At 55.8% G+C, this 230,686-nt stretch carries 173 protein-coding genes and 3 tRNA genes (1 of these 176 only partly in view); 122 read left to right on the top strand and 54 right to left on the bottom strand.

Going from position 1 to position 230,686, the window contains the following annotated elements; translation table 11 throughout:
- Window positions 1-201: 201 nt before the first annotated feature.
- Window positions 202-2,889 (bottom strand): pyruvate, phosphate dikinase, encoded by a 2,688-nt coding sequence (gene ppdK / locus HG15A2_RS05215; RefSeq protein ID WP_145058512.1) that lies wholly within the window; start codon window positions 2,887-2,889, stop codon window positions 202-204.
- Window positions 2,890-3,412: 523 nt separating this feature from the next.
- Between ppdK and HG15A2_RS05220 the strand changes: the two genes are divergently transcribed.
- The 3 genes from HG15A2_RS05220 to HG15A2_RS05230 all read left to right on the top strand — a co-directional run bounded on the left by HG15A2_RS05220 (window position 3,413) and on the right by HG15A2_RS05230 (window position 6,262).
- The gene (locus tag HG15A2_RS05220; protein ID WP_145058514.1) at window positions 3,413-3,985 is read left to right on the top strand and encodes a CPBP family intramembrane glutamic endopeptidase; all 573 of its coding nucleotides are present in this window, start codon (window positions 3,413-3,415) and stop codon (window positions 3,983-3,985) included.
- Between the two features lie 64 nt (window positions 3,986-4,049).
- Window positions 4,050-4,436, top strand: coding sequence for a VOC family protein (locus HG15A2_RS05225; protein ID WP_145058516.1), 387 nt, complete (start codon window positions 4,050-4,052; stop codon window positions 4,434-4,436).
- Window positions 4,437-5,185: 749 nt separating this feature from the next.
- A complete protein-coding gene (locus tag HG15A2_RS05230; RefSeq protein ID WP_145058517.1) occupies window positions 5,186-6,262 on the top strand; it encodes an inositol monophosphatase family protein in 1,077 nt (358 codons plus the stop codon).
- Window positions 6,263-6,514: 252 nt separating this feature from the next.
- Here HG15A2_RS05230 and HG15A2_RS05235 read toward each other — a convergent pair whose 3' ends face one another.
- Entirely contained in the window at window positions 6,515-8,041 is a 1,527-nt protein-coding gene (locus HG15A2_RS05235; protein WP_145058519.1) for a hypothetical protein, read from the bottom strand.
- 454 nt (window positions 8,042-8,495) lie between these two features.
- Here HG15A2_RS05235 and HG15A2_RS05240 point away from each other — a divergent pair, with 454 nt between their 5' ends.
- From HG15A2_RS05240 to carA, 15 genes are all read left to right on the top strand, one after another.
- Window positions 8,496-9,203 carry a redox-sensing transcriptional repressor Rex gene (locus HG15A2_RS05240; protein WP_145058521.1) on the top strand — a complete coding sequence of 236 codons (708 nt, stop codon included), beginning with the start codon at window positions 8,496-8,498 and terminating at the stop codon, window positions 9,201-9,203.
- A gap of 68 nt (window positions 9,204-9,271) precedes the next feature.
- Window positions 9,272-9,343, top strand: a tRNA-Gln gene (locus HG15A2_RS05245).
- A 98-nt stretch (window positions 9,344-9,441) separates the two neighbouring features.
- On the top strand, window positions 9,442-10,437 hold the full coding sequence (locus tag HG15A2_RS05250) for a 3'(2'),5'-bisphosphate nucleotidase (RefSeq protein ID WP_145058523.1): 996 nt from the start codon (window positions 9,442-9,444) through the stop codon (window positions 10,435-10,437).
- A 220-nt stretch (window positions 10,438-10,657) separates the two neighbouring features.
- Complete coding sequence (rpsB, locus tag HG15A2_RS05255) at window positions 10,658-11,473, top strand: 30S ribosomal protein S2 (RefSeq protein WP_145058525.1); 816 nt, start codon at window positions 10,658-10,660, stop codon at window positions 11,471-11,473.
- A gap of 121 nt (window positions 11,474-11,594) precedes the next feature.
- Window positions 11,595-12,461, top strand: coding sequence for a translation elongation factor Ts (gene tsf, locus HG15A2_RS05260; RefSeq protein WP_145058527.1), 867 nt, complete (start codon window positions 11,595-11,597; stop codon window positions 12,459-12,461).
- A 165-nt stretch (window positions 12,462-12,626) separates the two neighbouring features.
- Entirely contained in the window at window positions 12,627-13,364 is a 738-nt protein-coding gene (gene pyrH, locus HG15A2_RS05265) for a UMP kinase (protein WP_145058529.1), read from the top strand.
- 281 nt (window positions 13,365-13,645) lie between these two features.
- Window positions 13,646-14,206: a ribosome recycling factor gene (gene frr / locus HG15A2_RS05270; RefSeq protein WP_145058531.1), complete on the top strand. Its 561-nt coding sequence runs from the start codon at window positions 13,646-13,648 to the stop codon at window positions 14,204-14,206.
- Window positions 14,207-14,304: 98 nt separating this feature from the next.
- A complete protein-coding gene (locus HG15A2_RS05275) occupies window positions 14,305-14,520 on the top strand; it encodes a type II toxin-antitoxin system HicB family antitoxin (protein WP_145058533.1) in 216 nt (71 codons plus the stop codon).
- Window positions 14,517-14,681: a type II toxin-antitoxin system HicA family toxin gene (locus tag HG15A2_RS05280; RefSeq protein ID WP_218932336.1), complete on the top strand. Its 165-nt coding sequence runs from the start codon at window positions 14,517-14,519 to the stop codon at window positions 14,679-14,681. The genes HG15A2_RS05275 and HG15A2_RS05280 overlap by 4 nt, the downstream gene beginning before the upstream one ends.
- 214 nt (window positions 14,682-14,895) lie before the next feature.
- Window positions 14,896-16,821, top strand: a complete 1,926-nt coding sequence (locus tag HG15A2_RS05285; RefSeq protein ID WP_218932337.1) for a peptidylprolyl isomerase — start codon at window positions 14,896-14,898, stop codon at window positions 16,819-16,821.
- A gap of 295 nt (window positions 16,822-17,116) precedes the next feature.
- Window positions 17,117-18,346 (top strand): aminotransferase class I/II-fold pyridoxal phosphate-dependent enzyme, encoded by a 1,230-nt coding sequence (locus tag HG15A2_RS05290; RefSeq protein WP_246117888.1) that lies wholly within the window; start codon window positions 17,117-17,119, stop codon window positions 18,344-18,346.
- 246 nt (window positions 18,347-18,592) lie between these two features.
- Window positions 18,593-19,027, top strand: a complete 435-nt coding sequence (locus tag HG15A2_RS05295; RefSeq protein WP_145058539.1) for a GntR family transcriptional regulator — start codon at window positions 18,593-18,595, stop codon at window positions 19,025-19,027.
- A complete protein-coding gene (locus HG15A2_RS05300) occupies window positions 19,024-19,965 on the top strand; it encodes an ABC transporter ATP-binding protein (RefSeq protein ID WP_145058541.1) in 942 nt (313 codons plus the stop codon). The genes HG15A2_RS05295 and HG15A2_RS05300 overlap by 4 nt, the downstream gene beginning before the upstream one ends.
- Window positions 19,966-20,067: 102 nt before the next feature.
- Window positions 20,068-21,669 (top strand): ABC transporter permease, encoded by a 1,602-nt coding sequence (locus HG15A2_RS05305; protein WP_145058543.1) that lies wholly within the window; start codon window positions 20,068-20,070, stop codon window positions 21,667-21,669.
- A 597-nt stretch (window positions 21,670-22,266) separates the two neighbouring features.
- Window positions 22,267-23,391 carry a glutamine-hydrolyzing carbamoyl-phosphate synthase small subunit gene (gene carA / locus HG15A2_RS05310; protein ID WP_145058545.1) on the top strand — a complete coding sequence of 375 codons (1,125 nt, stop codon included), beginning with the start codon at window positions 22,267-22,269 and terminating at the stop codon, window positions 23,389-23,391.
- A 140-nt stretch (window positions 23,392-23,531) separates the two neighbouring features.
- Here carA and HG15A2_RS05315 read toward each other — a convergent pair whose 3' ends face one another.
- Complete coding sequence (locus HG15A2_RS05315) at window positions 23,532-25,853, bottom strand: VIT domain-containing protein (RefSeq protein WP_145058547.1); 2,322 nt, start codon at window positions 25,851-25,853, stop codon at window positions 23,532-23,534.
- Between the two features lie 281 nt (window positions 25,854-26,134).
- Between HG15A2_RS05315 and HG15A2_RS05320 the strand changes: the two genes are divergently transcribed.
- The 15 genes from HG15A2_RS05320 to HG15A2_RS05390 all read left to right on the top strand — a co-directional run bounded on the left by HG15A2_RS05320 (window position 26,135) and on the right by HG15A2_RS05390 (window position 45,552).
- Window positions 26,135-27,430 (top strand): adenylosuccinate synthase, encoded by a 1,296-nt coding sequence (locus tag HG15A2_RS05320; protein WP_145058549.1) that lies wholly within the window; start codon window positions 26,135-26,137, stop codon window positions 27,428-27,430.
- A 181-nt stretch (window positions 27,431-27,611) separates the two neighbouring features.
- Window positions 27,612-28,283 (top strand): polyprenyl diphosphate synthase, encoded by a 672-nt coding sequence (uppS, locus tag HG15A2_RS05325; protein ID WP_391483918.1) that lies wholly within the window; start codon window positions 27,612-27,614, stop codon window positions 28,281-28,283.
- A 5-nt stretch (window positions 28,284-28,288) separates the two neighbouring features.
- Entirely contained in the window at window positions 28,289-29,212 is a 924-nt protein-coding gene (locus tag HG15A2_RS05330; protein ID WP_145058553.1) for a phosphatidate cytidylyltransferase, read from the top strand.
- Between the two features lie 306 nt (window positions 29,213-29,518).
- Complete coding sequence (locus HG15A2_RS05335) at window positions 29,519-30,454, top strand: PhoH family protein (protein WP_145058555.1); 936 nt, start codon at window positions 29,519-29,521, stop codon at window positions 30,452-30,454.
- Between the two features lie 87 nt (window positions 30,455-30,541).
- Window positions 30,542-32,812: an HD family phosphohydrolase gene (locus tag HG15A2_RS05340; protein ID WP_145058557.1), complete on the top strand. Its 2,271-nt coding sequence runs from the start codon at window positions 30,542-30,544 to the stop codon at window positions 32,810-32,812.
- Between the two features lie 35 nt (window positions 32,813-32,847).
- Entirely contained in the window at window positions 32,848-33,507 is a 660-nt protein-coding gene (gene ybeY, locus HG15A2_RS05345) for an rRNA maturation RNase YbeY (protein WP_145058559.1), read from the top strand.
- Window positions 33,508-33,515: 8 nt separating this feature from the next.
- Window positions 33,516-34,802, top strand: a complete 1,287-nt coding sequence (locus tag HG15A2_RS05350; protein WP_145058561.1) for a hemolysin family protein — start codon at window positions 33,516-33,518, stop codon at window positions 34,800-34,802.
- Between the two features lie 318 nt (window positions 34,803-35,120).
- Window positions 35,121-36,497, top strand: coding sequence for an outer membrane protein assembly factor BamD (gene bamD, locus HG15A2_RS05355; RefSeq protein ID WP_145058563.1), 1,377 nt, complete (start codon window positions 35,121-35,123; stop codon window positions 36,495-36,497).
- Window positions 36,475-37,020, top strand: coding sequence for an LPS assembly lipoprotein LptE (lptE, locus tag HG15A2_RS05360; protein WP_218932338.1), 546 nt, complete (start codon window positions 36,475-36,477; stop codon window positions 37,018-37,020). Before bamD ends, lptE begins: the two co-directional genes overlap by 23 nt.
- 172 nt (window positions 37,021-37,192) lie before the next feature.
- Entirely contained in the window at window positions 37,193-38,086 is an 894-nt protein-coding gene (folP, locus tag HG15A2_RS05365) for a dihydropteroate synthase (RefSeq protein ID WP_246117889.1), read from the top strand.
- Between the two features lie 167 nt (window positions 38,087-38,253).
- On the top strand, window positions 38,254-39,558 hold the full coding sequence (locus HG15A2_RS05370; RefSeq protein WP_145058567.1) for a glutamate-5-semialdehyde dehydrogenase: 1,305 nt from the start codon (window positions 38,254-38,256) through the stop codon (window positions 39,556-39,558).
- 62 nt (window positions 39,559-39,620) lie between these two features.
- Window positions 39,621-40,658, top strand: a complete 1,038-nt coding sequence (fliM, locus tag HG15A2_RS05375; RefSeq protein WP_145058569.1) for a flagellar motor switch protein FliM — start codon at window positions 39,621-39,623, stop codon at window positions 40,656-40,658.
- 393 nt (window positions 40,659-41,051) lie between these two features.
- Entirely contained in the window at window positions 41,052-41,438 is a 387-nt protein-coding gene (locus tag HG15A2_RS05380) for a hypothetical protein (RefSeq protein ID WP_145058571.1), read from the top strand.
- Between the two features lie 405 nt (window positions 41,439-41,843).
- On the top strand, window positions 41,844-44,114 hold the full coding sequence (locus HG15A2_RS05385) for a hypothetical protein (RefSeq protein WP_145058573.1): 2,271 nt from the start codon (window positions 41,844-41,846) through the stop codon (window positions 44,112-44,114).
- 703 nt (window positions 44,115-44,817) lie between these two features.
- Window positions 44,818-45,552, top strand: coding sequence for a PEP-CTERM sorting domain-containing protein (locus HG15A2_RS05390; protein WP_145058575.1), 735 nt, complete (start codon window positions 44,818-44,820; stop codon window positions 45,550-45,552).
- A 105-nt stretch (window positions 45,553-45,657) separates the two neighbouring features.
- Here the strand turns inward: HG15A2_RS05390 and HG15A2_RS05395 are convergent, their stop codons facing one another.
- Window positions 45,658-47,544 (bottom strand): carbon starvation CstA family protein, encoded by a 1,887-nt coding sequence (locus tag HG15A2_RS05395; RefSeq protein ID WP_145058577.1) that lies wholly within the window; start codon window positions 47,542-47,544, stop codon window positions 45,658-45,660.
- Window positions 47,545-47,788: 244 nt separating this feature from the next.
- Here HG15A2_RS05395 and HG15A2_RS05400 point away from each other — a divergent pair, with 244 nt between their 5' ends.
- The 3 genes from HG15A2_RS05400 (at window position 47,789) to asnS (ending at window position 52,105) form a co-directional block, all read left to right on the top strand.
- Window positions 47,789-48,838, top strand: coding sequence for a thioredoxin-disulfide reductase (locus tag HG15A2_RS05400; protein WP_145058579.1), 1,050 nt, complete (start codon window positions 47,789-47,791; stop codon window positions 48,836-48,838).
- A gap of 96 nt (window positions 48,839-48,934) precedes the next feature.
- Window positions 48,935-50,683: a divalent metal cation transporter gene (locus HG15A2_RS05405; RefSeq protein ID WP_145058581.1), complete on the top strand. Its 1,749-nt coding sequence runs from the start codon at window positions 48,935-48,937 to the stop codon at window positions 50,681-50,683.
- Between the two features lie 6 nt (window positions 50,684-50,689).
- Complete coding sequence (gene asnS, locus HG15A2_RS05410; RefSeq protein ID WP_145058583.1) at window positions 50,690-52,105, top strand: asparagine--tRNA ligase; 1,416 nt, start codon at window positions 50,690-50,692, stop codon at window positions 52,103-52,105.
- Between the two features lie 68 nt (window positions 52,106-52,173).
- Here asnS and HG15A2_RS05415 read toward each other — a convergent pair whose 3' ends face one another.
- From HG15A2_RS05415 to HG15A2_RS05425, 3 genes are all read right to left on the bottom strand, one after another.
- Complete coding sequence (locus tag HG15A2_RS05415) at window positions 52,174-53,790, bottom strand: DUF7453 family protein (protein ID WP_218932339.1); 1,617 nt, start codon at window positions 53,788-53,790, stop codon at window positions 52,174-52,176.
- A gap of 687 nt (window positions 53,791-54,477) precedes the next feature.
- Entirely contained in the window at window positions 54,478-55,104 is a 627-nt protein-coding gene (locus HG15A2_RS05420; RefSeq protein ID WP_145058587.1) for a hypothetical protein, read from the bottom strand.
- A 315-nt stretch (window positions 55,105-55,419) separates the two neighbouring features.
- On the bottom strand, window positions 55,420-55,977 hold the full coding sequence (locus HG15A2_RS05425) for an ECF-type sigma factor (protein ID WP_145058589.1): 558 nt from the start codon (window positions 55,975-55,977) through the stop codon (window positions 55,420-55,422).
- 217 nt (window positions 55,978-56,194) lie between these two features.
- On the opposite strand from HG15A2_RS05425, the gene HG15A2_RS05430 reads away from it, so the two are divergent.
- The 8 genes from HG15A2_RS05430 (at window position 56,195) to HG15A2_RS05465 (ending at window position 69,088) form a co-directional block, all read left to right on the top strand.
- Window positions 56,195-57,337 carry a YHYH protein gene (locus HG15A2_RS05430; RefSeq protein ID WP_218932340.1) on the top strand — a complete coding sequence of 381 codons (1,143 nt, stop codon included), beginning with the start codon at window positions 56,195-56,197 and terminating at the stop codon, window positions 57,335-57,337.
- 151 nt (window positions 57,338-57,488) lie between these two features.
- Window positions 57,489-59,489, top strand: a complete 2,001-nt coding sequence (locus tag HG15A2_RS05435; RefSeq protein WP_145058591.1) for a peroxidase family protein — start codon at window positions 57,489-57,491, stop codon at window positions 59,487-59,489.
- Window positions 59,490-59,578: 89 nt separating this feature from the next.
- Window positions 59,579-60,196, top strand: a complete 618-nt coding sequence (locus HG15A2_RS05440) for an EF-hand domain-containing protein (RefSeq protein ID WP_145058593.1) — start codon at window positions 59,579-59,581, stop codon at window positions 60,194-60,196.
- A gap of 148 nt (window positions 60,197-60,344) precedes the next feature.
- Window positions 60,345-63,356: a CotH kinase family protein gene (locus tag HG15A2_RS05445; protein WP_145058595.1), complete on the top strand. Its 3,012-nt coding sequence runs from the start codon at window positions 60,345-60,347 to the stop codon at window positions 63,354-63,356.
- Between the two features lie 83 nt (window positions 63,357-63,439).
- Entirely contained in the window at window positions 63,440-64,156 is a 717-nt protein-coding gene (locus tag HG15A2_RS05450) for a hypothetical protein (protein ID WP_218932341.1), read from the top strand.
- Between the two features lie 20 nt (window positions 64,157-64,176).
- Window positions 64,177-65,271, top strand: a complete 1,095-nt coding sequence (locus HG15A2_RS05455; protein WP_145058597.1) for a YHYH protein — start codon at window positions 64,177-64,179, stop codon at window positions 65,269-65,271.
- Window positions 65,272-65,384: 113 nt separating this feature from the next.
- Window positions 65,385-67,769, top strand: coding sequence for a serine/threonine protein kinase (locus HG15A2_RS05460; protein WP_246117890.1), 2,385 nt, complete (start codon window positions 65,385-65,387; stop codon window positions 67,767-67,769).
- A 59-nt stretch (window positions 67,770-67,828) separates the two neighbouring features.
- The gene (locus tag HG15A2_RS05465) at window positions 67,829-69,088 is read left to right on the top strand and encodes an outer membrane protein assembly factor BamB family protein (RefSeq protein WP_145058599.1); all 1,260 of its coding nucleotides are present in this window, start codon (window positions 67,829-67,831) and stop codon (window positions 69,086-69,088) included.
- Between the two features lie 300 nt (window positions 69,089-69,388).
- On the opposite strand, the gene HG15A2_RS05470 is transcribed toward HG15A2_RS05465, so the two are convergent.
- Together HG15A2_RS05470 and HG15A2_RS05475 are read right to left on the bottom strand one after the other, a co-directional pair.
- Complete coding sequence (locus tag HG15A2_RS05470; protein ID WP_145058600.1) at window positions 69,389-70,300, bottom strand: rhomboid family intramembrane serine protease; 912 nt, start codon at window positions 70,298-70,300, stop codon at window positions 69,389-69,391.
- Between the two features lie 124 nt (window positions 70,301-70,424).
- Window positions 70,425-70,880, bottom strand: coding sequence for a hypothetical protein (locus HG15A2_RS05475; protein WP_145058602.1), 456 nt, complete (start codon window positions 70,878-70,880; stop codon window positions 70,425-70,427).
- 167 nt (window positions 70,881-71,047) lie between these two features.
- Between HG15A2_RS05475 and HG15A2_RS05480 the strand changes: the two genes are divergently transcribed.
- Window positions 71,048-71,641, top strand: coding sequence for a hypothetical protein (locus tag HG15A2_RS05480; protein ID WP_145058604.1), 594 nt, complete (start codon window positions 71,048-71,050; stop codon window positions 71,639-71,641).
- Between the two features lie 38 nt (window positions 71,642-71,679).
- On the top strand, window positions 71,680-72,045 hold the full coding sequence (locus HG15A2_RS05485) for a hypothetical protein (protein WP_145058606.1): 366 nt from the start codon (window positions 71,680-71,682) through the stop codon (window positions 72,043-72,045).
- 72 nt (window positions 72,046-72,117) lie between these two features.
- On the opposite strand, the gene HG15A2_RS05490 is transcribed toward HG15A2_RS05485, so the two are convergent.
- Both HG15A2_RS05490 and HG15A2_RS05495 read right to left on the bottom strand, forming a co-directional pair.
- Window positions 72,118-73,470 carry a DUF3466 family protein gene (locus tag HG15A2_RS05490; protein ID WP_145058608.1) on the bottom strand — a complete coding sequence of 451 codons (1,353 nt, stop codon included), beginning with the start codon at window positions 73,468-73,470 and terminating at the stop codon, window positions 72,118-72,120.
- 218 nt (window positions 73,471-73,688) lie between these two features.
- Window positions 73,689-74,183: a TrmH family RNA methyltransferase gene (locus tag HG15A2_RS05495; protein ID WP_145058610.1), complete on the bottom strand. Its 495-nt coding sequence runs from the start codon at window positions 74,181-74,183 to the stop codon at window positions 73,689-73,691.
- 108 nt (window positions 74,184-74,291) lie between these two features.
- Here HG15A2_RS05495 and HG15A2_RS05500 point away from each other — a divergent pair, with 108 nt between their 5' ends.
- The 3 genes from HG15A2_RS05500 to HG15A2_RS05510 are packed head-to-tail and all read left to right on the top strand — an operon-like array spanning window position 74,292 to window position 78,447.
- Complete coding sequence (locus HG15A2_RS05500) at window positions 74,292-76,220, top strand: peptide ABC transporter substrate-binding protein (protein ID WP_145058612.1); 1,929 nt, start codon at window positions 74,292-74,294, stop codon at window positions 76,218-76,220.
- Window positions 76,217-77,137: an ABC transporter permease gene (locus tag HG15A2_RS05505; protein WP_145058614.1), complete on the top strand. Its 921-nt coding sequence runs from the start codon at window positions 76,217-76,219 to the stop codon at window positions 77,135-77,137. Before HG15A2_RS05500 ends, HG15A2_RS05505 begins: the two co-directional genes overlap by 4 nt.
- Before the next feature lie 38 nt (window positions 77,138-77,175).
- Window positions 77,176-78,447, top strand: coding sequence for an ABC transporter permease (locus tag HG15A2_RS05510; protein ID WP_145058616.1), 1,272 nt, complete (start codon window positions 77,176-77,178; stop codon window positions 78,445-78,447).
- A 289-nt stretch (window positions 78,448-78,736) separates the two neighbouring features.
- On the opposite strand, the gene HG15A2_RS05515 is transcribed toward HG15A2_RS05510, so the two are convergent.
- From HG15A2_RS05515 to HG15A2_RS05530, 4 genes are all read right to left on the bottom strand, one after another.
- Window positions 78,737-80,056: an amidohydrolase gene (locus HG15A2_RS05515; RefSeq protein WP_145058618.1), complete on the bottom strand. Its 1,320-nt coding sequence runs from the start codon at window positions 80,054-80,056 to the stop codon at window positions 78,737-78,739.
- Between the two features lie 141 nt (window positions 80,057-80,197).
- A complete protein-coding gene (locus HG15A2_RS05520) occupies window positions 80,198-80,815 on the bottom strand; it encodes a non-canonical purine NTP pyrophosphatase (RefSeq protein ID WP_145058620.1) in 618 nt (205 codons plus the stop codon).
- 341 nt (window positions 80,816-81,156) lie between these two features.
- Window positions 81,157-82,446: an IS1182 family transposase gene (locus tag HG15A2_RS05525; protein ID WP_145056780.1), complete on the bottom strand. Its 1,290-nt coding sequence runs from the start codon at window positions 82,444-82,446 to the stop codon at window positions 81,157-81,159.
- 110 nt (window positions 82,447-82,556) lie between these two features.
- Window positions 82,557-83,762 carry a hypothetical protein gene (locus HG15A2_RS05530; protein WP_145058622.1) on the bottom strand — a complete coding sequence of 402 codons (1,206 nt, stop codon included), beginning with the start codon at window positions 83,760-83,762 and terminating at the stop codon, window positions 82,557-82,559.
- A 295-nt stretch (window positions 83,763-84,057) separates the two neighbouring features.
- On the opposite strand from HG15A2_RS05530, the gene sppA reads away from it, so the two are divergent.
- Entirely contained in the window at window positions 84,058-85,905 is a 1,848-nt protein-coding gene (gene sppA, locus HG15A2_RS05535; protein WP_145058624.1) for a signal peptide peptidase SppA, read from the top strand.
- Window positions 85,906-85,964: 59 nt separating this feature from the next.
- On the opposite strand, the gene serS is transcribed toward sppA, so the two are convergent.
- Together serS and HG15A2_RS05545 are read right to left on the bottom strand one after the other, a co-directional pair.
- On the bottom strand, window positions 85,965-87,248 hold the full coding sequence (serS, locus tag HG15A2_RS05540; RefSeq protein WP_145058626.1) for a serine--tRNA ligase: 1,284 nt from the start codon (window positions 87,246-87,248) through the stop codon (window positions 85,965-85,967).
- Between the two features lie 73 nt (window positions 87,249-87,321).
- Window positions 87,322-88,725 carry a dipeptidase gene (locus HG15A2_RS05545; RefSeq protein ID WP_145058628.1) on the bottom strand — a complete coding sequence of 468 codons (1,404 nt, stop codon included), beginning with the start codon at window positions 88,723-88,725 and terminating at the stop codon, window positions 87,322-87,324.
- Window positions 88,726-89,027: 302 nt separating this feature from the next.
- On the opposite strand from HG15A2_RS05545, the gene HG15A2_RS05550 reads away from it, so the two are divergent.
- Together HG15A2_RS05550 and mtaB are read left to right on the top strand one after the other, a co-directional pair.
- Window positions 89,028-89,396 carry an ATP-dependent Clp protease adaptor ClpS gene (locus HG15A2_RS05550; RefSeq protein ID WP_246117891.1) on the top strand — a complete coding sequence of 123 codons (369 nt, stop codon included), beginning with the start codon at window positions 89,028-89,030 and terminating at the stop codon, window positions 89,394-89,396.
- Window positions 89,393-90,667: a tRNA (N(6)-L-threonylcarbamoyladenosine(37)-C(2))-methylthiotransferase MtaB gene (gene mtaB, locus HG15A2_RS05555; RefSeq protein WP_145058630.1), complete on the top strand. Its 1,275-nt coding sequence runs from the start codon at window positions 89,393-89,395 to the stop codon at window positions 90,665-90,667. The genes HG15A2_RS05550 and mtaB overlap by 4 nt, the downstream gene beginning before the upstream one ends.
- A 47-nt stretch (window positions 90,668-90,714) precedes the next feature.
- On the opposite strand, the gene HG15A2_RS05560 is transcribed toward mtaB, so the two are convergent.
- Window positions 90,715-91,305 (bottom strand): transposase, encoded by a 591-nt coding sequence (locus HG15A2_RS05560; RefSeq protein ID WP_218932342.1) that lies wholly within the window; start codon window positions 91,303-91,305, stop codon window positions 90,715-90,717.
- Between the two features lie 97 nt (window positions 91,306-91,402).
- Window positions 91,403-92,752, bottom strand: coding sequence for a phosphoglucosamine mutase (gene glmM / locus HG15A2_RS05565; RefSeq protein WP_145058634.1), 1,350 nt, complete (start codon window positions 92,750-92,752; stop codon window positions 91,403-91,405).
- Between the two features lie 84 nt (window positions 92,753-92,836).
- On the opposite strand from glmM, the gene HG15A2_RS05570 reads away from it, so the two are divergent.
- Window positions 92,837-94,003 carry an FAD:protein FMN transferase gene (locus tag HG15A2_RS05570; protein ID WP_145058636.1) on the top strand — a complete coding sequence of 389 codons (1,167 nt, stop codon included), beginning with the start codon at window positions 92,837-92,839 and terminating at the stop codon, window positions 94,001-94,003.
- A 111-nt stretch (window positions 94,004-94,114) separates the two neighbouring features.
- Complete coding sequence (locus tag HG15A2_RS05575; protein ID WP_145058638.1) at window positions 94,115-94,810, top strand: DedA family protein; 696 nt, start codon at window positions 94,115-94,117, stop codon at window positions 94,808-94,810.
- Between the two features lie 320 nt (window positions 94,811-95,130).
- On the opposite strand, the gene HG15A2_RS05580 is transcribed toward HG15A2_RS05575, so the two are convergent.
- The 3 genes from HG15A2_RS05580 to HG15A2_RS05590 all read right to left on the bottom strand — a co-directional run bounded on the left by HG15A2_RS05580 (window position 95,131) and on the right by HG15A2_RS05590 (window position 99,185).
- The gene (locus HG15A2_RS05580) at window positions 95,131-96,738 is read right to left on the bottom strand and encodes a DUF1598 domain-containing protein (RefSeq protein ID WP_145058640.1); all 1,608 of its coding nucleotides are present in this window, start codon (window positions 96,736-96,738) and stop codon (window positions 95,131-95,133) included.
- 643 nt (window positions 96,739-97,381) lie between these two features.
- Window positions 97,382-97,732, bottom strand: coding sequence for a hypothetical protein (locus HG15A2_RS05585; RefSeq protein ID WP_145058642.1), 351 nt, complete (start codon window positions 97,730-97,732; stop codon window positions 97,382-97,384).
- A gap of 685 nt (window positions 97,733-98,417) precedes the next feature.
- A complete protein-coding gene (locus HG15A2_RS05590; RefSeq protein WP_145058644.1) occupies window positions 98,418-99,185 on the bottom strand; it encodes a DUF998 domain-containing protein in 768 nt (255 codons plus the stop codon).
- An 84-nt stretch (window positions 99,186-99,269) separates the two neighbouring features.
- Here HG15A2_RS05590 and HG15A2_RS05595 point away from each other — a divergent pair, with 84 nt between their 5' ends.
- Window positions 99,270-99,752: a type II toxin-antitoxin system VapC family toxin gene (locus HG15A2_RS05595; RefSeq protein ID WP_145058646.1), complete on the top strand. Its 483-nt coding sequence runs from the start codon at window positions 99,270-99,272 to the stop codon at window positions 99,750-99,752.
- Complete coding sequence (locus HG15A2_RS05600; protein ID WP_145058648.1) at window positions 99,742-99,930, top strand: hypothetical protein; 189 nt, start codon at window positions 99,742-99,744, stop codon at window positions 99,928-99,930. Before HG15A2_RS05595 ends, HG15A2_RS05600 begins: the two co-directional genes overlap by 11 nt.
- Here the strand turns inward: HG15A2_RS05600 and pgk are convergent.
- On the bottom strand, window positions 99,908-101,308 hold the full coding sequence (gene pgk / locus HG15A2_RS05605; RefSeq protein ID WP_145058650.1) for a phosphoglycerate kinase: 1,401 nt from the start codon (window positions 101,306-101,308) through the stop codon (window positions 99,908-99,910). The genes HG15A2_RS05600 and pgk overlap by 23 nt on opposite strands.
- 143 nt (window positions 101,309-101,451) lie before the next feature.
- Window positions 101,452-104,013, bottom strand: a complete 2,562-nt coding sequence (locus tag HG15A2_RS05610) for a redoxin domain-containing protein (protein ID WP_145058652.1) — start codon at window positions 104,011-104,013, stop codon at window positions 101,452-101,454.
- A gap of 325 nt (window positions 104,014-104,338) precedes the next feature.
- Between HG15A2_RS05610 and HG15A2_RS05615 the strand changes: the two genes are divergently transcribed.
- Together HG15A2_RS05615 and ygfZ are read left to right on the top strand one after the other, a co-directional pair.
- Window positions 104,339-105,655 (top strand): nickel-dependent lactate racemase family protein, encoded by a 1,317-nt coding sequence (locus HG15A2_RS05615; protein WP_145058654.1) that lies wholly within the window; start codon window positions 104,339-104,341, stop codon window positions 105,653-105,655.
- A gap of 46 nt (window positions 105,656-105,701) precedes the next feature.
- Window positions 105,702-106,607, top strand: a complete 906-nt coding sequence (ygfZ, locus tag HG15A2_RS05620) for a CAF17-like 4Fe-4S cluster assembly/insertion protein YgfZ (protein ID WP_145058656.1) — start codon at window positions 105,702-105,704, stop codon at window positions 106,605-106,607.
- On the opposite strand, the gene HG15A2_RS05625 is transcribed toward ygfZ, so the two are convergent.
- The 3 genes from HG15A2_RS05625 to HG15A2_RS05635 form a co-directional block, all read right to left on the bottom strand.
- On the bottom strand, window positions 106,604-107,086 hold the full coding sequence (locus tag HG15A2_RS05625; RefSeq protein WP_145058658.1) for a hypothetical protein: 483 nt from the start codon (window positions 107,084-107,086) through the stop codon (window positions 106,604-106,606). The two genes, ygfZ and HG15A2_RS05625, sit on opposite strands and share 4 nt — an antisense overlap.
- Window positions 107,087-107,177: 91 nt before the next feature.
- On the bottom strand, window positions 107,178-108,923 hold the full coding sequence (locus HG15A2_RS05630) for an HD-GYP domain-containing protein (protein WP_145058660.1): 1,746 nt from the start codon (window positions 108,921-108,923) through the stop codon (window positions 107,178-107,180).
- A 184-nt stretch (window positions 108,924-109,107) separates the two neighbouring features.
- Complete coding sequence (locus HG15A2_RS05635; protein ID WP_145058662.1) at window positions 109,108-110,163, bottom strand: metalloprotease; 1,056 nt, start codon at window positions 110,161-110,163, stop codon at window positions 109,108-109,110.
- A gap of 174 nt (window positions 110,164-110,337) precedes the next feature.
- Between HG15A2_RS05635 and HG15A2_RS05640 the strand changes: the two genes are divergently transcribed.
- Window positions 110,338-110,868, top strand: coding sequence for an NUDIX hydrolase (locus HG15A2_RS05640; RefSeq protein WP_145058664.1), 531 nt, complete (start codon window positions 110,338-110,340; stop codon window positions 110,866-110,868).
- A gap of 74 nt (window positions 110,869-110,942) precedes the next feature.
- On the opposite strand, the gene HG15A2_RS05645 is transcribed toward HG15A2_RS05640, so the two are convergent.
- Window positions 110,943-111,977: an SDR family oxidoreductase gene (locus HG15A2_RS05645; RefSeq protein ID WP_246117892.1), complete on the bottom strand. Its 1,035-nt coding sequence runs from the start codon at window positions 111,975-111,977 to the stop codon at window positions 110,943-110,945.
- A gap of 210 nt (window positions 111,978-112,187) precedes the next feature.
- On the opposite strand from HG15A2_RS05645, the gene HG15A2_RS05650 reads away from it, so the two are divergent.
- From HG15A2_RS05650 to HG15A2_RS05660, 3 genes are read left to right on the top strand one after another with little or no spacing between them, the layout of a single operon-like run.
- Complete coding sequence (locus tag HG15A2_RS05650; RefSeq protein ID WP_218932343.1) at window positions 112,188-113,513, top strand: glycosyltransferase family 2 protein; 1,326 nt, start codon at window positions 112,188-112,190, stop codon at window positions 113,511-113,513.
- A gap of 12 nt (window positions 113,514-113,525) precedes the next feature.
- Window positions 113,526-114,383: a class I SAM-dependent methyltransferase gene (locus HG15A2_RS05655; RefSeq protein WP_145058668.1), complete on the top strand. Its 858-nt coding sequence runs from the start codon at window positions 113,526-113,528 to the stop codon at window positions 114,381-114,383.
- Window positions 114,380-116,080: a hypothetical protein gene (locus tag HG15A2_RS05660; RefSeq protein WP_145058670.1), complete on the top strand. Its 1,701-nt coding sequence runs from the start codon at window positions 114,380-114,382 to the stop codon at window positions 116,078-116,080. Before HG15A2_RS05655 ends, HG15A2_RS05660 begins: the two co-directional genes overlap by 4 nt.
- On the opposite strand, the gene kdsB is transcribed toward HG15A2_RS05660, so the two are convergent.
- Entirely contained in the window at window positions 116,044-116,802 is a 759-nt protein-coding gene (gene kdsB, locus HG15A2_RS05665; RefSeq protein ID WP_145058672.1) for a 3-deoxy-manno-octulosonate cytidylyltransferase, read from the bottom strand. The two genes, HG15A2_RS05660 and kdsB, sit on opposite strands and share 37 nt — an antisense overlap.
- A 347-nt stretch (window positions 116,803-117,149) precedes the next feature.
- Between kdsB and glmS the strand changes: the two genes are divergently transcribed.
- From glmS to HG15A2_RS05700, 7 genes are all read left to right on the top strand, one after another.
- The gene (gene glmS, locus HG15A2_RS05670; protein WP_145058675.1) at window positions 117,150-119,015 is read left to right on the top strand and encodes a glutamine--fructose-6-phosphate transaminase (isomerizing); all 1,866 of its coding nucleotides are present in this window, start codon (window positions 117,150-117,152) and stop codon (window positions 119,013-119,015) included.
- 158 nt (window positions 119,016-119,173) lie between these two features.
- Complete coding sequence (locus tag HG15A2_RS05675; protein ID WP_145058677.1) at window positions 119,174-119,878, top strand: polyprenol monophosphomannose synthase; 705 nt, start codon at window positions 119,174-119,176, stop codon at window positions 119,876-119,878.
- 856 nt (window positions 119,879-120,734) lie between these two features.
- Entirely contained in the window at window positions 120,735-121,580 is an 846-nt protein-coding gene (locus HG15A2_RS05680) for a hypothetical protein (protein ID WP_145058679.1), read from the top strand.
- A gap of 975 nt (window positions 121,581-122,555) precedes the next feature.
- Window positions 122,556-123,530 carry an FtsH protease activity modulator HflK gene (hflK, locus tag HG15A2_RS05685; protein WP_145058681.1) on the top strand — a complete coding sequence of 325 codons (975 nt, stop codon included), beginning with the start codon at window positions 122,556-122,558 and terminating at the stop codon, window positions 123,528-123,530.
- Window positions 123,527-124,492: a protease modulator HflC gene (hflC, locus tag HG15A2_RS05690; protein WP_145058683.1), complete on the top strand. Its 966-nt coding sequence runs from the start codon at window positions 123,527-123,529 to the stop codon at window positions 124,490-124,492. The genes hflK and hflC overlap by 4 nt, the downstream gene beginning before the upstream one ends.
- A gap of 258 nt (window positions 124,493-124,750) precedes the next feature.
- A complete protein-coding gene (locus HG15A2_RS05695) occupies window positions 124,751-125,983 on the top strand; it encodes a 6-phosphofructokinase (RefSeq protein WP_145058685.1) in 1,233 nt (410 codons plus the stop codon).
- A 141-nt stretch (window positions 125,984-126,124) separates the two neighbouring features.
- Window positions 126,125-126,985: a hypothetical protein gene (locus tag HG15A2_RS05700; protein ID WP_218932344.1), complete on the top strand. Its 861-nt coding sequence runs from the start codon at window positions 126,125-126,127 to the stop codon at window positions 126,983-126,985.
- 102 nt (window positions 126,986-127,087) lie between these two features.
- On the opposite strand, the gene acs is transcribed toward HG15A2_RS05700, so the two are convergent.
- Together acs and HG15A2_RS05710 are read right to left on the bottom strand one after the other, a co-directional pair.
- Complete coding sequence (gene acs / locus HG15A2_RS05705) at window positions 127,088-129,079, bottom strand: acetate--CoA ligase (protein ID WP_145058689.1); 1,992 nt, start codon at window positions 129,077-129,079, stop codon at window positions 127,088-127,090.
- Between the two features lie 143 nt (window positions 129,080-129,222).
- Window positions 129,223-130,098, bottom strand: a complete 876-nt coding sequence (locus HG15A2_RS05710; RefSeq protein ID WP_145058691.1) for a YihY/virulence factor BrkB family protein — start codon at window positions 130,096-130,098, stop codon at window positions 129,223-129,225.
- 87 nt (window positions 130,099-130,185) lie between these two features.
- Between HG15A2_RS05710 and HG15A2_RS05715 the strand changes: the two genes are divergently transcribed.
- A complete protein-coding gene (locus tag HG15A2_RS05715; protein ID WP_145058693.1) occupies window positions 130,186-130,932 on the top strand; it encodes an SDR family oxidoreductase in 747 nt (248 codons plus the stop codon).
- A gap of 78 nt (window positions 130,933-131,010) precedes the next feature.
- Window positions 131,011-131,229 (top strand): hypervirulence associated TUDOR domain-containing protein, encoded by a 219-nt coding sequence (locus HG15A2_RS05720; RefSeq protein WP_145058695.1) that lies wholly within the window; start codon window positions 131,011-131,013, stop codon window positions 131,227-131,229.
- 12 nt (window positions 131,230-131,241) lie between these two features.
- Here HG15A2_RS05720 and HG15A2_RS05725 read toward each other — a convergent pair whose 3' ends face one another.
- On the bottom strand, window positions 131,242-131,817 hold the full coding sequence (locus HG15A2_RS05725) for an NADPH-dependent FMN reductase (RefSeq protein ID WP_246117893.1): 576 nt from the start codon (window positions 131,815-131,817) through the stop codon (window positions 131,242-131,244).
- 179 nt (window positions 131,818-131,996) lie between these two features.
- Here HG15A2_RS05725 and HG15A2_RS05730 point away from each other — a divergent pair, with 179 nt between their 5' ends.
- From HG15A2_RS05730 to HG15A2_RS05750, 5 genes are all read left to right on the top strand, one after another.
- Window positions 131,997-132,554 (top strand): antibiotic biosynthesis monooxygenase, encoded by a 558-nt coding sequence (locus HG15A2_RS05730; protein WP_145058697.1) that lies wholly within the window; start codon window positions 131,997-131,999, stop codon window positions 132,552-132,554.
- A gap of 40 nt (window positions 132,555-132,594) precedes the next feature.
- Window positions 132,595-133,020, top strand: coding sequence for a DoxX family protein (locus HG15A2_RS05735; RefSeq protein ID WP_145058699.1), 426 nt, complete (start codon window positions 132,595-132,597; stop codon window positions 133,018-133,020).
- 74 nt (window positions 133,021-133,094) lie between these two features.
- Window positions 133,095-133,496 carry a hypothetical protein gene (locus HG15A2_RS05740; RefSeq protein ID WP_145058701.1) on the top strand — a complete coding sequence of 134 codons (402 nt, stop codon included), beginning with the start codon at window positions 133,095-133,097 and terminating at the stop codon, window positions 133,494-133,496.
- Window positions 133,497-133,528: 32 nt separating this feature from the next.
- Complete coding sequence (locus tag HG15A2_RS05745) at window positions 133,529-134,368, top strand: fumarylacetoacetate hydrolase family protein (protein WP_145058703.1); 840 nt, start codon at window positions 133,529-133,531, stop codon at window positions 134,366-134,368.
- Window positions 134,369-134,467: 99 nt separating this feature from the next.
- Entirely contained in the window at window positions 134,468-136,093 is a 1,626-nt protein-coding gene (locus tag HG15A2_RS05750) for an FMN-binding glutamate synthase family protein (protein ID WP_145058705.1), read from the top strand.
- An 8-nt stretch (window positions 136,094-136,101) separates the two neighbouring features.
- Here HG15A2_RS05750 and HG15A2_RS05755 read toward each other — a convergent pair whose 3' ends face one another.
- The gene (locus HG15A2_RS05755; RefSeq protein WP_145058707.1) at window positions 136,102-137,463 is read right to left on the bottom strand and encodes a CehA/McbA family metallohydrolase domain-containing protein; all 1,362 of its coding nucleotides are present in this window, start codon (window positions 137,461-137,463) and stop codon (window positions 136,102-136,104) included.
- Between the two features lie 303 nt (window positions 137,464-137,766).
- Between HG15A2_RS05755 and HG15A2_RS05760 the strand changes: the two genes are divergently transcribed.
- The 5 genes from HG15A2_RS05760 to HG15A2_RS05775 all read left to right on the top strand — a co-directional run bounded on the left by HG15A2_RS05760 (window position 137,767) and on the right by HG15A2_RS05775 (window position 142,789).
- Window positions 137,767-139,596: an HSP90 family protein gene (locus tag HG15A2_RS05760; protein ID WP_218932345.1), complete on the top strand. Its 1,830-nt coding sequence runs from the start codon at window positions 137,767-137,769 to the stop codon at window positions 139,594-139,596.
- Window positions 139,589-140,689 (top strand): hypothetical protein, encoded by a 1,101-nt coding sequence (locus HG15A2_RS05765; protein ID WP_145058711.1) that lies wholly within the window; start codon window positions 139,589-139,591, stop codon window positions 140,687-140,689. The genes HG15A2_RS05760 and HG15A2_RS05765 overlap by 8 nt, the downstream gene beginning before the upstream one ends.
- Window positions 140,690-140,770: 81 nt before the next feature.
- The gene (locus tag HG15A2_RS23805) at window positions 140,771-140,938 is read left to right on the top strand and encodes a hypothetical protein (RefSeq protein ID WP_218932346.1); all 168 of its coding nucleotides are present in this window, start codon (window positions 140,771-140,773) and stop codon (window positions 140,936-140,938) included.
- Window positions 140,939-141,066: 128 nt separating this feature from the next.
- The gene (locus HG15A2_RS05770; protein WP_145058713.1) at window positions 141,067-141,276 is read left to right on the top strand and encodes a hypothetical protein; all 210 of its coding nucleotides are present in this window, start codon (window positions 141,067-141,069) and stop codon (window positions 141,274-141,276) included.
- A gap of 559 nt (window positions 141,277-141,835) precedes the next feature.
- Window positions 141,836-142,789: a hypothetical protein gene (locus HG15A2_RS05775; protein ID WP_145058715.1), complete on the top strand. Its 954-nt coding sequence runs from the start codon at window positions 141,836-141,838 to the stop codon at window positions 142,787-142,789.
- A 375-nt stretch (window positions 142,790-143,164) separates the two neighbouring features.
- Here HG15A2_RS05775 and HG15A2_RS05780 read toward each other — a convergent pair.
- From HG15A2_RS05780 to HG15A2_RS05790, 3 genes are all read right to left on the bottom strand, one after another.
- Window positions 143,165-143,238, bottom strand: a tRNA-Ile gene (locus HG15A2_RS05780).
- 101 nt (window positions 143,239-143,339) lie between these two features.
- Window positions 143,340-144,275, bottom strand: coding sequence for an SDR family oxidoreductase (locus tag HG15A2_RS05785; protein WP_145058717.1), 936 nt, complete (start codon window positions 144,273-144,275; stop codon window positions 143,340-143,342).
- 83 nt (window positions 144,276-144,358) lie between these two features.
- The gene (locus HG15A2_RS05790; RefSeq protein WP_145058719.1) at window positions 144,359-146,179 is read right to left on the bottom strand and encodes an ExeA family protein; all 1,821 of its coding nucleotides are present in this window, start codon (window positions 146,177-146,179) and stop codon (window positions 144,359-144,361) included.
- A 212-nt stretch (window positions 146,180-146,391) separates the two neighbouring features.
- Here HG15A2_RS05790 and HG15A2_RS05795 point away from each other — a divergent pair, with 212 nt between their 5' ends.
- The 4 genes from HG15A2_RS05795 to HG15A2_RS05810 all read left to right on the top strand — a co-directional run bounded on the left by HG15A2_RS05795 (window position 146,392) and on the right by HG15A2_RS05810 (window position 151,728).
- Entirely contained in the window at window positions 146,392-147,072 is a 681-nt protein-coding gene (locus HG15A2_RS05795; protein ID WP_145058721.1) for a phosphoribosylanthranilate isomerase, read from the top strand.
- A gap of 247 nt (window positions 147,073-147,319) precedes the next feature.
- A complete protein-coding gene (ahcY, locus tag HG15A2_RS05800) occupies window positions 147,320-148,696 on the top strand; it encodes an adenosylhomocysteinase (protein ID WP_145058723.1) in 1,377 nt (458 codons plus the stop codon).
- Window positions 148,697-148,851: 155 nt separating this feature from the next.
- A complete protein-coding gene (locus HG15A2_RS05805) occupies window positions 148,852-150,183 on the top strand; it encodes an MBL fold metallo-hydrolase (protein ID WP_218932347.1) in 1,332 nt (443 codons plus the stop codon).
- A gap of 192 nt (window positions 150,184-150,375) precedes the next feature.
- Window positions 150,376-151,728, top strand: a complete 1,353-nt coding sequence (locus HG15A2_RS05810; RefSeq protein ID WP_145058728.1) for a DUF1015 domain-containing protein — start codon at window positions 150,376-150,378, stop codon at window positions 151,726-151,728.
- 241 nt (window positions 151,729-151,969) lie between these two features.
- Here the strand turns inward: HG15A2_RS05810 and HG15A2_RS05815 are convergent, their stop codons facing one another.
- Together HG15A2_RS05815 and HG15A2_RS05820 are read right to left on the bottom strand one after the other, a co-directional pair.
- Window positions 151,970-152,722 carry a hypothetical protein gene (locus HG15A2_RS05815; protein WP_145058730.1) on the bottom strand — a complete coding sequence of 251 codons (753 nt, stop codon included), beginning with the start codon at window positions 152,720-152,722 and terminating at the stop codon, window positions 151,970-151,972.
- 19 nt (window positions 152,723-152,741) lie between these two features.
- A complete protein-coding gene (locus HG15A2_RS05820) occupies window positions 152,742-153,752 on the bottom strand; it encodes a hypothetical protein (RefSeq protein ID WP_145058731.1) in 1,011 nt (336 codons plus the stop codon).
- Window positions 153,753-154,005: 253 nt separating this feature from the next.
- Here HG15A2_RS05820 and HG15A2_RS05825 point away from each other — a divergent pair, with 253 nt between their 5' ends.
- From HG15A2_RS05825 to HG15A2_RS05895, 15 genes are all read left to right on the top strand, one after another.
- Window positions 154,006-154,752 carry a ParA family protein gene (locus HG15A2_RS05825; RefSeq protein WP_145058733.1) on the top strand — a complete coding sequence of 249 codons (747 nt, stop codon included), beginning with the start codon at window positions 154,006-154,008 and terminating at the stop codon, window positions 154,750-154,752.
- Entirely contained in the window at window positions 154,745-155,839 is a 1,095-nt protein-coding gene (locus tag HG15A2_RS05830; RefSeq protein ID WP_218932348.1) for a ParB/RepB/Spo0J family partition protein, read from the top strand. Before HG15A2_RS05825 ends, HG15A2_RS05830 begins: the two co-directional genes overlap by 8 nt.
- A gap of 177 nt (window positions 155,840-156,016) precedes the next feature.
- Window positions 156,017-156,091, top strand: a tRNA-Pro gene (locus HG15A2_RS05835).
- A gap of 486 nt (window positions 156,092-156,577) precedes the next feature.
- Entirely contained in the window at window positions 156,578-157,333 is a 756-nt protein-coding gene (locus tag HG15A2_RS05840; RefSeq protein ID WP_145058736.1) for a 3-keto-disaccharide hydrolase, read from the top strand.
- Between the two features lie 402 nt (window positions 157,334-157,735).
- Window positions 157,736-159,262: an arylsulfatase gene (locus tag HG15A2_RS05845; protein ID WP_145063943.1), complete on the top strand. Its 1,527-nt coding sequence runs from the start codon at window positions 157,736-157,738 to the stop codon at window positions 159,260-159,262.
- A gap of 159 nt (window positions 159,263-159,421) precedes the next feature.
- Window positions 159,422-160,342, top strand: a complete 921-nt coding sequence (locus HG15A2_RS05850) for an AAA family ATPase (RefSeq protein ID WP_145058738.1) — start codon at window positions 159,422-159,424, stop codon at window positions 160,340-160,342.
- A 51-nt stretch (window positions 160,343-160,393) separates the two neighbouring features.
- Complete coding sequence (locus HG15A2_RS05855; protein ID WP_145058740.1) at window positions 160,394-161,350, top strand: DUF58 domain-containing protein; 957 nt, start codon at window positions 160,394-160,396, stop codon at window positions 161,348-161,350.
- Window positions 161,350-161,799, top strand: coding sequence for a DUF4381 domain-containing protein (locus HG15A2_RS05860; RefSeq protein WP_145058742.1), 450 nt, complete (start codon window positions 161,350-161,352; stop codon window positions 161,797-161,799). The genes HG15A2_RS05855 and HG15A2_RS05860 overlap by 1 nt, the downstream gene beginning before the upstream one ends.
- Before the next feature lies 1 nt (window position 161,800).
- Entirely contained in the window at window positions 161,801-162,838 is a 1,038-nt protein-coding gene (locus HG15A2_RS05865; protein ID WP_145058744.1) for a VWA domain-containing protein, read from the top strand.
- Window positions 162,835-163,767, top strand: coding sequence for a vWA domain-containing protein (locus HG15A2_RS05870; RefSeq protein ID WP_145058746.1), 933 nt, complete (start codon window positions 162,835-162,837; stop codon window positions 163,765-163,767). Before HG15A2_RS05865 ends, HG15A2_RS05870 begins: the two co-directional genes overlap by 4 nt.
- On the top strand, window positions 163,764-164,387 hold the full coding sequence (locus HG15A2_RS05875; RefSeq protein ID WP_145058748.1) for a tetratricopeptide repeat protein: 624 nt from the start codon (window positions 163,764-163,766) through the stop codon (window positions 164,385-164,387). The genes HG15A2_RS05870 and HG15A2_RS05875 overlap by 4 nt, the downstream gene beginning before the upstream one ends.
- Before the next feature lie 122 nt (window positions 164,388-164,509).
- Window positions 164,510-165,775, top strand: a complete 1,266-nt coding sequence (locus HG15A2_RS05880; RefSeq protein ID WP_218932349.1) for a BatD family protein — start codon at window positions 164,510-164,512, stop codon at window positions 165,773-165,775.
- 481 nt (window positions 165,776-166,256) lie between these two features.
- Window positions 166,257-168,770 (top strand): arylsulfatase, encoded by a 2,514-nt coding sequence (locus HG15A2_RS05885; protein ID WP_145058752.1) that lies wholly within the window; start codon window positions 166,257-166,259, stop codon window positions 168,768-168,770.
- 402 nt (window positions 168,771-169,172) lie between these two features.
- The gene (locus HG15A2_RS05890; RefSeq protein WP_145058754.1) at window positions 169,173-170,204 is read left to right on the top strand and encodes a PEP-CTERM sorting domain-containing protein; all 1,032 of its coding nucleotides are present in this window, start codon (window positions 169,173-169,175) and stop codon (window positions 170,202-170,204) included.
- 89 nt (window positions 170,205-170,293) lie between these two features.
- A complete protein-coding gene (locus tag HG15A2_RS05895; protein ID WP_218932350.1) occupies window positions 170,294-172,363 on the top strand; it encodes a polysaccharide lyase 6 family protein in 2,070 nt (689 codons plus the stop codon).
- Between the two features lie 233 nt (window positions 172,364-172,596).
- Here HG15A2_RS05895 and HG15A2_RS05900 read toward each other — a convergent pair whose 3' ends face one another.
- Entirely contained in the window at window positions 172,597-175,236 is a 2,640-nt protein-coding gene (locus HG15A2_RS05900; RefSeq protein WP_145058758.1) for a PEP-CTERM sorting domain-containing protein, read from the bottom strand.
- Between the two features lie 579 nt (window positions 175,237-175,815).
- Between HG15A2_RS05900 and HG15A2_RS05905 the strand changes: the two genes are divergently transcribed.
- Window positions 175,816-177,951: a choice-of-anchor Q domain-containing protein gene (locus HG15A2_RS05905; RefSeq protein WP_145058760.1), complete on the top strand. Its 2,136-nt coding sequence runs from the start codon at window positions 175,816-175,818 to the stop codon at window positions 177,949-177,951.
- 89 nt (window positions 177,952-178,040) lie between these two features.
- On the opposite strand, the gene HG15A2_RS05910 is transcribed toward HG15A2_RS05905, so the two are convergent.
- Together HG15A2_RS05910 and HG15A2_RS05915 are read right to left on the bottom strand one after the other, a co-directional pair.
- The gene (locus HG15A2_RS05910) at window positions 178,041-178,514 is read right to left on the bottom strand and encodes a flavin reductase family protein (RefSeq protein WP_145058762.1); all 474 of its coding nucleotides are present in this window, start codon (window positions 178,512-178,514) and stop codon (window positions 178,041-178,043) included.
- A gap of 128 nt (window positions 178,515-178,642) precedes the next feature.
- Window positions 178,643-178,957 (bottom strand): MTH1187 family thiamine-binding protein, encoded by a 315-nt coding sequence (locus HG15A2_RS05915; RefSeq protein ID WP_145058764.1) that lies wholly within the window; start codon window positions 178,955-178,957, stop codon window positions 178,643-178,645.
- Between the two features lie 310 nt (window positions 178,958-179,267).
- Between HG15A2_RS05915 and HG15A2_RS05920 the strand changes: the two genes are divergently transcribed.
- From HG15A2_RS05920 to tsaD, 3 genes are all read left to right on the top strand, one after another.
- A complete protein-coding gene (locus HG15A2_RS05920; protein ID WP_145058766.1) occupies window positions 179,268-180,398 on the top strand; it encodes a DUF1207 domain-containing protein in 1,131 nt (376 codons plus the stop codon).
- Between the two features lie 155 nt (window positions 180,399-180,553).
- On the top strand, window positions 180,554-181,240 hold the full coding sequence (locus HG15A2_RS05925) for a class I SAM-dependent methyltransferase (RefSeq protein ID WP_145058768.1): 687 nt from the start codon (window positions 180,554-180,556) through the stop codon (window positions 181,238-181,240).
- Window positions 181,237-182,265, top strand: coding sequence for a tRNA (adenosine(37)-N6)-threonylcarbamoyltransferase complex transferase subunit TsaD (gene tsaD, locus HG15A2_RS05930; protein WP_145058770.1), 1,029 nt, complete (start codon window positions 181,237-181,239; stop codon window positions 182,263-182,265). The genes HG15A2_RS05925 and tsaD overlap by 4 nt, the downstream gene beginning before the upstream one ends.
- A 171-nt stretch (window positions 182,266-182,436) precedes the next feature.
- Here tsaD and HG15A2_RS05935 read toward each other — a convergent pair whose 3' ends face one another.
- The 3 genes from HG15A2_RS05935 to HG15A2_RS05945 form a co-directional block, all read right to left on the bottom strand.
- Window positions 182,437-183,009 carry a TlpA family protein disulfide reductase gene (locus tag HG15A2_RS05935; RefSeq protein WP_145058772.1) on the bottom strand — a complete coding sequence of 191 codons (573 nt, stop codon included), beginning with the start codon at window positions 183,007-183,009 and terminating at the stop codon, window positions 182,437-182,439.
- A 512-nt stretch (window positions 183,010-183,521) separates the two neighbouring features.
- The gene (locus HG15A2_RS05940) at window positions 183,522-184,706 is read right to left on the bottom strand and encodes a S1C family serine protease (RefSeq protein WP_145058774.1); all 1,185 of its coding nucleotides are present in this window, start codon (window positions 184,704-184,706) and stop codon (window positions 183,522-183,524) included.
- A gap of 134 nt (window positions 184,707-184,840) precedes the next feature.
- A complete protein-coding gene (locus tag HG15A2_RS05945; RefSeq protein ID WP_145058776.1) occupies window positions 184,841-186,814 on the bottom strand; it encodes an SLC13 family permease in 1,974 nt (657 codons plus the stop codon).
- A gap of 592 nt (window positions 186,815-187,406) precedes the next feature.
- Here HG15A2_RS05945 and HG15A2_RS05950 point away from each other — a divergent pair.
- Complete coding sequence (locus tag HG15A2_RS05950) at window positions 187,407-191,561, top strand: VWA domain-containing protein (protein WP_145058779.1); 4,155 nt, start codon at window positions 187,407-187,409, stop codon at window positions 191,559-191,561.
- Between the two features lie 28 nt (window positions 191,562-191,589).
- Here HG15A2_RS05950 and rph read toward each other — a convergent pair whose 3' ends face one another.
- Genes rph through argB form a run of 4 tightly spaced genes read right to left on the bottom strand, consistent with a single transcriptional unit; the run spans window position 191,590 to window position 195,478 of the window.
- Window positions 191,590-192,312, bottom strand: a complete 723-nt coding sequence (gene rph, locus HG15A2_RS05955; protein WP_145058781.1) for a ribonuclease PH — start codon at window positions 192,310-192,312, stop codon at window positions 191,590-191,592.
- Window positions 192,313-192,370: 58 nt separating this feature from the next.
- Window positions 192,371-193,288 (bottom strand): ornithine carbamoyltransferase, encoded by a 918-nt coding sequence (argF, locus tag HG15A2_RS05960; protein ID WP_145058783.1) that lies wholly within the window; start codon window positions 193,286-193,288, stop codon window positions 192,371-192,373.
- A 37-nt stretch (window positions 193,289-193,325) separates the two neighbouring features.
- Complete coding sequence (locus HG15A2_RS05965) at window positions 193,326-194,534, bottom strand: aspartate aminotransferase family protein (protein WP_145058785.1); 1,209 nt, start codon at window positions 194,532-194,534, stop codon at window positions 193,326-193,328.
- Between the two features lie 44 nt (window positions 194,535-194,578).
- The gene (argB, locus tag HG15A2_RS05970; protein ID WP_145058787.1) at window positions 194,579-195,478 is read right to left on the bottom strand and encodes an acetylglutamate kinase; all 900 of its coding nucleotides are present in this window, start codon (window positions 195,476-195,478) and stop codon (window positions 194,579-194,581) included.
- 262 nt (window positions 195,479-195,740) lie between these two features.
- On the opposite strand from argB, the gene HG15A2_RS05975 reads away from it, so the two are divergent.
- The 10 genes from HG15A2_RS05975 to HG15A2_RS06020 all read left to right on the top strand — a co-directional run bounded on the left by HG15A2_RS05975 (window position 195,741) and on the right by HG15A2_RS06020 (window position 210,298).
- On the top strand, window positions 195,741-196,490 hold the full coding sequence (locus HG15A2_RS05975; protein WP_145058789.1) for a sugar phosphate nucleotidyltransferase: 750 nt from the start codon (window positions 195,741-195,743) through the stop codon (window positions 196,488-196,490).
- Window positions 196,491-196,558: 68 nt separating this feature from the next.
- Entirely contained in the window at window positions 196,559-197,503 is a 945-nt protein-coding gene (locus HG15A2_RS05980) for a ribose-phosphate diphosphokinase (RefSeq protein WP_145058791.1), read from the top strand.
- A gap of 319 nt (window positions 197,504-197,822) precedes the next feature.
- A complete protein-coding gene (locus HG15A2_RS05985; RefSeq protein WP_145058793.1) occupies window positions 197,823-198,467 on the top strand; it encodes a 50S ribosomal protein L25 in 645 nt (214 codons plus the stop codon).
- 90 nt (window positions 198,468-198,557) lie between these two features.
- Window positions 198,558-199,124 (top strand): aminoacyl-tRNA hydrolase, encoded by a 567-nt coding sequence (gene pth / locus HG15A2_RS05990; protein ID WP_145058795.1) that lies wholly within the window; start codon window positions 198,558-198,560, stop codon window positions 199,122-199,124.
- Between the two features lie 71 nt (window positions 199,125-199,195).
- Window positions 199,196-199,597, top strand: a complete 402-nt coding sequence (gene rpsF / locus HG15A2_RS05995; RefSeq protein ID WP_218932351.1) for a 30S ribosomal protein S6 — start codon at window positions 199,196-199,198, stop codon at window positions 199,595-199,597.
- 52 nt (window positions 199,598-199,649) lie between these two features.
- A complete protein-coding gene (ssb, locus tag HG15A2_RS06000) occupies window positions 199,650-200,117 on the top strand; it encodes a single-stranded DNA-binding protein (RefSeq protein WP_145058799.1) in 468 nt (155 codons plus the stop codon).
- Window positions 200,118-200,183: 66 nt separating this feature from the next.
- A complete protein-coding gene (rplI, locus tag HG15A2_RS06005; RefSeq protein ID WP_145058801.1) occupies window positions 200,184-200,720 on the top strand; it encodes a 50S ribosomal protein L9 in 537 nt (178 codons plus the stop codon).
- 199 nt (window positions 200,721-200,919) lie between these two features.
- The gene (gene dnaB, locus HG15A2_RS06010; protein ID WP_145058803.1) at window positions 200,920-202,371 is read left to right on the top strand and encodes a replicative DNA helicase; all 1,452 of its coding nucleotides are present in this window, start codon (window positions 200,920-200,922) and stop codon (window positions 202,369-202,371) included.
- A 337-nt stretch (window positions 202,372-202,708) separates the two neighbouring features.
- Window positions 202,709-206,842 carry a beta strand repeat-containing protein gene (locus HG15A2_RS06015; protein ID WP_145058805.1) on the top strand — a complete coding sequence of 1,378 codons (4,134 nt, stop codon included), beginning with the start codon at window positions 202,709-202,711 and terminating at the stop codon, window positions 206,840-206,842.
- A 354-nt stretch (window positions 206,843-207,196) separates the two neighbouring features.
- Window positions 207,197-210,298, top strand: coding sequence for a POTRA domain-containing protein (locus HG15A2_RS06020; RefSeq protein ID WP_218932352.1), 3,102 nt, complete (start codon window positions 207,197-207,199; stop codon window positions 210,296-210,298).
- A 146-nt stretch (window positions 210,299-210,444) separates the two neighbouring features.
- Here HG15A2_RS06020 and HG15A2_RS06025 read toward each other — a convergent pair whose 3' ends face one another.
- The 3 genes from HG15A2_RS06025 to HG15A2_RS06035 all read right to left on the bottom strand — a co-directional run bounded on the left by HG15A2_RS06025 (window position 210,445) and on the right by HG15A2_RS06035 (window position 215,116).
- Complete coding sequence (locus HG15A2_RS06025) at window positions 210,445-211,305, bottom strand: sigma-70 family RNA polymerase sigma factor (protein ID WP_145058809.1); 861 nt, start codon at window positions 211,303-211,305, stop codon at window positions 210,445-210,447.
- Between the two features lie 520 nt (window positions 211,306-211,825).
- On the bottom strand, window positions 211,826-213,766 hold the full coding sequence (locus tag HG15A2_RS06030) for a 30S ribosomal protein S1 (protein WP_145058811.1): 1,941 nt from the start codon (window positions 213,764-213,766) through the stop codon (window positions 211,826-211,828).
- Between the two features lie 387 nt (window positions 213,767-214,153).
- Window positions 214,154-215,116: a hypothetical protein gene (locus tag HG15A2_RS06035; RefSeq protein WP_145058813.1), complete on the bottom strand. Its 963-nt coding sequence runs from the start codon at window positions 215,114-215,116 to the stop codon at window positions 214,154-214,156.
- Between the two features lie 330 nt (window positions 215,117-215,446).
- Here HG15A2_RS06035 and HG15A2_RS06040 point away from each other — a divergent pair, with 330 nt between their 5' ends.
- A complete protein-coding gene (locus tag HG15A2_RS06040; protein WP_145058815.1) occupies window positions 215,447-215,995 on the top strand; it encodes an REP-associated tyrosine transposase in 549 nt (182 codons plus the stop codon).
- Between the two features lie 181 nt (window positions 215,996-216,176).
- Here HG15A2_RS06040 and HG15A2_RS06045 read toward each other — a convergent pair whose 3' ends face one another.
- Complete coding sequence (locus HG15A2_RS06045; RefSeq protein WP_145058817.1) at window positions 216,177-217,490, bottom strand: outer membrane protein assembly factor BamB family protein; 1,314 nt, start codon at window positions 217,488-217,490, stop codon at window positions 216,177-216,179.
- 35 nt (window positions 217,491-217,525) lie between these two features.
- Entirely contained in the window at window positions 217,526-218,194 is a 669-nt protein-coding gene (cmk, locus tag HG15A2_RS06050; RefSeq protein ID WP_145058819.1) for a (d)CMP kinase, read from the bottom strand.
- A gap of 488 nt (window positions 218,195-218,682) precedes the next feature.
- On the opposite strand from cmk, the gene pilM reads away from it, so the two are divergent.
- The 3 genes from pilM (at window position 218,683) to HG15A2_RS23815 (ending at window position 224,672) form a co-directional block, all read left to right on the top strand.
- On the top strand, window positions 218,683-220,851 hold the full coding sequence (gene pilM, locus HG15A2_RS06055; protein ID WP_145058821.1) for a type IV pilus assembly protein PilM: 2,169 nt from the start codon (window positions 218,683-218,685) through the stop codon (window positions 220,849-220,851).
- Between the two features lie 77 nt (window positions 220,852-220,928).
- Complete coding sequence (locus tag HG15A2_RS23810) at window positions 220,929-222,344, top strand: hypothetical protein (RefSeq protein WP_218932353.1); 1,416 nt, start codon at window positions 220,929-220,931, stop codon at window positions 222,342-222,344.
- 228 nt (window positions 222,345-222,572) lie between these two features.
- Window positions 222,573-224,672 (top strand): hypothetical protein, encoded by a 2,100-nt coding sequence (locus HG15A2_RS23815; protein ID WP_218932354.1) that lies wholly within the window; start codon window positions 222,573-222,575, stop codon window positions 224,670-224,672.
- A 45-nt stretch (window positions 224,673-224,717) separates the two neighbouring features.
- Here HG15A2_RS23815 and HG15A2_RS06070 read toward each other — a convergent pair whose 3' ends face one another.
- The gene (locus HG15A2_RS06070; RefSeq protein ID WP_145058825.1) at window positions 224,718-225,251 is read right to left on the bottom strand and encodes a VOC family protein; all 534 of its coding nucleotides are present in this window, start codon (window positions 225,249-225,251) and stop codon (window positions 224,718-224,720) included.
- Window positions 225,252-225,696: 445 nt separating this feature from the next.
- Here HG15A2_RS06070 and HG15A2_RS06075 point away from each other — a divergent pair, with 445 nt between their 5' ends.
- The 3 genes from HG15A2_RS06075 to HG15A2_RS06085 form a co-directional block, all read left to right on the top strand.
- Window positions 225,697-229,506, top strand: a complete 3,810-nt coding sequence (locus HG15A2_RS06075; protein WP_145058827.1) for a general secretion pathway protein GspD — start codon at window positions 225,697-225,699, stop codon at window positions 229,504-229,506.
- 285 nt (window positions 229,507-229,791) lie between these two features.
- Window positions 229,792-230,196, top strand: coding sequence for a DUF423 domain-containing protein (locus tag HG15A2_RS06080; protein WP_218932355.1), 405 nt, complete (start codon window positions 229,792-229,794; stop codon window positions 230,194-230,196).
- Between the two features lie 35 nt (window positions 230,197-230,231).
- Window positions 230,232-230,686, top strand: the 5' end (the start) of a protein-coding gene (locus tag HG15A2_RS06085) for a glycerate kinase type-2 family protein (protein ID WP_145058829.1). Its footprint extends 934 nt past the window's final position; the window shows 455 of its 1,389 coding nt (coding positions 1-455); the start codon lies at window positions 230,232-230,234; the stop codon falls past the right edge of the window.

Genomic DNA, 230,686 nt, shown 5'->3' on the forward strand with positions numbered 1-230,686 from the left:
AGGCATTCTCCGTTTCCTCTGTTCCCTCCTGTAAGAAAGGATTCCACGATTTCCGTACCTCTGCGCGGGGTAATTTTTGATTGTGGCCAGGGGGCGCGCTGTGTAACCCATGGCTAGCAACCACGCGTTGACCCATAGGAAAGAGCCTCGATCTTGCGATCGAGGCCCTTTCGTTTTTCAATCAAGCTGCCCTTAACGCTGCTAGGCGCCCAAGGCTGCTTGGGCAGCTGCGAGGCGTGCGATAGGCACGCGGAATGGGCTGCAACTGACGTAGTTCAAACCAACTTCTTGGCAGAACTGGATGCTCTCTGGGTCGCCACCGTGCTCGCCGCAGATGCCGCATTTCAGATTCTTCTTTGCACTGCGGCCTTTCTCTACGCCCATAGCGACCAACTGGCCTACGCCCGTGGAGTCGAGCGTCTGGAAAGGATCGCGTGGTAGGATTTCCTCGTTCAAGTAATCTGGCAGGAAGGTATTAATGTCGTCGCGAGAATAGCCGAACGTCATTTGCGTCAGGTCGTTCGTGCCGAAGCTGAAGAAGTCTGCATGCTCGCCCACTTGATCGGCGGTGAGAGCGGCACGAGGAATCTCGATCATGGTACCGACCAGAATCTTCAGGTCTCCCTTGCTCTTCTTCGCTTCCTGCGTCTGCTTGATAACCTCTCGCACGCGGTCGGCCAACAGCTTCAATTCAGCCGCTGTACCAACCAGAGGAATCATGATTTCCGCCTGAGCGTCAATGTTCTTCGCCTTGCAGGCAATGACCGCTTCGGTGATCGCCTGAACCTGCATCTCTAGGATTTCAGGGTAGGTTACCGCTAGTCGGCAGCCACGATGGCCAAGCATGGGGTTCGATTCGTGCAGGGCAGAAACGCGGCTGCTGATCTCGCCCGCCTTCACGCCCATACGCTTCGCCAAATCTTGCTGGCTCTTCGCATCGTGAGGCAGGAATTCGTGCAGTGGTGGGTCTAACAGTCGAATCGTAACCGGTAGGCCTTTCATCGCGGTGAAGATGCCGACGAAGTCTTTCCGCTGCACAGGAAGCAGCTTCTTAAGAGCCTTCTTGCGATCACCCTCGTCCTCCGCCAGGATCATTTCCCGCATCGCCATGATGCGATCCCCTTCGAAGAACATATGCTCGGTGCGGCACAGGCCGATGCCTTGAGCACCGAACTCGCGGGCTTTCTTCGCATCGGCGGGCGTATCGGCGTTCGTGCGAACAAGCATCTTGCGATACTTGTCAGCCCAGCCCATGACCGTGGCGAAGTCGCCAGACAGTTTAGGAGTTTGCGTTTCGACTTCACCCGGCATGACCTCGCCGGTCGAGCCATCGATCGAGAGTGTGTCCTTGTGGGTGAACTTCTTGCCAGCCACTTTGATGGTGCGTTTCTTCTCGTCGATCTGAATATCGCCGGCACCTGCTACACAGCAACGACCCCAACCGCGTGCCACAACGGCCGCGTGACTGGTCATGCCGCCGGTACTCGTGAGAATACCTGCCGCTGAGTGCATGCCGTCGATGTCTTCGGGGTTCGTCTCTTTACGAACCAGCAACACCTTCTCGCCATCGTTCGTTCGCTTAACCGCTTCTTCCGCGGTAAACGCCAGTTTGCCAACAGCGGCACCTGGCGACGCTGGCAGTCCAGTCGTCAAGATATTGGCCTTCTTCTTGGCGGCAGGGCTAAAGCTCGGGAGCAACAGCTGCGTAAGGTCGCCCGCAGGGATCCGCATCACGCCCATCTTCTCCGTGATGAGCTTTTCTTTGACCATGTCGCAAGCAATCTTCACCGCGGCAGCACCAGTGCGTTTACCGTTGCGAGTCTGCAGCATGTAGAGCTTGCCCTTCTCGATGGTGAACTCGATGTCTTGCACATCCTTATAGTGCTTTTCGAGCTTGCCCTTGTATTTAATGAGCTGCTCATAGACCTTTTTGTTCCACTTGGTCATCTCTTTCACAGGCTGCGGCGTGCGAATGCCGGCGACCACATCTTCGCCCTGGGCGTTGATAAGGAATTCGCCATAGAATTCGTTCTTGCCGGTCGATGGATCACGCGTGAACGCCACGCCCGTGCCTGAGTCGTCGCCCATGTTGCCGAACACCATCGACTGCACGTTGACAGCGGTACCCAGCAAGCCAGTGATGTTCTCCACTTGGCGGTAACGCACGGCACGCGACTGCATCCAACTCTTGAAGACCGCTTCGATGGCCAGTTCCAACTGATCGACGGGATCTTGTGGAAAAGGCTTGCCGAAGTGCTTCTTGAACACTCGCTTGTATTCGTCGCACAGCTTGACCATGCCTTCGACTGGCACATCCGTATCGAGCTTGGCACCGTACTGTTTCTTGATCTTGTCGAAAGCGACTTCGAAGTGATGGTGATCGACATCACAAACCACATCGCCATACATGTTGATCAAGCGGCGATACGCGTCGTAGGCAAAACGCTGGTTGCCGGTCGCGTTGGCAAGTCCAACTACCGAAACGTCGTTGAGGCCCAAATTGAGAATCGTGTTCATCATACCCGGCATTGAAACGGCAGCACCGGATCGCACCGAAACGAGCAGCGGCTCGCTCTTGTCGCCGAACTTTTTGCCCAGCTCTTTTTCGAGCATCTTGATGTTCTTACGCACCGCATCCATCAAGCCAGCGGGCAGCTTCTTTTTGTTTTTGTAGTAGAGGTCGCAAACTTCGGTGGTGAGCGTGAAGCCGGGAGGCACGGGCAGGCCGATGCTGGTCATTTCTGCAAGGTTCGCACCCTTACCGCCAAGCAACTGCTTCTTCGTGCTATCGCCTTCAGTTTTTGTGGAACCAAAGTAGTATGCCATCTTAGGCGTGCCAGATTTCTTCGGCTTACCAGTCTTTTTCTTGGGGGCAGCTTTCTTAGCCATCGGGAATCAACCTTCCAAATACAATTAGTGACAGTGTACGTTCAATAGACTCGTGAAACGCAGCCCCGAGGGGGCGGTTCTCACGAACAGTGTTTAGGACTCAGGCACGCTGAGTTGTTTGCTGAAGCATCTTCGAGTCGGCTTCAGTAGCAATTGAGCTGACAGTAGCCCACGAGCTACGCCTTGCGCGGTTTCAATACAGTTAGATCGCCCGAGAAAAGGCTTTCCCCAGACGGTCCCACAGACTAAAAACGAATCAGATACCGTATCTGCCCCAGGGGTAATCGTCAACCGGCGCAGGGGTTTGGCAGCCCTTTTGGCAGTACCGATGTAACCACGAATTGCACAAATCTTACGAATGTTGTTGGTAGGTTTTTTGGCACAAGGCAGGTTGCCTTCGGCTTACAGAGGGTCCCAGAAATTCGTGCTATTCGTAAGATTCGTGGTTGGAAGAAGCAGGTGAAGGTTATTGTCAGATACCCGGCGCGAGCCGGTTTAGTAGCAAGAAAACAGCCGTGAATCCATGCACAACGATGCCCCCACCAACCAGAATATTGCCCCCGTGGGGATCGTGTTCGAGCTTTCCCTGGGCCTAGCCGGGGCCCTGTTGGCAAAGTGGTTCGGACTGCCACTCCAGGACTGGCTCACTCCAGCAAGCGACTCCATTCTCCGGGGCGTGCTAGCCACCTTGCCCATGCTTGCCGGGCTGGCCCTGGCCATGCAATCGTCCTGGGCCCCGCTGGCGAACATGCGAGAGCGAGTACGAGCTCTCGTGACAGAGCTCTTTGCTGAGTCAACATGGCCCCAGCTAGCGGGCCTAGCAATCGCTGCCGGCGTGGGCGAGGAAATCCTCTTCCGCGGAGCCCTCCAGCCGATCATCAGCGAGTGGTCGGTGCCGCTTGTCGGCTTAGCCGTTTCCAGCTTTTTTTTCGGAGCCGTCCACGCCGCCACTCCCACGTACTTTGTGGTTGCCACGGTCGTGGGTTTCTACTTCGGTTGGCTTACCCAGCAGTACGACGATCTTGTAGCGCCGATACTGGCTCACTCGCTTTATGACTTCGTTGCGCTGGTGTGGTTGCAGCGGCGGGTTGCTTGACGGCAGCCGATCAGCAAGTATCGCGTTTTCCAGTTGGCGACACCAATGATTCCAAAGGACAATTATGACGCAAATTCAAGCAGTTGCACCTGTGTTGCTTGTACGCGATGTTGTGGCTGCGGCGAACTACTTTCGTGACCAACTCGGTTTTGCGTACGATCGCTTTTGGGGCGAGCCGTTTGATTTTTGTATGGTCCGGCGCGACGGACATACCGTCATGCTTAGCCAAGCACCGGAAGAGGCTGATCTTCAGCCCTATTGGCGTGTAGTTGACAAGATGTGGAATGCCTACTTCTGGGTAACGGATGTCGAGGCGATCTACGCCGAGTATCAACAAAGCGGCGCCAAAATCGACTACCACCTGGGTATCAAACCCTACGGGGTCAAAGAGTTCGGCATCCAAGACCTCGACGGCCACGATATTGCGTTTGGACAAGTGATTGAAGACTAGTCTCTTACCGTTTAACGAAAGCCGGAGGTTCTAAGCGCCAGCAGTGTCACCCTCCGCGCCAGGCATTAAGGAATCTTCTTATTGACGACTCGTCGCAGGTTCAGTTCCAGAGGTACTAGGAAAGAAGCGGAGAAAGCCCAAAGCTTAAATAGGAACCCAGGTAGTTGATCACGTGGCGGACCTCCGAATGTGACCAGTGCGGTTAACCGGAACTTCAATACGATAGCTGACAAGCCGTATAGATAGCAGCATATCAAAAATGATCTACTCGGCACGTTTCCTGAGAAGCAGAACAGCATCACCTCGCCGAACTATTCTCGGGACTTCCGGATCTTTGCAGGCGATTCAAAATCTGAGCAGAAGCGCAGCTGTAGTAGCCAGTCGCCGATTCTGCACGCTTTTGGTCACTCAATCCGCTAAAATGGGTTTGCTCTGTATTGTAGCCCGAACAAGCAATGCGGTGATGCGGCACTGAGAGGTGCAGCAACAATCGCGCGGAGCATCGTAAAGCAAAAGTCGATCCGGTTGTCGAGGGAGTTTTCGGGTAAGTCAATATACCGTAATGCTTTGTAGCGAGTGTGCAGCGCATTTGCCGCGGAGTTTTGCTCATGAAAACACGCCTTACGAGCAAAAGTGCAGAACTCACAAAGACGTGTTAGCTCGCAGCGTCCCGCTGCCGTGAGCGTTGTCCATTGTCATAAGCGGCATCGGGACGATGCGGGCTAACATTCAAAATTGGGTTTACAAAGATGCATGACCCAGAGCAGAAACAATCGGAACAACTTGACTGGCTCCTCGGCAAACTCCGAGTAGTGCACGACGCGATGCGCGATAAGCTGCTCATCGCATTCGAGAACCACGGCGAGGGCGTGCTCGCCACGATGGACGACCAAGCGGCGGCCAGCGAAGCCGGTGCGGGTGACATTGTGTTTCCCATTGATCGGGTCAGTGAAGAAGAGCTGATCGAAATGCTCAGTCGCGAAGTGGCGAGCGAGGTGCCTATCGTCGTGGTGTGCGAAGGGCTGCCAGGCGACGGTGTGATCGCCTTGCCGGCGGGAACTTCTGAGGAGGAAGCCGTTTGGCGGATCATCGTCGACCCGATCGACGGTACGCGGGGGCTGATGTACCAGAAACGCCCCGGTTGGATACTTACGGGCGTGGCTCCGAACCAAGGCGACAAGACTTCGCTGGCCGACATAGAGCTTGCTCTCATGACGGAGATCCCGTTGTTGAAACAGCATCTTGGCGATCAACTTTGGGCGCTGCGAGGGGGAGGGGCGCACGGTGTGCGAGTGGATCGGCTAAGCGGGCAAGCCCGGACGTTGGCGATTCGACCCTCGCAGGCGACGACTATTCGTCAAGGGTTTGCAACCGTGTGTCGGTTCTTCCCCGGCGTGCGTGATGTGCTGGCCGCGATTGACGATGAACTGATCGCTCGCTTGCTAGGTCCGCAGCCCGTTTGTGGAGAAGGTGGCGACGAAGCACGCGCATTTGAGGATCAATACGCTTGTACTGGTGGGCAGATTTACGGACTGGCGACGGGGCAGGATCGCTTTGTGGCTGATTTGCGTCCGCTCATGCAACCCATCGCCGACGAGCGTCAGCAAGGCCTGGGGCACTGTTGTCACCCTTACGACATCTGTACGGCGCTCATCGCTCAAGAGGCCGGGGTAGTGTTAAACGACCCACGCGGAGGCGAGTTGAACGTGCCGCTGGATACCACCACGAAAGTCGCCTGGGTCGGTTACGCAAATAAGAAGTTATACGAAACGATGGAGCCAGAGTTGAAGGCGATCCTGAGAGAGCGAGGGCTAATCAAAGAGTGATCCATCTCGCAAAACACCGTAGCCCCCAGCGCAAGCTGCGGGGTTCGAAGCGGAACCGAACTCGCAATTCAAAAACCCCAGCAGCTTGCGCTGGGGGCTATTAAAAATACAGAATGCTTGGGAACTCACCTACCAAAAAAACAGCGGCTCGATCTGCAATTCGCAAATCGAGCCGCTGAGGACTTTCAACTTTGACCAAGCTCTCTTCCACACAAAGGAAGCGGGCCTAGCTAAACCTTACTGCACTCAATACTAGTTGCAGCAAGGGCAGCAAACCGTGACTGGTACCTGCTTGCACACGATGCGTGGTACGCAACGGGTGACAGTGTAAGGTACTTTGCGGCATACAGTCTTGCAGCACTGAACTGTCTTCTGTTCGCAAACTGGCTTGCAAACGGTGTAGCAGACAGTCTTAGTGCGGCACTCAGGAACCATCTTGCATACCTTGTAGCAGCAAGTCTTGGTCTCAGGGACCATCTTGCATACTTTGTAGCAGCAAGTCTTGGTGCGGCATTCAGGAACCATCTTGCATACCTTGTAGCAGCAAGTCTTGGTCTCAGGGACCATCTTGCAAACTTTGTAGCAGCAAGTCTTGGTGCGGCATTCAGGAACCATGCGGCATACCTTGTAGCAGCAAGTCTTGGTCTCAGGGACCATCTTGCATACCTTGTAGCAGCAAGTCTTAGTCTCAGGGACCATCTTGCAAACTTTGTAGCAGCAAGTCTTGGTACGGCACTCAGGAACCATGCGGCAGACCTTGTAGTTGCAGGTCTTGGTTTCGCAAACGGTGTTGCAAACCTTGTAGCAAACGGTGCGGGTACGAGGCTCGCACACGGTCTTGCAGCATTGGATTTCCTTGGTGATGCACTCAGGCACCCAAACTCGCTTGCAGCAAGTCTTTGGGGGTGACTGGCAGGTTAGCGTCTTGCAAGGACCTGGGCAGTAAACGCAGCGGCATTGTGCTGGGTCGTACTGGAGGGTACCGGCTTCGCGAACCGTCTTAGTGAAGGTCTTGCCAGGAACGGTGTAGGATTGGTTTTCCCAGTGGCCGGATTGAACTTGGATGGTCTTCGTGTAAGGAACCTTCACGCGAACGTGGTAGGTTTCTTGACGCTCGCGGGTTTCCCAGACAGGCTTCTTAACCGTGTAAGTGCGAGTTTTGGTTTCCCAAACAGGCTTCATGACGGTGTAGTTTACCTGACGCTCGCGGGTTTCCCAAACAGGTCGGTTGACCGTGTAGGTGCGAGTCTTGGTTTCCCAAACCGGCTTGCAGACGGTGTAGGTGCGAGTCTTGGTCTCGTAAACAGGCTTGTGAACCGTGTAGTTCACTTGGCGTTGCCGAGTTTCCCAAACGGGCTTGCACACGGTGTAGGTGCGCTGCTTGGTTTCCCAAACGGGCTTGCACACCGTGTAGTTCACTTGGCGTTGCTTAGTTTCCCAGACGGGCTTGCACACGGTGTACGTGCGAGTCTTGGTTTCCCATACTGGGTTGTGGACGGTGTAGTTTACCTGGCGAGTACGTTGCTCAGGAACCATCCGGGTTACATTCACCACTTTGTCTTGCACAACTTGGTCGTAGACCGTCTTGTACTTGGTGATCGTTTTCTGTTCGTACACTTTGGTACGAACCGTTTTCATGACGGTGTGGCTGTGCTGCTGATTGCCGCTCGGCACACATCCGTTGTATCGACACGCTCCACAGTATCCAGCGCTGGCTGCAGCTTGCAGCAGTGCGAGGGTACAGAGGGCGAGAGCCGATACTCCTAGCTTTGCTCTCATTGCTCGTCTCCTTGGTTGAGTCGGAACTCGGTGTGAAAATGAATCGCCTGGTCAAAACGGGTAAGTTGGCCCGTCCTTAATTGATTCGGACCACACAGAGCCCCTGCCTTAGCTAGTTCGCGTGGTTTTCCTGCAACATCTAGAGTCCCTCGATGGCACAACCGCTATCACCCGAACGATGCATGTTGCCCAAACGAAACACCCTAGTCCGGGGGGAGCGAGCGTACCGGAGATGCAAGTCACTACGGAGATTCCAGCACTTGCGAATGCTCTGATTGTGACGAAACTGTCGGCTACTACTGGTTCTCAAGTTTTGGCGTAAATCCTTACCCAGTCAGGGAAACCGGCAAGAGGTACCACTTTGTTTTCGCTTGCTGGCAGCAAAGGAGTTGTCTAGAGTGAAATTAGACCGTCAGCGCGCCTCTTCTCATCAACGCCATCTCGCTATTAATGCATGAGTTCATCCAAACCCACCACTTCCCCTGTGTCTGTGCCTGAGGCGGTTGTCAACCGTCTCAGTATGTACTTGCGCGAGCTGCAGCACGTCGTGGCTGCGGGCAAGCCGACTACTAGTAGCAGCCAGCTAGGGCGTCGTCTCGGATTCACCGACGCCCAAGTCCGCAAAGACTTGGCCCACTTCGGTCATTTCGGGCATCCTGGCATCGGTTACCGCTGCCAGGAGCTCATCGACGCGATCCGCTGCATCCTGGGTACCGACCGCCAGTGGAAAGTAGCCCTAGTGGGCGTGGGTAACCTGGGGCGGGCGTTGCTTGGCTATCGAGGTTTCGATCCACAGGGCTTCGAGATCGTGGCCGCGTTTGACGCGGAACTGAGCAAGGTTGGGAACGAGATCGAGTCCGTGCCGATCTACGACATCGCTCGCCTGAGAGAAGTCGTATCCGCAAAGCAGGTCGAACTAGGAATGGTGGCCGTACCAGCCGAGCATGCCCAAGCAGTGGCTGACCAGTTGGTTGAGGCAGGCGTCACCGGCATTGTCAACTTTGCCCCAGTGACGCTCAAGGTTCCCGAAGGGATAAGCAAGGTGGGCGTGGACCTGGCTCGTGAGTTAGAGCAAGTAACCTTTGCTGTAGCCAACCGGCTCCGATCCGCGGAGCACGGTGCGGAGCTAGACCAGACAGAAGCCACCAAAACTGGCTCGTGAGATAGGCCTATTCCCGGCCAAGGGAAGCACGTACACTGGGACCTCTGGGACAACTGTCCCGAGACCACTACCCCGTGGTGTAATCGGTAACACTGCAGGTTTTGATCCTGCCATTCTAGGTTCAAGTCCTAGCGGGGTAGCTTGCCATCGTCGCGAGCCGGGTCGTCCCGCCCCCCGACCAAGTTCCCTTCTTGAACTGTTCCCTTCTCGAACTCTCGCGAAATCGACTATTTCATTTATGTTTGACACTCCCGAAGCTAAGTTTGCCGTCACTACTGTGCGCGAGGCGGCTCAAATCGCTCGCCGAGTTCAAAAAGAACTAGTCGTTGAGGCAATTGCCAAGGATGACAAGTCTCCGGTAACTGTGGCGGACTTCGCCTCACAAGCAGTCGTTGCGAAAAGGCTCTCCGACGCCTTCCCCGGAGAGGTGCTCGTTGGCGAAGAGTCCGCAGCTTCCTTGCGAACTGAGGAAGGCCGCGCGACGCTGGAGCAAGTCACGCACTTCGTTCGCCACGTTTTTCCCGACGCAACCACTAGAGACGTTTGCGAGTGGATCGATCGTGGCGCTGTCGAAACGCCCCCGCCGCGTTATTGGACGCTCGATCCGGTGGATGGAACGAAAGGCTTCCTGCGTGGCGATCAATACGCGGTAGCCTTTGCTCAAGTATCTAACGGTCAAGTCCAAGTCGGTGCTCTCGGGTGCCCAGAGCTCGAAGAGGGCAACCGTCCCGCCAAGAATGGTGCCGGTTGCGTCCTACTCGCAGTCCGAGGGCAGGGCACTGTCGTGCAAGCGCTCGATGCGGAGGAAGGTGCTGGCTGGACAAAAATTACTGTCAGTGATCACGCTGCGGAGGTAGATGCCCGATTGCTGTGCTCGGTCGAGAAAGCTCATACAGACACCGGCGGGATTGGGCTCTTGGTGAAGACTCTAGCCATCACCGCCGACCCCGTGCCCATGGACAGCCAAGCCAAGTATGCCGTCCTAGCTTCCGGAGCGGGTGATGTAAACTTGCGACTAATCTCCCCCAACATGCCCGACTATCGAGAAAAGGTCTGGGACCAAGCTGCCGGTTCAATCGTTGTGGAAGAGGCCGGTGGCCGCGTGACCGACCTCGATGGTAAACCGCTCGATTTTTCCCAAGGCCGCACACTGGCCGAGAATCGTGGGGTCTTAGCGACCAACGGCAAGCTGCACGACGCGCTGCTCACCGGCTTAAAGCAGATTGGCGCGTAGCCAGCCGGAAGGGGCAACGGTTCCTGCTGGTTGGGTGCTAGCGCCAATTGACGCATTTCGCGTAAACCGCTATTCTGCAGGGCTATCCAATGAGGGATCGGCCCCCTCCTTAGAAAGTTCAATTCACAAACAAGGCCGAAACCACACCAACGTCGGACGCCCAGACTGCCGCTCCCTATGGCAGTAGGGACTTAGCCGATGTGCCTTAAGGAGTTTTTTGATGTCTTCTGAACTAGTCAAGCAGCTGGTCGAGTCCGGCGTACATTTCGGCCACAGGTCGAGTCGCTGGAATCCCAAGATGCGGCCGTATATTTACGCCCGCCGCAATCTCATTCATATCATTGATGTTCGCGAGACAATCCGCGGACTGCTGCGAGCCAAGAAATACTTAGCCGATGTTGCATCTCGCAATAGCCTCATCCTGTTTGTGGGCACCAAGCGTCAGGCTCGTGAGACCATTCAAATTGCCGCCGACCGCTGCGGCATGCCTTTCGTTGCCGATCGCTGGTTGGGTGGAACGCTCACCAACTTCCGCACGATTCGCGATCGCCTCGGCCGCCTGGAAGAACTCGAAGCCATTCTTGAGGGCGAGGAGATCAACTCCTACTCCAAGAAAATGCAGTCCACGCTCAATCGCGAATATCGTAAGATCTATCGCAACCTCAACGGCATGCGCACCATGACGCGCTTGCCTGAGTGCTTGGTCGTGATCGATCCGAAGAAAGAAAAGAATGCTGTCAAAGAAGCTCGCAAGCTGGGCATCGCAACAGTCGCGCTTACCGATACCGATTGCGATCCAGACATGGTCGACCTGCCGATTCCCGGCAACGACGACAGCATGCGGTCGATCGAGCTAGTTCTTAAGATGCTGTCCGACGCAATCGCTGGCGGCAAAGCCGATTCGGCCATCGCAAGCCAGCAGCAATCAGAAGGCGACGACGCCAGTAGTGCTGCTGCCAAGGCAGCCGTCGATGCTCCTAAGGCTGCAGAGCCCCAGGCGGACGCAGCCAAGGAAGAAGCTGCTACTTCGGCTTAGTTTTCTACAATTGTCAGCCGGCATCGACACGATGCCTCTTTGTAGCATGGCATCGGGACGATGCCGTCTAATATTTTGCATAGCATATACAACCCAACACGTATTTGGAGCATTGAGATCGATGGCCGAGATCACCGCGGCAATGGTTAAGAAGTTGCGCGACGAGACGCAACTGCCGATGATGGAATGCAAGAAGGCTCTCAACGAGTCGGGCGGCGACATGGAAGCTGCCAAGCAGACACTCCGTGAAGCCGGCAAAAAGTTCATGGGTAAGCGACAAGATCGCATGACCGAGGAAGGCCGTATTGGCATTTACTCTTCGGTCGATGGCGGCGTCGGTGCCATAGTCGAACTTCAGTGCGAGTCGGCCCCTGTGGCTGGCAACGAGGAGTTTGTGCAACTTGCTAATGACTTAGCTCAACAGCTGGCAACTGGCCCGGGTGCTTCGACTCCCGAGGAACTCTGGAGCCAACCTTCGCCAAGCCAGAGCGGCAAGACACTGGAAGAACATCGCGACGAAATTCAAAACAAGATTCGCGAAGTATTCCGTCTCGCTCGTATGGAACGAGTTGATGCGGCCACTGGCGGTTTCGTCCACATGGCCAAGATTGGCGTGCTTGTGCAAGTCGAGGGTGGCAACGACGAACTGGCCAAGGATGTTGCCCTGCATGTGGCGGCAATGAATCCCAAAGCGGCGACGAAAGAAGAGCTTGATCAGGAAGCCGTCGAAGCGGAGCGCGAAGTCCAGAAAGAGCGTGCTCGTAGCGAAGGTAAGCCGGAGAATATCATCGAAAAGATGATCGAAGGCCGGATGCGGAATTACTACGCGGAGAACGTGCTTGAAGAGCAGGCCTTCGTGAAGGACGAGAGCACCACGGTTGGCAAGCACGCGGCTAGTGGCGGCATGAAAGTCGGCAAGTTCATCCGCTGGGAGCTTGGCGAAACATCCAAGGCTGAGGAGGCTGAGCCCGCAGGTGCGGCCAGCTAGGCAAGTTATCGTACTTTCAATAAGCCCCAAGTCGCGAAACCCGTCGGCTTGGGGCTTTTTTTATGTTCGATCGTCGATCAGAATCGTAGGGTCCGCTGTGCGGGCCATCTTTGTAGTCGACTCATTGGTTCGCACCGCGGACCCTAGATGCAAGAAACGTAATCCATGCCCGACACTCCCACACCTCCTGGTCCCTACAGCCGCGTGATCCTCAAGCTTTCTGGCGAAAGCTTTGCAAAGAAGGGCGAGCGGGGGATCGACATGGAGGAGGTCGTGCACATCGCGACGCAAACGTTCAGGGCTCAACAGTTGGGTGTTGAGATTGCCATCGTCATAGGTGGTGGCAATATCCTCCGTGGGGCGCAGTTTACCGCTGGCAACAGTAGCATTCACGAAGCGACCGCTCACTATATGGGCATGCTCGCAACGGTCATCAACGGCTTAGCACTGCAGGACGCTCTAGAGTCCGTCGGCTGCGAGACGCGACTCATGAGCGCCATTAAGATGGATGGCGTAGCCGAGCCGTTCATCCGGCGCCGCGCGAAGCGGCACTTGGAAAAGGGACGCATCGTTATCCTCGCCGGTGGCACTGGGGCACCGTTTGTGACGACCGACACAGCAGCAGCTCAAAAGGCGTTGGAGCTCGAAGCGGACATTTTGTTGAAAGCCACTCGCGTCGATGGCGTCTATACTGCTGACCCGGAGAAGGACGATTCAGCAACCATGTATAAAGACCTAAAGTATGTAGACGTCCAACAGCAGAACCTACGCGTCATGGATCCCACAGCAATCGCCCATTGTATGGAGCACAACCTGCCAATCATGGTGTTCAACTATCGCGAAGACGGCAACATTGAGAGGGCCGTGCGTGGGGAAACACTTGGCACAAGAGTCACGAGTTAATCGATACTTGCAACCATATTGTTTTGAACCACAGAGGTCACAGAGACCACGGAGGTTCGTTACGGGACCATTTTGGGGGTACTATCATTCTCCGACATTCGAACGATAACCCCTGCTATTGGTTGCAATGAAATCTTTTCTCGCTTGGCAGAGCTATCACAAAACACTATTCGTATGAAGTGAATCTAATAGGCATCAGACTAGGCTAAAACTATCCAACAAACCTCCGTGTTCTCTGTGCCCTCAGTGGTTCAAAAGAGAACTCTATTCAGGTAACCATCATGTCCCCCGACGAAATTCTCTTAGATTCCGAAGATCGCATGGAAAAGGCGATCTCCAAGTTCAAAAACGACCTCACAGGTATTCGCACGGGCCGGGCAAACCCTGGGTTGGTGGATTCGTTGCGAGTAGACGTGTACGGTTCGCCCACGCCGATCAAGCAGATTGCCTCGGTCAGTGCCCCTGAGCCACAGCAACTGGTCATTCGCCCGTTTGATCCCTCCACGATCAAGGACATCGAGAAGGGAATCATTGCTAGCGATTTGGGCCTTGCTCCTAACAACGATGGCAAAGTCATCCGGCTGAACATACCGGCCCTCTCGACCGAAGTTCGCAAGAGTATGGTCAGCCGTACGAAAGAGCTAGCTGAAGAAACACGCATCGCCATTCGTAACATTCGTCGTGACGGTAACAAGCATGCCGACCAAGCGGAGAAGGATAAGGAACTGGCCGAGGACGACTGCAAGAAGCTCAAGGACGAGATTCAAGATTTGACCAAGAAGTACGAGGGGCAGGTGAACACCGCAGCCGAAGCGAAGGAAAAAGAGGTGATGGACGAGTAAATCCACTGAGGGTGCCGAAAGGCGTATTGATTTATCCCCAGAGTTTGAGCCGTGTATAATGAAGTCACTGCCCGCCCCTTATTTAGCTGGCAATCTATATGGTAGCTCCAACTTACAACGCCGCGATTCGTCAAGATGGTCCCTGGTGGATTGGCTGGGTTGAAGAAATTCCTGGGGTCAACTCTCAGGGAGCAACCCGTGACGAACTACTAGAGAATCTGCGCGAAGCGCTATCCGAAGCGCTCGCTATGAATCGCGAGGATGCACGACGGGCTGCCGGTGATCCCTATGAAGAGGTTGCCATTCAACCGTGAAACGTCGTGATCTCATTAGACATTTGATGGATCACGACTGCGAGCTATTGCGTGAGGGCGGCAAGCATTCCTGGTGGGTCAAGCAAGACCAACTCGCGACGTTCCGCCGTGCCAAGGCACAAGGATATCTCCGACTACCTCGCACGGAAGATATGCCGTGACTTAGCCATGCCAGTAGTCTGACACCACGGTGAGCAAGCTCTACGGCTAACGACAGCTTTCCCCCTTTGTTTGAGTGCTAGCACCGTGCAACCCTCTATTGCAGGATTTACAATCACGCGCCTATACTCTTCGCCCTACCCCCGTAGATGACGTTGCTCAAGGAAAGAGCAAACGTAAGATCCAGTTTCATGCGTGTTTATGGAGAAACACCCGATGAGTCGTCTCATTTCCCGTGTCGATGTCACAGCTAGAAAACGCCCGCAGAATTGGAAGCGTCGCCTCGCGATGCTCGCCAGTGTGGGCGGAATTCTAGGAGTCGCCCTCTTGGTGCGAACCGGCGAGGGCGATCGCCCGGCCGAAGCTGCCCCGCGGGTGAGTCCACCCATGCAGGAGGAAGCTCCAGCGAAAGCCGAGCCACCGCAGCACGATGTCATGGCAATCGTCAACGGCCAAGACATCAGCCGTGAGAAGCTTACCGAGGCGTGTGTCACGCGGCACGGCAAGAAAGTTCTTGAGAGCCTTGTGAACAAGCGCCTCATTGAAAATCATTGCAAGAAACGCGGCATCACGGTTACCAGCGAAGAGATCGCCGCAGAAGTCGATCGTATGGCCAGCCGTTTTCAATTGGGCCGCGAGCAGTGGCTTGCCATGCTCGAAAAAGAACGCGGCGTTACTGCTCAGGAATACGCTCGCGACATCGTCTGGCCGACTTTGGCACTACGGAAGTTGGCGGCGGCAGACTTGACCGTCACCAAAGAAGAACAGCAACTGGCTTACGAACGCGAATACGGCGAGAAGATCAACGCCCGGTTGATTGCCGTGCGCGATGCTTCGCTTGCTCGCCAGATTCATAGCCAAGTCACTGCCGATCCCGAGTTATTTGCCCAGTTGGCCATTGAGAAGTCTGTTGATATCAACAGCGCTAGCATCGGCGGGCTCATCCAGCCGATAGCTCGTCACGTTGGCGATAAAGCCATTGAAAAGGAAGCGTTCGCTCTTCGTCCGGGTCAAATATCTTCAATCATTAAGGTGGCTGACCAATTTGTGATACTCAAGTGCGAACGTCGCATCCCTCCGCGTCAGGCGACTCAAGAAGAATTCGAAAAGCGGGTCGTAGAGCGAATCAGGGACGAGAAACTACGCGAAGTGGCCGGCGTACTCTTTAGCCAACTACAACAAGCAGCCACGGTGCAAAATGTTTACAACGATCCGCAACTTCGCGAGAAGATGCCGGGCGTCGTTGCTACCGTGAATGGCGATCGCGTCACGATGAAGCAACTCGGAGCAGAATGCCTCGCCCGCCACGGCGAAGAAGTTCTCAGCGGGGTCATATCACGCACCATGCTCGAACAGCATCTCAATCGCGAGGGCGTGAAAGTCACCGAGGCTGACTTGCGATCCGAAACTCGCCACGCGGCAGAACTTGCCGGAGTAGTGGACGAGGCCGGTGAGGCGGATGTCGCCAAGTGGGTCGAGATGGCCACGGCCCAACAGGGCGTGACTCAAGACCAATACTTCCGCGATAGCGTGTGGCCTTCAGCTGCTTTGAAGAAGCTTAGTGAGAAAGATATCAAAGTTGAGAAGGAAGATATCAGCAAGGGGTACGAGGCTAACTACGGCGAACGTGTGCGTTGTCGCGCCATCGTCATGGGCAACATGCGACGTGCCCAGGAGGTTTGGGACAAAGCACGTCAGAACCAGTCGCTCGACTACTTTGGCGACTTGGCGGCTGAGTACTCGATTGAACCCACCAGCAAAGCGCTCCGCGGCGAAGTTCCACCTATCCAACGCCACGGCGGGCAGCCTCAGATGGAAGAGGTTGCCTTCAAGCTGGCCCCTGGGCAGCTTTCTGGCATCGTTCAACTGGGCGATAAGTTCGTGATCCTCCGCTGCGAAGGCCGTACTGATCGCGTGGAAGTCGATCAAGAGAAGGTGCGTGAAATCCTTTATCGCGACATCTACGAGAAGAAGCTGCGAATTGCCATGAGCGAGAAGTTTGAACAGATTCGCGAAACATCGCGGATCGACAACTACCTAGCCGGCACGAGCGTTGCCCCGGCGGAGAAGGGCCAACAAGCCACTGGTCAAGCAAAACTGCATCGAGACAGTGCCGTTGAGCAAACAAGTACGCGGTTTTAGGAAAACGACTTCTTAGCCAATCAACCCCAGCGGCTTGCGACAGGGGCTATTGGTGGAGAGTAGGTAGACCCTAGCCCCTGGCGCAAGCCGGGGGTTTTTCACGCGCAGGTTCCCTACGCTGGTGAACCTAACTCCGGTATAATCGCTCCTATCGCACAACCCCAATCGCCACTGACCAGCGGGAAGCGTTAGCGCCTTGATTCAGATGTAGGGTCCGTTGTGCGGACCACTCCGAAGAGACCGCGTTCACGTAATCGCTAGCCACAGCATGGTCCGCACAGCGGACCCTACGACCATGTCCCAGCCTGAATCTGATACGCCTTTCAAAATCGAATACGCCCAGCGTGTGAATCGTCTGCCGCCTTATCTGTTTGGGCGCATCAACAAGATGATCTATGACAAACGCGTTTCCGGGGACGATGTCATCGAACTTGGCATGGGCAACCCGAGCGATCCGCCAGAGGACATGGTGATTGAGAAGCTGGTCGAAGCGGCCCGCGATCCAAAGAATCATCGCTACAGCAAGAACAACGGCATCGCCAACCTGCGCCGCGAAGTGGGGGCGAAGTACTTCAAGAAGTACGGGGTGAACGTCGACCCCGATGACGAAGTGATGGTTTGCCTTGGTAGCAAAGAGGGCTTCTCGCACATGTGCCTCGCGCTGATGGGCCCCGGCGATACGGCTATTGTGCCGGCACCGTATTTTCCCGTGCACGTTTACGCTGTCGCACTTGCTTCAGGAAATGTCATTTCGCTGGACGTCACTAACAGCGATAAGTTCCTGTCAGACATTGCTTACACGTGCGAGACGCTTTACCCAAAGCCGAAGTTGTTGATTCTGTGCTATCCGCACAATCCTTCGAGCGTGGTTGTCGAACAAGCGTTTTTCGACGAGGTCGTGAAGCTCGCCAAGAAGTACAACCTGATGGTGATCAGCGACTTTGCTTATGCGGACGTGGCATTTGATGGTTACAAGCCGCCAAGCTTTTTGGCGAGCGAAGGGGCAAAAGAAGTGGGCGTCGAATTCACCACCATGAGCAAGGGCTACAACATGGCTGGCTGGCGCGTTGGTTTTTGCGCCGGCAATCGGCAAATGATTACCGCCTTGGGAACGATCAAAGGGTACTACGATTATGGCATGTTCCAGGCGATCCAAATTGCCGCGATCGTCGCCCTGCGCAATACGGACGCGGCCGTCGAAGAACAATCGCGAATCTACCAAGGCCGACGCGATGCTCTTTGTGATGGCTTGGTGCGACTCGGTTGGGAAGATGCGCGGCCCAAGGCCGGCATGTTCGTCTGGCAGCCCATTCCCGAGCCGTGGCGTTCGAAGATGAGCACGATGGACTTCGCCATGATGCTGCTTGAAAAAGGCAACGTGGCGGTAAGTCCCGGTAGCGGCTTTGGCCCCGCAGGTGAGGGCTTCTTGCGCATGAGCCTCGTTGAAAACGAAGAGCGCCTGCGACAAGCAGTGCGGCACATCAAAACCTGCCTGAAGGACGAGAGCGTTGAGGCAAGTGTCTAGAAATTCAGACATCGCTCCGATTCTGCAGCGAACAAGAGCCGCGGAATAACATCCCGCCGGTGCGTACAGGCACGGATTCTTTCTAAGCATTTCTCCCGCGACATGCTTATGTCGCCGCGACTCTCTTTCTTTGAATTGACCCTAGAGCAGGATTGCCAGGAATTTCCTTGACACTATTTGACTAGTGTTATACAACAGTAGTCACTTGGCTATTCCCTTGTTTTGCTGTCTTTTGGCGTCCTAGGCATGTTTCTTCGCATCGAAAAAGGCTCCGCGGTGCCGATCTCTAAGCAGATCGAACAGCAGATTGCCACGCGTTGCGCGGCAGGCACGTTGAAACCGGGCGAGCGGTTACCGTCTGTGCGGGAGATGGCTCGCCAGCTGAGCGTGAATCAAAACACGGTGCTCCGCGTCTACGAGCGACTGGTCCGTGATCTCATTCTCGAGATGCGGCAAGGGCAGGGCACTTTTGTAGCTGCCGATGCCCAATTTAGGGCCACCTCCGGACATCGTGAGCGACTCATCGAGGAGCTGCGACAACTCTCGCGACAGGCACTCGGATTGGGCCTCACCAACGAAGAAATTCACCAACTGCTTGATGCAGCGCTCGAGCAGTTGCGCTCGCTAAACAACTCTTCAAGTATCTCCACAAGTAAGCAGACCAAAGAGGTCACTTCATGAACGAATCCTATCGGGACAAACCGGCGATTGTGCTGGAGGGTGTCACCAAGGCATTTCGTCGCAACCAAGTGCTTGCGGGCGAAACATTTACCGTGGAACGTGGTAAGACGTTTGCGTTCTTGGGGCGCAACGGCGCGGGCAAGACGACCACGATTCGTATGTTGCTCGGGCTGCTCATGCCGGACAGCGGCAAAATGCGTGTGCTGGATTGCGACCCGGCTACCGACCCCATCGAAGTGCGCCGCCACGTGGGCTATTTGGCGGAAGACCAGCAAATGTACGGCTGGATGACCGTGGATGAGATCTTGCGTTTTGTGGCACCGTTCTATTCGACCTGGGATCACGACCTCGCATTGAAGTACGTGCGCGAATTCGATTTGCCGTTGAACCAGAAAATTAAGACGCTCTCAAAAGGGCAGAACGTGCGGCTGGGCTTGGTGCTGGCACTGGCGCATCGTCCTGAGCTGGTGATTCTCGACGATCCGGCACTCGGGCTCGACCCGGTGATGCGTCGCCAATTCAATCGCGATTTGATTTCGCACCTGCAGGGCGAGGGACGCACGGTTTTCTACAGTTCGCACCTCCTCTACGAAGTCGAACCGGTTGCCGATGAGGTAGCCATCTTGCATGAAGGGCGAATTCTAAGGCAAGCCGACACAGAAACGCTCCGACGCGACGTTAAGCAATTTGTGCTACCAACCGACTTGATTCCGCGAGTGCGGGATGAGTTCGCGCTGCTCGACTCACAAACCCATCGCGAAGAAACGGTCGTCACGGTAGAGAATGCCGCGGCTGTGGCGGCACTATTGCAACGCGAGGGTCTTGAGCATCGCGTCGTGGAACTGAACCTCGATGAGATTTTTGAAGCCTACGTGGCTGGCGATCCGAAGGCCCGGAGGGCAACGACAACCGAAGAACAGGAAGCGGTGGAAAGCTAGCTGATTGTAGTACGACTCTCCGAGTCGTTTTCCGACAACCCACGACACGGAGTGTCGTGCCACACTAAACAAACCCGTTGATAGCCTGTAGCCAATACCACCATGAATACACCCTGGCGAACTCTGTTGTGGAAAGAACTGTGTGAGCAGTGGGCCGTGGCGCTGGTGTTGCTCATCATACTCCTCGCAGTGCCACCGCTCATTTCGCTCACCGATCTCGACAGTATTTACTTTGGTGTCTCGGGAACGGTAATGCTTGCTGTGCCGATGATTGCGGTGTTCATTGGAATGGGAATCGCTTCGGGCGAGCACTCCCGCGGAACGATTGACTTCCTCCAAGCGTTACCGGTTGCCACTTCCAGGCCTGCAGCTGCCAAGCTGATCGTGGGATTGCTGTCTCTGATTGTTCCCGTGGTTCTTGCGGTCGGCGTGTTCACCCTGTGGCACGAAATCGCGCCGCGTGTGATATCCAACCCTTCCAGGCTCACTCAAATGCATGGGCTCGTACCAAGACCGTGGGGCATTCGCCATTTCTTTGTTGGCACTGGAGTTACCGGCATACTTCTCTCGGCAAGCTTACTTATCTGGACGGTTGCGGTAGGCGCGAATCGTAAGGATGAAATTAGCGCGGGAGCATGGGCAATTGGTGTGATTGTAGGCATTTACGCCATAGTCATGATACCACTGGCGCTGCTCCGAGAAAAATTCGGAACTGTGGCGTATCAAACGGTTGATCAGATTTTTGATCTTATATTACCTGCCTTTCCCGGCGGCGTGGCATTCGGTGAAAGCCAGGTATTCTACTTAGGTTCCAGTTGGACTGGTCGCTTCGGCTTGCCACTGGTGGTAGCTATTCTCAGCCACGGGCTACTGATTTGGGCTTTCCTGAAACGCTACGGACGAGTTGCCAGTAGTGATAGTCAGTCGGCAGTTCCTACAACAACGGCTAGCCAGCGCGGTTGGCTCTCCGCCCCGAGGCGTACGCGATTCACAGCAGTCGCCTGGAAAACCTGGAGAGAGCTAGCGCCGCTTCTCATAGTTGGGGTAGCAATCACTGCTGGAATGGTAGTCTTGTACAGTATCACTGGCGTACGCAACATCGCTGGCCCTGGTAGCGATTGGCGAGAGTTAGTGTTTGCGATTTGGGTTATGATCGGAAGCTTTGTTGCGATAGCACTCGGAATCGGAACTATTCGTGAAGACTTGGAGCCTAGTTTGCATACGTTCTGGAGATCTCGACCCACTTCGCCAGACGGATGGTTTTGGACTAAATTCTGCTTTGCGGGAGTCATGCTCCTGCTTGTGGGCTACGTTGCCGCTTGGTTGCATGCACAGCATGGGTACGAAGTTGCGGAAGCAGCGTTCGTAGCGGAAATTGGCCAAGAGATTCCGGAATCAGCGGAAGCAATGTACCGACGATGGGCTCCCGCCATTGGGGTCGTTCTCGTACACCTTGGCCTCTACATCGGTGGCGTCCTGCTGATGATTCTGGTGCGAAGGCCAGTTTTTGCAGCGGTTCTCGACGCTGGGCTTATGATAGGTCTGGGTTTCCTCTCAGAGTACGTCTTTCGTTGGATCGGCCCCACGGATTGGAACGGTCTGGTCATCGGTATCCCACTAGTGATGCTGTGCATGCTCGTAGCGGCGCTTCTTGCGTGGCAAGCTTTCAAGAAAAACTGGAGCTTGGAACGCTGGCTGCGCTAGCCAACTCACAAGAAGGCGAATAGCCGCGACCTAACAGGTCGCCGGGAATTTGCTCGTTAAGACTCTATTCCCTTGCACACCGGCAGCTCGTTGAGCCGCGGCTATTGGGGTGTGAGAAGATGGGAGTTTTGAGCAGGGGCAAATCCCACGGCGTGCAAGCTACGCGGCTAACGGTGCTTAAAGAGTCTCGTCGCCAACCCGATCCCCCCAGCTACCTGATTTCCTAATGCCTATCCCCCTAACCACCTATAAAAAAAGGGCCCTTGCTCGCCAAAGCAAGGACCCTTCAATCTGTATTAGCTGACCCGTCTGGTGGTTGCCTCGGCCAACTTGTGGCCGCAGGGAATCACAGCATGCCGGAGACCCTCAGCTGTAAGGTTAGTCATCGGCTTTCAAGCAGCGGTGCTTTAATGGGTTGTCGCGTGGGCCGCTAGTTGCTGGGCGTTAGGCGCTAGTTCAGGTGTGCGGAATGAATTATGTTTAGGCTATCTGTGCCCCGCTAGATTCGGGGTCTAAAAGGGCGAGACAGTCTCGAGCTTGTACGCCCCAACGCTAAAACCAACTACCAGCGCCTAGCGCCCAACAACTAGCGCCCCAATGACCGCTAAACTTGCTCTTGAAGATGGAACTGTATTCACCGGCACTTCGATTGGTGCTGAGGGAGAAGTCGATGGCGAAGTGTGCTTCAATACTTCGATGACAGGCTATCAGGAAATATTGACCGATCCCAGTTATCGCGGGCAGATCGTCACGATGACGTATCCGCAGATTGGCAACTATGGTGTGAACGAGAGCGATCTGGAGAGCGAGAGGCCGCACCTTGCGGGCTTTATTGTTCGCGAGCATAGCCGCGTAGCGAGCAACTTCCGAAGTGAAGGTTCTTTGGCAGATTATCTCAAGGAGTGGGGCGTCGTAGCGATTGAGTCGATAGACACACGCGCACTTGTTCGCAGGATTCGCTCTACGGGTGCGATGCGCGGCGTGCTTTCAACGACGGACCTCGACGATGAAAGCCTCGTTGCCAAAGCCAAAGCCAGTCCTGGGCTCGTGGGCCGCGATCTCGTGAAAGAAGTCACCCCCGAGATGCCTTGCGAGTGGCAAGAATCGGTGAGCGATTGGACGCACCTTTCGAAGGCGGAAGGCGGAGGGGAGAAGGCGGAGGGTCCTCACGTGGTGGCTCTCGACTTTGGTATGAAGTGGAACATCCCGCGGCACTTGTACGATCAAGGGTGCCAAGTCACCGTGCTACCGGGTACGTCGACCGCTGAGGAAGTGCTTGCCCAAGAGCCCGATGGGATTTTTCTTTCCAATGGGCCGGGCGATCCGGAGCCGCTCACGCAGGCGGTAGAAACCATTCAAGGCGTGCTCGGCAAAGCGCCCGTGTTTGGCATTTGCCTAGGGCACCAGCTGCTATCGCTTGCCTGCGGGGCGAAGACCTTCAAAATGAAATTTGGCCATCGTGGTGGCAACCAGCCGGTGCAGCGTCTGGAAGACGGCACGGTGGAGATCACCTCGCAGAACCACGGCTTTGCCGTGGATGAAGAGTCGCTGCCCGATTGTCTCGAAGTCACGCACCGCAGCCTCAACGATGGAACCATCGAAGGTGTACGGCACCGCGAGCACAATGCGTTTAGCGTGCAGTACCACCCCGAGGCGTCAGCGGGGCCGCATGATAGCCATTACTTGTTTGCGGAGTTTCTGAAGGCGGTTGGGACGATGTAAGATAGCGCATCGTGTCATTCCGACAGGTGTCTCAGCACCGGAGGAACCCAGTTTGGACTCTAGTTCGCGTTGGCAACCGCCAACAACTTGCAACCGGATTCCTCAGTCGCTCGGCTCCTTTCGGAATGACATTTTAGTCTCTACCAGCTGTAGGTCTTCCCATCAAGCTTCACCACGACGGCATCCTCAATCGCCAAGTAGGGTGTCGCTCGCTTGCCGAGTCTTTTGGCCAGGGCGAAGTATTCGGGGCTGAAGCGTTCGATTGCCTCGGCTTTCTTTTCTTCTTCCTCAGTCACGGTCGAATCAACCCAACGATCAGCGCGGCGGAAGAAAGTTTTTCTGCCGAGTGAGAATACATTATTAGCCAACTTCTGGCGGCCTTCCTTAGCGTCGTAGAAGGTGGTTCCGCGTCCGCCGGAGGCTGAAAGTTTTTCAGTCTCGGCTGGAGCCATTTCTCCGCCGTAGCTTCCACCTCCGCCAAATGCTCCACCTCCATAGCCGCCGCCTCCTGACGCCGCCTTGGCGCGCTTGAACGCGTTTTTCGCAGCGCGTTGATTGACGCCATATTCGCCAGCTACTGTGTCTAGCTCTGCGAGTTGCTCATCGGCCTGAGCTTGTAGGCGAGAGAGATCGCGAACGTCACTACTCTCGTCCGCCAAGAACGATGTGTAAGGCGTCAGGATGCCGTACTGTGTGGCGAGGGCGACCAGTTCGTCGATGAGTTCTTGATTCTTTCCATGCAGGTCGATCTGGTCGATGATCTCGCCTACGCGTCGCGTTGCCCACAGCTTCGCGACAAAGTTATTGGAGTCGTCAGGGCTGCTGGCGATTAATTCTGCGGGGAATTCAAACGACTTTGCCTCTCCATTGATTGAGCCGCTTAAAGTCACCTTTGCAGCTCCACCTTTGTGGTAGCGACCCACGATGACGGATTGATCACCAGCGAAGAGGTCAAATCGAATGCCGGGATAGATGCGAGAAATATTGGTGTTCGTTTCGTTGCTAGCACCATCAATTTCGAGCGTGAGTAACACGTCCGTCATCACGGGCGTGCCGATGCGGCGATAGAGCTTGCTGACGGCGGCTTCGATATCTTCGTTGGGTCGCACGTACTCGCTTTGGCCGTGGTTACCCGCAGAGAGCTTATCCAGCAGGCGGCTGTTCACGTCGTAGCCCACGCCAAAGGAAAACAGCCGGGCACGTACTTTGTTGGCGGCTGCTGCGTGCTGGGCGATTTTCGCCTCGTTCTGCTCACCCGCAGTGGGTAGGCCATCGGTCAGGAAGATCACATAGCTTGGGCGATCTCCATCCTTGAGCATTGCCAGTGTTTGCGTGAGAGCTGCATCGATATTCGTGCTGCCGCCGGCGAACAGGCTGTTCACAAAGCCAATTGCCGCATCGCGGGTGTCGGATGTGAATTTCACAAGCTCCGGTTTAAAAGTCGAAACTGCGCTGTCGTACGCCACAATATTGAACAGGTCGCCCTCACGCAGATTATTTAGCACGAACTTGAGCGCTCCGCGCGCCTGCTCGATTTTCTTTCCACTCATGCTGCCGGAGCGATCCACCACGAATACAACGGTCTTTGGGGTAGGTCGAGCCTCTTCAATTTGTAACTTGGGACTAGCAAGCAACAGGAAGTAGCCGGGCTCTCCAGCATCGGGTTTGTAGCTAATGAGGCTTGCGCCAATGTCGTCGCTGGCGGAGTCGAAGAACAGCCGAAAGTCAGCGTCTGGGATGACGTTCTTTTGCTCAACGGTCACGACGGCCTGCTTGTCTGAGGGGCGCTGGACCTTCACCTCGTGCGTACCAGAATAAATGTTCGTGATAGGAGTTTTTCCGTTGATCGCGACTCGCAGCTTCAATTTCTCTAGCGGTTTCGCTGTGTACTTGGCTGTGCTTAACGGGAATAGGAAGTCCGTGAGGCCGTGTGACTTCCGCAAGAGCTGCGTATAACGCAAAGTGACAGTGCGTTTCTCTCCTGCGGGGATTGGGAACACGCTCGTCTGGAAAAGTCCCGTGCCGATCCATTCCAGCAGTGCCGGGTCCTTGTTGCTTTTGACGATCGCTTCGTAACGCTGGCGAGCTTCTTCCTTGGTGAGTAACTCCGCTTGGAATTCTTTGTTGCCCACCATCAAGGTGAGTTGGTCGATCGCGCCATCGTAGGGCAGTGGGAATACGAAGCTCGCCTCAAGCTGTCGCTGGCCCGTGTTCACAAAGGTTTGTGAAACTTGCACTGTGGCGATGGAGCCCTCCAGCGAGGCGTTGACCTCGAGCGACTCGATCTTGTAACTCGTCTGCGTTGCTTCAACGCCCGGGACTGGGCGTGGAAAGGGCCTGGGCAGGCGAAAATTTACTGAAGTGCGGGTGTCAACTAGCACGCCCTGGGCGAAGCCCCACGAGGGGGCCGATAGAACGGCTAGCATGGCGAGCAGTAACGAGCAAGGAGAGAGACGGTACATGAGTAGGCTCCAGAAGCGTCAGGAATTTGGTTCTTAAGACATCAGACGCTCGTGCAGCGGAGGAAGTTCCACAACATTTAGCTCGAATTTTATAGTGACAAACAGCCGCGGGCCAACGTTCTGCTGAAGAATTGCTCGCAGGTGTAGCAAATTCTTGTGTACCGGCAGTCCATTGGCCCGTGGCTATTGTCTCCTCACTCCCCCACTGCCCTCTGCCGACTTCTTCCACTACAATCGCCCGTTTGCCAATCGATCGACGTTTTTAGTGGAGAATGCCGCAGATGGCGGGCACTTGTATAATTGGGTTGCAATGGGGCGATGAAGCCAAGGGCAAGATCGTTGATCTGCTTACCCCTCAGCACGAATGCGTGGTCCGTTACCAGGGCGGGGCCAATGCGGGGCACACGGTTGTCGATGGCGATAACGTGTACAAACTCTCGCTACTGCCTAGCGGCGTGCTCACGCCGGGAGTTACCTGCGTGATTGCTGGCGGAGTGGTCCTCAACCCAGCTAAGGCGATCGAGGAGCTCGACGAGCTTGCTAGTCGCAATGTCGAGGACAGCGACAATCTGAAGATCAGCGATCGCGTGCATGTGATCTTCCCGTGGCACTTCGCCGAAGATGTTGCCATGAACAAGAACACGTCCGATGGTGAAGACATCGGCACCACCGGTCGGGGCATCGGCCCGTGCTATCGCGACAAAGTAGGACGCTCGTATGCTATTCGTCTTGGAGACATGTATCGCGAGACTTTCCCCGATCAGGTTCGTCATAATACCGCTGTGAAGAACAAGATCCTGGCAGCCATGGTCGACGATGCTTCCAAATTCGAACCGCTCGACGCAGAAGCGATTATCAAAGAGTACACCGCCTATGCGGAGCGTTTGCGTCCCTACATGGCAGACACGACGGACTACCTGCTCGATGTGGCGGATTCTGGAAAGAGAATTCTTTTTGAAGGAGCTCAGGGCGCGTTGCTTGATGTCGATCACGGCACTTACCCGTTCGTGACTAGCAGCAACAGTTCGGGCGTGGGCGTGGCCAATGGCTCCGGCGTGCCTAGCAAGCACGTGGATAAGGTCATCGGCATTGTGAAAGCCTACACAACGCGCGTCGGCGGCGGACCGTTCCCTACGGAACTGGACAACGAGATTGGCCAGCGGATTCGCGACCAGGGCAACGAGTACGGCACTGTGACCAAGCGCCCCCGACGCTGTGGTTGGCTAGATGCGGTAGCCGTTCGTTACACCTCGCGGCTGAGTGGCGTGGATACGGTCTGCTTGATGCTGTTGGACGTACTAAGTGGTTTTGAGGAACTCAAGATCTGTACGGCTTACAAGCTCGACGGCCAAGTAACCCAGCGTTTTCCCAGCCATGTGGACGACATACGCCGCGTTGAGCCCGTGTACGAAAGCCTACCCGGCTGGAGCGAAGATGTGACCGGGGCTCGCGCGATGTCCGACCTGCCAAAGAACGCTTTGGCTTATATTGACCGGGTGAGTGAAATCATTGGCCTGCCGATCGAGATGGTTTCGGTAGGACCTGACCGGGCTCAGACGATACCGACAGGAAAGTAGGCAGTGAGCAGTCGGCAGTATGCAGTGGTGACTCAACGAGGGTTGTATGCCTAAAGAACGCAATACTGACGATCTGTTCGGCAAAGTGAGCGATGGGGAACTGCCGCCTGCCGACAGCCCCCTGCCGACTCTCCTTTCCGACATCCCCCGCGAGCGCTTCCCGCGCCACATTGCCGTGATCATGGACGGCAACGGTCGCTGGGCACAGCGGCAAGGGTTACCGCGGATAGACGGCCATCGGCGTGGCGTGGAGAGCGTCCGCCGCACGAGTGAGGAATGCACGCGTCTGGGCATGGAGCAACTCACGCTGTACTGCCTTTCCAGCGAAAACTGGAAGCGACCGCAGCAGGAAATCGACTTTCTGATGCACTTGCTCGAGCAATACATGATCGAAGAACGCACGACGATCATGGAAAACAATCTACGAGTGAGAATGATCGGCCGACGGGAAGACATCCCAGACCAGGTTCTCAAGGAACTCGACAAGACGGTCGAACTGAGTAGTACAAATGACGGCATGTGGTTGAACTTGGCGATCAACTACGGCGGGCGGCGCGAACTGGTTGATGCGATCCAGAAAATCGCCGCTGACGTAGCGTCGGGTCAGCAGAGTGTGGAAGCGATCAGCGAGCAAACCGTCAGCGAGAATCTCTACACGGCAGGGCTAGACGACCCCGATTTACTGGTTCGGACAGCCGGCGAAATGCGCATTAGCAATTTTCTCCTGTGGCAGATCAGCTACGCAGAGATCTGGGTCACCGAAGCCTGTTGGCCCGAGTTCGACGAAGCGGCATTGCACCAAGCGATCGCGAGCTTTGCCGGGCGAAATCGGAAGTTCGGGGGACTAAATTAGCTTCCATGCTTCGCTGGCGAATACCACTGGGCATCCTCTTTGTTGCGATCCTAGCTGCGCTGGGCTACGCAGATGCTCATGCTGGCAGGCCCGGGATCTACCTCGCGCCGCTCGCTGTGCTACTGAGCACGTTGGCAACCGGCGAGATGCGAAGGTTGCATAGGAGTGGACAGTCGGCAGTGGGCAGTGAACAGTCGAGTAGACCCGACTCGACAGGTGGCTCGGTGATTTACTTGGCAACGTTGCTCCCCGTCATCGCCAGTTGTGCTCCGTTAGCCTGGAAGGATTACCCGACAGACTGCCCAGTGGGCCGCCTCGGCTGGTTGGCACTCGGATTGCTTGCCGGTTTGCTTGTGATCTTTGTCGATGAGATGCGACGCTACCCAAGTGAAGAGAAGTCCATCCCCTCGTTAGCCCGCGGTACTTTGTGTGTACTCTATGTCGGCGGATTGTTCGGCATGATTGTGCAATTGCGATTGCTTCCTGGCACTGAAGCACTCCCCGGCGGTAAGCGTGGCCTTGTGGCACTGCTTACGATGATCGCCATCGTCAAGGCTAGCGACATCGGGCAGTACACGTTTGGGAGGCTATTTGGCAAGCACAAGCTGGCTCCAGCACTCAGTCCAGGAAAGACCATCGAAGGAGCCTTAGGTGGCATAGTGACTGGAGTAGTCGTTGCCGCGCTACTGGCGAAGGAATCGCTCTTCGGGAACAACCCCTCGCTTGTCGTCTTGGCCGCCTACGCCGTTCTGGTTGTCGTCGCGGGAATCCTGGGCGACTTGGCCGAGTCGCTCCTCAAACGCGACGCTAGCGTGAAGGACTCCAGCGATTGGCTTCCCGGGTTCGGCGGGGTGCTTGACCTGGTCGACTCATTGCTCTTCGCCGCTCCGGTGGCTTACTTCTTCTGGGTGAGCGGTTGGTTGGCGTAGCCGGTAGTTCCAGAGCAAGTACGCCGGGGGCTAGGATTCTTGCATTGGGATTCTTGCATTGAGATTCCTACACAGGGTTTCTAGTCTGGGGCGACGTTTCCCATCAGGGATTCCTGGTCTAATCTCTGCAATCGCTACAAAGTGAAGCTAGCAAAGCCTTTACGTTGTTGTGTTAATAGCCGGGTGGCCTCACGGTGGGGCAGTCAGGTATATTTGCAGGTAGCTCCCGGCAATGCGACTCGTGCCTTGTGCGGAGCCAACACCTACTTCCCCCCCGGCCAAGGCCAGTGCGCCTTGGCCCACCGCATGATCGAAGCATCAATTCCGGTAGGAAACGCTGAGGACATGGTTCTTCTGCTTGGCATGAAGGACCAGCATCTACGAAAAATCCGTAGCTCTATTCCAGCCAAAATTACCACACGCGATGGCAAGGTGCTCGTTCAGGGCGACGAAGAGGCAGTGATCCTCGCCACGAGCGTGTTTGAAAAGCTCAAAGCCACGGTCGCTAAACATGGAGCACTGAGTACCGATCAGGTGGACGACATCATCGGTCGCCTTTCCGCGGGTGAGGTCGAACCGGCTGCTGAGCCGATCGACATGCGCAATGGCAGAAAAATCCGCCCGCGCACGCCGGGACAAGCTGCTTACCTAAACGCGGTTCGCGAGAACGATCTCGTGTTCTGTACGGGGCCTGCAGGTACTGGGAAAACCTACCTGGCGGTTGCTGCTGCCGTGGAAGGTCTGAAGGCCCAACAAGTTCGCAAGATCGTACTAGTCCGACCTGCCGTCGAAGCGGGCGAAAGCCTCGGCTTCCTGCCGGGCGACATGCAAGCAAAAATCAACCCTTACTTACGACCATTGCTCGATGCACTGCGTGAAATGATGGACCACGAGCAAATGCGCCGTTCTATGGAGGAGGACGTCATTGAGGTGGTGCCACTGGCGTACATGCGCGGTCGCACGCTCAATCGTTCGTTCATTATCATGGACGAAGCGCAAAACACGACCGCCTCGCAAATGAAGATGTTCCTCACACGCATGGGCGAAGGCTCGAAAGTCGTGGTGTCCGGCGACATTTCGCAAATCGACCTGCCGAAGCCTGCCGGCAGCGGGTTGATAGACGCACTGAAAAGACTCAAAGGCATTAAGGGATCGGCGATTGTGCAACTCAGCGGCTCAGACATTGTGCGCCACCGACTCGTCCAAGACATCGTGCGCGCCTACGAAAAAGGGGATCGATAGGGCTAGAATCATTAGGCATCAGGACGCAGCTGGATCCTTCTCTGGTCCTCGTCCTTGCCACCTATTTACCTAGTCCGTACCGCTACCATGAACGCCAACGGAACACAAAAACGAACTCGCCAGCAACGCGTGGCGGCCGTGGAGCTTGCTCCTGGACTGTGGCGCACTCTGTGGGCGAACTTGCAGCGGGGCGGGGTGCTGCTGCGGATGGGCCTTGCGGCAGCAGCCGCGTTGTTCCTGTGGGCTTTTACGCAAAGCTGGGACCCGCCGTTTCAGTATCACGAGAACGAAATCCCGCAACGAGACTTAGTCGCCCGCACCGATTTCGAGCAGCCCGACCCCAAAGCCACAGAGGAAGCGAAAGAAAGAGCCCGCAAGCTGGCAATTGCCGTGTTCCACCAAGACCCCGAGCCGCTAGAGCAACTCCGGGCCCAGCTGATAGGCGAGATAACGAAGCTATTGGCGACAAAAACTTGGGACGAAGTTGATTCAAATCTTTGGGCCCAATTTCAGCCCCAGCAGGCAGCTGGAACTCCCGACCCGACGGACGAAGAGCGGGCCGAACAATTTCAACGTTTTCAGGAAGCGTTTAGTGAAGACGGTGCCATCGACAAATTCTCGGAGCAGTTAGCCGGAGTCATGGCTCCGTTGGAGCAATGGGGCTTACTAGAGCCGTTGCCCTCTGAGTGGGGTGCGAATTTTGAGAAGATCGAAATCCGCAGTAAGACAAGCGAGTCTTTCGGTGCTCAACGAGCTGTGTCCGAAGTTTTAGTTGAAAACGCTGCCGCAAAATTGCAGCTTTCTCTCAAGGAGAAAATAGGTTCGCTTGAGTTGGCCCAGAAGGTATTCGCCTGGCTAAGGCCTCGGCTAGCGCCGACACTGGTGCAAGACCTCGATGCCACGCACGCCGCCCAGGACGCCATGGCCGCGGCTGAGCCTGAGAAGACCAAACCCTTCCGCAGCGGAGTCGATGTGCTCGCCCCAGCCGGCAAACCGCTCACCGACGAGGCGATTGAGTTGTTACGGCTCGAATACGTACAGCAACGCAATGATCGCACATTTCCACAGCGTCTTCGTCGGTCTGTTTCCATCCTCGGAATGTTTGTGGCTTTGTACACACTATGTGGTACGTATATTTACACGAGAGAACCGAAACTCCTTCACGAACTATTGCGGCTAGTGGCCTTGTTGTCGCTAGTGGTATTAGTCGTAGTGTTTGCGCACATTATCAACCAGTACAACCCGGGCGTGGATGTCATCCCATTGCTGCTGTGCGGCATGACTCTCGCGATTGCCTACAACCAGGAACTTTCGCTGCTCATCAGTGCGTGTGTGGCGTTGATTATTGTGCTCACCAACGGGCACGACTTCCCGCAAGCGCTGGTGCTTATGGCCACCACCGCCGGGGCGATACTTGTTCTCAAGCAAGTTCGCACGCGCAGCAAGCTGCTCACGGTTGGTTTCACCGCGGCTGCTGTTGGATTCCTGACTACACTCGGCGTGGGAACACTCTACGGTCGCCCGTGGCCGCTGCTCCTAGAAGAAGGTGGCCTGCTTGCCGTTTGGTCGATCATTGCTGGGGCACTCATGACCGTGCTGCTGCCGACCGTTGAAAAGGTATTCAACGTGCAGACAGATCTCAGTCTGTTCGAATTGGGCGATCCGGCCCATCCATTGTTGCAGGAACTCATTCGTCGCGCGCCAGGCACCTACAATCATTCGATCACAGTTGCCTCGCTTGCTGAGAACGCTGCCGAGGCCATTGGTGCCCGGGGGCTACTGGTGCGTGTGGGGGCCTACTATCACGACATCGGCAAGATGCTCAAGCCGGGCTACTTCATCGAGAATCAAGGGCAAGGCGACAATCGGCACGACGCGCTCATGCCGGCAATGAGTACCTTGGTGATTATCGCCCACGTGAAAGACGGTGCCGACCTGGCGCGCCAAAACAAAATCCCTGAAGCGATCATCGACTTCATTCAGGAACATCACGGCACGACACTCGTTGAGTATTTCTATCGTCAGGCAAGCGAACAGCGAGAAAAGGAAGACCCCGATGGCGGCGAAGTCGATGAAAGCTCGTTCCGCTACCCAGGTCCTCGTCCGCAAACTCGTGAGGCGGGTGTCCTCATGCTCTCCGATGCCGTGGAAAGCGCTAGCCGTGTCCTCAAAGAGCCCACGCCATCGCGAATTGAAAGCCTTGTGGAAGACCTCTCCATGAAGCGTCTGCTGGACGGCCAATTCGACGAATCGGGGCTAACGCTGGAAGAAGTACACAAAATTGGCGAAAGTCTGGTAAAATCACTGACAGCCAAATACCACGGTCGCGTTAAGTATCCCGACCAGGTAATCGCCTAGTAGTATCCCTCAACGGATTGCCTTACTTGAAATCGATGAAACAACACGCAGCCCCATCCACTACGGCAGCCAGTGTGGACACGATAGCGAGTACGGAGCAGGAAAACGCTCCTCTCGACGACTCGGAGCCTCCTGAACCTAGCGCCATACGATCTCAGCAATACTCAATTGCTATTGCTAACGAACAAGCTTCAGCCTGCATTGGCGAGCAAGGCATCAAAGATGCTGTCACTGAAGTACTCGCCGATAGCAATACCGCTTCTGCAGCAATCAGTGTTGCGATTGTCGACGACGCGACAATGCGTCCGCTCAACAAGCAATTCCTTGAACACGACTACACGACTGACGTACTCAGTTTCGCGCTCAACGACCCCAACGAGCCACTCCAGGGCGAGCTTATCGTGAACGCCCAATTCGCCGAGCGCGAAGCGCTCGAAGCGGGCTGGGAGGCAACGAATGAACTGTTGTTGTATGTCGTCCACGGCATGCTGCATTTGGTCGGCCATTGCGACAAGTCCCCTGATGACGCTGCCATCATGAAGCAGGCAGAATGTAGGGTGCTAGATGCTCTAGGAGTACAACGCAGCAAGACTGATGCTCGTTGGTTGGTTGCTAGTGAGTCTAAGAAATCAAAGCGGAACTCAACTGACTCCCTCACAGGAATCTCCATCACGCAGCGAGGTGCACAGAAGTGACCCTGACGGTGTTATTCTGGACAAGTCTCACGGCCTTTCTTGCTGCGTTACTTACGAACTTCGGCTATCGGTCTTTGCGCGAGTTTTCGCGCCACGAGTTGGAAGAAATCTGTCATCGACGCGAGCGAGGCGAGCGGCTCGGTCAGATCCTCCGCCTGCACGAGCAGGTTGCCATCGGCGTAGAAACGCTAGCCGCCTTATTCACTTCACTGGCACTGGTTGCTGGCACCGCCTGGGCGGCCGAACGTTGGCAGATTGCCCCTGGAGAATCGTGGATCCGCTTGTTGTCCGTCGCGGGCGGGCTAGGCTTGCTGCTCGTGCTAGCACGGACCTGGGGCCCATGGCCGTTATCGCGTGTGTTTGCGGAGAAGTTTCTCTTCAACACTTGGCCTCTGTGGCGCGCCCTGGCCGCGCTGGCCAGTCCGCTCACACTTGTCGCCCGTGTTTGCGATACCGTCTTGCATCGTCTTGTCGGGCAGGAGCCGCAGGTGATCGACGAGCAAGCCATCGAAGAAGAAATCCGTACCATTGTCAGCGAAGGCCATCGCGAAGGACTCCTCGAAGATGACGCCCGCGGCATGATCGAGGGCGTGATCGAGCTGGGCGAGGACGACGTTTCGCAAATCATGACCCCTCGGACCGATATGCACATGGTTTCGATCCAGCTGAGTTGGGACGATATCATTGCCGACGTCATTGAAGCGGGGCACACCCGCGTGCCAGTCTACGGCGAGAATCGCGATGACATCGTCGGCATGCTCTACAGCAAAGACCTGATTCCCGAGCTCGCAAAGGGCGACGCCGAAGCACGCCAGCCGCTAGCAGACATTTTGCGCAAGCCTTTGTTCGTACCTGAAACGAAACGAGTCGATGACCTCCTGGAAATGTTCCAGCAGCTGCGTACCCACATCGCCGTCGTGCTCGACGAGTACGGCGGAGTGTCTGGGTTGGTTACGATTGAAGACGTGCTCGAAGAGATCGTGGGCGAAATCGTCGATGAGTACGATCCTGAGCAAATCGAGGAGATATCTCGTATCGATGTCGATGTGTGTGAAGCGTTGGGGCGCGCTCACGTGGACGAGATCAACGTCGTCATGGGCCTCGAATTGCCCGAGGATGGCGATTTCGACACGATTGGCGGCTTTGTATTCACCGAGCTGGGCCGTATTCCCCAGCAAGGCGAAAGCATTGTGTGGCAAGAGCGTGTACGCATCAGCGTGCTGGAAGCGTCCAAGCGTCGCATCGATCGCGTGAAGATCGAACGCTTGACGACGGGCCAGCTTGAGATTGCGTAGCTTGCGCGTAACCACATCGCCAACACTTGCCACCTAGCCCTAGCCGCGGGCCAACGGCCCGCTGGAGAAGTGCTAGCACGGCCCGCGACGAGCGCGGTACTCAACGAGCATTGGGCCCCGTGAGCACGTCACCGGCGGGCCGTTGGCCCGCGGCTATTATCCTCCCCCTCGCAGCACTGCGGATTTCCTATCGCGCATCTGCTGCTCTTGACGCTCCCGCGGGGCACTTCGTACAGTCCCTCGACCTAGATCCGAACTTTGTGCGCAGAGAATCCCCTTTTGGGTTCGCTGCGTCACTCACCCTATGCGTTGTTCCTCATGCCGCGTTTAACATTAGCTTTGGTCGCCGCCGCAACGTTTGCAGGTTGCGCTTCTCTCGGTGTCCCGACTCCCAGTACGCCTAGCTTTGCCGGGGAACCTGCCCAACCTGGCACGTCGTCTTGGTGGAAGAAGCATAAAAAGAAGGCCGAATTCGTTCCTGGCGAAGGTTTTCGTGTTGCTGGCTTCGACGGATATTTCGATCAAGAAGGTCGCCCCATCCATGCAAAAGTTGCGAAAAAAATAAAACCCAAACAGGGTGGTCTGCTGGCTGACGTGAAGTTCTCCAGTGCCGTTCAGGGCATTAAAACTCAGGTTGGCATGGGCCCCGACGAGCAGCTAGCGCGCGCTTCCTACTCAGAAGGGGAGCAGTGCTTCCGCGAAGAGCGCTATAACGATGCGATCAAGAAGTTCAAGCATACCTCTGCGCGATCACCCAGCGTGCAGCTCAAGCAAGATGCGATGTTCCAGCTAGCCGAGAGCTACTTCTTTGCAGAGAATTACCCCAAAGCAAACGATGCCTACGAGGCGATTGTCCAGGAGTACCCCAACTCGCCTCATTTGGATAAGGTAATTCGTCGCCAGTTTGATTTGGCACGTTACTGGGAATCGCACCACAATTACGATCCCCATTGGGCCGTCACGCCGAACTTACTGGATAAGCGTCGCCCGCTGTTCGATACGCTTGGACGAGCGATCAAGAACTATGAAAACATCCGCCTGAACGACCCCACCGGTCCACTGGCGGACGATGCCGTGATGGCCACCGCAAATTCTTACTTCATCCGTGGCCGTTACGTGGACGCGGACTACCACTATGATCTGCTTCGCAAGGAATTTCCCCGCAGCGAGCACCAGTACGAAGCCCATCTGCTGGGTCTCGAATGCAAGCTGCGTCGCTACGAGGGCTCCGACTACGACGGCACATCACTGCAAGAGGGTAAGAAGCTTGCCAAACAACTCAGGCGACAATTCGGTGTCGAACTCGACGCGGAGCAACGCCAGCGTATCCGCGAGCGCGAAGGCCGCTTGGAGCAGTTGCTTGCAACGCGTGACATCGATCAGGCGGTGTACCACGAAGGTAAGAAGGAATATGGCTCAGCCAAGTTCTACTACTCGCTCGTGGCAAAGAACTATCCCCAAACTGAAGCGGGTAAGCATGCCGTGGAGCGTATTGCTGCGCTCGAAGGCAAGCCCGACGTACCGGTCGAGCCGTTGCATGCCATCGTCAAGCTGCTACCTCAGAGCGCCGCCAGAAGTTCGATTGCGCAGATTCCACTCCTCGAAACTGGCCCGAGCCTCGAAGGCAATTCGCGACAACAAATGGCCACCCGAACTGACGAGGGCCAAGGCAATGCTTCGCCAATTCGGCGCTAGTCAAGTCGCGCTGTTCCTCGCTTGTGTCCACGCCGTAACCGTTCTCAGCGGTTGTGCGTCCTATCGCATTGGTAACGAAACGCTCTACGCTCCTGATATTGTCACGGTCTACGTGCCGATGATTCAGTCGGACAGCTTCCGTCGCGACCTAGGCGAGCGACTCACCGAGGCGGTCGTCAAAGAGATCGAGCTGAAGACGCCTTTCAAAGTCGTCGGCACCCCGGATGCAGATAGCGTCCTGTCGATTCACTTAGCTAGAGACACGAATCGCGTGACCATTGAGAATCCGAACGACGATCCACGCTCCATTGAGCTGAACCTAGCTGCACAAGTCACCTGGCTAAATCGTCGCCGCGTGCCGCTGCAGCCGATCTCAGCCGTGCCGTTACCGCCGGAACTTCTGCCCATCTCCCAAACCGGCACGCTCATTACCGCAGTTGGCCAATCGGTAGCCTCCGCGCAACAATTGGCCATCCAACGCTTGGCCGAGCGTATCGTCGCCACGATGGAAGAGTCGTGGTAATCGGTTTCAGATCAACCGACTTGTCGCAGGACCATGCCTAGTAGCAAACTCCCAGTGCTAGCAGTCCTTTCGGCCTTTGGGACTGCCTGATCGTGCAGAAGTGCATGAGTAGAGCTGGTGTCGCATGCGGCGTCAGTTGGCTTCCTCCCGCAGCGCTGTTACGCTCAACTCTATGAGCAACTCCCTGCATCACCCTCTACAGTTTCACCCCGCCCGCGCGACCGCTTGGCAACTGCGTAGCCAGCGGCTTGAATTTGGTAGCGTGCCGCGCCTCATGGGTATCGTGAATACCACACCGGATAGCTTTTCCGATGGTGGTCGCTTCCTCGAAGTCGAAGCCGCGGTCGCTCATGGCCTACAGCTCGCGGCAGACGGGGCAGACATTCTCGATGTTGGTGGAGAAAGTACGCGGCCTTACTCCGAAGCGGTCGATGAGGAAGAGGAACTGCGCCGTGTGATGCCAGTAGTCGAACGACTCGCGGCCCAAACCGACGTGCCGATTTCCATTGATACAAGCAAGGCAGCTGTCGCCCGAGCAGCCATCGCTGCGGGGGCACAGATCATCAACGATGTGACCGGACTCGAAGGAGACGCCGCAATGCTCGCGGTGGCCCACGAAACTGGCGCAGGAGTTTGCGCGATGCACATGGCGGGCACGCCGCAGACCATGCAGGACAATCCGCACTATGAAAAAGTAGTGAGCGAGATCGCCAGCTACCTCACTAAGCGACTCGATGCTCTACTTGCCGCAGGTATCGACCCTACGAAGATCAGCCTCGACCCGGGCATCGGCTTTGGGAAAACTCACGAGCACAACGTCACACTCATGGCCAACTGCTATCAATTCCACGAGATCGGCTGCCCGCTGTTGGTCGGGCACTCCAGGAAAGGCTTCTTGGCGAAGGTGCTCGACAACAAAGAGGCAGACCGCACGGCTGCCACCATGGGCGGTGCTGCGGCACTCGCCGTCCAAGGCGTGCAGGTGATCCGCGTCCATGATGTACGCCCCGTACGCGAAGCACTGCTCGCCTTTGAGGCTTGTTTGGCAGGGGAATTGCCGAGTTGAGGAGTCCCTATGCAGCTGTAAACATTCGCTAGCAGGCAGCTAGGCGACGTTGACGCAAGTCAATATTCTAGCGATACTTAAGTCTGGAAAAGGTGTCGTTTCCCGAGTTTTTTTGCTCACTAGATTAGTCTCACTCCCACTCAGCCTTCCCCCTTACACAACTTCCGATGTCGATTGCTTCCGAGAAAATTTCCGACGCGTCTGCAACTTCGCAAGATGACCTAGCTAGCTACTGCCAAGATGTTGCCCGCCGCGCGAAGGCCGCGTCGCGAGTACTGGCACAAGTGGATGGCGCTGCGAAGAATGCATGGCTGGCTCGCTCCGCCGAGTTGCTACGCAACAATGGCGACGCCATCGCCGCTGCGAACGCACTCGATCTCGAAGCAGCTCCCGACTACGGACTTACAGAAGCACAAGTCGATCGCCTGCGACTTACGCCCGATCGCATCGAATCCATTGCGGTAGGCTTGGAGCAAATTGCCAGCCTGGCTGACCCCATCGGGCAAGTCATCGATTCTACAGTGCGGCCCAACGGTTTGCGCATTCTGAAAACTCGCGTGCCTCTGGGCGTGGTGTTTTTCATTTATGAGTCGCGGCCCAACGTGACCGCCGACGCCGCTGCCATTTGTACTAAGGCCGGCAACGCCGTCATCCTGCGAGGCGGCAAAGAAGCGGCACACTCCAGCCGCGCCATTGTGGAACTACTGCAGAAGGCGGCCCAAGAAACAGGTTTGCCCGAGGATGCGGTACAATTAGTCTCTACGACTGATCGCGATGCCGTGGGGCATTTCCTGCATCTACCGGAACAAATCGACGTAGCGATCCCCCGCGGTGGTGAGGGGCTAATTCGTCGCGTGGCCTCGGAAGCACAGATGCCAGTTATCAAGCACTACGACGGTAACTGTCACGTGTATGTCGATGCAAGTGCCGACTTCGACATGGCATGCGAAATCGTTGTGAACTCAAAGTGCCACCGCATGGGCGTTTGCAATGCGGCCGAATCACTGCTGGTTCACGCCGACGTAGCCAACGAATTCTTGCCAGTCGTTGCCAGTGCACTACTTGCGAATGAAGTCGAGTTGCGAGGGGATCCGCGCACGTGCGAGCTTGTTCCCCAAGCCGTCGCAGCGACTGACGATGATTACGGCGCGGAATTCCTGGGTCCAAAAATTTCCATCAAGACCGTTGCTTCAACGTCGGAAGCGATCGAACACATCAATCAGTATGGCTCGCACCACACCGATGCCATTGTGACAAAGGACCTTGCCACGGCCGAGCAGTTTGCCAATGAAGTCGACAGTGCTGCGGTAGTCGTTAACGCGAGTACGCGATTTAACGACGGGGGAGAGTTTGGCCTCGGTGCAGAAATTGGCATTAGTACCGACAAATTCCACGCTCGCGGCCCCTGCGGTGTCGAAGAATTAACCAGCTACAAGTACGTGGTCCACGGCACGGGCCAAATCCGAGGGTAAAAGTACCAGTGGCTAACAACAACTTCCAATAAAGTTGTCGCAGAACGCAAAGGAGTGCGTTGATGTCCGAAGAGAAACTCAGCCAAGAAGAAATGGACAGCCTGCTCGGCGGCATGGACAAGCAGGCCAACCCTGCCACGCCTGCTGCTCCGCGCCGTCAAAAGGTGGCCATCTACGACTTCAAACGCCCTGAACGTGTCGGCAAAGAGCAAATGCGCGCTTTGCAGACGATGCACGAAGGCTTCGGTCGCAACTTTGGTGCATCACTCTCCGCGCTGTTGCGCACGATTGTGGAAGTCAAGCTGACGAGCGTCGACCAACTCACCTACAGCGAGTTTGTGTTCAGCTTGGAGAATCCTACCTGCTTCAATCTTGTGAATGCGAAACCTTTGGAAGGGCAATTGATACTCGATTTGAACCCTTCGATCTTGTTCCCGATTATCGACCGCATGCTCGGCGGCAACACAAATTCCCCACCCCCAGCCAGGCGACCCCTGACAGAAATTGAACTAAGGCTCGTATCACGCATCACCAGTCTATTCCTGCGAGAAATGCAAAACGCCTGGGAGAATGTGTTGGCCCTGGAGCTGGAAGTCGATCGCGTTGAAAGCAACCCACAGCTCGTTCAGATCATTCCTGCCAATGAAGTTGTTGTGTTGGTGAGCTTTGAAGTCACGGTTGGCAGCACTCGGGGCATGATCAATCTTTGCATACCATTTAACTCGATCGAACGTATCAGCGGCAAGCTTTCCTCGAACAGCTGGGTGAGTTACAGTCGGCGACCACCCACTACCGAGTCGATGCAACAGATTGGCGACCAGCTCGCTAGCGCCCCTATGGAAGTGGTCGTGGAAATGGCAAGAACGAAAATCACTACGGCCGACCTGCTGGGACTACGGGTGGGTGATATCGTGGCAAGCGAAAAGGATGTTCATGAGCCGCTGTTGGTGACGGTCGAAGGTACCCCAAAATTCCAAGCTACCCCCGGCCAATTGAAAGGCCGTAAAGCTGTCCAAGTCGTATCGAATTTCCACGCGGAGCACCTACAAGTCCAAGCACCCGCTGCTGGTCCACCGGACGCCGGCACGGAAGCGGGATAGATCTTTGGGCTATAAGACGAACCATGCAGGCCGGGGGCTGCTGCACGGCTGAATTTGACACGTGGTGGTTTATCCTCAAGAATAGAAGTGGAGGAGCACGTCTCTCTAGAATTCTCGGGAGAGAAGTCGGGCCTTCTCATTGGTGCTCTGTTCGCGAGTAGGCACCAATGTTTTTGGAATCAGAAAGAGCGCACGATAGGCGCGAAACGAGTCCTGTGGCGGAACAGCCATCGGGAAAATCGTTCTTGCCGGGGGAATCAACTAGCAAACGTTGCGGTCGTAGCGGACCGTACTAGCAAGTGTGCGTGTTGCGTGAAGAGCAGGGTTGAAGAAGCGTCGCTCGATTCTTCTTCAAGACAGCGCGCAGACTCCGATCCTTAAGGAGCTGTTTCCATGGGAATCGCAGTGAAGTGTCCCCACGGACATTCTTTCAAAGTGAAGGACAAGTACGCCGGCAAGAAAGGGCTCTGCCCCTACTGCAAAGGGCAAGTCTTTGTCAGGGTGCCGGCAGCCAGGGAAGATCACGGGCTTGAGGACGCGGTCAAGAAAGCAGTCTCATCTTCCGAGAGCGTGCTCGATAGCTCGCCTGCCATGGGAGATTCCTCCATCTTCGACGATGCGCCTAAACTTTCTAGCGGTAGTAGCTCGGGCAGCGGGCTAAGCGGCAGCCTCGTTGGGTCGTCCGCGGTGCGTCACAATATCAAGTGCACTTGCGGCGAATCGGTGCCCATGTGGTTTGCCAAGTGCCCAAAGTGCGGCGTGTTCCTGGAACGCCTGTGACCTCAGCCTAGCTTGTCGCTTCGGGCTCGTAGCACCACTTCCAGGCAACTTACGCCCTAGCACTAACTTGCCAATCTGAACTGCGGCAGGTGAACTTACCGCTGCATTGAAGAGCAGCTCCTTCGAGCTGGCGGGTGGTGCAACCGCTACAAGCTCTCCACTGCTAGAATCCGCATTGCTGTCTGGGACGGACACATTGCTTGTCGAAAGCTACTTCGTCAGTGGGAGAACATCTAAACGATTTTTCTTCGTCGCGCCCGTAACCCAGAATTTGCCTTCATGAGTACTCTCATGCCGCCCGAAGTACCAAATCGCAGATTTCGCGTCAGCCGGCAATTCTTGATATACTAAGCCTCGATAGATTTCACAAACTCCCCCTCTATGTCTACTGTCGGGCAGTTCCTAATGAAAAACATCACTAGCTTAGCCGCACTGCTCGCCGCCACGCTCTCGATTTCGCCGAGCTATGCACAATCCGGCTTCATCCTCGAACCCACCCACACCCTCACCGCCGTGGTGGAGGTCGACACCCAGTTCACGACCGGCGCGTGGATGCCCTCCGCGCCCTCCGCGGGCGGGCCGGGCACGGTCCTCCGCTTAGACATCGACGGCTTCACCACCGGCGGCACCGTGTCTCCTGACATCGAAAACGATTTCACGCCGATGGTCTACGACCTCTCCGGGCTCGTGCTCGATAACAACAATCGCCATTCTAATCGCACATCCCATTTACTACGCCCGGCGGGCGCCTCCTGGCGGTTCGTGTCCAGCGGAGGGCTCGACCCGCGCATCGAGAAGGTTAACTCAGGCGAATGGGAGCTCGAAGCCCCGATGGAGTTTGCCAACGACGTCACCTATTTCTCGTCGCGGCTGTCGGGCGGACTTTCTATAGAAGGCGCGATCACCGGAACCGGCGGCTTCATTGTCGACGGCACCCAACAAGATTACAGGATCAATTTTGTCGGCAGCACGTTGTATCTCAACGCACAAGCTTCCTATACGGGACCGACCATCATTCGGGCCAGAGGGTTGGATATCTTTGACGCAGGCAGCTTGACCGCGACCAGTTCGATCACGGTGGAACCAGCGGGCCGCCTTGTGGTTCGTTTGGGTCAAAATCCTTTGGGTAATCGGATCGGCGATACGATCCCGGTGACGCTTGCCGGCGGTGCCCTTAGCGGCAGTGGCGGTAATACTTCGTACACCGAGACCCTCGGCGACGTCACCCTGGCCCGGGCCACCTCGAGTCAGGTCGCCGTGCGTAGCTATGACGGCGAGTTTGCCCTGAACAGCCTCACCCGGCAGCGGCACGCGACGCTATCGGTGTACGGCGATAGCCCGATCCGCGGCGTCGGCGGCGTGGTCACCGAAGGCGCGATTCATGCCGGCGGTGCCTTGCCGCTCGTTGGCGGAGCGGGCGCCGCGGGCACGACCAGCATCAGTATCGTTCCCTACATGGCGGGGCATTCGAATCAGAACTCCACCGCCATATTTGCGAAACCCAACAGCCTAGTTACGCTCGACCCCAACAACAACTTCCGCGTGCTCGACCGCAGCACCGAGTTACAAGTCGATTTGACGCCCGACACGCTCACCAACGCCAACGTGTGGCAGAGAGGCTCCTTAGAGTTGCTCACCGCCCCCACCTCCGTGAACGCGTTGGTGGTAGATTTTTCTACAATCATCTCGGGGCCAGGTTCCCTCAGCATCACGAGCGGAGTCCTTGTATCATCCGACAGCGATAACTATACCGCTTCGATTGGCGTCAATGACTTACTGTTTCCCAACGACGCGTACGTGTGGGCTTCCGAGCGGATAGAAGTGTTTTCGGATGTCACCGTCACCGGTGACTTCAACAAAAGCGGTCTCGGGCTGCTCGAGCTCATCGGCCCCACGACGGCCAGCGGCGGAGCGGCCTTCACCCAAGGCAAGACCGACCTCTACGGCTCGCTCGACGCGACCGACCACGTGATCGTCAGCGGCGGGGGAGAGCTGGAGATGTTCCCCGGGGCGTCCCTCACCACGCCTTTGCTGGAGATCGTGGGCGACAAGGCCCGCTTCACGATGAGCGGCGGCGACCTCCAGGCCGGCGCCGTGATCGGCAACCTCTTCCTGGAAGGCGGCACGTTCTCCCCCGCGGCCGCGCTCGAAACCAGCATCGACGGCAACCTCACCCTCTTCAGCGGCAGCGAACTGGCTCTCGACATCAGCGGAACCGGCGCCGGCCAGTTCGATCAGCTCGACGTCTCCGGCGACCTGCTGATCACGGGCGACCTCGATCTCGCGATCGGCGCCTACACCCCAGCGCCCGGCGACGAGATCCCCATCGGGCTGGTCGACGGCACGCTGGCGGGTCAGTTTGCGGGGCTGGGGGAAGGAGACGTAGCGGCGACGGCGGGCAACGTGGACCTGCGCATCAGCTACACCGCTGGCGACGGGAACGACATTTCTCTACTTGCCGTGCTGCAAGGTGATTTCGATCGTGACAACGATGTCGACGGGTTCGATTTTCTATTTTGGCAGCGTGACCCAAGCGTCGGACTACTCTCCGATTGGGAATCCAACTACGGAATCACAGCGAGTGTGGCTGTCGCAGCAGTCGTCCCCGAGCCGTCAGTGATACTAATGGCAGCTACTGCCAGCCTGCTTCTCTGTTCCCACAGAAGGCGGGATTAGATGCAGCGTTGTGTACACCCGCCATCAGTTGCGCAAAGAATAAGAACCCGTCGAAGTTGGACAAGTTTCAGCGGATTGTGGATTAGGCCAGCTCGCAGAGGTGACGCTGACCTCGGAGGCTATGCAGTCAATTCAACGATGCAAACCCTTGGTAATTGGGCTCTTTCCCAGACTACGCTCTCGTGACACTGTTGAAGATTTCCTGTTCTACCTAGTCGGAACGACTTCGTGACATATAAGGCATCGAACGTGGATAGTTCGAGTCCCAGAAAAACTGACATGCTGGTAGCTCTTGTGCCATAGGCGGCACAAGAATGGAGTGTGTCGTGAAAGGCATCGATTTCAGTAAGTAGACACCCGCCCCTCAACGGGTCGTTCCAATCGAAAGCAGTCTAGGCGAGAGCGGTGGTAACAAAGTCGTTGTAGAGCCCCGACCTGCGGGGCACTTTCGTTGACCTTGCGAGCATGATGGCCGCCCGGATAGGCAGGTCTACCTGGGGAAAAGATTCAAAAATTGGCCACTCAATAGCCCGTCCAAAGGGCTTCATCTATACGGCAAACGTCGAAATCGTGCAGAAATGGTCCTCAGCTTGACTCGCTAGGGAAGTCTTGGGTTATATTGGCAGGCCAAGCGGGCACCCGCTGGTGGCAGTACAAATCTCATCTGCGACTTGGTTCTTAATCTCCTGGAAGGGAATGGCTAATGATCCGGTATCAACTCTTCTTTGCAGCGGCTTTGGGCTGCTGCAGTGTGGCTTCGGCGTCAATCACGACTTCGGCCGTAGATGATTTCTCGAACACAACTAACACGGCCACTTCGGAGTGGTCGTATCGTTGGTCGCCTGACTCAGTTCGCGATGGCGATTATCCGTTGCTCGCCACCAACAGCGACCCGGCTACGCTCTGGACTCCAACAACTCCCTATTGGAACAACGGTGGTTCACTCCCTGGAGTCGGCGTCAACCAGTCGGGTTCGGCAATCAATATATCGCCGCCTTTCCTTCCCTTCTCGTGGCCTACCGACACCATCTGGATGCATCCTCCAAGCACTGGATTCGCCGTTGTCACGTGGACCAGCCCTGTAACGGGCACCGCCGACATCGAGTTCGAGTTCGACGACATGGACCCCAACGGGGCCTTTGCCAATGGCGTTCGTTGGTATGTCGATGTGGGTGATGTGAGCGGCAGTTTGGCTAACGGCTCGTTTGTCGGTGGTACCGGAATCATGCCGATGACGGTTACAGACGTTGCAGTCAATTCGGGGGAACAGGTTCACTTCATCGTAGATCCCTTTGGTGACTTCAGTTTCGACTCAACCGCATTTCGCGCCACAGTGACCTACGTGCCCGAGCCAGCGTCGATGGCCCTGCTTGGACTGGGTGCTGCGTCCTTGTTTGTTACAAACCGAAAATCGCTCTGCGGGCCACGAGCCGCATGATGGTCGGCGTCGTCGTCGGGTAGCTCGAGTCCCAGAACAACTGATGTACTGGTAGCTCTTGGGAACATCGTTACTGTACAGAATAACTCGAGTGTGGTCGTCGTTCTAGCAACTCCGCCCGCCCGCCAGTTTGTGCTCCGCTTTCGACGGGAGCGGTGGCAGCGCTTCCTCAAGTATATTCTTCGCTCGCGGCCAAGCGGCCCAGGCTTCCGCGATCATCCATGCTTGCAGGGCAAGAATCGCTGCGCCGAAGCCGACCAGCAAGTAGTTGCCATCCTGCCACCAGCCGCTCTCTGCGTTGAACATATTCCAAAGCATGGCCCAGGCGGGCATCACGAACATCAGCGCCATCGGTACGACGATGAAGGCCACCGGCTTGCCGCGTCGCCATAGATAGAACGCGGTCACCAGCATGGCGAGCCCGGCGAGCAACTGGTTGGTCGCGCCGAACAGCGGCCACAAGATCATGCCGCCCGAGCCGGGGCCGATGGGGCCCTTGATCATTGCGACGGCCAAGCCGGCTGCGACGGCGACAAAGGTGGCCGTGTACTTGTTGGTAAGGGGCTGCACGTGCAGCGAAGCGCCAAGTTCCTGAATCACATACCTCTGCAAACGGGTGGCGGTATCGAGCGTGGTCGCAGCGAAGCAGGCAACTAACACGGCTATCACGGCGAGGGAATATTTCAATGGAATCCCTATCGCGCTCAGGAAATTAGCCCCGCCGTCGACGAAGGCGCCTACCTTCTGACCCAGTCGATGATTCGCCCAGCCACCGACCGTGCTGGTGGTGCCATCAGCTGCTGTGACTTCAGTAATCTTCGACTGGTACTTGCTTTCCCAAGCTGCTCGGCCTGTGAGTCGTCCTTCAGCACCTTCGACACCCATGCCCAGACCAGCACAGCAGGCGAGAATCACCAACACGGCCAGCGCCCCTTCGAGCAACATTCCACCAACGGCAACGTACTGAGCGTCGGGCTCCCGCGCGATTTGCTTGCTCGTCGTGCCGGAACTTACGAGGCAATGGAAACCACTGACTGCTCCGCAAGCAATCGTAACGAACAGAAAGGGAAATATCGGCGGAGCGTCTGCGGGAATTTCCTTTGCAATGGCTGGCGTACTGGCTTGCAGGTCGGCTTGCCCCGTCAGGGCGGCAACACCAAGGCCAGCAATCAGTAGCACGAGCGCGACAAACAACTGGTGACTATTGATGTAGTCGCGAGGCTGCAACAGTACCCAGACCGGCAGCACGGAAGCAATGAAGCAGTAGATCATCAACAACGTGGTCCACAGCACCACCGGATTGAACCAGCTGGCGTCTAGCCCGGTTGCGCTGGCGAGTTGTTTGGACCACTCAGCGGGGAGAGTCAGCGGTAAGTGTTCAGCGCCAATGTAGACGGCGGCGTAGAGAACAACTAACGCGATCACCGAAGGCCATAGCAGGCTGCCGCCCCGGCGGTACCAAAACCCAATAGCAACGGCCAAGGGCATGGCAATCCAAACGCTTAGTACCGACTGCGGATAGATCTCGAAGATCTTGGCGATCACCAGGCCGAAGATCGCCAGCACAATGGTCAGCGCCAGAAACAGCACCGTGAGGAACAGCACCTTCGCACGAGGCGAGATGATTCGGCCCGCGATTTCACCCACCGTTTGCCCGCGATTTCTCAAGCTGATTACCAGCGCGCCAAAATCGTGGACGGCACCAATGAAGATCGAACCGATCAGCACCCACAGCAGAGCAGGCAGCCAACCCCAGAAAACGGCGATGGCTGGCCCCACGATAGGCCCTGTGCCGGCAATGCTCGTAAAGTGATGCCCGAAGACCACGTGCTTTGGCGTGGGCACGTAGTCGATATTGTCGCAAAGCTGCACACTCGGGGCCTCAGCATCCTGATCCAACGCAAACAATTTTCGCGCCAGCCATCGTCCGTAAGTATGATACGCCAACAGAAAGCCGGCAAACGAGCCGAAGGCTACGAGGAGTGTGAACATGTATTAGGCCAACGATAGGAAGCTGAGAATTCAGTCGAACTCAATCATAAGCTCGAAAGTAACGCACCGGAAGCATATAGCCGCTGAGCTTGCTCTGCGTTTCGGGCGAGCGCGGAGCCAGCTCAACAGTGAAATGAGTGGTAATCAGTCCGTTTACGATTGACCTTAGTCGCTCTATAATCCCTACTTGCGCTTTTTGCGACTATTCCTACCATTTGACGCCCGATTCATAGGACGAATTTACGTGCCCGAACATGTAGTGATTATTGGTAGCGGCCCTGCTGGTTGGTGTGCCGCCATTTATGCCGCTCGTGCGAACTTAAACCCGCTCGTTTTTGAAGGTGCTGTCACGGAGGAAAACCGCCAAGACGGCACACTCCCCCTCGGGCAGCTTGCTCTTACGACCGAGGTGGAAAACTACCCCGGGTTCCCTGCGGGTGATATGAGCGGGTATTTGAAGAGCTCTCTTGCTGACGAGTATGCGTATCTGGCGGACATGCACCAGAAGGAAGGTGCTAGTGGACCGGAATTGATGCACCTCATGCGTCAACAAGCGGCCAATTTTGGTACGCGAATCGAAACGGACGATATCTCCGAAGTGGATTTCGAGAACCGCCCTTTCAAGTTAAAATCACTTGGCGGCATAGAGGTCGAAGCGCATGCCGTGATCATTGCCACCGGTGCGCGGGCGAACTACTTGGGCCTCCCTTCGGAAGATGCTTACAAGAATCGCGGCATCAGCGCGTGTGCCGTTTGCGACGGTGCTCTGCCCCGTTTTCGTGATAAACCTTTAGTCGTCGTTGGCGGTGGTGATTCTGCTTGTGAGGAGTCGGACTACTTGGCTAAATTCGCCAGCAAGATCTACATGATTCATCGCCGTGACGAACTGCGCGCCTCGAAAGTGATGGCTGATCGCGTGCTAGAGAACGACAAGATCGAAGTCGTTTGGAATAGCGAAGTCGAAGAGGTCCTCGGCACTGATGATGGGGGCGTAAACGGCGTGCGAGTTAAGTCCACCGTGGACGATTCGAAGCGAGATTTGGAAGCAACAGGCATGTTCCTGGCAATCGGTCACACACCCAATACGCGGTTCCTGGAGGGCAAGCTCGAAATGAACGAGAAGCACTACCTCAAGTGGACTGTGCCCTTCCGCACTAATACCAGCGTGGAAGGCGTGTTCGCCGCCGGCGACGTTGCCGACGATTACTATCGCCAAGCCGTCACGGCCGCCGGCACCGGTTGTATGGCGGCTCTGGATGCAGAACGCTGGCTGGGGGCCGAGGGCATTTCGTAGGACTTTTACATCGCGTTTCTAGCGATCATCTTTTCATTTTGCCGCGGTGCTCGCATCGTGTTTGGTACTCATCTCTTTCAGGCGGGCTAGTCTCCTATGTCAAACACTCCAGCACCCGTGGACGAATCGGTCGAACGCGACCGGCAAATGCTGATCGACGCCGAGCAGAAGGGCTTTTTAGGTAAACTCGGAACCTACACGCGTCTTTCAGGGCCCGGCTGGTTACAAAGTGCAATTACCCTTGGTGGTGGGTCGCTCTCAGGAGCTTTGTTCCTCGGCGTACTCGGTGGCACTAGCATGTTGTGGCTGCAACTCGTGGCGATCATCATGGGCGTTGTCATGCTGTCGGCAATTAGCTACGTCACGCTATCGACCGAGCAGCGGCCGTTTCAACTTATCAACCAACATGTCAATCCGGTACTCGGCTGGGGTTGGTTGATCGCGACCTGCCTTGCCAACATCCTTTGGTGCATGCCACAGTTCAGCCTGTGCTACGAAGCGCTGGAGCAAAACTTAGCCTCCGGATTGGTCGGTTCGTCACAAAACGCCAAGCTCGCGGTTTCGGCAATTATTCTGACGATTACTTCAATTGTCTTGAGTTTTAACCTCAAGGGTGGGGCAACTGCTAAAGTCTTTGATCTGTTTCTCAAGGCGCTCATAGGTGCCATTGTACTTTGCTTCTTCGGCGTAGTGATTTACTTGAGCAGGCAAGGTTTGCTGGATTGGTCGGCGATCTTTGCGGGCTTCATACCGGACTTCTCTCAATGGAGGGAAGCTACCGGCGATCTGCGTCCGTTGCTCGCCGACTTGCCAGCGGAAGCTAAAGAGTTCTGGGGCACGCGTTTGGCTCGTGAGCAACGCGCGGTGATGATTGGTGCCGCGGCGACCGCGGTGGGCATCAACATGACCTTCCTCCTGCCGTACTCGATGCTGCAAAGAGGCTGGGGAAAGAGCTTTCGCGGCCTTGCCCGGTTTGATCTCTCTACTGGCATGGCCATCCCTTACGTCTTGGTGACTGCTTGTGTGGTGATCGCATCAGCCCACGCGTTCCACGGACAAGCGGACGAGGAACTATTGTCCTCAGACCCTCAAGTGGTCCAGACCAGCGAATTATTTGCTCAAGCCCAAACCAATCTAATTGCGAGGGTTCGACCGGAGTTGGCGGGTAAGAAGCTAGACGAACTTGATGAACCTGACCAGCAAGAGGTACTGAAAGAAATCGCCACTCTGCCAGAAGCCGAAAAGCGAATTGCGGCATCGTTCGACAAACGTAATGCATTCAAGCTAAGCAAAGCACTGGCGCCCTTGCTGGGGGAAAAGAACGCGAATCTTGTATTTGGTCTCGGCATTTTTGGAATGGGGTTCTCGACAATCATCATTCTCATGATGATCAACGGTTTTGTTTTCTGCGAAGCCTTTAATAAGCCGCGCAACGGCTCGGTAATGGTCATTGGATGCCTGGTGGCTGGCGTTGCTGGGGCTGCTTGGCCGTACGTCTGGGAAGGACCGTCGAAGCTGTGGTTGGCAATTCTTGTCTCAAGCTTTGGCATGATGCTTTTGCCCATCGCTTACGTCACTTTCTTCATGCTGATGAATAGCAAGGACGTTTTGGGCGACGATCGACCACGCGGTTTTTGGCGCTGGGTGTGGAACCTCATGATGGGGGCATCCGTCATAGGCGCACTCGTCGCTGCAGCGACGGCTATCTATGACAAGATCACCGATCATAGTTCTCCCAAAACAGAGCTAGCCGGCAAGCTGGTTCTAGCCTTGTTGATCGGCTACCTAGTGGCAGCGGCAATCGGATTCTGGGCAAAGTCAAAACGAACTGCGGCAGAGCACTAACAATTAATGACATCCTCCGACAAACTCTCCGTCAAACAAGCCCGTCAGGCCGAGGCCATCGGCCAGCAGGCGACACTGCAAGGTTGGGTGCGCACGCGGCGTGATTCCAAGGGCGGCTTTAGCTTCCTAGAGATCAACGACGGCAGTTGCCTCTCGAATATCCAGATCATCGTGGATGCAGACCTGCCGAATTATGAGTCCGACGTGAAGCGGCTTTCGGCGGGTTGCAGCATTAGCGTTCGCGGCGAAGTGAAAGAGTCTGGCGGGCGCGGACAGGCGACCGAGATGCTCGCCAAGGAACTGATCGTACACGGCTGGGCCGATCCAGAGAGTTACCCGCTACAGAAGAAGCGACACTCGATGGAAAAGCTGCGTGAGTGGGCCCACCTGCGGCCCCGCACGAATACCTTTGGCGCCGTCATGCGAGTTCGGAATCGCATCGGTCGTTCGATTCACGACTTCTTCCAAGAACGTGACTTTCTCTACACGCACACGCCCATCATCACGGCCAGCGATTGCGAAGGCGCCGGCGAGATGTTCCGCGTGACCACCATCGATCCAGCCATGCCGCCCAAGGATGATAAGGGCGAGATCGACTACACGCAGGACTTTTTCGATCGGCCCAGCTATCTTACCGTCTCCGGGCAGCTTGAGGGCGAGATCTACGCTACGGCTTTGGGGAAGATTTATACCTTCGGCCCCACCTTCCGAGCGGAGAACTCCAACACGTCGCGTCACTTGGCCGAGTTCTGGATGGTTGAGCCTGAAATGGCTTTCTGCGAGCTGACCGACAATATGGACCTGGCTGAGGCATTCCTTAAGCGAGTCGTGGCAGATGTGCGGCAAGACTGCGAAGAGGATCTCCAGTTCTTCCAGGACCGCATCGACGACACAGTTCACGAGTCCCTAGCCAACGTGGCAGACAAACCTTTCGAGCGCGTGACCTACACCACAGCAATCGAGCTACTGGAAAACGCTGACGCTAAGTTTGAATTCCCGGTGAAGTGGGGCGTCGACCTGCAGGCCGAGCATGAGCGCTATCTAACTGAGCAGCATTTCAAATCGCCGGTAATTCTGTACGACTATCCGGCCACCATCAAACCCTTCTACATGCGCGTCAACGATGAAGACGAGCAGGGGCGTCGCACAGTACGGGCGATGGACGTGCTGGTGCCTCGCGTGGGCGAGATTATCGGCGGTAGCCAGCGTGAAGAACGCCTAGAAGTTCTCGAAGCTCGCATGGCTGAGCAATCGCTCGACCCGGAAGAATACTGGTGGTACATCGACCTGCGACGCTATGGAACGGTGCCGCACTCAGGCTTTGGTTTGGGCCTAGAACGAATGGTGCAGTTCGTGACCGGCATGTCGAACATCCGCGACGTGATCCCGTTCCCCAGGACGCCAGGGAACGCGGATTTCTGACGCCTGAAGAGAGAACAGCCCGCAGCCCAGACGGCGATGCCACCGAAGGTCGCAGTTCCTTCAGCTTCTCAGCGGTACGAAGCTAGATTGCCCCGCCGAAGAAGCGGCGAGCTGACGGCAATTGCGATCAGTAGCAATGTGGCACCTGATGGCTCGGGCACGGCGACGACGCTGCTGATGAATACGCCCTGTCCCGTGCCATCGATGAAAGTGGCTAGAAAGGCTATTTCCCCGCGGTCGTTCAAGCCCGTGCTTGGTTCTGTTTGGATATCTGTTTGTGACGCTAAACTTAGACTGCGGATTGTCCGAAGTTGCTCCGTCGTTGGGTCGTCACTAATGTCGACTTGGTCTCCCTCGCGAGCGATAAGTTTCAATTCGCCGGCGAGATTCTCAGCCCAAATACCCATGTCATTGGTATCGTCAACGCCGGGGCCCGTTAGTTGACTTGTGAATGCTGTTTGACCAAGCGCGTTTAAAGAGATCGCAGTAAAACCGCCCGCAAAAGCTACTCCCAGATCAACGCCAGGAGCTTGACCGCCCTCACGGGCCACCACTACCAAATCGCCGTCTGAACCACTCCACAGAAATTCATCATTCGTCGGGTTAACGCCAGTCCCTTGGGTGACTCCCGCGAATGCAACTTGCCTTGAGTCATTCAGCAATGGGTCGCCCACAGACGAATAGATGAGGCCCGGGTTGGCACCAGCGGCCTGCGATCCTTCGAGTGCAACCAACGATAAGCGTCTACCATCGCTTACCCAAATACCAGTAGCACTACTGTTACCAGGGAACCTTCCCACGAAGCTCTGAAAGGCAACTTCCCCAGCACTGTTAAGAACTGTGGAATCAAAGCCTAGAAAGCTAACGCCGAGTGATGCTCCTGGAGCTTGCTCGCCGCTGCGTGCAACAAGCTCGATACCTTGATTGCCCTCGAGCCACACACCGAAGTGACTCGATGTGTCTACACCAGAACCAGTTAAGAAACCGTGAAAAGCGACGTTTCCAGCCTTATTGATTGATAAATCACGGAAGTCTCCCGGCGTCACTCCGACCGGCGCGCCAGCCAACTGTGCGCCTTCACGTATCACAAGCGATAGCCCTTGCGATTGTTCTCGCCATATCCCCATATCATTTTCGTCGGTTACGTTGGGCCCTTCAGTGGTCCCGATAAAGGCGACCCGACCTCCGGCAACGGGGACCGACGAGTCAAAATAGCGGAAGACCTCGTTGTTGTTGGTTTGCTGGGCTGGAAGTCCAATTCCAGCAACAAGCCTATTGTTCGAGTCGCCGTCTCTCCGCCACAGCCCACGAACACCTGAGAAGCCTTGAACGTTGCTTGTTAAGCTTGCGGAAAAGGCAATTTCTCCATCACCACTTAGAGTAGGCGATCTGATCCCGGGCCCATAGGTTACTCCGTCGGGAACGCCTGAAGCCTGCTCTCCTGCGAGAACTATCAGGTCTGAGTCCTGTGTCGATTGCCCTAGCCAGATTCCTTGGACTGTTGTTCCTACTCCTGGACCACCAACAAAAGCTCGAAACGCTACTCTCCCGTGGTTGTCTATAACCGGAGTATTGAAGGAACTAAAGAACGTACTGCTTGGTGCCCCTGGCGCTTGTTGGCCGATCTGCGCCACACTCCGCAGTTTACCGGCAGTCGTGGCAGTAGTGCAGATTTGGAGTGTCAAGACAATCAGGAAAGAAAGTCGAAAGTATATTGGCATCTGATACCTGCTGGCCCAGGGCTTGAAAACGAAAGTGTAGGAATCTGATTGAGGCATAGAAAAACCCGCACCTCGAACCCACTTGCCAATAATGCTGGAAAGGGGATTCAAGGTGTGGGTTGTTCAGTAGGTCGGTTCTCGAGAACAGTGCAAGAGCGTATGCCCACAAGCATAACCGAATAGCTTGCCGACTACAATCTGTTTGGTACTTAGGACAGTTGCCACGAAGGACATTCCCTACGACACACGCTAAACCAACACCGCACCGGCGTACACAAAGCGCCCGCATTCAGGATTTGAGCAACGAGCCACTCCAGGGGTGATGCGCTCGTGCTTGCCGAGAGTTGTTGTGCGGGGGGCGGTTTGAGCTTGAGGTCATGGGCATGGTGCAGACAGCAGACCGAAATCGGCGCCTAAGCTTAGATTCACGGTTCCGATGGCGGGAATCTGGCCCGCACCCACTTCGCGGAACGCTATCCCTCAGTCGGAGTGTTCAACGTTTGGCCGTGCATGCGGAATACAGGGATTCGACAATCGCAGTCGATTCTCCCTGCGATGCAACCGTTGCTCACTGATACTTCAGCCTTTACCCACTGCAAATACTTCGGCGGAAAACCTTTTGAACACCGCGCCCCGGGGCCACTCGTTGGCTCACGCCAGTCGATCTACAAACAATCCAACAGCATCAAATCTGCTGGCCAGCACTTGCTCAAACGCCTGAGGACTAGCGCCGTTCTCTTCCAGGATGCTACTCAAGAGGGATTGAAAATCGTCAGAGGTAGCATCGCTGCTTTCGTCGGAGTTTAGTTCCTGGAGGCTTTCAAGGATCTGACTGACAAGTTCATCGGTCGAAGACTCATCCACACCAGCTGAGAGTAGTGCTGACTCTAACGTGCTCGATTCTTCTTCCTCTTTCGGAGGTGGAGGCGGCCCGTTGGGGCGTCCTGCACCAGAAGGCCCACCAGAGCGTCCTGTGCCGCTAGCCTGAATGGCCTTACCGACTTCCGCCGTGTCGATGCCATTAGCCTCCAGCACATTATCGATGGCCGACTGGACGGACTCGCGACTGGCACTGCCAGAAGACGACTCGGATTCTAATGCCGAGATCGCCTCATCAATCTGTGACAACACATCGGTAGTTGTCGATTCGTCGACACTGATCGATTGCAAGGCGTTGGAGAGCTGCTGCTTGCCTTGCTGAGGTGGCGGCCCTTGCGGACGCGATTGTGCGGAGGAGGATTGGCTCGTATAGGATGTACTCGAGCTTGTGATAGTCATGGTTCCGTCTCTTGCTTCGTAGTAGGTGTTTCAGTGGCTCGGATCTGTTTCACTAGACCAACTGGGGGAGGGTGACATCCATGTTGTCGATCTAGGCCTGCCCAACTCTTGCCCCTGTTTTGACAAAAGGCCCTGTTTTTCTCGGCATTTTCAGCAATTCCATTCTTTCGCAGAAAATTCTGAGAAAGTGTGTCACCCTTAGTTGGGCAACGGCGCATTGACTATTTCGGGAGCTCTGCTTTGGTGTCTTCACTTGTGAAATCCCCCCACCTTTCGCGGGGTGATCAGCCACGTTGCGAGCAAAGCCCTTTGGAGCTAGCGACTCATCTCCCGCTGAAGCCAAGCACGCGCGTAAGCCCAGTTACGTTTGGTGGTGCGTGGTGAGACTTCGAGTACCTGGGCAGTTTCTTCGATCGTCAGTCCAGTGAAGTAACGCAGTTCGACGAGCTTTGCCAAGTCGGCGTCTTCCTCAGCAAGCTTCGTGAGTGCCTCGTCCAGCGCTAGCAGGTCGTCGACATTTTCAGGACTGACCGCTAGGTCATTGTCGTCGAGGTCCTGGCGATTAAGTTCGCCGCCCCGTTTGATGCGGCCCTTGCGACGTGCGTTCTCGATGAGAATCCGCCGCATCGCTTCAGCAGCAGCCGCGAAAAAGTGCCCGCGTCCGTCCCACTGCTTGGCGTCCTCTCCGACAAGACGGAGGAAAGCCTCGTGCACTAAGGCGGTTGGCTGGAGAGTTTGCCCAGAGCGCTCTTGCTTCATGCGACTTGCTGCCAATCGGCGCAACTCTTCGTACACCAGCGGCAGCAGTTCGCTCGCCGCTGCTTGGTCGCCCTGCTCGATGGCGGAGAGAATTCGGGTGATATCGCGATTCATACCTCACCTGTTTTTGAGTTCCTTCACTTTGGAAGACGTCTCAACCATAAAATACCAAGAAAGTGCGGCCCCCCTCACAAGGCAAAGGCGCATTGTAACGTGTCGGGGGTAGGATCGGTTGAAAAGTGTCCGCTACCGGCGTTTCAATTGTTTAACTACTTGGTTTTTGAAGCACCTCCTTCTCCCCTTTCCTCCACCAAAACTGGACAAATAAAACATGAAACGCTTCTGCGGATTCAGCATTTATCTCGTGGCCGGGTTATCCACTGCTATGGCGGCACTGTCCGCTTGCGGCCAGTCCGGTGGCGGCGGACCCGAGTTGCAGGACCAACGTCGCGGTCCAATGAAAGTCGTCGACCTCCCAGATCCCACTGTCAGTATCACCACCGAGGGGGAGTACCGGGTCATCCGCGCTAACGGCCTGCCCGATCACGAAATCGGCCAGTTTCCTAACAAAGGCAATCCCAACGCACTGCGTGCGCAGAAGCACGAATACCGCGTGCCCTTGCATCCGAAGGTCGCCGACAGGCCAACCATGGCCCGGCCGGAGTTTGGCATCGCGCTCAACGGTGTGATCTTCGACGCCGGCACCGGCGAGTTCTGGTCTGCCGATGGTCGACGGCATGGCCCTCCTGGAGGGCCTGGACAGCGTGGGCCTGGACAAGGCGGACCTGGGCAAGGAAGGCGTGGACCACCTCTCGGCCCGCCAGGTGAACGTGGCGAGCGCCGCGGCCCACCGGGTGGAGGTGGCCCGGGCGGACCCGACGCAGGCTGGAACTACGAAGCACTTGGCGGCGGCGTGCCCTTTGGCATCGATCGTAACCACGCGCATGTCCAACCCACCGGCAAGTACCACTACCACGGCATCCCCACCGGACTGCTCGAAGCACTCGGCCAGCACTCCCATGAAGAAACACCCGATGCGGGCCATTCACACGCTCACAAGATGATCCAGCTCGGTTGGGCGTTGGACGGATTCCCGATCTACGGCCCTCTCGGCTACGCCGATCCCAACGATCTGGGCTCAGAACTGGTCGAAGTCAAACCTAGTTACCGCCTGAAAACCGGCCAGCGTCCCGCTTCCCCAGAAGGACCCGGCGGTAAGTTCGATGGCACCTTCGATCAAGACTGGGAATACGTCGAAGACTCCGGCGACCTTGACGAGTGCAACGGCCGTTTCGGCGCAACCCCCGAGTTTCCCGAAGGCACCTATCACTACTACATCACCAGTTCTCACCCAGCGATCCCGCGGATGTGGCGCGGAACACCCACCCAACGTCGGAGGGGCCCAGGTGGTCCTGGCGGAGGACCCGGCAATCGTCGCGGTGGAAACGGACCGCCTCCACGGCCCGATCACTGACCGGTGCGGTCCCGTCGCGACTTCCCAGACCTTTCGCCGGACCCGGCGCTCATGCGACCTTCTAGTGAACCTCAAATTATTTTGCTCACCCTGTCACAAATCGTACTTGTGATAAGGCAGATCAAGGACAACGGAACAGATAGGCAATAAGATGTATCTCCAACGATTCACCGTAATGGCGATCGCCATTTTTTCTATCCTCAGCGGAGTCGCTGATGCCCAAGTAATGCTAGACACCCGAAGCCTCGATGGCTCGGGTAACAACCTGACAGACTCAACCCAAGGACAGGCCGACACCGACTATCTGCGTCAGGCCAACACTTGGTACGCCGATGGGGTCGGCGCTATGCTCACCGATAGTGACCTGCCGAACGCACGTTACATCAGCAATCGGGTCTTCCAAGATGATTTCGTCAACATTTTTGACGAGCAGGGAGTGACTCAGATGGGATGGGCATGGGGACAGTTTATTGACCACACGATCGGCCTCAAAGGCGGCGTCGATCCATCGCTACCGACATCCGGCCTTGGCAACTCGCCCATCGCGTTTGACAGTACTGATCCGCTCGAAACGTTTAACAATAGTTTCGGGGCCATCCCTTTCTCCCGAGTTGCAGCTTCCACAGGCACAGGGACGGACGTCACCAATCCGCGCGAACAGGTCAACACCGTCAGTTCCTACATCGATGGCTGGGCTGTCTACGGCGGGACCGAGGAGCGTCTCGAATGGCTTCGTGAAGGATCTATCGATGGCGATGTGACAAACAATAGCGCTCGACTACTCACTCGCACAATCGATGGCCAGGAGTACCTACCCACAGCCTCGACACGTGGTGACGCCTCCACAGCTCCTGTTATGGATGTCGAGGGACTCTTAACCAGCGACCCCGACAGTCGTCGAATTGCAGGCGATGTCCGGGCCAACGAAAACATCGCGCTAACTAGTCTTCAAACTCTCTTCGTCCGCGAACACAATCGGATCGTCGATGAGCTTTCTCCCTATGCGCTCACCGAGGAACAGAAGTTCCAAATCGCGCGTAAAGTGGTCGGCGCCAGTCAGCAGGCGATTACCACGGAAGAGTTCTTACCTTCGCTCGGCGTCGAATTGGACGCGTATCAAGGCTACGACCCAACGGTGAATTCGTCGATCTCCAACGAGTTTGCCACCGTTGCTTACCGCGCGCATAGCATGATCCACGGTGAGATCGAGTTTGAAGTGGAGTCCGACCGCTATACTCAGGCACAGCTCGATGAGTTTCAAGCCTACGGTCTCAATGTCGAGGTGAACGGAGACGAGGTCGGGATCGCTGTTCCACTTAATCGGGGATATTTCAATCCTGAATTGGTTGAGACTTTCGGAATTGAATCCACGCTTACGGCCCTTAGCGCTGAAGCACAGTACAATAACGACCACCTCATCGATAATCAACTACGCAGCCTTCTCTTCGGTATTCCCAACCCGGACTACGACCCCACCGCTCTCGATGGCCCGGACTCGGTCGCCTATTTCGATGGCGTCATCGACCTTGGTGCTATCGACATTCAGCGCGGTCGTGACCACGGCGTGGCAAGCTATAACGACATGCGAGAAGCATTCGGCCTGGATCGCGTCACGAGCTTTATGGAGATTACAGGGGAATCCACCGAAAGCCTGACCGTTGATATTGACGACCCCGCGGTCATTGAATTTAGCTTCGATCCAGGTGACGAGGACTTTACCGAGATTCCGCAGGTTCAATCGCTTGCCGGTCGACTCAAAGCGATTTATGGCGATGTCGACAATGTGGATGCCTTCGTAGGAGTCTTCGCCGAGGAGCATCTCGAAGGGGTGAGCATGGGCGAACTCTCCCACGCCATGTGGGTTGATCAATTTAGCCGGCTACGCGACGGCGACCGCTTCTGGTACGAGAACGATGAGGATTTAGCGCTCATTGAGTCTCTTTATGGCATTAGCGTAACCGACAGTCTTCATGACATCATCGTCGCTAACAGCGGCGGCCTCCTGGCAATCGGCGACCTTCAGCAGAATGTTTTCCTGGTAAGTGTCGTTCCCGAACCGAGCAGCGCGGTATTGATGGTCGGCCTCATTGCCCTCGTCGCCACGCACTGTCGCAACAAACCGGGTATTGGCAAAATAAGGTGGAATATTTGAGGCCCGATTCAGTCACCAATGGCGCATTGTACCTTGTCGGGCGAAAACGCTTGCCACTCAACAATGTACCAAATTCGCGGAGAAGCAACATGTTCCGTCGTAGCATCCAATATGTCACCTTTTCAGTAGTGATTGCTGTACCTGGTCTCCTGTTTGCACAGCCTCCCGGTCGCGGTGGCCCTCCCGGTGGGCAACAGGGCGGAATGCGGGGTGGTCCGCCGACGGAGATGATTATGGAGCTCTTCCAGCAGGCAGACGCTGACGGTAATGGGAGCGTGACCAGAGCGGAGTTGACGACCGCGATGCAAAGCGGAGAACGGCGAGGTCGTGGCGGTCCACCGTCTCAACAAGGGGGACAGGCTCGCGGTGAACGGCGTGGTCGTGGAGGCCAACTACCCCGAGGGGAAGACGGCGTAGACCGCCCGCGACCCGAGCATGGCGAAGGCGGCCATCGTGGTCCCCCACCACAGACGGGCCAGGTGCTTCCTGAAATGATTGCCGAAACGCTGAACTTGGACGAGAAACAAACGCGACAGCTCGCGGCTCTGCAGGCCGACGTCGACAAGCGACTCGCTGCGATACTTACCGACGAACAACAAGAGCAACTTCAGAACGCTCGACCACAGCACGGACCGGGTCACGGTGAAGGCCCGCAGGGCGGGCGAGCTGCCGGTGATCGACCACAACGGCCAGAGCGTCCACAATGACCGGAATGACCGGAATGGCCGAGAGTTGCACTAATTAAGTGCGGAATTGCTAGGACGCCGTTCAGGCAATCATAGGCATTAAAAACGAGCCCTGGGTAAGCACCACGAAAGTGCAATCCAGCCCAAAATCTATACCTTCGAGGCGACAGTGACTCAGTATTTCAGCGCCAAGATTAGGCAAATCATTTCGCAAGCATTTGGGAATTCGGGACCAAAACGCGGAAGTAAGTTCGCTGGCCGACAGCTGAGGATCGAGTCGCTCGAAGATCGGCAGATGCTTGATGCGGCATCCTGGACTGCATCAGACGTGGGCGATGAGGCGAGTGCGTTCTTTGACGACAGCTACGTCCACGATCTCTACCTAACGTTCGACAACGAAGATTGGTTTGACGTTCTCGAAGCATCCCATGCCAACGACGCCGACGACCCTTACTTTGCAGCCGACTTTTCGGCTGACGGCGTGGTGATTGAAAACGTCGGCGTTCGCTTCAAAGGCAACTCTTCCTTCGAGGGCTCCGACCTGAAGAAGTCCCTGAAGATTGATTTTGATGAGTTCGACGAAGACAACGACGAGCTGACCTTCTTTGGCCTGAAGAAACTGAACCTCAACAACAACTTCAATGATCCCACGCAACTACGCGAGAAGTTGTTTTATGACTACGCGTCCAATTTTGTCGAAGGCGTCAGCCGTGCCGTGCATACCAACGTGTACATCAACGGCGAACTGTGGGGTTTGTACACGGCAGTCGAACAGATCGACAAAACATTTGTGCAAAGCCGGTTTGGAAGCGACGAAGACGGTAACCTGTATAAGGGAGCGGCGTCCGACGACGCCAATGATCCGCAGGCCGACTTCGGTTCCGATTTGACCTATTTGGGTACCGAGCCCGAGCCCTACTACGACTACTACCAACTGAAAACCAACGAGACGGCCAACGACTATACGGAATTGGTCGAGTTCATTGACGTTCTTAACAACACGCCAGCGGCTGACTTGGAAGGGTTGATCGAACCATTACTAGACGTCGACGACGCACTGGCGGGCATGGCGATCAACAACCTCTTTGCTAACTTGGATTCCTACTTCGGGTCCGCTCACAACTATTACCTTTACGATCGAGACGACACCGGCCAATTCACGCATGTCTTGTGGGACGTGAATGAATCGTTCGGTACATTTGCGCAGTTCACAGACCGCTTCCAAGACATGACCGAGCTCGAGCCCTTCTGGACTCCTGTGGCGATGGGCCCTCCCGGCCAAACCGAACCGAAGGAGCGTCCGCTGATGGAGAACTTGTGGGAGGTCGAGGAGTACAGCGAAGACTACTTGCGCGATCTTGCCGAGATGCTCCGCGAAGGGTTCGACGTGACGAGCGCGTCAACTCGAATCAACGAGCTGGCCAACCTCATTCGGGCCGATGTTTATGCGGATCCGTACAGTCAATACACCTCAACACAGTTCGAGACGAACCTCGACAGTAATATTTCCGATGGCATGCGCACCATCTACGGACTGACGTCTTTCATCGCAGACAGGTCGAACTATCTCAGCGCGGAACTTGATAGCTACGCCTCGACATCCGATCTTGTTCTCAACGAACTGATGTCTGTCAACGTCGCAACAGCGCAGGATGAATCGGGCGACTTCGACCCGTGGGTCGAAATCTACAATTTCGGTCCCGGCCTCCTGGACCTTTCCAATCTGTATGTGACCGACGACGCCGGGGATTTGACGAAGTGGGCTCTCCCGTCGGGCGATCTCGACGACGGCGAGTTCCTGACACTTTGGGTCGACGGAGAGACCGGCGAGGGAAGCAGCCATGCGAGCTTCTCGCTGAGCACTGCTGGCGGAACGCTGCTCTTGACCGATGGCTCGTCCGTGATCGACAGCACGACTTACGACGCGATGGCCGAAGACACCTCCTGGGCCCGAGTGCCGGACGGTGGCGGCGACTTTGAAACGACCGATCAACCAACCTTCGGTTCCGAAAACCTTGCAAGCGTTGTGACCATCGATCCAGTCGTGCTGTATATCAACGAGTTCATGGCCGACAATGAGGCGACGATTGAAGATCCAGACGACGCGGGTTCCTACGACGACTGGCTCGAACTGTACAACCCGGGGACAGAACCGGTCGACCTCGGTGGAATGTACTTGACCGACGACCTAACCGATTCAACTCAGTGGCAGTTCGCCGACGGAACGACAATCGCCGCGGGCGGGTACCTTCTCATCTGGGCCGACGATGACACGAACGAAGGAGAGACACACACTTCGTTCAAGCTCTCCGCCGGTGGCGAAGCAATTGGGTTGTATCACATCGATGGCACGACGTTGATCGATTCGATCGAATTCGGTGCCCAAACGACCGACACTTCGTACGGCCGATCTCCGGATGGGAGCGAGTCTTGGGTTTTCATGTCGATCCCCACCCCCGGCGAGGCCAATACGGCGGCCGGTGACTTCGACTCCGACGGAGACGTGGACGGTGCTGACCGCGTCATTTGGGAAGGTGGTTTTGGCACGTCAGCGGGAGCCCAACTGGATGAAGGTGATTCGGACAGCGATGGTGACGTGGACGGCAACGATTTCCTGAATTGGCAGCGAAACTATTCTGGTGCCGCATCGGCGGGAGCATTAGCAATTGGTACTGTCCAACCGGACGTAACCGAAATCGGCCTCAGTGCAGTCAGCAGCATGTCCGACCCCGCACTCAGCTCGTCAAGCATTGCGGCACCAGCCGCACTCGACTCGATCACCGCAGAGAGTACCGGCCAAGATACGCCTAGCTTGCCATCAAATCGCCACAGCGCGAATTTCAATTCCCTTGCTTTTGCCGGCTCCATGTTGCACCGGCCAGCGCTGGAGGCGAGCGACAACACAACAACTGGTGGTTACCTTGCTCGACAGCAAGAATCCACGTTCCAACATCAACCGGACCAGCGAATTATCAGCGTCGATATCCTCATGTCTCGGCTAGATTTTACGATTCCGCGTGTTGATCGTTCGCGCTGGAGTGACGCCGCAACAGACAACACGGAAGCTACCATATCAGTAGAAGTCAATGATCTTGCACGGTCTGACCGTCGCAGTGTCGGCAAAGGGCAATCAGCCAATCCCCATGACGTTGTGCTCGACGAACTATGGGGCACAGCCTGAGCCTGATAGGAATCGAAAACGGTTTTGACGTTCTGATTGTGTGACGAGGCGACAATCCCACCGCAACCCTTGAGGTGATCAATTTGAACAGAACGAATCGAAAGCTTGCCATCGCGTTTGCACTTTGCGCCACTGCCGCCATCGTTGTCTGCCTAGCCAGTCCAGGTACGGGACAGCAGCGAGATGATCGACGTCCACCCAGTCCGGGTGGAGGCGAGAAACCGGAAATCGAAGACACGAAGCGACTGAACGTTTATGCTGACAACTGGTTCTCGCTGTACATCAACGGCGAACTGATTGCCGTCGACTCGATTGCATTCATGCCGCACAACGTGATTTCGGTAGACGTTTTTCCTGAATACCCCATGACGATCGCCGTGATGGCGAAAGACAATGCGGATTTCAAGACCGGGATGGAATACAACAATACACAGATTGGCGACGGCGGCTTCATCCTGAAGCTAGGCGATGGCACGGTGACCAGCAAGCATTGGAAGGCAAAGTCGGTGTCTCGTGGCCCGATTGACGGAGACACCAGCAACCCTCGTGTCGTTCACGAGGAGGTTCCCAAAAACTGGACGGCCCCCGACTTCGATGATACTTCGTGGCAGGCGGCCAAGGAATTTGACGAGCGGACGGTGCGACCAAAGGGCCCCTTTTATCAACATGATTTTAAAGGAGCGAAGTTCATTTGGGCCGACAATCTCGAACTCGACAATACCGTTCTGTTTCGAGTGCGTGTCGATTCTCCGCCCGACGGGAGTACGCCCAAAACGTTTCCCATCCTCCAGTCAAAATGATCCGCGGCGGGACTACAACTATGAAATTCGCTTCACTGTTGAGAGTATTCACGGTCCTTTTGGTTTTGGTGCCACTTTCCGCGTCAGCACACCAGTGGCACGAGCATCCCGATGGCGATCACCAGCAATCAGAGCCGGTCGAGCGGCCAGACTCCGACAAGACGCGACAGATTTTCGTGCCAATAGGCACCAAGCAAGAGGCAGACATGAAAGACAAGCTCGATATTGCTCGTCATTTTCAGCAGTTTAAGAACGTCAAGGTGCGGTGGGACGCCAACACGCTGTTCGTGGAAACAAGCGGGTTGCCGGACCACAACATGATGGTGGGAATCAAAGCGTGGCAACAACAAGTCCCACTGCCGCAGCCCTATACCGGCGGCAACGCATGGCAGATTCCCCTCGAACCGAAGCTGGCTGACAAGCCAGTATCAGCCAAGAATCGCCTCTACCGAGGGGCGATTGCGCTGGCTGTCAACGGCGTTCCGATCTTTAACCCACTGAACAACCGAGGCGAGGATGCGTACCTTGCTGGCGAGTTGGATGAGTGGGGCGGCCACTGTGGAAGAGGCGACGATTACCACTATCACATCGCTCCACTGCACTTGCAGGAGATCGTCGGCAAAGGAAATCCTATCGCCTTCGCACTGGATGGCTTTCCCATCTATGGCCTCACCGAAGCAGACGGCTCGCCCGTGGGCAAACTGGATGAATTCAACGGACAGTTTGACGAAGAGGATAGGTATCACTATCACGCGACGAAAACGTATCCGTACATCAACGGAGGAATGCGGGGAGTCGTTACGATTCGAGGAGACCAGATTGAGCCGCAGCCGCAAGATGCACCATTGCGTCCGGCCTTGGAACCGTTGCGAGGAGCAACGATCACCGATTTCAAATCAACCGAAGGGCAATCCGCGCTTACCTACCGTCTGCGGGGGCAGGATGGCACGGTGACCTATTCGCAAGTCAAATCTGATACTTGGAAGTTCACTTACAAGGAACCGGGCGGCAAGTTGCGTACTGAAACGTACCAGCGGATGCCACGTCGAGAAGATCGGCGCGGCGGACCCCCACCTCCGCCCCCACCTCGCGGAGAACGTCCTCCGCGAAGGTAACGTCTGACTTGGGTGCGTGCTGGACGAGTGCTCCAACATCACTCTGAGTCACAACTCGACAGAGCCCTCCGTGTTCAAAAATGCTTGCTTAATCCCATATCGAGTAGAATACGATGATGCCCAATCCAACCGAACGTACCATTTTCCTACATGCGATCGAGGAGGAAAACCTCGATGATCGCTTGGCCTATTTGGATTCTGCGTGCGGCGATGACGAAGGTTTGCGTGGCTCGGTAGAAACGCTACTCGCTGCCCACGACGAACCGGCTGCTCTGTTGGATCATCCGATTGGAGCTGACCGCACTCGCTTGTCCTCGCCTTTAGTTGGTCTAGGCGAACCGATTGATCACATTGGCATGCAGGTCGGTCCCTACAGGTTGAGGGAACTGATCGGCGAAGGCGGTTTTGGTCTTGTCTTCGTCGCCGAACAAGGGCACCCTGTGCGACGCCGGGTGGCTTTGAAAATCGTCAAGCCCGGCTTGGGGTCGAAGGAGGTGATCGCACGGTTCGAGGCTGAGCGCCAGGCCGTCGCAATGATGAACCATCCGAACATCGCTCAGGTGTTTGATGCGGGTGTCACTACTGAGGGGGGGCCCTACTTTGCGATGGAATTGGTCCGTGGGCTGCCGATCACCGAGTTTTGTGATCAGCAGCGCCTAAACATCCACGAGCGACTGGAACTGATGATCGATGTCTGCTCGGCGGTTCACCACGCTCATCAAAAAGGAATTATCCATCGCGACTTGAAGCCATCCAACGTGATGGTGACTCTCCACGATGGTAAGCCGCTCGCCAAAGTAATTGACTTCGGCGTCGCCAAGGCGCTCGGCGAAAAGCTGACCGACAAAACGATCTACACTCGCTTTTTCTCGATGATCGGTACGCCCTTGTACATGAGTCCCGAGCAGGCCGAGATGAGCGGCTTGGACGTCGATACGCGTAGCGACATTTTTTCGCTCGGTGTGATCTTGTACGAATTGCTTGTCGGAGAGACACCCTTCGATCGCAAGCGATTGGACTCGGCCGGTTTGGACGAACTACGGAGAATCATTCGGGAAGAGGAACCTCCCCGCCCTAGTACACGGTTATCCCATGCGGCACAGTCCACCCTCGACAACAAACTTTGCACGACTGCGGATCAGCGGCACGTCGCTCCTCGCGAACTTGCCTCCACGTTGCAGGGCGACCTTGACTGGATCGTGATGAAGTCGCTCGATAAGGACCGCTCTCGCCGCTACGACTCTGCGGTCTCACTTGCAGAGGATATTCAGCGCTATCTCGACGGCGAGCCCGTGAAAGCTCGCCCTCCGACCACCTTCTATCGACTCCAGAAATTTGCTCGGCGTCACCGTGTGGCTTTTCTTACCGCCGCACTTGTAGGTGTAACCATGATTGTAGGAACCGCCACCAGTCTTTGGCAGATGACCAATGCAATCGATGAGCGGAACGCTAAGGACCTTGCACTGCAAGAGGCGACTCAAGCGAAAGCCGAGGCCATTGCGGCCAAAGCAAAGGTTGAACAGTTCGCGGAGGACCAAGTCAAAGCCAATGAACTAATCGTTAATGGTCAAGTGCATGCGGATGCCGGACGTTGGGCGGACGCTTCGCGAGACTACGATGCTGCTGTCTCGATCCAGCCAAGTTTCTACTTGCCGCGCGTCCAAAGGGCACAGCTTTTTACACGATTGGGTCTCTGGCCCGAAGCAGCCACAGACTATGCGAAGGCAATCGAAAGCGGTGCCGCGACTTCTCAGCCGCAGTGGTGGGGAGTTCCCGTGTTATTTCTCTACACAGGCCACGACGATGCACTCCATCGGATTTCAGAGCAGCGCCGCGAACAAATTTTACGAGACCCATCGAATCCACAATGGATGCTGTTGCGTGATTTGGCGGTACGCGACGATGCACAGTCGCCCGAGGACTTCAAGCCGTTCATTGCGATTGCTCTGGACTGGCTGGCTGTGCCGAGGTTTACTGGAGGGCCGGAACCGCCCGGCCCACCGCCGAGAAGGCACGATCGCGGTGGAGAACTACATGGAAGGCCTGCTCCACCTCCCATGCATGATCCGTTCGGTCGGTTCATACAGCCCGACACTACTCCGCCTTGTGTTTGCGAATACATTTCAGGGATGGTGCATCTCCGTGCAGGAGAGTCTGATGCCGCGATCGACTTTCTGTTGACCGCTGAACACGATCCTCACTGGCCCGCAAAGTACCTTATTCACGCCCCACTCGCCTTGGCCCACTTTCGCAACGGAGACATCGAGCAAGCCAGTAGCGAGCTTGATCGTTCCGATGCAATGCTCGAGGAACTGCTTTTGTCCACTAGTGAGCGACCTCTGCGAGGCATGGGGTCCCCATGGTTCGACTTAGTCGAAGGATTGCAAGTTAACCGAGAAGCGTCGCAAGTTATTCGCGGTACCCCCTCATCGTTGTCGTCGCAACTTGATCAACATCGCGCGGCAACGTTAAGGATACTTGCAGGGCACCAGCCGTAGGTGTCGCGGAAGTGTCCATGCGATCCTCATTTCTAATCCTTTCACGGAAACAAATCTCAATGCATCGCTACCTCATCGCGTTCGTTTGTCTATTGAGCATGAATGCCCAACTACTCGCCGGAGACTGGCGGGAGTTTCTGGGCCCGGGGGGATCAGCAAAATCAGCGGATGTCGTTCCCACCACTTGGGGCGAGTCGAAGAACCTTAACTGGAAGGTCGAGCTGCCTGGGACCGGTTCGTCGAGCCCAATCATTGTCGGCGACAAGCTGGTTGTGACTTGCTATGTCGCTGGCGAGACGGAAGCCAAACGCCAGGTATTGTGCTTTGATAAGAATTCAGGCGAGCAGCTGTGGTTCGTCGATTTCCCAATCGACTATTCCGAAGACCACTATTCAGGCTATCTCACTGAACATGGGTATGCCAGTAATACGCCCGTGAGCGATGGCGAAAGCGTTTACGTCTTTCTTGGCAAAGGTGGTGTCCACTCGATCACACTCGACGGGAAGAAGAACTGGAGCGTCGACGTCGGCAAGGAATCAAGCAATCGAGAGTGGGGATCGGCCGCAAGCCTGATCCTGTATAAGGATAGCCTGATTGTGAATGCTTCTGAAGAATCGCAATCGATCATCGCTCTGAATAAGGCCACCGGAGAGGACCTTTGGCGACAGGAAGCGGCAATGCTGGAACTCACCTACGGCACTCCCCGCCTTGTGAATCTTGATGAAGGCGAATCAGAACTGGTCATCAGCGTACCTAGTGAAATCTGGTCGCTGTATCCCACGACCGGCAAGCTTAAATGGTATTGCCACTCGCCGATGGCCGGCAATGTTTGCCCGTCAGTCATTGTCGAGGGTGAGACGGTCTACAGCTTTGGCGGTTACCGGGCCTCCGGCAGTATCTCAGTCACAGCGGGCGGGAAGGGCGACGTGGCTGATTCCCATGTCAATTGGACCAACCGCTCAAGTTCCTATGTCGCCACTCCGCTGCTACACAACGATCGCTTCTACTGGATCGATGATCGTGGAATCGCTCACTGTACGTCTGCCACAGATGGTGAAGTCGTCTATCGCAAACGCGTAGGCGATTTAGCAAGTGGTCGTCCCGTCTATGCGTCACCTGTCTTAATCGGCAACCATATTTACGTCGTCACACGTCACAGTGGCACGATCGTGTACACGCCTGGCGACACATTCGAGCCCGTCACGCGTAACGTCATTGCCGACGACGAGACCGACTTTAACGCCTCACCCGCAGTGTCAAATAACAGACTCTACCTTCGCAGCAACCAGTCGCTGTACTGTATTTCGGATTCCAAGTGAGAAGTTAGTTGGAGTCTTTCCCATTCCCAGCCGACTTTGGATGCCCGTTTATAAGAGCTGCTGAGGCCGGGCGAATTCTGCTCCGAGTGTTCTCATGCAATTGCAGGTGGTGAACTAGGACCTCTGGTGATGCACATTAAAGTCGAATGACTTCGCGGCACTTGCACTCGGTGCGACCCTAGGTGAGAACGCCCGACGGCTCGAACAGTCGCTTGGGATCTGGCTATGCGTGTAGCGAGACAACATCCTGCCTAATATCTAAGGCAGTTGCAACAGTAGGTCGTTTCCCTACGGCACACGCTAAACCAACACCGCACCGGCGTACACAAAGCGTCCGCATTCAGGATTTGAGCAACGAGCCACTCCAGGGGTGATGCGCTCGTGCTCGCCGAGGCTTGTCGTACAGTAGGGGCAATCTTCAGGCAGCGTGCTGCCGTCGCCAGCTACGTCGTGCTCGGCGATTTCGTAACGGTCTCCTTGGACGAGAACCCTCGGCTTGTCGTCTTCAGTGGTGTCCTTGAAACAGAGCGTGCCGTCGCGATCTTTCACCAGCTTAATGTCGAGCTGGTTTCGCACGAGGAGCGCCGTAATCGCGCCGGCGGCAAAACCGCCAATGTGAGCGTACCAGGCGATGCCGCCACCATCGTCCTGCAAAGAGTTATACAACTGCAGGTAGAACCAAGCACCGCCGTAAAGGAAGGCGGGCACGGGGACGACCCAAAACTTGAAGAAGAAAAAGAAAACCGTTTTGATTTTCGCGTCTGCGCCATAGAGCACGGTGTACGCGCCCATGAGTCCAGCAATCGCACCACTGGCCCCGATGAGTGGCATGTCGCTGCCCCATTCCATAGCGGCATGCAGTAGCCCCGCGGCGAGTCCCCACATGATGTAAAAAAGTGCGAGTGTGGCTGTGCCTAGGCCGTTTTCAAGCGAGCAGGAAAACGCCCACAGCACGAGCATGTTGCCGATGATGTGAGAGAAGCCGCCATGTAGGAACATGTGCGTGAACAGTCCATTGAAGTGGCCGCCAGCGAGGTCGGTTGGCACGAGCCCCCAAGTTTCCACAAAGTCCATCGTCGGACGCAGGGTCGTAGGATTCTCGAAAAAGATGCGCATCTGATAGATGAACACTGCCAGATTTGCAAACAGCAAAACGCCCGGAAGAATCGGGAACGATTTGCGATCGATATTGTCGCCGATGGGGATCAGCACGGCAGTAGTCCAGCTTGAGTACGAACAGGCCCACCCCGCGGCATTTTGACGCTTGGGCGCGGCTTTCCTCTGTTGATACTTAGCTTACGAATCGTATGCGTGCAGAACTCTCATCGCCCTGAGTTTATCTCCAAAAGCGCGCAACAACCGTCACGACGGGAGCAATCGCTAGGCAGGCGGCAAACACAGTGAGTCCGGTCGGAGGAGGATGCCGTCGCATCCGGTAGGCCGTGACGAGTAGCCCGAGCGAAATCAAGCCGATCAGTGCCCCGCCGGAGAGCATGATGTCTTTAAACAGGGGCATGCGCTTCGAGTCTGGATACGCCGCCATATACCACGACGCTAGCAGGGTGCAAATCACGCTCACGAGTGTCATGGTGAGCGAAACCATCCAAGCCACGGTAACCGCTACGCTAGCGCGCGTTTCGTCAGCGTCGAGTACCGGCTTCGCGGGTTGCTGCTTTTTCGTGCGTTGTTTTTTTGCCACGTCGGCGCCTTTGCGTTCCTGAAAATCGTTGCGAGCGACAATCACTTGGCCAAAGAACCGGCCGAATCGCCCGTAAACGATTCTGCCGATCATGCTCACTTTTCGTGAGCTAGACTTTTAATGCAGCGCCTTCGGTAAGGTTCGGCGCTCGTGCTCTTCCCTATCTTTTCCTCAATTTTAGCAACGCGACCCCACGCCACCACCGGTATTCGATACTCCCACCGGCAGAGCGAAGGCGGAATGACACGGATTTAGACTGCATGGCCACTGCCGAACCAACTGCTGAAGCCTATGTCGATCCCTTGCGTGATTCGTTTGCCGCCCTGGAAACCCTACAAACAGAGCTGTCTGAGTGGCAGGAGGAGTTGGCCCGGCAAGAAACGCAGCTCTCAGATCAGCGACAGCAATTCGAGCAGCAAGACAAGCAAGATAGCGCCGCCTTGGAAGCTGCGCAGAGCAGAACGACAGCCTTGGAGTCCGACCTGGCTGAACTGCGTGAGGAGGTTGTGCAGCTCGAAGAGGAAAACAGCGAGCAACTCCAGACGCTCGTAGAACTAGAGCAAGAGACTGCCGTGGCTAAGGCGGAGCTTGCCGCAGAGCGCGAACATACTGCTCAGCTTGCCTCTCTCATGGAGGAATTACGCAAACAAGCTACTGAGCGTCAAGCTGCCATGAAAGAGGAATTTGCCAGCCTGCGGGAGTTCATCGAAAGCCAAACCAAGGCTCAGGAACCACCAACCAAAGCGGCGACGTCAGAGGCAGTTGCTAAGGAAGGGCCACTCTCACGGGCGAGCGAATTACGGAAGCGCGCCAACTCGCGAAAAGCTTCCCAACGACGCAAGAAAACCGACTAATCGAATTGACCAAAATAACTTACAACGCAGTACTTACTATGCCACCTCGTCGTATTGAACACGCCGGCCATTTTCAGGCAAGCTCTTTACAGGGCAATTTCTCCGGAACTGCTGCGCCTTCCCTGGCAATCCAAGCGGTTGATCCGGTTGTTCAGCAACTACTTTCGCAGCTCGACAGCGCTGTATTCTCCGCAATTCAGGGCGAAGTGCAAGCCAACAACGATGCGCATGACCTGTGGCCGCAGATCGTGACCGCGCTGCCGTGGCAGATTGTCGAATGCTATCGAGAGCATTACTTACTTTATGCCGTGGAGACTTCACGGCAAATTCAAGACACGAAAGGCTCGCGCCCCGAGTCGACGCTGGCTGCGGTGGAGATCATCTCGCTGCTGACACGAGAATAGCTCGTTGGCCGGAGGCGTTGTAGGTAAAAGGCGGCCCACACCAAAATGTCTAGCGAGCTTAGCGTGAATCCACTACTTGCGCCTCACAGGCCAATTTCCAATGACTACTAGGCATAGCAAGCAACTCGTTGGTTCGGGCACGGTAGTTGAAACCGCAGTCGAAACGACTGTAGACGACACACCATAGCCGTAGTTGCTTTGCCAGGTCGCCAATCCTCTAGCCGTGCCATCGTCGCGTTGCCAGGTGAGAAAGTCGTTGGCGTCGATGTCGCCGTCGATGTCGAAATCTCCAGGTGCCGTCGAGGGAATCAGCAAGTAAGCACGATCGGTGGGAAATGAATTGCCCGTAAATTGGCGCCTGCCAAGCCCAACTATCCAGCCGTCGTCGTTGATGCCCCACGCGACGCGGATCTCGCCCCAATCGCCCAAGTCAGCAACTGCCGGGACCGTTTTGTCGAGAATGTGGTCTTCGAGAATATAGCTGGTGGCATCATCAGCCAAATACACGTATCCGCGCGCACTGCCTGTGCGACCCGAATCGCCATCGCCGACGATGTCGCCGTTTTCGTTGATCGCTTTGGCGGACATGCCATTCCCGGTACCCATCTGGGGAAGAATCTTGACGCTGCCGGAGGAGTCGTAAAGAAATGCTTCTTTGGTCGTGTCAGTCCAACCAACGACCTGGCCCGATTCGTTGAGATCAGCCGCGAAGGAGGGCTCACTGGCATATGCCGTGCTTGCGAGCAAAACGGTTTCCGTGGGCCCGCTGAATAGAGTCGCCTTGGTATCTTCGTTCGATCCCACCACGAGCCCTGCGTTGTTAATGGCTCGGCCTCGGTCGTCTCGTGTTGCCACGGTGAGGTCGCCATCGATGTCGACGATCGGGTTGGACGTACTTACAAAAGCATCTCGATTGTCGCCATTGTTTCTTCCGGAAGTCGCATAGCCGGTGGCGATACCACTCGCGTTGAGGTCGATCGCTTCTGACGTTGGGCGGTTCCCGCTAGGCGTGGCGGCGGGAAGGGTACCCAAGTTCGTAAACGCACCGCTGGTCCCGCCACTGTAGACGAAACCCCGACGATCGCTCGAGTCGCTAAATACAGCCGTCCCGGCGATCTGCCCTGAGTCGTTGATCGCAGCTGAGCGAAATCCGGTGACTTCACGCGGACTGACGGTCCCGACGCCAAATGCGGTCGACGTTCCCGCAGAGTGGTCATAGAAAAAATAGGCTTCTTCAAGCGGACCGTTGGCAAAAGTACCCGCGACGCCAACTGCGTCGCCGCTGGAGTTGATGTCGTAGGCTTGCGAAACGGTATACCCGTCGGGAGTGAGATCCCTGATATCGTAATGGGGCACCGCAGCAGCGAATTGAAAAGTGGTCGCACCAATCAAAACGGCGAACAGTGGCGAGACGTTCCGAGACATTCGACTCTCCCTTTTTGTAAGGTTGAAGAAGATGCGATGAGGAGGTGGCGAAGTACGAACGACTTTGCTTCGGACGGCTTCGCGATGCGCCGAGTATAACTGTTTCAAACAGTCGATGGGTGGCAATTCATGGAATCACGTGAAATGCTGCGAAGCAGCAGGATATGCCCTCTTACTAGCGGCTTTTTGGCCCGAGCCCCATTCAGCTCGAACTCACACTACCCCGCCGGCCATTGCCGACAGTACTCATAGAGCGCCATCGCCGTGGCGGTTGCCGCGTTGTAACTGAACGGCAGCCCCCACACGGGGATTTCTACCACGTCGTCCAGCAGTTTCAGCGCGTCCGGCGTCAGACCGGTGCGTTCGTTGCCGATCACGAGCGCCGTCTTGCGGGGGAATCGATACTCGTGCATGTCGTGTGAGTCGGTTGTTTGCTCGAGGCCTACTAGGCGGTAGTCTTCTGCTTTGAGCGAGCGCAGCACAGGTGGTAGGGTGCGGCGGTTTTCGATTTCTATTTCATCTGCCCCATCGCGGGCGATTCGCTTGTCGAGCTTCGTGTTGCCCGTGGTGATGATGCGAGTCAGGCCGCAGCAGCTGGCGGCGCGGACGATTCTCGACAAATTTACGTTGCTGCGTAGCGGTGCACATACCACGAGCAATTCGCGCGGCTGGCTCAGCATACGCGGCGGTTTGTGGCGTTGGTGTTCGAACATTCGTCGTGATAATGTGGCGGTTAGAAAGCAGAAAGACGGTTGGAGATAAGCGGGGGAACAGGGTAAGCTAATCTCTTCGTATTTGAATAGAACTAGGCACGGATTGCTATGTCCCGCTCCCGCTTGTTTTTCGGCCTCCTAGCCCTCGCGCTAATCCTCTCGCTGGGCTGGGCGTTTAGTGGCAATCAGATGCCGCCGGCAGACTTTACGTTTGTCAACAATTCGGAAATCAAGGGCGTCGATCCGGCCAAGGTGAATGGATCTCCTGAGGGTAACATCGTGCGGGCGCTCTTCGAGGGGCTCACCCGCTGGCATCCGGAGACACTCGAGCCGATCCCAGGCATTGCAGAGCGTTGGGAGATTTCCGACGACGGCCTCGTCTACACGTTTCACTTGCGCGAAGATGCCAAGTGGTCTGACGGATCGCTGGTGACGGCAGGCGACATGGTCTATTCGCTGCGCCGGTTCTTGGGGCCCCGCACCATCGCGGAATATGCCTACCTCGGGTGGTGCATCAAGAACGCCCGTCGCTATAGCTTGGCTAGTAGCAGTCTTAAGGTGGGCGACCTTGTTGAAGTTGAAGCGAATCTGCCGGTCGATGCGATCAACACGTTGCGGGGGGAGCTCGTCCACGGGAAACTCGTCGAGATCGAAGAGCTAGGCAATGACGAGAAAGCATTCGTCGTGGAGCACGATGGGAAACAAACTCGCTACTTGGCGGCGGACGATGCTGATGCGATCAAGCAGGAGCCCCCCGCGGACAGCCGATGGTGCCGACAAGTGCTGCTGGACTTTCGCGAAGTCGGCATTGAGGAAATCGATTCCCGTACGTTGCGCATTACCTTGGAATCTCCGACGGCTTATTTCTTGAAGCTCGTTGGCTACTATCCGTTTGCGCCCGTACAGCAGCGATGCGTCGAGAAATATGGTTCGCCCGGTTGGACGAAGCAGGAGAACATTGTCAGCAATGGAGCCTTCACCCTGGGATTCCGACGGATTCGCGATCGTATTCGCCTGATCAAGAGCGACACGTATTGGAATCGCGAGAATGTGCGACTCAACATCGTCGATGCTTTGGCTATCGAAGCTCGCACCACCGCGGTGAATCTCTATATGACGGACGAAGTGGACTGGATCATCTCGGTTCCCACTCCGTCGCTTAAGGTCATGCTGAAGGCGGACCCACCTCGCAATGACTTAAAGCCGGCTCCCTTCTTAGGCGTGTATTACTATATGCTCAACACGACACGCAAACCGTTGGACGACTTGCGGGTCCGCCGTGCGCTATCGCTGGCCTTGGATCGGGAGGAAATTACTTCAATACTGCTAGCAGCCGGAGAAGTGCCCGCGTTGAGCTTGGTTCCACCGGGGATTACGGGCTATCAGGCTCAAGAAACCGAAGTGCACGATACTCAGGCTAAGAATGTTGCTCGTGCGCAAGAGCTACTTGCTGAAGCCGGTTTTCCTAAGGGCCAAGGCTTCCCACGGCTAGACATTCTCTACAACACCGATGAGGCCCACCAGAGTATTGCGGAGCTGATCCGCAAACAATGGCAGCGGGAACTTGGGATAAGCATCAAGACCCGCAGTGAAGAGTGGGCCGCTTGCCAGTCAAGCCAACAGCAAATGCGTTACAACGTTGCACGCCGGGCTTGGATTGGTGACTACACCGACCCCAACACCTTTTTGGATATGTTCGTCACTGGCGGAGATCAGAACAACACCGGCTGGGGAAACCCCGACTACGACCGCCTGATTCGGGAAGCCGCTCTGGAAACAGACCCCCAGAAACGAATGCGTCTTTTTGAGGAAGCTGAAAGACTATTAATGGAGGAGTTGCCCATCGTGCCCATTTACTTCTATGTGTCCAAGAATATGGTCAAGCCGTACGTGCGGGGATTTTACAACAACCTGCAGGACGTTCATCCGTTGTCGAATATCTGGATTGATCGCGAGAGCAAGAGCAACGAGTTCACGAATCCTGGAATTGGGAAGCCAGCAAATAATAAGCTTGAACTAGCTAAGGAGCAGCCATGATTGCCATGTCGCTCCGTCGACTGGGTTGGATGGTACTCACCTTGTGGGTTGTATTCACCATCTCTTTCTTTCTGATGCGTGCCGTGCCCAATGGGCCGTTGAGTAGCGAACGCAATCTCTCGCCGGAGATTGAGAGATTGATGGCCAAGCGGTTTAATTTGGACAAGACACCGTTCGAGCAGTACCGCATGGAGCTGGGGAATATCCTCAGCGGAGACCTCGGGCATAGCTTTCGATTGAATGACTTCACCGTCGCAGAAGTCATCGAGCAAGGATTGCCAATCTCGCTGAGTCTCGGTTCCTTGGCTTTGGCTTTTGCATTGACTTTGGGGCTCATCGCGGGCGTTACCTCGGCGGTCTTTCGAGGGACGCGCTGGGATACCGGCTTCATGCTGTTGGCCACCACGGGAATTGCGCTCCCAAATTTCGTAATCGCGGGAATCTGTATTCTGGTCTTCGTCTTCTTTTTCTCATGGTTTCCGGCAGCCGGTTGGGGAAGCTGGCAACATATGGTTCTGCCTGCTTTTTGCTTGGGGCTCCCCTATGCCGCCTCGATTTCTCGAATCTCTAGAACCAGCATGCTGGACGTGCTTTCGGAAGACTATATACGCACAGCCCGCGCGAAGGGTGTTGGGCCAACGCGTGTTGTCATGGTTCATGCATTGCGAAGTGCGTTGCTTCCAGTCGTATCCTACTTAGGACCAGCCGTCGCGGGGATCCTCACCGGATCGCTAGTGATTGAACGCGTGTTTGCGATACCCGGTCTGGGGACTCACTTTGTCGAAGCAGCCATTCAGGGTGACTACACCTTGGCGATGGGGATGGTGCTACTTTACACAGTACTGCTCTACAGCATGAACTGGCTTGTTGATCTGTCTTACGCCTTTTTAAACCCCCGCATTTCGGCCCACAGCTAGTTTTCCACGGTTAGTTTTCTTTCAGGATCAGTCTTTCAATGGAACCCAATCAGGCCGGTAATTCGCTGGGTAAGGACGCGTGGCGCAAGCTACGTCGCAACCGTGCCGCCATGGGCTCGTTAGTTTGGCTCGTCGTGATCGGCCTGCTGGCTGCTGTTACCCCACTCTTGCCGTTGCAGGCACCCGATACGGTTCAGATGGCGGTTCAATATACCGAGCCAACCCTATCGCCAGTTTGGTTGCATACGTTTAATCTCGACACCAACGCCATCGCTGAAACGCCGGCACTGGTTGAGCAATATCAAGAAGAGCTGGTCACGCTCCAAGGGATCGCTAGGGAAAAGGAACAAGAACTCGACCAGGCGGCCCGTCAGTTGCCAGGTGACACTAGCGTAGAAGAAAGGGCGGAGTCGCTCGCCCCCTACCAAGTCCCTTTCGACGAAGCCTACGAGCTGGCCCGGCGTAAACATGCCCAGATCGAAGACACGATCCAGGCTCCCTACCGCAAGCTGGGCTTCGCACCCTTGAATGGCATTAGTCGGCAGTTCGTGAAGTGGCGATACGCTATCTTCGGCAACCGCAGTTTGAATTCCATTTGCGGACGCGATGTCCTAGGACGCGATCTGCTCTCGCGCGTCTTTTGGGGCGCGAGAGTTTCGCTGGTGGTTGGCCTAGTGGCAACGTTTGTCTCGCTAGTGATCGGCGTGACTTATGGCGCAGTCGCGGGATACTTCGGAGGCTGGATTGACGATGCGATGATGCGATTTGTGGATGTGCTGTACTCCGTCCCGTTTATCTTCGTGGTGATCTTTATCATTACCATTCTCGGCGAAGAGAGCGTCGCTCGGGAGTTGGCCTACTGGGGAATCGGGCGAATCACGATCTTTTTTGTCGTCGTCGGGGCAATTTATTGGCTCACCATGTCGCGCGTGGTGCGTGGCCAGGTCATCAGCCTCAAGAACGAACCCTTCATCGAGGCGGCCCGCTCCTTGGGTGCCGGGCACGCCCGGATTATCTTTCGACATATCTTGCCGAATGTGTTCAGCGTGGTGTTGGTCTACCTCACGCTCACGATCCCCAAAGTGATGCTCTTCGAGGCGTTCCTTTCCTTCCTCGGTCTGGGCGTCGAACCGCCGAACGTCTCCTGGGGCCTCCTGGCCAACGAGGGAATCAAGGTGATGTCGCCCGTGAAGATCTATTGGTGGTTGATCTTGTTTCCGAGTCTGGCACTGGGGAGCACACTCTTGGCGCTGAACCTGCTGGGCGACGGGTTGCGCGATGCGCTCGATCCGAAGCTGCGTAAGGAATAGCGCTACAGAACGAGGACGACTAGTCCCCTGACACAAGCCGTGGGGTTTGCAGTAGGAAGAATGCCCGAGCGGGTAGCACCGACACTTTCTATCTGCCAGCGATGTCACCTTCTCACACGGACTGCTGGGATAAGTGTCGGTGTGCGGAGCACTGGAGGATTGCCGGTTCTGCAAATCGAATGCCTCTTGTCCTCAACACCGACACTCGGCCTATCATGCGAGCAAGCAAAAAATATCTTCTTGAGGCCGGAGTGTCGGTGCTAACCGAGCACTCTACCAAGGTTGGCACCTACGTCCCAGGTTTCTTAAGCAGTTCCAGCGCCGCAGCGGTGAACGCCTTCACCCCTGTTTTAATCGTCAACTCCGGATCGGGATAGAACTTCGACGAGTGCAACGAGGGGGGCGGCGTGCCGGACTCCTTGTATTGGTTGAGACGTTCTTGGCTGACTGCTCCCAGGCTCATCATGAGAATCGGCACGCCCGCTTTACCGTATCGACCGAAGTCTTCGCCGCCCATTGAGGGCTCTGCATCGTGCAAGTTGTCGGCGCCTAGCACGCGAGTGATCGCGGGTAGCACGCGCTCGCCCAAGTCGGGGTCGTTCCACAGAGCCGGAGTGCCTTCGCTCACCTCAATCTCGGGCTCCGGAGCATCTGCGCTGGCGGCGGTCGCGAGGGTTTTTCTCTTGATTGCTTCGATCAACTGCTTGCGTGTCGCTGGGGCGTAGCTGCGAACGGTCAGTTGCAGTTCGCACTTGTCACCGATTACGTTGTGCTTAGTGCCGCCCTTGATCGAGCCGACGGTTATGACTGCCGGTTCGATCGGTTTCACCTCGCGACTTACGATCGTTTGCAAGTCGAGCACCAGTCGAGCGGCCATCACCACGGGATCGATCGTGGCGTGGGGGTACGCGCCGTGCCCGCCGCGACCGCGGAGCGTGATATCAACGCTGTCCACATTCGCCAGCGCGTAGCCAGTGCGGCAAGCGAGCGTACCGGCCGGCCTGTCGGCCGACACGTGTAAGGCGAGGGCAAAGTCGGGACGCGGGAACTTCACCAGTAGGCCGTCAGCGAGCATCGCCTTCGCGCCGGCGCCCAATTCCTCAGCCGGTTGGAAGATCGCCACGAGGGTGCCTTGCCAAGCGTCGCGATGCGCGACTAGGTAACGCAGCGTGCCAATGAGGTTGGTCATGTGCATGTCGTGCCCACACGCGTGCATCACGCCGACCGTAGCGCCGCGTTTGTCCTTGGTGCGGACCTGAGACGCGTAAGGCAACTTGGTCTCTTCGACGACGGGTAGAGCATCCATGTCGGCTCGCAATAGCAACGTCGGGCCTGCGCCGTTCTTCAACACACCGACAACGCCGTGCCCGCCGACTTCCGGAGTCGTCTGGAAACCGAGACGCTTCAGTTCGGCCGCCATTTTCTTTGCGGTCTCAGCTTCCTGCAGCGAGAGTTCAGGCGACTGGTGCAGCTCTTTGTAAAGCTGGGTAAGCTGCGCCGACTCACTTTCCAGCCACGCTGCCGGGGACTCAGCCCTGGAGAGGACGCTCGAAAAACACATAAGTCCCAGCGCAGTAACAACCTGCGAAAAGTGCCGAGCGATTGGCATGAGTTTCTTGGGAAAATTCGCTGCCAAAGACTTTGCAGACCCGAATCGGAAGATTACATTCTTGGCATACATAGAAGCTCGTTCTAGTTCATTTGGTCGCCCGTAAATCTATCGATTGCGAGCGGCCTTTTTTGTGGACGGTCAGTGTTTGTTCTTGAGTGCAACAAGCTGCGGCACGATCGCCCGAATGGCCCGGCCGCGATGGCTTAGCAGGGACTTGAGATGCGGGCCCAGTTGGCCGAAGGTGCGGTGGAACTCTAATACTTCAAAGAGGGGGTCGTAGCCGAAGCCATTCGATCCTGAGGGCTCGGTGCGAATGCGCCCGCAGCAATGGTCGAAGCTCTCTGCACGAACCTCTCCCGAAGGATCCGCAACGGCTACGTGACAGAAGTATCTCGCGGCACGTTTCGCCGCCGAAAGGTCTGCGAGCTCTTTCAAGAGCTGCGCATTGTTTTCTAGATCGGTAGCCTCGGGCCCGGCAAATCGAGCGGAGTAGATTCCCGGTCGCCCATCAAGCGATTTCACTTCCAAACCGCTATCGTCGGCCAGCACCCAACAGCCCAGGTGCTGGGCCTGTTCCGTGGCTTTCTTGCGAGCGTTTTCGGCGAAACTGTCGCCATCTTCGACAACGTCGATGGCGTTGTCATAATCTGCCAGTGTGCGGATCTCAAATCCATAAGGACCTAAGAGCTGGACAAGTTCTTTGCCCTTGGCAATATTCGTCGTGCCTAGGGTCAGCAGAAAAGAAGTCTCGCCCATCGAGGGTATCTCGCTCAAGTGAAGTATCGTGCAAGCAATCAGCTTACCACTTCAATAGGGAGACTGCCCAGTACTCGTAGGGTCCGCTGTGCGTACCAATGTTTGATTTACCAGCTGTGCGATGGGTACTGTCGAGGGGAGCGAGGCGTACCCACCCACGATTTAGGGTTCTGGTGCGCACAGAGGCCGTGAATTTTTCTCAACCGGGCCTGAGGTCCTAGTGCTCGGGGGTTCTTTCTTGAAAGGTTGGTTGTGTCGTTGTTAAACACCCCTGTTTGCTAAAGTTGCTTGGGATGCTGACGACCCGATGGCGTTGGCATCCTTGCCTGATCATCACAAGCTTACCCGGTCGCTTGCCGCCGTAAATCAAGTGTTCTCTGGAAGTTGTGCGCTAGTGCCTGCCATAAACAGATCGCTCTGGCTTTCAGCAACCCTCGAACCGGGAACTGACCCAGCCCCCGATTCCGACAGCCGGCGTTGGGGAACTCAGCAGTCGCACTGCGCTGCTGATAGATCTCTTTCGCTGTGGAAGTGCCCATCCGGGCACGCCACCGCTTGACCTCTTCGCTATCGCCTTTCACCGGAGCAAACGGGTCGATCCCCTTGGACTCCTTACGTGTTTGCTCCATGATCGGCAGGTACGTTGTGATACCCGCCTGCTCAAGGGCAGTAATGTCGTCCAGCTTCACGAAGCCCCCATCGGCCAGGTACTGCTCGGGAGCCTGCTGGTAGCGCCGCTCAAGTTGATCAATCAAGGGCTTCATCTGACCACCGTCAGTCCCCGCATTGACCACATCCACACCAGCAATCACCAGCGTATCGGTCGTCGTCGCAAACTGTACGTTATAGGCCGGACGAAAGCCCCCATCGGCCATCTTCATCTTGCGTGCTTCGGGGTCGGTGGTCGAAGCGCGTGCTTCGCTACCAGAACCCTTCTTACGACGCTCCATTTTCGGAACGAGCGTTTCACGCTCTTCTAAAGCCGCTTCAATACGCTCCTGCCGCTCACGAGCCGCACGCACCCGTGCTGCCTGTTCACGACGGTTCTCAACCCCGACATCTTCTTCGCTCTCCCTCTGAAGTGTTTCCAGATGTTGCTCCGCCTGGGCGAGGCATTCATCGAGGGTGGGCTTCCTGCGGAAGGAACTCGAACTGGCCGATGCGCGAACACGCATCCCGTCTTGGGCCAGGCTGTTGAGTTCAATGAGTCCCTGGTGCAGCAGCGTGGCCACGCTTTGAGTGAGCAGGTCGTCGAGAAACTCATGGTGTTGGGTGCGAAAGTCGCTCAGCGTATGGTAATTCACGCTCACTTCGCCACAGATCCACAGGTAAGCCAAGTGTTCTTGGCAGAGCTTAGCGAGTCGACGAGCGGAGGTGACTCCCTCGACGGTGGCGAAGAGCCACAACGAGAGGAGAATCTTTGGATCGATCGGATTGCGACCAGCATTCCCATCCACCGCCTTAATCTTCTGATACAAGAGCGTCAGGTCGAGTCCTTCCACGTAGGCCCAAATCAGTCGCGCTGCGTGATCTTCAGCAAGCAAGTGATCGAGTGCGAGCGGGCGAAACTCGATCTGTCGTCGCTCAGCACGCTGAAAACGGGCCGTGCCGGTCTGTGTGGTACGTTCCATCAAGAACCTCCATCGCAAAGCATGTTAGAATCAAAGCAGTCACCGATTCTAAATTCTTAGCTGCCGAGTAGGTAGCTGAATAATTCACAAGCTCACAGCGGACCCTACGGCTACCGTCGAGCGTACGCCGAGCTAATCCCTGCCCGCTTGGGCACTTCAACCGGTTGCGGCTGGATGTCGAACGGCAGACCGATGAAACGCTTTGGGTGGAAGCCGTTAGCGACTTGGCCATTGGAAAACTGGCGAGCAAACTGTTGTTTCACACGTTGTTCCTTGACGATGTCTTCGTGGGCTGGCCGATTGAACAGGTTATTCGGCGTGGCAGCTCCAAAGGTATCGACAATGGTTTTCGCATCTGGCGTAGCAGGTGCGAGGCGGCCGTCTGCCGTGCGGTGCATCTTGTCAAAGGAACCGACGGTCACATAACTTTCGTAGCGATCATGAAACTCGTAGGCCTCCCAGCCACGACTCCGCAAGGCGATCGTGAGCTTCTGCGCCTTTTCTGCACCAGTGACGAGTGGATCGTCTTCGGACGCCTTACGGGTTTTCTTGGTATCGACTTTGTCGACGTCTTCCAGCGACGTACGCCCGCGGAACGTCGCGACTTTGATCGAATACTGTCCAGGGCAATCCAGCAACGAGTGCTTCACACCTTCATTCCACCTAGCCACACTTTCATCGACTCCCTTGGGAACGAAGTACTCTTTGGGTAGCAACAAGTTGCGAACCAAGAAGGCATGTCCCATCGGTCCCTTGGTCGTGGGTTTCGCCTGCGTCATATGCAGGTTCTCAGCCAGTTTTTGGCGAAAGTCGCCTAGGCTTTGATGCGATGTGTCGGTGCCGTCGCCGGAGAGTGTCTTGGGCCGGAGTGTTTTTATCCGAGCGAGCAACTCCTGGGCATCTGGATCGTTGATCGATGTGAACTCGCCAACAAGCACTGCGTGCTCAATAACCGCGTCGCCACGATTGTAACGACGGCGGATCGGCGCTCCGTAGTGATCCAATCCTCGACCCGGGTCGTCTTCTTGTTTGAATGTCTTGCCGTAGTAGAAAGCTGGCAGGTTGTAGTTGCTGCGCAGTTCCAACACCAAGTCGTGCGCTTGTTGTTCGCCTTCTGGACCGCTGAAGGAACTTGCCAAGATGAGCCAGGGGCCATTCTGTTGTTTTAGGGCGTAGTCTCCATCTGTCGCTGCTGCGACACGCTTCTGCGGGAGCAACTGCTTCCACAGCGGAGCGGCCTCAGCTTTAGGTGTGCTGAGGCTTAAGCAACAGAAACTGGCCAGCAAGAGAGCAGTGGATAGGGATCGGTTCTGCATAGCGAGGTCCTTGGCGATCTCGTCACAACTTTGGTGAAGAGGAATCATGCGGTGAAGAAATTCAGCTTTTCGGCGGGAAAAATAGCAAAGTGCCCCTGGCTTCACCAGCCCGATCGCTCGCTCCCAGTGCCGCTCGAGGGCTTTTTTCGGAGTCTTTTTCCGCAAGAACGCCCCGAAACAGGCGAACATACTCGCGGACAGGTCAGTATAATTCCCTGAGCAAACCCGCTATAGCTATCGGGGCTCCGCCAGCTTCGGCACGCCACGACGAACTCAAGCTTTACAAGGACAAACCATGCCCAAATCACTGACAGCACTACTAGCATCGCTGACTGTTTCCCTATGTCTCGCTCCCGTCTGCTCGTCGGCTAAGGAGGGGAACTCCGCAGTGGCAGACAAAGCTGATGCCGCCAAATCGGCGGACGAGAAACCTGAGAAGCAGCCCACGAAGATCCGCTTGGCCCACATCGCCATCAAGGGCGAACTGCCCGAGTCACCAGGGCAGATGTCGCTGTTCGGCGATTTGGGCGTCGATCTTCGCAAGACGATCGCCCGCATCGATAAGGCGGCCGAGGATGCGAAGATTGATGGCATCATCCTGGAGATTCACAACGGCGTCGGTCGTGGCAAGCTAAACGAGTTGCGCTCCGCCATCAAACGCGCAAAAGTGAGCGGCAAGAAAGTTTATGCTCATCTCGAAACGGCTATCTCGACACAGTACCAACTGGCAGCCGCCTGCGACGAGATTGTGATGCCCAGTTCGGGGATGGTGTTTGTGCCCGGTGTTCGTGGCGATTTTACTTTCTACAAGGACATGCTTGCGAAGCTAGGCGTCGAGGCAGATATGATTTATGTGGGTGAGTACAAAGGCGCTGCAGAATCGCTGATGCGTGACAGCCTCAGCGAACCGGTTCGTGAGAACTTGAGCGCCATGATTGATGACCTGTTTGACCAACTCGTGGCGGGTATCGCGGCGGATCGTCAAATGACTGTCGAAGCGGCCCGCGAGGCCATCGACCGTGGACTTCTCACGGCCGAGGATGCCAAGGAAGCCGGGCTGGTGGACCGATTGGAATATGCGGACGAGTTCCGCGATCGGCTGAAAGGGCAGTACAAAGCCGACAAGCTTGTCTATGTCATGAACTACGCGAAGAAAAAGGTCGACACCGATTTCTCAGGCCCGATGGGCATGATGAAGCTCTTCCAAGCCATGCTGGGGGGCGATAGCAAGCGTACCGCTTCGGGCCCGAAGATTGCCATCGTCTACGCGGTCGGCCCAATCATGTCCGGCAAGAGTGAGAACAGCCCCTTCGGCGGACAGTCGATGGGCTCGGACACCATCGTCAAGGCGCTCAATGAAGCTGCCGCCGATGAGAACGTCAAAGCGATTGTACTTCGCGTGAATAGCCCCGGCGGATCGGCCCTGGCGAGCGACCTCATGTGGCGAGCGACGCAGGCTACCGATAAGCCGATCATTGCCAGCATGGGCGATGTGGCTGCCAGCGGTGGCTACTACATTTCGATGGGTTGCGATCGCATTTTCGCCGAGCCGGGCACCGTGACTGGTTCCATTGGCGTCGTCGGTGGCAAAATTGCCATGGGCGGGCTGTACGAAAAGATCGGCATGGATACCGAATCAATCAGCCGCGGCAAGAACAGCGGTATCTTCTCAGCTACGGAGAAGTTTACCGAAAGCGAACGCGCGGCTATTGAATCAATGATGCAACGCACCTACGAGCAATTCACCACCAAGGCTGCCGAGGGGCGAGGCATGGAAATCGAAGCACTCGAGGAGCTTGCCAAGGGGCAAGTGTACACCGGCCGCGACGCGAAGCGTATCGGGTTGGTCGATGAACTGGGCACGCTCAAGGATGCTGTGCAGGCGGCACGCACCATGGCTGGCCTAGGTGCCGACGACGATGTGCAAATGAAGATCCTACCCGAACCTGAGAACCCGTTCGACGCGCTTTTCGGCATGGATTCCGATGCTCAGAAAGAGGTGAGCCTCGAAATGCGATTGCTCGCCGAACTCTTCGGCAACACGCGTGGGCTCAAAAGCCACCTTCGACAAGTCCTGCAACTGCAACGCGTTTTCCAAGAACCTGTCGCTACGATGATGCCGTTCACGTTGGAGATTCAATAGTCTTTGGGAATTGAGCAGTGCCGCTTGCGGCTTAGCCGTCCCCCTGTTTCCGACTTGACCTACTCCCCGCCACCAATCCGCTCTTTACCAACCCACTTCTGCAGCACTTCGGGAACGATGATCGAGCCGTCGGCCTGCTGGCAGTTTTCCAGTATTGCGATGATTGCACGACTGATCGCCACCGCGGTGCCGTTGAGCGTGTGGACGAACTTGGTGCCCTTCTCGCCCTTCGTTCTATAGCGAACGTTCAAACGGCGGGCTTGGTAGTCGAGGCAATTGCTGGTGCTGGTGACTTCGCCGTACTCACCGCCATCGCCCCGGCCAGGCATCCAGGCTTCGAGATCGAACTTGCGATACGCGGGACCGCCAAGGTCTTTGCTGGCTATGTCGAGCACTTTGTAGGGAATACCGAGACCGTCGAAGAACTGGCACTCCAGCTCGCATAGATAGTTGTGCATGTCCTCGCTCTGCTCAGGCAGCGTGAACGCGAACATTTCGACCTTGGTGAATTGATGCACGCGATAGAGCCCACGCGAGGCTCTCCCTGCGGCACCGGCTTCTGTACGGAAGCAATGGCTGATACCACACAGTTTGATGGGTAGTTGTTCTTCGTCGATCACCTGGTCCGCATACAGCCCGCCGAGCGTAATCTCCGCAGTTGCCACCAAGTTCAGGTCGTTGTTCTCCACACTGTAGATTTGCGTTTCCGGGCCGCGGGGAATAAAGCCCACGCCAGCTACGATGTCCCCACGCGCGAGGTCGGGCGTGATCGTAGGAATAAACCCTTCGGCGACCAACATCTCGATGGCGTACTGCTGGAGAGCTAATTCCAGCAAGGCACCTTCGTTACGTAGGAAATAGAAGCCATTTCCCGCGACGCGTGCCCCGCCCTCTAAGTCGATCAAGTCGTGCTGTACGCCCAAATCAACATGATCTTGAACGGGGAACCCTAATGGGCGCACCTGAGTCGCACCGTGGCGCAGCTCGCGAGAGGCATCCTCGTCGCCAATGGGCGTTTCCTTATGCGTCATGTTCGGCATGCTGCGATAGATGGCCCCTGCCTCGGCTGAAATGCGATCTAATTCCGCCTGCTTCGCATCCTTCGATTCTCGCAGCTCACGCCCTTCATTTTTGCGTTGCTCGCGCTCGGCATCGTCCTTGGCTTTGCCGATGGATTTGCTCACCACATTCGCTTGCCGGGAAAGTTCTTCAATTTCTTGCTGAAGCTCGCGGCAATTGGTTTCTAGCTCTGCGAAGCGGGCAACGTTTGCCTTCGCGCCACGATTGTCGCAGTTCTTCTGGACGAGCTCGACATTGTCGAGAATGAATTTCTTATCAAGCATGGGTTCGCTATGTCGATTGGGTTAGCTTGTAAAACGAGCCGAGATGCGTAAGCAGTCGGGTAATGAGTTGCGATTAAGCCGTCGTGGGATTTACCTGTGCGAGTCGATCCCACAGAGCCACGCTCGCACGGGTGCCGCGATGGTAGTCTTCTAGCGAGAATTTCTCGTTCGGGCTATGCAGATTGTCGTCGTTTTGGCCCCAGCCCAGTAACAGTACATCTGCTTGGAGTTGCTGGGCGAAAGAATTCACGATGGGAATAGAGCCCCCTTCGCGAATCATTACGGGCCGTGTGCCGAAGCCCAGCTCAATCGCTTCAGCAGCTGCTTGCAAGTAGGGGCTTTCTAGCGGCATGAGCACTCCAGGCGCGTTATGGTAGACGGTAAGGTCCATCGTGATTCCTGCCGGTAGCAGCTCTTCCAGCCGCTGACGCAACCCTTCAGTTATTTTCTTCGGGTCCTGATTCGGAACGAGCCGGAAGCTGATCTTCGCTGACGCCTTGGCCGGCAAGACAGTTTTCTCTCCCTTGCCTTGATAGCCGCTCGTGAGTCCGTGCACGTCGAACGACGGGCGTGCCCAGCGACGTTCGATGGTCGAGTAGCCTTCTTCGCCAGCCAGATCCTTGACATTCAGTTGTGCTTTAAACTTCGCCTCGTCAAACGGCAGGCCGGCGAACTCTTTACGCTCTTCCGCTGAAAGCTCAACCACGTCGTCGTACATGCCGGGCACTTGGATGCGTCCCTTCTCGTCGACTAGCCCGGCGAGCATTTTGGAAAGTTCAATGGCCGGGTTGGCAACTGCTCCGCCGAACACGCCTGAGTGCAAGTCCTGGCTGGGACCGGTCAGGTGAATTTCGTAGTACGCGATGCCCCGCAGGCCGTAGGTGATTGCCGGTACGCCGGGGGCGAACTGGCTGGTGTCACTGATCACGACACAATCGCAGGCCAACTTTTCGCGGTTCTCTGTTAGGAATGTTTCCAGGTGCTCGCTACCAACCTCCTCTTCCCCTTCGATGAGCAACTTCACTTGCAGCGGTAGCTCTTTGCAAGCTGTCAGCCATGCGGCCACGCTATTCACATGAGTGAGCATTTGCCCTTTGTCGTCGGTCGCACCGCGGGCGAATACTTTGCCGTCTCGGATGTTCGGCTCAAAGGGGGGCGTGGTCCACTCGTCCAACGGATCGGGTGGTTGGACGTCGTAATGCCCATACACGAGCGCGACCGGCTTGCCCGGCACTGGGGGCGACTCGGCGTAAACGATCGGGTGGCCAGCGGTTTCGATGATTTTGACCGCTAAGCCGAGTTTTTCGAATCTGTCCGTAATCCACTGCGATGCCTGCTTGATGTCGCCCTTATGGGCGGGATCGGCACTGACGCTCGGAATGCGCAGCAGCTCGCATAAGTCGTCAACAGACTGCTCACGCTGTTGGTCAGCACATTCGAGTGCTTGTTTCAAAGTATCGGTTACGGTGTTGGGCATGGGCAGGGGAGTCGCTCGCGGCTAAGCATCTGGCTGTTGTGATGTATAGGCCCGGGGTGGGGATTTTCTAGTAAGGTTTCCCCAATCCGGGACGTGCCAATATAATGCCGGGCAGCAGTTCACACTACGGGTGGCTCGTGTCGTGATTCGCTCCGCCGAATCATGCCCGTTGTGTGCCAACGCCTAGAGTTGCGGTTTTCAAGCTTCAATAACCCAAGAAACACGATTTGCGGAGCAAATCACGACTGACCCGACGCGGAGCGATTCGCGACAATCCTCTTCACCCCAGGAATGCAAGCATTGTGGCTTATTTTAACCCCATAGATCCGGACAACGAGTCAACCGACGAGGGCGTAGCTGTGGTCGTTCCGCAAAAAGAGCGGGCCAAGGAGAAGCAGCGCCGCCGTCAGCCCAAGTACAACGTCTTGCTGTGGGACAGCGACGATCACACATTCACCTACGTGGAAGCTCTGCTGCGCGAGCTCTTTGGCCACCAGAGGGAGCAATGTGTCGAAATCGCCAAGCTGGTCGACAAAGATGGCAAAGCCGTGGTTCTCACGACCACTCTGGAACACGCGGAGCTGAAACGCGACCAGATTCACGCCTATGGAAAGGACGAGGAGCGGGGTACAGTAGGGTCGATGTGGAGCACTATCGAGGCTGTCGAATGAAATTACGTACGCACACGCTCGGTTGCAAAGTCAACCAGTACGAGACCGAATACATCCGCGAAGGCCTGCATTCGATTGGCTACGGGGATGCTGCTGGCGAGGAGCCCGCTGACCTTTGCATCGTCAATACCTGCACAGTCACCAGCGAGGGGGACTCCAAGAGCCGGCAGATCATTCGGCGCATGGCGCGGGACAATCCGGCATCAAAGATTGTCGTCATGGGTTGCTATGCCACGCGAGCACCTGAAGAAGTGGCCGCGCTGCCCAACGTGACTGAAGTGCTTACCGACAAACGCGAACTTCCCGACTTGCTGGGACGCTTTGGCGTGACCGACGTGCCGACCGGTATCTCCGGCTTTGGTCGCCGCCAACGTGCGTATGTGAAAGTACAGGATGGGTGCATGTTACGCTGCAGCTTTTGCATCATCCCTCACGTGCGGCCTGAGCTCACCAGTCGACCAAAGCAGCACGTTCTGGATGAAGTTCGCCGGCTTGTGGACAGCGGCTATCGCGAAGTCGTACTCACTGGAATCCATCTTGGGCACTACGGCGTGGATTGGAATCGTAACGTACCCAAAGAACAGTGGACGCGACTCTCAAATCTAGTGCGCGACATCGCCGCGCTGCCGGGCGATTTCCGGATTCGGTTGTCTAGCATCGAGGCCACAGAAGTGACCCGTGAATTGATCACCGTCATGCAGGAACATCCCAAGAAGGTTTGCCCGCACCTACACATTTCCATGCAAAGTGGCAGCGATAGCGTACTGCGCAGGATGCGCCGTCGTTGGGGCAGCCAGCGGTTTATAGATCGTTGCGGTATGCTGCGCGATGCGCTCGATCGACCGGCCATCACGACGGACATCATCGTCGGCTTCCCCGGCGAAACGGATGCGGAATTCGCTGAGACCTGCGAAACGGCCCGCGCAGCCGGGTTCTCCAAGATTCACATCTTCCCCTTCAGCGCGCGTCGCGGTACGCCTGCTGCGGACTTGCCCGATCAGTTGCCCAAAAAACTCAAGCAAGCACGCGGGAGAGAGTTGGTTTCGGTCGAAACCGAGCTTCGAGACGAGTACTATCGCTCGCTTGTCGGCATGCCATTGCGCGTGTTGTTGGAAGCTCAGGACGAAAAGGGTGGGAAGCTCACGGGAACTTCTTGCCGCTATGCGACGATAGAAGTTGAGAGCGAAGGGGCAAACATTGGCGACTTTGTTGAGGTGATTGCAGGCGGCAATGAAAATGGAACGATCACGGCGAGCAAGCTCGTCGGCTAACGAACGTGATAGAGTATCGTTAGCCGACGAGCTTGCTCGCCGCGGAGTTAGAAGTTCTCTGTAACGCACGACCATCTCTGAGGATTGAACCCTGCTTTGATTGGGTTCTCCCGCACGTATTGGATCGCTCGGTGAACGTCTACTTCACGATCAAGAAACACCTGCCAGCTCTGCCGTGCCCAGCAGGATGGCAATGGACCTCCAGGTTTTTGAAATCGCTTGAAGGGATGCGCCCATTCTTCGACCAGTTGAACAGTTGCCTCCCGCTTCAAGTGTCCAAGAATCAGGCTAGGCCGGCGCTCTTGCGCAGCAACAGCTACGTGAACATGATCAGGCATGATCGAGCAGGCAAGAATTTGATAACCCGACTTCTTCACCGCTTCACTGAATCCCCTACCAACGGCTCGAGCTTGACGACCATCAAACTGGACCTGTGGATAACGCAAAACCCGTTTTGCGGCCACTCGTTCACCCCTGCGATGAGGGCGGCTTGCGACTGAGTGCGTTTCTCGAATCTTGGTTCCCGTGCCGGCTCGTTCGTATAGTTCCCATTTGGCGACCCAGCTCGACCAGGAACCGCGTGGGTCGTTGGGTAGCCAGAAGCCGTAGGTCGTGAAGATGCCGTGGAAGGCGAGCATGGTGAGAAAGTTAGGTGCGGGTTTGGCGGGGCGGACCTCACGGCGAGCAAGCTCGTCGGCTAACGAAACCGAGTATAGCTGGGTATGTGTACATACGTCAACCAATTGTCTCTGCCGCCACATCACACAACTCTTGAGCTTCCTCTGCCGTCGGCGCTTCGGCAATGGCTCGCACGATGGGCTCCGTGTTACTCGCCCGCACGAGTAGCCACTTATTCGACCAATCGAGTCGTAGGCCGTCCATGCGATCGGGATTTGCTTCTTTGAAATGTTTCTCCAGATTGTCGAGTGCAGCGGGGACTTGCTCAGCAGGAAGGCTGATCTTCGACTTGTGGATCGCGTATTGCGGTAGTTCATCGGCAAGCGCGCTGATGGGTAAGTCGCGGCCAGCCATGGCGTCTAGCAGTAGGGCCATACCCACGAAGCTATCGCGCACCAGCACAACGCGTGGATCGATCACGCCGCCATTGCCCTCGCCACCCAGGACGGCGTTGTTTTCAAGCATGACATCTACTACGTTTGCTTCACCTACTTTCGAACGGAAGAAAGGCACGCCATATTTTTCCGCTAGGTCCTCGCTCATACGGCTCGAAGAACAATTGGTCACAATTGGTCCCGGATTGCGTTTCAGTTCGTGGTCGACGCACATGGCGAGGGTAAGCTCTTCACCCAAGTAGCGACCCGTCTCGTCGAGCACCGCTAGACGGTCTGCATCTGGGTCTTGGCAAAAACCGATGACCGCACTGTGTTGCATCATCGCTTGTGGCAAGGTGGAAAGATTTTCTGCCGTGGGTTCTGGTGGATGGCTGAAGTGGCCATCAGGTGTACCTCCAAGAACGGCGACCTCGCAGCCGAGATGTTCAAGCAATACTTGGCCCAGCACGCTGCCTGCGCCATGATTCGCATCCAGCAACACGCTAAACTTCCGAGAGCGAATCTTCTGGACATTGCAAATCGCATTGATCAAATCCACGTGCGCGGAAGTCGAATCGCCAATCGAATTAATTTTGCCTAACTTTTCCCAAGCTTGCCACTCGCATGCGGTTTCGTTGTCCCGATATCGATCCAGCACCGCTTGCCCTTCGCTCGCAGGAATAACCCGTCCCGCAGCGTTGAACAGCTTCAATCCGTTATATTCAGACGGATTGTGACTCGCGGAAATCTGCACGCCGCCCACGGCTTTCAACGAGCGAACAAGTACCCCTGTGGTGGGTGTAGCAGCTACGCCGCCGTTTAGCACGTCGCAGCCGGCAGCTGAGAGCGCCCCGCGGACAAGCTCCGCTACCATCGGCCCGGTGGTGCGACCGTCGCGTGTGACGACGACTGGGCCCTTGGGAAGCGATGTTGCAAACGCATTCACATAACGTGTTACGATGCCGGGCGTGAGCGACTCACCCACGATGCCCCGCAGGCCGGAAACGCTGATAATGGGTTCTGATTTGCTCATGCTGAAGTCTCTCGATAGGAAAGTACGCTCAAAAACTGCCGCTTGCGGCTTAGCCATTTAATAGGGCACCGTTATACTTCACGCATGGCCTCTAAGGAACCAACACCCAACGATTCGCATCCCGACGCCCGAGCCGCTTCGCGCCGCGAATTCCTCAAGGGCAGGGCGGCCCTCTCGGCACTGGCAGATAAGGCCAAGCAGATGGCCGATGCAGCCACCGCTTCGTTCGAAGTCGCATCCGGGCAGGAGCCTCAGCGATCTCGACCCCAGGAAGTCACTTTGCTGGAAGTCAGTCGCCGCGCGATGGCTTGCGACTTTCAGGTGCAATATCACGCAGCGGACGGGCAGAGGGCAACGGGACCCATACTGGACTCACTGGACTTACTGGAAGCGATTGAAGCTCGGCTCACCATCTATCGCGATACGAGCGACGTGCTGGAGATGAATGCTTCGGCAGCAACGGCACCCGTGGAAGTCGAGCCGCGACTGTTTCAGTTACTCCAACTATGCGCCTGGTTGCAAGCGGAGACCAGCGGGGCATTCGATATCACGAGCGGGCCGTTATCCAGAGTTTGGGGATTTCTCAAACGCGAAGGCCGCGTGCCGGCAGAACTAGAAATTTCCGAGGCTCTAAAGAGTACAGGTGGCGACGCGATTCGGCTAAACGAGCAGGACAGCACAATTGAATTTTTGAATCCCCGATTGGAAATTAATTTGAATTCCATCGGCAAGGGGTATGCGATTGACCGTTTGGCAGAGCAACTGGCAGGGCAGGGCGTCGATGATTTTCTCTGGCATGGTGGCCGCAGTAGTGTGCTGGCTCGCGGTAAGAATCGCTCCGACAGTCACGAGGCTTGGACCGTGGGAATTCGCGATCCGGTGCATCCTGAGAGGCGCTTGGCGGAGATTCATCTACGCAATCAGGCTCTGGGCACTGCTGGAAGTGGCACCCAGTTCTTCGAGCATCAGGGGCGTCGCTACGGGCACGTCATCGATCCTCGCACCGGCTGGCCGGCTGAAGGCGTCTTCACGGCTACCGCGATTGCTGAGACAGCAGCAGAGGCCGACGCGCTCGCTACTGCGTTCTACGTGCTCGGCCCAGGGGGTACGGCAGAGTACTGTGCAGCCCATCCAGAGGTAGCTGCCTTGTTGGTTTGCCCACCGCTAAGTGAATCGACTGAGGAACTCCCTTTGGAAGTGCATGCTTTCAATTTAGCGGATGATGCCTGGACGCGCTGCCCATTGCCCTGAGGTTAGGTAAAATATAGTTTTTTCCCACAAGATCGCTTGCCGATAGTAGAATAGCGGTCCCACCTCTCGGCCCGCCTCAACCTAGTTCGCTGTCGCAGCACCCTGTTGTGATTGGCCCGTAGTAATTGGCCCTTTGTGATTGCTTCGCTATTTCATCCCGGTAGCTATCTTGGCATCATCCTGTTTCTGGTGCTGACCGGGTGCGGTATGCCGATCCCCGAGGAAGTGGCGATCGTGATCGCCGGCGTACTAAGCTCTCAAGGGAAGTTGGAGCCAGAGCTCGCCTTTGGAGCGTGCCTCCTGGGCGCACTGCTGGGCGATGCGGTCATGTATGCCATCGGCTACCACTTCGGGCATACGCTCATGGCCAAGCACCCGAAACTCTCAAAGCTCATTGGTGCGAGCAAAGAAGAGCAATTCGAAAACGCCGTGACCCAGCACGGTTTCAAAGTGCTGATGCTCTCGCGTTTCATGGTGGGCATTCGTGGGCCCGTTTACCTGGCGGCAGGCACGGTTCGCATGCCGTTCCGGAAGTTTCTCGCCTGGGACCTCATCGCCGCTACCTCCGTGGTTGGCCTGTTCTTCAGTGTCTCCTACGTATGGGGCGAGCCGATTACCGAGTGGATCAAGAGTGCGGAGTGGTATCTCACGCTCGTTGTACTGCTCGTAGTGGGACTGGTTACGCTCTTCTTGTTGCGGCGAAACCGCAAGCGCATGCTGGAAAGAATGTTGGAAGAGGATGAGCAACAAGAATCGCCAGAAGCGATCAGTAATGATGCGGATGAGCAAAAGCGTGAAGCATCGTAAGGCACTCAACCACCCAGTGTAATGGGACCAACTTTCAGCCTTTCAGTCGCACACAGCTCAAGAATTTGGGTGGCAGCGACACTTTCTCCAAGTCTTGTTTATCCACTCGATTGAGCACGCAAGGGAGAAGTGTCGGTGTGCACAGCACAGGAGGCATTTCAATACGGCGTGCGAGAATGCCAAGGCCTCTTGCCGCAAGCGGCCCCGACACGTGTCCGAGCGATCCGCCAGAGAAAGCAATCCTTTAAGCGGACGAAGTGTCGCGGCTACCCGGATCAATGGCATGAAACGCAAACGACAAATATTTAAATTACAGGCTGTTAGTCCCACCACCAAGTACCACCATCGCGCACAGTTTCTCCGATAGTAGATTGAATCTTCGCGAGTGCATCGCTTTCACCGGGACTAACTTCCATCCGCTGGGCGGCATCAACCCACACGCCGCCACTTACTCCGGCAATGATATGTCGCCGGCGAATTACTCGGTGGTTGATGACCGTTTCCACGGTGCTGGGAGTCCTTACCCCTGGCAGTCCCATGCGTGTTGTATCAACCAGCAGGCTGGGCTGCCAGTGGACACGCTCCACAAGGCCTTGAGATCGAATCACTTCAAGAACGAGCGACAATTCAAAGAGCCGTTCCAATTCGCCGTACAGTGGGTACTTCTCCGTTAGTGCCCGATAGTTCTTCGTGAAAGACTGAGCAAAGCGGCGGTTTAACGCATCCGACTGGCCCGTGTGAACGCGCTCGCCGCGGGCAGCAAGCAGTTCGTTCTCACTCAAGACTTGCACGCACGACTCCGGCAAAGCGAATACGCTGCTGTCTTCGTTCGTAAGAACTGTCGATGATTTGAGCGAGAACCACCAGCGCAGAATGCTCATCGGTGGGGCCGTGCCATCGGCCTGCAATTCAACCGTGTCGAGGTAACTCTCCACCCCCGCTGTCCCCTCCGCGAGGCCCATGCCGACGAGTTTCATGTGATAATCGGCCAGCAATAGAAGCCGGGCGACGCGCGTGTTCGGGTCTACGTGATAGAACTCCACATCCTGCGCGCCCAAGTTGTCGCGCAAACCGGCTAGCCAATCTCCACGCCCACCAACCGCTAGCGGTTTAGCCGCACTGGAATTCAAGAACTCCTGTGTGCGTGCGAGTGCTTCCTGTCGAGGAACGATTGAGCAGCCCAGCGGCTTGCCGCGAAACTGCACTTCACGACGCCACAAGGAAAGCAAGTCGTCGAGACGAACCACTGGGCGGCCTGATACCGAGCTCACCAGTCGTCCGCCGTCATCGATTTGCCAATCACCAGCCGGTCCAGCAATAACCAAATCGCCCGTGGCATTCTCGGAAGTGGGCGGATAGGCAATCACATACTCAACTCGCTGCAAGCCTGCGAGCGTGAGCATCGCTTCTTCCAGCGGCAGCTTTTCTTTCTGATGACGCGCGATCTCTGCTTCTAACCGTGGCAGTGAAACATACCGTAGCTTGCTGCTCTGCCGCGCATCGTGCTCGGCACTAATATCTAATTCACTCAGCGGCGGTGCCTTCGCAACGACTCTTGCAAGAAGCATCTTTTTCTTGGTTGCTGAGAATTTCAAGCTCCCACGCGCATCGACCCACACACCGTTAATATTAAAGGGTCGAATTGTCCCCTCGCCTGTGCCATTTTCTTCCCAGGTATCGGGCTCGACGGTTGATTGAATCAAATCGATAAGCGTATCGAAGTCCGCATTGGCTGCGCCGCCTTGGCCGTTCCTGCCTAGGACGTTCGCCGCTCCTCCGCCCTGCCGGTTTTTTCCCAAAGACCCTGCATTTGCCGGCGGACCTTGTTGAAAAGCACCAGGTTGGGCTGAAGCGGGGGGTCCACAGACGGTGACGAGTGCCAGCGCCAGCCAGCAGCGCAGAACTCGACAGATAAGGAGGGAATTCATGGTGTGAGATTCTCCGCTGTTCCAAGGGTGCCTCACCAATTCAGAACGAACGGAGAGACTCAGCCGCAGGGTTCCGGACCTGCTGCCGAGATCTGAGTATCGCGGAGTCGGCCAATCGTGTCCAGCTTTGTGAAAAATTTGCAAGAGAGAGCTTGTAGAACTGTCGTAGGGTGTGTTGAGAGGAGCGAAACGCACCCTGCAACAAAAACATTAACCACAAAGTACACAAAGGACACGAAGTAAGCTGTCTTCGTGTCCTTTGTGTGCTTTGTGGTTATAGGTTTGATCCTTGGCAACCCTGGCGATAAATAGACCAGTTGTCGTTAAACGCAGCGCGCAAAAAAAGACGGCCCCATCGCTTATGGTGCGATGGGGGCCGTCTTGTCGTTTTACATCTTGAGAACTCTGCCCGTTCTCATGGGCGTTTCACTTCTAGCAGAGTCTGATAGAGGGGAAACTCAGTTGCAGCCGCAGCTTGGGGCAGCGACAGCGCAACCGCAGCTTGGCTCACAAGCGGAAGCACAACCGCAGGAGGCTTCGCAGCAGCTAGGAGCACAGCAGCACTTGGCAGCTTTGCGGGCAGCACGACGAGCGCGGATGCGATCGCACAGGCTTGGCTTCTTGCAGCAAGGCTCGCAGCAGCTTACTTCGCAACCGCAGGAAGCTTCGCAGCCACATGCAGGAGCGGCACAACCGCAGCTTGGCTCACAGGCCGAAGCGCAACCGCAGGAAGGCTCACAAGCCGACGCACAACCGCAAGATGCTTCGCAGCAGCTAGGGGCACAGCAGCACTTAGCAGCCTTGCGAGCAGCGCGACGAGCGCGGATGCGATCGCAAAGGCTTGGACGGCAGCAGCTTGAAGCACAGCCACAATCCATTGCACATCCACAGCTTGGCTCACAAGCCGAAGCACAACCACAGCTTGGCTCACAGGCCGAAGCACAACCACAGGAAGGCTCACTGCCGCAACCGCCACCAAACAGGCCAAACGCACTTGCGTTAGTCGCGCTGCTCATCGCGATCACGAGGCCGAGGCCCAGCGTCGTAACAAAATTCTTCATTGGTAAACTCCTTAAGGAAGGGGGGGAAACTGTGTTGCCATCGTTGGCAGTCCTGCGTCTCGCCTGCGCCGCTGTTAGGGGAGTGCGCCAGTGCGATCTTCGCAACGCAAGAGCAGCCAGCCCGAGGGCTAACGCTCCATTGGATACAGATAGGTTTCGTCAACCTAAAGAGAAAACCTTCACCACTTTCGCCCTTTTGCCTGGTCGGCAAGGTCACCCGGGGCGATCTGTAACGATTGTGAAGGTGGCACCGGTTTCTGGTAGCTCGTGCGACCTGTTTCACACGTAGTTAGCCGTCGAGCTGGTCGTCGCGTGCTCGACGGACAGTCCGTACGTCGACCAAGGTCGGCGCCTAACGGTGCGTGGTGAGTACCCGGCGAAACTTCCAGCTACCGGGTGTGCGGAAGTGAGCGACAGCACGGGTGAGTAGTGGGGCGCTACTAATGCCAGCCCGCTAGATATTGCTCGGCGAGGTTGTACCGCCAAAGCGCCCACGGATCAGGCCAGAGGCACCGATCTACTAATTGGTCCGCGCAGCGAACCGTATCTGGCTGCGGCTATATGTGCACGAAGTTTGCGGCGTATGCGGCGAAACACGAGGCATATCGTGAGGCTTATTTACTTGATTCTAAACGAATCAAAAAAACGCTGCAGGTCGGCCTCAATTTCCGATCCCTTAATCGCTGTTGTGGCCAAAGTAAATTCTTTGCCATTAGATTGCAGAGTAATGGTTCGCATCTGAAAAGTTAATTCATCTGCATCGATTTCAAGGACAACTTCGTATGCTTCCTTACCATCGAGACGGAGTTTCCGAGAGGAGACTTTTCGCGATGCTTTCTTCAGTAGTCCCTGTTCCCACTCTGGCAGCCCTTCTGCGAAAGTGCTACCATTCTCCAGCGATGGCATTATCAACACCGTGAATTGGACCGCAAGTTCTTCATTGATGGCTATCAGTTGGTAGGAGTCGGGAACACCTGGAAGTGGCCCATCTTTCTCAATCCTTAGATCTTCTCGATTTGGGATATCAACAAGAAATGAGTTGCGAAGTTGCTCTGGGTGCTTTACGGAGGAACCTGCTGTTGATGATTCGTACGGTATAGTTTTCGAGAATGCCGAAAGATTTACAATCGCGAACAGAAGAGAAACGCCAAAGAAAACTTTGGTGGATGACCTAAGATTCCTCATGCCACGCCAGAGACGCGAAATGGCAACCACAATCGCCGGCATTAGCACCACCTTTGCAGCCACAGAGCCCAAGAGTTCTGATGGGCCAGATGTCTCTCGGATTCCATTTGCATAGCTAAAGACGAGGTTCGCTATCAATGCAATCCCAGTCAGAATTAGAAGTAGAGCACCAGGCTTTGCAGTTTCTCGCTCATCGCTCATTTTGCCGAACTCTTTCGTTCTAAACAGCCGTGCAACCCAAAGGTAATTAACCGGAGATATCAAGTGTTGTGGTAAGCTATTCGCATGGACACAGTTTACCTAGAAACCACCGTCGTTGGTAGCATCGCGGGTCGCATTCATCCGCATCCCGATATGGCAGCGCGTCAACGGAAGACTCGCCTTTGGTGGGCGACTGCTCCAACGCTTCGCCGCGTGGTCATATCGCAACTGGTGCTCGACGAATGCTCCGCCGGCGATCCTTCGGCTGCACAGGAGCGGCTGGACGAAGTGTCCAGCCTATCGAAGCTAGATATTACCGACGACGCTCATGAACTTGCGGATGCATTGATGGCAGCAGGAGCGATTCCTACCAGTGAGCCGCGAGATGCCTTGCATATCGCCATCGCGGCAACCAACGGTGTACAATATCTAGTGACCTGGAACTTCAAGCATATTGCGAATGCGACGTTGCGGGAACGCATTTGTGATGTATGCCGTGAAAATGGTTTTGAACCGCCAGTAATCTGTACTCCCGAAGAACTCGCAGGAATGACCGATGACCCCTAAATCACCAACCGAGGACATCCGAGACGCTCGGCATCGCCTCGCTGCCAAATTCGACAATGATCTCGACCGCATCGTAGCCGATTTGCGTCGCCAACAGCGTGAGTCGGGCCACGAATACATAACGCTACCGGCACGTCGGCCTGAGAAGGCATCAACTACGCCCGAGCAGCAGTCCTAACCGCAGCCGCCCGCAGCGCCGCCAAGTACGGCACCGGCTCGTTGCCGAGTGCATTCAACACCGTACCGCCCGCGGTGAACACGTGCGTGGCCCAGCTCTCTTCACCGTACTTCTCGAGCGCTTTGCCGCCCTCGCCGCCGCCGACGTAGACTTTCACGCCGCCGTCGGTCATCTTTTTGAGTTCGGGGATGAAATTCTTTGTGCCGGCTTCAAAGCGTGGGTCTTCGAACATGCCGAATACGCCGTTGTGGAAAGCGACGGCACCATCGGGGTTGTTGGCGACGAACTCCGCGACTTTTTCAGTGAACAGCGCGCTCGACTTAGGGCCGATGTCGAATTGTTGATCGCTCGGCTGGAGCACATCCTTCACCGAGCCATCTTCGATGACCGAATCGACGGGCACCACAAATACGATGCCTTTCTCGCGGCCTTCGCTAACCATCTTTTTCGCTTGCTCGACACGATCGTCAGGGATGAAGTAGGGCTTGTCACTGTGGGCAGGGTCTTCAGCAGCACCAATGCACACGGGCTTGCCGTCAAGCTGGCCGATCGCTTTTCGTAAGACCATCGCCAGTGAACCAGCAGCGAACACGCGCTCGATCGAGCCGCGGCTGATCATCGCTTCCAGATCGTCCAACTTGTCGATTTTCAAGCCGCTGAACACCACGAGCTGCGTCTTCAGGCACTCGTTCATGGGGCCTTCAAACTCGCTGGCGATATACTTCCCCAGGGCTACGCGATCCATCGCTGCGGGCACCACGGTGCTGGAGGCATCCATCGAACCGGCCGAGAGGGCTTCGTTCACGTAGACTTTGGCAATCTTTTCCGCCATTTCGTTGGCGAACTGCGAAAGTGGTTCGGCCAATTTGGCGGCATCCGCGGGCTCGGCTTTCCAAAGTAGTCGTTCGATATCGTACGCACGTGTATTTTCCAACAGCAGTACGGCACCGTTATCAGCCTCAGCGATTTGTTCTTTGACGGCGGGCGAGACTTCGCGCGACTCGTCGTTCCACCAATCCTTCACGAGCGTTACGTCGGTGTCGAGCAGCTCACTCAATCGCCCGGCAACTTTGTCGAGCGAACCTTCCGGCTTGCGACCGATGTGACCAAACAGTACAAGCTTCCAGCCACGCTCGCGACCGTAGTTGAGCGTATCGACCATCGAACGTAGGCGGATGTCGCCTTCGCCCACTTTGTCACCCGGCTTGGCATCGACATCCGCGCGGATGAGCACTGGCGTGCCGGCGGGGACATCGGCCAGCGAGTCCAGCTTGGGGATTTCAGCAAGGTAATCATTAAGGTCGAGATCAGGGTTCGCCTCGCGACCGGCGAGGAGCATTTCGATCCAGGATTGCATGTCTTTTTGTGTGACTGGCATGGTTGGAAGCCTTGTATTAAGTGAATGCTATTTCGTAGTTGTTTAGCCGCGGAGCTTGCTGCGTGCTCGGCGTTGGAATCGTTCGCAAGTATCAAACCGCGCGGCGACCAAGGTCGACGGCTAACGGGTGCGTGTGATGTTGGTTACTCTTTCTCTGCGCCTTCCTTCTCTTGCTTGGCGTTTATTTGGGCGGCAGATTGTACCTTCCAAGCGGTGAGACTCTTCGAGCAGCTGACCAACAATATGGCAGAGTCACCGTCGTTTGTCACATCACCCTGGGTCCTACCGCCTGCCATGGCCAGTCCGGTGAGCTCTTCGCCGTAGGAGAACGTATCCACAAGTTGTCCCTCAAGCGTTAACCAATGCATCGAGCCATCCGCCGCCGCTGCTAGCCAGCCCGGTTTGCCGCCCGGCAGACTCACTGGTTGAATTCGCGACACTTGCTGTGCGTACTCACCAGGCGGTAAGTCGTAGGTCCATAGCTCCTCGCCCTTGGCCGTGAAGCCGATGACTCGGTACTTGTTCAAGTCATCGACCACCAGCCCGCACATTGGCGGGTCGGCTTCGGCCGCGTGATCGGGATGCAAAGCTACGTACATGAGCGAATGCTCGGCCACTTGCACCGGTTCACCCCGTTTGCCATCGAGATCTAACGGCAAGATGTTGCCGCGATCGCTGGTACACCAGTAATGCGCGTGATTGTGACCGGTCTCGGGGAGCTCTGCGATTTGTACCACTTGCTCTAGCGATCGCTCGGTCCACAAACGTTTCCCACGAATGTCGGCTGCCTGTACTCCCAGTCCGCCCCAGTAACCGACCAACAGCGTTGGCTGGTCGTCTTCTGCTTGGGAAGTGAGAATTGCATCGCCAATGCCTGGGTGCCGTTGCGTGGGGAAGGCGAGCACATGTTCCCACTGGTTGTTGAAGAGATGCGTTTTCTGCCAACCTACTCCGCCGACAAGCGTCCAGCGGCGCTGCTGGGCATCCACGGTAGTTCGCAAGAAGCCGCCCGCTTGCTCCGTGTTATCAGGCAATTCGTGTCGTGCGACCACTTCACCATCCAGGCCGAACTCAACTACCTCTTGCCCACCGTCAAGCACGAGAACATGCCCCTGCTGGTCGCCACCACTATTGGAGAAGTCAACGACCGACAAATTCCCAGGCCGCTCTAAGTCCTCCTTCTTGCTCGACCACAGTTCGGTAAGAACCAGCTCTTCCGGCAGCTTCCGTTTGGCAATTTCTGCTCGCATGACTTCAACGTCAACCAGTTTCTTGTCGATGGTGACTGACTCAAGACGTTTTTGGTAGTCGTTGAGTGTCACCTGATACGCATCGCGTTCCTTTTCAGCGAGGTTGTCTCCATCGAGAGTAGCCTTCACCACGGAGACTAGTTCGTCAGCCGTGCGATGCAAACCAATGCGGATGTATTGCAAGCGTCCCTCCTTGTCCAGGAGCAGCGTGGTAGGAGTCACTCTCACTTTCAGGTTCTTATAGGCACTGTCGGTCGTGTCTCGCAGCACAGGCATCTCGGTACCCCAGTTGCGAAGCGTGCTCTCGACCTTTTCGTTAGAAACTTCCGGCCGATCAGTGCTCACGGCGTACATGGCGACGCCTTCGTCCTTGAGCTGCTGGTAGGCTTTCTCAAGCACGGGCGTTTGTTGTTTACAAGGCGGGCAACTTGTGAACCAAATGTCGAGCAGGGCCGGTTTCCCTTTCAAATCGTCGCGGGTGACTTTTTTGCCGTCGAGCGTGACAAACTCAAAATCGTCGACCTCTTCGCCGAGAAACTCTGGCGGCCCAGGAGGTGGGGGGAGCAGGAACTGCGATACGAGACGCGTTCCTTCGGGCACCTCACGCTCGAAGGCATTACGCTTGATGGGCACGTCCAGCACCTGGTTCAAGTAGTCAATCCAGAAGCTCGACTGCGTCAGGTCGTACCGCGTAGCCAGTGGGTCGTTGATGCTCTCCGAGGGAAGTTCCATACGATGCAAGTAGTAAGTCTCGGTGTCGATCCACAACACACGCTTGCCCGCTGCGGTATCGTAGGCCACGCGATAGCACTCGCGGTCGTTTAGTTCTTCCAAACCGAGTCGATACGGTTTGCTATCTCCCTCGAAGAGTGGCGGTGCGTTTTCTGTTGCAGGTTCGCTGACTTCTCGCTTGGAACTCAGCAGCATTGCCAGTGGCGGATGCATTTCGCCACCGGGAAGGTTGTCTGCTAATGCCTCTCGTAGTTGTGGCTCGGGAGCGAGGTTACCAGCCGTTAGCCGGAGCGGAGCAACGGTCTCATAGATTTGATTCGGGAAGAGGCTGGCCGCTGCGCGGAGCACGGTGCCGTTAGAAACAAGTTCAAACGACATGGGCTCAGGTACTAGAGGAGAGATCGTCTCGTAGGAAAACCGCAAGAGGTTGGGTCGCTTGTAGGCAATCGCAATCGATTCGTGCGGAAGTTCCCGCTCGACGCCTTCCCCACGAACCACATACTCCTGAACGGTTTCGGCGTTGACCGAAAGGGAATCCGCAGCGGCGTAGGTTGCTTGCATCTTCGCCACGATATCCTTCGCGGCAGGCCCTGGTAGCGTCTTCTTACTCGAATTGGACGCCTGTGTTGCGTTTTTGTCGGCGCAACCAGCGGTGGCCACAGTAACAAGTGCCAAGATTGCGCAGTACTTACGGCAAGTCGCCAGTGATGAAAACTGTGTCATGCGGGTTGTCCTTAACCAGGGGCAAGCAATGCGGAAGCCGCTAGTGGTTGAAAATACTGGTCAGAGAATTGTGGGAGCTGGTTCGTTTTCAGTGGTTCCCCGGCACTTGACCAGAGGTGAGTCCTGCGCGTCAAATAAACAAGCTGAGACTAGCAGCAGTAAGTCCCTAAAAATACCAGAAGCGGTAAGCAAGGCAAAGTGGACGACGGCCACGGGCCAAGTCAGACAACTCCCCCTGCCTACCTGTGTTAACGCATTATTTGGATGAGCCTCTGGATACGAGCCATCCTCTAGCTAGACCAATTCCCAGCCGAACGATGAGAGCATGAGCCTGAAGATTCACTATGGTGAGCAGAACTCCTGCCAGTTAAGCAGCGATACGGTTTCGGTTGTCGAACCAAGCGATGCGAAATCGCTTCCCAAGATCGCCGAAGCCGTTCGCGCGGGGCTTGCCAAGCCCATTGGCTTTCCACCACTGGTGGATACGACTGTACCTGGCGATACCGTGGCAGTGGCCGTTTCGCAGCGCATTCCGCAGGCCGAACAAGTCGTACTGGGCGCGATTGCCGCGCTCATGGATGCTGGGGTCGAGCCGCGCGACATTGCCGTAGTCACCACGGTGAAGTTCAGCGACGAGGCGACTCTCACTCAGGGCATCGACGAACTCTCGGCCGGTGGCGTGCAGTTTGTACTGCACGAGCCCCACAAGGTTTCTGAGGAGAGTGTTTCCGAGGGCAGCGTTTCCGAAGACAGTGCTCCTGAGAAGAATGTTACCGGGCAGCAGGAGGAAGCTACCGCCATGGTGGGTATCATGAGCGACGATCAGCCGTTGCGCTTCCATCGTATTATCGCGGAGGCTGACTTCGTGCTGCCGATCGGGTTGAGTGAACCGCAAAGAGCTGTCCACGCTGAGGCAACGATGCAAGCGAGCAAGTTCGCGTCTCTCTATCCTGAATTCTCCGACGCCGCCACAATCGCCCGGTTTAGCAAGAACCAAAACAAACCGGCACCCAAGTCGCGTGAGAAACTCTACAAGCAGCAAGAAGAATCAGGCTGGCTATTGGGCGTGCTGTGCATTGTGCAAGTGGTGGCTAGCAAGGGGAATGACATCGCGGCTGTATTTGCCGGCGATGCTATCGACGTGACCAAGGCAGCCACGCAGCACAGCGAAGCAGCGTGGTGTCCGGTATCAGAGCAGCAAGCGGATCTTGTGATCGCCGCCGTTAGCGGTACTCAACAGCAAACCTGGCAAAATGTCGCCCAAGCCATCCATGCAGCCGAACGGCTCGTTTCGCCCGGCGGGGCGATTGCCATTCTCACCGAGTTGAAAGAAAAACCTCGCGGCGGCTTGCGGCGTTTGCGCAATGCCGATGACCTAGCCGAAGTACAACGGAAGCTCGTGCGCGATGAAGACGAGTACGCGGGTCCCGCCTTGCAGTTGGCTCAAGCTCTCGAAAACGGCCCGGTATTTCTGATGAGCAAACTCCCACTAGCGGAAGTCGAGTCCCTGGGAATCACGCCCATCGCCAACGAAACAGAACTTCAGCGATTGGTGAGCAATCACGATAAAACGATTGTCATCGAAGAGGCCCATCGGCTCGTGCCGCGCTTGGCAGGTGACGCGTCGGCTACTAGCAACTAGCTACCATTCAATCATCAGCGTCCGGTTACTCGGGCTTAATACTTCAATGCTCTCTGAACAAGCCACCAAAGAATACGAATCGCTCACCACAGGTGTCGGGCGTGTGGAACTCACCGACTGGACTACGGTACGGCTCAGTGGCGACGACCGAGCGAGCTTCCTACACAATCTCTGCACGAACGACATCAAGAGCCTGCAACCAGGCGACCAGTGCGAGGCATTTCTCACCGATGTGAAAGGTAAGATCGTCGCGCACGTGTTGGTGTTTTCCGCAGCAGAGCAGTTGATCCTGCTCACAGTCCCCGGTCAGGGCAATGTGATTGTTTCTCACCTCGACAGGTACCTCATTCGAGAAAATGTAGAATTGTCTGACGATAGCAATGATCGGAGTTGGTCAATTATCGCTGGAGAGGGGCTCGCGAAATCCGCTGCGACCATACAAGCACTTCTTTGCCCTCTGGTGCCAGCGCCGGCTTATCTCTTGGCAAGAGCCGCGGAGCATCAGCCGTTGGAAGGGGAGATGCTTGCACGAATGGATGCCAGCGATTGCGGCCCCGATGTCCTTAACGCCCTTCGTATCGAAGCCGGCTGGCCACTGTTCGGTACGGATTTCGATGGCACCAACTTGCCGCAGGAGATCGCCCGCAACGAGTCGGCCATCCACTTCAACAAGGGTTGCTACCTAGGGCAAGAAACCATCGCCCGCATCGATGCCCTTGGCCGCGTCAACCAGGAACTACGTCAAGTGAAGTTAGCCCACGCCGTCCCGGCGGCGCTTCCTATTGATGTGTTTCTCAAGGAGAAGAAGGTCGGTCGACTCACGTCTGCCAGCTACTCGCCTAAGCATGAAGCAGTCGTCGGCATCGCCATGCTGCGCCGCGAAGCGTTGGACGACTCCAGTGCAGTGCTACTTTGCGATGGTGCCCCGCTCTCTATCCTGAATCGCGATTAACTTACCCGAGCGGAATTTGCCAGCGTCGGCTCCTCGAACTCAGCGAACCAGCCAGTGAGCTTCGACAATCCGTCACTACCTTTGGGAACTTCGCCCAGCAACTTGAATTGGTTGGAGGCGATAGCCTCTCGCAACGAGGCCAACCGTTCCGACAGTTCCTCAAGAAATCGCACCTGCTCACCGGCTGATAGCTCAGTACGAGATAATTTCATTGCTCCCGCTACGTTGCGGCGTTCCACCTTGCGCAACTTCCCAGCTGCAACGTCATAGAGTTGCCCCCCGGAGTAAGCCCGCCGTAATTGCTTCTCGCGATTGAAGTGAAAGGCGGGGTCTTCATCGAAGTAGAGGCTCAACGCCTCACCTCGAAACCCGGCAAAGATTGGCACTTCGGGCGAGTTACTCAAGCCTAACTTCACACGCGGTACCAGCGCGACGGCGTCTCGCAGCAAGTCTTCACGTTTGTGTGTCTCGCGAGCCATCAGTAAGAACCAAACAGGCCAGGGGGAGAATTAGACAGGGTAGTCAAGAACAGAAGCAATCTTGTCGATCCTGTAAATTCTGTCAGAAACCCTACGACTTGGAAACTGGAGCCAAACCGCCTGTCAGAACATTATTCGGGTCTGTCGCAGAGATCTCACGAATTTCTTCACGCACGGCAAAGAATGCCTCGACCACGTTCTTGTCCCATTGCTGGCCTGCGCCGTTTCTTAAGATGGCGTCAAGTTTCTCGACTGGCATACCTTTGCGATACGGCCGGTCGCTGCCCATCGCGTCGTAAGCATCGGCTACGGCGACAATTCTAGCCAGCAGTGGTATTTCATTGCCTCGTAGGTGATGTGGATACCCCATGCCGTCCCACGATTCGTGATGATGCAGCACCAGTGGCAAGATATTATCCAATTGGCGGACGCCCTTGAGGATGTCGTAACCAAATTGGGGATGTTGCTTGATGTGCTCAAATTCTTCGGCGGTAAGCTCACCCGGCTTATTGAGAACTTGATCATCGATACCGATTTTTCCGATATCGTGCAGCAACCCGCCCAGATAGATGGTTTCGATTTCTTCCTTGGAAAGCCCTAGGTGTTCTGCCAAGCAAACCGAAACCCTCGCCACTCGATCACTATGACCAGAGGTGTAACGATCTTTCGCATCAATGGCCGAAGTGAGCGCATGCACGGCACTTGAGAACAATTGTTCCTGATCGCTAAAGCGTCGTAAATTGCTGCTGTGTACGCTCAAGATGGTGCCAGCGCTGGCTAGCAGTTGCGACTCGACTGAACCAAACTCTTTCAGTTCTGCCTGCTCCGAGCCGCGATGGTTGAGCGCCAGCAACCACCCTTGTTGCCGGTCCGCTTGGTTGAGCGGCACGCAAATTAATTCCCGCACTGTCGGGTAGTACCAAGTTGGTAGCGACGTCTCAGCCCGACTCAACACCATGGTCCGTTTGGAAATTTTCGGATTGAGACGATGCGTAAATTCAATGAGCGAATTAAGATCGATCGGGCATTCGCCGTAGGTTAGCACATCGACCGAATCCCCCAGTTGCAATTCATACTCGCCTGGGTTTTCCGCTTGCCGTGCCACAACGGCCAAGCATTGTGCAGGAATCGAGTCGCTCAGCCAACGTAGCGCGTCCTGCCAGAGCGTCGCTTCGTTCTGGGCCACATGAAGTTGACCGGTAATCCGATGCAAAAGATCAAGTTCGACATACGTATCGTCTGCATGAGCAATGGCCTCGTCGCGCTGGTTGCGCATTTTACTGACGGCAAGATCTTGCGTGAGGTTCTCAAGCGAGATCTCTGCTACTTGAGTGAGCAGCCTCACCGGCCAGACTTCTATTTGTCGAACAGCGGCCAATGCACGCGAGGCGTCCATGTCAAAGACTTTGGCTGCCTGAGCGATTTCCGTTTCACAAGAGACTAACGCGGTAACAAACAGCGCTACCGCAACATAATCTTGCCCACATTCGAGGCTGTCCAGCGGAATGGCAAGCAGTGCGAGGGGTGATTCCTCCTCGATAATCTCTGGCGTGCCCCGCTGTGCGACTTCTTTGAGCACGGAAAGATGATTGTAGACATCGTAATGCAGTATCGCAGGCGATGTCCGGACCAATTCGCCCGTGTCGGCACAAACAAGCGAAAACGGTCGGTCAAACGTGCGTTCGAGCTTGCGAATCGCCACTTCCAGTCGGGCCGGACAGGCGCGTACACCACCCAATTTCGCCGACACGTCGACGGGGGATTCTTGCGCAAGGATATCCTGGCTGAGTAAAGGCACGAAAGCAGTTGGGGGATACGGCGGGACCAGCGCAGGCATGACAAGGCATGCAGGCTAGTGGTTACTGAGAGATCTTGTGGAGCCGAGACTGTGGTGCAGGGAAAGAATGAGGGCGCAACTGCGCTAAGGTCGGGATTGGTCGAACGATTTACGGGTAGCCGTCCCGCAGCGGCGGAGAATGCAACGGCAGTAACGATTACACAGGCCAGCTGCTCTCGTTGAGCTACACCTTGTCGTCGTGCCGTCGCTCGCGATAACGCCGGCTAGCCCGTTTGAGCACAGCCTGATCTTCTTCAGAAAGCCGGTCGAAGCCGACTTCGTTCATGTGAGCCAAGATATCATCAACCCGTGCATCTTCTTTGGTTTCGCGATCGCGTTTCTTACGGTCGAGCGCTTCTTGCTGTTTTTCCTGCAAGTGTTCAACGAGCACCACGGCGCGATCGTCTTCTAACCAGTCGGCGCTCAGCCATTGTTCGTCGTCGGAATCCAGTTCGTCGATTGCTAGACCCTGGTCGTAACGATGCTGTCGCGACATGCGATTGCCGCCGTATAACAAGACGATACCCAACAGCGACAGAGGGAACCATGCCGGCACCAGTCCAGTCTCCATGCTTCCGCCCACCCACTGATTCTTCAACACAATTGCCAGCACAAAAGACGCGGCTGCCGCACCGAAGGCGATATGCGACATAGCAGCAGTCGCAGAAGAACGCCCGACCAGCGGCCACAATAAGCCGTGCAGCATGTCGGCCCCGTCGCACGGGTGGACAGGCATTAAGTTCAATAGCAGCAACCAGCAGTTCACCCAGACCATCAGTTGAGCTAAGAGATGCAGGTTATTTGTGCTCGGCGTGATTTGGGGATTCAATGGCGAGAGCAAACCAATCACGTCCGGCTGGCCGTGCGCAACTAGTGCACACGCAGATGCAACGATGAGTCCCAGGTAAGTGAGCGGTCCAATGAGCGCCGAAACCAAATAGGCGGGAGGATCCGACGGCAAGTGTGGGCGCGACCAGCCCCCTGTGGGGCCAAGCACCACCAAACTGGTGCGTCCTCCCACGCGATGCACGACGATGAATCGCATAAGTTCGTGCAGGCAAACACTCACCACCAGCGCAGAACTCGCCAAGAAAGCAGCCCGAAACGACACCGCTGATGACATGTCCGCACAGAGCATGGCGCTGAGAATGATCAACGGCAGGTAAAGGTGTAGGCGCAGCTCTACCCCATGCCAGCGGCCGAGGCTAAGACTCCAACTGCCTGCTGCGTTCCCGCTCATATCGATTCCAACAACCTGTTGGCCAACAATTGAAATACCAGCAACCTGGATACCGGTGCCTATCCCCATTCCGCGCAGCGATACCTTTGCGGTAGTTTCTATCCTACCCGTAAGACAGAAAATGGCAAACCGAGTCTGCCAAAATGCCCAATTTTAAAGGAGGAACTCGCCGAAATGCCCGAAAATCTAGAAGATCGATTGTTGCTTGAGACCGCCCGATTTCGCGTGGTGGAGCGCGCCCAACCGACACCACCGGGGCAGCCTCGAGTTGCCCGACAAGTGGTGTTGCACCCGGGAGCAGCAGTCATTCTGCCGATTCTCGACGATGGCCGTATCTGCCTGATCCGCAATCTGCGGGTCGCCGTCGAGAAGACCCTCATCGAGCTGCCCGCTGGCACGCTCGATCCGGGCGAAGCGCCGCTGGTGACCGCCCAACGCGAACTCCAAGAAGAAACCGGCTACACAGCCGCCAAGTGGCAAGAGCTGCCCGGTTTCTTCATGTCCCCCGGGATTCTCAATGAACGCATGCACGTGTTTGTGGCTGAAGGTCTCAGCGCAGGCGATCCAGCGCGCGAAGCCGGTGAGCAGATCGAAAACCTGCTGCTCCCCGCCGAAGAAGCCATCGCTATGGCTCAACGCGGTGAAATCGAAGACGCGAAGACGCTGGCGACACTGCTCATGTGGAATCTCAGTCGTACCCCGTAACAAGCTTAACGCAGTTATGGCATAGCAAGTTTCAGAATGAGCCGTCATCGTCCCAATGCTGCGCGCACAGCCAATCAGCCCGCTGCCTTCGCACCTAAACGCGGATTCTGATAAAGCACCTCCGCCAATAGCTCCGGCGAGCCCGCGAAGCCATCTCGCTCATAGTGCCAACGCCGATCGGTCGGTACGTGCTCAGGCAGGAAAGGCCACGGGTCGAATGCTTCGCGCCCGAGCGCCGCAGCCAGCTTGCAAGAGTCGAGTGTCACGTTGCCAGCCCGTGGTGGCATGGGGCCAGCTTCGATTCTGGGGCAACCCTGTAGCAGTTTGGGATCGTACCCGCCCACGCGATTGATCACTTGGGCAATCTCGTAGAGCGAAAGGTTCCGCGGTCCGCCCGCATGAAAAATGCCGGCTAGGTCAGTGACGAGAACTTGTTCGTAAACGCGATTTAAGCAGTCTGTGTATGTGGGCGTGCGTACCTCATCGTAGTACAGCGTGGCTGGGCGGTTCTTCGCGAAGCGGGATTGAATCCAGTCGATCGCCCCCGCGTGGCCGTTGAAGCTGATACCCATCGGCAGTGAAATTCGCAACGTGCAAGCTGCGGGCAGGTAGTCGGCGATAAGTTGTTCTGCCGCAACCATCGTCTTGCCGTAGACGGTAACCGGATCGGGTCGGTCGGTTTCCTGGTATGCGTGCTGCCGACGGTCGACTTCGCTGTCCACACCAGCAAACACCAAATCGACCGAAGTGTGTACTAGCCGCACGTCACGATCCGCCACGACCGCGGCCAAGTTCGTGAGTCCTTCCACATTGGTACGCCAAGCGAGTCGGGAGTCCAGCTCGCAGGATTTCAAAGCGCAGTTGCCCGCACAATTTAGCACGGTTCCAAACTCGTACTCATCGAACAGTCGCTCCAACACATCGCGATCTTCCGCATCACAGGCGAAGATGTTTGGCCCCGATAGCGGCCAATTGTTCTCTTGCCGAATCCCAACGACTTGCCCCGAATGGCGTTCCGAAAAGTAGGTGAACGCGTTGTAACCCGCTACGCCGGCAACTCCGGTTACGAGCAAGGGTAGGGCAGGGGAGTGGTTTTCTGGTGAGGGCATGGGTGCATTGTAGTGAGAAAGTATCCACCATGTCATTCCTCGGTCGCCAAAGCTCGGAGGAGTTCCAATTCTCACGATCCTCCCACCTGTAACCCCAGTCCGTCACGGACCTGTTTTATGAGGTAGAGTTTAACGCCCCGTTTTGCAGAGAGTCTGCCTTAGTAGTAGAGATCTCCGCCCTCCCGAAAACTCCCCACCCCAAAGTCTCCGATGTCGGAACTCCCCCCCACGGTCGCTACAGCGACCAAGCCTGCGCCTGCAACCACAGATAGCAACGCGGCAATTCTTGCTCGCCTAAATGCAGCAGACCGCGCAATTCGTGAGTGCCTCGATACAATCGAGACCAGCGAGCCCAACTCACCTGCGAAAGCTACCAGTCAGCTGGAGCTTACAGTCGTGATGCCTTGCTTGAACGAGGCAGACACCCTCGCCGTGTGCATCGAGAAAGCCCAGCGGGCGATGCGGGAGCACGATATCGATGGCGAAGTCGTGATCGCGGACAACGGTAGCACCGATGGCTCACTGGAAATTGCTGAGCAGCTTGGTGCCCGCGTCGTCCACATTGCCGAGAAAGGTTACGGCAACGCACTACGTGGTGGCATTAGCTCCGCCCTCGGCAAATACGTGATCATGGGCGATGCGGACGATAGTTATGACTTTCTTGAGATCCCAAAATTCGTCGACAAGCTGCGCGAAGGTCACGATCTCGTACAAGGTTGCCGCCTGCCAACTGGCGGCGGAACGGTGCTGCCTGGGGCCATGCCGGTGACGCATCGCTGGATTGGCAACCCGATGTTCTCCCGTCTCGTGCGGCGGATGTTCAAGGCGCCAATTCACGATGTCTATTGCGGCCTCCGTGGCTTTACTAAGGAGCACTACGACCGGCTCGACCTGCGAGCTAGTGGAATGGAGTTCGCCACCGAGATGATCATCAAGAGCAGCCTTTTTAAGACCGACATTGCCGAGGTGCCTACAACACTGCACCCCGACGGTCGCAAAGCACACGCCCCGCACCTGCGAACCGTACGCGACGGCTGGCGCACGCTGCGATTTTTCCTCATGTACAGTCCCCGCTGGTTATTCCTCACTCCTGGCTTAGGCTTGGTACTGCTTGGCTTCCTCGGTTACTCCCTTGCGATTCCTGGAGTCGAAGTCTTCGGCGCAACTCTCGACGCACACACGCTACTCGTTTCGAGCCTGTTCGTGCTCACCGGTTTTCAATTGGTGCAGTTTGCTGCTTTTGCCAAGACGTTTGCCGTGTCGGAAGGCCTCGTGCCATTCGACAGGCGGCTCGAACGAATCTGCGAAGTGCTCAGTCTCGAACGCTGCCTCGTAGCCGGAAGCATCGCCGCTATAACGGGCATCGGTTTAATAGCTGCTGCGACCAGTAGTTGGCAAGCTGCGGGTTTCGGAGCACTGGATTACGCATCGACAATGCGCTGGGTTATCCCCGGCGTTACGCTAGCCGCTTTGGGCTTTCAGACGATTTTCGCCAGCTTCTTCATCAGCATCCTGAGGATGGCACGCCGGAACTAGCTTTCCATCTAAATGTTAGCCGTCGAACTTGTTCGACGCGTGGTAGGAACACAAGCCACGCGTCGAGCAAGCTCGGCGGCTAACGAACGTGTTGGCATCCTGACATTTCTGGAAACCACTTCAATGTCCACAACTGCGATCACCGAAGCCCAGTTCGACGTCTACTCCACGGAGTACGAAGCTGCGCTCGGTGAGGGGTTGCGCTACTCCGGCGAGGGTCCGGAGTACTTCGCCCAAAAACGCATCGAGTGGACGGCCAAGCTGCTTCAGCAGCTTGGTGACCAGTCAATGAGTGATCCGCAGCGTGGTACTCCTCCTGCAAACCTACTCGACTTCGGTTGCGGCATTGGCATAGCCGCCCCAGAACTTCACCGCGTGTTCCCTGGAACAACCCTGTGGGGCTACGACCCCTCGACGGTCGCCATCAAGCGAGCCGTCCGTGAGTTGGCCGACGAGCAAACCCGCTTCACAGCAGACCCCAGTCAATTACCTAGCGAGAACTTTGATCTCGTTTACACCAACGGCGTGTTCCATCACATTCCGCCGAGCGAGCGACAAGCTGCTTTTCAATTGATCTGGCAATCGCTTAAGCCGGGCGGACGGTTTGCGTTTTGGGAGAACAACCCCTGGAACCCCGGCACACGCTGGGTGATGAGCCGGGTACCGTTCGACCGCGATGCGGTTACCATCAGTCCGCCAGAGTCGCGTAGGTTACTCAGAGGTTCGGGCTTCAAGATCGAGCGTACCGACGCCTGGTTCTTGTTCCCACGCTCGTTAGCTTGGCTGCGCCCGCTGGAACGGCTCGTGCACCGCTTACCGCTGGGCGGGCAGTACTTGGTCATGGCGAGGAAACCCGAGGCATCAGCATGAACGGTGCCTTCGCGAGATCGCGTGCTTTAGGAGGTCACACCGTCTCCCGCCCATCGATTGCGGTTTCGCTGTTAGCCGGTTTGACACTGGTGATTGGCGTCTCGGTATCGCTCGCACGCTGGCCCGAGCCAGTTTTTCACGATGAGTTCGCTTATCTCTTGGCCAGTGATACGTTTGCAGAAGGCAGACTCGCAAACCCGCCGCACCCCATGTGGCGACACTTCGAAACCTTCCACGTCATTCACCAGCCGACATACGCATCGAAGTATCCGCCTGGGCAGGGATTGATGCTCGCGCTCGGACAAATCGCTTTAGGAACTCCACTAGCCGGTGTATGGTTCAGCTCCGTAATTGCCGTGGTGAGTTGCTACTGGATGCTGCTCGGCTGGACATCGCGCAAGTGGTCGTTCGTCGGCGGACTGATTTGTGCGACGCATCCGGGTCTGCAACTCGTGTGGGGGCAATCGTATTGGGGAGGGTGGCTTGCCTTTGCCGGTGGCGCTTTGGTTGTAGGTGCGGCTGTCAGGATGATTCACAGGCATGCCATTCGCGACGCGCTACTCATGGGCACAGGTGCCGTGCTACTAGCGCTGACTCGGTCCTTCGAGGGATTCGTGCTTTGTCTTGCAGTCGGTGCTTGGATTGCCGACCGTTGGCTCCACTCACGGCCGATATTGTGGCGCGAAATCTTGGGCCGATCAGTGGCCCCTCTGGCAGCAGTCCTGGCACTGCTCGTTGTGGGGTTAGGAACGTACAACAAAGCCGTCACTGGCCACGCTACCACGATGCCCTACGCCTCGCACGAGGCCGCCTACGGCCGATGCCCATTGTTCCTTTGGCAAGCACCACAGGAAGCGCGAACGTACCAGCACGAAGAGATCGCCCGTTTCCACAATGAATGGTCGATGAATTGGTACCACGATCAAGAGTCAATTGCTGGGCTCATAAAGACAAAATCGGATATGGGCTGGCACTCCATGAAGCTCTTCTTCCCGACGCTCTTAGCGCTGCCTCTAGTGTTCGTGCGGCCTTGGAAGCTGGGGCGACTGGCGCGTATCGTAGGAGTCTTGTTCATCGTTTGGCTGGCCACGCAATCGACAGTCTGGAATTTCCCCCACTACGTCGCTCCGCTCGCCCCCCTGCTGATCTTACTCATGGTGTGGGGCTTGCGCCATCTGAGCATCCTGGGCCGGCGCAGGTTGGGGGTTCGGCATCTGGTTGCAGGCTTGCTTATGCTTCATCTGCTCTCGTTCGTGAGCATCGCAAACAACTACGTGCACGCCTCCCAGGCCGGGTGGGCGGTCGAGCGGGCTCGAATTGCTGCGAAACTAGCAACTGATGACGACAAGCATCTCATTTTTGTGCGGTACGACGAAGACCACAGCGTCTATCACGAGTGGGTCTACAATCACGCGGACATCGACGGATCGAAGGTCGTGTGGGCCAGAGAAATGGGTCCCGAGCAGAATGCCGAACTAATCGACTACTTCGTCGATCGCAAAGTGTGGCTGCTAGAAGCCGATTGTGAAAATACGCAACTGGTTCCCTATAAGAATCATTCCGCGTTAGCCGGCGAGCTTGCTCGCCGTGAACTACCTGCGCGTTCAGATTCTCCGCGACGAACAAGTTCGTCGGCTAATGAAACCTTGCCAACAATGAATCAAGCAGCTCGACAGCGCTCAACAAACGCCGCGTAATCCGCATGTGTATCAATGCCGCGTGTCGCTTGCTTCACCGTGGCAACGAGAATCGCATCTCCCTGTTGTAGAATGCGTAGTTGCTCAAGCTTCTCGATTTGCTCCGCGGGGCTCGGTGGCAATTGGGCTAATCGCAACAGTGGCCAGCGGCGATAGGCGTAGATGCCAATGTGTTGATGGAATTGTGCTGGCTGGGCAGTAAGCAAGTTCTCGTCCCAATCTCGCGGGTGAGGAATTGCCGAACGGCTGAAATACATTGCCTCGCCCCGATTGTCGAACACCACCTTCACGCAGGCTGGATCTTCAAGCGACTCCCGATCACGAATCGGCGTCGCGAGTGTTGCCACGCCGGCTCGCGGGTTGGCTTCCAAGGTATCAAATAGCTTGTCGATATCCGCCGGATTGATCTCCGGTTCGTCCGCTTGGAGGTTCACAATAATCTCAGCGTTTGGCAAGCTGGTTGCGGCTTCGGCCACGCGATCAGTGCCACTGGTGTGGTCGGGACTGGTCATGACGACACTCGCCCCAAATCGCCGCGCCTCTTCAGCCAGCAACTCATCGTCCACGGCGATGATCACCGCATCGGGCTGCTTCGCCCGACAAGCCGCCTCGTAAGTATATTGCAGCACGGTCTTGCCGGTTTCTCGAAGCAGCAGCTTTTCCGGCAACCGTGTCGATCGTCGGCGGGCGGGGATGATGAGTACCTTGCGGGCATTTTTCATGACGAACGTCCCTAACTTGCAGATTCCATGGCAGAGTGAGAGGAGGGAACCGTCGCGAAGAGTACGAGATTCGTCATTTTAGAGGAACCCCAAGCAGCACCGAAAAAAAGTCTCCACATGATGGGCCCCCAGCGCGAATTGCGGCGGTTCTCGAACTCCACCAACCTCTTGATGGCAACCTTGGTAATTAGGGCAAACCCACGGCTTGCGCCGGAGGACCAATTGCAACGCAGAGTTAAATTTTCCAGCCCTGTGGCTCGATAACGTCGATGGTCCGAAGTCTTGCTAGTTGCTAAACTTGCAGCAGGTAGTTACTGGTTTTTCCTTCTACAATTCGCAAATCGTCTATGTGTGGCATTGTTGGATACATCGGCCCGAAACCGGCCGCCGGATTCTTGCTCTCCGGGCTCCGCCGGCTGGAGTATCGTGGCTACGACAGCTCTGGAATCGTCACGATCGAGGATGGTGAGTTAGTCGTTGAAAAAAGTGCCGGTCGCGTGGAACGACTCGCCAGTTTGCTGAAAGAAAGCAACCCGCAAGGCAGCGTCGGTGTAGGGCACACCCGCTGGGCAACCCACGGCCCGGCGACAGACGAGAATGCGCATCCCCACCTAGGCGGCGGTCAAGTTCTGGCGCTCGTCCACAACGGCGTCATCGAAAACTTCCGCTCACTCAAGCAAAAACTGACTGCGAAGGGCTTCGAATTTCACACCGGTACCGATACTGAGGTCGTCGCCCAACTGGTTGCCTACGAACTCGATCAGCTGGATGCCGACGAAGCCGATGACCTCGACCCGTACGCACCGCTGGTCGCTGCTGTGCAGGCAGCGCTCGTACAGCTCACCGGCACCTATGGCTTGGCGATCGTGTTCCGCGATTGGCCCGACGCCATCATCGTGGCGCGCCTCGGTAGCCCGTTGGTGATCGGGGTAGGCAATGGCGAACACTACATCGCTAGCGATGGCTCGCCGTTGGTCGGTAGAACTGATCGCATTGTCTATCTCGCCGATCACGAACTGGCCGTCGTCACGGCAAATACCATTCGCGTCGTGCATCGCGACCAAGGTGATGTTCGCCACGACGTGAAGCTGCTGGATGTCGAGTCGAACGAAGTCGAACTGGGCGAGTACCCGCACTACATGCTCAAGGAAATTTTTGAGCAGCCTGAAACGGTTCGCAACGCCATGCGAGGGCGTCTCGATCGCGACGAGGCGACGGCTGTGTTCGGCGGTTTGAACCTTACGCCGCAGCAACTGCGCAACATGGACCGTTTCATGCTCACCGCGTGCGGCACGAGCTGGCACTCGTCGCTGGTGGGAGAGTACATGATCGAAGGCTTAGCGCGCATCCCCGTTGAGGTGCAATACGCTAGCGAACTGCGCTACCGCAACCCGCCACTCTCCCCCTCGACCTTGCTGTTCGCAATCACGCAAAGTGGTGAAACGATCGACACGCTGGCTGCCCTACGAGAAATGAAACGCAAGGGACATCCCACCATGAGCATCTGCAACGTCGTGGGTAGTACGATTGCTCGTGAGTCGGATGGCGGTATCTATCTTCACGCGGGGCCAGAAATCGGTGTCGCCTCGACCAAGGCTTATACCTCGCAATGCGTAGTCATGGCACTGCTCGCACTGTATTTCGGCCGGCTACATCACTTGAGTTACGAGGCCGGCTTGCGGATTGTCGAAGACCTGGAAGCACTGCCTGACCAAATTGAAACCGCCCTGACTTCGAATCGTGTGGCAAAAGAAATCGCAGCGAAGTACGTAGACTGCGACAACTTCCTGTACCTGGGCCGTCAGTACAATTTCCCCACCGCGCTTGAAGGTGCGTTGAAGCTCAAGGAAATCAGCTACATCCACGCGGAAGGCTACCCTGCCGCAGAAATGAAACACGGCCCAATCGCGCTGGTCGACGAGAACACGCCCAGCGTGTTCATCGTGCCGCGCGGCGGCGTGTACGACAAAGTACTCGCCAACGTGGAAGAGATCAAAGCGCGCGGCGGACCAGTGATCGCCGTGGTCGACGACGGCGACGATCGCGTTGCCGAACTGGCAGACGATGTGATCGTCATGCCCACAGTCGCCGACTTCCTGCAGCCAATAGTCGCTGCGATTCCGTTGCAATTGCTCGCTTACCATATTGCTGTGCTTAGGGGCTGCGACGTTGATAAACCGCGCAACCTCGCGAAGAGCGTTACGGTGGAATAACGCCCCTAGTGACCGTCATAGCGAAGTAACCCAAGCCCCGGGGCAGCGGCCCGCCGGTGCGCACCAGCAGGCCGTTGGCCCGCGGCTATTCCCCAAATTCCACTAACGCTCAATACCGCGACTTGAACAACGCACCAAAAACGCCCTCTTCGCCCAAAATGCTCGTCGCGATCTGCACCTACAACGAGCGAGAGAATCTCCCGACGCTCGTCGAAGCGATCCGCGAAGAGTTGCCTGCGGCAGACTTGCTGATCGTCGACGACAATTCCCCCGACGGCACCGGCCAGTGGTGCGACGAACTTGCCCAGAGAGAACCCTGGTTCACCTGCCTGCACCGCGCAGGAAAGCTAGGCCTGGGGAGCGCATCGTGGCTCGCTCTGCAATCAGCTGTCGAGCTCAACTACGACACAATTATCACCATGGACGCCGATTGGAGCCACCCACCTGCGGCACTGACGCAAATGCTGGCAGCAGGCAAAGATGCGGACGTCGTGATCGGTTCCCGCTACTGCCCCGGTGGCAAGATCGACGGCTGGCCCATCTCGCGCTACCTTATGAGCCGAACGGTGAACTTCGCCACAAGACTCGCGCTCGGGCTCCCCGCCCGCGATTGCAGCACCGCGTATCGGCTCTATCGAGTGGAAGCTTTGCGGAAGCTCGACTTCACGCAACTCAAAGCCACCGGCTACGCCTACCTGGAAGAAATTCTTTGGCAACTCTCTCGCCAGGGAGCGACGATTGCCGAGGTGCCGATCACGTTCTCCGAACGACGCGCTGGAGCATCGAAGGTGACATTCTCCGAAGCGTTGGGTAAGGCCAAGACACTCGCGTCACTTGCTAGGCGACGCGTTGTGGGTTCGTAGAAAGCTCTTTCAAGTTCCGCTAGCCGACGACCTTGGTCGTCGCGGGGTTTGCGAAACAACCGAGCGTTCGGCAAGCTCGGCGGCCAACAAAACCTAGCAAGCATCGGCAATTTTTGAAATAACCAGCGTCAATTAGCCGCATATCGAGTCACCTACCCCGTCGTTAACCAAAAGCCCTTTGAGCCAGAGGCCATAGACCGCTCAGGCTCAAAAACCACTCGCATAGTGGGTGGATTTGAGAATCGTTCTGCCACATTTAGGGGCTGCCTTCGTGAGGTGTGTGTCACGCCGGAGGCTCGAACCGCATATTGGTAGGAACCTCAGTTGGGTCAGTCATGTGTTAGATAAATTGGTGCCCAAACTGACAGCGGTTTGGACAACCGCTGTCACTTGGCGGGTGATTTCGAATGTCGCCACTCTGCCTCGGCGTTTCTCGCCGAACGCACATAGCTATATATCCCCAAGGTGCTTCGGACATACTCGCCGACGCAGGTTAGCAACTCGCAGTTTCCCCACTCGGTGGTTCACTCCTCGTGTGGAACGCTCGGGCCAAGAATACGGTGAATGGACGTACACATTTGGCCGTTTTCGGGCCGTCCGTAACTTGCGTAGGACGATGAGTCTTGGTGGAGTTAGCAATTTGCTAAATCTGCTACACGCATGTGTTCAAAGCGGCTTGGGTAACCCCGCAACCACCGCGACTCATGGAGTAAAAGGGGATTTTCTAACTTATGTAGTGAAGTAGGATGTCCCCTTTTACCCCTTGAAGCTAGCGTAAGCCGCGTCCGAATGCTCAGCTGTTCGGTTTGTAGAGATTGGACTAGACTAGTTCTCTCCCACCTCATGGAGGAGCCCGATGCTATTCAGCTTACAGCTATGTATTTTACTCTTTAATGTGCTGGACCCCACATCTCTAGCACATGCTACCGATGCTGGGAAAGCTGACGAGCAAGAATGCGGCCCCGTGTTTATGCTCGATTTGACTCAACCAATGCAACATACAATGATGGGTTTTAACCACCAAGGGCCTCCGCCTTGGTTGAATGGCAATATCGCTGCTACGCAACACCAATCTATAGTCAATATTCACTCGGAGAATTTATTGGCTCTAAAAAAGTGTCGGGGGTTTCGCTCACTAGCCGTTCGGTCGATTGGCGAGAGATGGCTTATGGTGGTCGACGAGCGGGTTGGCAATGGGTGGCTTCTTTCTAGGCCGTTCTATAAAGCTCCACCAGAGCAACTCGAACTTCTTGGTCGATATCGCAAACACTTCCGTTTACCCGTCCAAGCGAAGAATTTAATTGGCACGTCTTGGGAACTTGCTGAACGGCAGCAAGAGAATCGAGGGCTTCCGTTCGATGTGCCCCGGGACATACTCACCCGTATGATGCCAGGTAATACATTAGAGTTTCAAAGACTGTCGGTAGCGTGCAAGAATACACCAGTCGGCACAGAAGTTGAAAGAGGCTGGTTTATTATTGAAGGAAAAGATACAGGATGTTTGCTTATTTGTGACAAGGACGATGTGACCGACGACTATGAGGCGATTACTTTCGAAATACTTGAACTAGACGATGCCCTTCACCTTATCCCTTTAGAGTATGGTCAAGGAAGCTATAGTGGAGGCACGGGGAGCACGAACCTACAAGTCAACAACAACACTTCATATGTTCGATATCGTCGAATAATCAACACAAATTAGCTAAGTAGTGTTGGACGATGAATTCGGTGCATCTTAGCAAAATCCTTTTCTAGCACTGGAGTGAAACTCTCGTGCACTTTCGGGCAGTACGGAATTTGCCGCGGTGTCGGACCATTTCCGAGGCTCGGATTCAGGCAGATTCCACCCGAGGTGGGACTCTCCTCGGCTGGAAACTGCTTGATTCCAACTAGCGTCGGCGTGGACGTCCGAGGCGAGTTCGGCAGATCCCAAAATGCCCTCGGCTTCATCGTCCTGTGCGTCGAAACTGGCTGCGATTTGGGCAGATTTACTCCCGGAGGTGTCGATGACCTCAGTCTCGAACGGCAGCCCCAAAATCGGCCAAATTCATCGTTTGAGGAACAAATCTGGCCATTTGCTAACTGACTAAGGAGGCATCGACCTGGGCTAGTTCGGGATAAGTCCTCATTGCCATCGCGCATCAACAAGTGTCGCTTAGATCATGCTAAGTCCTTTGATCATATCGATCTTGGATTGCTCCTTGGAAGCTAATCGTGCGTGGCTGGATGCAACGCTTGTCGGCAGCCGGCGCAATAATCGTTCGAATGAGTGAGATAGTACGCTAAGATGTGCGTCCAGCTTTCTGTGCGAACGACTTCTGTTGCTTTGCACCAAAAGATGCCCGTTTCTAGCCTATCGGGACCATCTTCATGATTTCCAAGGGGAAAATCATGAGTTAGGACCTCCGACGCAAATCACAATTATTGGCAAACTTCTGCGAGTATGCAGTGGCGAGCGAGGTAGACTCAGTCTTCTGGGATGAGCTTTCGCCACTTAACGGCACTCTCGGTCCTTCAAAACAACCTATACTTACGTCGCTTACGCCCTTTTTTGAAGTCTTGGGGCCCGAGGCGAAATTGTTGCCTAGGCAGGCAAGCGGAACTGATTTCTTAGCAAAGCGCATCAGCGGTATATTTTGAGTAGTAATTATCACCCCCTCAACCATTGGTCAGTCGAATGGCTTTTGATACTGAACCGTGGCAAAATTATGAAATACGTCGGTCCCATCTCATGTGGATCGCCTTGGGTATTTTGGTTGTCGCTGTCGTTTCTACTTCTATGTACACGGTGCAAGCCGAATCGCAGGGGATCGTGCTTCGCTTTGGGAAATACGTGAAGACGGTAGATCCCGGTCTACGATTCAAGTTCCCTCTTGGTATTGATCAAGTGTCGATTGTGCAAGTGAAGCGCCAATTGAAACAGGAATTCGGTTTTGGCACCTCGGGCGCTACCAATCCGACGCAGATTTCGACAGAGTCGAAAGAAGAACGCAGTATGGTTACTGGCGATCTCAACGCGGCGACCGTCGAGTGGATTATTCAGTATCGCATTCGTGAACCGCAATTGTTCTTATTCAACGTTCGTGATCCTGGCAATACGCTGCGCGACATTTCTGAATCAGTCATGCGCACGGTTGTTGGTGACCGCACTGTGGATGAAGTGATTACTGTAGGTCGGCAAGAGATCGAATCGGAAGCGCTTATCCAACTGCAAACTTTGGTGAATAAGTACGAACTCGGATTAAGCATCGATCAAGTTCAGTTAAAGAATGTTAATCCGCCGCTGAAGGTCCAACCCTCATTCAACGAGGTCAACCAAGCTCAGCAGGAGCGTGAGAAGCTGATTAACATTGCGAACGGAGAGTACAACAAAGTGATTCCTCGCGCTAGCGGAGAAGCGGAACAGAAAATCCAAGCTGCTGAGGGGTACGCGTTAAAACGTGTTAACGAGGCTCAAGGCGACGTATCGCGCTTCAATGCGGTGTTGGCCGAATATCTCAAAGCGCCTGAAGTGACGAAGCAACGAATCTACGTCGAAACAATGCGAGAAATCATTCCCAAGCTGGGCAAGAAGATCATCATTGATGAGAACGCCAGTCAGGTATTGCCGTTGTTGCAGTTGACACCGGACGTGCAAAGGAACTCCCAATGAAACGCTTGATCCAGTATTCCCTGCTTCCCCTCTTGGCGGTGGTCGCCTTCCTGTTATTCAACGGCGCGTACACCGTGTCGGAAACCGAACAGGTGATCATTACGCAGTTTGGTAAACCTGTTGGCGACCCTGTGACTGCAGCGGGTCTGCACTTCAAAACGCCGTTTGTCCAGGATGTCACGCGTATCGAGAAGCGGATTTTGGAATGGGACGGTCGTCCCAATGAGATGCCGACCAAGGACAAGACCTACATTGTGGTCGATACGTTTGGTCGTTGGCGGATCAAGGACGCCAAGCAATACTTCCTTCGTTTACGGGATGAGCGCAGCGCCCAATCTCGCTTGGACGACATCCTCGGTAGCGAAACTCGCAACGCCATCGCAAAGCACGAACTGATCGAAGTGATTCGAACGACGAAGGACCGCGAACCAGCTCGCGACGCCGCCTTGGTCGACGCACCAGGAGATATTGGAATGCTGTATCCGATTACGATGGGCCGGGCGAAAATTGAACAGGAGATTTTTGAAAAAGCTGCGAGCAAGCTTTCCGACTTTGGCATCGAGTTGCTAGACATTCGCTTCAAACGGATTAACTACAACGAAAGTGTGCGCGAGCAAATCTACGAACGCATGATCAGTGAACGCCAACAGATTGCCGAACGATTTCGTTCTGAGGGTGAAGGCGAAGCGGCAAAGATCGAAGGCAAGCGGGAACGCGAACAACTGAAGATCGAGTCTGAGGCGTACAAACGCGTTCAAGAAATCCAAGGTTCCGCAGACGCAGAGGCAACACAGATTTATGCTGAAGCGTACAATCGAAGCCCCGAATCGGTTGCCTTTTACGAGTTCATGAAGACGATGGAGACGTACCAAGAAATGCTCGATCAGAATACGATGCTTATCCTGACGACTGAGAGTGACATCTTCAAATATCTCAAAAATATTGAGCGACCAAGCCCGTAGCGCAACTCCACGACACCTGCCAAGCAGGTGCCATCATGCGTCCATGACAGTCCTGTGAAAGCTTGTCTGGGAAACTCGCTTCGCGTCCTCGGTGGCAGACATCCAGACAGCCAGACAGCCAAGGAGCGTACCGGTCGCAACAGTCCTGCCGATTGCGCCACCCTCACCAGCCGGCTCTATTCGTGACCTACCCTTTCTAGTTAAGTCGATCTTGTTTTGGTCGACTTTTAGAATCCGCGATCTAGTAAGGGCAAAGCAATGGGCAACGGACGAATTGGTATTCTCACTTCAGGTGGCGACTGCCCCGGGCTGAACGCGGTTATCCGTGGCGTAGTCAAGGCGTCCGAACAGCTCGACTACGAGTGTGTGGGCTTCCTCAAAGGCTACGAAGGTCTGCATGATCCCGTTCGCTACATCAATCTCACTTGCAAGAACACCACGGGCATCCTCAACGAGGGGGGCACGATTCTTGGTTCGACGAACAAAGGACGATTCGCTGCGACCGTGGGCGTGGACGATCGCGTCGAGCTTGATCCCGAACTGCTCGCCGGTGTAAAGACCACCATCGACCAACTCGGCATCCAAGGTTTGGTGTGCGTGGGTGGCGATGGCTCGTTGGCTGTGGCTCAGCAATTTCATGAGTACGGCATTCCTGTGGTGGGCGTACCGAAGACGATCGACAACGATCTTTCGGCGACAGCATTCACCTTCGGCTTCGATAGCGCGATTGCCTGTGCGACCGAGGCACTCGACCGCCTGCACACGACCGCTGCTAGCCACGAACGCATCATGGTCTTGGAAGTCATGGGTCGCCACGCCGGTTGGATTGCCTTGCACGCTGGTATCGCCGGAAGTGCGAATGTGATTCTGATTCCTGAGCTCGATTGGACCTACGAAGATGTCTGCCACAAGATTCTCGATCGCGAAAGTCGCGGCGAACGCTTCTCTCTAGTCGTAGTAGCGGAGGGAGCTGAGCTACCTAGTGGTGGTCACGTCGGCGAAGCACAAGCTGGTGCTCAGGCCCGCTTAGGTGGAATTGGTCAGGTCGTTGCTGCAGAGATTGAGCATCGCCTCCATCGCGAAACCCGAGTCGCTGTGCTTGGCCATCTGCAACGGGGCGGTTCTCCCACGACATTCGATCGCGTGCTCGCCACGCAATACGGGGCTCATGCTGTGAGATTGGTGGTGGAAGAAAAGTTCGGCCACATGGTTTGCTACAACCCGCCAGAAATCGATAGCGTTCCGATTATGGCCGCTGTGAACCGGCTTCGCACGGTCAATCCCGAAGGCTCTGCTGTACAAGCAGCTCGTGCCTTAGGCATCAGCTTTGGAGATCGTCCCGTGAGCCTGAGTCCCTTCACCAGTAATCTTGAGGCGGCAGAGCAGCTTGTTGATGGCTACGACGCAGCCACAGCCGACGATATCGAAATGGACGCCGAGTTCGTCCTCGAAATGGCAGAAGCTGCTGCAGAAGAAGCTCTGGCCGAATAGTGTCCCTAGCACTAGTCCTCCGGGTTCGCTTCTCGCCATAGAGTTTCGATTGGGCAGAATTAGCTCTACCTAGAACGACAAAAAGCTGAAACTGGCCCCTGCCTACTGCCCCTTGCCAACTACCAACGCATATAATCATGCGTGATGGACAGCGAGGAACAAACCCGCCGAGCAGACACGCAAGGCCGCACGGAAGGACTGCAGCCGTGGGGTGCCTGGGAGCCCACAGAGCCAACTTGGCCACAACAGTTAGTGCTGCCGATGTTGCTGGCGCTGGGGTGGTTGCTGTTCGAGCTGACGGCCAATGCCACCCTCGCCCTGTTCATTGCCTGCCTGCGGTTCGGCTGGCAAGATTTCCGCACGGCCATCTGGCTGCGCCGTACGGATCCTCATCCGCGTCGCGCGAAAGCCGGATTTTGGTTCTATCTCAGCTCAGGAATCTGGAAGACGGCAATTGTTCCCGTGCTCGCCGTGTTCGTCATTGGAATTCTTTGGGCCATGTTCGCATCCGCGCATGAGGACCCCAACGAAGTACTGGTGCGCCAGATGGCGTTCGCCCTGGCCGTGGGCATGGGCGCATCAGGCATTCTTGTGATCGTCGTGGGTGTTGCCGTCGCTTTTTCACTTTCGGGGAGCTTGCGCATGTGGATCCATCACGACTTGCATCGCTCTCGCCGCGAAAATCTCTGGCCGCCCGAATGGCCGCACCCACTCTGGAGACACGACAATCGCGGCCGCGCGATTCTGGCGACGGCCCTTATCGTACTCACTGTCACCTTGCCGCTCTTGCTCTTCCCGCTGGCCGTGATGCTTGCACCCGGGGCGGAGATTGCCGTGGTGCTCGGGATCGTATTCGGCGTGCCGATCACTTCGACGTTTCTCTACGCCGCGCTCCGCGACAAAGTGTTTGCCTCATCGCCGGAAGAGTGCTGGCCCGAGTCGGTGGTGCTTTCGCCAGAACTCGCGGCGCAGCGGATATTGTCGGAAGAAATAAGTGGCTAGCAACAAATCCCCACGACGTATTCGGAGGCATTTGGTCAGCAAACCTCTTGCTCCAGTCAAATGGAGTGATTCCTAGGATTCGAGTAGTTTGCTCACCGAGCTTCAATCCTCATCCCGCAATTTCGCCAGCGCCTCATAGTCTTCTAGCGTCGTAGTATCCCCCACGATTTCTTTCCCGGCAGCGATATCTTTGAGCAGCCGGCGCATGATCTTACCACTGCGCGTTTTCGGTAGCGAAGCAGTGAAGCGAATGTCATCCGGCTGAGCGAGCGCACCGATTTCCTTGCGCACATGTTGCTTCAGTTCGTCACGCAGTGCCTCGTTCGGCTCGGCATCGGTCACAGATACGAACACCGCGACCGCTTCGCCCTTGAGGTCATGCGGGCGGCCCACCGCAGCAGCTTCGGCCACTTTGGGGTGGCTTACCAAGGCACTTTCGATCTCGATCGTACTCAAGCGATGCCCCGAGACATTCAGCACATCGTCGATTCGGCCCATGATCCAGTAGTAGCCATCCTCATCGTAACGCGCATTGTCGCCGGCGAGATACTTGCCTGGCACCTTTTCCCAGTAGACTTCCTTGTAACGATCCATGTCGTTCCAAATACCGCGAAGCATGCCCGGCCAAGGCTCGGCAATCGTCAGCCAGCCACCTTGGTTTTCGTCCACTTCGTTGCCGCTTTCATCGACGATTTTCGGAATGATGCCCGGCAATGGTTTCGTGCAACTGCCCGGCTTCGTGGGGATTGCTCCCGGCAGTGGGCTCATCATGATGCCGCCGGTCTCGGTTTGCCACCACGTATCGACGATTGGGCACTGCTGGTTGCCGATTTTTTTGTGGTACCACATCCATGCTTCGGGATTGATCCCCTCGCCAACGGTACCGAGCAAACGCAGACTCGAAAGATCATGCTTCTCGACATGCTCGTCGCCCCACTTGATAAACGCCCTGATAGCGGTTGGAGCGGTGTAGAACGTGGTCACTTGGTACTTCTCAACGATCTCCCAGAAGCGGGCCTCATCGGGAAAGTTCGGTGCGCCTTCGTACATCACACAAGTCGCACCGGCGGCTAAGGGGCCGTAAACCAAGTAACTATGCCCGGTCACCCAACCGCAATCGGCCGTGCACCAAAACACATCCTCGGCCTTGTGATCGAAGACCCACTGGAAGCTTTTCTTGGCGAAGAGATTGTAGCCAGCGGTGGTGTGCAGGATTCCCTTCGGCTTTCCCGTTGAGCCGCTTGTGTAAAGGATGAATAATGGCGTCTCGCTATCCAGTGGTGTCGCTGAGCAATCGTCGGAGGCTTTCTCAACAAGATCGCCCCACCAATGGTCGCGCCCTTCCTGCATTTCGACTTCTTCTCCAACACGATTTAGTACGATGCAAGTTTCGACTGTAGGCGACTTCGCAAGTGCTTCATCGACAGTCTCTTTAAGCTTTAGTACTTTTCCGCGCCGCCACGCGCCGTCGGAGGTCAGTTGCACTTTTGCCTTGGCATCGTTATTGCGATCGGCAATCGCCTCAGCGGAGAAGCCTGCGAATATTACCGAGTGAATCGCCCCAATCCGCGCGCACGCCAGCATCGCGATCGGCAGCTCCGGTGTCATTGGCATGTAGATGGAAACGACATCGCCTTGCTCGACGCCCACGCCTTTGAGCACATTGGCAAATCGACAAACTTCCTTTTGCAGCTGATTGTAAGTAAGCGTGCGCGTGTCGCCTGGTTCGCCTTCCCAGAGGATCGCGGTCCGGTCGCCGTGGCCCTGATCGATATTGCGATCCAGGCAGTTGTACGCAGCGTTAGTCTTACCGCCTGAGAACCACTCTGCTACGCACGACTCTTCATTCCAGGCGAACGTTTCTTTGAAAGGTTCGAACCAGTGCAATTCCTTCTTTGCCAAGTCGGCCCAGAACGCTTGTGGGTCGGCTGCCGCCTCGTCCCACATACTTTGGTAGTCTTCCATCGACTTGAGACAAGCGTTGGCCGCGAAATCAGCCGGTGGCGGAAACAACCGATTTTCATGCATGACACTATCAATATTACCACTGGCAATTTGGCCACTGGCTACGCTAGTTGGGTCGGAAGTCGACATCGACGAAGGTCCTTGAATCGAAAGTAGAAGACAAAGCAAAGATCCATATTGTTACGGACTTCAAATCGCCTTGCAACCAAGCAGTCGTTGAAGTTAGAAGTGCCTGCGAGAGCTAGTGGTGGGCGGCCAAAAAATGAAATTATTTATTGCGATTCCGTCGCACGCACCGGCTCAAGTCGACTTGCTCGAACAGCCTGAACGAACTCCGCTCCAAAGAAAAGCACGCTCACCGCGTAGTAGGCCCACAGCATAACCGCCATAAACGTACCGAGCAGGCCATAGGCACTGGTGTAGTGCCCAGCAATGACAAAGTGCGAAAGAGCCTGCCGCCCCGCCTCCCAGGCAACCGCTGCGAATAGGCCACCCGCTAGAGCATCCGTCCAACGGACAAAAACTTTTGGGATCAGTCGATAAATAAGCGTAAACGCCAAGACATTCAACAGGGCTGTAGAACCCAGTTCAACTAGCCACATTGCCTGCTCACTGTAGGGAATCCAATCGCCAGTAACTCGTTTGACCGTAGATAGCGCTGCACCAGAGAGAAACACGACGATTACGAGTGCCCCTAGGGCTAGTAGCATCAAGAATGCCGCAAGTCGATTCTTCAATGACAGCACCACCGAGTGCCACAGCCCACGATCGCTTTTTGGCTCAATACTCCAGATTCGATCAAACGCATGATCAAACTGCGAGAACATCGCGAGCCCAGCAATAAATAGAGAAACCAACCCAATCGGTCCACTGAGAGGTGCCTTATCGCGAACCTCTGCGAAAACACTTTGAACTTGCCTCGCCAACTGCGGCGAGAGTTGCTCAGAGACCGCCTGCATGACCTTTGCCTCTGCGTCACGTCCAACATCTGTGCCACCGAAGAAAAATCCAAGCCCGGACACCAGTAGTACCATCACTGGTATCAATGAAAGCGCCACCCAATACGCGACGCCTGCGGCCAGCAGCGGGCCGCCATCTTTCGACCAACGCTCGTAAGCCTCTATCAGCAGCGTGATGATTCTCGGCATAGTGTCAAGACCTTGTCTGTCATGCAGAACCTGCAATAGTAATACCGAGCACCGCACCTATTCTAACAGATAAAAGGCTATGAAATTATGGCACAATTCACAAACAAGTGTTTCGTTATTACCGGAGGCTCAGGCGGCATTGGCAAAGCCACCGCTAAACGCATCACCGAAGAAGGGGGACGCGTGCTCGTGACCGGTACAAATCAAGATAAACTCGACACGGCAGTCAAGGAAATCGAAGGCCTAATCGCCTTGAAAAACGATGCGGGCGATCCGGCTGCCGCTGAAGAGCTTGCTGCTGCTGCGAAAGAACACTTTGGCCAACTCGACGGCGTATTTCTGAATGCAGGTTACGGTATGTTCGTACCCCATACCGAGGTCACTGCCGAGCAGTTTGATCAGCAATATGGCGTCAATGTTCGCGGACCCATCTTGCATGCTAAAGTGCTCTCTCCTTTGGTCAAAGAAGGCGGTGCCCTGTTGCTGAATACCTCAGTGGCTCAAGACCTCGGCATGGAAGGGGGCGTGCTATACAACTCCACCAAAGGTGCCATGCGTACTATCACGCGAGTGCTGGCTCGAGAGCTCGCTCCGCGCAAAATCCGTGTCAATGCTGTCAGCCCTGGGCCGATAGGCAGCGACTTCTTTGATCGCACGGGAATGGACGACCAACAGCAGGAACAAATGACAGAGCAAATCAAATCTCAAGTGCCGCTCGGGCGCTTTGGCGAACCTGAAGAAATTGCTTCAGCCGCAGTATTCTTGCTCTCAACAGATGCTTCCTACATTACAGGAGCGGAACTGACTGTCGATGGCGGTATGAACCAGATGTAATTGGCAGCAACGCCTGTCAACTGATTATTAAAGGGGTCCGGTTCAGCCGTACTTGACCAATTCAAAGCGGAGGTCACCATGGCTGAGAGTTTCTCACAAGGCACCAAAGTCAAATGGAAGTGGGGCAATGGCTACGGCCACGCAAGAGTCGAGGAGAAGTTCACTGAGCGGATTACCTGCCAGATCAAAGGAACCAAAGTCACTCGCAACGCCACGCAAGAGAACCCAGCTTACTTGCTAGAGCAAGACGATGGTTCACTCGTGCTGAAATCTCACTCCGAATTGGAAGAAGCCTAAAGGCGTCGCCGTTTAGGACTCCCCAAGTTTCGCCGTCGTTATCACAAGTTGCTTCACGACGCCATCGACTTGCTTCACTGCCTTGTCGTCCTTAAGAGTTCCGCTTTCATCGAAGGCGTCGTTGGCCCCCGAAAGCGCAAACTGCTTGGGTACTACGTGAACTCCGATGTTACCTAAAATCGAACGCACGGTAACCAATCCACGTATTCCACCCAAACCGCCCGGCGATGCGCTTAGCAGGGCTGCCACTTTGCCTGCAAAGGCCGCCATGTGGGGCTCGCCTTCCCTTGGTCGTGAGAGCCAGTCGATGGTGTTCTTCAGCAAAGGTGTGATCGAGCTGTTGTACTCGGGGCAGGCGATCAAATATCCCTTGTGTTGCTTCATCAAGTCGAATAGCCGCGTCGCCGCCTCGGGTTGCCCCTCGCTTTCTTCCAAGTCACCGTGATACAGCGGCATTTCGAAGTCGCGCAAATCGATGAGTGTGACGTCTGCCCCCTGTTGCCGCGCTCGCTCAGCAGCAAACTTCACGAGCTGCTTGTTGCACGATTCGCGCCGCGCGCTACCGGCAAATGCTAGAATTTTAGTCACGATAGTATTCTCTGAAGTGAGGGTGTGATATCTCAAAGACGAATGCGTCGATGATTGCAGTGTGAGGCTGCTCGCGGTATAAGTCAATCCAGCTCAATGGACCATAAGCAGTGATTCAATTACAGCCAGTACCTCAGGGCTACCAGTACCCTGATAGGAAAGCAGAATAAGTAAATAGCATGAGTGCCGCGACCAAAGCGATGGATCAGGGAGGCTATCACTGCGCGATTACCGTCAAGGTAAAAGAGGGCAAGGTGGCTGAACTTGATGAAGCGCTCGTGCAATTCATCCGGCGCTCGCTCAACTTCCCCGGCACCACCGGCGTTCATTTGATTCGTCCTGTTCCCGGTAGTGGCGACCACGAGTATGGCATTCTTCGCTCATTCCAAAGCGAGGAGCATAGTCGTAAATTCTACGCCTCGGAATTATTTCAGCAGTACAAGGCCGAGACGGAACATCTTGTGGAAGGGGAAGCAGTGACGCGTCCCTTGCACGGATTAGAGGCATTTTTCCGAGGCGGCAACAACCCACCGCCACGATGGAAGATGGCGATCGTCACCTGGCTGGCAGTGTTCCCGGTCGTGGTGCTATGGTCCAGGCTAGCCGGGCCGTACTTGACGATGTTGCATCCCCTCGTTGTCACCGGAGTGGTGGTATCGCTGGTGGTGATTACGTTAGCATGGTTGGTAATGCCCTGGCTGACGAACCTCTTGAGTCCCTGGCTAAACAAGAATTAGTTCGCACAGAACCCCAACACCCACTAACTCGGAAATTACCATGCTCAGCAAGCTCCTGCATTCAAGAGAGCCCGCCACGTCCTTCGGGCTCCTTGTCCTTCGCGTCTCCTTTGGTTGCTTCATGCTCGTGCATGGCTGGCCGAAGCTCATGGGGTTTAGCCAGATGGCGGATAAATTCCCCGATCCCTTGGGCATGGGCAGTCAGTTAAGTCTCGTCGCAGCGGTTGGGGCGGAAGTCGGTTGCTCCATCTTGCTCATCCTTGGGCTAGGTACTCGACTCGCGGCGATTCCGCTCGCGTTCACAATGATCGTTGCCCTGTTCATGGTTCACGGCGCCGATCCTTGGCAGGTGAAGGAAAAAGCCGCTCTCTACTTAGCTGTTTACGTGGTGCTTGTGTTTACCGGGTCAGGGCGTTTTTCAGTTGATCATTGCCTGTGGGGCAATCGCGAAGAAGAAATCTCCTGAACCGGTAGGCGTTGACCTGAGCCGAAATGAGTCAGACCTCGGGTAGTTTTGCAGGAGAGTTTAGAGCAATCACCATGCGTTACCTCGTGAAAGCACTTGTGAAACCAGGTAAGGAGCAAGCCTTGCTGAAAGCGATTGATGACGGCAGTTTAGGGGCCGGCTCGGTCGCTGGCGGAGAGTATCTGCGCAACATGCGACAAGCACGCCTTAGCGAGGACTCCGCAGCCCGATGGGTGGAGGTCTGCTATTGCGCGGAGCCTCTCAATGAAGAACTACCTTACTGGGAGAAATTTTTCGATATCGTACAGATCAAGGATGCCCACGCGAGAGGAAACTGTCGCGACGATAACGGCACCGAACCTTGGGCGTGTGGCAATTGCGATTGCACTGAGAAACTCGAAGCGAGACTTGAGCAGCAGGGAGTGTCGTTTATTCAGGCCCTTCAGGAACAAGTAAGCAATAACTCAAATTCGTAGCTGACTCATCAACTACCTGGAGCAAAAGTGACATGAAGCTTCTTCGCTACGGCTCGCCCGGCAACAAAATGCCCGGCCTGCTCGACGACACAGGAACAATTCGCTCTCTCGCAAACGAGATAGAAGATCTAGCCGGCGAGGCATTGCATCCGGATTCGCTTGCTCGCTTAACAAAACTCGACACGAGCAAATTACCGGCAGTCGAAGGTCAACGCCTCGGCCCCTGTATCACCGGCACCGGCAAGATTGTTTGTATCGGTCTGAACTACAAGGACCATGCCGCCGAGAGCGGCTCCGTGGTGCCGCCCGAGCCAACTATTTTCATGAAGGCCACCAGTGCCATCAGCGGACCCAACGACGATGTAGTAATTCCGCGCGGCTCGGAGAAAACCGACTACGAGGTCGAACTAGCCTTCGTCATTGGCCAACACGCGAAGTATGTCACCGAAGCAGACGCTCTCGACTACGTTGCCGGCTATTGCGTGATGAACGACCTCTCCGAACGCGCTTTTCAGAAAGAACACTCGGGCCAATGGGTGAAAGGCAAGAGCTGCGACACGTTTGCACCGCTTGGCCCTTGGTTAGTCACGAAAGACGAAATACCCGATCCGCAAAACTTGAGCCTTTGGCTCGAAGTCGACGGCCAGCGTCGTCAAGACAGTTCCACTAAGCACATGATGTTTCCCGTCGCGTTTATTGTTAGCTATCTTAGCCGCTTCATGTCGCTCCACCCGGGCGACATTATTTCCACGGGTACACCCCCGGGAGTCGGCATGGGGATGGATCCGCCTGGGTATCTCCAGCCAGGGCAAATCGTTCGGCTTGGGGTGGAAGGCTTGGGCGAGCAGGAACATCAGGTCGTTGCGGAATGAAGTCCCTAAGGTGAAGCCAATCACAGTGACCTTGTCCAGCAATCTGTTATTCTGAGGACGACTGCTCCGCTGCGGTGCTACGCCTTAAGGAGGTTCCTCTTGTTACGCCCTTGGTTCTATGGTTTTGTTGCCCTCACCCTTGGGGTGCAAGTCCTCTTCGCGCTCTTCTGGCCGACCGGGCTGTGGTCACTGGTTGTCTTGGTTCCGGTGATCGGAGTTGGAATCTACGATGTGCTACAGCGCGATCATACGATCTTGCGAAATTTCCCGGTGCTCGGCCACGGACGCTATTTGATGGAGAAGATACGTCCGGAGATCCAGCAATACTTCATCGAAACAAACATTGCGCCCCATCCGATTGCTCGGGAACTTCGAGCAGTAGTTTACCAACGTGCCAAAGGCCAACTGGAGACCAAGCCCTTTGGCACGGAACACAATGTCTATAATACTGGCTACGAGTGGGCAGCTCATTCACTCGCCTGTACGGAGTGTCCCGACGATCGCACGCAGGAAGAGAAAGACGATGGTGTCCTCCTCGATGGCGAGCAGCCCCTCATCGCGATTGGTGGGCCAGACTGCAAGCGGCCTTACGAGTCGTCGCTGCTGAATATCTCTGCCATGTCGTTCGGCTCGCTTTCGCCCACGGCAATTCGTGCGCTCAACCGGGGTGCCAGTCTGGGGAAGTTTGCCCACAACACCGGCGAGGGTGGAATCAGCCCGTATCATCTTGAGGCTGGCGGCGATCTTATTTGGCAGATAGGTACCGGTTATTTTGGCTGTCGAGCCGACGATGGCGGTTTCGATAGCGGAAAGTACCGAGAAACCGTCGCGGCTGAAAGCGTAAAGATGGTCGAGCTCAAACTCTCGCAAGGTGCCAAGCCGGGCCATGGCGGTGTCCTGCCGGGTGAAAAAGTCTCGCCAGAGATCGCATCGATCCGCGGCGTACCCGTGGGTAAAACCGTTGTGTCGCCGCCGCGACATAGCGCATTCAAGACCCCGATCGAGATGTTGCACTTTGTGGCGACGCTACGCGAATTGGCCGACGGCCGCCCGGTTGGTTTCAAGCTCTGCATGGGAAAGCGATCTGAGTTCCTAGCCGTGTGCAAAGCCATGCTGGAGACACAGATCATGCCCGACTTCATTACCGTTGATGGGGGCGAAGGAGGCACCGGCGCCGCACCCATCGAATTTTCTAACAGCGTGGGCATGCCCGCTCAAGATGGCTGGCTGTTCGCCCACAATGCGCTCGTCGGCAGCGGCCTACGCGATAAGATCACCCTAATCGGCAGCGGGAAAATTCTCACGGGCTTCGATATGGTCCGCGCCTTTGCGTTAGGCATCGACGCCTGCAACAGCGCCCGAGGAATGATGTTTGCGCTCGGCTGCATTCAAGCGCTGCGCTGCGACAGCGGACATTGTCCGACGGGAATAGCTACCCAGCAGGCGGGGCTCTTCCGCGGCTTAGACCCAACCGACAAGGGAGAACGGGTCCGCCGCTTTCATGCGCGCACCATCGAGAGTTTACGCGAAATGCTTCACGCAATGGGAGCAAGAACTACGCGCGATGTAACTCCAGAGATGCTCTTCCGGCGTATCGACAGGACCAATGTCTGTTCCCTGGCAGACCTCTATGAATTCCTGGAGGAGGGGCAACTCCACGGAAACGAAGTTCCCCAACCCTGGCAGAAAGACTGGGAGCGCGCCTCCGCCCAGACGTTTGCGTAATGCGAGTTTTACTCGTCTACTTTGGCTGCCGCAGGCCCGATCACCGGCTGGCACCAGGCCTGCTCGAAATCGCCAATTTCAGACGGGTTCGAATGAAGCTTGCTGGAAGTCACCCGCGCACGCACGTAGATCTCATCCCCGTGGAATTCGTACTCCGCGCTCGTTCCTTCAATACTGGCTAACGTTTCCCCCACCTCGTCACTGTATTTGTGGGTTGCGTGAATTTCTTTACCTTCCGCATCAACAACCGGTTTGCTCGCCGCATCGTAGCCCATGCGCGTACCGATGAAGTCAATTGTATAGTTCTCGCCCTCAACAGCATCAACTTCGACGGCAAAAGTCTTTTCCGTGGTTTCGACACGTTGAAGAGTCACGCCCGACGACGCATAGAACCTCCCTGCCTCAAGCGATTCAATGAGCGTCTCTGCTGTGAGCTCTTCCGATAGCACCATGACCCAGCCTCGCCCCGGTTCACTCCGACGACTCGGCACGTGGTGATACTCGTGGCCATCGTCGGTCGCCAAGCCGTACATCAGGGGCAGTTTCAACTGATCAAGCCGCAATGTCAGCACGATGTCCCATAGTCGTTCCACATTCGCGTGCTGTTTGTCGCCTGAGTTATTCACTCCCGGGTGGCCGTTATACACTTCAAAAAACTGTTCACCCACAACGCGTGCCAAGTCTTCAGCTGTGACCGCGTAACCATAGTTCGGGTGATTCAGATGAATAATCATCGGCTGCCCGGTGGCCCGTCGTTGCTCGTATGCCGCTCGTACATTCGCCTGCATGGCTTCCAACACGCTACGACCGCCGGCCGGCTCGATCAGCTCGGCAACGTTGCTTACGTTCATATGAATTGGGAGCTTCTCAAAGTGATCGCTAATCTCTTCACCTTGAATCAACAGATACTCGCCCGGTTGGTTCAGACGCTTGCTCACATCAGCGAAGGTACTCAGACGTACTTGAAGCCTTTCAGGAGGCTTCTCGCTCTCGCCGGTTTGCTCTTCGGCTCTTGTCTCATTGGCGATGCGACGAGTCTTCGTTTGCTCCGGAAAGCGTGCCTTCAACTTCTCAAACGCCACCATCCCACCCTTGCTCTTCTCGACATCAATCCAACGCTCACGATTGGCCAGCACGTTATGGTCTGAAAACACAAGAAAGTCGTACCCGCGCTCGCGATACCATAGCCCGATCATCTCCAGGTAGTCGTCCCCGTCGCTCCAATGCGAGTGGGTGTGCATATTGCCACGCCGCCATTGCAGATCGCCACGGGCTTCCAAAGTCTCAGCAACAGTTACCTCGGGGAAATAGCAAAGACCGAGAATCAAAAAGGCAAGTAGTCGTTGGCGATTGGGTGTATGAGCTACCATGTCATTTGGGTTTCCAAGCAAGAGAGAAAGTCGATGCACGAACAATCTCGCAATTGTACCCCAATTGGCGTTTGGAGACGATGAGTCGATTGAGGCAGGAGATTAGCACCTCGGGGTTATTCCTCTGGCCGACTGATTTGTCGCGTAGCTGAAATCTATTCGGCAGCTGGGGATGCTAGTGACCCAAGGACAAATTGTTTCGGCCATGTGCAACTGTGATTGCAATCGCCGATGTGCTCGATAAATTGTAATCAAGGGAATTGTGATTACCCGATTCGTTTTTTTTGTGATCGGAAGATTGAAGTGGCAGAAAACAAGTTTCAAGTCAACTTGCGGGGCATGATCGCCCTCTTGTCGGACCATCTCTACAGTACGCCACAGGTGTTCGTTCGCGAATTGCTTCAGAACGCGCATGATGCGATCACCGCCAGACAGACCCATGAGCGCAACCATCAAGGCGAAGTACGCATCGAAATAGCCTCGGGGCAAAAAGGAGGCCCCGCGACGCTCACAATTCAAGACAATGGCATCGGATTGAGCGAGAGCGAAGTTCGCGAGTTCCTGGCGACCATTGGCAATTCTTCCAAGCAGGGCGTCCTCGAAGCAGAAGACTACCTGGGACAATTTGGCATTGGGCTTCTCTCCGCATTTGTCGTCTCTGACGAAATCGCTGTCGTTACCAAGTCAGTTAACGAAAATGCCCCTGCTGTAGAGTGGCGTGGGCGGGCGGATGGCAGCTATACGCTACGCACTTTGGATATCGAACTTGAGCCGGGGACGCAAGTTTTCCTTCGTTCAAGGGAGGATGCCTCTGAGCTTTTTTCTCCAGAAAACTTTCTCGCAGCAGCTCGGCGTTTTGGAGCCCACTTGCCAACTCCGATTATTGTCACTTCCGGAAGCAGCCAGGAATTGATCAATGAGGAACCCCCTTGGGGCCTGCCATCTTCCCTTAACGCCCAAGAGCAGCGGGAACGGTGGTTGCAGTATGGCCGCGAAACGCTGGGCACGGACTTCCTCGACGTATTTCCCATCAGCAGCGAAGCGGGTGGAGTTGAAGGCGTTGCCTACCTCTCGCCAAGGGCCGCAAGCGCCCCTGCCAAGCAAGCTCATCGCGTCTACCTCAAAGGAATGTTAGTTTCGGAAAGTATCGACGAGTTACTTCCTTCTTGGGCGTTCTTCGTGCGGTGCGTCGTAAACACGACCAGCCTGAAGCCAACCGCTTCACGTGAATCATTCCTGGAGAATCAGCAACTCAGCGAAGCACGGGAAACGCTCGGCGAATGCATCAGAGGCTATCTTCTGCAACTGGCGAAGTACGAACGCGCCAAGCTTGACGCTATTCTTGCCATTCACCACCTGCCCATTAAAGCTCTGGCCGTTGATGACGATGACTTTTATCGAATTGTCATTGGTTGGCTCCCATTCGAGACTTCGCTCGGTCGGATGACACTCAACGAATGCTTGAGAACGGATCCGCTCATTCGATTCTCACCGACTTACGATCAATTCCGACAAATCTCTAGTGTGGCGGCGGCGCAGGGTTTTTGTGTCATCAATGCAGGCTTTACCTACGACTCTGAGCTGTTGGAAAAGCTGCCTGTTGCGTTCCCCGAGCGTCGCTGTGAACAGGTGGACATCGAACAACTCGTGGATGCCTTCGAGCCTCTTTCGCTGGAAGAACGAGATGGAACTCACGACCTTGCGAGATTGGCAGATCTCGTTCTGCAGCCCTACCGCTGCTCCGCTCAGGTTCAAAAGTTCAGTCCTACTGAACTACCCACGCTCTATACTGCCAACGATGCATCAACCTTCCTGCGTTCCATTGAACAAACACAAGAAGAAACCAACCAACTTTGGTCAAGCATCCTCGGCAACGTGGCTGAGAACGCCACTGCCTCAGCCTACGCACAGCTAACGCTCAACTACAACAACCCTCTCATCAAAAGACTTGCAGAAATTTCTGACAAAAATCTCGTCGGACGCGCGGTCGAAATGTTGTACATCCAGTCGCTGCTCCTTGGGCACTTCCCACTGGGCCCCAAGGAGTCGTCCTTATTGGGCCAGGGCGTGTTAGGTCTTATCGAGTATGCGCTGAAGGGCTCTCAGGAAAGTGAAGGTCGTGAGCATGAGTGAATCGGATGTTTACCAACTTCTAGATCATGCTGCTGATCTTCCTTACGGACCCGAGCGGGTAGCTCTCGTTGAGGAGGCTGTCCGACTTGCCGATCTCTCCGGCAGCGAGGATTTGAGCTACCAGGCCCATATTGAATTGGTGGACGCCGCCAATTGGTCTGGCCTTGGCGATCGATCCGTGGTCGCTTTTGCATGGTGCTTAGCCTACTACGACCGTAAAATGGCTAGCTCAGACGCGCACTTCGATTACGATACACTCCTCTGGAGATTCAAATGGGTGCTCCGGGCACTGCCGAATAACCCTGGAATTAGTCGTGCGCAAATAGTGCAGATGGAAGACCAACTAGAATCGAGGTTAATTGATGCAGGCTACAACGCGCACACCATCAATTACCTGCAGTGCCTTAATCGTCTTGATTTCGGAGACCATGAGGAGGCCGCAACCTACTACACCCAATGGCACTTGTTGCCGCGTGACGGACTTGCCGATTGTCACGCTTGCGAGCTCGACAATGAGGTCACTTACCACGCGACTTTGCAAAAAGACGCTGAGGCGGTTCGACTGGCAAAGTTATTGATTTCGGGCGAGCTTTCCGGATGCACGGAAGTGCCCCATCGTACTTATGCCACAATCATTCAGCCATTGATGCGTCTGCGTCGCAGTGATGAGCTCGAGCAAACGCATCGAGAAGGGATTCGCAAGATTTCTGGCCTGCCCGCTTTGGCCAGAGATGTAGCAGAGCATCTAATCTATTTGGTAAGCATCCGGAATCTCCCGCGTGCCATGCAGTTGATTGATCGATTCCTTACAAAACCGGCCATCTTAGCCAACTTCAACAGCCTATTCAAACTCCAGAACTCGGTGGCAATTACCTTGGAGGCCGTGGCCGACAACTCCAAACGCAAGCGAAAACTCAGACTCCCCAGCTTCCTGCCCTGCCACCGAGATGACCACACCTACGACACCACAGAACTTGCTGCGTGGTTCCGATCCAGTGCAAGTGAGCTCGCCAACCAGTTTGACACCCGTAATGGGAACAGCATGCATAAAGCGGCAATGACAGAAACTCGCGAGTTAGCTGGCATTGAGTAACCAAAAAACATAGGGCTGTCTAAGTCAGCCAGCGGCTGCTATCAAAAAGTAGTCTGGGAGGGACTCGAACGCGATACGAACGTGCCGAGCGAAACTGCGATTTCTGAGGAACGCGGCGCAAAATGCGGCGCGCCTGGCGCACAATCGGGTGTGGTGGATGCCGAGCTGGCCGAGCTAATCCAACGCTGGGCAGAGCTCCCTGAAGCCGTGAAGGCGGGTATCCTGGCGATGGTTCGGTCGGGGGAGTAAGGGGGGCGGGGGGATGCTAGGTTCTCCCCAAGGGTACTCCGTGGGGGCTACGCCAGTAGCGATCGAGAAATTTTTCCACGTATGCAATTTTTTAGAGGTCATCAACAAGGCAAGCGATTAGTCGGAACATGGCAGACCCCAAGAAACCGACCCGGCCCGATGCGTGGCTGACAAAGCAAGCGATGGCCGACGTGCTGGACATGACGGTTAACTACTTCGATCGTGAAGCGCGAGGGCACGCCTTAGAGCCGCATGTGAAGCGAGACGGCAAGCGGCTGTTGTTCTATGCTCGTGGCGTGCTGGATGCGTGGTGCGAGGCACGTGGGCGGCCTGAGTAAGTGGACATCGATACCGAGGGAATAGATCCTAGTTTGCTGCGGGGTCTGTAGCGGTGAGCTGTGCCGTTAGTTTGTGACCCAACGCCGGAGGGAATTGCAGCGGCTTGTGAGAAGATTCGAGCTGGCTAGGCGCCGAAAGAAGCTAGGCGACGGTCGGCCTAGGCTGTTGAGGAAGTGCGAGTTGAGATGCCGAGAGATAGGTGGGGTGCCGAATTGGAACGGCAGCGCGACGACTCGGATCGTCGAGTGTAAGAGCAGCAAGGGTGCTCTTTGACAACTTGAAATGGCCCCGGTGGGTAGAGCGACCGCCGGGGCGATTGACGTCGCCACGATGATCAATTCTCGCTGCGGGTTGTCTGGTAACTTTACTGACGCCATAATCCGACACCGTCTAGGGAACCATTGGTCCAATGCCACCGCCGATCGATTAGAGGTGGCCAGGGCAGGTTCCCTAAGAGGCGGCTACAACTTGCGTAACCCGACCGTTCACTTATAATAACGTGGTTTGGGGATGGGGCATGATTAGTCTCGATCCGGGAATCCAACTCCAGGAGATCCAATGCGAGTTTCTGCTTTTTTATTGCTTAGTAGCTTAGTCCTGTGGACTCTCGCGTTCATACCGTCCGCCAAGGCAGACTTGGTCACCGAATCAGTCCACGTTCTGCGGCTTGAATTGCAAGACTTGAGCGCCTCAGCCAATTTTGAACACAATTTCGGTGGCTACTATTCATCCAATGAATACGGCTGGTCCTCGCAGGAGCACGCGGAAGCGCAAGATTTTCATCCTTCGTCCGGAACTGAATACCGTGTTACAGCCGAGGTCGAGGTCGACGCCTCATCGTACGACCCCTCTTTCAATTACTGGGACCCGGCCGTGAGCACGGTCGAAGCATTTTCCTCTTCCCGTCTTACAGCCGAGTCGTCCTACAGCGATACCTTGCCCCCGGGCACATTGCCGCCATACGCCTTTGTGGCAGCATCCGTCTCATCGGTTTTCAGTCTCTCCGCTCAGCGCTACGACGCAGATTTTGATGCTGACGATCCTAATGGCGAGTTTGCCGAATCGTTGACGTTTCCAGGACTCTACAAAAACGAGGTTATCGACTTTCAGAAAGATGTAATTGCCTACTCTTTCGACCTCAGCGGTTTCGACGATCCCTTGGCCGAGTGGATGCTGACCATTTACGACACCGCGGCCGGCACAATTGTCCACGAAGTGACATCGGGTGAGGCGACGCCCACGGGTGACGGTGAGTTACCGGCGTTCGACGCGACGACGGGCCAATCAATTGATTACGAGATTGGCTTTTATCAGACTCTGTATCTAGATATTGGCGACGAGGGCTATCCGGGGCCTATCGACATTAAAAGCCTCGACGGCGCATTTTATGCGGAGATGGTCAGCGTCCCAGAAGCCAGTCAACTGTTGCATGCGGCAGCCTTGCTCGGAATGGCTGGAGTCGTGGTGCTGCGCCGCAATCTGTGTGGTCGTTCAACAGTCGATGCTAGTTAGCTCACCCCTCACACAACCCAACAGCCCGCCCCTCGTCCGGCTCACAGAACCGCCCACGCTTGGTGTTCTCGAAGTTCTTGCAATCCGAATTGTGTCGCGAGCCGGTCGAAGCGTTGAGCCAGTGGGGTAGCCCCTCAGGATTGCTGAACCGCTCCTCAGTGTCTTGTGCAAAGTCGCCATCGGCAGTTATCTCTTCCCGCCATACCTCCGCAAGACGGCAAGGAGCTTCCGAGGATTTTGAGGCGCTGCATAATGCGGTGCAACAACGCCCCATACCAAGTAGAAATAAGCCGCAAAGCAGAATTCACGTACCATGCGACAACACTGCAATTCCAGTGTTTGCAGCTGAGTGCGACTTATTGCAAGACTTCAGAGTAGTCCGGGAGGGACTCGAACCCCCGACCAAGGAATTATGAGTTCCCTGCTCTAACCAACTGAGCTACCGGACCAATGTTAGGCCATAGGAAATTAGGCTGGAGACTAGAGGGCCAGTTTGCTAACCCCATCCTAAAGCCTACAGCCTAAGCACCTAAAGCCTAATCTCCCAAGCCTATCCCACGTTGCGATAGTATTCAATGCTCAGGTCTAACCCTGTTTGGAAATCGATCTGTGGTTCGTAGCCAAGATCGCGCCTTGCGGCACTGATGTCGGCCATGCTTTCCATGACGTCGCCGGTGCGGGCCGGCTCGAAGATGGGTTCCAAACTCGTGCCGAGCGAGTTATTGATTGCCTGGATGAGATCCAGCAAATCCGTCTGGCGGCCGCAACCGACATTGAACACACCACCGGCGACGCCCGTAGCTTCGGCGGCTAGCAAGTTGGCGGCAACCACGTCGCCCACGTAGACAAAGTCGCGCGATTGGCGGCCCGTGCCGAATACGATGGGCTGCTCGCCGGAGATCATGCGAGTGACGAACTTCGGGATCACAGCCGAGTATTCTCCCTCGGGATCTTGGCGCGGGCCGAACACATTGAAGTAGCGCAGCGCGACGGTTTGCATGCCGTAGCTTTCGGCGAACGCTTTGAGAAACATTTCGCTGGCGACTTTGCCGGCGGCGTACGGAGAGAGCGGCGTCGCCGGGTCGCTTTCTCGCTTGGCAGCGGTCGATTGGTTACCGTAGCAAGCACTACTGGCGGCAAACACCACACGCTCGACACCCGCGCGACGTGCGGCGTCTAATACCATCACGGTGCCCGTCGCACACTGCTGAAAGGATCGCATCGGCTCGGCTACGCTCCGCGGTACCGAAGCGAGCGCTGCCTCATGGAACACGACATCCACACCACGCACCGCGCGATCGAGATCGTCTTCAGAGAGAATGTCCGCGTCGAACACTTCTACGGAATCAGCAATGTGGGCGAGGTTCGACTGCTGGCCCGTCGAGAAGTTGTCGAGCACGCGGACCCGATCACCGCGCTCCACCAGAGCGCTCGCAATGTGCGACCCAATGAAACCCGCGCCGCCGGTGACCAAGCTAGTTGACATGAGTAGTAGGAAGAGGGCAGGGTAGTATAGTAAATCAATCCGCTTGCGGCTTAGCCGCGCAAAGAGAACCTGGGTAGCTTCTATTAGCTACCAGCTTCAAGCGTACTAAACAGTCGCCGGAACTGACGGCCAGGCACAACTTCCGCACTACCGCGTCCGTCGTCCTCGAGAATCAACAGCTTATTCTTGTCCGTTGGCACTGTTTCGGTGGCCATCGCAGGTGCAACCTGAGTGCTCAATGCAGCTTCGACGAAACAGTATTCGTCCTCCTCGTCTGAGCTGGCAGTCAAAGTAGTGAATTCATCCTCAACTTCATCGAGTTCAGTAGGCTCGATGACTTCCAAAGTTTCGTCTTCGATCACCAACTCCGCGGCAGGTTCCTCTTGGATCTCCGGATCGATCTCCGCGTCTAATTCGTCGTCCGTTTCATTGAAGGTAAGCGTCGAGAGTACGGGCTTCGTCTCGATAGGCGCGTCGGTAGTCGTGGAATAGAAGTCGAGCTCTTGCGCGAAACCGAGATCCATAAAGTTCATGACGTCTGGCGCGAAAGCCAGCATGCCGGACTCGAAATTGGCGTACTGGTCGATTACGATTTCTTCTTCGTGGAAACCATCGCCGAAGACATCGCCAATCACATCGTCGCTTTCCTCCACCCCGTCTAAGTTGCGAATCACCGCCGGCTGTGGAGATGGAGTTAAGGCGGCTGGCATGTCGCTACTACCGAGCTCGCCGAGTTCTGCGAGCAGGCGCTCCGTCGCATCGATCGTAGCGTCGGTGGATATCTCCAACGACGGTTTGGTCGAAGTGAACGGAATCGAAGCAGGCAACGCTTCGTCCGTCGCCTCGGGGTGGTCCTCAATAGGCAGTTCACCACCAAACTCAAACACGTTTGAATCCGCCGAATCGCATTGATGGTCGTCGGAGCCGTCCAAGTCAGAACCGAGCGAGATCGTTTGATTAACTGGGCTAATGTCCTCGCTCAGTTCACCAACTTCAATCGAGGAAGCGTTCATTGAGGTAGTAGCGAGGGGAGCGTCCTGCACGTTCCAAGGCGCGGGCAGCTGTTGTATTTCCGCCCAGGCAGCTTGCACCATTTGGCCAGTAATAGGCAGTGTGCCCGTTTGCTCGGCCGAGAAGGCAAGCTGATCGCCCAGTTGATTGATCAAACGCGGAATACCATCGGTTGCGGCAAACAAGGCTTCGAGCGCATCTTGCGTAAAGAACTTGGCCGGATCGCCGTCCACAGCAGCAACCTGCGAGCGTACGTACTGAAAAGTTTCCTCGCGCCCGAATGGCGACAAGTAGCAACGCACCGAAAGTCGTTGGCTGAGCGCTTCCATTGCGCGCTCGGCGAGTTGCTCTTCCAGCGCCGGCCCACCGGCGAGTACCAAGTCAACCAGCGACACGCCGCCTTGCGCCACGTTGGTGAGGACACGCAGTTCTTCCAATAGACGCACTGGCAACGATTCCGCTTCGTCAACCAGTAACAAGAGACCAGCTCTTGAGTCCTGCGAGTCGGAGCCGACAGCTTGCGATTGCAAGTGCGATAGAATCGACAGTCTCAGTTCACCCTCAGTCAAATCTTTGAACGGCAATCCCAGTTGAAAGAGAATCATTTGCAACAACGCTCGTCGCGTGCAAAGCTGCGCACCTGCCAAGGTGATGACCGGTCGCTCCGTAGAGAACTGAGTGGCTAGTACTTCCAGGAGCATCGACTTGCCCAGGCCGGCTCCAGAAATGACTAGTGCTACACCTGAGCCTCGCTGCACGTTCTGCGTGATCCGCTGGCGAGATTCTTCGATGGTGCTAGCCGGAAAATAGCGGCGGGCGGAAGGAGCAGAGAGAAAGGGCCGAGCGCCTGCGGGGGCAGCAGCAACCATGTCATCAGTAGGGGGAGTCGTCATCGGGTCCTATTCCTGGGTAATCTTTCTTTACGCGGGCGGCCGGTTGTAGGCGGGTACCAAACACACACGCCTACGTGGTGTAGAATCGGCAAGACGGGTAAGCTGTCTTCATACCGATGCCTGAGTTTCGTGTGATGCCGAATGTGTGCGCATGTATACCATGCGGCAAGCCATCCTGGATTGGAAAAGAAATCAGTGGAGAAATCGCAGCCGTGTTTAAGATAAAAATCTGTGGAATCACCAATCCCGAAGATGCCGAGTCAGCCGTAAACGCAGGAGCTGACGCCATCGGGCTGAACTTTTACCATCGCAGTCCACGGGTAGTAAGTGTGGACCGGGCTATCGAGATCGTGCACGAAGGAAATCTCATTGCCCAGCGCGTCGGCGTGTTTGTGAATACTCCCGTGGATGAGATTCATCGAATTGCCAAAGCGGTCGGTCTCGCCTGGGTGCAACTCCACGGAGACGAACCGCCGGGATTTCTCAGCAAGATTGATCCCCAGTTCGACATCATCCGAGTGCGACGGCTCGACGCAGGCGACGACCCTACCAAAATTGGCGAGGACATCGCAGCTTGCCGCGCTGCTGGACGTGCGCCCGATGCGGTGCTCGTGGATGCCCGCTCGACCGACGAGTACGGCGGCACAGGTGATACGGTCGATTGGGCCGGACTGGGCGACCACAAGATTTGGCTGGGCGATATCCCACTCATCCTGGCCGGTGGCCTACGTCCCGACAATGTAGACGAGGCAATCCTCACGGTGCGCCCGGCAGCAGTGGATACCGCTAGCGGCGTAGAGAAAGCCCCTGGTCGGAAAGACAAACAGAAAATGCAGACATTTGTGGACACCGCCAAGGAAGCGTTTCGAGATGCAGCTCGCAGCGGGAGTTAGTCTGCCAGCTTTGGATCGGGGAACGTCACCGAGGGTATTCACGACAGATTTCGTGCGTATATAAGTAGTCTCGGAGGTTGATTTTCGGGCCGGTGTCGTAGTAGAATGCCCCGAATCGGCAGTGCAACGCTGCTTGAAGTATGCGAGGTCATCTGACCTCTAGGTCATACGACGTATGAGGTCATGAGGGCGAGCCCGCCTATCGAGCCTTCCCCCCTTGCCTTCCCTTATTGAATGGAGTGCCATCGTGGCCCAAGCAGAAACCGCCCGCCTTACTTACAAAGTCGTCGACGTTAGCGATCAAGAATTCGAGCAGCTCGCCGCATTCGGTCGCAAAGAGATCGACATCGCCGAAAACGAAATGCCAGGCCTGATGGCTTTGCGTGAGAAGTATGGCAAAGACAAACCGCTCAAGGGTGCCCGCGTCGCCGGTTGCCTGCACATGACGATCCAGACGGCTGTGCTGATCGAGACGCTCATCGAGCTGGGCGCCGAAGTCACCTGGAGCAGCTGCAACATTTTCAGCACCCAAGATCACGCCGCCTGCGCGATCGCCAAAGCGGGCATTCCCGTGTTCGCTTGGAAGGGTATGAGCGATGAAGAGTTCGATTGGTGTATCGAGCAAACGCTCACCGCGTTCCCCTCGGGCGAACCGCTGAACATGATTCTCGACGATGGCGGCGACCTGACTGCCATGGTGCACGACAAGTTCCCTGAACTGCTCGGCAACATCAAAGGTCTCAGCGAAGAGACCACTGCCGGCATCCATCGTCTGGATGTGCTTGCTAAAGAGGGTCGCTTAGCTGTGCCCGCGATCAACGTGAACGATAGTGCCACCAAGAGCAAGTTCGACAATCTCTATGGCTGTCGCGAATCACTGGCCGATGGCGTCAAGCGTGCGACTGACGTCATGCTCGCCGGTAAAGTGGCCGTTGTGTGTGGCTATGGCGATGTCGGTAAAGGTTGCGCCCACAGCTTGCAGCGTTACGGCTGCCGCGTGCTGGTCACAGAGATCGATCCGATCAACGCGCTGCAAGCCGCGATGGAAGGTTTCGAAGTGGTCACCATGGAAGACGCCTGCCAAGAAGGTCGCCTGTTTGTCACTACCACCGGCAATAAGGACATCATCCTCGGCGAGCACATGAAGCAGATGGCCAACGACGCCATCCTGTGCAACATCGGTCACTTCGATACGGAGATCGACATTGCTTGGCTTGAAAAGGAAGTCGCCGCCGGCCGTGCCGAACGCACCGAGATCAAGCCTTCCAACGTCGGTGCGGTTGATCGTTACAAGTTCAAGGAGTCTGGCAACAGCATCCTGATTCTCGCCAAGGGCCGCCTGGTGAATCTCGGCTGTGCCACAGGCCACCCGAGCTTCGTCATGAGTACATCGTTCACCAACCAAGTACTCGCCCAACTCGAGTTGTGGCGAGATTCTCAGGAAGATGGCACGGGTGACTACGAGAACCAAGTCTATTTGATGCCCAAGCGTCTCGACGAAGAGGTCGCCCGCCTGCATCTCGACAAGCTCGGTGTGAAGCTCACCAAGCTCACCCAAGAACAAGCCGACTACATTGGCGTGCCAGTCGAGGGTCCTTACAAGAGCGCACATTATCGCTATTGAGTTGGGTCCGCTCTGCGAACCAAGTTGTGCTGACTAAGCACTCGAACCAACGACCAACCCTCGGCGCAAGCCGAGGGTTGTTTCTTGCGCGATAATATAATTGGATGTGTTATGATGGTGGGCCCGCCCAAGTACTACCCAAGGAGATCGTCGCGATGAGACGCATTCTGCTCGCTATCACTTTCTTGCTGCTCGTCGCCCCGTTTTGCTCTGCAAGAGAAAAGAACTATGTCGAGAACCCGCCCGTCGCAGTACGTTGGTGGGGACAAGGTATGGTCTCCGTTGAGACTTGGCAGAACCTTTCGGTGGTCATCGATCCGTACAACGACAAGATCGGCTACGAGGTACCCGACCTCACCGCGGACTTGGTACTAGTGACCCATGAGCATTCCGACCACAACAACGTGGATGCTGTGAAGGGGGGGCCAAAGGTTGTTCACGGGTTAGACGAGCAGGGTGCGGCTGAGGAAAGCACAGGCATTCTTTCTCGCCAAATGAATGTGGAAGCCGCTGAGTGGCGACAATTTGAGACGGAAATCGTGAAGACGCTTCCTATCGCATCGACTGCCATCGTGTCGGTTCCGATCCCCGCCTGGCACGACGCCTCCCAAGGGACGGAGCGTGGCGCGGTAGCAATGTTCGTCATCAAGATTGATGGTGTCCGGATCGCTCACTTGAGCGACCTGGGCCAAACGCAATTGACTGACGCTCAACTAGAGTCGCTCGTCAATGTCGACGTGCTTATCATTCCGGTTGGTGGCGTCTACACGATCGATGGCAAGCAAGCCGCTGCGATCATCGAACAGGTCAAGCCGCGCTACGTGATTCCTGTCCACTACAAAACCGACGTACTGAAGATCCCTTTGGAGCCGATCGAGCCATTCCTCGAAGCGGTCGAGAAGAAGTACGAGATCCTTCGTCCCGTCGGAAACACCTTGGCTGTCACTGCCGCTGAACCCGATGCAGAGCTAGCCACCAAGATCGTCCTGCTCAACTATCTGCCCTGGCAGCCCAACGAAGAACTGGCCGGCTTGCTGAAGAAGATGGACGAGTCCTGCCAAGCTTCGCAGGATGTCTTCGCGAAACTTTCAATCGAGCAGATGAACTGGCGACCCCCCAACGGCACGCACACGCCACGCTGGAACCCCGAGCACATGATGGGGCGACAGCTGGGGTTCTTCTCTCAGATCTACGCGACGGTCAATCCTCGCCTCTCACACATCGATCTTAATCCTAAGCAAATGCCGAAGGACTACTTACCAGCTCATCCCGACTGGGACGGCGCGGAACAGGCCCGTCAGATGCAACGAGCCAATGCGTACGTACAGCGTTTCGTGTACCTGCTCGACGGGATCGACCTCGACGAAAAAGCACCCGGCAGCCGTTGGACGCTTCGCAAATTGCTGGAGCAAATGGACCGCCACTTCACCGAGCACACGACTAACGTGCAGAAGAAGTTCGAACTCGAAGGCTGGCCGGCGGAGTAGTGCCGACAGCTAGAGTCTGCCCAAAGCATTCTCCAAAACCCCTAGCCTCCGGCGCATGCTGGGGGTTCTTTTCTTGCGCAGTCTTCCCTTATGATGGCGTTGATAACGGCTCCTAGCCCCACGGCTCGCGCCGGGGGGCTAAGTGACATCGATTGCATTCCCCCTTCCTCCCTCGCCTTCCCCCTTTGAAATATGCCAAATATCTCAGCCTTCCGCGGTATCCGTTACGATCTTGGTCACGTCGGTTCCCTCTCTGATGTAATCGCCCCGCCCTACGATGTGATCGATCCTGAGCTCCAAGAGGAATTGTACAACAAGCACCCAAACAACTCCGTACGATTGATTCTCAATCGCGATGAGCCGGGCGACGACGACACGTCGAATCGCTACACGCGGGCCGCCAAGTTCCTCAAGAACTGGCTGAGCGAGAAGGTGCTGTTCACCGAAGCAGACCCGGCGATCTACGTCTATCACCAAGAGTTCGAAGAAGGCGGACAAACATTTACCCGTCGTGGCTTTATGTGTCGTACTCGATTAGAGCGTTTCGGCGAGGGCGATATTCATCCCCATGAAGAGACTCACGGCGGTGCGAAGGCCGACCGGTTGAAGCTGTGGAAGCATTGCAAGGCAAACCTCAGCCAGATTTTTGGACTCTACCCAGATCCTGAGAACGTCGCCCAGAACTTGCTCGAAGCGGCTATCGTGGGCGTGACTCCGTTGCAGGCGACCGACCACCTCGGCGTGAAGCACAGCTTGTGGCCCGTGACCGATGTTAGCGTCATTCAGGAAGTCACCGCCGCCATGGGGGGCCGACCAGTCTACATTGCCGACGGTCATCACCGCTACGAAACCGCCTGCAACTATCGCGATGAACTGGCGGCAGAAATGGGGGATAGTTTTGATAGTGAGCACCCCGCTAATTTCGTGTTGATGATGTGCGTCTCGATGAACGACCCTGGAATGCTGGTGCTTCCCACTCATCGTCTGTTCCGCGGTATCGGTGCCATGACGGCCAAGCAGCTGATCGAAAAGCTGGGCGACTCGTTCACCTGTTCACCCGCCGGCGAAGGCCCTGACGAGGCGATCGAGCTGTGGGACGAAATCGAAATCGAGGACGACCAGGCCACGCTTGCGCTCTACACCGCTGAAGATGAACGCTGGACGATTGTGCGGCTCACCAAGGCAGGTCGTGCGAAAATGGCTGAAGTGGCCGGCGACCAGTGCGAAGCTTGGCAGGGCTTGGGCGTAAGCATCCTGCACAAGCTAATCGTGGAAACGCTCCTCGGCGCCACCGACATCCCCGCTCCGAAGTACGTGCGAACTCTCGACGAGGTTCCCGTGGGCCTCAAAGAGGGCGACACCGCCGGGCGGGATCTCACCGGCCAAGAGGGCAGCGGCGCTCGCTTCGAGCTGGGTGCTCTCGTGATGCCCGCTACCTTGGAGCACATCCGCGCGATCAGCAACGCCGGTGAAAGGATGCCTGCCAAGAGTACGTTCTTCTATCCGAAGCTGCTCAGCGGTCTAGTCTTGAATCCGCTGGAGTAGCTCCAAGGGGGGAGGGCGGAAGGAGGAAGGCGGACCTCTCGGAAAGAATGTCCAATCTGGCAAGTCCCCTTTCCGCTCTCTTCCTTTCCCCTTGGCACGTTTCACGTGAAACGACCAAGCGAATTGCACCACCTGCGTGTTTCACGTGAAACACGTAAAATGAGTTGACTTGGTAAGATGTTTCACGTGGAACAAGTGGCTCCGACATACCCAACACATCCCCAAGCTGCACTCGCTCACGTTAGCCGTCGGCCTTGGCCGCCGTGAGGTTTCTATCTCTATAAGTTCTCCATAACTTCCAAGCTCCTGTGCTCGCTGCCAACCACACCCCACAAGTCAAAATCGCCCAGTAGGTTGGATTCGAGAATTGGAGAGCCGACAGGAACGCGAATAGCACGCTCAACTCCGCAGTGAGTATGAGCATCTGTTTCAGGCTGAAATGGGCCAAGCCCCCACTTGTAGGTAGCTGAATCGACAGTTTCCTTCTACGCAATTCCGCGCCCCAGGCTCCGCCGATCTGTCCCATAACAACGGCAATGCTCATTGCGACAAACGCTATCGGCTCTGGTCTTGCGTCGTAACTGATAGGCGGCATTGTGCAGATCAGCCCCGCGCAACCGCCTAGGACCGACGCCAACCACGGCTTCTCGTATTGGGCGGAAAGCAACTTGGCGGCTACGACCGCCACCATCATCAGGAGTCCTCCTACGACAAAAGCGTAAAGGCATCCAATGAAGAACCCGAAAAGGCAGCCGAGCAATATCGACCCAAACACGTTCACACCCTGGTTCATCTTGGGAGGACCATCGTGAATAAACACCAATGTCACGAAAGCGAGCGGATAAAGCCCGCCTGCCAATGCAATTCCCACGACGCCGGCCGGGAGCAGCCGATCTCTATCAGGCTTGCTAAAGAGTTCGCGTGCCTCTTGAGTGGGGCTGTGAGAGGACGCGCCGGCACTGATCGAAGGCTGTTCTATTTTTGGCAATTCCATAGGCGATACTTCCGTAACCCTATGATACCGCCTTCGTCCTCAGGGATTTCACATTTTCACGCTCGCCCCGAACTACCGACCACCGAGCCTCAATGAAAATAGTGCCCATCAGCCAGGCCCCGCTCACACATCCCACCAGTAGCTGTTCTTCGTTGAGCTCCAAGCGAGAAAGCCCCGCACAGCCAACGGCCGCCAGCGTCGTGAGCATGAGCATCTGACGCAGACGAAAGTGGTGCTTCCGGGGCTGGCAATTCGGATTGAGAATGCGTTGCGTTTTCTGGCTACTCGCCCGGCGCACTGCCCACACTCCGCCCAGTTGGCCCAGCAAAACGGCTACGCCGCAGGCGGCGTAGAACTCGCTTGGATGGCGTGACATCTCCTTGGTCATGATGCTAATTGCCAGCAGACCAGTCCCCCCGCCAACGAGCGAGCCAATCGCAAACCGCGTTCCCTGCAAGCCGGTGAAGTAAAGCAATGCTCCTACGCCAGCCATAGCCGGGAGCGCCAAGAATGAGGTGATCAGGAATCCGCCAATAGCCGCGCAAAATGCAGCACCCAGAATTCCGTAGTCCTGTCCCTGTAGGACAGCCAGCCCAGCCATGAAGATCGGATACGCGGTCCCCGCGAGCACCGTACCGAACCATGCTGCCAGCAAGTTCTCCCCGCGGTGATCTTCCTTAAAACTCGCCAACAGGCTACGCACAAGCGGATCATCGGAATTCTCAACCGTTGCTTCAACCGCTAGCATCTTCGCCGCCATTCTTCCGGCTTGATCGAGAACTTCCAGTTCCACGGTTTTGCGCTCGCGATTCTTCCGACGGCACCAGGAGAACATCGCCAGGCTGATCACCAAAACCACAACCAGCGACACATGCGTCCTCGCCGCCAACGCCGCGGCTAGAGCAACGCATGTCGTGAGCATGAACATCCAGCGCAGCGAATACTGCGGAGGCATCTTCCGCGGGTGCGCACGGCGATACTCTGCTAGCACTTCGCGCTCAGAATCAGTAAGTGGATGGGAAATACTCATATGGCTCTAACGGATAGAATCAAAGATGCGAATCGCTACCTAAAGATAGCTCGCTAGCACCAGAATCACGGTCAGAATGGCGTTCCGGGTATTCGTCGCGACTCGTACAATCCGAGCCCAGAGTTGCAGGCCTGCTAGCAACTGCGTACCGCGCGGCGAGCAAGCTCGTCGGCTAACGATACCGCTTTCCATTGGTTACTTGGCTCTAGTTTCATCCCCCTAGTCTCTCGACCCTAGACTCTCGGCTCTCAAAATGTCCCGCGTCATCTGCATTGCGAATCAAAAAGGGGGCGTCGGCAAGACGACCACTGCGCTGAACATCGCTTGCGGCTTAGCTGTCGCTGGACAAAAAACACTGCTGGCGGATCTCGACCCCCAGTGCAACGCCACTACAGGACTCGGGCACGAGCCAGACGAACGCCACGCCCTGATCGACACGAAACCTCTTCGAGAATCGTTTCGCGACACCTACTTAGAGAATCTCTCGCTACTGCCCGGCGCGCGAAGTTTCGAGGATGTCGATGCACTAGCGAATTCGTCGGACACCCGCTCACGCATGCTAGCAGCCCATCTGGCGGGCAGCTTGGGCTCTTTCGACACGGTGCTCATTGATTGCCCACCTTCGCTAGGTCCGCTCACCCGCACCGCGCTTTCGAGTGCTAGCGAAGTGTTGATGCCGATTCAGTGCGAGTATTTCGCCATGGAGGGATTAACCCAGATGATCGGCATAATCAGACAAACGATGGACAGGCCTGAAAGCCGATTAGAGTTTGGAGGGATCTTGCTCACTATGTACGACACGGCATTGGAATTGACCGCCGAGGTCGATCGTGAAGTGCGAGAGTTCTTCGGCGAAATCGTTTTTCATACCGTGATACCACGAGACGTCGCCGTCAGCGAAGCGCCCAGTCACGGGCGCAGCGTGATGGATTATGCACCCCGTTCACGAGGTGCTCGAGCGTACGTCGAACTTTGCCAGGAGGTGCTGGAACGTGTCTAACCAACGACGACTAGGACGAGGATTGGAAGCCCTGTTGGGACGCACTTTTGATGCGCCAGAAACGCCTAGTGACGGCGGCAAAGAAATCGATACTGGGCAAGCTACCAGCGAGCCAAGAACTGCTGCTGATTCGAGCGAACAGTATAGTAGTATCGAATCACAAGCGGATCAGCCACCAGAGACCCGTTCAGCAGAAATTCAAACTTCTGCACCGGAAGGTGCAGGTCCCGATCTCACGCGCAGCGACGATGGCCAACAATGGCTGGAAGTCGGCTCGGTGAATCGCAACCCGTATCAGCCGCGTACGACTTTTGACGAAGCGGAAATCGCCGACTTGTGCGACAGCATTCGCACGCACGGATTCCTAGCACCGGTAGTCGTCCGACCCGCCGAGGGCGGTTATCAGCTCATCGCCGGCGAGCGCCGATTGCGTGCTGCCCAAATGGCCGGTTGGGAACGCGTCCCCGTGCAAGTTCGCCATGTGGACGATCGCCAGATGGCCGAGCTGGCCATCGTGGAAAATATCCAACGGAAGGATCTTAACGCGATCGAAAAAGGCGCGTCCTTCCAGCAGTACCTCAGCAAGTACCACTGCACCCAAGATGAACTGGCCGCCCGAGTGAACGTCGATCGCTCCACGGTCGCCAACTTGATTCGCCTCTTGGAGTTGCCCCAGAAGGTGAAGAGCCTCATTGAGAAAGGCGACATCTCCGCTGGCCACGGTCGTGCTTTATTACCACTGGGAGATGAAGCGGAGCAAACCAAGTTTGCCCGCCGGATCGCCAGCGAGTCGCTCTCTGTGAGAGCCACCGAGCAAGCGGTCAGCGAATTCGTCCGCGGTTCCGATGGCGATTTGCTCTCGGTCGTTGGTGCCGATGGAAAAACAAAGACCACCAAGCTCCAGCCGGGTGCCCAGCAAAAGGCCCTGGAAGAAGAGTTCAAGCTGGCGCTCGGCACCAAGGTGGATATCAAGCAGAACGCCAAGGGCAAAGGGAAGATCACGATCAACTTTGCCAGTGCGGAGGAATTCGATCGCCTGCGAACCTTGCTGACAGGTGCAGAGTCGTTTCAGGGTGAAGTGGCATAGTTCTGGCAGCAGTCGGCTATAAGCCGCAAGCGGCACAGTGTATTTTGTACATGCGTATACTGACTACTTGTTCCCAGCCAGGCATGCGACTATTATCTTGTATTCAGAGTAGGGTCCGCTGTGCGGGCCAAATCTTTGTTGATCGTAAAAGGTCCGTCCAGCGGACCCTACTATGATCGGGGCGTAGCTCAGCTTGGCTAGAGCGCCGCGTTTGGGACGCGGAGGTCGCACGTTCGAATCGTGTCGCCCCGACTGATGTAACTGCCACGTCTGTATGGACTTACGTCAAGTCGTTGCAATTCTGTCGACTCGCTTGTGGGTCTGGGATGCACGCTATGTGCTCGCTTAGTTTCTAGTTAACTCCAACTGGAAGCTGATTCTATGCAGTATCCGAAATCTTGGTTTTGCAAGCAGACCCCAATCTTGATACGTCCAGATTGACGGTATAAAGGTCTCTCTTGGAAGCAATAAGAAAGCTGCTTTCGAGAAGTTTCATCGCCTCATCGCCGGAATCGACGAAGTGTCCAGGTCACTGCCGGCTCGTGAGCTGATAGATTGCTGTTTTGAATGGATGATAGTCAACCAAGCTGCATCCACTATTGAGCGTCGGAACCAGATTCTTTAGAGCTTCCGAACTCGTCTCGTCGGGTGCCACCCGGCCTGGGCACGAATGTTCTGCGTCGAAACTGAAATCATGACTCGATAAATTACACCGACAATCTCGAAGGAGCATCCAAAGTGACTCGATTCAATCTCTTGTTTGTCCTCTTCTGTTGCATAAGTCAACTTTCTCCAGCAGGAGAGCTCGACCCCCAGCAACACCAATGGCATGCGCGTTACATCAAGCAGCCGAATGCTCCACAACCGGAAAAAATGTTACTCAACACGGATGCCGAGCCAGATTTGACGAAAGGTTTTACCTCACTGTTCAATGGTAAAGATTTGCAGGGCTGGACACCAAAAGGAGGAACGTGCACGTTTGAAGTGCAGGATGGTCTGCTCGTCGGCAAGTGTGTACCCGGTTCCAACAGTACTTATCTATGCACAGACCAAGCGGACTTCTCGGATTTCGTGTTCACTTGCGACATGAAGTGGAGAGTCGATGGCAACAGCGGAGTGATGTTTCGCTCGCGGGCGAAGCCAGGTAAGAACGATACCGTCACAGTTTTTGGCCCGCAGTTTGAAATGGAGGGTTTTTCTCAAGACAGACACTGGTCGGGCGGGATCTATGGCCAGAGTTGTGGTGGTTATTTCTATCCTCTCTGGTTGAAGGAGCACAAAGCAGCTCGTGCAGCGACCAAAGAGGGCAAGTGGAACCGCGTAACTATTTCAGCTCAAGGAAATGTCGTCAAGACTTGGATCAATGGTGTGCCGGCCTCGCATTGGATCGATGATGGATCGTACCCGAGAGGTTTCTTTGGTCTACAGATCCATAAGGGCGACAAGGGCACGGTGCTGTGGAAGAATGTCCGAGTAAGGCGTCTTGAGCCATAGTCAACCAACCCTGTACGCACATCGACAATCTGGATACCTCATTCTGGAACCCGGACCCTGCCGTAGACCATCGGGCGTGTACGAGCTGGCGACGAAGATTGCGTTGTGATCTCGTCGATCTCGTTGACACTATCCGTCTGCACCTGCAGATCCATATAGGAAGGGCTACGTTGGTATGAAACGACATCCTGACTGTGCGAAAATGCCACGCCTTGGTGCATCGTCGTTTGCCTACCCTTGCAGCCGGCACCACATGAAGTGGCACAGTTCCCAGTCCGGATTAAATGACGCATGACCAACAATATGCTAATCTATCCAATAGACAGCCGTACTCATCTTGTCATAAAACCCTCAGGGAAACAGACCATGAGATTAACTAGAGCGTATCAGTTTTCCGGGGCGATGGCAGCAGTGCTCTCGCTGTGCTTTTTGGCAGGAACATCAGGCACGCTATTTGCTCAAGATAAAAAGCCCAATATCCTCGTCATCTGGGGAGACGACATCGGGCAGTTTAACGTGAGCGCATACAACCACGGAATGATGGGGTACAAGACGCCCAATATCGACCGCATCGCCAGTGAAGGCGCCATGTTTACCGACTGGTACGGTCAGCAGAGCTGTACTGCCGGCCGCGCCGCTTTCATTACAGGCCAGTCGCCCGTGCGCACCGGCCTGACCAAGGTTGGTCTGCCGGGTGCTCCTGAGGGCATGCAGAAGGAAGACCCGACGATTGCCGGATTACTCAAAGCACAAGGCTACATGACGGGCCAGTTTGGCAAGAACCACCTCGGCGATCGCGACGAGATGCTGCCGACCAACCACGGGTTCGACGAGTTCTACGGCAACCTCTACCACTTGAATGCCGAGCAAGAGCCGGAGCATCCTGACTACCCCAAGGATCCCGAGTTTAAAAAGAAGTTTGGTCCGCGCGGCGTGATCAGCAGTTCGGCCGACGGCAAGATCGAGGACACCGGGCCACTGACTATCAAACGCATGGAAACGGTGGACGTGGAAGTTACCGCCAAGGCGTTGGACTTCATGGAACGAGCGGATAAGGCCGAGAAGCCGTTCTTCCTCTGGTGGAACAGCACACGCATGCACATCTGGACGCACCTCAAGCCCGAGTCCAAAGGTAAAACGGGTCTTGGCATTTATGCCGATGGCATGGTGGAACACGATGCCATGGTTGGCCAGTTGCTCGACAAGCTCAAGGAGTTGGGCATCGAGGACAACACCATCGTCATGTATTCCAGTGACAACGGCGCGGAGTTCTTCTCCTGGCCGGACGGTGGCACCACGATGTTCCGCAACGAAAAGGCGACGCAGTGGGAAGGCGGTTTTCGCGTACCATGCGTGATCCGCTGGCCTGGCGTCATCAAACCTGGCACCGTTATCAACGACATCTGCGCCCACGAGGACATGCTCCCGACCCTGCTCGCCGCGGCCGGTGACACAACGGTCAAAGAGGATCTACTCAAAGGACGGCAGGCCATTGGCCGGAACTACAAGGTCCACCTCGACGGCGAAAACCTGATGCCCTTCCTTAAGGGCGAAGAAGAGGTGAGCCCACGAGAGAGTTTCCTCTACTGGACCGACGATGGCGACGTCGCGGCGCTTCGCTATAAAAACTGGAAAATCACCTTCTTGAAGCAAAACGCCGAGGGGATCGATGTTTGGCGAGAGCCATTCGAGGTTCTCCGTGCTCCTATGTTGTGCAATTTGCGCATGGATCCATTCGAGCGCGCTGAGCATGAAAGCATTGGCTACAACAGATGGTGGGTAGATCACATGTTTGTTTTTGCGCCTGCCGGAGCCTATGTTGGCGAATGGATTCAGAGCTTCAGGGAATTCCCGCCGCGACAAGAGCCTGGCAGCTTCAACCTCAGCAAGGTGATGGAATCCATCACGAAAGCCGCTGGCGACAAGTAGCCCGCTCACGGTGAATTGCTGTATCAGCAGCCCAATAGGGCCGCACCTGACTAACTCGGGTGCGGCCTACAGCGAGAAGTAGGACAAGGAGGCCGCTCGATTCGGCGGCAAAAGCATTTGACAAACCCGCGTGATCAGATCATTGAAGTGCAAAGACGTATGGCCGACGCGGTCATCGGCCAAGAGATTGTGATCGAGCGACTGATGATCGCGTTGCTGGCAAATGGTAACGTCTTGATGGAGGGCCTGCCCGGCACGGCCAAAACTCGTTCGATCAAGACGCTTTCCAACCTAATCGAGAGCCAGTTCAGCCGTGTGCAGTTCACGCCGGACTTACTCCCCTCTGATGTGACCGGGTCAGAGATCTATCGAGAACATGACGGTACCTTCGAGTTCCAACCAGGGCCGTTGTTTGGAAACCTCGTCTTGGCCGACGAGATCAATCGAGCACCGGCCAAGGTGCAAGCAGCCTTGCTCGAAGCTATGGAAGAACGTCAAGTCACGGTCGCTGGGAAAACACACAAGCTCCCCAAACTTTTTCTAGTCCTCGCGACGCAGAACCCAATCGAGCAAGAAGGTACTTATCCGTTGCCGGAAGCGCAAATGGACCGTTTCCTGATTTATGTGAAAGTGCCCTATCCACCGTCCGAAAACGAGTTGGCGATCTTGCGACTGGTTCGCAGTGAAACGGTGAATGGAGCCGACGAGACGCCCACGCGAATGCCGCAGGAGGCAATCTTTACCGCCCGAAAGGAAGTGGGCAAAATACACGTCGCCGAGAGCGTTGAGCAATACATCGTCGACCTGGTGATCGCAACGCGCGAGCCGCATCGCTACGGTGATGAACTCGCCAGGTGGATTAACGTCGGCGCAAGTCCACGTGCGACGATCGCGCTCGACGCCGCTTCGCGCGCCCGAGCTTGGTTGCATGGCAAGGACTTCGTCTCGCCGGAAGACGTTCAAGTCGTCGCCCCGGCCTGCCTTGCGCACCGCGTACATCTCTCCTACGAGGCAGAGGCCGCCGGGAAAACTCGCGAGGACGTGGTAGGTGCGGTCCTCGAACGAGTTGCGGTTGCTTAAGGAGTGGAAACAGTATTTTTGATCAGAAGATTGTAATGGAAGCAAAGGACTATGAGTAATTCTTCTTCGCTCCCTTTGAAATCCAATGTTTATAACTCTTCGGTGCGAGTTCATCCAACACTGGAGGAGCTGGTGCGGCTTCAGTTCGAGGCACGCGACTTCACATTTTTGCCCCGGCAGCCCGTTCATAGCCTGCTTAGTGGGCGGCATGCCTCGCGGTTGCGTGGTCGCGGGTTGACGTTTGAAGAACTGCGCCAATACCGGCCGGGAGATGACATTCGGTCAATCGATTGGAGAGCGACAGCGCGACTTCGATCTGCGCACGTTCGTGTTTACTCAGAAGAACGCGACCGTCCAGTCCTGTTGGTCGTTGATCAACGAACGACAATGTTCTTTGGCAGTGCCCAGACAACCAAGGCAACTGTTGCGGCCGAGGTAGCTGCCTTGGCAGCTTGGCGGACTGTCGATCGTGGCGATCGTGTCGGAGCCATCGTATTTGACGACGAGAAGTCCATCCAAATCAAGCCCCAACGCAGCCGGTCCGCGGTGCTGCAAATCTGTCACGAAATGGTGCGGATGAACGAGCGGTTGACGGCTGAACGCCGATCCGATAGGCCCGACGGTCAACTTAACAACGCGCTGCAACGCGCGGTAAGTGTCGCAAAGCACGATCACTTGGTTATTCTAATTACGGACTACAATGGCGACGACGAAAGAACGCGTGAACTAACAACGCGTCTGGCAGCACATAACGACGTGTTGGCTGTGTTGGTCTATGATCCACTCGGCGCGCAGTTGCCCGCGTCTGGCAAGATGGAGGCGACTGATGGCCGTCGACAAGTCTCCATTCCAGAGACTGCTCGATTTCAGGAGCAGTTTGCAGAGGAGTTCCGCGGTCGTATCGCACTGCTTCGTGACCGACTGCGTGCTATTCGCATTCCGGTGCTACCGCTTTGCACGCACGAACCTGTTCCCGAGCAGGTGATGGCTGCCTTGGGAAGACGGTGATGGACAAACCTACGAGCCTCCAAAATCTTCGTGACATTGCCGAACCAGCGCCGGTGCCGTGGTGGCCGCCGGCCGTGGGGTGGTGGATTTTGGCCGTTGCCATGGCCGCGTTTGCAGTCTGGATCGCCTCTCGAGCGTGGCGACGTTGGCGATCCGATGCGTATCGACGCGCAGCGTTGAAAGAACTCAGTTCGGCGACCCAATTAACTGAAATCGCCGAAATATTGAAGCGAACTGCACTCTGCGCGTTCCCGAGAACAGACGTTGCTTCGCTCTCCGGCGACGCTTGGTCCAGCTGGCTCCGCCAGACGGTTGACCAGGAGCTACCAGTTGCGGTCGCCGAGACGTTAGAGCATGGGATATTCGATGGGATCCAATGCAAGAACAACGCAGACGTAGCATCTTTTGTGGCAACTTGGATTCGCCACCACCGTTCAGGAGACTGTTAGCATGCTAACATTCGCCTACGCCTGGGTCTTTTTCCTCGCTCCACTGCCGCTGATCATCTGGTGGCTTGTGCCGGCCGCGAGCGAGACGCGGCCATCAGTTCGAGTTCCTTTTCTGCCCAGGCTGATGGCTGCTGCGGAAGGCGCGAGTATCGCGAGTACCCGCGGAAGCGGCCTTCGTTTCTTGTCGAGTTGCCTCGTATGGCTTCTGATTCTTGGCGCGCTAGCGCGACCGCAAAGGCTCGAACCGCCAATCGAGCGAACGATTCCCACTCGCGATCTCTTGCTGCTAGTCGATCTATCTGCGTCCATGGGGCAGGCGGACTTTACCAATAAAGAAGGTCAATCCGTTGATCGACTGACCGCTGTCAAAGGAGTGCTCGACGATTTTCTAGCTCGCCGTGAAGGAGACCGAGTCGGCTTGGTCGTATTTGGTAACGCACCGTTCTTGCAGGCGCCGTTCACAACCGATCTCGAGCTTTGTCGCCAGTTGCTCAACGAGACGGCTGTTGGCATGGCTGGACCGCGAACTGCGTTGGGAGATGCCATCGGCCTGGGAATCAGCTTGTTTGACGAAAGCGACGCGCCGACGAAGACGATTATCGCACTGACTGATGGCAACGACACGGGTAGCGGAGTCCCGCCTGCCGAGGCCGCTCGTATTGCCAAAGATCGCGAGATTACGATTCACACGGTTGCGGTTGGTGATCCAACAACGATTGGCGAGGAGAAGCTTGATCAAGAGTCACTTCAAGACGTGTCGAAAGCGACAGGTGGCGACTATTTCTTGGCGCTTAATCGCGATGAACTGGCAGGAATCTACGAACGGCTTGACGAAATTGAAACCCGCGAAACGAAGACTGTGAGCCATCGTCCGCGCAGCGACTTGTATTTCTGGCCGCTTGCGACGGCATTGCTGCTCTCGCTGGTCACGCACCTAATCCGATTGATCGCTGCTCGCGCGATAGTGTCGCGTTCGACTATTCCGGTGCGATTGCGCGTGAACGCGAGGACGTTTGAATTGGAGGCCGTCGAGCAATGAGTATCCTGGGCGACTTTCATTTCATTCGACCTGCGTGGTTCCTGTTGGTTCCGCTGGTCGTTCTGATTTGGTGGCTAGAACGTCGATCGCAAGATCCAATGCGCGGCTGGCGCGCGCTAATGGACCACGATCTGCTCGCGGCAACGACGGTTGGCGAGAATACACGAAATCGCTGGCGCGGGATCGGTATTCTCGCAGCGTGGATGATCGCCGTTATTGCGGTTGCCGGGCCGACATGGTTTCCCGAACCGTCTCCTTTCGCTGATGACCCTGTTCCCGTGATGCTTGTCCTGCGAGCTGGCGAGACGATGGATCAGTCCGATCTGATACCGACACGAATGGAACGAGCGCGGCTAAAAGTCGTTGATTTCGCTGACGCACGAAAAGGGCAACCGCTTGGCCTGGTGACTTACGCTGGATCAGCGCACCTCGTTCTGCCGCCAACGCGTGATACGGACGTCGTCGCTACGATGGCGGCTGAGATCAGTCCGAAGATCATGCCCAAACCGGGTGACGATCTGGCCAGCGCGTTGCGACTCGCCGAACGGACGCTTGGCGATGCCGGTGGCTCGATTGTCGTTGTCGGCGATACAGTTGCGGAGAGTAAGGATACCGCGCTTGCCGACTTTCGTGAGAAGAGCAACGTGCAGGTCTACTTTCTTGCTGTAGCACGCCCTGATACACCCGAGATCGATTCGATTCGTCGTGCCGCTGAGGCCACCAATGCCCAAGTGACGCTCATGACGGCCGACTCTGCGGACATTGACTCACTAGTACGGCAAACGTCACGAGCTAGCGTCACGAGCAGTGCGGGGGAGGGAACACGCTGGGCTGAAACGGGTTGGCTGTTGGTGCCGCTGCTGGCGTTATTCTCACTGTCCACATTTCGCCGCGTGTGCGTTGACAGTTCCGGGGAGGGTGAGGAATGAAAACGTTAGCCGTATTCTTGGCACTCGTTTCGGTTGGTGGCTTTTCCTTCTCCGATTTGTGGCTAACGCAGGAGCAGAAGGCCCAGCGTTTGATGGACAACGGCGACTATGCCGCGTCGGCCGATATGTTTCGCGATCCGATGCGACAAGGCGCGGCGTGGTTTCGCGCCGCGGAGTTTGAGAAGGCGGAACAAGCATTCGCGCGAGTCGCAACAGCTGAAGCAGAATTCAATCGCGGCAATTGCCTGGTCATGCAAGGCAAGTACGAACCCGCCGTTGAGCGATTCGATCGGGCGCTCGAACTTCGGCCTGACTGGGAAGACGCTCAAGTGAACCGCAGGATCGCCGCAGAACGCGCTGAGTTGCTTGCGCAGACTGGTGGAGATATGGGAGATCAGAAGATCGGCGCGGACGATGTGGTATTCGACAAGAACAAAAAACCTGGCGGGCAGGAGACGCAGACCGACGGTGATAAGCCACTTTCCGACTCGGCCATGCAGTCACTTTGGTTGCGAAGGGTGCAAACGAAGCCGGCTGACTTTCTAAAAACCAAGTTCGCGTATCAGTTATCTGCTAGTCAGCAGCTATCCGCTGGTCAGCAAGCAGGCGTGAATCAATGAACACTGGTTTGAACATGAGCTCGCAAAGGCAGCGAAGGAAGATGCGGTGGACCCATCCGGTGAGTAGTTCACCAAGATCCACTTTCTCTTTTCGCGTACTCTGCGCCCTCCTGTCCCTCCTTTTGTCCTCTCCTTCAGCCTTTGCAGTCGAAGTTGTCAGCGCAACGCTCGAAACGAACCAAGCGTGGACGGGCCAAGGCGTGCCTTTGATCATCAAGCTCTATTCGCCGGGGCCGTTCAGTGGTACTGCCTCGTTCGATTTACCCGCGCTTCCCAAAACGGCATTCGTGAAAGTGGGCAACTCGCTGGTGGGCAGCGAAGAAGTGGCCGGCGAGTCGTATATCACTCAGCGTCACGAGTTCATGATCTACACGCAAAAAACTGGCGAGGTCGTGATCCCCGCGTTTTCCATTCGGTTTTCTGGCAAGAAGACGTTCACATCGGAACCTGAACCTATGGAGGGCGCGACGCAAGAGTTGCGGTTTCAATCAAAGCGTCCGCCAGGGACTGAATCGATGGGAGTGGTCATCAGCGTGAGTGAAATGAAAGTCGAGCAGGTCTGGCAGCCGAATATGACGACTGAAGTCGACGCTGGAGATGTCATCCAACGCACGATCACTCGAACGGCCGAGGAGACCACGGCCATGATGTTCCCTGCTATCGCCCCGTCGGCTCCCAAAGGCGTCCGTATCTACGACCAGCAGCCCACCGTCGATGACAAGACGGAACGAGGCGAGGCGACTGCCTACCGATCGGATACTATCAAGTACCAGTTTCAGCAAGCGGGCACTTTCACTCTGCCTGACATGACTTTTGTTTGGTGGGATCCCAAGCAGGAAGAGTTGAAACGCGAGACGCTGCGTGGATCGACCGTCAATGTCATTGCGCCCGAGTCCGCCGCCGAATCGACACACGACATGTTGGAGGACGCGCCCACCGCTTGGGGGACGGTTCTCTCTGTTGTCGCTGCCCTCGGTGTGGTCGGTCTGCTGCTCCGCGCACCAACGGCAAGGCTGATCTCACACTGGCGAACAGTGCGAAATCGACCGGACTCACGCGCAACAAGAGAACTGCACGCGGCGTGTATGTCGAATGATGCTGCAGCCGCGTACGCGGCTTTCTTGACGTGGCTGAACGCAATGCGGCGGACGTTCGGTGCGGACGCAGTTGACTTGGTCTTGCACGACGTCGATCACAGCGTATTTCGGGAGCAGTTGGACATTATGTCGCAGCACTTGTTCGCTTCAGATGTTGATCTGACGAGCTGGGATGGCAGCGATCTGTGGGCAGCGTTCCGAAGTTTCTCTCACGGGCTGACGCGTCGCTCGACGCGGATACAGAGTACGAATCTACCCCCACTCAATCCGCCAGATCCCCCTTTTCATTGAATGGAGCAGTCAATGACTGGGTTGGCGGTGAGCACAGTTTTCGTGCGCTATCTGGAGATGAGCCCGTAGCTCTCCCCTCGATTAAGTTAGTCGTCGATCAGAAACCGACGACATCGCAATCCCAGTTACGGCACGCAAGAACTGGTTTCGCAGTTGCGACAAGGTTAGCTTGACTTGTTCATTTTGAACCGTTCGCAAAGCCGCTTCGTCTTGCCGGGCGACCTCTCAACGGCACTTCCAAATAGTCCGTTTTTGCCGCGGGACATTGCCTCCAGTCGCAAAAAACCTACCCAAGAGCTTTGCAACAGTGCTCATTGGTAATCTGTCGTAGGTGAAGGAGGCAGTGTGCCGAATGACACAAATCCAGTGCCTCGATAGCTCTACGGATTGCTCCTTCATCGGGATTGCCGCCCAAGCTATATTGGACTGGTTTGGGGAAGTATTGATGGCATAACTAACTTGGTACTAAAGGAAAGTCGTCATGAAACTAAAAAAGATGCTTCAGCTCAGTAGCTTGATTGTACTCCCCTTCCTCTTGCTTGCCTTGCCTGCTGCAGCGCAGGAAACCACTGGCACGCTCGGATCACCGAGCGCTACAACGACCCTTGATGGCAAGCAACTCCCGGCACCGGATCCAAAGTTCGGGGGTGTGATCAAGAATGGTGCCCTGCAGTCAAAGTCGTGGTGGGCACCGCGCGTTGTGCCTCCGAAACAAGCGCCCAATATTCTACTGATCATGACGGACGACTCGGGATTTGGAGTGCCAAGCACCTTTGGTGGAGTCATTCCCACGCCGGCAATGGATCGCGTCGCGAAGAACGGCCTGCGCTACAATAACATTCACTCTACCGCGCTATGTTCACCGACTCGTGCTGCGATTATTACTGGGCGCAATCATCATTCAGCAGGATTCGGCGTGATCTCGGAGCAGTCCACCGGCTTCCCAGGCTACAACAGTATTATCCCTAAGGATAAGGCAACCATCGGACGCATCCTCAAGGACAATGGCTTCGCGACCTCGTGGTTTGGAAAAGACCACAACACTCCAGCCTTCGCCGCCAGCCAAGTCGGCCCATTCGACCATTGGCCTACAGGTCTGGGCTTCGAGTATTTTTATGGGTTCGTTGGCGGTGATGCAAATCAGTGGCAGCCCAACCTGTTTCGCAATACGACCCAGATCTATCCCTTCCAAGGCAAGCCGGATTGGAATCTAGTCACCGCAATGGCCGACGACGCGATCGACTATTTACACCGCATTGACCAGATCGACCCGAGCAAACCATTTTTCCTCCATTACGTACCCGGGGCCACACATGCACCGCACCATCCGACCAAGGAATGGGTCGACAAGATCCACGACATGCACCTGTTTGATGATGGCTGGAACAAGCTGAGGGAAAGAATTTTCGAGAACCAAAAACGTCTCGGGGTGATCCCGGCGGACACCCAGTTGGAGCCCTGGCCGACGGATGTCATCAAGAATTGGGAGGATTGTACGGAGGAGGAGAAGAAGCTCTTTATCCGACAGGTAGAAATTTTCGCTGCTTTTGCAGCCTACAACGACCACGAAATTGGTCGAGTGATTCAGGCCGTCGAGGATCTGGGCAAGTTAGACAACACTCTTGTCATCTACATTAACGGCGATAATGGCACTAGCGCCGAGGGTGGCCCGCTAGGCACACCTAATGAAGTCGCGTTTTTCAACGGCGTCAATATGATGCCCGTGGAACAGCAGATGAAATGGTATGACGCCTGGGGTACAGAGGAGACTTATAACCACATGTCGGCAGGTTGGTCTTGGGCATTTGATACGCCTTTTACCTGGTTCAAACAAAACGCCTCAAAGCTTGGTGGTGTCCGTCAGTGTATGGCAGTCTCCTGGCCGGGCCATATTAAGGACCAAGGTGGGCTGCGCGAACAGTTTATGCACGTTATCGATGTGGTGCCAACGCTGCTAGAAGTTTGCGCCATCCCTGCACCAGAAGAAGTGGACGGCATCAAGCAAGCTCCGATCGAAGGAACCAGCTTCGCCTATACTTTCGATGAGAAAAACACCAAAGAACCTTCGCGGCACAAGACCCAGTATTTCGAGATGATGGGTCAATGGGCCCTGTATCACGAAGGCTGGCTGCTAAGTACCAAAGTAAACCGTGCACCATGGGAAGCCTACGGTGCCGCGAATCCCGACCCGCTGAATAATCAGATCCTCGAACTCTACGACCTGAACACAGACTTTAGCCAATCGCAGAACATAGCCGACAAGCATCCCGACAAAGTAAAGGAGCTCAAAGAAGTATTCATCCAGGAAGCGAAGAAATATCAGGTCTTTCCAATGGACGCTTCGGTTGCGGCCCGCATAGTCGCCCCACGCCCAAACATCTCCGCGGGTCGCACCGAGTTTGTTTACACTCGGCTAATGACTGGACTGCCGCAGGGGGATTCACCTTCTCTGCTGAACAGTTCGTATACCATCACGGCAGACATCACCGTTCCCGAGGGCGGTGCGGAAGGTATGATCCTGACCTCCGGCGGACGGTTCACTGGGTACGGCTTCTATCTGTTGAAGGGAAAGCCGGTATTCCTCTGGAACTTGCTCGACTTGGATCGTATCAAGTGGGAGAGCCCCAACGTACTCACACCTGGCAAGCATACCATCGAGTTTGACTTCCAGTACGACGGACTTGGCGTTGGCACGTTGGCATTTAACAACATGAGCGGTCTTGGCCGATCGGGCACCGGCACGCTGAGTGTTGATGGCAAGGCAGTTGACACCAAGAAAATGCCTAAAACGATTCCAATGATTTTGCAGTGGGACGAAGCATTTGACATTGGCTCCGACACACTGACGGGTGTAAACGACGCCGACTACCAGCCACCGTTCCCGCTGACCGCAACGCTGAACAAGTTGACTGTAAAAGTCGATCATCCGCAATTGACGCCTCAGGACATCACAAAACTTGAGGCTGCCCAGCGGAACAATAAGTCAAGCGAATAGTGTTTCTGACCAGGATCGGATCCTCAGTCCACACCGGAACTCATTCAGGAACCTTCCGCCGTGCCTACTGCCGACCGAATCGTCTTGCCGGCCCAACTCTCAACGGTTCTTTCAGATTTTCCGTTTCCGCTTGCAGGCTAAGCCCCATGTGTTGCGAAGGCGTTTTGTCACGTGACAAACGACGAGGCCACATGAGCTGGTTGGGGCAAAATTACTGTAGCGACTTTGGGGCATAAGTCTTGGCGAGCTAATCGGTTAGGAAAAGAAGTCGGCTTCGCGAAGTTCGCGGTTCTTGCAAAAACCGGAGGTGGATGCCGTAAAATCGGATTGCTGAATGGGTATGCCCTAGCTACCAAGATAGAGAAGCTTGTCTTTTTCTTTTCTTTTTCGGAGGGCCGCCTAATGAATGCCACGTACAAGAATTCTCTTTTGGCAGTAACTATCGTTACGCAAATAAGGACTTGGACCGGAAGGTCTATCGCGACGATGGCACTGGCATTATTAACGTGCCTAGGGAGCTTGGCTGGGATCAGTCAAGGAGCCATCATCGGGCAGGATAGTTTCAGCGATGGTGACAGATCCGTTGCCGACAGCAGCGGCGCCAACGGCGGCGGACCCGGGTTGGTGTGGTACACAACAACCAATGAAGATGCCTCTACCACTGCCCTAACTGTTGTCACCGATGACGACACTCCTGGTATCGGTGGCGGCAACAGCCTCAACATGCGTCCCAACTCAAGCAGCGGAAACAGGCCGGTAGTTGCCACTTTCGCTCCTACAACGCTCGGAGGTGCTGTCGGCGATAAAATCACCGCGAGCATGGATATCCGATTCATCAGTGGTGTCAGTGTCGACGACTCAGAAGGTAGCAGCAATCTGTCGTTCCGTCTTGGTCTCTATAACTCCAACGGCACGCCGATAACTGCTGACGGACAGCGATTCGACCTTGAGAGTGGAACCGGCAACGATTTCGGATACTTTGCACGCATTCCTGTTGGCGATCCGGCCAACACCGGTGGTACCGCGGCGCGGCTGAGCAAGGAAACCGGCGTTGCCTCTGGAACCTCCGAAGATCCGCTCTTTGGCCAAGACAACTCGTCAGGTACAGGCGACGACGTGAGCGAGCTGGGGATGACATCCTCCTTCGTTGGTATCGCCGACTTTGAGCCACACTCCATTCTCATGAGTCTCGAGCGTACGGCAGGCGGCGTGTTGACCTCGATCCAAGTCGATGGGGGAACCCCGTTCACGGCTGAGGACACAAGCTCTCCGTTTGAAACGTTCGATGAGTTGGCGATGACCAACTTGCGAATCACTACAGAGTGGCGCGTCGACAATGTCGTGATCGAGAGCGTTAGTATTCCAGAGCCCGCGTCCGTTGCTGTCTTGAGCATCGGACTGTTGCTCTTGTCTGTTCGACGAGTTCAGGCTTAGTCGGAGCGGGATTCCCGCTAGGCAGCTCAGATCCCCCCCCACCCCACATGCTACGGGTCCACCTGAAGCATCTTCGAGGAGACATCAAAATGAAAATGAGACAACCCATTCTATGTGCAGAGATTGCCGCATTGGTGGTACTTCTGGCATTCGCAAGCCCTTCCTCCGCTGCTGATTTTATCGTTTCGAACGCTGACGATATCGAAACCGCGATGGAGACAGCCGTGGCAGGTGACACGTTGATCATGACTAACGGCAATTGGACCAATCAGAATATCGCTTTCGCCGGCAATGGTATTTCTGGGATGCCGATCACACTTCGTGCCGATACTCCCGGTGGAGTCATTCTCAACGGATCGTCCCAACTTCAGATATCGGGGTCGCACCTTGTCGTCGATGGCTTGCACTTTAAAGGGGGAACACTTGAAAACTCTGACCACGTGGTACAGTTTCGCGGACCGCTTGGCGAAGCGACCAACTCTCGTTTCACCAATTCGGTGATCGAGTCTTACTACAATCCGAACGACCTCACTGATAAATGGCACTACATCTCTCTCTATGGCGAACAAAATCGGGTTGACCATAACCGGTTTCTCGACCAGCGAAATAGCGGACCTCAGATCGTCGCTTGGCTGGATGAGTCGAATCCACTTTCCGAAGCGCGTCACACAATCGACGCCAACCATTTCGCTGATCGCCCCCAAGGTTGGGAAAATGGATTTGAAGCCATCCGCTTGGGCGAAAGTGAGTTCAGCCACTACGATTCCCATATTCTGGTTGAGAACAATCTTTTCGAGAGAGTCGATGGAGAAATCGAGATCATTTCCAGCAAGGCAAACGACAATATCTTCCGTTACAACACGTTTAGAGAATCCAAGGGAACGCTGACCCTACGCCACGGCCATCGCGCAGTGGTAGAGGGAAACTTTTTTCTGGGCGAAGGGACTGCTGAATCGGGTGGTATTCGAGTGGTGGGTGAAGACCACGTGATTGTCAATAACTACATCGCCGACGTCGACGACGCTGCCGATGGAGCAATCTCACTCGCTTCGGGAACCACAGGTTCCAATCCCAGCGGTTACCAACCGGTGGACAACGTCCTGATTGCTCACAACACGATCGTAAACGTCGGCGGGGCAGGTGTCACATTAGACTGGGGGCATGGTTCTAGTGGTCGCTCGGTGCTCCCGCAGGGCGTCACCGTCGCACGCAACCTGATCTCCAGCACTGCCTCGCCACTTTTTGAAGGCACCGAAGGCCCCGGATACACTTGGGCTGACAATATCGCCTTTGGAGCCCCGTTGGGTATTGCTCCTCGACCAGGGATCGATGTTGTCGATCCCCAGTTGGTGCAGGGCCCCGATGGCCTGTGGCGTCCTTCGGCTGGCAGCCCGGCGATTGATGCCGTAGCAGCCGATTATGTGACCGACGATTTCGAGGGGCAGCCGCGTATAGGCTTGTTCGATATCGGAGCCGACGAGAACTCCATGGCCCAGATTGTTCGCAAGCCTTTGACCAATTCAGATGTGGGCGCATTGTGGTTCAACTACGAGGAACCGGATGTTTGGCCACTGCCGGTACAGCTTCCCCCGGGTGACTTCTTGGTCATCGAGGCTGAGGACTTTACTGGAATTACTGATCCCGACTCTGACGGCAAGATCTGGACCGTTGCCGATGTCGACGGGGCATCCAGTGGCCAGGTGCTCACGGCACCCACTGAAGACGGCACTCCCACTCCCGCCGCGCACGAAACGCTGGCCCTTTACGACATTGTGTTCAGCGAAGAAGGCGACTACACCGTCTACTACCTTGCCCGTGGATTTGACGGTTCGTCCAACAGCATCTACACGCCCGACGATTTTGGCGTGGACCCCGATGTGGCCGAGCATCTTTCCGAGAACGGTGCATTCCGTTGGGAGAGCGGCGACGAATTCTCGATCAGCTCTTCTCACGTCGGCATGCCGTTAGAGTTCCGTCTCGGTAGTCGTGAAGACGGCTCAGAAATCGATGCCATCATCTTTCACCAAAACGGAGGTCTTACCGAAAATCAGCTCGACTCTATCCTCGCGAGTACTTCTGTTCCGGAGCCTACCAGTGCTACTCTGGTGCTGATTACTGGTATGAGCATCCTCATTCGTCGACGCAGGAGAACACTTTAGGCGACTGATCGCCCCATGGCCAAGTGAAGCGGTTCTTCACTCAGGGAACTGCTCCGCCGAGCGTTTACGATCGTGACATGAAATCTCCGTTTGACCATCTGCCTGGAGCCGTTTTCCTCAGTCTAACCTAGACACCGACGGTGCTAAGTAAACTGCGGTATGCAAGCGACAAATGCGGATTTGCCCAAAGGGCCGGTAGGATCTATTTCAAAATCTGTCGATCGGCAATTTGTTCACACGCCATGGAGTTTTCTTGTAGACATCCTGCGTTCTGCAGCTAGGCCCACCATCCCCAACACGAGCAAAATGCCGGTCGATGGTTCGGGCACTGCTTGCGTAGCCAACGCAAAAGATGGGGTGGTCGTCGTGCCGTAGTTGGCGTTCCAAGCAGCTAGGTCGTTGCCGTGGTTGGAGCTGCCAAACCCTTGTTGGCCAAACCTCCGTTGCAACGTGAGGAAATCGTCTCCATCGACATCATCATCGGAATCAAAATTGCCGGGGGTTCCGGAAGTAAAGAGTGCGACGTCATTGCCGTCGCCGGCGTTGTAGCTAATGAAGAGGTCTTCTCCGCCGAAGGTGCCCACTAAGTCGCCTTCGCCCAATCCGAAAAACTGACCGTTGAGCGTCCCAGCAATGTCCAGTATTTCAAATTCGAGGTTGGGACTAAGGATAAAACTCTCGAGCCAATCGATCTCTAAGTTGCTCTCTAGTGAGGCATCGCCTGCAATCATTACTCGGTCGAACTCCTCTGAGAGCAAGCCATCTAGTTTCAGCGTTAATGTGCTGGAGGGAGCGAGGTAAACGTTGCCCTGGAACATCACGGTGCTAGGTGAGTCGCCCAGTCGTACGTCAGCTCCGAAGTAAACATCGCCTTGTCCAGTAAAATCGCCACTGCCTGAGTAGGAACCACCAAATGCAGTTCCAGCACCAGCAGGCGTACGAATTTCACTGCCGTTGTGTACGACTTCATTGGAGAAGAGGTTGACGATGTTGCCTGAGGTTAGGATCGTGCCGTTGTTGGTCAACTTGGCGGCGGAAAATGACCCTCCGCTGAGACTCAAAACACCATTGGATGCGATGCTTGCGTTTTTGGTGACGGCAATATGTTCGCCAGAGGGAAGACTTACGTTGGGGCCAAGGAGCCCTGCAGATCCAATGATCAAGTTGCCGTGGGTTAGTTCTAAGGTTCCCGATTGGAAGTCAAAGTTATTGAATCCAGCAATGGAGTCTGTGGAGAATTTTCCACCGTTAAGTGTTAATGGGGTTTGCAGTGTGGTGATTCCATCGACACGCAGCGTTTTTCCAGGGGTGAGATTGCGAACATCGAGAGCAAAAATATTGCTTGAGTTGATTGCGGTGCTCTGTGTGAGGTGAAGCTTACCCGCGTCGAAGTTCATCACTTTGTCGGGAAAGAACTCGAAATTGGCAGTGCGAAGTGTACCGCCGAGGAGGTTAATGCTGCCGGCATTGCGTAGGCGAACCGCATTGACGGCTGAAACGGTGCCACCGGTTTCGATGTTGAGCGTGGCCTCGTAGGTAGAAACATCGCCGACATCACTATAAAGACCAACATTGAGTGTATCGTTATTGTGCCATGCTGAATTCGCGCCGGTTACGGTTACGATACTCGATCCATAATCAACTTCGAGTTCACCTAGCTTGCCTTGGTTACTTGTGACGGTTCCGCCATTTTCGATATTGAGTTTACCGCTAGTTGAGTACCCGACTCGAAGATGGCTGGCGATGTCCCAGGTTGAGTTGGTACCGGTTATGGTTGCGATGTTGGTTGATGTACCAAAAACGCCAATGTCGACCCAGCTATCAGTTTGGACAGCTGCGCCGTTTTGAATGTTAAGTGTGCCTTTTCCGTACACGCCGATGGACATTTCGCCTGTGTTCCATGTCGAGCCCGCGTCAGTAACCGTGACTGTTCCAGTCGAGCCTTCTGCAGAACCAATGCCAGTGCCTGAATTTACTACTGAGCCGCCGCCCTGGATATTCAATATTCCGTGGCCGTAGTGACCTATGCTTAATCCTCCAGAGTTCCATGTCGAATTGAGGCCGTGAACGGTAACGGTGCCGTTGGAGTCTGCCAACTCACCAATGCGACCATAGGTACTGGTGACCGTTCCAGCATTGGTGATTCCAAGTGTGCCACGTCCTCGACTACCGACATGAAGACCGTCGGTACTGGTCCAGGTCGAGTCTGCGCCAGTGACATAGGCAGTGCCGAGCGTGCCAGGCAAATCGCCAATGTATGCCTCGCTATTCGTAAGAGAACCGCCGTCTTGGATTTTGAAAGAACCTTGATTTATGTAGGTGTTGTGTAGGAGATTATCGTCGTTGGTGAGGTAAAGAGGTCCGACGCCTCTTTTTGTAAGATTAGTACTGCCGCTGATTCGACCATTCACGATTACCGGTGCCCACGAAACATCCCAGATGCCGCTACTTCCAAGTGTGATGTCTGCATCAAGGGTTTGAGTGAACGTGCTGGTTGAAGTGAGATTACCCGAGGCCAATGACAAGGTGCCATTGGTAAGTCGAAAATATTGGGCATTCTTAAATTCAAGGGATTTCGCAGAGCGATTTCCGTTGAGATTGACCGTTCGGTTGTAGGCGTTGTACTCGCCAAAAACAACGGGATCCGAGGACGTCGGCAAGAGCAGAGACGAGTATCCATCAGGCTCCCAGTTAGAGTTGATTTTGGGGACAATAACGCTACCCACGTTTCTAGATCCCCCCCAAGAGTTAGAGAGTTGGCCGTCCCAGGTAAAAGTGGCGGCCTGCGCGGTGCCTGCCAGCAGAACTACGGCAAGGATGGCAAAAAGACTTGTAAAGCAACGGCAGCAGGTCTTGGCTATAGCGGCATTCATGGCGATTCATCCTTCGCAGAAATGTGGTGGACATTTCAGTCCATGGCGAAGCCGATTGGACGCTCTATCCAAGGCTGTACTGGGTTGAGCGTGAATCGCGACTGCTTGTTACAGCCCACTCTTGAAGAGGAATACAAATACGCCGAAACAAGTTCAGCAATGCCGCATCAGAAGGAGGGGAATCTTCATAAGCCTCCTAGTCGAATCGGAAAGCGAGAATCCTCCCTAAAAGTGTTTGAGCCTCGGGAGTGATGTCGCTCAGCCACATTCATGCTTGTGCGTCTGCTCAGCCTCAATTGCCAATGGCCAGCGAGCGGCATAGTTATCCGCAGCTCACGAATCGTGTCGCCACTACTACGAGGTCAATATTATTGCCTAGGCATCAGCAGAGCTGGAGGTTTGAGAAAGTAGAGCTGCAAAGTGGTAGCCTTTCTCGACGTGCTTCACTCTCCAGAGCGCCTCCTGCGGTCTACTTGAACCATCTTCCGCCACCCAAAATGGTGGCTCTCTGGTGCAACGTCGGTTAGAATCGAAGTGCGCATTCTCGCCCACTTCGTTAGCGATTCTTCCTTTATCGTTATGCAAGACAAAGACAGTCATCGAACCAAGCGACTCAAGATCGAGTCATTGGAAGACCGTCGGATGCTGGCCGTGTTCACGGTCAGCAATCTCAACGACGGCCCAGTCGCTGCCTCGGGTGATTTGCCGGGCAGCTTGCGACAGGCGATTTTCGATGCGAATAACTTGCCTGGGGATGACGAGATTCAGTTCGCTCTTGAGATCGATGGCCCCGGTATAATCTTGCTTTCCGATGGTGAGTTGGAAATCACCGATGGGCTGACGATTACCGGGCCTGGGCAGGAATACCTAACGATTGATGCTCAACAGCAGTCGCGGGTGTTGTTTTATTCAGCCAACGCTGGCGACTTGACAATAAAAGGCGTGACAGTCACAGGCGGAGAAACTACTGGAGAGGGAGCTGGCATCTCGTTCATTTCGAATGGCGAACTGACTGTCATAGATAGCCATCTCCACTCGAACAACGCATTAGGCTCGTTTGGGAGTGGAGGAGCAATCTTCACCGCGCAGGGTGAAGTCACACTCTATGGGTCCTCTGTCTACAATAACACTAGTTCACGTCGCGGTGGTGGAATCGCGGGAGGTAGCCGTGATGTCGAGTTAAACGACAGTCACATCACCAAGAATACCAGCATCACAGGTGGAGGTGGCGTCTCTACGGACTCCGGTTCCCTTACTCTCAATAGTAGTACAGTCACTGGCAACATTAGTACCGGAAGCTTTGGCCACGGAGGGGGAATCTATGCTACTGATGGCTCCGATAATCCAAATAGTCATATCACTCTGAATAGCAGCAATGTTAGCGGCAACAGAGTTGAAGGCTACTCGGCGGGAGGTGGGGGGATTTGGGCAGAGGAGACCCAACTAACTATCAGTAACAGCGAGGTGATTGGAAATTCCACTCACGGATCGCTTGGAGAAGGCGGCGCTATCTACCTGACACTGGCCTTACTGACGCTCGATCAAAGCACGGTACAAGGAAACAGTACTATAGGTGAGGAATCCGAAGGAGGCGGGATTTACGCGGTTAGGTCGGGGCTTACAATTATTCGCAGCACACTCAGTGATAACACTACCCAGGGATACCGGGCCCATGGTGGGGGAATTCGTGCGATAACGGCTGCTTTTGTCACCGTTGAACAGAGCACGCTTAGTGGGAATGGCACGAGAGGACAAGAGTCAAACGGTGGCGCCATATCGGCTCCCGTATTCTCAGTTTCTGTACGAAACAGTACGATTACTCGCAACTATTCCATGCAAGGGATTGGCGGCGGAATCTTTGCAGCCAGCAGGAATTCAAACCCAAGTCTAGCCGTTGGACAATCGATAATTTCAGGCAACAGTGATGTAGGCGTTTCCTCCGATGTCTATGCATCAACGGCAGGCGTAATTCTCAACCACAGCCTCATCGGTGACACCACCGGCTCAGGAATCGACGCCACCACGGGCGCCGGTAACCTCCTCAACATCGACCCCCTCCTCGGCCCGCTAGCCGACAACGGCGGCCCTACCCAAACCCACGCCCTGCTCCCCGGCAGCCCGGCGATTGATGCGGGCGACATTGGCATTGTCGATCCGCCGATGTACGACCAACGTGGGGCGCCGTTCAATCGTATTGTTGATGGCAATGTTCCGGCCGACGTGGTGATTGATATCGGCGCGTACGAAGCCCAAGGCGTTCCCTCAGCAGATTTCGCTGCCGACAACGCCATCGATGGCTTCGACTTCCTCACCTGGCAAACCGGCTTTGGCACGCCAAACGCCACGCAAGCCGACGGTGATAGTGATTTTGATGGTGACGCGGATGCCAGCGACCTCGCAGCGTGGAATGCAACCTACGGACAAGGAGTCACCACTTCACTCGCCGCGAGCCGGGTCGTCCCCAACCCCGGCCCTTCACCAGCGTTGGCTATCGCCGCGGCGCTTGCTGATGCAGCCTTCCATGAGCATGGTGAACAAGCGACTCTTGAGGGGCAATGGATTATCGAAGTTGAAACTACGCCAGGTAATGCAAAGCCAAACGTTGGTGTGCCGGCGCGGAGCTTGTCAGCACCCTACGAGCGCGATCCTGAAGGTGTGAACGAAGACAATCTCGCAGCGCTCACTGACACATTGCTTGAGAGCGTGTTCGTCTAGTTGTTCGCCGCGCCGCTTGTCGGTTTCGCCGATAACAGACTGGGCCGTTCACAAACCGGGCGAGACGTAGCTCGCCGGCTAACTCGCGGCTAGTACTGTCCGCCGCTTTTGCGAACATGCACCATCGGCTCGCCATCGCCACTGAGCGCGCCGCCGGTAACTTTCGCTAGGAAGATTCGGTGATCGCCGGAGTCGACGTGGCTCGTCGGTTCGCACTGCAAATGGCCGAGCGCCTCGCTGAGCATCGGAACGCCGCTTTCTGCGGCCGTAGTTTCTAGCCCCTCAAAAGCCGGTTCGCCCGGGTCGAACCCGCGACCGAAGTGGCCAAGGAAGTTTTTTTGCGAATCGCCCACAAGATTCAGAACAAACGGCTGGCCTTCGGTAAGCCAATCACACACGTAGCGTCCCTGCTTGACGGCAACGGTGACCATCGGCGGTTCGAATCCGGCTTGCATGACCCAGCTGGCCAACATGCCTGTGGATTGTTCGCCTTTGGCGACGGTTAGAATAAAAATGCCACTGGGCACGCGACCTAGGGTGGGGAGTGGATCGGTTGTGCTCATGTTTTTGGAGTCTCTGAATGTTGGTGAATTTGTAATCGTTCGTTAGCCGCAGAGCTTGCTCGACGCGAGGCTCGCCCCGAAACTGCCCGTCGAGCAAGCTCGGCGGCTGACGAATGTGTAAATGTTTTCTAAGTTGCTTTCTTCACACTGCGCCCCAAATGACTCTCCACCGTTTCGATCTTCTCTCGCAATCTTCCTGAGCGGCCTTTGCGATAGTCCAGCTTTGCAGAGCAAGTCACGCGATCGGAAACTGCGGACATAAGTTCAATGCATTGTTGCATGAGTGCTAGCACTGCGGGCAGTTCACCTTCGACGATCGTGCCCATCGAGTGCAGTTCGTAGTCGAGGCCCGATTGGTCGATCAAATCCACGCAGCGGGCCACGTGCTGGCTCACGCCCTCGCCGGTGCCCATAGGCACGATGCTTAGCTCTAGCAGGACCATAACCGTGTTCCGTGCAATGGGGAGGTACTCGACCGGCGAGCCTGTATTGTAGGGCGCTGGCGAAGGATGTCGAGGCGATGCTAGCGGTTGCAACTTACAGAGAGGTCGCTGCGCGAATTCGGGCTACATGGCTCGCTCTAAATTGGATACTCTTCGCAGCGGCTCGGCGCTGGTAAGTGGAATAGGCCTCTGACCTGTGAGAGATGCAATGCAGGCTGGAAGCCTGCTCCACGCTCCCGCGAGCTGACTCATCTTCGACCGACCTGCTGCAGGCTCACTACTTCAACCAGTTAACGTTCTTCCTATTCCGATGAACCAAATAATTCGGCTGCTGCATAATTCACTGATTGCCATCTGCCTTTCTCTTGCACTCTGCGCAAGTGCGACGTTCGGTCAAGCGCCGGCGGATGCGATCAACGTTTGGCAGCCCCACCGATCTTTTGACCAACCAAGCTCCCCGGTTCAACCACCCGGGGACTCGCTCAGCGAGATTGAACAAGTCGTGTTCGACGCACCGCCAGTGGCTGGCAGTGAGATTTACCATTTACCCAACACCGTTCTACCACCATCGGCGATGCCGGCTACATCGGTGCAACCGGTCGTGATGCCTGCTGAAGATATTTGCTACTTAGGCGATCCCTATCCGAACGCCTTCGTGAACAACGAACCTTGGCACTTTCAACTTCTGCCGGACGGAGTCATTTGGTCTTCCTACATGGCAGGCGTGCGAGAGTCGCGCACCTCTGGCGTGGTTTATGGCGACCAAGGCGGCGCTACGTTGCTAGATGTTTCTCTTGGTGGACGTATGGCGATTTTCCGCAACGGTACGCGAGGTCCCTCGGCAAAGACGGGACGGCCTGAAGGTTTGGAGTTTCAAATCGAAGGTGCTGCGATGCCACGTTTGAATCTTGATGAAAACTGGGACCTGGAGTCAGTCGATTTTCGCTTTGGCATGCCAATTATCCTTGCGCGAGAAAACTGGCAGTGGAAATTTTCCTACTACCACCTCAGTGCGCATCTGGGCGACGAGCTGGCGATTCGAGAAGCGGCACTCGGTCAGCGAATCAATTACAGCCGCGATGTGTTCGTCCTGGGGCTCTCCTATTACACCTCGCCCGCGTGGCGTTGGTACGGTGAGGGAGGCTGGGCTTTTTATACCGATGGAGGTTCAGATCCCTGGGAGTTTCAATTCGGCGTGGATATTTCAGAGCCTGGACCAACGGGCCCCTCGGGCACGCCATTTGTTGCGCTCAACGGGCATCTCAGAGAGGAAGTCGATTTCGGCGGCAACTTCGTTGGCCAAGCGGGTTGGCTCTGGCGAGGCGACACGGGTCGCACCGTACGAGCAGGCGTGCATTACCACAATGGTAAATCAAGCCAATTTGAGTTCTTCGATCAGTTCGAAGAACAAATCGGCGGCGGCATTTGGGCCGATTTTTGATGCGGAGTATTCTTGATTCGCTGTCATTTCGACCGAGCGATAGCGACCGAGCGGTTTATCCAAGTCGCGGGCAGTTCGAACGCTAGTACGTACGCAATCCAGATTCCTCGATTGGCGAGCCTCCCGTCGGAATGACATAATGCTACACTAGCGTTATGCCCAAACGACCAAACGACTATCGACTCTTCTGGCAGGAGTTCCGCCGTACTTTTGAAAGCACCGGTGCGGTGCTGCCCAGCGGTCCGCGCCTCTGTGCGGCATTGGCGAGTCAGTGTGCGGCACTCGCCAGCCAAGTTCCCTCGGAAGGCAAGCCGCGGCGGTTGCTGGAAGTTGGCCCCGGCACGGGCGTTGTGACTGCAAGAATTGTCGATCATATGGCCCCAGAAGATACGCTCGACATTGTGGAGCTCAACGAACGGTTTGTGGAATGCTTGCAAAAGCGAATCGACCATGAAGAATGCTTTGCGGCCGTGCGTGATCGAGTAAGCATCCACCTCATGCCGATTCAAGAGTACACCGCAGAACAGCCATTTAATGCGATCATTTCTGGACTACCTTTAAATAATTTCCCCGTGTCGTTGGTGAGCGAAATACTAGATCACTTCGAGCGACTAGCGGCAGAGAATGCCACGATTAGCTTCTTTGAATACGTAGGCGTTCGCAAGGCAAAGTCCCTTTTCGCAAAACAGCCTGAGCGCATACGACTGGCGGGCATTGAACGCTCGATCGGCGACATTTGCACTCGGCTGCGTTTCGATCGCAAGTGCGTGCTTGCGAATGTGCCGCCCGCGTGGGTGCATCACCTGCGCACGCCAGCTCTGAGTGTGGCTCAAACGTCGTGACGCTTATCCTGGCCTTGGAATCGACGTGCGATGAGACGGCAGCCGCGGTGATCGATGGCGAGCTGAATGTGCTATCGTCCGTCGTAGCAACACAAGAAGAACTGCACGAGCGTTTTGGGGGCGTGGTCCCTGAGATTGCCTCGCGGGCGCACATCGAGCGTATCCTCCCTGTGATCGACACGGCACTGTCTGATGCTGGTGTGACGCTTGAGCAACTCGACGCTGTGGCGGTTGCCAATCAACCGGGGCTTGCCGGTTCGTTGCTCGTGGGGCTGATGGCGGCAAAGTCGCTATGCCTGGCGCTCGACAAACCGCTGATTGCGATCGATCATCTGCAAGCGCATGTTTACGCGTGCCGCATGGCCGCCGGGAAGGATGTGTTTCCCTGCGTGGGCATGATTGTCAGCGGTGGGCATTCGAGTTTGTACCATTGTCATTCGCCGCTGGAATTCGAAACCCTTGGCGGCACCATTGACGACGCAGCCGGCGAGGCCTTCGACAAAGTCGCCAGCATGTTGGGACTCGGCTTTCCCGGCGGGCCAGCATTGCAACGAACGGCAGAGCAGGGCGACGCCAAGCGTTTTCGCCTGCCAAGGCCTCTGCTGGCGGACAAAGACCGACTGGAGTTCAGCTTCAGTGGTTTGAAAACAGCCGTACGATACGAGCTGTTCGGCCCGGCCAATCCCGTGGACTCCGAGCAACTCGATCCACAATTGATCGCCGACATGGCTGCCAGCGTGCAACAGGCGATCATTGATTGCCTCATCGGCAAGGCTTTGTTGGCGATGAAGCGAACGAATCTCACCCGCCTGTGCGTCGGCGGTGGCGTCGCAGCCAATGGGCCGTTCCGTGATCAGCTTGAGCAAGCCACGGAGCAGAACGCCTACGAACTGCATCTCGCGCCACGCTCGCTCTGCACCGACAATGCGGCGATGGGAGCGATCGCGGTTGAACGCTTCAATGCCGGGCTGTTTGAGACGCTCGACTTGGAGATTTCCCCAGGGCTGCGCCGTCCCGGGAAATAGAGACCAAAGAGTCCATTTTGCCGCAGAGCAGGCTCAGCGGCGAAATATTTGCTCGTAGCGCGTAAGGATCTCTGGCATTTCTGCTTCTGGGAAGCGGGCACAGAAAAAGCGGCTCCGAGCTTTGGAGGCTCGGAGCCGCGATGACTCTTCGAAACGACTGATGTTCTCTCTTTAGAATCCGCCGTTACGTTGACAACTTGGGCAGTAGCCTGGGCTGGAAACCGCTGGCGTGCTCATCTGGTAGCTCGGCGTAAACGAAGCTGCAGGAGTTGATACAGCCGGAGACGAGTTGCTCGTAGCTCCACGGAAGCGCGTCGTGTGTGGCTGCGGAGTCGAAACAAGACGCAGACCGTTCTTGTAAGTGCTCAGTGCGTTCTTCCACTGGTGTTTGGCAATGTCGCCGCGATTCTTATAGAGAATCACTTCACCAGTCTTGTCGATGATCGTGGTGTGAGGAAGCTCGGTGGCACCAAACCTCTCGGCAACCTTCTTGCCATAATCGGTGCTTACGTCAACGTGACAAAGCTCGTAAGCAGCGAGCAGTTCGGCGTTCTCGCCAGATGCCTTGAGTAGCTCGTCGGCCACTTGGGCCTCGGTTTTGGTGGAATCGTCTAACACAACCAACAATGCGCGGTCGTTGCTGCGAGTTTCCGCCAGCGCTTTCCCATAATCGGCTTGCCATTCGGAAGGGGCGGCAATAGCGGTACCAAGGGTCAGTGCAACGGTAGCCAATAAACTCATCATCTCAGAAACTCCTTAGTCGGGCTGCACGCCAAGTCAGTTGCGAAATTTGGGTCGTCGAGAACCTCTGAGCCGTTCAATGGGAACTTGTTCGTCTCAACGAAATCGCATCAGCAGGCGTGAGCCGGGGGGTAGTCGCAGAAAGGAGCGTGACGCAGGCAGCCTAGTAAGGCCGTAAACGAAACTGTGCATCCTTGCAGCGAGACTACTGAGGGGGTGGGACGTAATACGGTGGGCTAGCTCGGAGGATTCAATCGTGGTCGAGATTCATGCGAAACTCAACCACATGGGCGAAATGGTAACGATTAGGCAGCCAGATGCAAGGATTTACTTCGGCGGCAAATCACCTAAAAGAGATTCGGAAATCCGCACTAATCAACTGGTAATCCACCTCGGAAGTTCCGGCTGGCCCTGTCAGGGAAGGAAGAAGTACGTGCCCAGTCTGCTCTGATTGGAGTTTTTGTATTCTGTCTAGATTACCCAGGTTGCCGGAAATTTTTCTTTGAAAATCAAATCTAATTGGCATCGAGCGTGACTTTCACGTCGAGTTGCTTCCCTTCTCGCACGATGGTGAGTGTCACCTCGTCAGTCGGTTTGAACTCGAGGATTTTGTCGCGGAATTGCACGCCCGTGCGCATCGGCTGCCCATTGATGGCAACAATGCGATCCGCATGAGAGCGGTCTTCCGATATCGTTTGATATACGAAATTACCTTGCTGCTGGCGCTTCACCACCTTTCGGAACGCACGCAGGCCTACCCGAGCAGCGGGGCCGTCCTTTGCTAGTTTGGCAATGGCTAGCCCCGAGTCCGTTTCCATGACTGCGACAATACCAATGTCTGCCCGCACCACGCGGCCATGCTGAATCAACTCAGGCATCAGCGTGCGAATGCGATTGATCGGGATGGCAAATCCCACGCCTGCGTTCTGCCCCGTCTTGGTAGCGATAGCTACACACATTCCGATCATCTCCGAATGGGTATTCAGCAGCGGCCCGCCGGAATTGCCCGGGTTCATGGCGGCATCGGTTTGAATGAGCGACTTCATGTAGTAGCCAGGCACACGGCTCGGGAGGTTGCGATTGAGACTAGAAATAATGCCCGTGGTGAGCGTGCCATCCCAACCAAACGGATTTCCGAGAGCGAATACTCGCTGGCCCACGCGCAGGTTGTCGCTCGTGCCGATGGAAATGGGTGTGAGCTCGTCAGCAGGTGCATCGATCTTTAAGACGGCAATGTCGTGCTCTTTATCCTGCCCCACGAGTTCTGCCGAGTACACGTTGTTCGAGGCTAGCGTGACTTCAATCTGTCTCGCACCGTCTACGACGTGATAGTTAGTGATGATGTGTCCATCGCGATCGAGCACGGCACCAGAGCCGGAGCCCTCGGCAAAATGTTGCAAGTGACGAAAATGATCGACCTGCACGGTCTTGGTGTCGATGTTCACCACGCTGCGATTCGCCGCCTCGTACACGGCGATGTTGGTTTGCTCTTCGGGCGTAAACTCTGTTGCAGGCGGACGTCCCGCGGCTCGATTGCTGCGAATCGGAGAAATCTGCGTTGGGGGTTGCTCAGCTTCTGCTGGCTGAGCTGTGGCTGAGGGAAGCAACTCGGGCGAACCACCAAGATTAATTCCGATGCCAACAGCAAGACCGAGGGCAATTAGCCCAGCGGCGATAAAAGTTGTGCGAACTCGACACATAATTCTTTGAACTCCTGGAACGCGACATCTCTGATCTAAATGAACTGCTTTTATTATTTCTATTGGACAGGGGGCAAAGGATCAAATGGAAATCGATCGATTTGGTGGATCCTGTTGATCCCGTCAATGAAAGGCTATACCCGGGCAAGCGGCCAGAGCCAGCTGATGAGCAGCAGGGCAGAGATACTTGTGAGCAGAGCCAGTGGTAGGCCGACCTTGAGGTAGTCGCGAGGCTGATAACCACCTGGGCCCATGACCATGAGGTTCGTTTGGTAGCCGATGGGCGTGGCGAAGCTCAGGCTGGCGGCCATTGTCACAGCAATGATGAACGGCCGTGGGTCGCAATTCGCCGCGATGGCCACCTTGATGGCCACGGAAATCATGATACTGGCGACCGCCACGTTGGTGATGGTTTCGGTGAACAGCTGCGAAACGACATAGATGATTGCTAGTAGCAGATAAGGTTGCCACGCGAGGGGTACTCCCGCTCCTTCTACACCTCCTACAACGCGATCCGCCAGCCAAGCTGCTGCACCACTGTGATGTAACGCTTTGCCAAGTCCGATGGCCGCGCCGATGGTCAGCAGAACTTGCAGATCAATCGAAGAACGCGCTTCGGAAGTGGTCATGCAGCGTGTGAGGACCATGGCCAGCACAATCGCCACGGCAGCAATGGCATGGATGTTCCGCTGGGTGAAATTACCGAAGGGTATCGTCTCTGGAAACAGGCTACTTACCGTGAGCCAGAGGATAAGTCCCAGGAACAGCAGCATCGCCAAGACTGCCCGGTCGTGCCGCCGAGCTGTGGTGCCATCGACTCGACTTACCAAGTAAAAGTCGCGACTGTTGCGATGGTCGTCGACAAACTCCGTGCGTGTTTGCAACAGCAGCGTGTCGCCGGGTTCCAGACGAATCGTTCCGATCTTGTTGGTGAGCCGTTCGCCATTACGATGCACCGCAACAACAGCCGCATTGTACCGTTTGCGAAAATCGCCTTCGCGAACCGTCATGCCAATGATGGGTGAAGTGCGTGACAGCACGACTTCGGTCAGTTGGCGATGGACGCGATCGGCAGGCTTCGACTCGAAGCCTTCATCGGCCGCTGGCACCAGTCCAGGGATGCGTTCCAGGTCGGCAATCGTGTTCACTACGCCTGTGAACACCAGCCGGTCGTCAGCAAGGATGCGATCGCGTGGGGTGACGGGAGTAATAGTCTCTTCCGTGCGATCAATCTCGATGAGAAACAACCCCGGCAGATTTCTCAGGCCGGCCTCTTGCACGCTCTTGCCAATGAGCGGGCAGTTGGCGAGCACGGTCATTTCTACCAAGTACTCGCGTCGTCGTTCGCCAAATCGCTCCACCAAGTCAGAGCGATCTGGCAGCAATCGCGGAGCGATGAATAAGATGTAGCCTGCCCCGATTAGCGCCAGCGGCAGCCCGACTGAGGTCATTTCGAAGAATCGCAGTTCACCAATTCGTTCTTGGGCCCATTCCGGGTAGTCGGCCAACCCCAGGCCGGCCAACTCGCCGTTGATCACTAGCGTGGTGCTGGTGCCAATGAGCGTGCACACGCCGCCCAGGATCGAAAGATAGCTCAAGGGGATAAGTAGTCTCGACGGCGAAACGCTCCGCCGGCGGCACCAGTCGACGACCACCGGAGCGAGCATTGCTACCAGCGGAGTGTTCAAAACGAAAGCTGAGGAGGGCAGTACTGCAGCGGCGAGTCGTCTTAGTGCACCTCTTTCGGTTTTCACATTGTCCAGCAAACCACTGCCGAGCCAGTCGAGCGCACCGGTGTTTCTCAACCCGGCCGACGTGGCAAATAGCGCTCCGATCATGATGACCGCCTTAGAAGCGAAGCCTTTGAGTGCCTCCTCGGGGCTCAGGACGCCGGTGAGCGTGACCAAGACGAGCCCTCCTAGGAACAGCACATCGACCGGTGAGCGCCGCTTGAGTTGCATCCCCAGGAACACGGCCCCCGTGGTGAGCAATGCGATCCAGCCATGTAGTGAGAGCGACTCCGGCGCGCCCAGTCCTTGAATTTTGGCAGGTAATTCGGCGGCGACCTCAGCGACGGCAAGCAGCGGTAGGGGAGCGAGGAATATCAAGGCGAGCTAAAAAACAGGTGGAATGCTGCGGCAGAATTGAACTGTTGTTATCCAATAGGCCGCACTAGAAACAAGGTAGACTAGTAGTGTAGCGTCGGCAGTCTCGGTAAAAGTTGGCCGACGTGCAACCGCAACTCCCGTGTTTCAATGCCCTATTTTAAGGGGCTGGCCTAGAAAGCCGGGGCAGAAGGAGCGGAAGTCCGATGGTACGGTTTGGCACGTTTGGAGCGATGGGAATAGCAAATGCAGTACTCAGTAAGGGATCGCGAGGCTGCCGAATCGGCCCAATCGGCCCTTTTTGACCAGAGACAGCTACCGAAAAGGCGAGTTTCTTGTGGAAGCTCTTATCCAATCAGCTTAAACTGGGGATAGCTGGGGAGTTAGCGCAAATCTTGCATGCCTCTCCGATTGTGGGGAATCGCCCTATGTGGGGGGGATCGCATTCTGATGAACCCACCAGCGATGAACCCGCAAACAGAGACCCAAGCAACAGAGACCCAAGCAATAGAGAGATAATGTCCAGCGTCGCTCCGCTTGCCGCTCCGGAACACGGTGAGCGACCACGCACACGGTTATCAGTAGGAGCGCTCCGATGCGTACTTCTCAAGTAATTCGTCAAGCTTCAAACACCCAAGTTGCCATGAAATCAAAGACTATCAAATTTACCCGGTTCGTTGCCGTTTCGGCAATGTTCGCACTTCTCGGATTGAATTCGTCTGAAGCGGACGAGGCTTCGCGATTGATCACATTCGAGCGTGACGGGGAAACCTCTTACGCGTTGAGCGTCATGCCACCTGCGAATGTTGCTGCCACGTCGGGAACCGACGTGGTTGTCTTATTCGATACCTCGGCGAGCCAAACAGGCGCCTTTCGTGAGAAAGCCCTTGCGGCGCTTGAGTCTATGCTAGGCGGGCTCCGTGAGACCGATCGCGTGGAAGTGCTGGCAGTGGATCTCGATGCTCGATCCCTGACCAAGAGTTTTTCTGCGGGCGATAGCGATGCCGTCAAGCAGGCCATCGCAGAACTTCGCGAGCAAGCCCCGTTAGGATCGACCGACTTGCAGTTGGCCTTTGAGAGTGCGGCTAAGCGGTTTGCTTCGGCCGACTCGCAGAATCGTAGCGTCGTTTATATCGGCGACGGTGTGAGTGTTGCCAACATGTTGGACTCAGAGACTCTCGGGCAAGTTGTCAACTCGCTTCGCGAACAACGTATCCCTGTGAGCAGCTACGTGATTGGTCCCAAGACAGACGCTCAGCTGTTGGCTGTCCTCGCAAATCACACAGGCGGTAATCTCTATGTGGCCGACGCGATTATTTGGCAAGACGATGCCGCCCAGATTAGTGACAAGCGCGCTCAGTTGGAAAATCTCCGCAACTCCCGCTCTGCCGGCAAACAGTTGGCCGCCTGGACTCAAGCTGCTGTGCTGTGGCCCACCAAGATACAACTAGCCGGTGAATTTGGAGAAACCTATCCAGAGACATTCCCACCGCTGCGGACCGATCGTGATACGATTCTCTTAGGCCGTACCAAGGATGCCCTGAACAACGATCTGGCCCTCTCGCTTACCGTAGAGGGTCCCGCTGGCGAGCAGGCACTCCAGTGGAGCGTGTCTCCCGAGCCTTCGCACAAAGATCGCTCATTCCTCAGCGAAATGACTGAGGTAGCAAGCCGCGATAATGGTTTGACCCTACCGACCGTTGGCTCGGCTGGCCTGACGGAAACCGCTCGCCTAATTGGCGCCAAAGTGGATGCGCTGACCATGCTTGCCGAGCGAGCCGTTGCTTCCGGCGATCGTGCTGGAGCTGCCCGCATCGTGCAGACTGTGCTCCACGCCGACCCAGGCAATGTTCAAGCTCAAAACGTGCAGAATGTCGTCGAAAACGACGACCTCTTTGGTGGCCAGGTGATTCAAGGTGAGGTGATTCAAGGCCAACCTATCGAAGGTGAGGTCATCGCTAATGAAGGCGAAATCATTCTTTCGCGGCCTGCGGCTGTGGTCGAAGGCACAATCATCGAGCCGTCCATCGTAGCTGACGAAGGATTGCTGGGCCGTGTTGGTAGCGATGGTGCATTCCTCGATCAGGTCGAGCAAGAACGCCGTGTGTTCGCCGACCTACTCGCCAAGGAAATCCAAGTCGTAGTGCTCGACGCTCGTGATCGCATGAACAGCGAACCAGCTCTAGTCATTCAAGAACTGAAGTTGAGTCTCGATCGCGTGAATCGCGTCCAAGATATTGACGAAGCTCGTCGAGCTGAGTTGACCGACAAACTACAAATCGCTCTCCAAGAGACAATTCGTCGCGCCGACGTGCTGGACGAACTAAACCGCCAATCCGAGGAGCAAATCGCTTCTGCGCGTGAGCGGAAACTACTCAATGATCGGCTCACCAAACGCATCGAGCGCGAAACGCAGCTAATGCACCGGTTTAATGCCCTGATGGATGAACGCAAGTACGTAGAAGCGGGAGATGTTGCCGCCATCATTGAAGAAATCGACCCCACAGGCCTCCTGCCGCAGCAAGCTACCCTTTGGGCTCGACACAAACGACACAAGTACCTGCAAGAGGTAACTCGCGCGGCGCGGCACCAAGCTGCCTGGGATACCATGTTCCAGATTGAGCTCTCGCACATCCCTTTCCCAGACAATCCTCCGATCATCTACCCTGAAGCCGATGTTTGGGAAGACTTGACCAATCGTCGCAAAAAGTACGCCGCAGTCGATCTCGGCTCGCAAGGCAAGGCGGAAGCTCGCATTCAAGAAGCGCTTCGCGAACAGTTGAAGTTGCCCATCGACTATATCGAACGACCTCTCAACGCAATCATCCAAGAGATTTCGCTCGACTACGACATTCCTATTCTCTTTGACAAGCCGGCGCTTGAGGCACTTGCGATCTCTGAAGAGACCGAGATCACGATCAGCCTCCGCAATGTGTCGCTACGTTCCGCTTTGGAGCTCTTGCTCCGTGAAGTAGAAGACTTGACCTTCATCATTGATAACGAGGTCATGCTGATCACTTCCGAAGACGAAGCCCAGCAACGCCTCACCGTGAAAGCCTACCCGGTAGCCGACCTTGTGCTGCCGATTCAGAACTTGCCCATCGTTGGTGGCGGTCAAGGTGGTGGCGGCCAAGGTGGCGGTGGCGGTGGCGGCGGCTTTGGCGGCGGTGGTGGTGGCGGCGGTGGCGGTTTTGGAGGTGGCGGCGGTGGCGGCCAAGGTGGTGGCGGTGGCGGCGGTTTCTTCGCTGTGCCGGACGACCTGTCGCAAACCAGCGTCGAAACCAAGTCGGCTAGTGTTTCCCAAGAAATCGTGCTCGACCAAGCTCAACCGACTGTTTCTAAGAGCGAAGCACTTGTTGCTCAGGAGCCTGAATTGCCGCGCGTTGCAGGAATCGAGATCGACCACAGTGTGACTCCCGAAGTATTCTGGAATAGCTACTTTGCCGCTAAACGCCCTTCGGCGGATGTTCTGCGTCAATCGGTGCGACGGCTCATGAAGGATGGCCATAGCGATCAGGTGATCGCGCTCATCGAATCAGCCCTAAGCCACGGTCAGCCCCTGCCCTGGATGTACGAAACACTCGGCATCGCGATGGAGCTAGAAGGAGCACCTAAGGAGAAGATCGAACGAGCCATCATGAGTGCCTGTGACTTCAGCTCAAGTCCTGACGAACTGATGCTCATCGCGCGGTACCTCTCCCATTTGCAACTCGACAAGCGGGCTCATCAGGTCTACCGTCAAGTCGTCAAGGCCTCGCCTTTGCATGACGAAGCGTACGCTCTTGGCCTACGTGCCGCTCAGCGAGCGAAGGATCTGGAAGCGATTCGCTGGTACACCCTACGAGTTCTGGAACGTGCGTGGACGACCGAGCAATCCGCCATCCGCACCACGGCATTCCGCATCGCAAAAGCAACACTTGACGAGCTACATGCTGCCAATCAAATGAACGCCTATCGCGAATACGAACAACAGCTGAACGACGCACTCGTGAGAGATTGCGTCGTGCAGGTCTCCTGGTCCGGTGAAGCTGATATCGATGTCTACGTTGAAGAGCCAGGTGGAACGATTTGCTCGCTTCGCGAGCCTCGCACCACCGGTGGCGGCGTATGTTTGGGCGATACCTACGCGAATTACAATGAATCCGGTGAGTCCGATGCCGGCGAAGAGGGCTTCAAAGAAACTTATATTTGCCCACGTGGCTTCAATGGCGACTACAAAATACGCGTTCGCAAAGTGTGGGGCGAACTCGTAGCAGGCAAAGTGACTGTGGACGTCTATCGCAACTATCGCAGCACCAACCAGGAGCACGAACGTCAGCACATCGAAGTGGGTGACGACGATGCACTTGTTGTGTTCGGGCTCGACACGGGGCGTCGTACAGAACCGCTTGCTGAGCAGCAGCTAGCCTCAGCCGTGAAACGTCAGGAAGCTATCAGTCGCGCTGTGCTTGCCCAGCAAATTGGTTCGCTGGCCGACCCCACGGCTCTGCCTGGACGTCGCGGCGATCGCCGGCGCGATCTCCGGCGCCAGCTAGGTCTCGCCCGTGGTGGCTCAGTCGGCTTCCAACCGGTGATCGTAACCCTCACAGAAGGTACGCAAATGATTGCGACGGGTGTGATCTCAGCGGATCGACGTTACGTGCGAATCTCGGCCTCGCCGTCGTTCACAGGCATCGGTAACGTGACGACCTTCACCTTCGCAGGTGCCGCTGAGCCTGTGGAGGACGAAGACGACGAAGAAGTGGAGTAGGGGGGCGCAGGATTCTAGGGTTGGCATTCTAGTCGTTCGCCTGGAGAGCGTGTTCCTGCAGCACGCTCAACGCAGCCGTGCCTTGCTGCGCAATCTTAACCATGGCAGCTAACTCGTCGGAGTCGAAGGTAGCTTCCTCGCCAGTGCCTTGTAGTTCCACAAAACGGCCACTGCCGGTCATAACGACGTTCATATCAACCGCTGCGGCAAAGTCCTCTTTGTAATCGAGATCCAGCAATGCTCGCCCGTCGACGATGCCCACACTGACGGCCACAATGCTCTCGACAATCGGCAGGTCGTTGGCAGTGGGGAATTCTTCCAGTGAGCTCAATGCTTGGACCAAAGCCACGTAACCGCCTGTGATTGCCGCGGTGCGCGTGCCACCATCGGCTTCTAACACCTCGCAGTCGACTGTCACACTGCGCTCGCCCAGGGCGTCCAAATTCACTGCTGCCCGTAGGCTGCGGCCGATGAGTCGCTGAATCTCGGTCGTCCGTCCATCCACCTTCGCACGTTCACGCCGCTTGCGAGGCGACACGCTGCTAGGCAGCATATTGTACTCTGCAGTGACCCAACCCTTCCCTTTACCCACCATCCAGGGTGGCACGTTCTCTTCGACACTGGCCGTGCAAAGTAGCGTGGTCCTGCCGGCTCGAATCAGCACGCGACCTTGGGCTGCGCCAAACGGCGGTACTTCGAGGGACCAACTGCGGAGGGCATCATCGGCACGGTTATCACTACGGGCGGGCATATTTGTTCTTGAGATTTAGTGCTAAGCGAGAAATGGAAGGCTGCTAAGCCACAAGCGGTTATTTTGCGCCGCCAAGTAACCATGCTAGCGTGCCTTTTTGCACGTGCATACGATTGGCTGCCTGTTCGACGATCACGCTTTGCGGGCCGTCCATGACCTCGTCGGTCACTTCCTCCCCACGTTTGGCGGGCAGGCAGTGCATGAAGACCGCCTCTGCTGGAGCGGATGCCATCAGTTTCGAGTTCACTTGGAAGTCGGCAAAGTCTTTACGGCGTTGTTCTTGCTCACCCTCTTGTCCCATGCTGGCCCACACATCGGTGTATACGGCCGAAGCTCCCTCTACCGCTGCTTGCGGGTCGGTCGTACACGTGAACTTGGATTCTGTGAAATAGCCGTTGAGCTGCTCAGCTTCTTCACCGTTGAAGGCGTATTCTTGCGGCGAGGCGACTGAGAAATCGACCCCCAGTTTGCCGCAAGCGATGGCCAAACTGCGTGCGACGTTATTAGCGTCGCCTACCCAGGTAAGTTTGGCCCCATCGAGGCTGCCCAACTGCTCCCAGATCGTGAACAGGTCCGCCAAAGCTTGGCACGGGTGGGAATAATCTGTTAGCCCGTTGATGACCGAGCAGGCGGAGTGCTCAGCGACGGCTTCAACAGTGGCGTGCTTTTTGGATCGGACGACGATCACATCGACCATTTCGCTCAGCACGCGCGTGAAGTCGGCAATGCTCTCCCGTTTTCCAAAGCCGGCATCGTCCCCCAGCATCAGGCTGGAACCACCCAGATGCGCCATGCCCGCCTGAAAGCTAACTCGCGTGCGCAGCGATTGCTTCTCAAACATCAAGGCCATCACCCGGCCTGGCAGCAGAGGTTCACGTACGCCTTCTTTAAACTTTGCTTTCAAGTCCGCGCTCAGGGCGAAGATGGTTTGCAATTGTTCCAGGCTCACATCGTGTAGCGTAAGTAAATGTCGCATAGTGGGTTCGTTTCTGGGGAATTGGAACGACCTGATCTTAGTTCACTTCAAAAGCTCGCAGGACATCGGCAAGGATCGCACAACCCTCGTCTACTTGCTCGTCGCTGAGCGTCATGGCCGGTAGCAGGCGGACGACGTTGCCTTGCGTCACGTTGATCAGCAACTGTCGATCCATGCACTGTTGTACGACGGAAGTCGCATCCACAGCTAACTCCAGACCAATCATCAGGCCGCAAATTCGAAGTTCTGATACGTGCGGCAATTCATCAACCAGCGGGCTGAGGCGATCCTGGAACCTCTTGCTCAAGGCTTTAGCCCGTTCGAGCAATCCGTCTTGCTCAATCGTTTCCAAGGTGGCGATTCCTGCCGCAGCAGCTAGTGGATTGCCGCCGAACGTGGCCGCGTGCATGCCGGGTCGTAAACTGGGGGCGATCTCACGGGTAGTCAGCATCGCCCCGCCCGTTACGCCGCCGCATAGGCTCTTGGCGAGCGTCATCACATCAGGTGTCACGCCAAAGTTTTGGTAGGCAAACCACTCGCCCGTGCGTCCGCAGCCGGCTTGCACTTCGTCGAACATTAATAGCAGGCCGTGCTTGTCGGCTAAATCTCGCAAGCCTTGCAAGAATCCTTCAGGAGGCAAGCGAATTCCCCCCTCGCCTTGAATGGGTTCGACCAAGATGGCGGCCGTCTCGTCGTCTATCTTCGCAGCCGTCGCTTCGAGGTCGCCGAACGGTGCGTACACAAAACCAGGGGCCATCGGGCCAATGCCTTCGTGATACTTGGGTTGCGCCGTGGCGCTCACCGCGCCGAACGTACGTCCGTGGAAGCCGCCTTCGAAGGTCAAAATTTTGTATCGCTCGGGGGCTGTGTGCAGTCGGGCCAGTTTAATTGCCGCCTCGTTGGCTTCCGCACCCGAATTGCAAAAGAACGCTTGCCCGCCAAAGCTATGCTCGCTGAGCAGCTTCGCCCATTGCCCTTGAGACTCAGTGTGCCACGTATTCGGTACATGGATCAGTTCGGACGCCTGTTTTTGCACCGCCTCAACCACTCGTGGCGGACAGTGGCCCAAGAGGTTACAACCCCAGCCAGGGAAGAAATCGAGATAGCGGTTTCCCTGATCATCCCACACGTAGGATCCTTCGCCGCGAGTAATCGCCACGGGAAATCGTGTGTAATTGGGAATCACGTAATTGCTAAACAGAGAGGCTGTCTGTTCAGACATCTTCGCAGTAGCGGTGGCAGTCATAGTTATGGCTCATTTCTCAGGCGATGGATCAGACACCCCAGTCGCTAAACGGGTTCGGCAATCAACTCGGTTCCTACACCCAGGTTGGTGAAAATCTCTAACAGCAGTGAGTGCCGAACTCGGCCATCAATGATGTGAACTTTCTTGACACCTCGCCTCAGGGTTTCCAAGCACGCTTCCACTTTAGGAATCATCCCTGAGGCGATGCTGCCATTGGCAATCAACTCCTGCGCTTGAGGAGCTGTGAGCGAGTGGACGAGCGAATCGGGGTCATCCTTGTCCAACCGCACGCCATTCACGTCGCTCAGGAATACTAACTTTTCAGCTCCCACGGCCTGCGCTACGGCCGTGGCAGCAGTATCTGCATTGACGTTGAGTCTTTGGCCTGATTCGGTTTCACACATCGAAGGGATCACGGGTACTTGGCCGGCGTAGCACAGGTTGTCTAGCGTATCGCGATCGACCTTCGTGACCTTGCCCACATGGCCCAGGTCAAGCGGTTTGCCGTCGTCTCCAGCAATCTCCAGCGGCTCGCCGTACAACACGTTGTTGTTCGTTTCGCCCACGAAGTTCAGCGGCATGGACCGGCCGCCGAACTCTTCTATTTTGCCGGCAATACGCTCGTTGATTTCTCCCGCCAGCACTTTCTCAACAATCGCCAGCGTTGCGGAGTCCGTGTAGCGTCGGCCTTGGATGAACCTCGCCTCGATCTTCGCTTCGGTCATCGCGCGACTGATCGCTGCCCCGCCGCCATGGACGACGATGGGCCGCATGCCGACGGACTCCATAAAGACAATGTCGACCAATAGGTGATGTAGCGCCTCGGGTTGTTCCATGACGCTACCGCCGACCTTGATGACGGTCGTCTTGTCGCGAAAGCGTCGAATCCAGCCCATCGCCTCAATCAGAACGTCGGCTTTCTCGATGGCGTCTTGGGTTTCCATAGTGTCTGGTGGTGCTGTGGCTGGCATGAAAGGGGCGGGCAAGAGAGAAGCACTAGGTGGTGGGCTTCAGTTGTTCGGTCTCAAGCGATTCTAGGCAATCCCACATTCTAGGGTGAGCCCTTGCCTCACGAAAGGTCACAGCAAATCGGAGTCTCGCCCGCCAACTGTCTGTCAGCAGCACTGGCGAGTTTGCCTAGTCTCTGCCAAAATGAGCTGTTCCCTTCCACAGCAATCTCTCGATTATCTACCACGTCACAGCAAAATGTCTCCTCCCGCACGCCCAGATGCCGACGCCCTGGCCATTGTTCTCGCTGCCGGTAAGGGTACACGGATGAAGTCCGACCTGCCCAAGGTCCTTGTGCCGGTGAAAGGCCGACCCATGATTCGGTACGTGGTCGACGCCCTCAAAACTGCCGGAGTGCAGCGAGTGGTCGTGGTTGTGGGCTACCGCGAGGAGTTGGTTCGCAAGGAGCTCGCAGGCATCCCCGCGGTGGATTTCGCCACCCAGGGCGAGCAACTTGGCACCGGGCATGCCGTGATGATGTGCCGCGAACAACTAGCCGATTGCCACGGCCCCGTGATCATCGTCGCTGGTGACTCCCCAATGCTCCAGGCCACTTCGGTCGAGGCACTGCTTGCTGCCTACCGAGAAAACGACGCAGCGTGCCTCCTCGGAACCGTTCAAAAAGAAGAGCCTACCGGCTTTGGTCGTATTCTAAGAAATGCGGCCAACCAGTTTGTGGGAATCGTCGAAGAGAAGGACGCAACTCCCGAGCAGCGCGCCATCAACGAAGTAAACGTCAGTACGTACTTGTTCGACGCCCAAGAACTATTGCAGTCGCTCGACCAACTTTCCGACGACAATGCTCAAAGCGAATACTACATCACCGACTGCCCGGGCATTTTACTCGAACAAGGTAAAACCGTACTCGCCCTCCCTGTTTTGCAGCAGTGTGAAGCCCTAAGCATCAACAGCCCTGATGACCTAGCCGCCGTCGAAGCGGCTATGTAGCCCGCGGCACCGCCGTGGAATTGTCCTGCCTTTCAGGTATACCGTCTCTACCCCGATCACGACTTGCTATGACCGATTTCAAGCTCATTAGTGGCAATGCAAACCTCGCACTCAGTCATCGCATCTCGGAATACTTGGGTGTGCCGCTCAGCGAAATCTCCCTCTCCGCATTCCCTGATGGCGAGATTTCCTGCAAAATTGAGGAGGATGTGCGAGGCCGGGATGTCTATCTCCTGCAGCCCACCAGTCCGCCGGTCAACGATCATTTGATGCAGTTGCTGGTCATGATCGACAGCTGCAAACGGGCGAGTGCGGAGCGTGTCACCGCCGTGCTCCCTTACTTCGGTTACGCCCGACAGGACCGAAAGGACGAGGGCCGCGTGCCCATTACGGCCAAGCTGGTTGCGAATCTGATTACTCGTGCTGGGGCAGATCGCGTGCTCACGATGGACCTGCATGCCGCACAGATTCAGGGCTTTTTCGACGTTCCGGTCGATCATCTTTACGCTGCCCCTGTGCTGAACGATCACTTTCTGAGTCTCGGTTTGCCGCGGGATGAAATCGTGATCGTCAGTCCCGACGAGGGCAGCATCAAAAGGGCTTTAGGCCATGCCAAGCGAATCGGCGGCAATGTCGCCATCGTCGACAAACGCCGTACTAGTGCAGAAGAAACGACGCAGGAGAACATTATCGGCGGCCCGGTCGAAGGTAAAATCGTCCTCATGTTCGACGACATGATCAGCACCGCCGGATCGATCTGCGGAGCTGCCAAGATCATTCACGATCGCGGGGCCCGCGAAATCCACGTTGCCACCACCCACGCAGTGCTTTGCGGACCCGCGGTCGAACGGCTTAAGAACGCGAATCTTGCGAGCATCGTTTGCACAGACTCAATTCCGCTTACCCCGGACCAAATCCTCCCCCAGACGCAAATTCTCACCGTGGCGCCGTTATTGGGTGAAGCGATCAAGCGAATTCATCGCAACGAGTCGATTAGCCGGCTGTTTCAGTGATTCCACCGGCTTAACCAATTTGCCGGATCTGCCGGAATAGTTTGACCAAATCCACCTGTCTGACGTTCTAGTGGGTGCTAAGCCTTGGCGGTCAGGGAATGATTTCAGCTAGGTACCCATTTCTCCTAGACAGATTTCCGGTTTAACTGGCCCGACGGGGTTGAAATTCTCCCCCAAAAATCGACAATTACGAGATTCCCAAGGCATTACCAGAGCTTGCCCTGTGCCAGTGACCCAGTCCTACATCCAGGACCGATCGCTGGTCCTGCTGTGGCGTTCTGAAAATACAAATTGTCAGTTGCTGAGTATCGAGGAATCAATGGCCGAAACGATCCAAGTTCAAAAACGCGAGAAGATTGGCAAGCTGCACAATCGCCGTCTACGAGTCGAAGGACGCGTTCCCGCGGTTCTTTACGGCCATGGCGAAGACCCCGTTCACCTGATCATGCCCGCCGATCAGCTCCGCGCAACCTTGCGCCATAAAGCGCAGGTCGTGCAGCTCAACGGTGCAGCTGATGGACAGGCTCTGTTGCAAGACATCCAGTGGGATGTGTTTCAACAGCACATTCTTCATGTCGATCTGCTCCGCGTGATCAAGGGCGAACGCATTACAGTGACCGTTCCTGTGCACACGCATGGCACAGCTCCTGGTGATGCCGATGGTGGCATTACTGAGCAAGTGCTTCACGAAGTGGAAATTGAAACGGCTCCGGCATTCATTCCTGAAGAGCTTCGTATGGAAATTAACGAATTGAAGCTTCACGACAGCCTCTACGTGAAAGACCTTGCGGGGATGCCGGAAGGAGCCAGCTTTGTAACACCAGAAGATGAATTGGTTGTCCACTGCATCGAGCCATCCGCGCCGGTTGAAGTGGAAGGCGAGGCACTTGGTGCTGCTGGGGCAGAACCAGAGGTTATTGGTGAGTCCGACGACGAAAAAGCCGAGGAAGCTAGCGAAGGCTAACTCACCAACCTGTAGGGAATGTCGTTCGTGGCATTCTGAAGAATTGAACGAACAGAATTCGCCGCGACAACAATCGCCGAAAGATGGCAGATGAAATTGGTTGTCGGCCTAGGAAATCCGGGTCGTAAGTACACGGGAACTCGACACAATATAGGCTGGGAAGTGCTTGCTCGGTTAGCCGAGATCACTTCCGCCCAGCCTGTTGGAAACAAGTTTGAAGGAGAAGTTCGCGAAGCTGTAGTAGCAGGCGAAAAGCTGCTACTGCTGGCTCCGCACACGTTTATGAATCTTAGCGGTCGCAGCGTAAAACTGGCCACGAGCTTCTATAAGCTAGAGACTGAAGACCTGCTGGTCATTTGCGACGATTTCAACATTCCCGTAGGGGAATTGCGAATCAGAGCACGTGGCAGTCACGGCGGCCAAAACGGCCTTGCCGACATTGCCAATCAGCTGAAAACTACCGAGTATACTCGCCTGCGGGTGGGCATTGGGCCCGTGCCCGACGGTTGGGCTTCGCCCGATTTTGTGCTCGGGAAGTTTGCCAAAAAAGAACAGGACGAGATTCAGATTCAAACCCAACGAGCGGCCGAAGCCGTGCTAACGTGGGCCGCCGAAGGCTCTACCGCAGCCATGAATCGCTTTAATGGGAAAAATTAGGCAACACAACACTAACTAACCGCTTGTGGCTCAGCCGTTCAATCAGCTAGCCGCCCCTGAGGAGAGACAAATTGGCTGACAACACAGCAACCTACGAAGGCCTGTTCATTTTCGACGCAAATCGCTTCGCGCGCGATCGCGAAGCGCTCGCCAAGCAAGTCGAAGGTGCGATCACCGACGCTGGTGGCAACATCCAAGTGAGCCGGCTCTGGGAAGAACGCCGCTTGGCATACCCGATCAACGGGCAGCGCAAGGGCGCCTACTGGCTCATGTACTTTGAGCTGTCGACTCAAAAGGTGACTGAATTGACGCGAGTCTGCGAATTAAACGATTCGCTCTTGCGTCAGCTGTTTGTCCGACTGCCCGAATCCCTGGTCGAGCCGATCCTCGATCACGTTCGTGGTGGTGGCACTCCTGAAGATGTCCCTTCGGAAGTCGAGCCCGAAGTCGTCGTGGCCGCGGCAACTGAGTAGCCGAAGACTGTATCGCAAACCGGAACCGCTGTAGCGGGGTGAAGGAACAATCATGGCAAGTTTTAACCGTGTAGTGCTCGTGGGCAATTTGACCCGCGATCCTGAATTGCGGCACATTCCTAGCGGTATGGCCGTGTCCGATATCGGCTTGGCCGTGAATGATCGCGTGAAGCGCAACAACGAATGGGTCGATGAAACCACTTTTGTGGATATCACTCTTTGGGGACGCACCGCCGAAGTTGCCAATGAGTATCTGAGCAAAGGATCACCCGTGCTAATTGAGGGCCGCCTGAAACTTGACAGCTGGGAAAAAGACGGCCAAAAGCGCAGCAAGCTAAAAGTCATTGGCGAGCGCATGCAAATGCTGGGTGGTCGAGATGGAGGCGGTGGAGGAGGCGGCCGCGGGCGATCTAGTTCCGCGTCCACATCCTCATCATCGGAAGGTTCCTATGAAACCCAGGATAGCTACGACGCGCCCCCAGCGCGTACAGCTCCCCCTGAAGATGATATCCCGTTTTAAGCACTCGGTCCTTTCGAATAATACAAAATCAACCCTTTCACTTCATAGATCAAAGATTTTACGGTCATGACTGCACAAACAAAAAAGAAAAAGAGCCGTCTTCCTAAAGGTATCAAGCGTCTTCCTAAGGGCGACCAAGGTGGCATCGAGCTGCTGCTCATTCACAAAGTGGAAAGCCTGGGCGGGCAGGGCGAGGTTGTGCAAGTAAGTCCTGGCTACGCCAATAACTATCTGCTGCCGCAGGGTTTGGCCACTCTGGCGAGCGATCATCACAAGCGTATGGTCGATAAGCACAAAGCGAAGCTGCAAGCAATCGAGAAGGCCCAACAAGCCGACCTCCGTAAGCATGCCGCAGAAATCTCCAAACAAAGCATCACAATCGAAGCCAACGCTACCGACGATGGCCACCTGTATGGTAGTGTCGGGGCTCCGGAGATCGTGGCAGCTTTGAAGAACAGCGACATCACTCTAAATTCCGACCAAATCCGCCTCGAAGGCCCACTCAAAGAGCTTGGTCTCTACACGGTCAAGTTCCGCCTGGCCAGTGAAGTCGAAGGCGAGCTCAAGGTGTGGGTTGTCCCCCAAGTTGGTGTCGACGCCTAGTTGTTGTTGCTTAAGATAGTTTTTCTACACAAACGCACGCCATCCGAATCGGATGGCGTGCGTTTTATTTGCAAAGAGCCTAAGCTGACATCAGCACTCACAATACTTCGCACTACTCAGAACACGTTTCGCAGCGGTGCTCACAACGCATTAACTAAGCGATTTTCAACAGGTACTTTCAGGGTGAGGGAACACACCAATGGCAGATCAAAACGGCTTCGGTAGCAATGGTAATAGCAAAGGCAACGATAGGTCGCAGCGTTCCAACTCGCCCATCGATCGCCAACTCCCCGCAGACTTAGAGGCCGAGCGTGCCGTCCTAGGCAGTATCTTGTTGCTGCCTGAAGTGTTTGACGAAGTCGCGCTCGTCATTCGCCCAGATGATTTCTACGACGATGCAAATCGGCGGATCTACGAGCATCTAGCCGCTATGCACGACGTGGGCCAGCGTATCGATCCCATGCTGTTGGTGGATCGTCTGCGGAAAGCGGAAATCTATGACGCCGTCGGTGGCGCCGCCTACCTGGCTGAAATCGGCAAGCAAGTCCCCACAGCTGCCCATGCAGAATACTATGCGAAGATGGTTGCAGATAAGTCGGTACTACGAGCTTTGATCCACGCGAGCACCGATATTCTCCATGAAGCCTACGAGCCGTCTGTCGAAACGCGTGTGCAATTGGCGAAAGCAGAGGAAAGGGTCTTCGCAATTCTCGAAGATCGCGGGGCAGGGCAGGTCTCGCCGATTGCGGACGTGCTGCAAGAATCGCTCGATCGCCTTGATGCTCGCATGGATCAGGACCACGCATTTGGCGGTGTGGAGACCGGTTTCGACGATTTCGACCAGCTCACCGGCGGCTTGCAAAATTCAGAGCTCCTTATCCTTGCCGCCCGTCCTAGTATGGGCAAGACGGCCCTCGCAATGAATATGACCGAGCATGCAGTATTGCAGGCGAACGTGCCCACGCTGTTCGTGAGTCTAGAAATGGCCGCGCTCGAACTGGGCGATCGCTTGCTATGTGGGGTTGCCGAAGTGAACGGCAATCGCCTGCGCAATGGCACCATTTCCACGGACGAACGCCGGCAGCTGGTTGAAGCCGCTGCCACGGTGAGCCAAGCACCGCTGTTCATCGATGATTCTCCCAGTCGTACGATGACCGAAATCAGTGCGAACGCCCGGCGTCTCAAACGCCGTCACGGGTTGGGACTGGTGGTTATCGATTACCTGCAACTGATCGAACCGGATAACCCACGCGATCCTCGCCAAGAACAAGTCTCGAAGATCGCCCGCCGTTTGAAAGGCTTGGCCCGCGAACTGGACGTGCCCGTGCTGTGCCTTGCCCAGTTGAATCGCCAAGTGGAATCCACCCGTGACAACAAGCCGCAACTGAGCCACCTTCGCGAGTCGGGGGCCATCGAGCAAGACGCCGACGTGGTGATGTTCGTCCACCGTGACGAGTACTACATGACCAATGAAGAAGATCGTGAAACGGTCCGCGGCGAAGCGGACCTCCTGATTCGCAAACAGCGCAGCGGCCCCACCGGCGACGTAAAGCTCACCTGGGTCCACGAATTTACTCGGTTCCGCAACTTCTCGCATAAGGCGTACTCTGAATTCCAGGACTTCGGCGCGCCACCCGAGGGTGGATTCTAATTGAGGTGCGTGACCTGTTGCTAGAAGCCTTCGTATCTACAGTCCTTGGCGTTTCAGTCGCTTTTGAGATTTATTTCTGAGCTTGACCCCTCAGGAATCCAAGGTTTGAAGCAATAACCTACTTGCTTATTCGCACTAGTCAGGTAGTTTATCAGCGGTTTCACGCATACTCGAACTAGGTGCGCAGATACTTAGCTTGTTACTGCTCTCGCCGTTGCCTCGAGATTTTTTTGGCGATCCTTACGCCGACCAATTTCTCGCTTGTCGAAGCTAGCCTCACTCAGCAGCGTGAATCGATGACCTACACGGACTCCACATCTCCTGGGAGGGACTTAGCATGCCGTTCGCATTCGCACCCCGATTCACTTCTTTGCTAGCCTGCTGCTTTGCTGGGCTTTGCTTCCTGCTGTCAGCTCAGTTTTCGTACGCTCAGACAAACACCACCTGGAATGGCAACGGTGATGGCGTCTCCTGGAACGACTCCGCGAACTGGACCGCTGGCGTTCCAGATACGCCCGGCTTTTTTAACGCCTTCATCGACGGTGGCAATTCCTCCAACTCTGCAGTCGAGACGAGTGTCAGCCAAGTGACCGTGATCGATAGCCTCTCGGTCGATGCGGGTGACCTACTCACGATCGTAGATAATAACGATTTCACAATCGCCACCGATGCGGGGCGACCTCTCAGCGGAGCCATTACGAACAATGGCTTGATCGAACTGACCAATGCGGGCAACCTAACCGAACTGATTCTTCGGGACGATGTTTCGCTTAGTGGAACGGGCATCTTGCGGCTTGGCGGTTCCACTACCAACAGCCGCATCATCGACAAAAGTGGTGCCAACGGCCATCTGACCAGTAGCAGCACGATCGAGGGCTTCGGTCAGCTAGGCGTCAGCTCTCTGCAGTTCACTAATCTTGCGGGCGCGCTGGTTGATGCAAATAATGCCGGCGGTGCCGCACTCACGCTCGATCCCAGCAGTAGCGGCGTTACCAACCAAGCAACCCTGCGCGCCTCAGGTGGCGGACTCTTGGTTCTCACCGGCGGGAATTTCGACAACACGGGCGGCGTGATCGAAGCACTCGACATGTCCACGGTTACCTTGCGGGGAAATGCCGACTTCACCAGTGGAGCCTTGCAAACCAGCGGAACAGGCATCATACAGGTGGCGGTCAGCAACACCGTCACGCTAAACGACCTCACCATTTTAGGCGACTTCCGTCAACTCGATAACACAAACGTCTTCATCAACGGAACGATCGACAACCAGACGGATGATTTCACGATCACCAATGCTGGGAATGCAACAGATCTCATTGTGGCAACCTCCGCAACTCTTGCAGGGGCTGGAACGATAACCCTAGACGGATCGAGCCATAATAGTCGCATCCTTGATAACAGTGGTACCGACGGCGTTCTTACGAACGTAAATAATACGCTCCAGGGGCGCGGGCAAATCGGTGTGAACTCGTTGGAAATCATCAATCAAGCCAGTGGCCTCATCGACGCGAACTCCTTGGGAAACACACTCACGGTTGATCCCAGCAACGGCGGAGTAACTAATGAAGGAACCTTTCACGCCTCGAGTGGCGGACTCTTGGTTCTTACCGGTGGGGATTACAACAACACGGGGGGCGTAATCGATGCACTCGACATGTCCACCGTTAGCTTGCAAGGCGGTGCCAACATCACCGGTGGAACCCTGCAAACCAGTGGTACGGGCATTGTGCGGGTGGCGGTCAGCAACCCCGTCACGTTGAATGACCTCACCATCTTGGGAGACTTCCGGCAACTCGACAATTCGGACCTCTTCATCAACGGAACAATTGACAATCAAAGCGACAATTTTACGATCACTAATGTAGGAAATGCTACGGATCTCACTGTGGCGACTTCCGCGACGCTTTCAGGGGGTGGCACGATTACCCTAGACGGATCGAGCAATAGTAGTCGCATCCTTGATAACAGTGGTGCCGACGGCGTTCTCACGAACGCAAATAACACGCTCCAAGGGCGCGGGCAAATCGGCGTAAACTCGTTGGAAATCATCAATCAAGCCAGTGGCCTCATCGACGCGAATTCCATTGGGAATAAACTCACGATCGATCCCAACAGCGGTGGCGTTACCAACCAAGGAATCCTGCGTGCCTCGAGCGGGGGCATTCTGGAACTGGAAAGTGGTGATTTCGCCAATAGTAATACCATTGAAGCGGTCGGGGCGGACTCGGAAGTCCAGATCAACAATAATGCAACGGTGACCGGCGGCACTGTGCGTGGAACGGGCGGGGGCTTGGTTCGCGTGGACACCTCGGCGAATGTCTTCTTCACGGATGTCACGTTCGAGGGAGCCGTTGAGGCGAACAACAACTCCGATTTCGGCATCAGCGGAACGATCACCAATAGCGGCACGATCACGCTAACCTCGTTGGGCAGCAATACCGACCTGGAAGTTCAAACTGGCGGTGCGACCCTGGCTGGAAACGGAAAGGTGATTCTCACCACGACGAGTAGCAATGCAGCGGGGATCAATGGCACAACAGGCGCTGTTCTTACCCATTCAGTGACGCACACCATAGAAGGCCAGGGAGCCATTGGTGAAAACACGATCGGCATCATCAATCAAGGACTCATCAACGCCAACGTACCTGGGCAATCGCTCACCATCGGTCCCCACTCCGGAGCTGGCTTGTTGAACACGGGCACCCTCCGAGCCTCCGACGGTGGCATTATGGTATTAACGGGAAATGGCAACGGTGATTTTACCAATACGGGTGCCGTGATCGAAGCAACGGGGACGGGTTCAGAGGTGCAGCTCGCCACAAACACCAACGTTAAGGGAGGAACGGTTCGTGCCGTTAGCGATGGCTTAGTGCGAGTGAATACCTCGGCGAATGTCTTCTTCACGGATGTCACGTTCGAGGGAGCCGTTGAGGCGAACAACAACTCCGATTTCGGCATCAGCGGAACGATCACCAATAGCGGCACGATTACGCTAACCTCGTCGGGCAGCAACACCGACCTGGAAGTTCAAACTGGCGGTGCGACCCTGGCTGGAAACGGAAAGGTGATTCTCACCACGACGAGTAGCAATGCAGCGGGGATCAATGGCACAACAGGCGCTGTTCTTACCCATTCAGTGACGCACACCATAGAAGGCCAGGGAGCCATTGGTGAAAACACAATCGGCATCGTCAATCAAGGACTCATCGATGCCAACGTGACGGGGCAGTCTCTGACCATTGATCCAGGTGCCTTACACATCGTTAATACGGGTACCGTACAAGCATCAGGTGGCGGTCTGCTCGTACTTTCAGGGAACGGTGCGGGTGAGTTCCGGGGCAGTGGCGTCTACCAGGCGCTCGCCGGCTCGGAAATAGTACTGGACGGCAGTGCGGTTATTAGAAACACGACATTCGATAGCGCTGGCGATGGACTCGTGCGAAGCGATACCTCCCAGAATCTCGAATGGCACAACGTTTCCAATCTAGGTAGCTTCGAGCTTCGCAACAATTCCGACTTGAGAATTCATGGGACCATCGAAAACTCGGGCAACATTGACATTATCAGCGTAGGCAACGCGACGGACCTGGAGTTGGGTGCCAACGCAACGCTCACAGGAGGAGGAACGGTTACACTGCTAGGTTCGACTACCCATATCAATTCCGTTGCAAATGGTGCTAAGCTCACCAACGCGGATAATTTGATTGAAGGTTCTGGCGCCATTGATGCTTTCGTCGTCAATAATGGTCGATTAATCGGAACTTCAGCAGCCAGTTTTTTCGAGATCAACGATCGCCTCAGCGGTGATGGGGAAATTGAAAACGTACGAATCGATGGCATTCATGCGCCAGGTCGAGATGGAATTATTGACACTGCTAGCGTCTCGGTATCCGGTGAGTACACGATTGCCAACTCAGGCGAATTGCACATCGAATTTGGCGGTACAACGATCGGCGAGTTCGACCAACTCGACTCGACGGGTACCATCAATCTAGATGGTGATCTTCTCGTCACCTTCAGCGATATTGACAACGGTTATGTTCCTAGTGCGGGTGATGAGTTCACCATCATTCAATCGACTTCGGCACTCAATGGTGCATTCGACTCAATCCTGCTCGCTGAGAGCGGCGGCGGGCGTTCCATCGAGTGGGCCCCGGTCGACTTTTCGGATCCCAACAAGATCGTACTACAAATAGCTAGCACGAACTTCTTTGCCGCTGACTACGATGAAGACGGGGATGTCGACCCCGATGATCTTGCTGTTTGGAATTCTGGCTACGGTACTTTCCCAGCATCGCATACTGATGGAGACGGCGATGGGAGTTTGCGCACCGATGGCGGAGATTTCCTCGTGTGGCAGCAGCAATTGGGCCTAGGGACGACGGTCTCCGCTGCCGTACCCGAACCAACAACCCTCAGCCTATTGCTGGCGGTCGCAGCGATTCTGTGTCCTGGCCGTCGGCACCGCTAGCAGTTCGATTGTGCCGGTCCGCTTGCGGTTTCGCCGTTGGCAACAAAAGCCGTAATTGAGTCGCTGCTAAGCCGTAAGCGGCCTTGTCTCCTTGAGCGGCATTCTGTATTTCTCCTCAGTCAAATCAGAGGAAATCCATGCTGCGCGCAGGATGCTACGCGCAGTGAGTTTGATTTCTGTACTACTTTTGAATCCAAACTATCGAACCCTAGCCTGCTCATGCTGTTGCTCCTGCGAAACCACCAAACCACTCTTCGGCTAGCGAGCTTGTGCGTGTTCGCGGTGCTTTCCCCTTGCTTGAACCATGCTCAAACAAGAGAACAGCTACCCCCTGCGCGGTCGGTCAACCCGAGTTTGATCTCGCCACAGGGTCCCGCGATTGGGGCTGCACAAAGCGATCCAGAGAAAAATGTGATCGATGTGCGTATCGTGGGCAACGATACCATTGAAACTGAACAGATCTCCGGGAACATTAGCACGCGAGTAGGTCGTCCGTTCGATCGCAGCGTGTTGCAACGGGACGTGCGCAGGCTTGCCAATCTGGGGTGGTTTGTGGATGTGAAGCCTTTATCGAACGAGACACCACAAGGCACGATCGTCATTTTCGAAGTCACTGAACGCCCCACCACGCGTTATGTAACCTACCTGGGAAACGAAAAAATCAGCGACAAAAAGCTCGGGAAGCAAACTAACTTGAAGATCGCTGGCTCGGTAGATCCATTTGCTGTGGAAGAGGGGCGACGAAAGTTACGCGACTTTTATCACGGGCAAGGCTACAACAATGCTCAAGTCACGATTATCGAAGGGACTAAACCAACCGACAAAGGCGTGGTCTATCTGATCAACGAGGGCCAGTCGGAACGCATCTGGAAGGTTGAGTTCATCGGCAATGAATTTGTTAGCGATGGGCGCCTGAAGACGCTCATCAAATCGAAGCCACCATTGCTGAAACTGTTCAAAGGCTACGTGAATCGAGAACGCATTGATGCAGACCTCGAACAGCTCACGGCCTACTACCGCGCTTTCGGTTTCTTTCAGGCACGGATCGGGCGAAAGCTGGATTATAACGAGAAAGGCAATTGGGTCACGCTGAGCTTTGTCATCAATGAAGGCCCTCGCTACAAAGTGCGCGATGTGAAGTTCATCGGCAACACGAAGTTCGACCCGGAAAAGGTAGCTGCGAATACGAAACTCAAGGCGGGGCAGCTTTTTGAACAGACAGATATGCAGAAAGACTCGCTCTGGTTACAGGAACTGTACGGAAGCCACGGATACGTTTTTGCCGACGTCAAGCCGGAAACCATTTTCCTGGAAAAGCCCGGTGAAGTCGACCTGGTCTACAACATTGAAGAGGGTGGCCAGTTTCGCGTGGGTAGGGTTTTCGTACACATTGGCGGCGACACACCCCACTCACGCCGACAAATTGCCCTGAACCGTTTATCGCTCCGCCCGGGCGACATCATGGATATTCGCGAACTCAAGGCGAGCGAACGCCGCCTTGTTGCCAGTGGCTTGCTAGAAACTGACGCCGCTACGGGTGTGAGGCCTAAGATCACCTATCGGATTCCTGACGACGTGGAGTTCGACGTTGCCACGGGACCGTCTGCCGATACTGTGCGCGGCCAAAGCCCGACCGAACTCGGTCCACCGGTATTGGCCCCGCCGAGCGCTACCTATCTCAACGACTTCCGTCGTCGTGTGGCGAGGATGTCGCCCGGTCGCGACGACACGGAAGTCCACGTCTACTGCAAAGACGAAGCGCACTTCCAAGCATGGCAAGCGGAGGAAGCTCACGCATCGGACGGCTCGTCTGGTGTAGAGCAGCCCACTAGAAAGGTTGCCCCCCAAGAAGTGATTGGTGCTAAGCCCGTTTTCCGCGGCCAGGACTCAAGAACTCAGCCTACCGATACGATGGACTTGCTAAATCGTCGCGTCGCGCAGTTGCGATCCGCTCCAGGACAGCCAGTCCACCAGTCTCAGCACCAGCAACCAAACTACCAACAGGTTTTGCCGCAACAACCGTGGCAGCCAACACGGTCGCAGACGCAAACAGTTCGCCGACCGACTTCTCCCTATCAGCAGGTTCAAACCAATGCAATCCGTGGCCAAAGCCCGCAAGTGCAGCAGGCTTATTCACAAGTAAACGTTCAGCCAGCCGCAGCACCGACGTACGCTTTGCCGCCGGGCGGGCAAGTGGTTCAAGCGGGTGGGCATGCGCCGCAGCAAGGTGGAATCCAGCCAGTTCAGTACTCGCCCCAACTGCAGCCCCCGGCGGGCTCCGTCGCTCCGACGCCTCTAAACGCTATGGGGCCGCTCCTCGGTTCGCAGATATTTCCCGATGGGCGCTTCGGCCCGTTAGGAGCGCCGTACCCGCAGCAAACGGTCGATATTTTCATCAACGGCAACGAGACCCAGACTGGTCGGCTCATGTTGGGTGTTGGTGTGAACTCCGATGCTGGTGTGGTTGGTAATGTGGTCGTCGACGAACGCAACTTCGATTGGCGACGAGTTCCCAGAAGTTTCGACGACATCCGCAACGGTTACGCATTTCGTGGTGATGGCCAACGATTTCGCATCGACGCTTCGCCCGGTAGCGAGGTAAATCGCTATTTGGTGAGTTTTCAGGAACCGTATCTCTTCGATCGTGCGATTAGCCTCGGCCTGAGTGGTTCGTACTTTGATCGACGCTATCGCAACTGGGATGAGCAACGCATTGGCGGACGCATCTCGTTAGGTCGACAATGGGTGGAACGCGATTTGTCCGCAACGGTTTCCTACCGTGGTGAAAATGTCAACATCCACGACATCAGTAATCCCAATCAGCCTGATTTGGCGGAGGCAGCGGGCGACAACTCGTTGCACGGGTTCAAGCTCAGCGTGATTAACGATACTCGCGATAGTGCGTTTTTGCCGACACAAGGGCATTACATTGAACTCTCCGGCGAGCAGGTCATCGGCACGTTCGATTATCCACGGATACTTGCTGAACTTCGAGAGCACTGGTTACTATTCGAGCGCCCCGATCATTCGGGTCGACATGTACTGAGTTACAGTACGAACATTGGCTATTCCGGAACCCATACTCCGATCTACGAGCACTTCTTCGCTGGTGGCTTCGCTACGATGCGTGGCTTCGATTTCCGGGGAGCTTCGCCGGTCGACGTTGCCAACGGCAACGTGGAAGTGGGCGGCCACTTCCAGTGGTTGAACTCATTTCAGTATTTGTTCCCCATTACCGCGGACGAGATGTTGCACGGCGTGGCATTTGTGGACTTCGGTACGGTTGAGCCGGATGTTGAGATCAATGACTTCCGTGTCGCACCGGGTGTAGGTTTGCGAATCACCGTGCCTGCGATGGGTCCGGCACCGATCGCACTCGACTTTGCCTTCCCTGTGTCGGAAGCGGCGTTCGATACCAAGGAAGTGTTTAGCTTTAGTCTCGGGTTCTCTCGCTAAACGAGCAGCACCCATTTTACGAAGCTGAGGATGATTTACAGCAACGTTTTCTGGCCACTTCATTCGTAGGGCCTACTGTGCGGACCATGAAGGACGAGAAGCCAACCCAATGAATCCCCACAGCGGCCCCTGCTTAGTCCCTTGCCTTAGGTTTGGGGTGCCATCAGTGGCATGCCATTTTCCATGCTGTCGGCCATTTTGTTGAGGGCTTCGGTTTCGATCTGGCGGACGCGTTCGCGCGTTAAGCCCAGTTTCTCGCCGATCTCCTTGAGTGTCTTCGGTTCGTAGCCGTTGAGGCCGAATCGCATACGTAAGACCGTTGCCTCACGCTGGTCCATGGTGCCGAGCATTTCGAGCACGTGACGCAGGCTATCGCTTTCGACGAGTGCTTCGTCGGGGCTTTGCTGTCCTTCGTCCATAACCATATCGCCGAGTGACCAGCCCGCTTCCGATTGATCCGTCTGAGGCGTGGCGTTGTAGATCTTGATCGCCTTCTTGATGATCGGCAGCTTCTTCTTCGGCAGACCAAGGACGCGGGCGATCTCTTCGGGTGTGGGAGTGCGATCCAGTTCTTCGGTCAAGCGAGCGTTGGCTCGTCGCCACTTACTGAGTAGCTCGACCATGTATGCGGGAATGCGGATCGTCTTGCCAGTGTTGATCAACGCCCGCTTGATCGACTGCTTGATCCAGTAGCTCGCATACGTGCTAAAACGCGTGCCCATGGTTGGGTCGAATCCCTCGACGGCCCGAAGTAAACCCAAGTTGCCCTCTTCAATCAGATCTTGCAGACTCAGACCTTTGCCGGAGTAACCGCGGGCGATGTTCACTACCAGACGTAGGTTGGCACGCACCATGCGGTCGCGAGCGGCGAGATCCCCGTTGCCAATGGCAGTGGCGAGCATCTTCTCCTCATCGGCATTGAGGAGGGCCGTCTCGTTGATCTCGCGGAGGTAGGTCTCCAGCGGTGATTGAACAGCGGAACGGCGTGCTTTAGTTTTCGTAGCCATAGGAGGGTGGACACCGTTTTCTGGTTCGCTGAACAGGCTCGGATCGCGGCATTAGCTACAGGGCGCGTAGCTTGCGGATCGACGGGCGGGTCGGCGGACGCTTGGGGGTTGTTAAAGGGATTTCGGCTTCAAACCAACTTGACGGCATCCATGCTCAAGTGATTGCAATGACGAATTCCCGGGGCGGGCTTGGTAAGTTCTAGGGGGGAGGCTCACAGCTGACCCCACGCTCCCAGCGTTGAGTTTCCAGCATCTGGCCAAACTTTTTTCTTGCACTGATAGCATCGACACGCAGACGCCGCGGGCTGCATGAAGTGGGAAGAACTTCGCTGTACACTATTTAAACGCAGTGCAACGCTTGGTCCCCGTGCAACACTTAGTCACAGAACAGCGGCTGTGCCGTGCGCGCGGGCCGTACCAATTAAACAGGCCCCGCGGGTTAGAGCCCACGAGGCCGGTTTGGTTGAGATTATCGGCATCCGCTCGTTCCCACGCGGGAGTGTGGGAACGAGGGTGTAGCTTAAGCTTCGCTCTTTGCAGCTTCCTCTTCAGAAGCGACTTCTTCAGAAGCGACTTCTGCTTCCGCTGCCGGTTCCTCAGCTTCGCTGACTTCTTCGGCAGGCTTTTCTTCGGCAGGCTTTTCCTCAGCTGCCTCTTCCTTGGGTGAAGCTTCTTCAACGGCTGGTTCTGGTTCGGCCATCTTGAACAACGGACCGGAGTCGTCGCCCATGCCACCCTTGAGGTCGCCGGGAGCTTCGCGGGCTGCGGCTTCTTCCTCAGCAGCGCGAATCTCGTCTTCCTCAGCCCACTCGACGCGTTTGCGTGACAGACCAATCTTGCGATCTTCAGTATCAACCCGCAGAATCTTCACTTCCAACTCGTCGCCCACGTTGACAACATCCTGTGGGTTCTCGATCTTGTCGTCGGAAAGCTCCGAGATATGAAGCAGGCCTTCGAGTCCATCTTCTAGGCCGACGAACACACCGAAGTTGGTGATCTTCGTAACCTTGCCCGTAACAAGTTGTCCCTGTTGGAAGCGATCGGGGATGTCCGCAGACCACGGGTCTTCGTCGAGTTGCTTGAGTCCCAACGCGATGCGGCGGCGTTCTTGATCAACCGAAAGCACTTTGCACTCGATCTCTTCGCCCTTCTCGACGACTTCGCTTGGGTGGCTGATCTTGCGGGTCCACGACATGTCACTCACGTGCAATAGACCATCGATACCTTCTTCGATTTCTATGAACGCACCGTAGTTGGTGAGGTTGCGAACCTTGCCGTTGACCATCGCCCCGGTGGGGTACTTGTCTGCGACTTTTTCCCACGGGTTGCTTTGGGTTTGCTTCATGCCGAGCGAGATTTCCTGCTTTTGCTCGTCGATACGCAGCACGATGACTTCGATCTCGTCGTCGATGTTGACGATTTCCGAAGGGTGACTGATTCGCTTGGTCCACGACATCTCGCTGATGTGCACCAGACCTTCGATGCCATCTTCGAGTTTCACGAACGCACCGTAGCTCATCACGTTGACGACCGTACCCTTGACCTTCTCGGACACGGGGTATTTCGAGGCCACGTTTTCCCACGGGCTGGCGTGCTTTTGCTTCAAGCCGAGGGCGATCTTCTCTTTTTCGTAATCGATGTTCAGGATCACGACTTCCAGTTCGTCGTCGATCTTGACCATTTCGCTGGGGTGATTGATGCGTCCCCAACTCATGTCGGTGATGTGCAACAGGCCATCGATGCCGCCCAGGTCGACAAATGCACCGAAGTCCGCAATGTTCTTGACGATGCCGGTACGGCGATCGTTGAGTTCGAGAGTCTTGAGTAGTTCGGCCTTCTTTTCGGCACGTTGGTTTTCGATCAGGCTGCGGCGGCTGACCACGATGTTGCGGCGTGCCTCGTCGATCTTGAGCACCATGCACTCGATCGTCTTGCCGATGTATTCGCCAATGTCGTGCGGACGACGGATGTCTACCTGGCTGGCAGGGAGGAACACGTTCACGCCGATATCGACCAGCAATCCACCCTTGATCTTGCGAGTAACTTCGCCAGAGACGACGTCCCCTTCGTGGACGGTCTCCATGACCTTCATCCACTTTTCAATCTTCTCAGCTTTGTTCTTGCTGAGCACGATCATGCCGCGTTCGTCGGTGCGGCCTTGCGCGTCTTCGACATCTTCGACGAGCACGCGGATTTTCTGGCCCACTTCGGGCGGCTCGATCTCTTCTCCCTCGGTCTCAGGTTCCCACTCGTCCTTGGGGATCAACCCTTCGCTCTTGTAACCGACATCCACGAGGACGAACTCGTCGTCGATGCGGATGATAGTACCTTCAACAATTTGGTTGACGTCGATGTCTTCGCCGCCTAGCCAGCTAATATCATCGGGCGCCATATCTCCTATGGCTGCTTCCCAATCTTCCTCAGAGACATCGAATTCGCGAATTAAGTTACGGTTGACCATGGAAAAAGAGAGACCTACGTGGAGGGCGTTGAGCAGAGTGTTGACTTGCTAGAGACGAGTTGCCTGAATCCGGATTCAAGTCGGCAGTGGGCAGTGGGCAGTGGGCAGTTTCATTGGCCAACTATCGAAACTAGCTGGTCAACAAGACTGCCTACTGCCTACTGCCTACTGCTCACTAACTGAACGATCTCCTTGGTTAGAGTTCTGTCAGTCGAGGTTGCATCTACAATAGATACAGTCAAAAAATTCTCGACCAAGCGAAGCCTGCGATTCTATCACAGTCCGTGGGGAGCCACAATCGGGTTAAGTTGTTTGTGGGCTAGGAGTTGAGCCGACGACTCAAGCCTCTCGGCTCGGGGCTGATTCGAATCGGGGGCACGGTCCTGGCTAAGGCGACTTTTGCTCGGAATCTGTATTTCTGTGAGCGAAAGTCCCCGGCGGCTGAGGACGAGATTCTTGAATCACCCCTGGTTTTGTAGTGTCTGACGCTCTTGGCGGTGATTCCAGCTCACGGGCTTTTGCTAAGCATATCTCTTCCATGATGCCGTACAATTCGCGCACAACCGGGTTGCCTGCAGCTCGCTGTGAGGCGGATTCGTCGAATCGAGCAGCAGCGTGTCTCCACGAAGTTTGGCGAGGAGAGGTAATCTTGGGAGGTAAAGACTCGAGATCACGGGGATTGGGAGCAAGTGGCTTTCGCCGTTTTGACTGTCGAAGCTGCGGCTTAGGACTATTGGGCTGGGGTGTCTGGGGCTCTGGAGACGCCGCCGGGGCAATCCTGAAGGGACGGTCCTGCAGTTCCTCCGTCTCTCGCTTGAGTTTCTCCGAGAAGCGATCCGCCTCAGTCTTCGGCTTCGGCGTGCGAGCTGTTACTTCTGGGCACATGCCGAAACGCTCCTGCTGCAGCGTTTCCAGTCGTTCACGCATCGCGTCGAATTGTTCTTGGCTGTCGCATTGCTCTGCCATGATCGAGACAATTTCGTCCAGTGTGTCGAGAACCTTCCCGGGTGAGACCGTCTTTGGTTTCTTGCGTGCGAACTGTTCAGGGCACGATCGCTCCAATAGCCAAGCCGCCGCTCGCCAGTGCGTGTCTGCTTTCTTACGTAGCGTCATCAGCGGAAAGAGTTGTGCGGAAGTTCGTGCCTCGCGCAGCTTCTGCGCAAACTGGGGATCGCGCTGAGCTTCACGGCGCACTGTCCAAGAAGAGCAGCCCACGTGTCGTGCCGCAGCTTCAATCCCTAGTCCGACAGACACCATCGAACAAAGCGACTTTTGCTTTGCTGGGTCAGCGAGCAATCGCGGTCGGCCGATCGTTGACTGGTTTTCAGTTCCTGTGTCCGAGGATTTCATGGGCAAACTCCGCATTGGGTTCTAGAGGACGCGCAGCGAGCGCGCAAGGACCGTGCATTTTAGCGGAGGTGGTGGCACGATTTCGCGTGCGATTTTTGGCCACCTGCTAGAACTTGGATATCGTATTGGCTGTAGGGTGTCGTGAGCTTTAGCGAAACGCACCTTCTTGCACGGATGGATGTAGGCGTAAAAGTATGAATTCCCGTTGGCATTGGAAGCTGACATGCCAACTCTTGCTTGTAGTCATGGTGCGTTTCGCTAAAGCTCACGACACCCTACGAATTCAATAAGTGCGGCACCCTACGATTCCAGGCTGCGTATACTGCATCTATGGGCGACTACCTTCGCAACTATTCTGGGCAAACCTATTTCTTTACCGTGGTTACTCAACAGCGAAAACCGATTCTAACGACTGATCTCGGTCGGGCTTGCTTGCGCACTGCAATCCAATACGTACGGCAAGAGCTACCGTTTGAAGTCGTTGCCTTTGTACTACTTCCAGATCACTTACACACGGTCTGGCAATTGCCCGATGGGGATGTCGATTACTCCCAACGCTGGCAACGCATCAAAGCTAAATTCACGACGCTCTGGCGAGAGCAGGGTGGACCACTTGGCGCTCGTTCAGAGAGCCGCCAGAAACGTGGCGAGCAGGCGGTTTGGCAGCGACGTTTTTTCGAACATACGTGTGACGATGATACTGATCTCAAACGTTGTGTCGACTATGCACACGTCAATCCACTCAAGCACGGTTTAGTTGAGCGCGTGGTGGATTGGCCCTGGTCGTCGTTCCATCGATTCGTTGCCGCGGGGGAGTACTCAACCGATTGGGGCAGCGCAGATGTTTGGTACGGCGATGAGTTCAAGTATTTCGAGTAACTAAAATTGTATGTAGGGTGTCGTGAGCGACAGCGAAACGCACCACAGAACGGTCTAGCTACACCGAAGGAACCAGCACGGCGATTGGTTCAGCAGGTGTACTTCGAGCGCTGACCCGTTACCCATCTCTTCTCAAGGTGCGTTTCGCTGCGCTCACGGCACTCTGCAGATTGGAATGTTATCACTTCCCAATCCCATACAAATGCGTATCGGTGCGCAAAATCAATTCCCCATCCACCACCGCGGGGGTGGCCATTTGCTGGCCGTCGAGTTGGTTGCTGGCGAGCTCCTCGGGCTTCTTCCCGGTGGTTGATAGCACTGTTGTGAGGCCTTCGCGGTTGAAGAAGTAGAGCCGCTCGTCGATCAATAGCGGCGACGCGCTGTATGCGCCGGGGAGGCGTTTACTCCAGAGTTCCTCGCCGGTGGCGGACTCTAGGCATTGGGCGACGCCCTGGTCGTTGACTGTGTAGAGTCGGCCCTCTCGGAGAATGGGGGAGGGCTGGTTGGGAGCCTTCTTGTGGTTTTTCCATTCGAGGTGCGTGCCGGTGATGTCGCCGCTCCCTCCGAGGCGTACGGCCAACATGCCGACGCCGGCAAAACCGGTAGCGCAGAACACGTGCATGCCGTCGGTCACGGGGCGGGGCACGATGGAGAAGCCTTGGCCGTGGTCGACTCGCCAGATTTCGCTGCCGTCGGCCGGGGCGTAGGCGACGATCCACTGTGCGCCGGGGATGATGATTTGCTTCTTACCTAGGTGTTGTACGACTAACGGCGTGCAGTACGACTTGCGCATGTCGGGATCCTTGACGCGAATCGCCGGGCGATCGACTTTCCAGACTTTCTCTCCGTCGGCTTTGTTGATCGCTACGATGAACTGCTTGTCTGCACCGTCGCAAGTGAGCACCAGTTTGTCGTCGCACAGGACAGGCGAGCTGCCTGGGCCGACGAAGTGCTCAATCGGGAACTGCTTCTTCCACACAATCGAATGGTCGTCAGTGTTCACGCAAACGGTACCGTAGCGTCCAAAGTTGCAGTAGAGTCGACCGGGCTCGATCACCGGAGTTGGCGAGGCGTAGCTGTTCAGGGGGTGGATGGCATTGGGCTGCTCGACCTTGATGAGTTCGATATTATGGATGAGCTTACCTGTGGTGCGATCTACGCAGACGGCTCGCAGAGAGAGTTCACCTGCAAGCTGGTGCGTCTCCGCATTGGGGATCGCTGCTCGTGCCTGTTCGAGTTCCGCTGGGTCCGGCGGAGTTTCGATGGCCGTGGTGAGCCAGATTTGATTGCCGAGCACCACCGGCGAAGACCATCCTTTCCCAGGAATGGCCGTCTTGAAGCGGATGTTTTCTGTCTCGCTCCAGGTGAGCGGCGCGTGTTCCTCCGTGGCGTGGCCTTGGCCGCCGGGACCGCGGAATTGTGGCCACGAGGCTTCCTGGGCACTCGCGTTGGAAGCGATGAGAAGGCAGGCGAGTAGTTTCAGGATTGATGGCATGGCGTTTGTTTGTGATCGGGGGACTGGCTCTGTTGCTACGAGGGTTGTCGATCTCGCACTATCTTTTCCAATGCGTCGACCACCTGGTCGGGCGTCATGTCGTCGGTGGAAACTTCGATCGATTCGTTTGTGAGAGCTAGACCCCCGACCTTTCTGTTGAGGTCTTGCTGGTCGCGGTGGCGTTGTTTTTCTAGTACACCGGTATAGTCGACTTGCTCGCCGCGGTTGAGTAGGTCTTCGTAGCGGCGTTGGGCGCGGGCCTGCTCGCTGGCGGTGAGGTAGATCTTGCACTCAGCGTCTGGGAACACGACGGTGGCTTGGTCGCGGCCTTCGGTGACAATGCCTTGGCCGGTCTGTTTGCTTTCAGCGGCGAATTGGCGCTGTAATTGGGTGAGATGCTCGCGTACGGCCCGGTTGTCGGCGGCGTGGCGGGTGAGGGTGGTGATTTCGAAGGTCCGAATGGCGTTGGTGATGTCCACCTCGTCGAGCACAATTTTATCGCCGGCGAGTTGAATCTCGCTGGCCAGGGCAACCTGGAGGAGAGCTTTCTCGTCGGTGAGATCAATTCCGTGTTGGAGCCCGGCGTAGGTGATCGCTCGGTACATGGCACCCGTGTCCAGGAAACGGTAGCCGAGCCGGTCGGCTAGGCGGTGGGCTGCGCTGCTTTTTCCGGCTCCTGCGGGGCCGTCGATAGTAACGATCATGAGGGTAAAAGTAGGGGGCAGCGGGAGGGCAGAGATAGTAATGTAGCGACGGGCTTAGCCTGTCCAACACCGGCATGCTTGTTACATGGGCGTTACGTGGCTTCCACGGGCTGTTATCGACTGATTCTTGGAGGGTTACAAGCGGCAGGCTCCCAGTAGACTACTCTGGACGTAAGTCCAACGAGAATCTGTACATGGGCCAGTTCTCGACTAGAATAGGGAGTGTGAAGTAATCGTTGAGTGCGGAGATAGCTTCAGAATTTGACAGAGGGCCTGACTTCTCGATAATTCACTACAGAGAAGCAAGAGGCAAGTAGTCGTAGAGTACTAATACTTTTCAGAGTGTTGAGGGGAAACAGTTCGGCTCAGCCGACCTGGGGAAGTTAGCGTGGCGGAGGAAGTGGTCGCATTACGATGCGTCAGTCGCTTCCCCATCATGCCGGCGCCAATCTTTTCATACGAAGTCACCGGAACAGAGGTAGTAGACGATGGCCAAAGGAAACGCGGTCTGGGGTATCGATATCGGGCAATGCGCGCTCAAAGCGCTCAAGTGCCGCGCGCACGAAACGGATGCCGATCAGTTGGTGGTCGAGTCTTTCGACTTCATCGAGTACGAGAAGATACTCACTCAGCCCGAAGCCAATCCGGATGAGTTGGTGGCCGATGCGTTGGAGCAGTTTCTATCACGCAACGAAATTGCCGGCGACAAAGTGGCCATTTCCGTGGCTGGCCAAAGCGGCTTGGCCCGATTCATCAAGTTGCCTCCTGTCGAATCGAAGAAGATTCCCGACATCGTCAAGTACGAGGCTCGACAGCAAATTCCGTTCTCTCTGGAGGATGTGGTCTGGGATTACCAGCAACTCACTGGCGGAAGCGAGGAAGACGAGTTCGCGCTAGAGCCAGAAGTCGGTTTGTTCGCTATGAAACGCGATCAGGTGGCGCGGGCACTGAAGCCGTTGGAAGATGCGGGCATAGATGTGGAGTACATCCAACTCGCACCGCTAGCGGTTTACAATTATGTGTGCTTCGACCGTTTGGGCGATCTGCGAGATCAACCCTACAACCCGGAAGACCCACCACCATCGACCGTGGTGATTGCCATCGGCACCGATACAACGGACTTGGTCGTAACCAACGGCTACCGTGTTTGGCAACGAAACATCCCCATCGGCGGCAGCCACTTCACACGGGCGCTTAGTAAAGAGCTGAAGCTCACTTTTGCTAAGGCCGAACACCTGAAACGCAACGCAACGCAAGCGGACGACCCGAAGGCCGTTTTTCAGGCGATGCGGCCCGTGTTTAGCGACTTGCTAGCTGAAATTCAGCGATCACTGGGGTACTTTAAGAGCATCGACAAGACGGCCAAGATTGGCGATGTGATTGCTCTGGGCAATGCCGTGAAGCTGCCGGGCTTGCAGCGTTATCTGGCGCAAAATTTGGAACAGCCGGTCAATGCGATCGAAGAATTCAACAACCTGTCTGCTGGTAGCGTTTCGGGAACGCAAGTTTACAAGGACAACATCCTCTCCTTCGCACCCGCTTACGGGCTGTGTGTTCAGGCTTTGGGTAAGGCAGAGATCGCCACGAATTTGCTGCCGGAAGAAATTGTGCGAACGCGGCTCATCCGAGCGAAGAAGCCGTGGGCAGTTGCTGGCGCAGCTGCCATCTTGGCGGGGTTAGCGTTCAACTACGTCACCCACGTTTCCGCTTGGAGCGAAACCAGGACTGACGCTATGCAGAAAGCGCTAGGCTCGGCAGATCGCATCGTCCAAAAGGCGAGCGGGTTGGAATCCACCCGCAGCGAGAATCATGCGAACTTCGACGAGATCAAAGAGCTAGGCGAAGACCTTGTCAGCAACGTAGAGGGTCGGCTCTCTTGGTTAGAGCTCACGAAAGCGATCAACGCTGCCCTGCCGCGCGACACCCGCAAGCCTGAAGATCGCAAAGAGACGGCCGAGGATATCATGTCGCGTGAAGAGATTCACATCGTAGCGATGGACCAGAAGTATTTTGAAAGCGTAGCAGACGAGTGGTTTTCCCTAGTTGAAGCCGACTACCAAGACAAGCGTTTCAGCTCGCAATCGGGTGGGGGCGAATCGGAAGCGGGAGCGGAAGAGCCACTTGAGGAAGACTATGGGGACTCCGAAGCAGAGGGCGGCGAAGGGATGTCTGGGCCGGGCTGGGTGATCCAGCTGACTTGTTATCACTATCACAACAAACGTGATGGAATGCAGCGCAAGGAATTTGTGAATGAGACCTTCATCAAGCAGCTTGAAGAAGGCACCGTGCAATTGCCTGATGGTACGGACGATGCGCTGATCGATGTGCCGATTGCCGACCTGGGGATTAGCTACCCCTACGTGGCTCGCGAAATGAAGCTTGTGAAAGAGATCAAGAACCCTGACGAAGCGTTGCTTGGCTCTGGTGGTCGAAGACGGGCGGCGTCTGCTCTCAGCGATTACGGCGATGGCGGGGAAGCTGAGGGGGAGGAGGAGTCGAAGGATATCGAGTTGGAGCGATTCAACTTTGTGGTGCAATTCGCCTGGACGCCCAAGACGCGACGCGAACGTGTGGAGATTAGGGCGGCACGCGAGGCGGCTGAAGCGGCAGCCCAAGAGGCCGCAGCAGCCGAGAGCGACGAAGTAGCAGTCAATTAAGAACTCAATTTAAGAATCGATAGGGAGTTCCGGCACGCCGGGATGACATTCCCAAATTGCTGAGGAGCAACGAGGCCATGGACAATATTCGCACTTTCTTTCGAGTCATGTGGCAGCAGCGCTTTTGGGTGCTCACGGTTACAGGCGTGCTCATCGCATCGCTCTGCTGGATGTCTGCTGCGAGCGATATCGACAAAGAGTTCAAAAGTGAGCTCACCAAAGTGAAAGGGAAATTCAGCGGAGTTCAGGCGATTAATTCAGCACAATTTCACGGCAACGACCAAGTGAACGAGAAGGATCGTGCGGAAACCCGCGTGCTGAGAAAACGGGTGCTCGAGTTGTGGACCAGTCTGTTTGATGCACAGAAAGAACAGGTGCTCTACTGGCCGGAAGTCCTCGGGCCGGAGTTTATTAACGAGATCAAGAACAAGCAGTTCGACGCAAGAATTTCCAACAAGTCGCGAAGCGAGTATCACAACTATATTGAAAAGCGATTCAAAGGCCTGCTGGAAATCGTGAAGGCTAGGAACGAAGTGGGCGACCCGAGTTCCGCTCGCGGTAGCGACTATGGCGGCGGTGAATACGGGGGCGGAGTCACAAGACGCCGCTCTACCGAGGACGACGACGATTACCTCGTGGAATGGCTCGACCAAAACGTGGTGGCTGGCAAGATGCAGTTTGCGGGACAGCCCAGTTCACGCCAGATTTGGGTCACACAAGAAGACCTGTGGGTTTATGAAACGCTCCTGAAAGTGATTGCCGACACCAACCAAGCGAAGGGCGCGACACGGCCTGACAACACGGCGATTAGCACAATTCTTCAACTCGAAGTCGGTCAAAAAGCCGCCAGCGTAAACAAAGGAATCGGCAGTATCCTCATGCCGGAAGCTGCTGCAGGCGGAGGGGGTGAATATGGCGGCGGCGAATTCGGCGGTGGCGAATATGGTGGTGGTGGTGAGTACGGTGGCGGCGGGTATGGAGGTGGCGAGTATGGCGGCGGCGAGTACGGTGGAGGCGAGTTTGGAGGCGGGGAATACGGTCGAGGCGGCGGATCAGCAGGCGACGAGGAGCTGCTCGCCGGACGTTACGTAGACAGCACCGGTGCTCCTATCCAAGCCACCAGCGTCGAGGAACTTGGTAAAACGTTCCGCCGACTGCCGATCCGCATGGTACTGGAAATGGATCAACGCTGGATTCCCAAGGTGCTCGTTGAGTGTGCCAATGCCAGTCTGCCGGTAGAAGTAAAGCGACTGCGTGTGAATCCTGAGAAGTCAGGCGAAGGATTCGGCTCCACTGGCGGCAGTGCACGTGGTGGTGGCGAGTACGGCAATTCCCGTAACCGTCGTGGCGCCACACCTGGCGCGATGCGTGAATTGGCCAATGTCGAAATCTTGGGTGTCGTTTCGATTTACTTCCAACCGCAAGACGATCAGATCCCTGGATCTGCGGAAGAAGAAGACCTCGCCGATGCTAGTACAACGACTGTTAAATGAGAACCCTTTAGCTTTAGGACCTCCAAAAGCGCAAAGATGTAGTTTGACGCAACTAGAGATTATTCATCTTTTTCGATGCGGCGATAGAATTTCCTATTCGTATTGATTTATTTTGACTGAGAAGTGCAATTCGAGTGCAACCCAAGATGGTTTCCCCTGGGCGCTCTTGGCGTCTTTGGCGGTTCAATAATCATGCACCTCCCCCAACTGTAACGTTCGAGTATCACGATGGGCAAACAACTAAAAAGTGGTAACGCGATTGTCAGACTCCTGCTGAAGCATGGTGAGAAAATTGCCATGTTGGGTATTGTCGCCTGCGCGGGCATGCTCATTTGGTCCTCAATGGGGCGCGAACGTTTGGATGAGAACAATTACCCCGACAGATTAGAAACCAATGTGCGAAATGCCGACCAGCATGTGACCAACATGAAATGGGAAGATTTCGACCCTGAGGAAAAGAAGGTTGCCGATGCGGTGCCCGTGAAAGGGAGTGGGGCCGTGCTAACGGCAGTGCCAGAAGGTGCTTTTAAGCCGTGGGAGATGAGTTGGGACCAGCCAGTGATGGCTGCCGTCGGCTATCGTATGGATCCGCCGCTGCTGGCGCCGATTGATCTGGAAGTAAATGCCGGCTCGGGTTTGTGGGCCTCAGCCGATGAGGACGAGATTCGCCGACGTCAGATTGCTGCTTACAACAAGGCGCAGGAAGAAATTAAGCGTCGCGAGAGAGAACGCGAAGCGGCTCAGGAGGACTCGGAAAGGGGCCGCGGCGGCCGCGGCGGCGAGTACGGAGGAGGAGAGTTCGGTGGTGGAGAGTACGGCGGTGGCGTCGGTCAGCGTGCTTCGACCGATCCTGACGGCGCGATTGTCGTGCGCCCTCGTGGAGCGGCCGGCGCTCAAGGTATCGCAGACATCACTCGTGAAAAGTCTTGGGCGACTGTGCTGGCTCGTGTGCCCTACGAAACACAAATGCAGCTCTATCGTGATGCCCTGGAATCGGCCCGCGGCTATGTGGCTAAGGACGATGTACCGCAGTACTACGGCTACTACGTTCAACGAGCCGAACTCACTCATGGCAAGCAAAGTGAATGGCAGACGATCGCCAAGGTGTCCGACAAGTACATTATCGATATTGAACAAACTTGGCCACGACAGGCTATTCAGCAGGACGTAATCGACAAGCGATATTCACATCCGCTACTCACCCACCCGCTACCACCAATGGCGGTGCGTAGTTGGGGCGAAGATGTGACGCACTCGGAGTTGCCGCTACCCTCGCTCGAGAATCCATTGCTGGATGAAGAGGAAGTCGAAGAAGAGCCTGCTGAGGACGAAGGCGAAGTAGAACTCGACGATTTTGGCAATCGAATCGTGAAAACCCCAAACAGACGATCGCGTCCGAGTGCTCGAGGATATGGCGGTGGCGAGTACGGTGGCGGCGAATATGGCGGAGGAGGGTACGGAGGCGGTGAGTATGGTGGAGGCGAATACGGAGGCGGCGAATTTGGTGGAGGAGGCTATGGAGGCGGTGAGTATGGTGGAGGCGAATACGGAGGCGCTGGATATGGGGGTGGCGCGAGCATGCCTGCAGAACGTCCCCAAGAATTACCCCCCTTTGTCTGGGATATGAAAACCTCCGAACTGTTGTTCCGTTTCTTCGATAGCACGGTGGAACCGGGAAAACGCTATCGCTATCGCGTGAAATTTGCACTGAAGGACGTAAACGACGAGCGCCCAGTGAAGTATCTTGACCCAACGGTCACCGAGCGACGCAAGACCGGTTCCAAAAAGTATCGCTTCACCGAATGGAGCGAGCCGAGTCCCGTAGTGAGCGTTCCGTTGCCTGGCTTGATCTTTGTAGCAGGCGGCCAAGAGGCGAACGAGAACAACTTCAATGACGAGCCGGAAGCCAAGCTGGTCGTGAAGACGCTCAACAGCAGGCATGCTGCGGAGATCGCCATCTCCCAGTGGTTTACGCGTGGCAGCGTGATCAACGTGTTCGAGAAGGCAGAGATAATCTGGGCGGCGCGATTTGAGCTGGAAGAGGGCGAGAAGGAGCCCAACTTTCCGTTTTATACCGGCATGACGCTGGTCGATTTCCACGGTGGAGAGGCGTTCTCCAGCAAGAACAAGGATCTCACCGAGCCTACTCAAGTGCTATTCATGGACGCTGCGGGCCGACTCATCCGGCAGCGTGAACTAGACGATCTCGAACCGGTTGAGGAATTCACTGAAATCATCGAGTCGGCCGTCGATTCGAAAGCGGGCGGCAATCGCGGCTTCGGTGGCGGCGAATATGGCGGTGGCGAGTTTGGCGGAGGCGAATTTTAAGCGCCGGTACTCGATGTTCAGCGCAGTGCTAATTTTCGCCTTGGTTTAGGTTTGAAACAGTTGCCGCTCGATGTCGGCAAATGCCTTGAATTCCAAAGCATTCCCGGAAGGGTCGAGCAAGAACATCGTCGCTTGTTCCCCCGGTGCATTTGCAAAGCGGATGTAGGGTTCGACCACGAACTCAACTTGGTGCTGACGTAGACGCTCTGCCAGTTGCTTCCATTCTGGCATGGGAAGCACGACTCCGTAGTGTGGCAGCGGTACGCCGTGCCCATCTACCGAATTGAACCAGAGATCAACCTTTCCTTCCGGTCCCAGATTCGGATTGCAGTGGCACACGAACTGGTGTCCGTACAGGTTGAAATCAATCCAGGTATCGGCGCTTCTACCTTCGGTACAGCCGATGACCTCGGTGTAGAAACTTCGTGACTCGGCGATATCCCTCACCTGCACCGCTACGTGGAATGGCGTGATTTCCAATAGCTTCTCCTCCGGCCTTGCTTCTGTTATTAGGCTCGTCACACGGCTTACGGGCGACTTCTGCCTGGGCAGCGATATCAACCCAGGCGATCTTACCATATTTCAAAGTGCTTTGGCGGGCCGGCTTCTGATTCCGATGGAGCGGACTCTGGTGAGGTAAGAACTGCTCGAATCGGGATGAATCTGATCAGCGTCCACAAACGTGCACGGTGTGATACCGGAGTGCACGCTACCGAAGATTGCTGGGCGTTCGACCTCGACTATGCTAGCAATTGGTGCTCTTAGCGATAATTTTCGTTCTCTTCTCCGACTGGCCTTGACCGGTGTATCGGCGACCGGTATCAATCGCACCCTACTCGAAAACTGACCTCGCAAAGCTGGCGACAGTTTTTCGAGAGATGACGTAGCCGACCGGCCTTATTCAAGGGTCAACACGCTGCGGCAGCAGAGAACAAGACAAGTAATATATCCGCTCAGAGCGTTGCCTTGTGGCCCAACGGATTAGGCCTGCGAGGATCAAAACGTCTCGAAAAGGAGTACTGAGTTGAAACGGACTTCAAAAATCTTCGCCGCAAGCGTATTGACGGCGACCGCACTCGTTCATGGTTCACTTTCGTACGCGGAGGCTGCCGCGCAGGCGGAGACTCCTGCTTCGTCAGCAGGGGAGTCAGCCCCGCCGTCGCGCTATGCAAAGCCTACTGCACCGACCGACCGTACACAGCTTGACGCGATGGTGAGCGAAGCTCGCAGTGCTCTGCAAGCTGGTCGACTGGAAGAGGCAGATCGCTTACTGACGGTTGCCGAGCAATCGGAAGTGCGTTATCCCAAGCTCCACTTCGGCGATACCCCGCAGAGGGTGCGTCTTGATTGGCTCAAGTCTAAGAAAGCGGAATCCGGTGCGGCAGGAAGTCGCCCGAGTTTCAATCCTTTGGCCATGCTCGGACGCGGACCAGCAGAATTGAAGAACGATCCCTTCTTGGGTGCCGGTACAGCGGCGGGTTCTAGCAATTCGGCAAGTCCTATTGATGCTCCTGCCGCCACCTCACGTGAGGTGGGCTCACGCGATGTGAGCGACCAAGCGTTGTTGACAGCTCGACAAGCGTTGTCGGTTGGCGATTTGCCACGGGCAGAGGAATACCTAAGTCGTGCCCAACTGCAACAAGTGGCATACCAGGCGGACGAAGATTCGCCCGAGCGGGTTGCTGCTTCCATCGAAGAGTGCCGTCGTATTGCCGAGGTCCGCCAATCCGATCCGCGCGGTGACGCGTGGCGACATGCCTATGCCAAGTACCTAGTCGTACAAGCTGAGTCGCTTACCTATTGGGGTGACCTGGAAACAGCAAGTCGTACCGCTAGCGAGGCGGCCGAACTGAGTGATCGCTTTGCTAGTAATGAAATCACGCCGCAAGAAGTGTTGCAACAAATTGCTGAGATTCGGCAACAGGAACAGCAACAAGCGGTAGCGAGCAACACAATTGAAGATTCGCGCATTGTGCCAGCTGGATTGGAACTTCCGATCCCAGTGGCTGATGATTCGATTCCTCAGAGTTCAAACAAGAATGCGAATCGCGCTGAAATCCGTTTGGCCCAGTCTACGATTTCCCAGCTACCAGCCGTTGAGCTACCAAGTGACGATTACGACAATGGACAACCGCTAATCACAGCTCCGCAGTCTGTCGGTAGCGAGGGTGAGGTGTTGCCATTGCCCAAGCCGGGGCCCGACAATCCGCAAGAACTACTCAAGCAGGGCGAAGAGCTCTTGCGTAGCGGCCAGCGTGCCGCAGCTTTGGAATCGTTCCGCACTGCCTATCAGCAGAAGGACTCGCTCGACATCATCAGCCAGCAACGTCTGCAAGGACACTTGCAGATGCTGTCGGTGGCTCCCGCCGAGAAGCGAGAGTTGCCGTCGCGGAGTGCTAACACAGGCATGTTGGAATCTGCTGGTGCCGGCCAATCCGTGCTTGCTCGTCAAGTATGGTCGGACGTGTCTAAGAAACAAACCGAAGCGACGCGTATTCGTGAGCTCGACCCCAATCGTTCGCTAGAGTTGCTGCAAGAAGCAACCAAGCTGGTTAGCGATTCGGGACTCGACGAGGTTACACAGCGCCGATTGCTTTCGAGCGTGACGACCAACCTGGAAGCAACCGAGAGATATATTAAAGACAATCAGTCGGAAATCGACCTCGCGTCTGCGAACCAGGCGGTTCTAGATGAGAACGATCGTCGTAGTAAACTCAAAGTGGAAGTTGGCGAACGAATTGCAGAAATGGTCGACCAGTTCAATAAGCTGGTGGACGAGCAACGCTATTCTGAAGCTGAAGTGGTAGCGAACAAGCTGCACGAAATGGCTCCGAAAGAATTGGTTGCCAAGCAAATTTGGCGTCAAGCGAAGACCATCCGTCGTGACCAGCTCAATCAAGACATCATCGCACAAAGCGAGAATGGCGTAGCTAACGCGTTCCTCGACATTAAAGGCACCAGCGCCCAGGCGCTGGAGGACTCGATGCGAGACTACGGCTACGGTGCGAATTGGAAAGACATTGCCGATCGTAAGAGTGCGAGCGATCGTGCTTCGCGACGCAATGCTCGGGAGCTCGAGATCGAACAGAAACTTAAGTCCGATGTGAGCGTAAGCTACAACGAAACTCCGTTATCGAGCGTGATCGATGGCCTGTCCGAATTGGCGGGCATCAATATCTATCTCGATCCGCTCGGCTTGAGCCAGGAGGGTGTTCGCTCCGATACGCCTGTCACGATTGACTTAAAGCGACAAGTATCGCTGAAAAGTGCTTTGCAATTGATCCTCGAACCACTGCATCTTACTTATGCGGTGAAGGACGAAGTGCTCAAGATCACCAGCGAGCAAATACGCGATGGTGATGTGCAAATCGAGACGTACAACGTAGCTGACTTGGTTGTCCCGATCCCCAACTTCGTGCCTAGCACCAACATGGGGCTGCAAGGTCTGATCAACGATGCCTACGCAGCGACGGCCATGAATAGCAACCTGGGGGGGACCCCCGGTCCGATGTCGGCCATCGTGAACGACGGCACAACGACTCGTGGTAGTGGAGTCATGAGTACGAACCAACTGGGCCAACAATTTGGCGCAGGGAATACCGGCAGTGTCACTTCCGGAGGTGGTGGTCCGCCACTAGGTGGTGCTGCGAACGCAGACTTCGATTCGTTGATCGATTTGATTCTGTCTACGGTCGAGCACGACAGTTGGATGGAAAACGGGACCGGCGAGGGCGAAATTCGACCTTTCCCGACCAATCTCAGCCTGGTGGTAAGCCAAACGCAGCGGGTTCACGAGCAGATACGTGACTTGCTGGAACAGTTGCGTCGCCAACAAGATCTCCAGGTCACGATCGAAGTTCGCTTTATTCGGTTGCAGGATAGCTTCTTCGAACGTATCGGAATGGACTTCGACCTGAATATTGAAGATAACATCCCGTTCGTACCCCAAGTTGAGGGGACGCCGCCAAACCAATCCTACGCTTCAGGACAACCGAGCATAACGGCTGGTCTTACCGGTCCGACTGAGGGTAACACGGGACCGCTCTTCAACGTGGCATTGGATACCGAATTCCGTCAGGGATCATTCACTCTATCGAATCCTCAGTTCGGTACGCCGAGCGACTTCGCGACGTTTGGCTTTGCCATCCTTAGTGATATCGAAGCGTACTTCTTTATTACGGCCGCACAGGGCGACCGTCGATCGAACCAGTTGAACGCACCAAAGGTCACGCTGTTCAACGGCCAGCAGGCCGTAGTCGTGGATACGGCGTTTGTACCGTTTGTGATTAGTGTGATTCCCGTGGTGGGCGAATTCGCCGCGGCACAACAGCCAGTGATTGTGGTGCTCTCCGAGGGAACCATGATGACGGTTCAGGCGGTTGTGTCTGACGATCGACGCTATGTGCGACTGACGCTGGTGCCATTCTTCAGTCAGATCGGCAATGTGCAAACCTTTACGTTCGATGGTTCGGAAACGACCAGTAGTTCGAGCATGAGTACAGACGACGACGGTGATGGAAATGACGAATCCAATGACGACGCACAAACCACGGTTCGCAGCGGCACCACGGTGCAGCTACCGACGTTCCAGGTAATCTCCGTGAGTACCACGGTCAGTGTACCCGATGGCGGTACGGTGCTGCTCGGTGGTATCAAGCGATTACGGGAAGGCCGCAACGAGTTTGGCGTGCCGCTGTTAAGCAAGGTGCCGTATCTCGACCGCTTGTTCCGCAATGTGGGCATCGGTCGTGAAACAGACAGTTTGATGATGATGGTCACGCCACACATCATCATCCAAGAAGAGGAAGAAGAACGGCTCGGGTTGCGAAACTAGTTTGCTAGACTGAGATCGCAGACGAGTTCATCTGAAATACGCAACGCCGGTTCGAGCCTTTTGGTTCGGGCCGGCGTTTTTCTTGTTGGGCATCTGTTGGCGGCGGCGATGGGTTCGGGCTTTGACAGGGTGGGGGTGTCGAGAATTGGTTCGATCGCGGTGCAAGCACCGCGGCTAAATGGGAGATGTGGTGCTTTAAGAAACTCGAGAACGGTTTATAGTTAATGCGGCGCTGGAATTGCGCTGTCTTTGTTTACCGCTTCTGTAGAAACCTTGGAACTCCCGATGTCGCCCCGAATGATATTGTTGGCCGGTTCACTCGTTATGCTTACGGGGGTCGCGATCGGTGCGTTTGGTGCGCACGGCCTGGAGAAGATGCTGGAGAGGCTGGGGCGGACGACCAGCCTGGCTCAGCGAGCCGAATGGTTGGAGACGGGCGTCCGGTATCAGCTCGTTCACGGCCTGGGGTTGCTGGCATTGGCGAGCTTCGCAATGCGTGAGCCGAGCCGGTTGCTCAGCGCTGCGTCAGTTGCGCTACTGCTGGGTGTGTTGTTGTTCAGCGGTTCGCTCTACGCGATGACACTGGGGCCAGCAACATGGAAGAAACTCGGCATGGTCGTACCTGTGGGCGGCTTAGCCTATCTTGTGGGTTGGGGACTGCTGGCAGTCGAATCTTGGAAGAGAGTCTAACGGGAATTTCTCGTCGAGCTGAGTGGTGGGTCTCCATGAATGTGCCTAATCGCAATGAATCGCAACTTCGCGAGGATGCTTTAGCTATTTGGAACGCAGGGGTCGACGCGGTACGACCAGCTCATTTGATCCCTCAGTGGGTCGAGGTGGTGGGAGAGACGCTCCTGGTGGGTGATCTGGAGTTGTCGCTTGCGGACGTCGAGCGGATCGCCGTCATTGGATTTGGCAAGGCGAGTGCCGGCATGGCGGCTGCCCTGGAAGGCGTGCTGGGCCCGCAGATTGCAGCAGCCAAGCAGCTCGGGGGTTGGGTGAATCTGCCGGCAGATTGCTTGCTGCCGACCAAGTGGATTCACTTGCACCCAGCCCGACCGGCGGGGGTGAACGAACCAACTGAGGAAGCGGTGGCGGGGACTCGCGAAATTCTTAATCTCGTCGAGTCGCTCGGGCCACGAGACTTGTGCATTTGCCTGACCTCTGGCGGCGGCTCCGC

The organism is Adhaeretor mobilis (assembly GCF_007741515.1).
Lineage (GTDB): Bacteria > Planctomycetota > Planctomycetia > Pirellulales > Lacipirellulaceae > Adhaeretor > Adhaeretor mobilis.

Bases quoted from the DNA above. Each gene is read 5' to 3' on its own strand.
- ppdK (WP_145058512.1), bottom strand. From the start codon at position 2,889: ATGGCTAAGAAAGCTGCCCCCAAGAAAAAGACTGGTAAGCCGAAGAAA.
- HG15A2_RS05220 (WP_145058514.1), top strand. From the start codon at position 3,413: ATGCACAACGATGCCCCCACCAACCAGAATATTGCCCCCGTGGGGATC.
- HG15A2_RS05225 (WP_145058516.1), top strand. From the start codon at position 4,050: ATGACGCAAATTCAAGCAGTTGCACCTGTGTTGCTTGTACGCGATGTT.
- HG15A2_RS05230 (WP_145058517.1), top strand. From the start codon at position 5,186: ATGCATGACCCAGAGCAGAAACAATCGGAACAACTTGACTGGCTCCTC.
- HG15A2_RS05235 (WP_145058519.1), bottom strand. From the start codon at position 8,041: ATGAGAGCAAAGCTAGGAGTATCGGCTCTCGCCCTCTGTACCCTCGCA.
- HG15A2_RS05240 (WP_145058521.1), top strand. From the start codon at position 8,496: ATGAGTTCATCCAAACCCACCACTTCCCCTGTGTCTGTGCCTGAGGCG.
- HG15A2_RS05250 (WP_145058523.1), top strand. From the start codon at position 9,442: ATGTTTGACACTCCCGAAGCTAAGTTTGCCGTCACTACTGTGCGCGAG.
- rpsB (WP_145058525.1), top strand. From the start codon at position 10,658: ATGTCTTCTGAACTAGTCAAGCAGCTGGTCGAGTCCGGCGTACATTTC.
- tsf (WP_145058527.1), top strand. From the start codon at position 11,595: ATGGCCGAGATCACCGCGGCAATGGTTAAGAAGTTGCGCGACGAGACG.
- pyrH (WP_145058529.1), top strand. From the start codon at position 12,627: ATGCCCGACACTCCCACACCTCCTGGTCCCTACAGCCGCGTGATCCTC.
- frr (WP_145058531.1), top strand. From the start codon at position 13,646: ATGTCCCCCGACGAAATTCTCTTAGATTCCGAAGATCGCATGGAAAAG.
- HG15A2_RS05275 (WP_145058533.1), top strand. From the start codon at position 14,305: ATGGTAGCTCCAACTTACAACGCCGCGATTCGTCAAGATGGTCCCTGG.
- HG15A2_RS05285 (WP_218932337.1), top strand. From the start codon at position 14,896: ATGAGTCGTCTCATTTCCCGTGTCGATGTCACAGCTAGAAAACGCCCG.
- HG15A2_RS05290 (WP_246117888.1), top strand. From the start codon at position 17,117: ATGTCCCAGCCTGAATCTGATACGCCTTTCAAAATCGAATACGCCCAG.
- HG15A2_RS05295 (WP_145058539.1), top strand. From the start codon at position 18,593: ATGTTTCTTCGCATCGAAAAAGGCTCCGCGGTGCCGATCTCTAAGCAG.
- HG15A2_RS05300 (WP_145058541.1), top strand. From the start codon at position 19,024: ATGAACGAATCCTATCGGGACAAACCGGCGATTGTGCTGGAGGGTGTC.
- HG15A2_RS05305 (WP_145058543.1), top strand. From the start codon at position 20,068: ATGAATACACCCTGGCGAACTCTGTTGTGGAAAGAACTGTGTGAGCAG.
- carA (WP_145058545.1), top strand. From the start codon at position 22,267: ATGACCGCTAAACTTGCTCTTGAAGATGGAACTGTATTCACCGGCACT.
- HG15A2_RS05315 (WP_145058547.1), bottom strand. From the start codon at position 25,853: ATGTACCGTCTCTCTCCTTGCTCGTTACTGCTCGCCATGCTAGCCGTT.
- HG15A2_RS05320 (WP_145058549.1), top strand. From the start codon at position 26,135: ATGGCGGGCACTTGTATAATTGGGTTGCAATGGGGCGATGAAGCCAAG.
- uppS (WP_391483918.1), top strand. From the start codon at position 27,612: ATGGACGGCAACGGTCGCTGGGCACAGCGGCAAGGGTTACCGCGGATA.
- HG15A2_RS05330 (WP_145058553.1), top strand. From the start codon at position 28,289: ATGCTTCGCTGGCGAATACCACTGGGCATCCTCTTTGTTGCGATCCTA.
- HG15A2_RS05335 (WP_145058555.1), top strand. From the start codon at position 29,519: ATGATCGAAGCATCAATTCCGGTAGGAAACGCTGAGGACATGGTTCTT.
- HG15A2_RS05340 (WP_145058557.1), top strand. From the start codon at position 30,542: ATGAACGCCAACGGAACACAAAAACGAACTCGCCAGCAACGCGTGGCG.
- ybeY (WP_145058559.1), top strand. From the start codon at position 32,848: ATGAAACAACACGCAGCCCCATCCACTACGGCAGCCAGTGTGGACACG.
- bamD (WP_145058563.1), top strand. From the start codon at position 35,121: ATGCCGCGTTTAACATTAGCTTTGGTCGCCGCCGCAACGTTTGCAGGT.
- lptE (WP_218932338.1), top strand. From the start codon at position 36,475: ATGCTTCGCCAATTCGGCGCTAGTCAAGTCGCGCTGTTCCTCGCTTGT.
- folP (WP_246117889.1), top strand. From the start codon at position 37,193: ATGAGCAACTCCCTGCATCACCCTCTACAGTTTCACCCCGCCCGCGCG.
- HG15A2_RS05370 (WP_145058567.1), top strand. From the start codon at position 38,254: ATGTCGATTGCTTCCGAGAAAATTTCCGACGCGTCTGCAACTTCGCAA.
- fliM (WP_145058569.1), top strand. From the start codon at position 39,621: ATGTCCGAAGAGAAACTCAGCCAAGAAGAAATGGACAGCCTGCTCGGC.
- HG15A2_RS05380 (WP_145058571.1), top strand. From the start codon at position 41,052: ATGGGAATCGCAGTGAAGTGTCCCCACGGACATTCTTTCAAAGTGAAG.
- HG15A2_RS05385 (WP_145058573.1), top strand. From the start codon at position 41,844: ATGAAAAACATCACTAGCTTAGCCGCACTGCTCGCCGCCACGCTCTCG.
- HG15A2_RS05390 (WP_145058575.1), top strand. From the start codon at position 44,818: ATGATCCGGTATCAACTCTTCTTTGCAGCGGCTTTGGGCTGCTGCAGT.
- HG15A2_RS05395 (WP_145058577.1), bottom strand. From the start codon at position 47,544: ATGTTCACACTCCTCGTAGCCTTCGGCTCGTTTGCCGGCTTTCTGTTG.
- HG15A2_RS05405 (WP_145058581.1), top strand. From the start codon at position 48,935: ATGTCAAACACTCCAGCACCCGTGGACGAATCGGTCGAACGCGACCGG.
- asnS (WP_145058583.1), top strand. From the start codon at position 50,690: ATGACATCCTCCGACAAACTCTCCGTCAAACAAGCCCGTCAGGCCGAG.
- HG15A2_RS05420 (WP_145058587.1), bottom strand. From the start codon at position 55,104: ATGACTATCACAAGCTCGAGTACATCCTATACGAGCCAATCCTCCTCC.
- HG15A2_RS05425 (WP_145058589.1), bottom strand. From the start codon at position 55,977: ATGAATCGCGATATCACCCGAATTCTCTCCGCCATCGAGCAGGGCGAC.
- HG15A2_RS05430 (WP_218932340.1), top strand. From the start codon at position 56,195: ATGAAACGCTTCTGCGGATTCAGCATTTATCTCGTGGCCGGGTTATCC.
- HG15A2_RS05435 (WP_145058591.1), top strand. From the start codon at position 57,489: ATGTATCTCCAACGATTCACCGTAATGGCGATCGCCATTTTTTCTATC.
- HG15A2_RS05440 (WP_145058593.1), top strand. From the start codon at position 59,579: ATGTTCCGTCGTAGCATCCAATATGTCACCTTTTCAGTAGTGATTGCT.
- HG15A2_RS05455 (WP_145058597.1), top strand. From the start codon at position 64,177: ATGAAATTCGCTTCACTGTTGAGAGTATTCACGGTCCTTTTGGTTTTG.
- HG15A2_RS05460 (WP_246117890.1), top strand. From the start codon at position 65,385: ATGATGCCCAATCCAACCGAACGTACCATTTTCCTACATGCGATCGAG.
- HG15A2_RS05465 (WP_145058599.1), top strand. From the start codon at position 67,829: ATGCATCGCTACCTCATCGCGTTCGTTTGTCTATTGAGCATGAATGCC.
- HG15A2_RS05475 (WP_145058602.1), bottom strand. From the start codon at position 70,880: ATGATCGGCAGAATCGTTTACGGGCGATTCGGCCGGTTCTTTGGCCAA.
- HG15A2_RS05480 (WP_145058604.1), top strand. From the start codon at position 71,048: ATGGCCACTGCCGAACCAACTGCTGAAGCCTATGTCGATCCCTTGCGT.
- HG15A2_RS05485 (WP_145058606.1), top strand. From the start codon at position 71,680: ATGCCACCTCGTCGTATTGAACACGCCGGCCATTTTCAGGCAAGCTCT.
- HG15A2_RS05490 (WP_145058608.1), bottom strand. From the start codon at position 73,470: ATGTCTCGGAACGTCTCGCCACTGTTCGCCGTTTTGATTGGTGCGACC.
- HG15A2_RS05495 (WP_145058610.1), bottom strand. From the start codon at position 74,183: ATGTTCGAACACCAACGCCACAAACCGCCGCGTATGCTGAGCCAGCCG.
- HG15A2_RS05500 (WP_145058612.1), top strand. From the start codon at position 74,292: ATGTCCCGCTCCCGCTTGTTTTTCGGCCTCCTAGCCCTCGCGCTAATC.
- HG15A2_RS05505 (WP_145058614.1), top strand. From the start codon at position 76,217: ATGATTGCCATGTCGCTCCGTCGACTGGGTTGGATGGTACTCACCTTG.
- HG15A2_RS05510 (WP_145058616.1), top strand. From the start codon at position 77,176: ATGGAACCCAATCAGGCCGGTAATTCGCTGGGTAAGGACGCGTGGCGC.
- HG15A2_RS05515 (WP_145058618.1), bottom strand. From the start codon at position 80,056: ATGCCAATCGCTCGGCACTTTTCGCAGGTTGTTACTGCGCTGGGACTT.
- HG15A2_RS05520 (WP_145058620.1), bottom strand. From the start codon at position 80,815: ATGGGCGAGACTTCTTTTCTGCTGACCCTAGGCACGACGAATATTGCC.
- HG15A2_RS05525 (WP_145056780.1), bottom strand. From the start codon at position 82,446: ATGGAACGTACCACACAGACCGGCACGGCCCGTTTTCAGCGTGCTGAG.
- HG15A2_RS05530 (WP_145058622.1), bottom strand. From the start codon at position 83,762: ATGCAGAACCGATCCCTATCCACTGCTCTCTTGCTGGCCAGTTTCTGT.
- sppA (WP_145058624.1), top strand. From the start codon at position 84,058: ATGCCCAAATCACTGACAGCACTACTAGCATCGCTGACTGTTTCCCTA.
- serS (WP_145058626.1), bottom strand. From the start codon at position 87,248: ATGCTTGATAAGAAATTCATTCTCGACAATGTCGAGCTCGTCCAGAAG.
- HG15A2_RS05545 (WP_145058628.1), bottom strand. From the start codon at position 88,725: ATGCCCAACACCGTAACCGATACTTTGAAACAAGCACTCGAATGTGCT.
- mtaB (WP_145058630.1), top strand. From the start codon at position 89,393: ATGAAATTACGTACGCACACGCTCGGTTGCAAAGTCAACCAGTACGAG.
- HG15A2_RS05560 (WP_218932342.1), bottom strand. From the start codon at position 91,305: ATGCTCGCCTTCCACGGCATCTTCACGACCTACGGCTTCTGGCTACCC.
- glmM (WP_145058634.1), bottom strand. From the start codon at position 92,752: ATGAGCAAATCAGAACCCATTATCAGCGTTTCCGGCCTGCGGGGCATC.
- HG15A2_RS05570 (WP_145058636.1), top strand. From the start codon at position 92,837: ATGGCCTCTAAGGAACCAACACCCAACGATTCGCATCCCGACGCCCGA.
- HG15A2_RS05580 (WP_145058640.1), bottom strand. From the start codon at position 96,738: ATGAATTCCCTCCTTATCTGTCGAGTTCTGCGCTGCTGGCTGGCGCTG.
- HG15A2_RS05590 (WP_145058644.1), bottom strand. From the start codon at position 99,185: ATGAGCGATGAGCGAGAAACTGCAAAGCCTGGTGCTCTACTTCTAATT.
- HG15A2_RS05595 (WP_145058646.1), top strand. From the start codon at position 99,270: ATGGACACAGTTTACCTAGAAACCACCGTCGTTGGTAGCATCGCGGGT.
- HG15A2_RS05600 (WP_145058648.1), top strand. From the start codon at position 99,742: ATGACCCCTAAATCACCAACCGAGGACATCCGAGACGCTCGGCATCGC.
- pgk (WP_145058650.1), bottom strand. From the start codon at position 101,308: ATGCCAGTCACACAAAAAGACATGCAATCCTGGATCGAAATGCTCCTC.
- HG15A2_RS05610 (WP_145058652.1), bottom strand. From the start codon at position 104,013: ATGACACAGTTTTCATCACTGGCGACTTGCCGTAAGTACTGCGCAATC.
- HG15A2_RS05615 (WP_145058654.1), top strand. From the start codon at position 104,339: ATGAGCCTGAAGATTCACTATGGTGAGCAGAACTCCTGCCAGTTAAGC.
- ygfZ (WP_145058656.1), top strand. From the start codon at position 105,702: ATGCTCTCTGAACAAGCCACCAAAGAATACGAATCGCTCACCACAGGT.
- HG15A2_RS05625 (WP_145058658.1), bottom strand. From the start codon at position 107,086: ATGGCTCGCGAGACACACAAACGTGAAGACTTGCTGCGAGACGCCGTC.
- HG15A2_RS05630 (WP_145058660.1), bottom strand. From the start codon at position 108,923: ATGCCTGCGCTGGTCCCGCCGTATCCCCCAACTGCTTTCGTGCCTTTA.
- HG15A2_RS05635 (WP_145058662.1), bottom strand. From the start codon at position 110,163: ATGAGCGGGAACGCAGCAGGCAGTTGGAGTCTTAGCCTCGGCCGCTGG.
- HG15A2_RS05640 (WP_145058664.1), top strand. From the start codon at position 110,338: ATGCCCGAAAATCTAGAAGATCGATTGTTGCTTGAGACCGCCCGATTT.
- HG15A2_RS05645 (WP_246117892.1), bottom strand. From the start codon at position 111,977: ATGCCCTCACCAGAAAACCACTCCCCTGCCCTACCCTTGCTCGTAACC.
- HG15A2_RS05650 (WP_218932343.1), top strand. From the start codon at position 112,188: ATGTCGGAACTCCCCCCCACGGTCGCTACAGCGACCAAGCCTGCGCCT.
- HG15A2_RS05655 (WP_145058668.1), top strand. From the start codon at position 113,526: ATGTTAGCCGTCGAACTTGTTCGACGCGTGGTAGGAACACAAGCCACG.
- HG15A2_RS05660 (WP_145058670.1), top strand. From the start codon at position 114,380: ATGAACGGTGCCTTCGCGAGATCGCGTGCTTTAGGAGGTCACACCGTC.
- kdsB (WP_145058672.1), bottom strand. From the start codon at position 116,802: ATGAAAAATGCCCGCAAGGTACTCATCATCCCCGCCCGCCGACGATCG.
- glmS (WP_145058675.1), top strand. From the start codon at position 117,150: ATGTGTGGCATTGTTGGATACATCGGCCCGAAACCGGCCGCCGGATTC.
- HG15A2_RS05675 (WP_145058677.1), top strand. From the start codon at position 119,174: ATGCTCGTCGCGATCTGCACCTACAACGAGCGAGAGAATCTCCCGACG.
- HG15A2_RS05680 (WP_145058679.1), top strand. From the start codon at position 120,735: ATGCTATTCAGCTTACAGCTATGTATTTTACTCTTTAATGTGCTGGAC.
- hflK (WP_145058681.1), top strand. From the start codon at position 122,556: ATGGCTTTTGATACTGAACCGTGGCAAAATTATGAAATACGTCGGTCC.
- hflC (WP_145058683.1), top strand. From the start codon at position 123,527: ATGAAACGCTTGATCCAGTATTCCCTGCTTCCCCTCTTGGCGGTGGTC.
- HG15A2_RS05695 (WP_145058685.1), top strand. From the start codon at position 124,751: ATGGGCAACGGACGAATTGGTATTCTCACTTCAGGTGGCGACTGCCCC.
- acs (WP_145058689.1), bottom strand. From the start codon at position 129,079: ATGTCGACTTCCGACCCAACTAGCGTAGCCAGTGGCCAAATTGCCAGT.
- HG15A2_RS05710 (WP_145058691.1), bottom strand. From the start codon at position 130,098: ATGCCGAGAATCATCACGCTGCTGATAGAGGCTTACGAGCGTTGGTCG.
- HG15A2_RS05715 (WP_145058693.1), top strand. From the start codon at position 130,186: ATGGCACAATTCACAAACAAGTGTTTCGTTATTACCGGAGGCTCAGGC.
- HG15A2_RS05720 (WP_145058695.1), top strand. From the start codon at position 131,011: ATGGCTGAGAGTTTCTCACAAGGCACCAAAGTCAAATGGAAGTGGGGC.
- HG15A2_RS05730 (WP_145058697.1), top strand. From the start codon at position 131,997: ATGAGTGCCGCGACCAAAGCGATGGATCAGGGAGGCTATCACTGCGCG.
- HG15A2_RS05735 (WP_145058699.1), top strand. From the start codon at position 132,595: ATGCTCAGCAAGCTCCTGCATTCAAGAGAGCCCGCCACGTCCTTCGGG.
- HG15A2_RS05740 (WP_145058701.1), top strand. From the start codon at position 133,095: ATGCGTTACCTCGTGAAAGCACTTGTGAAACCAGGTAAGGAGCAAGCC.
- HG15A2_RS05745 (WP_145058703.1), top strand. From the start codon at position 133,529: ATGAAGCTTCTTCGCTACGGCTCGCCCGGCAACAAAATGCCCGGCCTG.
- HG15A2_RS05755 (WP_145058707.1), bottom strand. From the start codon at position 137,463: ATGGTAGCTCATACACCCAATCGCCAACGACTACTTGCCTTTTTGATT.
- HG15A2_RS05765 (WP_145058711.1), top strand. From the start codon at position 139,589: ATGAGTGAATCGGATGTTTACCAACTTCTAGATCATGCTGCTGATCTT.
- HG15A2_RS05770 (WP_145058713.1), top strand. From the start codon at position 141,067: ATGGCAGACCCCAAGAAACCGACCCGGCCCGATGCGTGGCTGACAAAG.
- HG15A2_RS05775 (WP_145058715.1), top strand. From the start codon at position 141,836: ATGCGAGTTTCTGCTTTTTTATTGCTTAGTAGCTTAGTCCTGTGGACT.
- HG15A2_RS05785 (WP_145058717.1), bottom strand. From the start codon at position 144,275: ATGTCAACTAGCTTGGTCACCGGCGGCGCGGGTTTCATTGGGTCGCAC.
- HG15A2_RS05790 (WP_145058719.1), bottom strand. From the start codon at position 146,179: ATGACGACTCCCCCTACTGATGACATGGTTGCTGCTGCCCCCGCAGGC.
- HG15A2_RS05805 (WP_218932347.1), top strand. From the start codon at position 148,852: ATGAGACGCATTCTGCTCGCTATCACTTTCTTGCTGCTCGTCGCCCCG.
- HG15A2_RS05810 (WP_145058728.1), top strand. From the start codon at position 150,376: ATGCCAAATATCTCAGCCTTCCGCGGTATCCGTTACGATCTTGGTCAC.
- HG15A2_RS05815 (WP_145058730.1), bottom strand. From the start codon at position 152,722: ATGGAATTGCCAAAAATAGAACAGCCTTCGATCAGTGCCGGCGCGTCC.
- HG15A2_RS05820 (WP_145058731.1), bottom strand. From the start codon at position 153,752: ATGAGTATTTCCCATCCACTTACTGATTCTGAGCGCGAAGTGCTAGCA.
- HG15A2_RS05825 (WP_145058733.1), top strand. From the start codon at position 154,006: ATGTCCCGCGTCATCTGCATTGCGAATCAAAAAGGGGGCGTCGGCAAG.
- HG15A2_RS05845 (WP_145063943.1), top strand. From the start codon at position 157,736: ATGGCAGCAGTGCTCTCGCTGTGCTTTTTGGCAGGAACATCAGGCACG.
- HG15A2_RS05850 (WP_145058738.1), top strand. From the start codon at position 159,422: ATGGCCGACGCGGTCATCGGCCAAGAGATTGTGATCGAGCGACTGATG.
- HG15A2_RS05855 (WP_145058740.1), top strand. From the start codon at position 160,394: ATGAGTAATTCTTCTTCGCTCCCTTTGAAATCCAATGTTTATAACTCT.
- HG15A2_RS05860 (WP_145058742.1), top strand. From the start codon at position 161,350: ATGGACAAACCTACGAGCCTCCAAAATCTTCGTGACATTGCCGAACCA.
- HG15A2_RS05865 (WP_145058744.1), top strand. From the start codon at position 161,801: ATGCTAACATTCGCCTACGCCTGGGTCTTTTTCCTCGCTCCACTGCCG.
- HG15A2_RS05870 (WP_145058746.1), top strand. From the start codon at position 162,835: ATGAGTATCCTGGGCGACTTTCATTTCATTCGACCTGCGTGGTTCCTG.
- HG15A2_RS05875 (WP_145058748.1), top strand. From the start codon at position 163,764: ATGAAAACGTTAGCCGTATTCTTGGCACTCGTTTCGGTTGGTGGCTTT.
- HG15A2_RS05885 (WP_145058752.1), top strand. From the start codon at position 166,257: ATGAAACTAAAAAAGATGCTTCAGCTCAGTAGCTTGATTGTACTCCCC.
- HG15A2_RS05890 (WP_145058754.1), top strand. From the start codon at position 169,173: ATGAATGCCACGTACAAGAATTCTCTTTTGGCAGTAACTATCGTTACG.
- HG15A2_RS05895 (WP_218932350.1), top strand. From the start codon at position 170,294: ATGAAAATGAGACAACCCATTCTATGTGCAGAGATTGCCGCATTGGTG.
- HG15A2_RS05900 (WP_145058758.1), bottom strand. From the start codon at position 175,236: ATGAATGCCGCTATAGCCAAGACCTGCTGCCGTTGCTTTACAAGTCTT.
- HG15A2_RS05905 (WP_145058760.1), top strand. From the start codon at position 175,816: ATGCAAGACAAAGACAGTCATCGAACCAAGCGACTCAAGATCGAGTCA.
- HG15A2_RS05910 (WP_145058762.1), bottom strand. From the start codon at position 178,514: ATGAGCACAACCGATCCACTCCCCACCCTAGGTCGCGTGCCCAGTGGC.
- HG15A2_RS05915 (WP_145058764.1), bottom strand. From the start codon at position 178,957: ATGGTCCTGCTAGAGCTAAGCATCGTGCCTATGGGCACCGGCGAGGGC.
- HG15A2_RS05920 (WP_145058766.1), top strand. From the start codon at position 179,268: ATGAACCAAATAATTCGGCTGCTGCATAATTCACTGATTGCCATCTGC.
- HG15A2_RS05925 (WP_145058768.1), top strand. From the start codon at position 180,554: ATGCCCAAACGACCAAACGACTATCGACTCTTCTGGCAGGAGTTCCGC.
- HG15A2_RS05935 (WP_145058772.1), bottom strand. From the start codon at position 183,009: ATGATGAGTTTATTGGCTACCGTTGCACTGACCCTTGGTACCGCTATT.
- HG15A2_RS05940 (WP_145058774.1), bottom strand. From the start codon at position 184,706: ATGTGTCGAGTTCGCACAACTTTTATCGCCGCTGGGCTAATTGCCCTC.
- HG15A2_RS05950 (WP_145058779.1), top strand. From the start codon at position 187,407: ATGCGTACTTCTCAAGTAATTCGTCAAGCTTCAAACACCCAAGTTGCC.
- rph (WP_145058781.1), bottom strand. From the start codon at position 192,312: ATGCCCGCCCGTAGTGATAACCGTGCCGATGATGCCCTCCGCAGTTGG.
- argF (WP_145058783.1), bottom strand. From the start codon at position 193,288: ATGCGACATTTACTTACGCTACACGATGTGAGCCTGGAACAATTGCAA.
- HG15A2_RS05965 (WP_145058785.1), bottom strand. From the start codon at position 194,534: ATGACTGCCACCGCTACTGCGAAGATGTCTGAACAGACAGCCTCTCTG.
- argB (WP_145058787.1), bottom strand. From the start codon at position 195,478: ATGGAAACCCAAGACGCCATCGAGAAAGCCGACGTTCTGATTGAGGCG.
- HG15A2_RS05975 (WP_145058789.1), top strand. From the start codon at position 195,741: ATGTCTCCTCCCGCACGCCCAGATGCCGACGCCCTGGCCATTGTTCTC.
- HG15A2_RS05980 (WP_145058791.1), top strand. From the start codon at position 196,559: ATGACCGATTTCAAGCTCATTAGTGGCAATGCAAACCTCGCACTCAGT.
- HG15A2_RS05985 (WP_145058793.1), top strand. From the start codon at position 197,823: ATGGCCGAAACGATCCAAGTTCAAAAACGCGAGAAGATTGGCAAGCTG.
- pth (WP_145058795.1), top strand. From the start codon at position 198,558: ATGAAATTGGTTGTCGGCCTAGGAAATCCGGGTCGTAAGTACACGGGA.
- ssb (WP_145058799.1), top strand. From the start codon at position 199,650: ATGGCAAGTTTTAACCGTGTAGTGCTCGTGGGCAATTTGACCCGCGAT.
- rplI (WP_145058801.1), top strand. From the start codon at position 200,184: ATGACTGCACAAACAAAAAAGAAAAAGAGCCGTCTTCCTAAAGGTATC.
- dnaB (WP_145058803.1), top strand. From the start codon at position 200,920: ATGGCAGATCAAAACGGCTTCGGTAGCAATGGTAATAGCAAAGGCAAC.
- HG15A2_RS06015 (WP_145058805.1), top strand. From the start codon at position 202,709: ATGCCGTTCGCATTCGCACCCCGATTCACTTCTTTGCTAGCCTGCTGC.
- HG15A2_RS06025 (WP_145058809.1), bottom strand. From the start codon at position 211,305: ATGGCTACGAAAACTAAAGCACGCCGTTCCGCTGTTCAATCACCGCTG.
- HG15A2_RS06030 (WP_145058811.1), bottom strand. From the start codon at position 213,766: ATGGTCAACCGTAACTTAATTCGCGAATTCGATGTCTCTGAGGAAGAT.
- HG15A2_RS06035 (WP_145058813.1), bottom strand. From the start codon at position 215,116: ATGAAATCCTCGGACACAGGAACTGAAAACCAGTCAACGATCGGCCGA.
- HG15A2_RS06040 (WP_145058815.1), top strand. From the start codon at position 215,447: ATGGGCGACTACCTTCGCAACTATTCTGGGCAAACCTATTTCTTTACC.
- HG15A2_RS06045 (WP_145058817.1), bottom strand. From the start codon at position 217,490: ATGCCATCAATCCTGAAACTACTCGCCTGCCTTCTCATCGCTTCCAAC.
- cmk (WP_145058819.1), bottom strand. From the start codon at position 218,194: ATGATCGTTACTATCGACGGCCCCGCAGGAGCCGGAAAAAGCAGCGCA.
- pilM (WP_145058821.1), top strand. From the start codon at position 218,683: ATGGCCAAAGGAAACGCGGTCTGGGGTATCGATATCGGGCAATGCGCG.
- HG15A2_RS23810 (WP_218932353.1), top strand. From the start codon at position 220,929: ATGGACAATATTCGCACTTTCTTTCGAGTCATGTGGCAGCAGCGCTTT.
- HG15A2_RS23815 (WP_218932354.1), top strand. From the start codon at position 222,573: ATGGGCAAACAACTAAAAAGTGGTAACGCGATTGTCAGACTCCTGCTG.
- HG15A2_RS06070 (WP_145058825.1), bottom strand. From the start codon at position 225,251: ATGGTAAGATCGCCTGGGTTGATATCGCTGCCCAGGCAGAAGTCGCCC.
- HG15A2_RS06080 (WP_218932355.1), top strand. From the start codon at position 229,792: ATGTCGCCCCGAATGATATTGTTGGCCGGTTCACTCGTTATGCTTACG.